This window comes from Rhizobium sp. O111 (assembly GCF_055616315.1).
Window position 1 is genome coordinate 516,510 of the sequence record NZ_JBSHXL010000002.1, and the last position, 227,199, is coordinate 743,708.

The following is a 227,199-nucleotide window of genomic DNA, read 5'->3' on the forward strand; positions in this document are numbered from 1 at the left end:
CCGCCGCCTGTCGGCATCCTGAGCACGATCGGGCATGTGAAATCGCCGTTGGAACGATAGCGAATGCGCGCGGCCTCCTGGGTGATCTGGTCATAGGCCGGATACATGTAATCGGCGAACTGGATCTCGACGCAGGGCTTCAGCCCATAGGCTGCCATGCCGATCGCCGTGCCGACGATACCGGATTCGCTGATCGGCGTGTCGAAGCAGCGGGTCTTGCCGTACTTCGCCTGAAGCCCCTGTGTGCAGCGGAATACGCCGCCGAAATAGCCGACATCCTCGCCGAACACGACGACATCTTCGTCTCGGGCCATCGAGATATCCATGGCGCTGCGCACCGCCTCGATCATGGTCATGCGCGCCATATCAATACCCCGCTTTCTGCCGCTGGCGGCGAATGTGCGGCGGCATCTCGGCATAGACGCCCTCGAAAATATCGCGCACCGAAGGCTTGCCGCCAGCATGCAGCGTTCCGTGTTCCTCGGCTCGCTTTTGCGCATCGATCACTTCGTCGAGGATCTCGGCCTCGGCCTGAACGTGGCGCTCCTCCGACCAGACACCCTTGAGGATCAGGTGCTTCTTCAGCCGCAGCACGGGATCTCCGAGCGGCCATGCGTCGGACTCGGTTTTCGGGCGATAGGCGCTCGGATCGTCGGAGGTCGAGTGGGCGCCGACGCGATAGGTGACATATTCAATCAGCGTCGGACCCAGATTGCGTCGCGCCCGCTCCGCCGCCCAGCGCGCCACCGCATAGACGGCCAGATAGTCGTTGCCATCGACGCGCAGCGCCGGGATGCCGAAGCCGAGCCCACGAGCGGCGAACGTGCCGGAACCACCACGCGCGATGCCTTGAAAGGTGGAGATCGCCCACTGATTGTTGACGATGTTCAGGATGACAGGCGCTCTGTAGGTCGAGGCAAAGACGAGGGCCGAATGGAAATCGGACTCCGCGGTCGAGCCGTCGCCGATCCAGGCAGCCGCGATGCGTGTATCGTTCTTGATCGCGGACGCCATCGCCCAGCCGACGGCCTGGACATACTGGGTGGCGAGGTTGCCTGATATGGTGAAGAAGCCGTGCTCCTTGGAGGAGTACATGATCGGCAGCTGCCGTCCCCGCAGCGGATCGTTCTCGTTGGAGAAGATCTGGTTCATCATCTCGACCATCGGATAGTCGTCGGCAATCAGGAGGCCGGCCTGTCGATAGGTCGGGAAATTCATGTCCCCCTTGTTCAGCGCCTTGCGCACGGCGCAGCTGACCGCCTCTTCGCCAAGATGCTGCATATAAAAGGACGTCTTGCCCTGGCGCTGCGCCATCAGCATGCGTGCATCGAAGGCGCGCAGCTTCATCATGTTGCGCAGCCCGGTCAAAAGCGCCTCGTCCGAGAGCAACCCCGCCCAGGGCCCAACGGCTTCGCCCTCCTGGTTGAGCACGCGGATGATCGAATAGGCGAGATCGCGGATGTCCTCGGATGCGACATCCACCTCCGGGCGCGGCACGGCGCCGGCCTTGGCGATCTTGACGTTGGAGAAATCGGGTAGACCGCCAGGGCGAACGGCGGGTTCGGGGACGTAGAGGCTCAGTCGTTGACTGTCTGGCATTTCCTATGTTCCTCCTCCGCTCGCATCAATCCTCTCCTCAGGATCAACGCGGCGTATTCTCCCTATAGATTGCGGGCGATCACCATGCGCTGCACGTCACTCGTTCCCTCGTAGATCTGGCAAATGCGGACATCCCGGTAGATGCGCTCGACGGGATAATCACTCATGTAGCCGTAGCCGCCATGGATCTGGATCGCGTCGGAACAGACGCGCTCGGCCATTTCCGAGGCAAAGAGCTTGGCCATCGACGCCTCGGAAAGACAGGGCAGCCCCGCCTCGCGCAGACTTGCTGCATGGAACACAAGCTGCCGCGCCGCCTCGATCTGCGTCGCCATGTCGGCAAGACGAAAGGCGACGGCCTGATGCTCGATGATCGGTTTGCCGAAAGCGGTCCGCTCGCGGGCGTAGTCGCGCGCTGCCTCATAAGCCGCACGCGCCATGCCGACCGCCTGCGCCGCGATCCCGATCCGGCCGCCCTCAAGATTGGCAAGCGCGATCCTGTAACCATCGCCTTCCTCGCCTAGGCGAAGATCCGCTCCAACGCGCATGCCGTTGAAGGCGATCTGGCAAGTGTCGGAGGAATGCAGGCCCAACTTGTGCTCGACGCGAATGACCTCATATCCCGGCGTGTCCGTCGGCACGATAAAGGCGGTGATGCCCTTCTTGCCGGCCGCCGCGTCCGTGACCGCGAAGACGATGATCACCTGTCCGTTCTTGCCCGAGGTGATGAACTGCTTGGCGCCGTCAAGCACGTAGTGATCGCCGTCGCGCCGGGCGCGGGTGCGCAGATTGGAGGCGTCGGAGCCCGCCTGCGGCTCCGTCAGCGCGAAACCGCCGATCCATTCGCCGGTGGCGAGCTTCGGCAGGAAGCGCTGTTTCTGCTCCTCGTTTCCGAATTTGAGGATGGGAACGCAGCCAACGGAGCTATGGACGCTCATGATCGTCGAGCAGGGGCCATCTCCGGCGGCGATCTCTTCAAGTGCCGCCGCATAAGCGACCGTCCCCGTGTCGGAGCCACCATAGGTCTCCGGCACCAGCATGCCGAGAAGGCCGAGCTCGCCCATTTCCTTCAGTTCGTCGCGCGGAAAGCTATGTGTGCGGTCCCGCTCGGCGGCGCCCGGCGCCAGTCGTTCGCGCGCGAAATCCCGCGCGAGATCCCGGATTTGGCTCTGCGTGTCGGACAAGATCATCAGCGCGCCTCCTTTTGCGCTTACGGCCGCTCGATGGCGATAGCGGTCGCCTCACCGCCACCGATACAGAGCGCCGCCATCCCGCGCTTCAGCCCGTATCGCTCCAGCGCCGCCAGTAGCGTGACGATGACGCGAGCACCAGACGCACCGATCGGATGCCCAAGCGCGCATGCGCCGCCGTGGACGTTGACCTTGTCGTGGGGGATATCGAGATCACGCATCGCCGCCATCGGCACGACGGCGAAGGCTTCATTGATTTCAAACAGATCGACGCTCGATAGCGGCCACCCCGTGCGTTCGGAGAGCTTTCTCAAGGCGCCGATCGGCGCCGTCGCGAATTCGCTGGGTGCCTGGGAATGCGTGGCGTGCCCGACGATGGTCGCGCGCGGTGCGATGTCGTGTTGGTCGGCCCGCGAGCGGCGCATCAGCACCAGCGCGGCGGCGCCATCGGAAATCGAGCTTGCATTGGCGGCCGTCACCGTTCCGCCCTCGCGGAAGGCCGGTTTCAGCCTGGGGATCTTGTCGATGCTGGCCTTACCGGGCTGCTCGTCCTCACGGATCGTCGCTTCGGTTTTCCCCGATATGACGGATACCGGCACGATTTCGCGGTCGAAATAGCCCGCCTCTATCGCCTTCTGTGCCCGCGTGAGCGACGTGATGGCATAGGCGTCCTGCGCCTCGCGCGTGAATTGATAGGCCTCGGCGCAGTCTTCCGCGAATGTCCCCATCAAGCGCCCCTTGTCATAGGCATCCTCGAGCCCATCGAGGAACATATGATCGATCACGCGCCCGTGGCCGAGCCGGTAGCCGCCGCGAGCACGATCAAGTAGATAGGGCGCATTCGTCATGCTTTCCATGCCGCCCGCGATCACCAGCGAGGCGCTCCCGGCGGCGAGTAGATCATGGCCGATCATCACGGCCTTCATGCCGGAACCGCACATCTTGTTGACGGTGCTGGCGGCAGTGGAGAAGGGGAGGCCGGCGCCAATCGCCGCCTGTCGGGCCGGCGCCTGCCCCTGGCCGGCGGCGAGCACGCAGCCCATGATGACTTCGTCGACCCTCTCAGCTGGGACGTCACTTTGCGAGAGCGCCGCTGCGATTGCCGATCCACCCAACTGTGGTGCGGCCAGGGAGGCGAAGGCTCCCTGAAAGCCACCGATCGGCGTGCGGGCGGCGCCTGTGATCACAATCGGATCCTGCATCGTCATCGCGACCTCCTCCTCGAAGCCGGCATCGGGCTGTAGCGTGCGCCACGACCGATTGCCCTCCCGAGAACGGGAAGAACAAACGTCATCAAGCTGCACGGTTCTCCTCCCATGCATCACCTCATCGATTGCGTCGTGCCACCTACAGCGGCATTTCAGGCAACCAAGACAATGCGAAGTCTATGCGCGCTCTTTGTTGAAAGCGATGGCAAATTGTTGCGATGTTTATCCGCAGCCGGCAACGAAGTTGCCGGACGGATGCCTGCATCAGGCCGATCGTTGCGGCGCGGCTTAGCCGCGCTGCTGGACCGGGCTGCGGCCCGGATCCAGCGCTATCATTCGGCGATTCCGCCTTCTATCTGCCGTAGCGGGCGAGCGACAGGTCACTGACGTCGATATCCGCATTTCGGCCGCTGACGACATCCGTCAATACCCGTGCGGAGCCTGTGCTCATGGTCCAGCCGAGCGTGCCGTGGCCGGTATTGAGGAAGAGATTACGGATGTTGGTCGCACCGATGACGGGAGTGCCATCCGGCGTCATCGGACGTAGGCCGGACCAATAATTGGCGGCCTTCAGATCGCCACCGGGGAAGAGATCGCTGACCGAATGCTCCAGGGTTCTGCGGCGCGCGGGGCCTAGGTCGTTCGTATAGCCGGAAATCTCCGCCATGCCGCCAACGCGGATACGGTCGCCCAGGCGCGTGATGGCAATCTTGTAGGTCTCGTCCATGACAGTGGACTCAGGTGCCCGCGACGCATCGGTAATCGGGATGGTCAGCGAGTAGCCCTTTACCGGATAAACGGGGAGCTTGATCCCGAATGGCTTCAACAGCAGCGGCGAATAGCTGCCGAGCGCAACGACGACGGCATCGGAAAAGACGGCACCGGTGTCAGTGACGACGCCCTTCGCCTGTCCTGCCTCGACCACCAGCCCCTGGATCTGGCGTCCATAGTCGAAGGTGACGCCCATCGAAACACACTTTGCGGCAAGTGCATTGGTGAACTTGAAGCAATCGCCGGTCTCGTCCTTGGGCGTCAGCAGGCCGCCGACGATCTTGTCGCTAACGTGGCGCAACGCCGGCTCCATGCGGATGCAGCCCTCACGGTCCAGCACTTCATAGGGAATACCATCAGCCGCCAGCGCCTTCACATCCTTGGCCGACGCGTCGAGCTGCGCCTGCGTGCGGAAGAGCTGCAGCGTTCCCTGCATGCGCTCGTCATAGGCGATATCGGTCTCGGCGCGCAGTTCGGCGAGCGACTGACGGCTGTAATCGGCAAGGCGCAGCATGCGTGATTTGTTGATCGCGTAGCGCTCGGAGGTGCAGTTGGAGAGCATCCTGATCATCCAGGAGATCATCGCATAGTCGACCTTCGGGCGGAGGATGAGCGGCGCGTGCTCCATGAACAGCCACTTCAGCGCCTTCTGCGGAATACCGGGTGCCGCCCAGGGAGAGCAATAACCGAAGGACACCTCGCCGGCATTGGCAAAGCTGGTCTCAAGCGCCGGACCGGATTGGCGATCGATCACGGTGACCTGATGTCCGGCCTTGGCCAGATAGTAGGCGCTGGTGACCCCGATGACGCCGGCGCCGAGAATGGTCACTTTCATGCTTGCCCCTTTTATCCATGCTTTTTTGCCAAGTGTATTTGGCGTTTACGACGTCGGCCGATGCACCTTTGGTGCTTGCGATAAAAATAGAGAAACAATCGAACAATTTCCTGCTGATCAGAATGCCGATATTGCATTCGATTGTCGAATGCGAAATTATCACGCGCCAAAAGAGGAATTATTGCGTATGCTCCTGGATGCGATCGACCGAAACATCGTGCGTCAGCTCAGGTTGAATGCGCGCATTGCCAACACGGCACTTGCAGCGGAAGTCGGCCTTTCTCCGTCAGCATGTCTTCGACGGATCGCAAGACTGGAAAAATCCGGCCATATCAGGGGCTACACGGCGTTGATCGGCACCTCGGACAGCGACGACGCGCTGGCGGTTATCGTCAACATCACGCTCGATCGGCAGACCGAGGAGCATCTGAACAGGTTCGAGGCAGCCATCCGCCGATATCCGGAGATTCAGGAATGTTTCTTGATGACCGGTGGATCGGATTATATTCTCAAGGTGGAAGTCGAAAGCGCGCGCGATTTCGAGCGAATCCACAAGGATATATTGTCGACCTTGCCCGGCGTCGCGCGTATCCATTCGAGCTTCTCGATTAGGGATGTGCTGAAGCGGGGACCACGTTAGGGCTGATCCGGATGATGCCCTAGGTTGCAATCGCACCTTGGCGCGAGCGTGTCGAGTTGGCGTTATCGACGCAATAATGGTGATCGACGAAAATTGCCACTCCGCAGTGTGATTGCACGCGAAAACAACTGACTTGGCAGCCGAGCGGCGCCTTCGTTGTCATCCGTTGGCGACACGTCACCCCATTTGGCTCGTGGGCGATGGCCGGCTCTTGAGCCACTCTCCCCGTGAAAACGCTTTGCCCGTTTGGGTAGAGCCTTGCACACGCCTCCTATACCTATTAATGGCTGTCACGGTTGGCCGAGACGTGTGCCTTAGCGAAGAGACCTGTAACAAGCTTGGCGCCCGATGGATGCCCCAGGAGACGACCGTGCGTGAACGCCAGCAGATCGACAGCGCGGCTGATATCAGCAATGCGCATCCATCCGAAACGGGTCAGGCCCTGACTCGACGGGAAATCGTGTCCTACGTCATCAACCTCGATCGCTCCATGGACCGCTGGCACCATATAAAGAGCCAGGCCGAAGAGTTCGGCCTGGATGTCCAGCGTATCGCCGGCGTCGAGATCGATCCTGCGAGCGGAACGCAATGGCCAGATTATGACCGCGTCGCCTTCGTTCGCGGCAATGGTCGCCCGATGCTGCCGCAGGAATACGGTTGCTATCTTGCCCATGTCAAAGCGCTTAACGCGTTTTTGGAGAGCACGGCGGAGTGCGCGGTCATCATGGAGGATGACGTCAATCTCAGCGCCGACCTCGTCTCTCGCGCCTACAGCGCGCACCAGGCTGCGCCATTCGCCGAAGTGTTGAAATTGCTCAACCATCGCGTTGTCTGGTTCAGGCCGATCGCGAGGTCGGTCGGCGGCGATGTGATTGGAAAATGCCTGTTTGGCCCCCAGGGGTCCGCGGCATGCTACCTCGTCACCCGTGCGGGCGCGCGGAAGCTGGTAGAGGCCCTCAAGGTCATCACATGCCCCTATGACATAGCGCTTGAGCGTGGGTGGGCCACCGGCGTGAAGGTCTATACCGTGAAGGACGATCTGATTGCCTTGTCGGTTCGGTCGAAAGAGAGCCAGATCGCTGATCGCGCTCGGTATCGATCGATCAAGCTACGTGGCATCCGCAAAATTCCAACGCATATCTGGCGCATGGTGGAACTCTTTCGTCGGGTACGGTACGCGGTTTCATGAGCCATCTTTTCCTTTCCAGTTTTCGCCATAGCATCGCGTGTCGGCCGCTATCGCCAAACCAGTCACGATTGAGCCAGCGCTATGTTTGACAATTATGTTCAGCAGGTTCTTGCCTTGCCGCGACCGGCGAAGCGGGTGATTGCGCTGCTCTTCGACGCCTGCCTGTGCATCATTACGGTCTGGATCGCGTTCTGCTTTCGCTTCAACGACTGGTACCTGATGACGGGTGTGCAGTTCTGGACGATCCCTGTATCGCTCGTCATCGCGCTACCGTTGTTCATCACCTTCGGCCTTTACCGCGCCATCTTCCGCTTCATGGGTTGGGCCGCCTTTTCCACGGTCATCAAGTGCGTGCTGATCTATGGCGCGGTCTATATGGTGATCTTCACGGTCATCAGCGTTCCGACCGTCCCCAGAACCGTCGGCATCCTGCAGCCGATGCTGCTCCTGCTGGCCGTTGGCCTGTCACGCTTCGTGGCACGCTATTTCCTCTATGATGCATATAGCGAGATTCTCGGCGAGGCCGCGCCGATCCGCACTCTGGTCTATGGCGCCGGCACGCAAGGACGGCAGCTGGTGAGCGCCTTGGGGCATTCGGCCGAGTTCAAGGTCGTCGGCTTTCTCGATGACGATAAGGGCCTGAAGGGGATGTCGCTCAACGGCGTGAAGATCTACAGCCCTCTTAACATCGAGAAGGTCTGCGCGGACCTTGAGGTCAAGACCGTTCTTCTGGCTCTTCCGCAGATCGATCGTGCTCGACGCAACGAGATCATCGAACGCTTGCGTTCCGCTCGGGTCGCTGTTCGCACCGTTCCCGATATCAGCGCAATCGCGACAGGACAGGCGCAGCTGACCGACCTGCAGGATCTGGATGTCGAGGACCTTCTGGGTCGAACGGCGGTGCTGCCGAATGTGCAGCTGCTGGAGCAGAACGTCCGCGATCGGATCGTCCTTGTGACCGGCGCGGCCGGCTCGATCGGCAGCCAGCTGTGTCGCGAGATCGCCAAGCTGCATCCCAAGGCGCTGCTGCTCTTGGATCAGAACGAGTTCGGCATTTACTCGCTGCAGGGCGAGCTGGCTGGCGAAGATGCCGAGCCGCCATTTCCGATCGTCCCGCTGCTTGCCGATGTTTGCGACGAACACCGCATCAACACCATCATCCAGACCTGGAAGCCGGCCACGGTCTATCATGCCGCGGCCTACAAGCATGTGCCGCTCGTCGAACAAAACCCCGCCGAAGGTGTCAAGACCAATGTCTTCGGGACGCTAACGGTGTCCAAGGCGGCTTTGGCTGCCGGTGTCGAGCGCATGATTTTGGTCAGTACAGACAAGGCCGTTCGGCCGACCAATGTCATGGGCGCCACGAAACGCCTGGCTGAAATGATCCTGCAGGCGCTCGCCGAACAGCACGGCGGCACGACCTTTTCCATGGTGCGCTTCGGCAACGTGTTGGGCTCGTCGGGCTCCGTCGTGCCGCTCTTTCGCCAGCAGATCGGCCGGGGTGGTCCGATCACGCTGACGCATGAGGACATTACGCGCTTCTTCATGACCGTGCCGGAAGCAGCCCAGCTCGTCATTCAGGCTGGCGCGATGGCATCCGGTGGCGATGTCTACCTGCTCGATATGGGCGAGCCGGTGAAGATTATCGATCTCGCGCGTCGCATGGTCGAACTGTCGGGCCTGACGGTCCAGGACGAGCAGAACCCGGGCGGCGATATCAGCATCGTGACGACAGGCCTGCGTCCGGGCGAGAAGTTGTATGAAGAGCTGCTGATCAACGACAATCCGGAAGTGACTGACCACCCGAAGATCCGCCGTGCGCGCGAACAGTTCCTCGGCTGGGCGCAACTATCAGCCAAGCTCGACGCGCTCGCGCGGTTCGCGCGAGATGGGGATGCAAGGCGGCTGAAGGCGGCGCTCAGCGATCTGGTGCCGGGATACAGCCCCATGGAGCGCGTGGTGGATCTCGTCGCGCTGCGGCAGGAGGTCTCCCAATGACGGTCCGCGCCACGCAAGACGGCCAAGGCCGCCGGAGGCTGGCATGTTCCTCGTAACCGGCGCCTCCGGCTTTGTCGGCCAGGGGCTTTTGCGCACACTGAGGCAACGCGGCATTCCCTTTCGTGGCACAGGCAGGGGCGGGAGTGGCGAGCTCCTCGCTGTCGGGGATATTCACGGCGCGACCGACTGGTCTGCCGCCCTTGACGGCATCGATGTCGTGGTCCACCTCGCGGCCGTCAATCAGAATGTCGTCGAAGGGTCGCCGGCGGTGCTTGCCGAGTATCGATCCGTAAACGTCGAGGGGACGATCAACCTGGCGCGTCAGGCCGCGGCCGCGGGTGTGAGACGGTTCGTGTTCTTGAGTTCGATCAAGGCGAGCGGCGAGGCGACGACCAAGGGCAAGCCGTTTACTGCCGAGGGCGAGCCTGCTCCGGAAAGTGATTACGGCCGAACGAAGCTCGAAGCCGAGCGATTGCTGCACGCGCTTGGCGCCAGCACCACGATGGAGATCGTGATCATCCGATCGCCGCTGGTCTACGGGCCCGGCATGCGTGGAAGCTTCCAGGCGCTGGTGCGGCTTGTCCAACGCGGCCTGCCGCTGCCCTTCGCCTCGATCGATAACCGCAGGTCGATGGTCTATCTGGAGAACCTGACCGACCTAATCGTGACCGCTGCCAACCATCCGGACGCCGCGGGCGGGACGTTCATGGTTGCCGATAGCAAGAGCCCATCGACACCGGAACTCGTGCGGATGATTGCCGCGGTAACCGGCTCGTCGGCCTCGCTGCTGCCGTTCCCGCCGGCGCTGCTGGAGTTTGCTGGAAATGTGACTGGAAAACGCGAACTGGTTTACCGCCTGACGCGCTCGCTAGACGTCGACATCTCCGAAACCAGCCGCCGGCTAGATTGGATGCCACCTTTCGAGATGGCCGACGCGTTGGCACGAACGCTTGGCCCCGCAAGATCCACTAAGGAATAATATGACAAGCAAGCTCAACCAGGGGATAAAACGGGCGTTTGATTTTTGCGCGGCGTCGGGTGGCCTCGTCGTTCTGTCTCCCGTTCTGCTTGTGCTGACCATCATGGTCCGGCGCTCATCGCCGGGTGGCGCCTTCTTCCGGCAGCAGCGGGTGGGCCGGGACGAGGTTCCCTTTACGTGCCTGAAGTTCAGGACGATGGCGGCCGGCACACCTGATGTCGGCTCCCATGACGCCGCGGAAAGCTGGATCACGCCCATCGGCAAGACGCTTCGCGCCTATAAGCTCGATGAACTGCCGCAGCTCGTCAACGTGCTGAAAGGTGAGATGAGCCTGGTGGGCCCCCGCCCGTGCCTGCCAAGCCAGCCGGATGTCATCGCTGCCCGTAGAGCCAAGGGCGTGTTTGCCGTCCGCCCTGGTATCACCGGCCTCGCGCAAATCGCCGGCATCGACATGTCGACCCCGGAGAAACTCGCCACGGCCGATGCCGAATACGTTAAGACCGCTACCCTGTGGAACGACATCGCCATGATCCTGGGCTCCGTCATGGGCAAGGGAAAGGGCGATGCAGCCCTGAAGTAAGGGCGGCTTCACGATTGGTGCAGCGGTCTATCAGATAACGCGAGACTAGGCCGCGTTCCCAAAATGCCTATCTGGCCGCAGCTTGCAAATCCGGCACACTCGCCTCAGTTGGCCGCAAGCGAAGATTGCACCAGCAGGCAAAGGCCGATGTCACGAGGGCGAGGCTTTCGCCGATCGCCAACCTGTTGTTTGAATTGCTGAGAAGCGTGAGCGCGAAGAAGAAGATGCCGACAAGATAGGCATGCATCGCCGCGCGCGGAATAACGCCTTGGCGATAGGCCTTGCAGACGAAAACAATGAAACTCGCCAGGATCAGCCCCATGACGAAGGCCCCAAACAGGCCGAACCGGACCAGTATTTCCAGATATCCGTTGTGCAGCAGCGTGTAGGAAACGTGGGCGTAGCGGGTGTGCTGCCAGCGCTCGAGCCATTCGTTGCCCCAGCCGAAGATCGGGGCGGATGAAAAGAGTTCCCAGCCGTTCGACCACAGCTGAAGTCTTTCATCCATTGCGACAGGCGTGTTGCCCGACTGGATAGTCTGCGTGATGGTGTCCGCGCTGTTCGAGCTGCCGACAATGCCGCTGAACATCGAAGCGGTCGCTTTAATCGTCGGGCCCGCTGTCTGATCGAGATTATGACGGACGGCGTATAGACCGACGCCAAGCAGTGCTATCGCGCATGCAATCACCAATCCGCTGCGAGCACGCAACTTGATGTACCGCATGCCTATGACGGCGAGAACCGGTAGCGTCAACGCCATCGCGAGCCAGACGCCCTTGGACTTCGCGCCATAGATGGCGATCACGCATAGAACCAGAATAAGCGGAGAAACCACGTAGGCGAGCCGTGCGAACCGGCGGTCGGCGGCGGGGGTTGTCAGATAGTGAAGAAGCCAGAAGGTCGACATCACGAAGATGAGGCCGCAGGCGACCGCGCCGTGGATTTGATTGTTCATGACGAGCGGGCGAACCGCGACGCCGGTGGCGATCGTACCAATCGTCAGCGCCACTGTGACGCCGAGCATGATCAACGCTACGACAAAAAACGCCGCGACGATCTTCTCCATCTCACGCTCATAGAGTGCGAAGGCGATTCCGAGGATCGGAAAGAACAGCGGAAAGGCGAAGAGCCAGTCGGACCCGCCGATATCGTGATGCTCGGTCGTGATGTAGATGAACGCGAAGCGGAAGAGCACATAGATGGCCCAGCCCATGCAGAGCCAGCCCAGCCAGTTCGTGTGCGGCCGCGACGGCTCTTTCGCGTAATAGACCAGCGCGATGATGGCCAGGATCGCGCACGCGTAGCGATAGGTATCGCTCTCCACGAGCAGCGCCGATGACGCGAGCAGCCACAGAAGACAGCCGAATATTCTGAGGGCAGGGCTCATGGCTGCGCTGGAGGCGCGAAACGAATTGTTCAAGATGTCTACTTCTGCCTGCGCGCGTGTTCCAGCGTCAATGTCGACGGCCGCTCTCATCGAAAACATGACGCGCACCGGCGCTCATTTCGCGCGCGGTGCGTTAGCTTACAAAATGGATATTTACGAAAATAGTGTGGCCGGCAAGACCGCTTCGACCACAGTTCACCGCAAAAGCTTTGTCACGGAGCGAAAGACACGCAAACTTTCGATGCCGGTAGTCGAGGGCTTTGAATGTCTGTGCTCGGCTTCAGTGGCTTAGTGTGTCGCCGTCCGGTTCTGCTTGGAGAGGCTGAGAATATAGTCGTCGGCGATGTCGGCAATTGCCATCGCGATTTCCGCCGGCGAAAACTCCATCTGTTTCTCACCGAAGATCATCTGATGAACGGCTTCTTCGATCTGCTGACGGCAGGCCGACAATCGGTCGGCGTGGCTTATTTCAATGGCAGGTATCTGCATGACGTTTGTCCCCAATGTGCTGCGCCTGAAGCGAAGTTTCGTGCCCTGATTACTTCGGCGCTAACAGTCGCCGAAGCGACATGGCCACACGCATGCCCCGATCTCCGCATCCTACTATAGAGCGTAAGCCTGCCGGTTCGCGTGAAATCGACGTGACACGATTTTAAGTGGTTTTTCGTTAGATGCTCACCCAGCGAGGTAGCTGATCTCAGGGTTTGGCGGACAATGCGGTGCAGGTTTTTGCAACGTTACAAACAGTGAATAAAGATTCTTCGTCATCTCTTTACTTTTAGTTGCATTTTTTCGCGACGGCTTCATTATGCACCAACATTCCTAATATTGCAGGCGAGGGACGCCATGAAGGCGAAATCGACGAACGCGATCGACGGCTATGTCGGGGAACGGGTGAGGCTGCGTCGCAAGATGCTCGGCATGAGCCAGGCCAGCCTTGCGGAAGCATTGGGCATCACGTTTCAACAGATTCAGAAATACGAAAAGGGCATAAACCGCATCGGCGCCAGCCGACTTTTGCGAATGGCGGAGATATTCGGCGTCACCGTCGGCTATTTCTTCGAGAATGGTGCGACAAGCACTGGTGAAGACGGCGCCCGGCCGGAGACGGACGCTGTCGCCGCATTCATGGCCTCGAAGGAGGGGCTGGCGCTTGGCAAGGCTTTCATCGCCATTGAAGACCCGAATGTCCGCCAAAAATTGCTTGCTTTGACGCGCAGCCTTGGCTCTTCCGGCATCGTCATAAATGATCGCGACAGCGCGGATCAGGCGGAGCTCGAAGGCAATTAGCGCATGGCGCCATTCACCTGCCAACTCGACACGTTGTTGGCTCGTTCCTTCCGTGGGTGACCAGCGCTGACCGCAATTATCGAGCCATCAGGATACTCGGATCGGATCATGCCGCCGTGCGAGACGCTGTCTCGCGTCACGCCGTTTCTGGCCCAGTTCGGCGTAACGCGCGTGGCCCGTCACACGGGCCTTGATCATATCGGCATACCCGTATGGTGCGCCTATGCCCCGAACGCGCCATCGGCCGTCGTGGCGCAAGGAAAGGGATTATCCGACGACGACGCCAAGGTCTCTGCAATCATGGAGGCGCTTGAGCGGGCCGTTGCCAGCCGACCGACGGTGTCGACGCTTCGGGCTACCGTCCGAGAGTTGCAGGCGCAAGGACATCAATTGACGACGCTAGCCTGTCTAACCGGATTGAATAAAGCCGATATCGGTCCGGACGAACATGTGGACTGGGTGATCGGGCGCGAATTGATGTCGGGCGCGCCCATACATCTGCCATTCGAGGCTGTCGTCTTGAACCGCACGCTACAGTCGCGCTTCTGGATGTCGTCCGATGGCCTGGCGTCTGGAAACACCCTCGACGAAGCCGTGTTGCACGGCATACTCGAACGCATCGAGCGGGACGCCTATGTGCTTTGGCAAGTAGGAGACGAGCGCTTCAGGCGCTCCCGATGCGTGGACCCTGCATTGTACGGAGACGATGTTCTCAATCGGTTGGTGGAGCAGATAAGCGCCGCCGGACTCATGCTGAAACTGTTCGATATAACCAGTGACGTCGCCATTCCCTGTTTTACCGCGTTGCTTGGGCCGCAGGGAGTTCTGTCGGACACGACCGTCCGGTTTGCCGAGGTGACAGGTGGGAGCGGCGCGCATCCGTCGCCTGTCCGCGCAGCCATTCGCGCGATAACCGAAGCCGTGCAATCGCGGCTGACATTTATCAGCGGCGCGCGCGACGATATCGCGCCGAACGCCTTTCAAGCGCAGCTGCCCGCGCAGCTACGTGACAGCTTCCTCAGCGAACCCATTGCGTCCGCAGCACTTACCTATACCGGTGGCCGATCGCTTCAGCAGTATCTGGGCCATGTGCTGGGCAGACTGCGCGCCGCAGGCATCGTCACGGTCGCCTCGGTTGAATTAAGCGGTCCGGATCTCCCCTTCAGTGTGGTCAAGGTGCTGATACCAGAGCTGGAAAATCCGGATGGCAAACGGGCGCGGCGGTTCGGAAGTCGCGCGCTTTCAAGAGCTTTCGTGCTTTAGAGAAACTATCCTGGTAGCTGCAAGCGGCCGATGCGCGATACCACCCTCAAGTTGTTTCACACTTTATTCACGGGCGCCGTCTGCGTCGCGGGCCTATGTTGCTTCGTGTTGGCGGAGAAGAGACATGAGTGCAATGCCCAAAGACCATGGGGATGATCACGGCGACAACGCAAGATCTCCAGAAGATATCAAGGAACTCGCGGCGCTCGCGCGCTTGATCGGCTACGCGCGCGCCGCGGCGGAGGATGTCGAGCTTGTCGGTGCTGTTCATTGGCTCGAGCTCGCTATCCAGGCGGTAAACCGGGAGATTCTCGCTTCGCCGAACATGGAGCTCGTTGCGCCCTACCTCGGGACAACGACGGACAGCCGCAGCACGCACTGACATTTGTGAGCCGGCGCGATCGGCGATCTTGAGCTACGTGTTTTGCAAGACAGTCGCGCCGAGCATTTTTGAGTAGACACATAAAGCGTTGGATCGGCTGTAGCCGTTCGTCTTGTAATAGTCGGCGACACCGCCAATCTGGCGCGAAACCAACCACACTTGCGGATAGCCTAGTTGAATCGCCATGTGCTCGACATGAGAGAGCAGGGCGGTTCCGAAGCCCATTCTTTGGTAGGATGGCGAGATGGCAATCTCTGCGACATACAGGCCGGTGCCGATTGCTGACGTATGCGGCGATGCAAATACGAAACCGACGAGTTGGCCCTGATAAAAAGCCCCAAGCGTGATCGCATCCAATGCCGAAGACAGCTCGACCAGCCGCCTCCTGGCATTCTCCATTGTCCAAGCCTCCTCCCAAGGGGGCTCGGCATAGGCTTGAACCAGAATGTCCGCGCCACCTAGCGCATCTGTCTGATCAATTCGTCTTACGCTGAACGTCATACCGAACCCGCTGCTGACCGATGCTCTCTTTTCGTCAACCAGTCCAATAAAACATAAGCATGCCTGCAGATGTTGTGACTTCGACGTGACACAGCTTATGGGTGAATGCGAGGCGCACTACGTACATCCCCGAATGCAACTGGGGTGAACGCAGGGTATGATCGCTTCGCATAAGCGGTGGCGCACGACAGAGCCCATGCGATGGAGCCTCATTGACGACCGGTATCATGCGGCAAGATCGGGCTCAGATGTTGACTTTAGCAGTCAGCATTCCAGATGCTTATCTTTGATTGTTTCGCGCTGACGTTTGGAGGAAATGCATGGCGGATTTGACAGTTTATATTGGATGGGATTCTCGCGAGGATATTGCCTACCAGGTTGCCAAGGCCACCCTGCTCAAGAACGCATCCATTGATGTCGAGGTTCACCCCATCAAGCTGCAAGAGCTGGTCGATCGCGGTGTTTACACCCGTGAAGTCGATCCTCTGGCTTCGACCGAGTTTACCTATTCCCGCTTCTTCACGCCGTGGCTTGCCGACTACAAGGGTTGGGCACTGTTTTGCGACTGCGACTTCCTGTTCTTCGGCGATGTCGCGGAGCTGCTGCGCTACAAGGACGACAGCAAGGCGGTCGCCTGCGTTCATCACGACTATACGCCCAAGGAGGGCGTGAAGATGGATGGCAAGGTGCAGACCAACTACCCCCGCAAGAACTGGTCCTCCTTCATGCTGTTCAATTGCGAGCACCCTTCCACCCGCCAGCTGACACCCGAGCTCGTCAATTCACAGACCGGCGCCTATCTTCACCGTCTTCAGTGGGCCAAGGACAGCGAGATCGGTGAGATTCCGGAGGAATGGAACTGGCTGGAGGGGTGGAGCACCAAGCCGACCCAAGGCCTTCCGAAAGCCGTGCACTACACCAACGGCGGCCCATGGTTCCACAATTGGCAGGACGTCGAATACGCGGATGTCTGGCTTGAGCAGGCACGCGCGCTCGATCCCCATTTCGCGCCCGTGTGACCCGTGAACCTTGGCTTTCTGGTCCGCCTCCGCGCCGCCTTGTCTGGCGGAGCGCTGCGGATTGGGACGAGGCCGAACATGCGGTATCTGCCAAAACTGCGCTATCGGCACGGCAAGATCGAAATCGGTGACCGGCTCTTCACCCGATGTGGCGTCGTCCTCGATGCGCAAAGCGGCATGATCGAGATCGGCGACGATGTCTCGATCAACGATTACTCGATCCTGCTGGGACATGGCGGTGTGAGCATCAGCGACAATACCAGGATCGCGGCACACGTCGTGATCGTCTCGTTCGAGCACAGCTATGAGGACGCAACGGTCCTCATCAAGGATCAGCCGATCAAAAAGGGCAGGGTGGAGATCGGCAGGGATGTCTGGATCGGCGCGGGCGCCAAGGTGCTTGCTGGCAGCAACATCGCCGACGGCTGCGTCATCGGCGCGAACAGCGTCATCAAGGGGGCGACCGAGCCATTCGGCGTCTATGTGGGCTCGCCCGCGCGCCTGGTTAAAAGGCGCGCCTTGCCCGTGACGAGAGGGCCCGAGACGAGAGGGCCCGACACGACAGGCCCGACACGACAGGGAGAAAACAATGATCGACAGAGATGAGGATGCCCGCTTCAAGGCCAACCCCGCTGCCGCTGCCGCGGAGGAGTGGAAATCCCTGCTGGCGGAGTATAGCGATGTCGTTCTGGTCGCGAACAGCGACGAGGTGAACATCGAAGACCTCAAGGCGCGCTTTCCCGACACGACGCTCTTCATCTTCTTCAACAAGGTCTTCAAGGTTCTGAGCGAGCCTTTCACCCGCGATTCCATGCTCTTCTCGAGAAGCGGATCGCTGGGCGCCAATCTCGTGAAGAGTGGCAAGGTCGATAAGGTGCTACCCTATTTCGACGCGCGCACCTTCCACGGTGTCGTTAACATCAAGGCCGGGCCCGACGAGCAGCTGAGCCCGGCGTCGGATTTCGGCGACGTTCATGTCAGGCACCTCGATCTGACGGATGTCTTCACGCCGTTCTATCCCCGCTCGAGCGTGCCGACGACGGGGTTCGCGCTTTGCTTCTGGCTGACGACGCTTAACCTTGGAACCAGGATAACGCTCGCCGGCTTCTCGTCGAAGCGCAGCGAGCGCTACAAGGTGCTGGATGTTCATGACTGGACGTTCGAACAGGTGCTGCTGCGGCTGATGTTCCGCAAGGGGAAGATCAACATTGTCGGGCGCGAGGCGTCCAACCCCTATGCGGATCTCTGCGCGCACTTTCCGGAGTACGGACCCGCCGAAGTCGCGCTCACCGCCAATGAGATTATCAACGAACGGCTCGGCAACCTGAGTTCGATCGTCGATCGCCTGATGGACGTCACCCGCTTTCTGCGCTTCCTGGATCGGACCTGGAAGAGCTTGAAACCAAAGTCACGCAAGCAGCGTCGATGGGAATCGATGGAGCCCAAGGGCGACGACAAGGGCTGATCGATCAAGACCTGCGTCGGCAGCGCCAGCGATGGCACATTGTGCCCCAATCCTTGCAAACACGATCCATTCGTACAATCCTGCGGCGGCAATCGCTTTATGCTGCGTGGCGGCGGCAGACCACCCACCGCCTGAATGGAAGCCGCGGCATCCCGGAAACAGGATGTCCATCGCGACGGAGACGGATGATGATTGCGACGCCCATCGACCCGACTGATCCATGGCTGCGCCAGGCGCAGACATTTCCGGTGCTTTCCGTCGAGATGATTGAGCGCGCGAAGACCTATGGTCGCGAAGAGGTGATGGCGGAGGACACTTTCGTCTTCGAACGCGGCCAGCGCGGGATCGATTTCTTCCTGGTGCTGGAAGGAGAGATTGAACTTTTCATCGATGATGTCAGACGCGGTCGCCGCCTGGTCTTCACCTATCATCCCGGCCAGTTCTCCGGCGAGCAGAACATCTTCACAAAACGACCCATGCTCCTGTCGGGCCTAGCTAAATCCGGCTCCCGCCTGCTGCGGATTACCAATCGCGATTTCCATGCCTTCATCACCGGTGAGCCCGATATCGGTGAAACCATCATCCGCGCCTATATCCTGCGCCGCGCCGGCTTCGTGCGTCATTCCGAGGGTGGCGTCCTGTTGATCGGAGACCGGCACCATGCCGACGTTCTCCGCATCCAGCGCTTCCTGACGCGCAACCTCTATCCGGTTGCCGTCGTCGATCCCGCGACCGAGCCAACGGCCATGCCGCTGATGCAAAGCCTGGCGGTGACAGTGGATGCGCTTCCTGTCGTGGTGACGCCCGACAGGAAAGTCTGGCCGCGTCCTTCCAACGCCGCACTTGCGGATCTGCTTGGGATCAACGAGCCGCCGGAGAGAGACACGGTCTACGACGTCGCCGTCGTCGGTGCCGGGGCGGCCGGTCTGGCGGCCTCGGTCTATGGCGCATCCGAGGGTCTCAGCACCATCGTCCTTGAAACGCTCGCCCCGGGCGGGCAGGCCGGAACCTCGTCCAAGATCGAGAACTACCTCGGCTTTCCCACCGGAATCTCCGGCCAGGCGCTCGCCGGTCGCGCGCATATCCAGGCGCAGAAATTCGGCGCCAGGATTTCGGTCTCGCATGAGGTCATGAAGCTCGATTGCTCCTCGCACCCCTATCGCCTCTTTCTCGACGATGAGACGTCGCTGCGTGCGCGCTCGATCGTGATCGCGACGGGTGCGCGTTATCGCAAGCTCGATGTGCTGAACTACGACAAGTTCGAAGGTCAGGGCATCCACTACGCGGCGACGGCCATGGAGGCGCAAGTCTGCGCGGATGAAAACATCGTCGTGGTTGGCGGCGGTAATTCCGCGGGCCAGGCGGCCGTCTTCCTGTCACGAACGGTCAAGCACGTGCATATGCTGATGCGCAGCGGCATCGCCTCGACGATGTCCGACTATCTGGTTCAGCGCATCGAACGGTCGCCGCGCATCAGCCTCTACCAGCAGGCCGAGATCACCGCACTCCATGGCGACAAGACGCTGGATGGCGTGACCTGGATCGATCACCGGACCGGCGAGAGCCATGAACTTGATGTTACCAGCATCTTCGTCATGATCGGCGCGTCGCCGAACACCGGCTGGCTCGATGGCTGCCTCGATCTTGACCAGCACGGCTTCGTCAAGACCGGTATGACCGCCGTGGGCGACACCCCGCCTTCGCCCTATGCGACCTCGAAGGACGGCATCTTCGCGGTCGGCGATGTGCGCGCCGGTTCGGTCAAACGCGTTGCTTCCGCTGTCGGCGAAGGTTCGGTGGTGATCGCCGCGATCCACCAGTTCCTTGAACGTCAGCGCCATGCCGAACATGACGAACCGGAACTCAACGCCACCACCGCGCGATGAGTATGGCGAGGTCGGCTCAAGCGCTGGCTCGCTGATCGCTCAATCGATGTTCTTTTCCAACTGTTGCGCCGCGATATCGGGCGGCGTCCAGCCGCGTTCGGCCTTTTCGCCCAGTGCGCTCCGGTCGCCCATCATCGCCTGCTCAAGCAGGTCGGCGATTTCCTTTGCCTTGGCGATATATTCCTTGTTGTCGAACATCTCGACCTCTTCTCGCCACAGAGGCGCGAGTTGACGAAGGCCTCGGACATCCTGGCGGACGAACACGGCTTTGCTCTTTTCGACATCATAAGGATGCATGCCGAGCCCCTTCAGCGCGTAGCCGGCGGCACGCACGGAGCTGTCGAACACCTCGCGGACGATATCGTGCGCGCCGGCCTCATAGAGCCGGTAGACGGTGGTGCGGTCGAACGCGCGGGCGATGATATGGATATGCGGGTTCTCCCGGCGCGCATGTTTGACGATCTCGATCGCCCGCTCCGGATCGTCGATCGCGACGACTAGGACCTTGGCCTCATGAAGCCCCGCCGAATGCAGCAAATCCGGCCGGCTGGCATCGCCGAAGAAGGAGCGGACACCGAACTTGCGCAGGCCGTCGATGACATCGGCCTGGTGGTCGAGCACGATGGTCTTGTAGCCATTGGCGAGAAGCATGCGGTTGACGATCTGCCCGAAACGGCCGAGACCGGCGATGATGACGGAGCCCGGCTCGGGGATCTCGTCAGCGTCTTCCTCCTGCCGACGGTCGAAGCGCGGTACGATCAGCCTTTCGAAGATGATGAAGAGCGCAGGCGTGAACAGCATCGAGACCGCGACGACGAGCAGCAGGATCGCCGCCAGATCAGGCGGCAGCACGGCGCTTTGCACGGTAAACGAGATTAGCACGAAGCCGAACTCGCCGGCCTGCGCCAGCCCCAGCGCGAAAAGCCAGCGGTCGGTGCCGCGCAGCTTGAAGACGAAGGCGAGCGCCATCAGCACGATCGCCTTCAGCACCATCACGCCAAGCGTGATCCCGAGCACGGCCCAGACCTGCGCGTGGAGCAGCGAGAAATCGATGCTGGCGCCGACGGTGATGAAAAACAGCCCGAGCAGCAGTCCCTTGAACGGCTCGATATCGCTCTCGAGCTCGTGCCGGAATTCGCTGTTGGCGAGCACGACGCCGGCTAGGAACGTGCCGAGCGCCGGCGACAGGCCGACCACGGTCATCAGCAGCGCTATGCCGATGATCAGGAGCAGGGCAGCAGCGGTGAAAATCTCGCGCAGCTTAGAGCGGGCGATGAGCCGGAAGATCGGACGCGACAGATAGTGGCCAGCGGCAATCACGAACGCGACGGCCACGATCGTCACCAGCGTCACCTGCCAGCCCGGCAATCCCTCGACGAGGCTGAACGAGTGGTGGCCGCCACTCTCGGCATTGCTGCCGAGCGGATGGCGGGCAAGCTCCGGCAGCGCCAGCAGTGGGATGAAGGCCAGCATGGGAATGACGGCGATATCCTGGAACAGCAGCACCGAGAAGCTCGCCTGGCCGCCGGACGAACGCAGCAGCCCCTTTTCGCCCAGCGTCTGCAGGACGATCGCGGTCGATGACAGCGAAAAGATGAAGCCGATCGTCAGCGCGACGCTCCAGACCTGGCCGAGAAGCATGGCGCAGCCCATCACCACCAGCGAGGTGACGATCACCTGCAACCCGCCAAGCCCGAACAGCTTCGCGCGCATCTCCCACAGCGCGCGCGGCTGTAGTTCGAGCCCGACGAGAAACAGCATCATCACCACGCCGAACTCGGCAAAGTGCTGCAGATCCTGCGTCTCGTTACCAACAAGATGCAGGGCCGGGCCGATGACGATGCCGGCGATGAGATAGCCGAGCACGGAGCCGAGCCCCAGCCGCTTGGCGATCAGCACGGAGATGACGGCGGCGAGCAGATAGATGAAGGCCTGGAAGATGAAGCTATTCATGGGGCGTGCTCTTACGAAGCGGAAGCGTCTCTGCGCTCAGCAGTTCCATGCCGGCGGCGGCGTCGATATCGAAGGCTTCGTCGCGCAGAGCCTCCAGCAGCCGGCGGTACCCTTCCAGATGCGGTTCCGCCCGGCCGTCGCCACGTGCATCGTGCGCGGCAAACAGCGCGTACGGCGCGACAAAGCGCATCCGGCATAGATTTGCCGTCTGCTCCAGCGGCGAAAGCAGTGCCCGCAGGCGGAAATGGTTGCTGCCCTGTTCGGTATAGGCGTGGTCGGGGCCGCCGGCTGTGATGACAGGCAGGAAGAGCTTGCCCGCCAGCTTGTCGCCGGTGTGGCCATAGGCGAAGCCATATTCCAGCACCAGGTCCTGCCACTCCTTCAGGATCGATGGTGTCGAATACCAGTAGATCGGGAACTGGAAGATGATGACGTCGTGCTTCAGCAGCCGGGCCTGCTCGACGTCGATGTCGATGTCGAGCTTCGGATACTCGGCGTAAAGATCGACGAAGGTCACGCCTTCGATGCCGCCGGCGATCTTGGCCATAAGAATGTTGACGCGGGAATGGCGCTGTCCGGGGTGGGCGAAGAGCACGAGCACCTTGGCCATGTATGGGTTCCCATCCGAGTTCAAAATGCGTGAGATCCAGGGCCGGATCGGTCTGACGTGCGCGGGATCCGCACGGCCTTGGCAAGAACCTAGTAGAAGCGCGGGATCGGCCCTACCTGTTCGGTTTGATCCGGCAAGTCAACCATGATTTCATCCACATAGCACCATCCCCATCCCTCCGGCGGATCATAGCCTTCCATGACGGGATGTCCGGTTTCATGGAAATGGCCGGTGGCGTGCCGGCCGATCGACTGGTCGCAGCAGCCGACATGGCCGCATTCCCGGCACAGCCGCAGATGCACCCAGGCCTGACCGATCGCCAGGCACTCTTCACAACCGCGCGTCCTCGGGCGGACATCGCGGACCAGGCGAACATGCTTGCAAGTATGCGACATGGTTCTTCCTCTCGTTAGCTGAATTTATGCGGACGACTTCGGCTGTTGGCAATCGCTTCCTGCGAGCCCGCGATCAGGGGCTTCTCGCGCCTGGCGCAGGGGATTCGCAGCTTACTCACGAGCTTATGCAGTCGTTCAGCGCGCGGACAACTATACCCAGGTATGCCCCCACAAGACCCAGGTCTATGTAAACTTGATCATAGTAGGATTCCGCCGGCACGGTTCCGTCACCAGAATGAACCCACAAAATTTCCATTTCAACGGTTTCAGGACGGAGATTGACGATGCAGGCGACCGCGATGATTGCGATTGAACACCACGAGCCGAACATCGGCACCCTCGGCGTCATTCAGCAAGCCTCCGCCGAAGTATCGCGGCTCCTCGCCCGCGCCATCCATTGCGTCGATCAGGACGAGGCGATCGCCATTGATCTCGTCAAACGCGCCTCGATGTTGCTGAAGCCATCGCCTGCCGTCTCGGCCAATGCGGTACCGCGCGAAAGGGCGGCGTCGGACGGGTTGGCGCCGTGGCAGGTGGCGCGGGTCAAGCGGTACGTCGAAGATAACATGTCGCGGACCGTTGCGATCGACGAACTGGCGGAACTGGCACGGCTCAGCACCAGCTACTTCTCGGCCGCCTTCAAGACGAGCTTCAGTCTCTCGCCGCACAGCTACGTCATCGCCCAGCGCGTCGAGCGCGCCAAGCAGCTGATGCTTTCCACCGATGCGCCCCTATGTTAGATCGCGCTCGATTGCGGCCTTGCCGATCAGGCCCACCTCTCGCGGATTTTCGGCACGACGCCCAGCGCCTGGCGCCGCTTCCGCCTTCGCCCTGCCGCCAAGCGCGGAGCAGCGGAATACGAGGTCGCGCTGCCTGCCCGATTGCGGCTCTCGAAACACGAGCCGGACGTTGATCAATGATGCTCTCGAGACCAGCGCCACATATACCGGGAACTCGGGCCGCTGGATCAGACGGCCTGTTCGGCGAGCGCCGAGCGGATTGCGGAGATGAAAACCCGCACCTTTGGAAGGATCAGCCGGGTCGTCGGGTAAACCGCCCAAATTGCGTTGGTCTCCGGTATGGCGTCCTCAAGCGTGATGCGAACCAGGCGGCCGGCGCGGATGTCGTCTTCCACATTCCAGTCGGAAAGCAACGTGATGCCGCCGCCGGCAAGACAGGCGGCGTGACAACCGGAGATGCTGCTCGACGAGAAGCGTGCATTCAACCGCACATGCGCCTCCTCAACGCCTTGCGCGCCCCCGCGCATGAATGTCCAGTGCGTGACGCCGGTCATCGGAAGGCAATCGTGCTCAAGCAGAGCATGCGTATTCACCGGTGCGCCGTGCCGTTCAAGATAAGCGGGTGCGGCGACCAGCGAGCGCGTGTTGTCGGCGAGCTTCTGGGCGATCAGGCTGCTGTCCTTCAGTCGCGCGATCCGGATTGCGAGATCCGTGCCCGAGGCAACGAGGTCAGGCAAGCCGTCATTCATGTCGACGGAAATCCTGAGATCCGGATTGTCGTCCAGCAGCTTCGGCACCAGCGGCATGACGAGTTTCAGGCCGAAGGCGATGGGGACTGAGACGCGCAGCAATCCCGCCGCGCCCTTGCCATCAGTTCGCAATCGGGCCTTGGCCTCATCCTCGTTTTCCACCAGCGCCTGGGCGAACGGCAGGAAGGTCTCGCCCTCGGGCGTGAGCGAAAGGGAACGCGTGGTGCGGTGCATCAGCCGCACGTCCAGCATCGCCTCAAGCGAAGCGAGACGGCGGGTCGCCACCATCGGCGCGATCCCGAGGCGCCGTGCTGCTTCCGAGAGACTGCCCGCGGCTGACGCAACGACGAAAACCCTGACGTCCTCGGTATTCATTATATCGCCTTTCGATATTCAGACTGAACATTTTCGACCAGTACCGCGAGATACGAGAAAATAATAGATAGATCCCATCTTCTGAAGCCAGAAAGGCAAACAGCATGACCACCGTCACCACAATCGAAAGGCCGGGGGCTGCCACATCGGCCGGTATAGGCCAGATCGGCCTTCTCGCCATGGCCGCGGCCAGCGGCATCGCCGTCGCCAACATCTATTATAACCAGCCGATGCTCGGGATCATCGAAGCCGATTTTCCCGGTCAGTCCGCCACCGGGCTGATCCCGACCGCGACCCAACTTGGCTACGCGCTCGGACTGTTCCTGTTGCTGCCGCTCGGCGATCTCGTGCACCGCCGGCGTCTGATCATCGGCCAGTTCCTGATACTCGCGGTGGCGCTGGCGCTAGCGGCGATCGCACCCACGGCCTGGACACTGGTTGCGGCGTCTCTCGTCGTCGGTGCGAGCTCTACCGTCGCCCAGCAGATCGTGCCCTTCGCGGCCTCGCTGGCATCGCCCGAAAAGCGCGGTGCCACGATCGGTACCGTGATGGCGGGCGTGCTCTCGGGCATCCTGTTCAGCCGCACCCTGTCAGGCTTTGTTGGAGAGCATGCCGGCTGGCGCGCGATGTTCTGGGTCGGCGTCCCGATGGCGCTCGTGGCAGCAGCCATGATGTTCGCCACCTTGCCGAACCATCGCCCGACCTCGCGCATGCGCTATCACACCGCGATCCGTTCGCTCGCCCATCTGTGGAAGCGGCATCCGGCGCTGCGCACGGCGACCTTCGTGCAGGCAGCGCTCTTCGCGTCGTTCACCAGCTTCTGGACCATCCTGGCGCTTTATCTGCAGGGTCCGCGTTTCGGGCTCGGTGCTGATGTCGCGGGTCTGTTCGGTATCGTGGGCGCGGTCGGCGTCTTCGCGGCGCCGGTGGCCGGACGCATCGCGGACAAACGCGGCCCGCATTTCGTGGTGTGGCTCGGCGCTCTTTTGACGCTTGCGGCCTGGATCGTCTTCGGCCTGTGGTGGTCGATCGCCGCTCTGATCATCGGCGTCATCGTGCTTGATTTCGGCATTCAGAGCGCGCTGGTCTCGAACCAGCATATCATCTACGCGCTGGACCCCGAGGCCCGCAGCCGGCTGAACACCATCTTCATGACCGGCATGTTTCTCGGCGGTGCCGCCGGATCGGCACTTGCGACCCTTGCCTGGGGCTATGGCGCATGGCCGGCCGTAACTGTTCTCGGCGGATTGCTCGCCATCGTGTCTCTCGGCGTCCGGCTGCTCGATCACCGGGCACAGCCGAAGGCGGTGGCCAAACATCTCTAGGCGAGACCTCAACGCGCAAGGAAAAAGCGCCAGCCGTGCTTGCGGCTGGCGCTTTCGATTCAATTAAACGTGAAAGTCAACCTTCGATCTGAAGGTTGGCGTCTCGCGCCGCCGCGATCAGGGCCTGCCTCGCGTGCCCGCCGCCGCGCTTTCCTTCGAGCACCGCGGCGCAGGCCTTGAGCGCGCGAACAAAGGATTCACCGGTCAAAACCGGCCATTTGTCGGCCAGCAGCCAGGCCGCGTCGCGCGTGCTTTTCACCACGTATTTCACGGAGCCAATCGCGATTGTGAGTGGTCTCTTCCAGAGCTTTTCATCAGTCATGCATCACCTCATCGGCGGCCTAAACGCGGGCCGGAGGATTTGGTTCCGATGCCAATGTCAGATGAGGCGATGCTGATATAGCGACCGGTCGACGACCATCGTGTCGCGCAAAAATCACCGGGCGACGCATTGGGGGCGTTCCATGGCGTTTTTGTTCATCGCACCCGGCGTCGTTTTGAGGGAAGATCGGCCTTTCTCTTGTTTGGTGGTGCAGATCGATGGCTTCGCAGGATCCCCTACTTCAACCATTCCAATTGAAGCATTTGACGCTGAAGAACCGGCTGATGTCGACCGCGCACGAGCCGGCTTATTCCGAAGACGGCATGCCGACCGATCGCTACCGGCTCTATCATCTCGAAAAGGCCAAGGGCGGCATCGCGCTGACCATGACGGCGGGCTCGGCGGTCGTCTCGCCGGATTCCCCACCGGCATTCGGCAACCTGCACGCCTATCGCGACGAGATCGTACCATGGCTGAAGCGGCTTTCCGACGACTGTCACGAGCACGGCACGGCCGCGATGATCCAGCTCACCCATCTCGGCCGCCGCACCGGCTGGAACAAGGGCGACTGGCTGCCGGTGCTGGCGCCAAGCCCCATCCGCGAACCCGCCCACCGCGCCTTTCCCAAGGAGGCGGAAGAGTGGGATATCGAGCGGATCGTCGATGATTACGTCTCGGCGGCTCAACGCATGCAGGCCGCCGGCCTCGATGGGATCGAGTTCGAGGCCTACGGCCACCTGATGGACGGCTTCTGGTCGCCCGCCACGAACCTCCGCGAGGACGAGTTCGGCGGCGGGCTTGAAAACCGCATGCGTTTTTCGACGATGGTCACTGAGGCTGTGCGCAAGGCGGTCGGTCCCGATTTCATCGTCGGCATCCGTCTTGTCGCCGACGAGCAATGGGACAAGGGCCTGTCACGCGAAGAGGGCGTGGAAATCGCGAGACGGCTCGTCGCCGGCGGGTCGATCGATTTTCTGAATGTCATCCGCGGCCATATCGACAGCGACGCGGCGCTCAACAACGTCATCCCCATCCAGGGCATGCCGTCCGCGCCGCATCTGGATTTCGCCGGCGATATCAGGGCCGCGACGAAATTCCCGGTCTTCCACGCCGCCCGCATCTCCGACGTCGCGACGGCCCGTCACGCAATCGCCGAGGGCAAGCTCGACATGGTCGGCATGACGCGTCCCCATATCGCCGATCCGCACATCGTCAGAAAGATCGAAGCCGGCGAGGAAGCGCGCATCCGCCCTTGTGTCGGCGCGACCTACTGTCTTGATCGCATTTACGAGGGCGGCGAGGCGCTCTGTATTCACAATGCGGTGACGGGCCGCGAAACGGAACTGTCGCACGAGATCGCGCCGGCCGCGTCGCGGCGACGGGCGGTCGTCGTGGGTGCGGGGCCGGCCGGGCTCGAAGCCGCGCGTGTGCTGGCTGAGCGCGGCCACAAGGTCGACATCCTGGAGGCGAGCGGCGAGGCGGGCGGTCAGATCAATCTGCTGGTCCGCAATCCAAGGCGGCGCGAGATGGTCGGGATCATCGACTGGCGTCTGGAGGAACTCGAGCGGCTCGGTGTCACGATCCACTACAACGTCTTTGCTGGTGGCGACGACGTTCTGGCCTTGGAGCCTGATCTGGTGGTGGTGGCGACAGGCGGCATTGCCCAATCCCCGGCGCTCGATACCGGCGATGAACTTGTCACCTCGACATGGGATATCCTGGCCGGCTCGACGAAGCCGGGCGAGACCGTGCTTCTCTTCGACGACAACGGCGCCCATCCCGGCATGTCGGCGGCCGAAGTGATCGCGAGTGCCGGCGCCGAGCTGGAGCTTGTGTCGCCAGAGCGCTTCTTCGCGCCGGAGATCGGCGGCATGAACCATGTGCCCTACGCCAAGGTCTTCGCCGAGAAGAACGTCAAGGTCACGATCAACACACGGCTGAAGTCCGTGCGCCGCGATGGGAACCAGCTGGTCGCCGTTCTCGGCTCCGACTACGCCGAAGCGACGACGTGGGAGCGCCGGGTGTCGCAGGTGGTGGTCGAGCACGGCACCATGGCCAATGGCGATCTCTATTTCGAGCTGAAGCCGCTGTCGCGCAATCTGGGGGCGGTCGACTACGGCGCCTTGATCGCGAGACGGGCGCCCTTGCGCCAGCGCAATCCGGAGGGCCGCTTCGATCTCATTCGAATCGGGGACGCCGTTGCGAGCCGCAATATCCACGCCGCGATCTACGAAGCCTTCCGCTTCGCATCACTTCTTTGAGATCAGGTGCGACAAGGATGATCTTATTGCGACTGTCGTTACATGAGGACATTGAAAGAAAGCTCCAATGCGCCATTTTTTGACGCAATCGGAATGGCGCATGCCGGGCCAATGACGGCTCAATGGGGAGGCTGGCGGACGCGGTGCTGCCGGCGCCCGGGTTCACGTTGCACCGCGACCAGAGGGAACAAGAAAATGAAAATGCTTTTGGCTTCCACCGTCCTCGCCGCCGGCCTGCTTGGCCTTGGCGGTGCTGCATCCGCCGCCGAATGTGGTGATGTCACCATCGCCAACATGAATTGGCAGTCCGCTGAAGTGGCGGCAAACGTCGACAAGCTGATCCTTGAGGCAGGTTACGGCTGCAAGGCCGAACTGGTTGTCGGCGATACCGTTCCGACGCTCACCTCCATGGCCGAAAAGGGCCAGCCCGACATCGCGCCCGAGGCCTGGGTCAGCCTACAGCCCGAGATCGTCAACCGCGGCCTGACCGACGGCAAGTTCATCAAAGCCGCGAAGATTCTCTCCGATGGCGCCATCCAGGGCTGGTGGATCCCCAAGTATTTCGCCGACGCGCATCCTGACGTGAAGACGATCCCCGACCTGATGAAGCATCCGGAGCTTTTCCCGGCGCCTGAAGACAAGAGCAAGGGCGCCGTCTTCAACGGCCCGCAGGGCTGGGGCGGCACTGTCGTGACCGCGCAGCTCTTCAAGGCTTACGGTGGCGACAAGGCCGGCTTCACGCTCGTCGACACCGGCTCTGCCGCCGGCCTCGATGGCTCGATCGCCAAGGCCTACGAAGCCAAGCAGCCATGGGTCGGCTACTACTGGGCGCCGACGGCACTCCTCGGCAAGTACGAGATGGTGAAGCTCGGCTATGGCGCCGAATATGACGCCGCCGAATGGAAACGTTGCACCTCGGTTGCCGATTGCGCCGATCCGAAGGAAAACGCATGGCCGGCGGACAATGTCGAGACGCTGGTCACCAAGACCTTCGCCGATCGCGCCGGCCCCGATGTCGTCGGCTACCTCAACAAGCGCGCCTGGACCAACGACACCGTCAACAAGCTGATCGCCTGGATGTCGGACAACCAGGCCAGCGGCGAAGAAGGCGCAAAATACTTCCTGAAGAACAATGAAGCGCTGTGGACCACCTGGGTTTCGCCCGAGGTTGCCGCCAAGATCAAGGCTTCGCTCTAAGCATCGCATCGACAGCGGGCGGCCCGGTTACGGATGGCCGCCCGCTTACACACCGGCGAGACGGCCAACAATAATCAACGCCGCCGCCGATTTTGTCATGGGGAACCGACATGGATTGGCTCTGGAAATTTCCGTCGATGGACGAGGATATGCTGCGCGCCTTGAAGAAGAGCGTGGACGAAGGCTTTCGCGCCTTCACCCGCGGCTACGGCAGCGGCATCGAAAATCTGTTCAGCCCGCTGCAAAGCTTTCTGATCTGGGCTGAACGCCTGATGACGGGCATGCCATGGCCGCTGGTGATCGCGCTCATCGGCGCAATCGCGTGGCTGGCGACGCGCAGCTGGCGGATCGTCGTCGGCTGTATCGTCACACTATTGCTCATCGGCTATTTCGACATGTGGGAAGACACGATGAAGACGGTCTCGATGATCTTCGTCTGCACCGTGCTTTCGATCGCGATCGGCATTCCGATCGGCATCGCCATGTCGCGCTCGGATCGGCTGCAGAAGATCGTCAACCCGATCCTCGACGTCATGCAGACGATGCCGAGCTTCGTCTATCTCATTCCCGTCGTCATGCTGCTCGGTATCGGGCGCGTGCCCGGCGTCATCGCCGTCGTCATCTACGCGCTGCCGCCGATGATCAGGCTCACCAATCTCGGCATCCGCATGGTCGATCGCGACGTGCTCGAGGCAGCCGACGCCTTCGGCTCGTCGAGCTGGCAGAAGCTGCGCAATGTCCAGCTGCCGCTGGCGCTGCCGACGATCATGGCCGGCATCAACCAGACGATCATGATGGCGCTCGCCATGGTGGTCATCGCCTCGATGATCGGCGTTCAGGGGCTCGGACAGCCGGTGTTGAAGGCCATCGCCAACCAGTATTTCACCCTCGGCGTCTTCAATGGCCTCGCCATCGTCGGCATCGCCATCATCTTCGACCGCATCAGCCAGGCTTACGGTCTGCGTCTGCAGAAGCACCGGGAGGTCGTCCATGGCTAGCCAGTCGATCGATATTCGCAGCCTTTACAAGATCTTCGGCCCACGCGCTCGCGATTTCGTCGAGCCCGTCATGCGCGGGATGTCGAAGACCGAGCTCAACCGGGAACATGGCCATGTCCTTGGCCTGAAGGACATCAACATCACCATCCCCGGTGGCGGCATCACCGTCATCATGGGGCTGTCGGGCTCGGGCAAATCCACGCTGATCCGCCACATCAACCGTCTGATCGACCCGACTTCGGGCGAGGTTCGTTACGGCGATGTCGATGTCTGTCGCATGGACAAGGAGCAGCTGCGCCAGTTCCGCCAGAAGAAGACCGCCATGGTCTTCCAGAAGTTCGGCCTGCTGCCGCATCGAAACGTGTTGCAGAACGCCGTCTATGGCCTTGAAATCCAAGGCGTGGGGAAGGGTGAGCGCGAGGAGCGCGCGCAGCACTGGATCAAGCGCGTCGGTCTTGACGGCTTCTCCAACCACTACCCCAATCAGCTCTCCGGCGGCATGCAGCAGCGTGTCGGCCTTGCCCGCGCGCTGACCAACGATGCCGAAATCCTGCTGATGGACGAGGCCTATTCGGCGCTCGATCCATTGATCCGTGTCGACATGCAGACGGTGCTGCTCGACCTGCAGAAGGAGCTGAAGAAGACCGTGGTCTTCATCACCCACGACCTCGACGAAGCATTGCGGCTCGGCGACCGCATCGCCATCCTAAGAGACGGCGAGGTGATCCAGCAGGGCACCTCGGCCGATATCGTGCTCAGGCCCGCCGACGAGTACATCACCGCCTTCGTCAAGGAGGTGAACCGCGCCAGGGTGATCCATGTCGACGCCGTCATGTCGCCGCCGTCAGCGTCGGTGAAGTTCGGCGTTCGTATACCCACCGGCACGACCGTCGAGGAAGCCCTGCGGCAGCTGTCCGCCGCGAACGCATCCTCGGCCTCAGTCGTGTCTGGTGACGGTCAGGAGATCGGCAGCGTCAACATGGGCGAGCTGATCCGCTGCCTCGTCGGTCAGGAGCCGGGCGCATCGCAAACGGCGTCGCCTGCGGCCGTGGCCGAGGCGATGTCGACGATCCCGTGATCGGCGGGCAAACAGCGTTGCATTGAGCTTGAAATATGCGTGGCCGAACAAAATCTCGGCCGCGCATTTTTATTTCAGAACAATCGGTTACGCTTTTAGCATCCAGTTTTGGTCGAAGTCGGCGAATGAGGTGGCGGGAAGCGGGCCGGCGGTCATCAGCGTGAAGTCGAAGGCGGAGCGCAGATCGGAGCCCAGGACGTATTGCCGATGCACGCGCAGGAAATCGCGACGGATCTTGCGATAGTGCTCGCCCGTCAGCATATGGCGCATGCGGATCGTGGCGATCGAGGCCTGCGGGGCGTCGGCATGTCCGCAGAGCGCAACGACACGCGACTTGTAGAAATGGATCACGTCGGTCAGACAGTGGATCTCCAGCCAGAAAATCTGGCGTGCGCGCGCAATCGCGCCAACCCGTGCCCGCAGGCTCCTTGCCGGTCGCAGCAGGGCGCACTGCAGAATGGCGCCGCCGAGAGTGACGAAAACCACCTGCTTGTTGGCGAAAAGCGCGGGCTCTTCCTCGACCAACATGCCGATGACATGGGTGGCAACGCTCGATCCCATGCTGTGCGAGGTTATCAGATATTCGTTGGCATCCTCGCGCAGCGCGTCGCGCACCCGCGCCTTGCACTTGTCGAGCCATTGCACGATGGCGGGATCGTCGAGCTTCGCCAGCGCCACGGCCAGATCCCAGTCCGCGAAGAGATGCAGGGTGTGGAACCTTGCGGCGAAGGGCAGGAAGACAAAGCGGAAGAACATCACGCCAAGCAGCACGCTCCAGAGAAAGTTCCAGCGCTGAAGGCCGAGAAGATAGGGAGCGGCCGCGATCGTGGCGCTCAGCAGAAGGGCCAGCAGAACCAGCGCGAAGGGAAACACGAAGAACAGGCCGAAGCGCCAGGCATGTCGGAAATAGCCGACGAAGCCGCCCTGGAGGATGACGCTGGCGGCGCTGGCATAGCCGGAGGCGAGGCGCTGTAGAAGGCTCTTGTCGCTATATTTGCGCACGAGCTCGTTGTGGTCGAAGACGAACACGCGGCTCGACGTTCTTTCCCCTTGAGAGCCGCAGCTGACGTCGAAGGAACCGCCCTCTTTCAAGGCGCCGACATCGAGGTCGAGATTCCAGGCCTTGGCGCTCAGCTTGGCGGCCCGTGCATAGCGCGCATGGTGGGCCTTTGAATCAAGTGGCTCGAAACCGGGGAAATGCAGAACGACGCGTTTTTCCACCAGCGGATTGGCCACGGGGTTGATGGCAGCTCTTTGACTCAATGTTTGTGACCCTGGCAGCAAATCGGAATGCGACGACCGGCCCTTGTCGGTGGGCCATGTCGTTCTTTACGGACGATGGTGGGCGGCAGACCACTGACATTCTCGGGGGGCGCACCCGTCCAGCCGCAAAGACTGAAACAGAAAACCCTTAAAAAATGAGTGGTCGTTTCGGAAGCTCATCTATGAGCCGATTACGGAAACAACAAGGCCTCTCGCCCTTCTTTCGTCAAAAGCGGCGAGTTGCCGCGCTTGGCTCGACATTTCTTGGGCGTCGGGCGTCATATCGATGGCCGCTTTCTTGCCGCGCATGAAAAATTGCGCGATATTTCAACGGACTGGATTGCGCGAATAGGGGGAGGCTGTTGGTGACCTGCGCCAAGAACATGGTTCAAGGATATCGCGGTTGAAGACGGCGCGGCGGCTTTCAGTTTCCGGCTCGCCGAGGGCGCGCGATCCGTCGGACGCACGTCCAGGCATCAGCCCCGTGGATATCGCCGATCACAACTCGCGAGCCACGCTCGGCCTTCTGCGCCGCTTCGGCCCGCTGACCCGGCAGGAATTGTCACGGCGCCTCGGGCTCACGGAACCGGCGATCGCGGGGATCGTGCAGCGCCTGGCGACTTCAGGCCTAGTCGCGGGGCGCAAGCGCGCCAGCGCGACGCGCTACGCGGCACTCGAGTTCGCGCTCTGTCCCGACGCTGCTTTTTCGCTCGGAATCTCCATTGCTCCGGAGGGAAGCGAGATCGTCGTCATCGACCTTTCCTGTGCGATCCGCGCGCGCATCGGCTTCACCGATGTCGAGGAGATCGGTGAGGCTATCGAGAGCATCCGGCATGTCGCCTCAGGCAAGCTCGTCGGCTGCGGCGTCGCCATCGCGCCGGGAGCGTCCATCGACTGCACTAGCCTTAAGGAGAGCATCCGCGAGAGGTTAGGGCCGCTCTATGTGCTCGACGACAGCGAAGCCGCGATCGGCGCGGAGCGCGCGCTCGGGATCGGCGATCCGGAAGGCGGGCTGGTCACCATCCTGATCGACGAGACTGTTCGCGCGGGGCTTCTCATCGGCGGCCGACCGTTTCGCGGCATTCATGGGCTTGCCGGCCAGATCGGTGACATGCGATCGGGCGTGGATGGCGCGACGCTGAATGAGGTTGCGACATTGCCCTCGCTTGAGCGTCACATGGCGGCCGGACACGCTTCGGCGGATGCGTGGATCACCGTTGCCGCCCGCCACCTTCACGAAGCGGTTCTGGCGATCTCCGGCTTCATCGCGCCAGGCGCGATTCTCATCGGCGGATCGTTGCCCGATGATATTCTGGCGTCCGTGATATCGAGCATGGCGCGGGAGCGGGAAGAGAAAATCCGCGATCTTGTAATCGCCCCGTGGATCCCGGTGGTGCAACCGGCGACCCATGCTAAAGACGGCGTGGTGCTGGGCGCTGCCCTTCGGCCTTTCAACGAGACACTGTTTCCCGCCTGACCGTGTTACCCGGCCGCGACCGCTGGCCATCTCTCCACACTGCTCGCGAGGCCACCGATCGGATTACGGAACCGCTGCGCCGGTTCGGCCGATGGCAGGCCGAGACGATGCGCCAGCGGAATGGCCGCCGCGCCGAGCGCTGCCGCATCCTCCGAGCCGGCCGCGCGATGCAGCGACGGCGCCTTGGCGCCGAGGCGGCCGATCTCTTCGTGAACGTAGAGCAGCAGCTCGTCGATGATGCGGACGGGAAAACGGCCGCCGATCAGAACACCTTCGGGATCGACGATCATGCCGATATGAACGATCGCCTGGGCGATCTTGACGCTGACCTTGCGCAGCCATGCGCTGACGATCGCGCGCCCCGCCGCATCAAGCGTCAGCAGGTCGGCCGGCGTGGAAGCCTCGACACCATTGCGCTTCAGGTGATCGAGCAAGATGAAGAGCGAGAACATCTCGCCGAGCGGCTGCGTGCTGCCGGCGAATGGGCCGTCGTCGAAGAGCACCGGCAGCCAGCCGATCTCGCCGCCGATCCCGCTGGCGCCCCTGTGACGGATACCGTCGATCACAAGACTGCCGCCCAGACAGGCATTCGCGAGGATGTAGAAGAAGCTGCCGATCTCGGTGCCAAGCCCATACTCGATTTCGCCCAGCGCCGCGGCGTTGGCGTCATTGTCGATGAAGACAGGGTGATCGGAGATCGCCTCCAGCGCGCCGCGCACATCGTATCCGCTCCAGCGCCGGTATTCTGGCGGAAAGCCAATAACGGGCACTTCGCCGAGCCAATCCGGGATCGCGAGGCCGATCCCGGCCAGCCGGCTTTCCTCGATGACCTTGCGCCTTCGGAACGAAGAGAGCGCATCGGCCATCAGCGCCACGAAATCATCCGGCAGCAGAAAGCGCGCCTCGTGGTGAATGCGGCCGCGCACGGTGCCGACAGCGTCGACGGCTACGATGGTCAGGTGATCGCGGTCGATATTGGCGCCGATTGAAAACACGCCCTCCGGATCGATCTCCAGTTCGATCGCCGGCTGCCCGCGCAGCCCATGCCGCCGTCGCGCCTCCATGACGAGGCCCTCGTCGAGCAGGCGCTCGACGATCCGTGTGACGGCCTGCTTGGTCAGCCGCGACCGCGCCGCCAGCTCGGTACGCGAAATCGGCCCGCCGCGATGGATCGCGCTCAGGATCATGGCCCGATTGGCCGCCGCCGCCTGCTCAGGATTGGAGCCCGAAACCTGCAACTTGCGTCTTCTCCTCTTAGGTGTCTGGTATGTTGAACCGCCACAAGACCTATCGAGTGTAAGTCATTGTGTCGTAAACGGAAAGAGCCCAGCCACTGCGTGACCGGGCTCCGACCATCCGTTGACGTCGGTTAGCGCGAAATACGCCAGCTCTTGACCTGGAACGGCATCAATCCCTCGACCGGCACATCGCGCATCGGCTCTTCGAGAATGCTCACCGTTCCCTCGTTGCGCCATCCTTGTGGCAGCGTCAGGGCGAGGGCGCCGCGACGGCCTGCTGGCTCGTAAACGCGCAGGATCAGGCCATCGCCATCCTCGCACGGCTTGATCGCCGAGAGAGCCGCGTCGATGCCCTCAGCCTTGATCGGCTGCCACGCCCCAACGGCGCGGTCGGAGACGGCCATCGCCAGCAGTGGCTGGTTGAGGTCGTCGGCCTCCTCTCGCACGCCGCCCTCATGCCAGGAGCCCTCATGCGGCATGAGCGAGTAGGTGAAGCTCTGCAGCCCCTCATCGGCCAGCGGGTCGGGATAGATGGGCGAGCGCAGCAGCGAGAGGCCGAGCACGTTGCCCCGGATGCTATGCCCATACTTCGCGTCGTTGAGGATCGCGACGCCGAAGCCCGGCTCCGAGAGATCGGCGAAGCGATGTGCCGGCGCCTCGAACATCGCGGCATCCCAAGAGGTGTTGGAATGCGTGGGCCGCTCGACGACGCCATAGGCGCATTCGCAGGTCGAGCGCGCATTGCGCACGGCAACAGCCGTCAAGGTCCTCAGGAAGGCGCGGCGGTCGTGCCAGTCGAGCTCGGTCTGGATATCCAGCCGGCGGGCATTGGCGCCGAGCGACAGGATCTGCGTGATGCGCGAATGGCGCCAGGTGCGCACGATCTTGATCGCTGCCCGGTGCGCCGTGTTTTCGATCAGTTCGATGCTATCAAGCGCGGTGATCTCCTCGCCGCGCGCGGCATAATCCTCCTCGACGTCCCAGGCGTCCCAGTTGCGCGGCTTGTCCGCCGGGTAGACGAACAGCCGGTTGCCGGCGCCTTCGAGCGCCTCGCGGCCGCTCGGCTTGTGCAGGATGCTCGCAATCGAGCCGTCCTTCGCCAACGTCACCTTCAGCGTGTCGTTCTCGAGATGGCTGCTGCTCGCCGAAAGGCCTGGCTGCGCCTTCAGCGAGGCGATGTCGATGACGGCGATGGCGAGCGGGGCGATGCTGTCGCGTGACGAGACGTGGCTGCCGTCGGCCAGCGTCAGCCGCACGGGCCGTTCGTCAAGCGACGGATTGACCACCAGCACGTTGCTGCCGCTTCCAGATGGCAGCTGCTTGGCGATGGCCGCCAATGCGCTCGCCTGCGCGGCCTGGCCATCGGCGATCACGCCGTCGAGTTCTTCAGCGCTGTCGGCATAGACCTCGGCGATCGAGGAGCCCGGCAGAATGTCGTGGAACTCGTTCTTCAGGACGACGCGCCATTCGTTCTCCAGCGATGCCGGCTTCTCGCCGCCCATGAGGTGCGCCAGTCCGGCAAGGGTTTCCGCGGTGATCAGGCTGCGCTCGGCCTTGCGGTGCAGGCGCTTGACGACGCTCTGGCTGGTCAGTGTCGCGCGGTGCAGCTCGAGATAGATCTCGCCCTGCCACGTGGTGAGCTCGTTTTCGGTGGCACTCTTGTGCGCGCCCTCGAAGAAGTCGTGCACCTTGGTCCAGCGCGCGGCGGGCAATGCCGGGAAGGCGCGCAGCTGCTCCTCGCGGGCAATCATTTCCGGCGTCACGCCGCCGCCGCCGTCACCATAGCCGACGGCCAGAAGCGTCGTCTCGTGCTTGTCCTTCTGCTGGAAGTTCCGCCAGGTGGGAACGAAGCAATCCGGCTGCACGAAGCCGTTATAGCCGTGCATCGGGTTGTCGAAGGTGTGGGTCAGCACCCGGCTGCCGTCGAGGCCTTCCCACCAGAAGAGGTCGGCCGGGAATTTGTTGGTCTCCGACCAGTTCACCTTGATCGTGAAGAAGCTCTTCATCCCGCCCTGGCGCAGAAGCTGGGGCAGGGCGCCGGAGAAGCCGAAACAATCCGGCAGCCAGCAGACGGTGTGGCGAACGCCGAAGGTCTTTTCGAAGTATCTCTGGCCGTAGAGGATTTGCCGGCTGAGGCTCTCGCCCGTCGGCATGTTGGTGTCGGGCTCGACCCACATGCCGCCGAGCGTTTCCCACTGCCCGTCCTTCACGCGCTCGACGATGCGCTTCAGAAGTTCGGGATCATCCTCGGCGATCTGGTTGTAGTAGTGCGCCGTCGACTGGTTGAAGCGGAAGTCGGAGGACTGCTCCATCAGCGAGAGCGCGGTATGGAAGGTGCGGCGCATCTTGCGGCGGGTCTCGCGGTAGGGCCACAGCCAGGCGAGGTCGATATGCGCGTGACCGGTCAGCGCGATCTCACCCTGTGGCGGGAAGCGTTCGCGCAACTGCTTCAGCTCCTTGATCAGCGTGTCGTAAGCCGCGACCACGCTGGCACGCTGCCCCTGGTTGAGACCCTCGGGAGCGGTTTCGAGCTCCGGCAGCTGCCAGATCTTCTGCTGGCCGACCGATGGCGACATGCGCGCGATATAGGCGGCCGTCGACGAGGGCCAGTCGAGCCCGCGCATGGCGGCTTCGGCGATATCGATCAGATGCGGAACGACCTCATGTCCTTCGAGCGTATCGACCGCCTCCGAGATCTGACGCAAGAGCAGCCACAGCCGGTCGACCGGCCCATCCAGCCACAAGAGGTTCGCCCGCTCGAACCTGGGCGCGCGGACGGGTTCGCCGAATGGCAGGCGCGCGACCGTTTCCGAGGAGATTTTGATCCGGCGCGACGTCAGGCGGAATTCCTGGTGATAGGGATCAAGCCCGAGCCGTGTTTCGTTGCCGGCCTCGTCGGCGATGGTGATCAGGCTTTCGCCGCCGAGATTGAGGCTGAGCCGTGCCTCGTCGACCGGCCAATGTTCCGGCACGCGCGCCGATGCGGTGAAGCTTACCGTGCCATCCTTGCGCGGCCATGCGGCACCGATCGCGATCGGCTCGCCGTCGAAGGTCCAATCGCTGATCTGAACGGTTTCACGGGCGCGCCAGTGTTCGAGTTCCGACATGCGGACGCGGATGCGGTCGAGGCGTTGGGCAAGCGTAAGCGACATGATCATATCCTGAGGTTTGAAAAGACATCAGCCCTTGACGGCACCGGCCGTCATGGCGCCGAGAATGAGGCGTTGGAGCGAAAGAAATGCGACGATGGCGGGGACGACAGAGACGAGGCAGGCGGCCGCCAGCAGCTGGATGGAGCTATCGTTTTGGGTGCCGGCATATTGGAAGATGCCGACGCCGATCGGCATCAGCGCTTCCTTGCTGATCAGCAGGAAGGGCACGAGGAATTGCGACCAGCCGGCGATGACGGAGATGATGAAGGCGGACGCGATCCCCGGTGTCGAGAGCGGCAGAATGATCCGCCAGAAAACGCCGAAATGGCTGCACCCGTCGATCAGCGCCGCCTCGTCGAGGCTGCGCGGGATGCCGTCGATGAAGCCCTTGAGGATCCACGTCACCATCGGCACGGCAAGCGCGATATAGACCATGGTCGCGCCGAAATGGCTGTCGGTGAGGCCGATCTTGGCCATGTAGCGGTAGAGCGGCACCATGATGACGAGCGGCGAGATCATCTGGAAGGCAAGCAGCACCATCATCCACGGCCCCTTGCCGCGGAAAGGAAAGCGCGAGAAGGCATAGGCCGCCGGCAATGCCACGATCAGGCAGCCGATCGCGCTCGAGGCCGACAGGATGAGCGCGTTCCACAGATAGCCCGCGAATTTGTCGGAGGAGAGGATCGCGATGAAATTGTCGAGCGTCGGCGACTTGGGGATCAGCCGGGAGACGCCGAGAAAAACCTCCTTGCGGGTGCGCAGCGCCAGCGACAGCAGCCAGACCAACGGCCAGGCGAAGAAGAGGAAGGTGATCAGCATGAAGAGATAGCTGAAGAGATCGCCGATGCGTTCCTGTCTCGAATTGATCATTGGGGTTCTCCCTTCGGCAGGAAGCGGGCGTAGACGAGCGCCAGGCTGAGGCTGATGACGAGCATCAGGATCGACAGCACAGCGCCGGCCGCCAGATCGTAGTTCCTGAAGACGACGTTGAACGTATAGAGCGACAGAACCTCCGTCGCCCGGCCAGGGCCGCCACCGGTCAGCGAGATGATCGCATCGAAGGTGTTCAGCGTCTGGATGGTGATGAGGATCATGTTGACGAGGATCGCCGCGCGCAGTTGTGGAAGCGTGATGTAGATCATCCGCTGCCAGGGATTGGCACCATCCATCTCGGCGGCCTCGTAGAGTTCCGGATCGATCGCCTTGATGGCGGCGTACATGACGACCATCGAAAAGGCCGTTCCGCGCCAGACGTTGGAGATGACGACTGACCACATGACCATGTTCGGGTCGGACAACCACTGAACGGGCGAGGCGCCGAGCATCCTGAGCAGGCTGTTGAGGCCGCCGAAGGGCGCCTCGTTGAACAGCATCTTCCAGATGATACCGCCGGCGATGCCCGGAACCACCCAGGCGACCAACGCCGTGGTGCGCACGATGGTCGAGCCGAACAGGCCGCGTTTTTCGCTGCGCACGACGACCTGCGCGATGAACAGCCCGAGCACCTGCTGAGCTACGACGCTGGACCCGGTGAAGATCAGCGTCACCCAGAGGATCTGCAGCAGTTCCGGCTTCGAAAGTGTGTTGGCGATCGTCCGCAGCGTGTACTCTTCGTCGTTGCCGACGATAGATATGTTGGTGAAGGCAAAGCGGAAGACGTCGATCAGCGGATAGAGATAGAAGACCCCGAGAACCAGGATCAGCGGCATAAGCCAGGGAGCGGGCGAGGGGTAAAACTTTCGCGCGGCAAGCCTGCTTCCGGTAGGCGCAGTCTCGGCCGCAATGCTGAGATTGGTCATCGATCCGTCCGGTCATGTGTCATTGAGATCAGGCAGTCGGTATCGGTGGCGCGGGTGAGGTTACCCCGCGCCACCGATCATCAACTCAGCTCCGTTTGAAGGCGCTGAGCGAGGCGGTGAAGGCTTCGTCGACGGCGGCTTCCGTCGCCTGCGTGCCTGTCAGCACCTTGCCCATCATGATCTGGATCTGGTTGGATATTTCGGGATAGACGGCGGCCCCTGGCCGCGCCTGCCCGACCTTCAGGGCCTCGGCGAACGTCTTATTCGCCGGCGTCGAGAAGACCTCGTACTTGTCGTAGAGGTCGGCGCGGGTCGGCAGCTGTTCCTGTAGCGCGTTGGCCGGCCCCATATAGACTTCGCGGGCAAGGTCGGCGCAGACCTTCACCTTGGCGGCATCCTTGCTGAAGGCGGCGACGGTCCAGCCGCCGGTGCCGGTCGAGCGCTCATTGGCTGTCGGGCCGGGAAGGGGAGAGAATGTCCACTTGGCGAACTCCTCCTCGTCGAGCGCGGTCTTCAGCTGCGCATATTGCCAGTTGCCGCCAACGAAGAGCGCCGTCGTTCCGGCGGCCGCGGCGGCATTGAAATCGTCATAGCTGCCGAGCGTCGCGACACGCTTGGGAGCCGCACCCGATTCCACCAGATCACGATAGTAGTTCACCGCCTTGATGAACTTCTCGCGGTTCTCGCCCTCGCCAAAGATCGGCTTGCCCTGATCGTTAACCAGCTTGCCGCCCTGGCCCCAGAAGTTGGCAAGCCAGTCGAAGGTTGTGCCCTCATAGCGGCTGCCGTTGAAGAGGATACCTTCCATGCCTTCATTGACGGAATGCAATGCGGCCTTCTTCAATTCGTCCCAGGTTTGAGGCGCGTCGGGCACGATCTCCTTGTTGCGGTAGAGGACGCGCAGGTCGGTCGACCACCACCAGGCATAGATGTTGCCGTCATCGCCGGTGATGCCCTCGCGGATGAAGGGAAACAGCTGGCCTATCTCTTCCTTGCTGAAATAGGGCGAGAAGGATTGCAGCACACCGGATTTCTTGAACAGCGGCAGCACGAAGGAATCGACCGCGGCGCAGTCGGGCGCGGAACCGGACTTGGCCTGCTCCAGCATGCGTGCCTGCTCCTGGCCGATATCGCCAGACATCATCTGCAGCTCGATCTGCCAGTCAGGGCGCTTGGCGATGAAGTCGTTGAAGAGCTTGCTGTAACCCTCGGCATAAGCTGGCTCGTTGTTGCGCGGCCCATCTGTCGTCATGCGGAAAATGAGCTTGTTGGGCGCATCGGCCTTGCCGACGATGTCGCCCGTGATCAGATCCTGAGGCGCCGCGATAATAGGCGTGGCCAGGAACGAACCCGCCAGAAGGGCGAGCATGATTGCCTTGTTCTTCACCAGTATTTCCTCCCGATTCAGGATCCCATTCCGAGCCGCTGCCTCCACAACAACGGGTCTCCTCCGATCCGCCGACTAGATTAAGTCACTTTTCTTTTGTGTCAAGCAGGGCGAAGCTCTGTTGGGTTGCACGCCTCGCTTCAAAGCTGAGGCAAGTGCGATTTGGGAAGCAGTGGCGGAAATCCGATCTCGGCCTTGCATCTCCTGCGTCAGCGGAGCATTTTTCGAATCGAGGCAAGCCATCGGGGGGGAGTCTAGTGGACACAGTTCAAAGGTGCGTATCTGCCGGGGTAGTTATAATCGTGGCCGCGCTCACCTCCGCGTGCACGACAGGCCCCAACTATAATCCGGCTGACAACTACTATAATCCTCGGACGTCGGTGAACCCGGCTTGCAACGCTGGATTCAGACCAACCAACAATTGGACGTGTAGCTACTGACGGTCTGCTTCCGCAGGCAAAGAGTGGTCTAGCTGCGCCGTCAGCTCAATCATGCGATGCCGCAAGCGCGATTGAATCCGCGACCTCGATGCAGCGATCGGACAGAATGGCCGTTGCCACGCGCAGATAGTTTCCCGGCAGCAGCGAGAATTTCGCGCCCGGATGCACGGCGATCCCGCGTGCTGCAAGCGTCACCATCGCGAACGGCTCCGAGGAGACCGGCACCCAGGCGGACAGGCCGGCGCCATGCGCGGCGTTTATGTTTCGGTCGCGCAATGCCTGCACCAGATCATGGCGACGTCGAGCGTAGATATCGCGCGCTTTGCGCACCGTCTCCTGAGTCTCCGGATCGCGGATCAGCCATGCGCCCGCCGCCTGCAGGATGCGGCTCGTCCAGCCGGCGCTGAAGCTGCGGAACGACTGGATCTGCTCGACGATCGCACGCGAGCTCGACAGGGCCGCCAGACGCAGATCAGGGCCGTGAGTCTTTGAGAATGAGAATATGTGGATCACCCGATCCGGGAAGATATTCCCCATCGATTGCCTCGGTGTATCGGAGATATCACCGACGCCATCATCTTCCACGATCAGCGTATCGGCGCCGCGCAAGACGTCGGCAAGGCTTTGCATACGCGCGGCAGTCACAGTCTGGCCGGTGACTGAATGGATGCGCGGTTGGAAGATAAAGGCGACGGGGCGATAGGCCATGGCCTGGCGCAAGGACGAGGGCAGTGGACCCTCGTTGTCGCACTCCACGGGAATGATGCGCGCCCCGCGATCTTCGAGAATATCAAGCAGACGCATGGCAGTCGGGTTTTCGATCGCGACAGCGGCGCCGGGCATCACAAGCGCATGCATCAGCGTATAGACGGCGTTGTAGCCGCCGTTGGTCGCCAAAAACGCCTCGGGCTCGTAGGGCCACGTCTCTCTGACCGCCGCCTCTAGCTCAGGCAGAATGCGGTTGCGCTCATAACTGTTCAGGTTCTCGGCGGAGGCGCCGTAGACCATCGCCTGCCCAAGCTTCGGCAGAAGCGTCACGTCGGGCACGGCCGCCGTCAGGTTCAAGACATCTTCGCCGTAGTTGCCGGAACTCGCCAGTCGCTCCGGTTTGGCGACGAAGCGGTCGCCGCTCACCCACGTCCCGTTGCGCCCGCGGCCGCTGATGATCTTCTGGCGCCGCAATTCGCTCCACGCTTCGGAGATCGTGGCCGGGCTGATGCCGAGCGCAAAGGCTAGGTCGCGAATGGCCGGAAGCTTGGTGCCGACAGGCAGCGCGCCGCCACGGATGAGGGCGCTCGTCTCGAGCGCGATCCCGCGAATCGTCCGATCGGTTATTTTTTGGGCAAACCACGCCGCATTCCGACTATCGCTCATTTTTGCACCGTATTTAATGTTCAATAACGTAATAACATTTGATCGGCTTCATTTGAACATTTAACGATGCGCCAGACAAGAAACTTCGAGAGTGAATGCAGATGCCGATCACACTTCGCCTTGCCCTTCGCGACTGGGACTACATTACCCCTCTCATTCTCGGTGACGTCGCGTCGTCGAAGCTCGACGTCAAGGTCGAGCGCATCGGCACCCTGGTTTCGCATGTCGGCAAGAGCGACTCTTGCGACGCAGCCGAAATGTCCTTCAGCCGCTACACCCAGCTGCGCTACGATGGTGACCACAGCGTCGTCGGCATTCCGAACTTCATCATGCGCGGCTTCCGCCATCGCTGCGTCATCACCATGAAGGACAGCCCGATCACCGAGCTGTCGCAGCTTGCAGGCAAGCGCATCGGCGTCACCGGTTGGCGCGACTCGGGCAATACCTGGACGCGCGCCGCGGTGCGTCGCGAAGGCGTTCAGGTCGAGGACGCGATGTGGTATGCTGGCCGCCTGACGGAAGCGCATCCTGTTGTCGATCGGCTCGACGGCTTCGGTCGCCCCGGCCTGATCGAAGCGGCTCCCGGCGAGCGTCCGATGGTCGACCTTTTGCGCGAAGGCCAGCTCGACGCGATCTTCACGCCGTTCATGCCGGATGGCTATTTTGCCAATGGTTCACCTTTCCGGCAGGTTCTGTCCGATTTCCGTGGTGCCGAGCGTCGATATTTCGACGAGGTGGGTTATGTACCCGGCATGCACCTCATCGGCATCAAGGCTGAGATCGTGGAAGAGAACCCCTGGATCATTGCCGAGCTCAGCCAGCTGATCGAGGAATCGCAGCGCATGTGGCTGAACAAGCGCCGCAAATATGCGGATACGTCGCCCTGGATGTTCGACGAGCTCCTGAAGACCTCCCTCGAACTCCCTGCGAACTGGGATGAAAACGGCCTTGCCGCCAACGAGAAGATGATCGCCGATTTCTCGGCCGAGCTTCACGCCCAGGGCATTCTCGCTCGCGAGATGACGCCTTTGGAACTCTTCCCGTTCGATACCGACGGCAGCCGTACGGGTACCAACCTCTAACCGCATGCAACCAAGACAGCATTAATAAGGGGAATGAACATGTTGCTGAAGAAAATGACCTACCTCGTCCTGGCAAGCGCCGTGGCCACCAGTGCCGCGATGGCTGAGGATGCGGCCTTGCCGAAGCCCGCGCTCAACGCCGCGCTGCATGACAAGCTGCCCGACGCGATCAAGACCTCGGGCAAGATGATCTCCGTCAACAACGGTTCGTTCCCTCCCTACGAAATCGTCACCGGCACCGTCATGACCGGCGCCAGTGCCGACCTGACCGAAGCCCTGGGCGCCGTCCTCGGCGTTAAGATCGAGCATGAGACCGTCGGTGGCCTGCCGGCGCTTCTCGCCGGCGTCAACTCCGGTCGCTACCAGTTCGCCTTCGGCCCCGTTGGCGACTACAAGGATCGTGAAGCGTCCAACGACTTCGTCGACTGGGTTCAGGAATTCGTCGTCTTCGCGACCGTGAAGGGGAACCCGAAGGGCATCACCTCGCTCGACACGGCCTGCGGCCAGCGCATCTCGGTCATGGCTGGCGGCTCGGCCGAGCGCGTGATCAAGACCCAGTCGGACAAGTGCAAGGCCGACGGCAAGAGCGGCGTCGAAGTCCAGTCCTACACCGACCAGCCAAGCTCGATCCTCGCCGTGCGCTCCAAGCGCGCCGACGCCTTCTTCTCCTCGCAGGCGCCGCTTACCTACTTCGTCAGCCAGGCCAACGGCCAGCTCGAACTGACCGGTGTCGGCCAAAAGAACGGCTTTGAGGACATCTTCCAGGGCGCTGTCGTTCCCAAGGGTTCGCCGCTCGGCCCTATCCTGATCGACGCCATCAAGGTACTGATGGCCGACGGCAGCTATGCCGCGATCATGAAAAAGTGGGGCCTTGAGAACAACATGATCAAGGAACCTGGCCTCAACCTCGGCGGACAGCTTCCCAAATGAGCACCAACACCACGACCAATGCACCGCCTTCGGGCGGTGCTGACTTCCGCGACGTCGTTACCGCGCATACGCCGTTCAGAACGGGACGCCTCGTTCTTTGGGCGGTCATCGCCATCGTCGTCATCGATTTCGTCTGGATCGTCGCCAACAACGAGAATTTCGGTTGGCCGGTCGTTGCCCAATATTTCTTCGACCCGACCGTCATCAGCGGCCTCTATGTCAGCCTTGGCCTGACCGTCATCGCGATGATCCTCGGCGTCGCGCTCGGCCTGATCATCGCGATCATGCGCATGTCGAACGACCGGTTGGCGAAAGGCTTTGCCTCGCTGTTCATCTGGTTCTTCCGCGGCACGCCGCTGCTGGTGCAGCTGATCTTCTGGTACAACATGTCGACGCTGTTTCCGCAGTTGTCGATATCAGTTCCCTTCGGTCCATCGCTCATCAGCTGGGACACCAATGCGGTGATCACGCCGATGACGGCTGCCATTGTCGGCCTGGCGCTGAACGAAGCGGCCTACATGGCCGAGATCATTCGCGGCGGCCTTCTGTCGGTCGATCGCGGCCAGGCGGAAACCGCCGAGGCCTTCGGCATGACCAAGGGCAGGGCGCTGTGGCGGATCATCATTCCGCAGGCGATGCGCTCGATCGTTCCGCCGACGGGCAACCAGCTGATCAGCATGATCAAGGCGACCTCGCTCGTCAGCGTCATTGCCATGGCCGATCTGCTCTACTCCGTGCAGTCGATCTACAACCGCACCTTCGAGATCGTCCCGATGCTGCTGGTCGCCGTCATCTGGTACCTGCTCATCACCTCGGTGCTCAACATCGGCCAGAGCTACATCGAAGCCTATTACGGCCGTAGCGAACGCCGCAATGGCGCAACGGCCAAGCCGACCACTGTTGCCGCTGCAGAGGAGGCAAGCCATTGACCGCCGTCTCCAACACCAAGCCGCTGGTTCAGGCGCGCAATGTCCACAAGTCCTTCGATCATCTCGAAGTGCTGAAGGGCATCGACCTCGACATCATGCCTGGCGAAGTCGTCGTCGTTCTCGGCCCGTCGGGATCGGGCAAGTCGACGTTCCTGCGCTGTATCAACCACCTCGAGCCGATCCAGAAGGGATACATCGAGGTGGATGGCGAGCAGATCGGTTATCGGGTGCGCAAGGACCGGCTGGAGCGACTTTCGCCCAACGGCATCGCCCGCCAGCGCCGCAAGATCGGCATGGTGTTCCAGCAGTTCAATCTCTATCCGCACATGACGGTGCTGCAGAACATCATCGAGGCGCCGGTCGGCGTCCACGGTGAGAACCGCAAGGACGCGATCGAAAACGCCAAGCACCTCCTGCAGCGTGTCGGCCTGTCGGAGAAGGCGAATGCCTATCCCCGCCAGCTCTCCGGCGGCCAGCAGCAGCGCGTGGCGATCGCCCGCGCGCTGGCCATCAAGCCGAAGCTGATGCTCTTCGACGAGCCGACCTCGGCACTCGATCCCGAACTCGTCGGCGAAGTGCTGTCGACGATGCGCGATCTCGCCAAGCAGGGCCTGACGATGATCGTCGTCACCCACGAGATCGGCTTTGCCCGTGAGGCGGCCGACCGGGTGGTGTTCATGGATGGCGGCGTCGTGGTCGAGCAGGGCAAGCCGGAAGATGTGATCGGCAATCCGCAGCATCCGCGCACGCAGGCCTTCCTGTCGCGCTTTCTCTGACATCGGGCTCATCCAGCGCAAAGCCGCTCATGATGCAATCGAAGACCCGGCCGGCCCTGTCATGGGGCCGGTAGCGGACCACGCATGCAAAGAATTGGAACGGACATGACCATCGACAACGATTTCGCCCGCCTTTCGGATTTCGAGCCCATGGACGCCGAACTGCGCGCCATCCGCCAGCATCTGCACGCCCACCCTGAACTGTCGTTCGAAGAAACGGAAACCGCCCGCTTCGTCGCTGAGAAGCTCGAGGGCTGGGGCTATGAAGTGACCCGCAACGTCGGTGGCAACGGCGTCGTCGCCCGCATGACGCAGGGCGCCGGCAAGAAGAGCATCGCGATCCGCGCCGACATGGACGCCCTGCCGATCACCGAGCAGACCGGCAAGCCCTATGCCAGCCAGGTTCCCGGCAAGATGCATGCCTGCGGCCACGACGGCCACACGACGGTGCTGCTGGGGGCCGCCGAATATCTGGCGCGCACCCGCAAGTTCAACGGCACGGTCAACCTGATCTTCCAGCCCGCCGAAGAGGCCGGCGGCTTCAGCGGCGCCCAGGCGATGATCGATGACGGCCTGTTCGAGCGCTTCCCGTTCGACGCCATCTTCGGCCTGCATAATCACCCCGGCGCGCCTGAAGGCAGCTGGCTCATGCGTTCGGGGCCGCTGATGGCGGCCGCCGACACGGTCGAGATCAAGATCACGGGCAAGGGCGGCCACGCGTCGCGCCCGCACCTGACGATCGATCCCGTCGTCGTCGCCTGCAATCTCGTCGTCTCGCTGCAGACAGTCATCTCGCGCAATGTCGATCCGACGCAGACGGCTGTCGTTACGGTTGGCGCCATCCATGCCGGCGAAGTGGCCAACGTCATCCCGGAAAGCGCGAGCATGCTTTTGACGGTGCGCTCGTTCGACCCGAAGGTTCGCGAGATCCTCGAAAAGCGCATCCGCGCGCTGACGATGTCACTGGTCGAAGGCTTCGGTGCGACCGTCGAGATCGACTACGCCTACGGCAACCCCGTCGTCGTCAACTCCGAGAAGGAAACCGAGTTTGCCCGCATGGTGGCCGAGGAGCTTGTCGGTGAAGGCAATGTCGCGCTTTGCCCGCTCATCCCCGGTAGCGAGGACTTCTCCCACTTCCTGCAGCACAAGCCGGGCAGCTTCCTGCGCCTCGGCAATGGCATGAACTCCGCGATCCTCCACAGCGCCAAGTACGACTTCGCCGACGACAGCCTGACGGCGGGTGCCGCAATGTGGGCGCGCCTCACGGAACGCTACCTCGACGAGTAGTCGTTCGGTATCGAATTCTCCCAAGAAACGAAAAAGGGGCGCCCGCAACAGGCGCCCCTTCTTTCATCTCATGCATGCCGCGGCGCGGATGCGCCGTCGGCCGATAAATCCACTACTGGTTGGACGAGGCGGCGGATTTGTCCGCGGCAACCTGCGTCTGCGCCATCGCCTTCACGAGCGCCACGATCTTCTCGCGCAGCTGCGTGTCCGTGATCTTGATGAACGCCTTGTTGAGCGCGAGCCCTTCCTTGGAATGCAGGAATTCCGCGACCGGATCGGTCGTTGCCGTCAGATCGAGGCCGGCGAGCGACAAAGGCTCCGACGGATCCTGCTGAAAGAAGAAACTTGGCGTGGTGTTCAGAACCTCAGCTATACGCTGCAGCCGGCTGGCGCCGATCCGGTTCATTCCCTTTTCGTACTTCTGCACCTGCTGGAACGTCACGCCGATCTGTTCGGCCAACCTTTCCTGGCTCAGTCCCAGCAACTGCCTGCGCATTCTGACTTGGGAACCCACATAGCTATCGATTGCATTCGGTGTCTTAGCATTCATCCTGTATGTCCTATGCCGGAATCAAAGCGAAACAGTCCCCGGCAAACCGGCTCTATCCAGCAACAACAGTTTGTCTTAGCAAGCGATCAAATTCAACCTCAGGATTATGACGATAAGGTGATCTGTGGGCGAAAACCCCGAAGATACGCGCCATACGTGCGTTTCGCTCAATCTCTACCGCCGAAGCGGATCGGCCGGATTACGCGGTGGACGATCTTCAGCGTCCGGTCGGGCTGGATCATGTAGGTCTCCTCGACCTCCTGTCCGTACTGGTCGATGAAGCTGTGCGGGAAGGTCGAGCCGATCGGCGATTTTGTGAGCTTCGTCCGGGGCTGGCCACTATAGATGATGCTGCCTGGAATCGGCGTCAGGCCGGGTGCGGAATAGTTCTTGCCCGTCGTGCATCCTGCCATGAAAACCAGCGCGACAATTGCAACCACAGTCCGTTTCATCGCGCCCTCACATCTTCGCTTCGCTTGACCTGTGCATATATGGTCGCGGCTTGGAATGGACAGGCGGTGCTGGCTTATCCCGGATGTTTTTTGATGGCGGCGGCAGACACCGCCATCAAAAGCTGCTTGCGCCGCGCGCCTAAAGCAGCCCGCGTTTTGCCAGATTGGCCATCAGCGCGCCGATGCCGAAGGTCCAGGGGGTGCAGTCGTTCGAGCGTCGCACCGTGTTCACAAGCGAGCCGAGCCCGACCGACGAAATCTCCACGACATCGCCGATCTTGTGGGTAAAACCCTGGTTCGGCGCGTCGCGATCCTGCGTCGGGGCAAACAGCGTGCCGAGAAACAGCATGAAGCCATCGGGATACTGGTGATGCGCGCCGCAGGTCTGGCGCACGAGATCGGTCGGATCGCGGCTGATCTTCGACATCGAACTCTTGCCATGAAGCACGAAGCCGTCTTCGCCGGTTACCTTGAGGTCGAGTTCTGCGCTGCGCACCGCATCAAGATCGAAGCTGTCATCGAGCAGGCGGATGAAGGGGCCGATGGAGCAGGAGGCGTTGTTGTCCTTCGCCTTGCCAAGCAGCAACGCCGAGCGTCCCTCGACATCGCGCAGGTTCACGTCGTTGCCGAGCGCCGCGCCCTGGATTTCACCACGACTATTCACCGCGAGCACGATCTCCGGCTCCGGATTGTTCCAGGTCGAGACCGGATGCAAGCCGACATCGGCACCCCAGCCGACGGAGGAGAGCACCGGCGCCTTGGTGAAAACTTCCGCATCCGGGCCGATGCCGACCTCGAGATATTGCGACCACATCCCTTCCTCGATCAGCGCCTGCTTGACCGTGGCTGCTTCCGGAGACCCCGCCTTCAGATTGTTGAGGCTGCCACCGATCAGCGTGCTGACGCGTTCGCGGATCGCGGCCGCGCGGTCGGGATTGCCCGCCGCCTTCTCCTCGATCACCCGCTCGATCATCGATTGCGCGAAGGTGACGCCGCAGGCCTTGACCGCCTGCAGATCGACCGGCGCCAGCAGATAGGGGCGCGAGGCATCCGGTTTGTCGGTGCTGTTTGCGGCGATCTCCTCGAGCGTTCCAAGCGACTTGCCGTTCGCCGCGCGGACGAAGGCGACGAGATCAGGTCGCTCCAAGAGCGCGCTCATCGTGGCCACGTCCTTCGAGGTGATATCGATCACCTGTTGATCGCGGATCGTCACGAGGCTGGGGCCTTCGGCGGCAGGGTTCCAGGCACGGCCGACGAACAGGCCACCCGAGGCGGCGGCGTCGAGAAGGGTATAAGGCATGATAATGTTCCGTCACGCGAGCGATGGACGCGCTCTATGAGCCAGGGGATGCGCCGCCCTCCAACCCAGCGGCAGCAAAATCGATCATATTCGCCGACGCCGAGCAAGGCCGGAATGCTGGGGAATGATCGCCTATCCGCGAAAACGCTCATGGGCCGGCACCCGTCCAGACGCCGACCCATGATTGATGTCGTCGCTTAGTGGTTGTCGCGCGGGATACCCTTGGTCTGGGCGATCCGCTGATACTTCACCGCCGGCTCCAGCACCGCGCCGGTTTCCATCTGCCCGACATAGGAGCGCTGGATTTCCTGCCACGGCGTCTGGCTTTCTGGATAGACATAGCCGCCGGCGGCAACCAGTTCCGCGCGTCGCTTGGCGATTTCTTCGTCGCTGATCAGGATGTTGGCGGTTCCCTTCTTCAGGTCGATGCGCACCTGATCGCCCGTCTGCAGGATCGCAAGACCACCACCGGCGGCCGCTTCCGGCGAAGCGTTGAGGATCGAGGGCGACCCTGATGTGCCCGACTGGCGACCATCGCCGACGCAGGGGAGAGACGAGATGCCCTGCTTCAACAGATAGTCCGGCGCGCGCATGTTCACCACCTCGGCAGCGCCCGGGTAACCGATCGGGCCGGCGCCGCGCATGAAGAGGATGGTCGCGGCGTCGATCGCCAGCGACGGGTCGTCGATGCGGTGGTGATAATCCTCCGGCCCGTCGAAGACTACGGCGCGGCCGGTGAAGGCTTCCGGGTCCTCGGGATTGGAGAGATAGCGGTCGCGGAACTCCGGCGAGATAACGCTGGTCTTCATGATCGCAGAGGAGAAGAGATTGCCCTTCAGCACGCGGAAGCCGGCGCGCTCCTTCAGCGGCCGGTCGAACGGCCGGATGACCTTCTCATCCTCGATCATCGAGGCCGTGTAATTCTCGCCGACCGTCTTGCCGTTGACCGTCTTCGCGTTGGTGTCGAGGTGGCCATGCTTGATCAGCTCGCCCATGACGGCGGGGACGCCGCCGGCGTGGTAGTAATCCTCGCCGAGATATTCGCCCGCCGGCTGCAGGTTGACGAGCAGCGGGATTTCCTCGCCATGGGTCTGCCAGTCGTCGACCGAGAGCTCCACGCCGACATGGCGGGCAAGCGCGTTCAGATGGATCGGGGCGTTGGTCGAGCCGCCGATCGCCGAGTTGACCTTGATCGCGTTGATGAAGGCTTCCCTGGTCAGGATGTCGGATGGCTTCAGATCCTCGCGCACCATCTCGACGATGCGCAGGCCGGTCTCGTAGGAGATTTCCTGGCGGTCGCGATACGGGGCGGGGATGGCCGCAGCGCCCGGCAACTGCATGCCGAGTGCTTCGGCAAGCGAGTTCATCGTGGTCGCCGTGCCCATCGTGTTGCAGTAGCCGGTCGACGGGGCTGAGGAGGCGACGAGCTTGACGAAGCCCTGGTAGTCGATCTCGCCCCGCGCCATCATCTCGCGCGCCTTCCAGACGATCGTGCCCGAGCCCGTGCGCTCGCCGCGGAACCAGCCGTTCAACATAGGGCCGACGGACAACGCGATCGCAGGGATGTTCACGGTTGCCGCGGCCATGAGACAGGCCGGCGTGGTCTTGTCGCAGCCGATCGTCAGCACGACGCCATCGAGCGGATAGCCGTAGAGCACCTCGACAAGGCCGAGATAGGAAAGGTTGCGGTCGAGGCCCGCGGTCGGGCGCTTGCCGGTTTCCTGGATCGGATGCACCGGAAACTCGATGGCGATCCCGCCTGCATCGCGGATGCCTTCGCGCACGCGCTTGGCAAGCTCGATATGGTGGCGGTTGCACGGCGACAGGTCGGAGCCCGTCTGCGCGATGCCGATGATCGGCCGGCCCGATTGCAGCTCTTCCTGGCTGAGGCCGAAGTTCATGTAGCGCTCGAGGTAGAGCGCCGTCATGTCGGGATTGGCCAGATTGTCGAACCAGGCGCGGGAGCGAAGCTGCGGGCCCCCGGTCTTCTCGTCGATTGCGGTGTTGCTGGATGAGGGGGGTGTTTTCTCGACCACGATCATTTTCCTTGGTTTTGCTGCGGTATTGTCATGCGGTTAGCCGATCGGTACGTCCAAGTATCATCGGCAACATGGCGGATTGTCGGCGCGCGAAACGGCTGACGTCACTCCGGCAACGTTTACGGCGTTGTCTCCTCAGGCCGGAACGTATTGCGAGATGAAGCGCGCGTCGCGACGGAAATCGGATGGCGACATGCCGGCGATATGGCGGAAGGATTTGTTGAAGGCGCTGATCGAGCCAAATCCGCTATCCATCGCCACCTGCAGCACATTCGCCTCTTCGTTCATCAGCATCGCCTGCGCGCGAGACAGCCTGAGCAGGTTGACGTATTTGCTGAGCGTCATGCCCGTCGTCTTCTTGAAGAGGTTCATCGCGTATTTCGGATGCAGGTCCGCCGCCCGCGCGATATCGACCGAATCGATCTCGTGCAAAAAGTTCAGGGCGATGAAATCGCACATGCGCGCGACACTGCGCGAGGATTGCGGATAGGCCTGCTCGACATCATCCGTCGCCGACAAGCCGTTGGGCGCCAGCATCGAATAGGGCTCGAGCACGATGCGCTCGATGCGCAGAAGCATCTCCTCCACGGCATGTTGCGCCTTGGCGGCATCGCCGGATTTTGCGTAGGCCACCCAGCGCGGAAAGTTTTCGATGTCGGCGGCATCGGTGGCGGACGTGAAGAGAATCTCGCCCTTCATCAGCCGGCTCGAAATGTTGATCGGCACGCGCATGCGGAAGAAATAGACCAGCGGCAAATGCCCGCCGGCATAGATCGAATCATCGCTGCTCTCGTCCATCTGGTGCGGCTGCCCGCCCCAGAACAGGCACATGTCGCCGGTTTTCATGCTGATGTCGTGGCCGTTCATGCGGTAGTGCACCTCACCACGCATGATGTAGTTCAACTCCACCTGCACATGCCAATGCGGCATGAGCATTGGCGGCGGATGGTTGTGAAACATCTGGAGTGCCGTCGGCAATCCCTCGATGCTGCTCGCTCCCGGCTGATAGACAGCCCTCTGTTCAATCTTACTTTCCGCCAAATCCATATTCCCTTTTTAGGAGACAGCGGCTCCCTTGCGGTTAGTGTAGTCACGTTCGCTAAGGGACGGCAATTGAAAAGGGAGGATTTTCAATGCGCTTCAAACTTATCGGTGCAACCGCTGCTGTTGCACTTCTTGCATCCGGCTCCGCATTCGCGCAGTCCGCAAATCTCACCATCTGGAGCTGGAACGTCGCCGCATCGGCGTTGAAGTCCACGCTTGAGGGCTTCAACAAGCTCCACCCAGATATCAAGGTCACGGTGGAAGACCTTGGAAACCAACAGGTTTTCGACAAGATGCTTGCAGCATGTGCTGCCGGCGGCGAGGGCCTGCCTGACATCGTAACGGTCGAAAACTTCGAGGCCGAAATCTTCTGGAATCGATTCCCGGACTGCTTCGCCAACTTGAAGGACCTCGGCTATACGGCTGAAATTCAAGGAAAATTCCCTGAGTTCAAGCGCACCGAGCTTGAAGTGGGCGATGTCGCCTATGCCATGCCGTGGGATTCCGGCCCGGTCGCCGTCTTCTATCGTCGCGACTTCTACGAAAAGGCCGGCGTCGATCCGGCATCGATCAAGACCTGGGACGATTTCATCGCCGCCGGAAAGAAGATCTCGGCCGCCAATCCCGGCGTCGTCATGGCGCAGGCCGATTTCAACGGCGACAGCGAATGGTTCCGCATGATCTCCAACGAGCAGGGCTGCGGCTACTTCTCGACGGATGGTCAGAACATCACCATCAACCAGCCCGCCTGCGTCGCCACCCTTGAGAAGGTCAAGGAGATGAAGGACGCCGGTACGCTGACGGCCGCCATCTGGGACGAAAAGATCCAGGCCAACACAGCTGGCAAGGCCGCCAGCCAGATGTATGGCGGCTGGTACGAAGGCACCGTTCGCTCGGGCTCGCCCGATCTGTCGGGCAAGTGGGGCGTCTACATGATGCCGAGCCTGACGCCGGATGGGCCGCATGCGGCCAACCTCGGCGGCTCGTCGCTGGCGATCGCCGCCAACTCGGCCAACAAGGAAGCTGCCTGGACCTATGTCGACTACGCGCTCGGCACCAATGAGGGCCAGGTCGCGATGCTGAAGTCCTTCGGTCTCGTGCCGTCGCTGCTGTCGGCGGTGCAGGATCCGTTCGTCAACGAGGCGCAGCCCTATTGGGGTGGCCAGAAGGTCTGGGCCGATATTCTCTCGACCCTGCCGAAGATCAAGCCGAGCCGCGGCACGCAGTTCCAGACGGACGCCGACGCGATCTACAAGGCCACGCAGACCAAGTACTTCGCCGGCGGCTACCCCGATGCGAAGACGGCGCTCGACGATGCCGCCAAGCAGATCGAGACCGCTACCGGCCTTCCCATTGCGGAATGAGTGACGATGCCGGGCACCCCTTCGGTGCCCGGCTTCCATCTCTCGCTTCGACTTTGAGGAGAATGAAATGCCGATCCGGAACCGGAGCGCATATTTTTTTCTTGCGCCCTATCTGCTCGTCTTCGCCACTTTCTGGCTGTGGCCCATCATCAGTTCGTTTCTGATCTCGTTTCAGAACACGCGCGTAAATCCCTGGAAATTCAGCGCTTCCGTCAATTGGGGACGCCTGATCGGCGATCCCGCCTTCTATAATGCGCTCTACAACACGCTGATCATCCTGGTGATCCAAGTGCCCGTCATGATCGCGCTTGCGACGCTGATGGCAGTGCTTTTGAACTCGCCGCTCCTGAAGGCGCGCCCGCTCTATCGCTTTGCGTTCTTCGCGCCCGTGGTCGTCGGCGAGGTGGCCTATGCCGCCGTCTTCCGGCTGATGTTCAGCATCGATTTCGGCATCGTCAACAAGCTGATCACCTCGGTCGGCCTGTCTCCCGTTTCCTGGTTCGACAATGCCAATGCCGCGATGGCGCTCGTCATCATCGCCGTCACCTGGCGCTGGGCGGGCTACAACGCCATCATCCTGCTCGCGGGCCTGCAATCGATCCCCGACGATGTCTATGAGGCGGCGACGCTCGACAAGGTGTCGAAGACCAAGCAGTTCATCCACATCACCCTGCCGCTCTTGAAGCCGATCATCCTGTTCTGCGTCATCCTGTCGGTCATCGGCACGATGCAGCTCTTCGCCGAACCCTTCCTGATCACCAATCGCGGTGGTCCCGGCGGCGGCACCGAGACGCTCGGCCTGCTACTCTATCGCCAGGGCTTCCTCTCGCTGAACTTCGGCTACGCCTCTGCGATCGCCTACACCATGGCCATCCTCGCCATCACCATCTCGCTGCTCAATCTCTGGGTCGGGAGGGAACAGAAATGAAGTCCAAGTCCCAATCCAAGATGCTGCAGACCGTGCTGCTGCATGTCGTGCTGACGCCGCTTGCCATCGTCTGGCTGTTTCCGATCTGGATGATGTTCGTCTTTTCGACCATGCCCGACTACGGCATCTTCAGCCCCGACATCGTGCTCTGGCCGTCGACGAACTTCATCGAGAACTTCAAGAACCTGCAGGCCGATACAGACTTCGTCCGTGCCATGTTCATCTCGGTAGTGGTCGCCTCGGTCTATACCTTCCTGTCGGTCTTGCTGACGTCGATGGCCGGCTGGGCGCTGGCGCGCTACCGCTTCGTCGGAAAGTCGATGGTCGTCGCCATCATTCTCGGCACCATCACGCTGCCCTTCGCCGTCGTGGTCATCCCGCAGTTCATCATGGTGGCGCGCGAGTTCAAGCTCGCCAACACATGGGTGGCGCTGATCGTCCCGCCGCTGTTCAACTCGCTCGGCGTGTTGTTCATGCGCCAGGCCTTCTCGATGATGCCGGCTGAACTCTTCGATGCCGCGCGTGTCGAAGGCGTCAAGGAGCGGCAGATTTTCCTGCGCATCGCATTACCGCTGGCACGCCCGACGATGGCGGCGCTCGCAATCATCCTCTTCCTGGCGTCGTGGAACAACTACCTCTGGCCGCTGCTCATCAATTCCAAGCCTGGAATGATGACCGCGCCGGTGGCGCTCGGATCGCTGATCGGTCTCACCAAGGTTTCATGGGGCGGCATCATGGCCGGCGCCATGCTGCTCACCGCGCCGATCCTCGTGGTCTTCGTGTTCCTGCAACGTCACTTCATCGCCGGCATTTCGGCCGGCGCAGTCAAATAGTCGGGGAACGCCTGATGTCTGAACTTTCTTTGAAAAACGTGGTCAAGCGCTTCGGCGCGCTCGAGATCATCCATGGCGCCGATCTCGACGTGAAGGATGGCGAGTTCGTCGTCTTCGTCGGTCCGTCGGGCTGCGGCAAGTCCACGCTGCTGCGCATGATCGCCGGGCTGGAGGATATCTCCGGCGGCGAGATCAACATCGGCGGCAAGGTCGTCAACGACGTCGAGCCTGCCGACCGCGGCATCGCTATGGTCTTCCAGTCCTATGCGCTCTATCCGCACATGACGGTCGAGGAGAATCTGAGCTTCGGCCTGCGCATGAACGGCAATCCCAAGGCGGATACCGAAAAGCGCGTGAAGCACGCGGCCAACATCCTGCAGATCAACGAGCTGATGCAGCGGCGGCCAAAGCAGCTCTCCGGCGGCCAGCGCCAGCGCGTGGCGATCGGCCGCGCCATCGTGCGTGAGCCGCAAGTCTTCCTGTTCGACGAGCCGCTGTCCAACCTCGATGCGGAGCTGCGCGTGCAGATGCGCGTCGAGATCTCGCGGCTGCACAAGCAGCTTGGCACCACGATGATCTACGTCACCCACGACCAGACGGAGGCGATGACGCTCGCCGACAAGATCGTCGTGCTCCGGTCCGGCAACATCGAACAGGTGGGCGCGCCGCTCGATCTCTACGACGATCCCGCCAACCAGTTCGTCGCCGGCTTCGTCGGCTCACCGAAGATGAACTTCCTGAAGGCCAAGGTGGTGGAGACGGGTGGCGGAACGGTCACCGTCGCCATCGCCGGCGAGCCGAACGTGCGTCTGACGCTGCCGATCACCTCGGCGGTCGAGAAGGGGGCTGACGTCACCGTTGGCATCCGGCCGGAGCATTTCAGCGATGCCGGGCAGGGGGACACGGATCTCACCGTCTCCATCGACGTCGCCGAACACCTCGGCAACACCAGCTACATCTACGCCACCACGAAGGGCGGCGAGCAGATGATCATCGAGCGCCCGGAATCCCGCACCGCCGCCGAGCGCGACACGCTGACGGTCGGGCTCACCGCAAAACGCGTCTTCCTGTTCGACAGCGCTGGCAAACGCCTGCGCTAAACAATTCCATCCCAAGACTTGCAACTGACTGACATGAAAGAAGAGGACTTTCCCATGAGCTCAGATCAACCGATCCGCTGGGGTATCATCGGCCCGGGCACCATTGCGCGTACCTTCGCCGATGGCATCGCGCATTCGCGCACCGGCAAGCTCGTCGCCATCGCTACCCGCAACCCGGAAAAGCCGGGCCTCGCTGAAAACTTCCCTGGCGCCCGCATCGTCAAGGGCTATGAGGCGCTGCTTGGCGACAGCGAGATCGACGCCGTCTACATCGCCGTGCCGCACACCGGCCACGCCGAATGGGCGATCAAGGCGATCCGGGCAGGCAAGCACGTGCTGGTCGAAAAGCCGATCGCGCTGACGGCCTACGACGCCGACGCCATCTATCATGAGGCCAAGAAGGCCGGCGTGTTCGCGGGCGAGGCCTTCATGTATCGCGTCCATCCGCAGACGGCCAAGATCGTCGAGCTGGTAAAGTCCGGCGCCATCGGCGCGCTGCGCATCATCCGCACCAGCTTCGGCTTCAACATGGGCACGTTCCGGCCCGAACATCGCCTCTTCGCGAACGAGACCGCCGGCGGCGGCATTCTCGATGTTGGCGGCTATCCTGTTTCCATGGCGCGGCTGATCGCTGGGGCTGCCGAAGGCAAGCCGTTCCTCGAGCCGGAAAAGGTCGCGGGCGTCGGCCATCTCGGCCAGTCTGGCGTCGACGAGTGGGCGTCCGCCGTGCTGCAGTTCCCGGGCGGCGTCATCGCCGAAGTGTCGTGCTCGATCATGGCCAACCAGGACAACACGCTGCGCATCATCGGCTCGGAAGGCCGCATCGAGGTCAAGGACTTCTGGTTCGCCTCCGGCCATAAGGGCGGCGTTGGCAAGATCGAGCTCTTCAAGGGCAACGAGCAGCAGACGATTGAGGTCAAGGAAGATCGTTGGCTCTATTCGTTCGAAGTCGATGCGGCAGGCGATGCCATCCGTGCGGGCCAGCAGGAGTTCACCTCTCCCGGCATGGGCTCGGCCGATTCCGTCGGCAATCTGCGCGTGCTCGACCAGTGGCGCGCGTCGATCGGCCTGGAATACAGCGTAGAGAAGGCGGCAAAGCGGGTGACCAATCTTGCAGGCGGAAAGGTCACGCTTGGCAACAGCATTCCCAAGCGCGCCATCCCCGGCATTTCCAAGCCCGCCTCGGTCGTCACGCTCGGCTTCGAGTTCTTCCCGAACTTCGCCGCCGCCTCCCTGACGCTCGATGCCTTCTATGAAGCCGGCGGCAATGTCTTCGACACCGCCTTTGTCTATGGCGGTGGCAAGACGGAGAGCATCTTCGGCGACTGGCACACCAGCCGCAATGTCAACCGCGAGGAGATCGTGCTGATCGGCAAGGGCGCGCATTCGCCGCTGGTCTACCCCGATGTCATCGCCAAGCAGCTCGACCAGTCGCTCAACCGCCTGAAGGCCGACTATGTCGACATCTACTTCATGCACCGCGACAACACCGATGTGCCTGTTGGCGAGTTCGTCGATGCCATGGACGCAGAGGTGAAGCGCGGCCGCATCCGGGGCATCTTCGGCGGCTCCAACTGGACCCGCGAGCGCATGGACGAGGCGGCCGCCTATGCCGCGAAGAACGGCAAGCTGGCGCTGGCAGCGCTGTCGAACAACTATTCGCTGGCTGAAATGCTCGACCCGATCTGGGCCGGTTGCGTGACGTCATCGACCGACGAATGGAAGACGTGGCTCAATGAGCGGCAGGTGCCGAACTTCGCGTGGTCCAGCCAGGGCCGCGGCTTCTTCACCGACCGCGCCGGCCGCGACAAGCACGACGACGAGGAAATCGTTCGTTGCTGGTATTCCGACCGCAACTTCGTTCGCCGCGACCGCGCGATCGAGCTGGCCAACAAGCTTGGCCGCAGCCCGATCCACATCGCGCTCGCCTACGTCATCGCGCAGCCGTTCCCGGTCATTCCGCTGATCGGACCGCGCACGATCGCCGAGCTGGAAGACAGCCTTTCGGCGCTCGATATCAAGCTGACACCCGAGCAGGTGAAGTGGCTCGAGGCATAATCCATCGTCTTTCAGGATGATGTGAGAAAGCGGGAATTCGGGCTCCGGATTCCCGCTTTTTTTCTGGCGTTCGCCGCCATTCGACCTATATCGGTCTCAGCGCTCCGACGAAGGGTTGGAGCAGCGCTCGGATGAGCGCAATTTCGCGCGATCGGCCGCTTGGCGACACCGCGCTTAGGCATGAAAGATATAGGAGCATCCCATGAAACCGCTCTTTTCAATCGCAGCGCCCCTGGCGCTCGTGACGCAGCTGGCGTTGACGCCGATCGCGTTGGCGCAGGAGCCGGTGGTCGGTGTGTGGAAGACGCAGGTCGGAACGACGGCGACGATTTCGGAATGCGGCAACGGCTATTGCATCACCATGAAAACAGGCGATCATGCCGGCCAGAAGATCGGCTCGTTTGCCGGCGAGAACGGCAATTTCACCGGAACGATCATCGAGCCCGACAGCAAGAAGACGTTCGATGGCGTGCTGACCGTCTCCGGCGACACCGTGAAAATGCGCGGCTGCACGATGAAAGTCATCTGCCGCTCGCTGATCTGGACGCGCCTCTAAAATTAGCGGCGCAGCCCCTCGATGACGGCCTGATATTCGTGGGCGAGCGAGATTGCCGCTTTTGCAACCACGGGATTGATCGAATTCCGGTCAATCGCCTTTGAGCATGTCTCGAACAGCCCGCGCAGCTCGCATTCGATCTCGGACAGTTCAGGATATTGCTGCACAAGCACGTGCGGAAGCAGTTTTGCTTTCGTTTTCATGGATTTGGAACCGATCCGTATATCCGGCGACGCAATCATCGCGTTCAGGATGGCGGTTTCAAGCTGTCCGGTGGCACTCACGATGTCAGTGACCAAAGCCGTCATTCGTCCCTCCAAGCAAAGAACCCGAAGATGACGATGCATATCTCGTGCCAAGCGCAATTTGTCGGTCGGCCCGCGCCGGCCGCATGAAATCTTCTGTGATGGCCCGGCGCGCCGGCCATCGAAATTTACCATCAGAATAAATTGGCATTCCCGAATCGAGATTTCTGTCTATATCCATTAGACAATTAGCAAATACTTTTTTACGTTGTGATTCTGGGCAGAGGGGACAAGTCCATTATCAATCGTTGGCGCCTATACCGTCATCGCAAGACTGGCCAAGGCGAGCATATCGCCGGGGCGAATGCCCTCCGTTGCTTCCAAATTCCGCTGGCACTCCTGCTCTGCACCGCCGCCTTCGCTGTGCCGGTCCATTCGCGGGCACAAGAGCGCGTCCCGTACGACGTTGCGCCGGGCACCACGATTTCGGGTGGGGCAGGGGGCGCGGGTGGTGCGGCTTCAGGCTCGCCGGGATCCACCGGCGGCGCCGGCGGTGCGGGCGGCCCTGGGTTCCTCGCAACTGTCCCGACCGCGATCACGATCGGCACAGGCGCGACGATCACCGGCGGCGCTGGCGGCGCCGGTGGGTCGGGCGGCCTCTTTGGCACGGCAGGAGCGGCGGGCGCCGGTGGGGCCGGCATTATCGGCCGGGACCTGTCGATCATCAACGGTGGTGCGATCAGTGGCGGCTTGAGCGGTGATGGCGCCACGCGCGCGGACGGCTTGCAGACCGGCGGCTCGACCTTTCTCGGATTTTCGACCGGCGCGACGCTGCTTGGCGGCATCCTGATTTCAGACGGCGAGTTGGCCGTCGGCGCAAGCAACACGAACATATCGGGCGCGATCAGGGGCAGCGGCGCGCTGACGCTGCAAAGCGGCGTCCTTACCCTTGGCGGAACGAACAGCTACAGCGGAGATACGACGATCAAATCCGCCGCCACCTTGCAGGCGGGTGCGGACAATGTGCTGTCTCCAACGAGCGGCTTTGTCGTCAACGGAAGCCTTGACCTCGTGGGACATGTGGCGACGATCGGCTCGCTCGCGGGCGCCGGAGACGTTGGAACGTCGGGCGGTGCGGCGACGCTGACCATCGATACGGCGGCGTGGCGGCAAGTCGCGTTTATGGGCAGCTTCTCCGCCGGTCCGCTTGGTATCGTCAAGACCGGCGCCGGGACACAGATCTTTTCGGGAACGGCGGCCTACACCGGCGCGACAATCGTCAATGGCGGTACCCTCGCCATCAACGGCATGGACCTGTCGAGTTCCAGCTCGCTGACGGTCAATTCCAGCGGCACGATCGCCGGCTATGACAGCACCTTGCCGTCGACGACGGTAAACGCGGGTGGCTTCATCTCGCCCGGCAGCACCGGTCACGAGATCGGCGTGCTCTCCATCGCGGGCAATCTGCTGCTGGCGCCCGGCTCGACATATCGCGCGGACATCGGCTATGCAGGCCTTGTGGGGACTAGCGATCTTCTCGATGTCACGGGCGTGGCCACGATCGGCGGCTCGTCCCTTGATCTCGTCGGCTCGTTCTTTCGTCCGGCCCGCTATACGCTGATCACGGCCACCGGCGGCGTCAGCGGTCTCTTCGCCAACACGCCGCAGCAGCTGCCGCTGGCCGATCTGGCTTTCGCCTACGATGCCTCCAGCGGCTATCTCGACGTAACCTATAACGGCCAGCCCATCACATCCGCGATCGCGGCGCGAAGCTTCGCGCGGATCGGGACGGGAACCGGCGTGCAGTCACTGGGCTCGGGCAATCCCGTTTTCGACGCCATCGTGGGGCAGGTCTCAACGATAGCCATCGACACGGCCCTCGACCAGCTCTCCGGCCAGAGCTACGCATCCATCCGCTCCTCGATGATCGACGACAGCCGCTTCATCAGGGACACGCTCAACGACCGTCTCTATGGAACGGCGCGGAGCGAGGAGCCCACAAACGGCTTCTGGCTTCAAGGCGTGGGCTCATGGGCCACCCGCGACGCAACCTCGGAAGCATCCGCTCTTGACCGCTCCATCGGCGGCTTCTTCCTCGGCGGTGACGGTGAAATGAGCGATACCGTCAGGATCGGCCTCGCCGGCGGCTACAGCCGATCTGCTTTCGACGATTATGGTCGCGGCACCCGCGCCAACAGCGACGACTGGTACATCGCGGCCTACGCCGGAGCGGACTTCGGCCAGGTCAGGGTTAGAGGCGGCGTTGCCTACACCTGGCACGACCTCGATACGACCCGCAACGTCGTCTTCCCCGGGTTCAACGAAAGGCTCTCCGCCGATTATTCGGCGGCCACCGCCCAGATCTTCGGCGAGGCCGTATACGCGATAGACCTCGGCCAGGCAACGCTGGAACCATTCGCCGGCGCCGCCTATGTCAACGTGCGCTCCAATGGCTTCACTGAAACCGGCGGGGATGCAGCGCTGGAGGTGGATGATGGCAACGACAATGTCGGGCTCACCACCTTGGGGCTGCGAACGATGTCCGCCTTTTCCATCGAGGACGTCACCGTCGAAGCCAGAGGAATGATCGGCTGGCGCTATGCGTTCGGCGACCTCGCGCCGGTCGAGGTCGTGGCCTTTTCCGGCGGCTCGTCCTTCGGCGTGACCGGGCTCACAGCAACCAGGAATGCAGCGCTCATCGAGCTCGGCTTTGATGCGCTGGTTTCGGACAATACGAGACTTGGCCTGTCATACAATGCGGCCTTGTCGCGGGATGCTGTCGATCAGGGTGTGAATGCACGGCTGATGGTGACGTTCTGATAATCTGAGAGTTCCGCTCCCGCATGCCCTCTCTCAAAGATCATCGACATAGCCGACCCTCCGACGCTGGTCGGATGGTTTATCCGAGGAGCTCGTATTGCTTCGCGATCTCAGCAGTGGTCTTTTCGAGGCCAGGGTAGATTGTGCTGGACTTGATGTTTAGCTTGGCCAACTGCTCAAGGATCGACTGCTTGTTTCTCACCGTGACGCGCCTGATGTTAAGCCCGCTGTGCCCGGTCTCAGGAAGGACAGCGTCTTTACCAAAGATGAGAAAGGCGCCCGATTGTGACATGATGCGCTCATGTGTGCTTCGGGCGCGAACGAATTGAATGCTCTCCAGATCGCTTGGCACTATGCGGGCCTCGAAATACGGCTTCTCACGTCTGATGAAGTGCAGCAGCCTCCCGCACTCAGGTAGTCGGTTGAACGCCTCGAGGGACCGGCCGGTGTCCAAGCGATCTTTCGCCTGCTCCTCGAGCATCGCGAGGTTTGCGATGCAGCTAACAGTGTCGGACTCGAAGAAGCGAACTTGCTCCTTTGGCGTCGTTAGGATGATGACCTCGCCGTCGATTTCGTGATTGGATTGGTCGAATTTGGCCGTGGAGCAGCAAAAATAGAGCCCCACGAGCGGATTCGACGTCACGTCGAGCAGTCGTGTTGGCAGTCCAAAATGCTGCATACGGACAAGTCGATCCAGCATATACGCGTCACTGCTGAACGCAGAGGACTGGGCGCTCAAGAGTTCCAGTATCATGCGCGCTTCGTTCTGAAGATATTTATACTCGCCCGAGGCCGTCTTCCGATAGAGGGATGGTTCGAGCTTGTAGCGTGATTCCGAGTGGCCCCGATAGAAAACTTCGTGATCAGGAGGCACCTGCAACGTCATCACGACCTGCATGAACTGTTCAAGGTTCTCGACAACGGTGGATGCTGGCCTTGGCTCCACTGGCAACGGTGGAGCTGGGTTCAAATGCACTGCGAGGCTCGGCGCCGGTGCAGGCCAATCTTCATTTTGATTGAGAAGATCAGCTGCCCGCAGCGCGCCGACAACATCATGGCTCTTGACTGCCCAATGGCTTCGATGGATCTCGAGCTTTCCCATACCGAAGGCGTTCTCGAACGGCTTGAGATCGGGAACTGTCCGAGGACCGAAATCACGCTCAACCACGAAGGAATACCGGATCTCGGTGCTCTCGATGGACAAGGCGAAAACCCGACCGATCTTTACCCAAACTGTTCCGCCCGGCTTCTGTCGGTCCGACTGAAGTTCGGTCATGAATACCGTTGGGAGACCCGCGAGGCGCGCCAACGAGGAAGGGACCACGGGTGTGAACTGCCCCTCTATGTCGGGAATCGTATACTCAAACAGGCGCGCCAGGGGAAAGGTTGCCGTGCGGATCGCATTGAGCGGCACCTGCCAGTCAGACCCGTCGTACAACATTATGAGGTTGAACAAGGCGTCAATTCCTTTCGGGGCGGTCGTCGACCGATAACATCGGATACGTGGGCACTATAGGCAGCATGAGGAGAACGACCATTATCTCGCAACCAACAGGCCCCATGGGTTGAGGGCCCAATGCCAAATCGCCGCGCCCACAATCGCCGGTATCTCTCCGCTCGAGATTGGGGAGGGCCTGCTTCTCGTAATGCAGTCGTTCTGTTGACGTTGGCAGGCATAGCATAAATTGCAAGCAATTTTGAATGCACGCGCTCTTATCCTTTGGGCGGCGGGCGGCTAGCTGTCGTCAACCGGCGTTGGACTAAAGCATCTAATGCGGCAATTGAGTCAGTAAATAACTATTTAGATACAAAATATCATGATTTAAAAACAATCAGATATTCTGAATTCGAGCGATCCAGTCGGGTCGTCCGATCTTGACAGCCTATCGCTTTCGCTGTCTGTCTTGTCACGAGGAGTGCGGTGAGGCCTGATAGACTTGGGCTTCACACCGCAAGTGAGGAGGACTCGTTTCTATGTTGAGATTTGCCGTTGTCGGGATCGACCATGGGCATACCTTCGATCACGTGAAGGGGTTGCTCGCCGCCGGCGCCGAATTCGTCGGCTACTGCCCGAAGACATCCGTTCCCGCCATTCGCGAGATGTTCGAAAAGACCTATCCCGATGCGCCGCAGATCGACCGGGATCAGTTGCTCGCCGATCCCTCGATTGACGTGATCTGCATCGCGGCCATCCCTGCGGACCGCGCCGATCTCGCCATCCGCGCCATGAAATCAGGCAAGGACGTGATGACGGACAAGCCCGGCGTGACGACATCGGCGCAGTTGCAGGCGGTGAAGGACACGGTGGCCGAGACGGGGCGCATCTTCTCGATCTGCTTTTCCGAACGCCACTGCGTGCGATCCGCCGTCAAGGCCGGCAAGCTTGTCGAAGCGGGCGCCATCGGCACGGTCATCCAGACGCTCGGCATGGGACCACACCGGCTGCAGCTGCCGACGCGGCCCGATTGGTTCTTCGACCCGGAGAAATTCGGCGGCATCATCGTCGATATCGCCTCGCATCAGGTCGACCAGTTTCTGTTCTACACCGGCTCGACATCGGCCACGGTCGCCGCAAGCTCGGTCGGCAATTTTGGCATGCCCGACCGACCGGCTTTCCAGGATTTTGGCGAGGTGCTTCTGCGCTCCGACAAGGGCTCCGGCTACATCCGCGTCGATTGGTTCACGCCCGAGGCCTTGCCGACATGGGGCGACGGTCGTCTGACGATTCTCGGGACCGAAGGCTATATCGAGCTGCGCAAGTATATCGACATCACCGGCCGTCCCGGCAAGGATCACCTCTTCCTCGTCAACGGCAAGGAGATGACCCACATCGATTGCAGCGACGAGAAGCTCGATTATTTCGAGGCGTTCCTGGCCGACGTTCGCGACCGCACGGAGACGGCGATGCCGCAGGCGCATGTCTACGAGGTCTGCCGCCTGTCGCTCGAGGCGCAGGCAAATGCGGTGAGGATCGGCCAAGGTCAAGCTCCGGTCGGAGGACGCTGAGATGAGCAGGAAGTGTCGCGTCGGCGTGATCGGCGCCGGCATCGCCGCGCGCCATTTGTCCGGCTTCGGCTGGAACAAGGAGCTGTTCGAGGTCGTGGTTCTGTGCTCGCTCGATGCCGATCGCGGCAAGGCGCTGTGCGAGGAGTTCGGCATCCCAGAGTACACACAGGATGCCGATGCGATGATCGCCCGCGCCGATCTCGACATCATCGACATCTGCACGCCGCCAAGCTCCCATTTCGATCTCTGCCGCAGGGCGATCGAGGCGGGCAAGCATGTGATCTGCGAAAAGCCGCTGTTCGGCTCGATCGCCGAAGTGGACGAGATGGCCGGCATCGTCGCCAAGGCGAACGGCCCGAAGCTGATGCCGATCTTCCAGTATCGCTATGGCTCCGGCCTTCAGAAGCTGAAGATGCTGATCGAGCTCGGGCTGACCGGCGAAGCATTCCTGACGACGATCGAGACCCATTGGTGGCGCGGGCCCAATTATTACGCGGTGCCCTGGCGCGGCAAATGGGCGACCGAGCTCGGCGGCGGTCTGCTCGGCCACGCCATCCATGCCCATGACATGCTGAACTACATCCACGGCCCCTGCGCCGAGCTCTTCTCCTTCGGCGCCACATTGGTCAATCCGATCGAGGTCGAGGATACGGCGGCATTGTCGGTGAAGATGAAGAACGGATCGCTTGCCAGCCTGTCGATGACGCTCGGCTCGCGCGAGGAGATCTCGCGCCTGCGCTTCTGCTTCCGCGACCTGGTGGCGGAAAGCATCATCGAGCCCTACACGATGGGCCGCGATCCCTGGACCTTCAAGGCGGGCAACGAGGAGCACCAGCGGAAGGTGGACGCGGCGCTCGCCCGCTACGAGGCCAAGGAGGACGGCTATACACGCCAGTTCGAGCTCTTCCATCAGGCTCTGGTCCGCAACGAGGAGCCGCCGGTGACGCTCGCCGACGCGCGCAATTCTCTGGAACTGGTCACCGCCGCCTACCACTCGCAACGCACCGGGCTTCCGACATCCCTGCCGATCCTTCCCGACCACCCGCTCTACCGCTCCTGGCTGCCGGAAGACGCCCGTTAGCAAGGAGAGATGATCGAGACCAAGCTTAACCGATAATATTGAGACGGGGACGATGAAAGTCGTGCCGAAGTAGCGACTTGCTAAGCTCCATTTGTCAGCCTCGTTTCCATTGATTTTCATAATCCGTTGTTCGAGGTATTTCATGTTTTTGAGTAAAGACGACCAGCGTGCCTATGCCCTGTGGGACGCGGAAGGCCGGCCTGATGGGCGCGGCGGCGAGCATTGGCAACAGGCGGTCCGCGAGTATCAGTTGCTGGAACGGACGCGCGCCTCCGCTGATGGCAGCGACTTGATCGAGCGCTTGAAGACAATGGGCCGGATCATGCGCGAAGCGGACCGCTACGATCGAGCCGAGGCGTCAGGAAAATCAGCTTCCTCGCGCCGTTCAGAAAGATGACCCGCCTCGGCACGAAGTCGTCATTCGACTAAGCCGCGCGTTAACGCTTCCTTAGGCACGATCATCTGTTTCCATTATAATTTTGTGGGAAAACGATCGCTGGAGTACAACGTCAACCTTTGCTGAAGAATATGCGAAGTCGAAGGCATGATCGCCTTCTTGCATGGCAGAGGCGGCGAATGTTTTCATCGATAGTACGCGAAGTCAGGTCAAGGCTTACGGGACGCCTATCCGCTCGTCCTGATCGCCGCGAGATCAGCGCCCATGCGATCTCCACCGATACATCCGCCGAACTCGTCCACCTGAAGAAGCTGTTCGATCACTCGTCGCGCGCCGCCCGCATCGGCGTGTGGGAATGCAATCTCCCGGACGAGACGCTGGCTTGGACCGACATGGTCTACGAGCTGTTCGATTTGCCGATCGGCCACCCACTTAGCCGCGACGAAACAGTCAAGCTCTATACCGAGCGGTCGCGCATCGAGCTGACCATGCTGCGCGACCGGGCCATCAAGGAGCGATCCGGCTTCAGCCTCGACGCCGAGATCATCACGGCCAAGGGCAACCCCCGCTGGATCCGCATCACCGCCACCGTCGAATGCGAGGGCGACCAGCCGGTCCGCATCTTCGGAATGAAGCAGGATATCACCGCCGAAAAGAAGCTCTTCGACGAGATCCGCTATCTCGCCGAATTCGACCTCCTGACCAATCTGCCGAACCGCTTTCAGTTCCAATCCACATTCGAGAGGTTGTGCGCGACCGAGGCCTCCAGGCAGAGCGTGGCGCTGTTCCTCATCGATCTCGACGGTTTCAAGCAGGTCAACGACCGTCTCGGCCATCAGGCCGGCGACCAATGCCTGCGCGTGGCGGCCAATTGCCTGCGGTCCGTGCTCGGCGGCGCCGAGCTTGTGGCGCGCATCGGTGGTGATGAATTCGCGGTGCTCCATCGCTGTGGGTCGAGCGACGAGGCGGCCCGCATCGCCAGCTCCATCGTCACCGCGCTTGCCGCATCCTGCGACGAGGATGGCCGCCATATCGGTATCGGCGGCTCGGTGGGCGTGGCGCTCGCGGCGGGCTATCTTGCGCCGAAGGACATCTTCGCTGCCGCCGACGGCGCGCTCTACGCCGCCAAGAGCGGAGGCCGCAACCGCTTCAGCGTGGCCCATCCGTCGTTTGCGTCGCAGACCCACGCTGCTTAGGGCACGGGCAACTTTCTCCAGATTGGGTGATCAGGCGCGGCTGCTTGCGGCTTTCCACGGCATGCGCTTTTGGGCTAACAGCTCGGTATCGACATGATCCAACGAGTACCAAGACATGAGCCACATTCCGCAAATCGATTACGACACGGCTTCCGCAGAAATCCGCTCCGCCCATGACGAGGAAGTCAGGGTTCGCGGTCGGATGACCAACATGAAGCGGACGCTGCTGCATTCGCCTCAGGCGCATCGCATCTACGCGGAATGGTTCACGCTGCGCGCCGAGCTGGCCGCGATCAGCGACCGGCCGATCTGGATCTTCTCCCACGCGATTTCGAAGGCCTGCAAATCGAAGATCGCCATCACCTTTTTCCGCCGCGCGCTGATCAACAACGGCTTTGATCCGGATGCGCTGGAGCTCAACGAGGAAGAGGCGCTGCTCGACGCATTCGGCAAGGCGATCGTCGCCGATTCCAATGCCATCCCGAGCGAGATCTGGGTTGCACTGGAACAGCGTTACGACGCCAAGACGCTGGTCGATCTCGTCGCCTTCGCCGGCATCATGATCGCCACCGCCGTCTTCAACAACGTCGTCGAGGTCGATTTCGATCCGGAGCTTGAGGCATTTGCCGAGGACGCCGCTCGATAGCGGAGATGTAGTTTATCAAGCGATATCAATCATATTCGAGATCTTTCTCGACTTTCCTGTCAAGTTCGCTGGCGACGAAGACAGCGTGTTCGGTGATCTGCGGCAGGCCCATCAGCTCGCCGAACGCGCCGCGCGCCAAGGGCCCGGAGATCAGCAGCGTCGGATCCGGTCGCCCGTCGCCGGCAAGCGCCTCGGACGAGAGGTTACAGGCGATGCCCAGCCCGGTCGGGTCCAGTTGCAGGTGGCCGAGATCGTGTAGCCTCGCCAGCCACGGCTGGCTGTTCAGGATGCCGCCATGGGCCGGACCCGTGGTGACGACCATCGCATCGTAAACCCGCTCCAAGCGTTCACCGTTGCGTCGTCGCAGCACGACGCCGATGTCATCGCCCTCACGCCTGATGCTGGCAACGGAGGCGGCCAGCACCTCCATGCGGCCGTTGGCGACCGCCCGGTCGAGCACCTCTTCCACTTGCGGCGCGATACGGAAGCGGTGCACGTCCCAGAAGGGGCGAAGGTGACGAACGATCCGGCGACGCTCCGACACAGGCAGGGCGCGCCAGATCGCGTGCCCGTTCCCGCGCACCTGATCCAGCACCGCATGCCATGTTAGCCCCGCTTGCTCGGCCTCGCGGATAGTGCGGCGCACGAGGCGCAAAAGCTGCGTGGCGCTCTCGGCCGGCACCGTCTCGAACGCGCCAAACGGATCCTGCGCGACCGCGGGGTGGCCTCGTGATCTCAAGCCTCGCCGGGAGATCGACGTCACCGGACCGCGATGTCCCGTGATCTCCAGCGACGCCACCACATCGGCGGCTGTCAGCCCGTTGCCGACGACGAGGAGGCGATCATCAGGGTCGATGGCATCAAGCGCGCCCGGCACGGCGGAATCGGCGACGAACTTAGGATGACCGGCGAGCGCCATCAACGCTGAAGGCGGGGAGGGCGAGGGGTGGCTTGTCGCGATGACGAGATAATCGGCGAAGGTCTGGCCACCCTGGCTATCGGCAATCCGCCAGAAGGCGCCGTCGCGCTCGACATCGGTGACGACTGCCCGCCGGTGCCTTACGGCCCCGGTCTCGACCAGCGGCCGCAATGCCGATGCGACGTATCGCCCGAACAGCTCACGGCGCGGAAAGATCGCCCCGTCGGCGCGACGTGCGGCGGGGTCGTCGGCGATGGCATCGTTGAGCTCGATCCATTCGAGGAAATCTCCGGGATGCTCCGGTAAAAGGCTCATCCTCGCCGCCGGCACGTTGATGCGGTGCGCGGGGTCGTTCGTGTCATAGGCGAGGCCACGGCCGAGCTCCGCGCGCGGCTCGAAGACGGTGATGGCCGGCGGCCGGTCTCTGCCTGCCAAAGCCAGGTGATAGGCAACACCCGCGCCCGAAATGCCGCCACCGATGATGGCGACAAGCGGCCTGCGCGGTAGCTGCAGGTCTTGATGGTCGGAAGGGAGATTGTCGTGATGCATGAGTGGTTGCCGATTAAACGCGATGTCCAGATTGTTCGATTCTAGTTCGGATAGGTAACAGTTCAAAACATCAGTGATCGTCCAAAGCGCTATTTTTGGCAAACCCACAGAAGTCTTGGCATTTTTGTCTTCCGCTGATTGCCGGGGAAATTGCCACCGTTCACGATCTCCTGATGGAGGTTTCACGGAAGAAAGAATTCACTCGACCGGTGCCAGATGGTCAAAAGCTGACACAATTTGTCAGCAATAGATCGAGGGGAGGCGATCTCACGAAGGACTAGCGATAGCTTTCATGAGCGCCAACCCTCCAGCGGCGACCCCGCCAGTGAATGCCGCTTTCGCGGAACAAGCCGCCAAGGTCGGCATCCGCACTGGTCGCGTTCTTGGTCTTCTGGTTGCTGCTGTTGTTCTCGTTGCCCTCATCTGCGTTTCCCTGGCGGTCGGCGCGCGGAACATACCCGTTTCCGACGTCGTGTCGGTCTTCTTCTCGTCAGCGAACCAGATAGACGGCGAGACCATCTGGTCGCTGAGGCTTCCTCGCACCTTGCTCGGCGTGATGGCGGGTATAGCCTTTGCGCTGTCCGGCGCGCTCATGCAGGCGCTTACCCGCAATCCTCTGGCCGATCCCGGTATTCATCAACGCGGGCGCGGCTTTCGCCATGGTTGTCGCCATCGGCCTTCTCGGGATTACCCATCCGTTGTCTCTGATCTGGTTTGCTTTCGCCGGCACCGGCCTTGCGGCGATCTCGGTCTATCTCGCCGCCATGGGAGGGCGCGCCGGCGCGACACCGTTGCGACTGACGCTGGCTGGCGTCGCGATCGGCTCCATTCTGCGCGGGCTCACTTCGACGCTGATCTTTCTCGACCCAAATACGTTCGATCACATGCTGAATTGGGAGGTCGGCTCGCTGGCGATCACCGGTTACGACAATCTGATTGTCACGGCGCCGTTCGTCGTCATCGGGATCGTGCTTGCATTGGTGTCGGCGCCTGTCCTCAACGTTGTCGCACTCGGTGACGATCAGGCGCGCTCACTTGGTGCCGGGATCGGCAGAGCGCGCATGATGGTGGTTATAGCGGTCATGCTGCTGACGGGCGCGGCGACGGCCGCGGCCGGCCCGCTGGGCTTCATCGGTCTGATGGTGCCTTATGCCGCGCGCTGGATCGGCGGCACGGACCAGCGCTGGATCTTTGCCTACACGTTGCTGCTCGCTCCGATCGTGCTGCTCAGCGCCGATATTCTGGGTCGCTTGAGCATGCGGCCCGCCGAAATCCAGGTCGGCATCGTCACTGCCTTTGTCGGCGCACCGGTGCTCATCTGGCTGGTGCGTTCAAGAAAGGTCAGCGCCCTGTGACCCTGCATCCCGCCTTCACCCGTCGGCGTATCGTCGTTCGCGCGCTCGGCGACAGGCTCTCTCTGCCGATAGACAAGCGCCTTCTTATCGCGTGCCTGGTGCTTTTGCTTCTCGGAGCGGCCGTCATGGTTGCGGCACTCGTCAGTGGCCAGATGCATGTGCCGGCAATCGAGGTGCTGAATGTGCTGACAGGCGGCGGTGAGCGCCGCATGCGCATGGTCGTCCTGGACTGGCGCATGCCGCGTGCCGCGGGCGCTGCGATCCTTGGCGCGCTGCTGGGGTTGGGCGGCGCGGTATTCCAGTCGATTACGCGCAATCCGCTTGGAAGCCCCGATGTTGTCGGCTTCGATGCGGGCGCATACACCGGCGCGATCCTGGCGATCACCTTCGCAGGTGGCAGCTGGATTGCGCTTGCAGGGAGCGCCATTGCGGGCGGCCTCGCGACCGCGTTCGTCGTCTACCTCCTCACCTGGCATAAGGGCATCCAGGGTTTCCAGCTGATCGTCGTCGGTATCGGTGTCAGCGCGATGCTGACGTCGGCCAATCACTGGATCCTGCTCAAGTCCTCGCTGTCGACGGCCATGGCCGCGAGCACCTGGGGGCATGGGCTCTCTTGCCAAGATCAGCGGTCAGCAGCTCTCGCTGGTCCTGTGGCTGGGCATTCCCGTGATCGTTCTCGCACTCATTCTAGCGCGACCGTTGAAGCTCATGGAAATGGGCGATAGTCGCGCAAAGGCGCTTGGTGTTCCGGTGGAAGAGGCAAGGCTGGCGTTGATGGCGATTGCCATCGTTGCCACCGCGCTCGTAACCGCGATTGCCGGTCCCATTCCTTTCGTTACGCTGGCCTCGCCGCCGATCGCTCATGCGATCACCCGCACGGCGGGCACCTCGCTTGCCGCATCCATGGCAACCGGTGCCTTGTTGTTGTCGGCCGCCGATTATGTCGCGCAGCATAGTTTCGCCCCGACCCAACTCCCCGTCGGCGTCGTGACGTTGTGTATCGGGGGCACCTACTTTCTCTGGCTGATCATCAAGGAGGCACGTCGCGCGTGAAGCCTCAAACCGCTCCCCGTCTCGAGGCGCAGGCCGTCGAACTCGCATATGGCAAGTCCGTGATTGCTCAAGGTCTGTCCGTTACAGTTCCATCAGGATCGTTCACCGCGATCGTCGGACCGAATGCCTGCGGCAAATCCACCCTCCTGCAAGCCCTGTCGCGCCTGCTGATGCCTGGCCAGGGTGCCGTTTTGCTCGACGGCCGCGCCATCTCGAGCATCCCCGCCAAGGAGTTTGCCCGCAGTGTCGGCCTCATGCCGCAAAGTTCGGTAGCGCCGGATGGGATTACCGTCACCGAACTTGTCGCCTGTGGCCGCTATCCTCACCAGAACCTGCTGCGGCAATGGAGCCGGGCCGACGAACAGGCGGTGTCAGCTGCGATCGAAGCCACCGGCATGAACGATCTCGCCGGCCGTCGCGTCAACGAATTGTCCGGCGGCCAGCGCCAGCGCGCATGGATCGCCATGGTGCTCGCACAGGAAACCCCGCTTCTCCTGCTCGACGAGCCGACGACATTCCTCGATATCGCCCACCAGATGGAGCTGATGCTTCTTCTTGAGCGGCTCAATCGCGAGCGCGGCTATACGATCGCCGCCGTGTTGCACGACCTCAACCAGGCTTGCCGCCATGCCACCCACATGATCGCCATGCGCGGAGGCTGCGCCATCGCCGAGGGTCGGCCGGGGGACATCGTAACCGAGGCGCTGGTCCGCGAAGTGTTCGGCCTCGACAGCGTCATCATCAAGGATCCGGTTGTGGGAACTCCGCTGGTCGTGCCGCGGGGACTGCATGACAACTCCGATATCACAAGGAAAGGATAAGACATTGTCGCTGCGACTCACACGACGTGAGATCATTGCCGCATCGCTGCTCCTGGCGTCCAGCCCCTTGCTCGCTGAGGAGGATACGATCACCGTGGATGGGATGTTTGGCCCCGTGCAAGTGCCGAAGTCGCCGAAGCGCGTGGTCGTATCGGATGGTGACGACGTGCTGCAGCCGACCGTCGCGCTCGGAATTATCCCGGTCGGCGCATCCCGGCCGAACTTCACTGGCGGTTTCGCAAAGGGCGTCGCCGAGCGTCTGCCGGCCGATATAGGCTATATCGGATCGTCGGGGGAACCCAATTTCGAGACCGTACTGACGCTCGAGCCCGATCTCATCTTGATGAGCAACGACGATATTCCCGATCTGCAGGGAATGTACGAGCGCTATACCCAGATCGCCCCCACCGTGCTCATTGATGTGCAGCCCAAGGACTGGCGCAAGACGCTGACGACGATTGCGGGTGCCACGGGGCGTGAGGCGCAGGCGAGCGAGTTGCTGGCGAAATACGATGAGCGCGTCGGACAGGTTCGCAGCGCGATCAGCGGCAATATCGGAACGGCGACGATCGCTCGCGTTCGCACCAATCTCGTGCGCTACATGCTGCAGGACACCTCTTTCACCTGGAGCGTGCTGAAGGATGTCGGCTTCCGCGCCCCGCCGCAGCAGCAGATCACCAGCAATGACGGCTTCATTAATATCAGCCTCGAACGGCTTGACCTCCTGGAGGCCGATTTCATCCTGCTCTTGGAGGACGAGGGTGCCAAGGGGCCGGGCGCCATGAGCGAGAAACTCAAGGCGCTGCCGACCTTCGCCAACCTGAAGGGCGACAAGATGGAGCTCCCGTCCGCGGACTACCTGTTCGGCAACGTCCTGACGGCCTTCAACATGCTCGACGTGCTGGAAGCCAAGTTCAAGGCATAGCCAGGCCCATCCCTGTGGCGATGGTGCAACCTGCATCGCCACGGGGACGCTTTTTTAGCTCTTGCCCTTCCACGGCACGAGCACGGCTTCGAGGATGCGGATGGCGGCGCTGAAGGAGAAGGCGCAGGCGGCGATGATGCCGATGCCGACGAAGACCACGTCGGTGGCGAGAAACTGCGACGCCGACATGATCATGTAGCCGATCCCTCGCGTCGAGGCGATCAGCTCGGCGGCCACCAGCGTGCCCCAGCCGATGCCGAGCGCGATCCTAAGCCCCGTCAGGATCTCCGGCAGCGCCGAGGGGAGCACGATGCCGACGAGGATCTGCCAGGGCCGGGCGCCAAGCGACCGGGCGGCATTGACCCGCTCGATCGGCAGCGAGCGGACGCCGGCCTGCGCCGAAAGGCAGATCGGCGCGAACATGGCGAGCACCAAGAGCGTCACCTTCGAGGTCTCGCCGATGCCGAGCCATATGATCATCAGCGGCAGATAGGCAAGCGGCGGCAGCGGCCAGTAGAATTCGATGGGCGTATCGAGCACACCCTTGACCCAGCGGTTCAGCCCCATCAGCAAGCCCAAGGGAATGCCGACGGCGGTAGCGATGGCGGCGGCGGTGACGATGCGGAAGAGGCTTGCGGAGACGTGCTCGTAGAGCGAGGCGCCGGCATAGCCGTCATTGTAGATCGCCCCCACCTGCGTCCACACCTCCTGCGGCGTCGGCAGGAACAGATGCGGCACCAGCGCCAGCTTGGCGACGAGCCACCATGCCGTGAGAAGCACCAGCGCGGTAGCGATGCTGATCAGCACGGTCGGCTTTTCGCCGGCGCCGAAGCCTTTCATTTTCACGAGCTTCGGTTCGGCGGCGGGAGAGCCGATGACGACGCGGCCGGTTTCGGTGAAATCGCTCATTCAGCGGCACTCCTCAGCTCTTCCGATCCATGCAGGATGTCGCGGATTTCCTCGCGCAGATTGGCGAAATCCGGCGATGTCTTCACCGCCCTGGCATCGCCGGTCTCGGCGAAGCGGCGGACGAAGTCGAGATCGAAGCGGGCAACGACGCGGCCCGGGCGCGGCGACATCACCACGACCTGCGTGCCGAGAAACAGCGCTTCCTCAATCGAGTGGGTGATGAAGAAGATGCGCGTATGCGTCTCTTTCCAGATCGAGACCAGCAGCTCCTGCATCTGTTCGCGGGTGAGGCTGTCGAGCGCGCCGAAAGGCTCGTCCATCAGAAGCACGGCGGGTTCGGTGGCGAGCGCCCTGGCGATGCCGACGCGCTGGCGCATGCCGCCGGAGAGCTCATAGGGGAAGGCGGCGGCGAAATCCTTGAGGCCGACCAGGTGCAACAGCCGCTCGGCGCGCTCGCGGCGGGCGCCTTTCGGCACGCCGGCGAATTTCAGGCCGAGGGCGACATTGTCGATCACCGTCTTCCACGGGAGCAGCGTGTCCTTCTGGAACACGACGCCGCGATCGGCACCCGGTGATGTAACGGGCCGCCCGTCCAGCGTGATCGCGCCTTCGGACAGCGGCAGGAAGCCGGCGATGGCATTGAGCAGGGTGGACTTGCCGCAGCCGGACGCGCCGAGCGCGACCACGAAGCTGTTTTCGGGAATGGCGAGCGAGACGCGGTCGATCGCATGGACCGTCCGGCCGTCTCGTGTCTGGAAATAGACGCTCGCGTGATCGACTTTGAGCATGTCAGGTCTCTTTGAAAATGAGGACGCTGGCGCGGTGTGGCGCCAGCGTTTCTGCCGGAAACGGCTTAGTTGCTCGGATTGGTCAGCGCATCCGCGGTCACGAAGGCGGCGTAGCTCGGCAGCACTTCGCTGACCTTGCCCTGCTCCTTCAGGAAGGTGGCGGTATCCTTGAGGATCTTGGCAGCACCAGCCTTTTCGCCGCCGCCGAGCCATGCTTCGGATGCCTGGACGTCGGGCGTCAGGAGCGTCAGGTTCTTCAGCGCCGCCGCCTGCTGTTCGGGCGTGCCTCCGAGCGCCTTGGCGAGCAGCTTTGCGTTCTCGCTATCGGCTTCCCAAGCCTTCTTGTCCTTGGCGAAGGAGGCGTAGTAGCTGTTGATGACGCCGGCGAAGCTCTTCAGGAAAGCAGGGTTTTCATCGGCGAATTTCGAGGCCGCGACCCAGGCCGAGAAGGTCGGAGCGCCCTTGTCGGCGACGTCCTTGGAGGTGACCAGCACCTTGCCCTTCTTCTTCAGTTCCGTCAGCGCCGGATCCCAGACGAGGCCGCCATCGATATCGCCGCGGTTGTAGCTGGCGACGATCTCGGGCTGCGGGATCGCGAAGACCTGCACGTCCTTCTCGCTGAGCCCGAGCGACTTGATCAGCGCCAGCAGCTGGTAGTGGTCGGTGGAAACAGGCGCTGCAGCGAGCTTCTTGCCCTTCAGGTCTTTGAGCGAGTTGATGCCCGAACCGTCGCGGACGACAAGCGCCTCGTCGATGCCCGAGATCGAGGAGAGGTAGAAGGCCTTGACGGCGAGGCCGCGCGAGGTGGCGGCCGCGAACGGGCTCGAGCCGACATAGCCGACCTGCACGTCGCCCGAGGCGATCGCCGCGAAGATTTCGGCGCCGGAATTGAACTTGCGGAAGTCGATGTCGTAGCCCGTCGCCTTGGCGAACTCGCCATTGGCGATCGCAACCGACGACGGCAGCGCATCCGTCTGGTAGGCAACGACGACCTTCTTGTCGGCTGCCTGCGCGAGCAACGGTGCTGCCACGGCGGCCACGCCAAGTGTAAGTCCTGCGATAATGCCCTTGATATTCATCTTTCGCCCCCGAATGCCGCGCTTGCGCGTCGGCTCAACTTGTTTCGACGGAAAAACACTACGGCGGCCCATGAGCGGCACACAGATAAAACTATCTATTTTATAGACTATAGCGACAATATTGTTTTGCGTCTGATTTGCCGGGCAGACGATTGCGGCTTGTCGGTCGTTGCCGCGTCAGGCGGCATCCATGGTGATGAGGTAGCAGAGCGCCTGGCCATCCATCTCGAGCGAGATGCCTGCCGCGTCCTGCAGCAGCAACGTGTCGCCTTCGGTAAGCGACGCCTGGCCGTCCGTCCAGGTGAGATCGAGCGTGCCGCGATGGCAGAACACCAGCAGCGTGCCGGCCGCGCCGCCGAATGTGACCTCGCCATCGATGGCGACGCGCTCGACCCGGTGCCACAGGCCACCGCGGCGCGTCATGACGTTGAGATCGGTGATCGGCCCGGATTTGAGCGTTGCCGACACCTCGACGTCGGCGGGGAAGGCGAGCGGGGCACTCTCCTGCGTCAACAGCAGTGGCGCGCGGTCGTCGATCGCAAGCGACATCCCTTCGCCGTCAAGGATCGACAAGGTCCTGTCGATGCCGGGAAAGATCGAGAACGGCCCATCGGTCGCGACCGTCGCCATGCTGATGCGCCAGTCGAACTCCGAAAGTGCGGCTCCCTCCGGCGAAATCGCAATCTCCACCGTCTCCCCGCCACCGTTCTTCCACGGCATGCGGCGATAGCTGCTGGCGGTGAGGATTGTGGCGCGGGGCATGGGATCTCCGGAGGTTGCAAATGGGCGGGGAGTGGAGGACACTCAGGGCCTTGGAGGCGAGTGATGGACATCGTCAACATGGCAAAGGACGCCCCGATCGATCAACCGGAAACGGCGCCCAAGAAGCGCCGCATTGGTTTCATGAAAGGCATGTTCACCACGCCGGATGATTTCGACACGATGATGGCCGAGGAAATCGAAGAGATGTTCTATGGCGGTGACCTTTTTCCTCCTGAAGACCCAATCAAGCCGATCGTAACAGACAAGGAATGAGTGGGGATGTTTGAGGGGAGGTTGATTGCAGCCTCTCGTAACAGTCGACCAGACCATCCTTCAATATCCGGGCCTCATACCGTTCTGAGGCCCGGCGTCTCGCTCTATCAGTTCCCCAAAATCCCCGGCAGCCGCAAGCCCTTCTCCTTGGCGCAATCCAGCGCGATGTCGTAGCCGGCGTCGGCGTGGCGCATGACGCCGGTGGCCGGGTCGTTCCAGAGCACGCGTTCCAGGCGCTTGGCCGCATCATCGGAGCCATCGGCGCAGATGACCACGCCCGAATGCTGGCTGAAGCCCATGCCGACGCCGCCGCCGTGGTGCAGCGAGACCCAGGTGGCGCCGGATGCGGTGTTGAGGAGCGCGTTGAGGAGCGGCCAGTCGGACACGGCGTCCGAGCCGTCCTTCATCGCTTCCGTCTCGCGGTTCGGCGAGGCGACCGAGCCGCTATCGAGGTGATCGCGGCCGATGACGACGGGGGCCGAGAGTTCGCCGATCTTGACCATCTCGTTGAAGGCCAGCGCCAGGCGGTGGCGATCGCCAAGGCCGACCCAGCAGATACGCGCCGGCAGACCCTGGAAGGAGATGCGCTCGCGGGCCATGTCGAGCCAGTTGTGCAGGTGCTTGTTGTCGGGCAGCAGCTCCTTCACCTTGGCGTCGGTCTTGTAGATATCCTCAGGATCGCCCGAGAGAGCCGCCCAGCGGAACGGGCCGATGCCGCGGCAAAACAGCGGGCGGATATAGGCCGGCACGAAGCCCGGGAAGGCAAAGGCGTTTTCAAGGCCTTCGTCCTTGGCAACCTGGCGGATGTTGTTGCCGTAGTCTAGCGTCGGCACGCCGGCATCCCAGAAGGCGACCATGGCTTCGACGTGCTTCTTCATCGAGGCGCGGGCGGCGGCCTCGACGGCCTTTGGGTCACTCTCGCGCTTGGCCTTGTGCTCGGCAACGGTCCAGCCGATCGGGAGATACCCATTGAGCGGATCATGCGCCGAGGTCTGGTCGGTGACGATATCGGGACGCGGGCCGCCTGATTTCATGCGGGCTACGAGTTCCGGGAAGATTTCGGCGGCGTTGCCGAGCAGGCCGACCGACTTGGCTTCACCCTTCGCCGTCCATTCGGCGATCATGGCAAGCGCTTCATCGAGCGACTTCGCCTTGGCGTCGACATAGCGGGTGCGCAGGCGGAAGTCGATGCGGGTCTCGTCGCTTTCGACCGCGAGGCAGCAGGCGCCGGCCATGACGGCCGCCAGCGGCTGCGCGCCGCCCATGCCGCCGAGACCACCCGTCAGGATCCACTTGCCCTTGAGGTCGCCATTATAGTGCTGGCGGCCGGCTTCGACGAAGGTCTCGTAGGTGCCCTGAACGATGCCCTGGGTGCCGATATAGATCCACGAGCCGGCGGTCATCTGGCCGTACATGGCGAGACCCTTCTTATCCAGCTCGTTGAAATGGTCCCAGGTCGCCCAATGCGGCACGAGGTTGGAATTGGCGATCAAGACGCGCGGCGCATCCTTGTGGGTGCGGAACACGCCGACCGGCTTGCCGGATTGGACCAGCAGCGTCTCTTCTTCCGTCAGCGTCTTCAGCGTCGCGACGATCTGGTCGAAATCCGCCCAGGTGCGGGCAGCGCGGCCGATGCCGCCATAGACCACCAGCTCGTGCGGGTTCTCCGCGACGTCGGGGTCGAGATTGTTCATCAGCATGCGCAGAGGCGCTTCGGTCATCCAGCTCTTGGCGTTGAGCTCGGGGCCAACAGGGCTTCTGACATCGCGAATGTTGTGGCGTGGATTGCTGGTCATTGCGGTTCCCCTTATCCGGGTTGGATGGCTTGTTGTTTCAGGCTTATTTCTTGAGGCTTACTTCTTGAGGTTGGGCGCGATCGCGGCGATGCGCTCCAGGATGTCTTTCAGATGCACGCGCAGGCGGTCGGCCTTGGCGGTGTCGTAGGCAAAGGGCGGCTTTTCGGTCTGAAGATGCGTGGATTGCGCGAGCTCCATCTGGATCGCATGCACGCCGGTCTCCGGCCGTCCGTAATGCCGCGTTGTCCAGCCGCCCTTGAAGCGGCCATTGAGGATGCTGTCGTAACCGGTGGCCGAGGCGGTCGCGTTGACAACCGCCTGTTCGATCGCACGGTCGCAGGTCTTGCCCAGATCGGTGCCGATATTGAAATCCGGCAGCTTGCCTTCGAAGAGGAAGGGGATGTGCGAGCGGATCGAGTGGCAGTCGTAGAGGATGGCGACGCCGTGGATCGCCTTCACCCGCTCGATCTCGGCCGCAAGAGCCGCGTGATAAGGCGCGTGGAAATCGCGCAGGCGTTCAGTGATATCGGCTTCGTCGGGTGCGGCGCCATCCTTCCAGATCGACAGGCCGTCGAAGTCCGTTTCAGGCACCAAGCCGGTGGTGTTCTGGCCGGGATAGAGGCTGGTGCCGGATGGATCGCGGTTGGCGTCGATGACGTAGCGGTGGAAGGTGGCGCGGACGGTGGTGACGCCATCGATGAGGCCGTCATAGAGATTGTGGATGTGCCAGTCGGTGTCGGCGAGCAGCTTGCCGTTGTCGTTCAGGCGGTCCCAGATCGCTGGCGGCACTTCGGTGCCGGTGTGCGGGAAGCCGAGGATGATGGGGGATGTGCCCTGGCGGGTTTCGTGGGTGGTCATTGGTTGAATGCTCCACGGGTTGCGGGTGGGTTACCCCCCTCTGTCCTGCCGGACATCTCCCCCACAAGGGGGGAGATCGACTTGCGGCTAAGGTTTGTGCCAAACAACGAGGGTAAAGCGAGCGGGAGCGCCCAGCCAATCTCCCCACCTGTGAGGGAGATGCCCGGCAGGGCAGAGGAGGGTGCCACGAGTGCCGACATCACCATCACCCCTCCAACCCAGGCAGAATGCCAGACGACACCGCCGCATTCAGCCCACCCGAGGCCACCAGATCGCTCGCCGCCTGCAGATCACCCGCCATGTAGCGGTCGACCTCCAGCGTCGGCACGACCGTGCGGATCGCGGCGATGGCGCTCGAAAGTTCCGGGCTGGTTGCGAGCGGGGCGCGGAATTCGACGCCCTGGGCTGCCGTCAGCGCCTCGATGCCGATGATCGAAAGCAGGTTGTCGGTCATCTGCAGCAGGCGGCGGGCGCCGTGGCAGGCCATGGAGACGTGGTCTTCCTGGTTGGCCGAGGTCGGGGTCGAGTCGACCGAGGCCGGATGCGACATCTGCTTGTTTTCCGACATCAGCGCCGCCGAGGTCACTTCCGCGATCATCAGGCCGGAGTTGAGGCCGGGCTTCTTGGCGAGGAAGGCGGGCAGACCATAGGAGAGGGCCGGATCGACAAGCAGCGCGATGCGCCGCTGGGCGATGGCGCCGATCTCGCAGACCGCGATGGCGATCTGGTCGGCGGCGAAGGCCACCGGCTCGGCGTGGAAATTGCCGCCGGAGACGACGGAATTGTCGGAGAGGACCAGCGGGTTGTCGGTGACCGCATTGGCTTCGATCTCAAGCGTTTTGGCGACCGAACGCAGGAGATCCAGGCAGGCGCCATCGACCTGTGGCTGGCAGCGGATGCAGTAGGGGTCCTGGACGCGCTCGTCGCCCTCGATATGGCTCTGGCGGATGACCGAGTTGTCGAGGAGGGCGCGCAGCGCGGCGGCGGTGTCGATCTGGCCCTTGTGGCCGCGCAGCGTGTGGATATCGGGATGGAACGGAGCGGACGAGCCCATGGCGGCGTCGGTCGACATCGCGCCGGTGATCAGGGCGGCTTGAGCAGCGCGGTGGGCGCGGAAGAGGCCGGCGAGCGCCAGAGCGGTCGAGGTCTGCGTGCCGTTGATCAGCGCCAGGCCTTCCTTGGCGGCCAGCACGACGGGCGTGAGACCAGCCTTGTCGAGCGCGGCGGCCCCGGTCAGGCGCTCGCCCTGATAGAAGGCTTCGGCCTCACCCATCATCACGGCGGCCATATGCGCCAGCGGTGCGAGGTCGCCGGAGGCGCCGACGGAGCCCTTTTCCGGAATGACGGGGATGACGCCCTTTTCCAGCATGCCTTCGATCAGCCGCACCAGCTCCAGCCGCACGCCGGAGGCGCCGCGGCCGAGCGAGACTAGCTTCAGGGCCATGATCAGGCGGACGATGTTTTCAGGCAACGGCGCGCCGACGCCGCAGCAATGCGACAGGATGAGATTGCGCTGCAGCGTTGCGACATCGGCGCTGTCGATCTTGATCGAGGCGAGCTTACCGAAGCCGGTGTTGATGCCGTAGACGGGCGCATTGCCGGCGGCGATCTCGGCGATGCGGGCGGCGGCCTTGTTGATGCCGGCGTCGAAGGAGCGGTCGAGCACGGCTGGCTCGCCGGTCCAGTAGATCGTTTCCAGATGCTTGAGCGATACGGAGCCGGGATGAAGAGTGATGGTCAACGGTCGATCCTTTCGCCCTTGAAGACGTGTGCATGAAGCGGGTTGAAGCCGATGCGGTAGACGAGCTCGGCGAGGCTCTCGACATCCCAGATCGCGAAATCCGCCGACTTGCCGGCTTCGAGCGTACCGGTTTCGTCGATGAGCCCGAGGGCGCGAGCACCTTCCCGGGTGACGCCGGCGATGCATTCCTCGACGGTGAGGCCGAACAGGGTGGCCGACATGTTCATGGTCAAGAGCAGCGAGGTCAGCGGCGAGGTGCCGGGGTTGCAATCGGTGGCGATGGCGATATGGGCGCCGGCCTCGCGCAGTGCCTTGACCGGCGGCTTCTGCTTTTCGTTGATGGCGTAGAAGGCGCCCGGCAGGAGCACGGCGACGGTTCCGGCCGCAGCCATGACGACGGCATCATCGGCGGTGAGATATTCGAGATGGTCGGCCGAGAGCGCCAGATAGGAGGCCGCGAAGCGGGCGCCGCCGAGGTTGGAGAGCTGCTCGGCATGGAGCTTGACCGGGAGGCCGAGCTGCTGGGCGCGATCGAAAACGCGGCGCATCTCTTCGACGGAGAAGGCGATGCCTTCGCAGAAACCGTCGACGGCATCGACCAGACCTTCGGCATGCGCCTGCTCAAGGCCGGGCAGCACGACATCGGTGATGTAATCGCCGTTGCGGCCCTTGTACTCGACCGGCGTGGCATGGGCGCCGAGATAGGAGGTGACGACGCGGACCGGGCGAATAGTGCCCAGCGCACGGGCGGCGCGCAGCATCTTCAGCTCGGCTTCGATGTTGAGCCCATAGCCGGACTTGATCTCGATCGTCGTCATCCCCTCCGACAGCAGCGTGTCGAGACGCGGAAGCGAGGCGGCGACGAGGCCGTCGACGGAGAGCGCGTTGGTGGCCTTGACCGAGGAGACGATGCCGCCGCCGGCGCGGGCGACTTCCTCATAGGTGGCGCCCTCAAGGCGCATTTCGAACTCACGGGCGCGGTTGCCGCCATAGACGATGTGGGTGTGGCAATCGACGAGGCCTGGGGTCACCCAGCGGCCTTCGAGATCGGTGATCTCGGCGCGCTCGATCGCCAGAACCGGCAATTCGCTTTCCGGGCCGACATAGGTGATGCGGCCGGATTCGACGACAACAGCACCCTTTTCGATGACGCCGAGGCCGGCCTTGATTGGATCGAGCGTTGCCAGGCGGGCGTTGCGCCACAGGTGCGGGCGAACCTCTCCCGGGGCCTGCTCGTCTGAAAAATTGTTCCCGTTCATCAGCTTTGCGCCTTTCCTTATGCCTCAACATGTATATACATAATAAACAGGTGACAAGGGAAAATTTGGGCGTATCTCTGGAAAAGAAAGAGACGCTTCCGCCAGAAGGAGAGAAATCGGTCATGGCACAAACCGTTGCGACGACACTCCACGCACGCGCAGCACTTCTGCCGGAGGGCTGGCGGGAGAATGTCCGGCTGACGCTCGCGGGCGGACGCATATCGCGCATCGAGACAGCGGTTGAGCCAGAACCTGCCGACGAACGCCATCATACGCTCGTTCCGGCCATGGGGAACCTTCACAGCCATGCTTTCCAGCGCGCCATGGCGGGTCTCGCCGAGGTGAGGGGCCCCGCCAACGACAGCTTCTGGAGCTGGCGCACCGTCATGTACAAGTTCGCCCTGTCGATGACGCCTGAACATGTCGAGGCCGTAGCCGCGCAGCTCTATATGGAGATGCTGGAGGCCGGCTTCTCCCGCGTCGGCGAGTTCCACTATCTGCACCATGACCAGGACGGGCGGCCTTATGCCAACATCGCGGAACTGGCTGAGCGGATTGGTGCCGCGAGTGCCACGGCTGGAATCGGGCTGACCTTGCTGCCGGTCTTCTACGCCCATTCCGGCTTCGGCGGCGCCGAGCCGATCGAGGGCCAGCGCCGGTTCATCAATTCGCTCGACAGCTTCGCGGCGCTGATGGACGGCTGCCGGACGGTGACGTCGCGGCTTGCCGGCGCCGAACTCGGGCTTGCGCCACACAGCCTGCGGGCGGCGACGCCGGAAGAGCTCATCAAGGTGGTGCCGATGGCGGGTGAGGGGCCTGTGCATATCCATGTCGCCGAGCAGGTGAAGGAAGTCGAGGATTGCATCGCATGGTCCGGCGCCCGGCCGGTCGAGTGGCTGCTCGACAATGCGCCAGTGAATGACCGCTGGTGCCTGATCCACGCCACACACATGACCGACAGCGAAACCCGCGAGATGGCGCGGCGTGGCGCGATCGCCGGTCTCTGCCCGATCACCGAGGCCAATCTCGGCGACGGCACCTTCCCGGCGCCGCTGTTTCTGGAAGAGGGCGGGCGCTACGGCGTCGGCTCCGATTCCAACGTGCTGATCTCGCTGCCCGGTGAATTGCGACAGCTCGAATATTCGCAACGCCTGGCGCTAAGGGCCCGCAACGTCATCGCCGCATCCGGCGGCTCGACGGCGCGCAGCCTCTTCGACCATGCGATCACGGGCGGCGGTACGGCGCTGAAGGCGCCTGGCGGGCTGGCGGTCGGGCATCACGCCGATATCGTCGCGCTCGATACATCGGCCGTTCCCTATCTCGCCGGCGATCACCTGCTCGACCACTGGATGTTTGCCGGCGGCGTTACGGTCGACAGCGTCTGGGCGTTGGGCGAGAAGAGGGTCGAGGGTGGCCGGCATATCGGCCGCGAGGCGATCAATCGGCGCTTCCTCAAGGCAATGAGCGAATTGCTGGCGGCCTGACGGCCTTTCCCGACTCGGGCATTGCCGGTAGACCGAGAGAAAAGCGGAGCGTGACGATGGATCAGGGCAGGGATATCACCTTGCATCAGCGGATCGTGAACGACATCGAAGGCCGCATCGTCTCGGGCGAGTGGCCGCCGGGTCACCGCATTCCGTTCGAGCTCGAGCTCACCAAGGAATACGACTGCTCGCGGATGACGGTGAACAAGGCGCTGACCCAGCTCGCCAAGGCGGGCCTGATCGAGCGTCGCAAGAAGTCCGGCAGCTTCGTCACCCAGCCGCAGGCGCAATCGGCGGTTCTCGAAATCCATGACATCGCCGCCGAGGTGAAATCGCTGAACCTCGCCTATTCGTTTTCGGTTGCCAGGCGAGCCAGGCGCAAGGCGGATGCCGACGATAACAGGCGGCTTGAAGTGGAGGCGGGCTCCTCGGTCGTCGAGGTGGTCTGCATCCACCATGCCGGCGGACGTCCTTTCTGCCTCGAGGAACGCCTGATCAGCCTCGCCACCGTGCCCGAGGCGGAGGACGCCGACTTCTCGACGGTTCCGCCGGGTAGCTGGCTGATCAGCCAGATCCCATGGTCGAGCGCCGAGCACCGGATCCACGCGGTCGCAGCCGGAAGTGAGGCTGCGGTGTTGCTCGATATTCCCCGGAATACCGCCTGCCTCGTGGTCGAGCGTCGCACCTGGAGCAATGTTGGCCCGGTCACGCATGTGCGGTTTACCTATCCTGGTGACAAGCACGCGTTGGTGGCGCGGTTTACGCCGGCGTCGTGAGCGCTCGGTGGGGCGTCGTTTGACGATCTGGTTGGGCGTTTTGCCGTGGGTTACCCCCCCTCTGTCCTGCCGGACATCTCCCCCACAAGGGGGGAGATCGGCAAGTGGCTTCCTCCCCACCCAAACAATGAGCCTAGAGCGAGTGGCCGCGCCCAGCCAATCTCCCCCCTTGTTGGGGGAGATGCCCGGCAGGGCAGAGGGGGGTATTCCACGGCAAAACCTCTCGATCACCACATCTCATCCCGCCGACACACCAAAACCCCACGCCGCCCGAAAGCCCGTGTCTCCACCATTCCAAACTTCACTCGGACGGGGGCGCTGGAAATCACCTCGATTGAGTAAGTAAAGATATGGCGCTTCCCAGCGCCCCGTTCGGCGGTTTTTGTCCGCGACTTCGATCTCTCTGCCTTCTCGCCCAACTTCGCCGGGGGAGAAGCTTGCGCTTCCCCTGGAGACCATGTGTGCCTCACAGGCACGTCCGGGCTCAACTCGGGCCCATCTTGCGACAGGACCCGCCGTCACCGGAGGGAGACCATTTTCTGCGAACCCGGGTCATGAGGTTTTGCGTCCTACCCTCACGCTCCGCGCCGATCCCGCCTCGCCGGCACGCCTGCCGGTGTATCCGATGACGGGACGGCGTTATTCTAGGCCGAGGTTTTTCGAATGGGGAAAATTGAAGCAGCAGATTCGTGTAAGCTGTTGATTTGACGAACATACGTCGCCCGCAGAAACGAAAAAGCCGCGCGCCTTTCGACGCGCGGCTCGAAAGCCTTGGAAGGCTCAAAAACCTTAGAGCAGGCCGGCTGCGGTCATCAGTTCGACGACCTTCTTGTTGTCGAGCTTGGAGGCTTCGACCTTCGGTGCCTTCAGGTCGGCGATCGGGACCAGCTTGGCGTTGGAATCGCCGGCAACCGCGTATTCGAACGAGTCGCCGTTCTTCAGAACGTCCTGGCCAGCCTTGGAGGTGATCCACTTCAGCAGGGCCTGGGCTTCCTTCGGATGCTTGCTGGACTTCAGCACGCCACCGCCGGAAACGCTGAGGAAAGCGCCCGGATCTTCGTTCTTGAAGTAGTGGAGGTTGACGTTCTTGCTGTTTTCGCCGGTCTTGGCCTGATCGCCGAACCAGTAGTAGTGGTAGATCACGGCGCCTTCGACTTCGCCGGCATTGACGGCCTTCATGGCAACGCTGTTGCCCTTATAAGGCGTTGCGTTTTCCTTCATGGCCTTCAGCCAGGAAGCGGTCACTTCCTCGCCCTTCAGCTGCAGCAGCGCGCCGACGATCGCCTGGAAGTCGGCGCCACCGGGAGATGCGCCCCAACGGCCCTTCCAGACCGGATCGGCGAGATCGAGCATCGACTTCGGCAGCTTGTCTTCCGTGAGCTTGGTCTTGTCGTAGGCGAAAACGGTCGAGCGAGCGGCGATGCCCGTCCAGGTGCCGTCAGCCGGGTGGAACTGGGCGGGAACCTGGGCCAGCGTTTCCTTGTCGACCGGTGCGAAGAGGCCGGCGGAAGCGACCAGCGCCATGGCCGGGGAGTTTTCGGTCAGGAATACGTCGGCCGGCGAAGCGTCGCCTTCCTGGACGATCTGGTTGGCGAACTGCATGTCGCTGCCCTTGCGGACGGTGACCTTGATGCCGGTTTCCTTGGTGAAGCCTTCGGCCCATTCCGTGCCGAGGCCCTCGTGCTGGGCGTTGTACACGACGATGCCTTCGGCATCCTGCGCGAACGCGCCGTTTACGAAGGCTGTCGCGGCTAAAAGCGCTGCGGCGGAAGCCAGCTTCAGGCTGATGGATTTCTTCATGTAAACTCCCGATTGGAGCGAAACCAAGCGCACATGGGCTCAAGTTTTCGGTCGCTATGAATTGGTCTTTTCACGCGTCTGAATGTCTCGGCCAGCGCTGCCGGCTAAAACTATTCCAACGCACTCCACTTATCGTGAGCCTTGGTCCGTGACCATGGGGACTAAAGTCCCTAGTGGCGGCGTAGAGGGCCGGGGCCGCTAGGAATGGCCGCTCAATCGTCGAGAATTGCAGCATCCGGCCTGGAGTAATCAACCGATGGGAACCGTTTCGGTCGGAAAACCAAGGAGCACACGCATGAAGAAGATCATCGTTCACACTTGCGTTACCGCCGGATCGCTGCTGCTGGCGCTTGGCGCGGCCGGGGCCGGGCCACTATCTCCGAATCCCGGCATGACAGCGACCAAGCCGCCGCTGGCAACACTCGTGCGCCAGGGCGCCGACGATCTCGTCAAGCACAAGCGCCACGGCCGCGGGCTCGATGACGGTCCAGGCCATGTCCGCCACAGTTCGTCGTCGTTCTCGTCGGCATCCTCCTCTTCTCGTGGGCGCGGCTCCGATGATGGCGCGAGCCACGAGCATCATGGCGGCGACGACCATGGTGGAGACCACCACGGCGGTAGTGGTGGCGACGATCACGGCGGACGCCGTTAGTCGCGACGTCAATCATGTCCTGGCCCATTGAGGGCCGGGACCGTTCTCAAGGAGATCGATCGTGAGCACGTGGCCGAAAATCGCCTGTACCGTCATTCTCTGCACGATTTCAGTCGTGGCGGGTCCGGTCTGCGCATGGGCGGACAAGGGAAGCGGCGGCGGCGGGTCGAGCGGAAGCGGTAGCTCGGGCGGAAGCGGTAGCGGCAGCTCGGGGGGTAGCGGATCGGGCTCGGGGTCCGGCTCGGGCTCGTCTGGCTCCGACCACTCGGGATCCTCCGGTTCCGGGCATTCGGGCTCCTCAGGCTCATCCGGATCGCGATCGTCTGACGACGATGGCGGCGGCCGGTCTGGAAGCGGTCGGCAAGGACGGGGAGACGATCGCACGGGCTCGATATCTCAACGCGAGGACCGGGCTTATGACGGTGGCTGGCGCGAGCGCATCCGGAACGGTCGCTACGAGCTGTTCGATCCCGAGGGCCGCCTCGTTATCCGACGCGACGCCAAGAAAGCCGATATCGACCGTTTCCGCTAATCGTAACCCGGACTGATCAGGACCGCGATCGCGCGTCGCGCAGGAACATCGCGGCTTCCGTGCGATTGCGCGCCTTCAGCTTTTGCAGGATGCGCGTCATGTTGTGCTTGATCGTCTTTTCCTGAAGGTTGAGCTGGCGTGCAACTTCCTTGTTGCTGTTGCCATCGGCGACCAGGCTGAGGATCTGTTCCTCGCGTGGCGTCAGCGAGGCCAGGGCATCCTCTTGTGGATTGCGCGTCGGGGCGGCTTGGGGCTGGGCAGCATCACCCTTCATTTCCGTCAGGATGCGCGCTGCGAGGCTTGGCGACACATAGCTCTCGCCGGCCACCACATTGCGCACCGCCGACACCAGCGTGGATGCATTCACCCCTTTCAGAATGTAGCCTTTCGCCCCTTCCTTCAGCGCGTCGAACAGATCGCTGTCTTCTTCCGAAGCCGTGAGCACGATGACGGTTGCGGCCGCATCCGCCTTCATGATCATGCTCAGCGCGTGGTGACCGCCGCCGGGCATTGAGAGATCAAGCAGAAGCACGTCGGGCCGCTGCTGGCTAAAGAGCGCCACGGCATCGGCGGCGCTGGCGCCTTCGCCAACCACCTCGAAACCCGGCTCATCGGAGAGACTGCGGGCGAGGCCGTTGCGGAATATCGGGTGATCGTCGACGATCGCGACCCTGAGCATCTCTGACGTCATTCCGCCGTCCTCCTCGGTAGTGTCATGCATATGCGGGTGCCGGTCTTCGCGTCGGACGCGATGTCGAGACGTCCGCCAAGCCCGGCGAGCCGTTCCTCCAGGCCGGCAAGGCCAAGGCCGTCTTCGTCGCTCGACCGGACAAAGCCTGTTCCGTTATCTTCGACCGCGATCCTGATATGCTGGTCGTCTTCAGTCGCGGTGACCGATATTTTCGATGCGCCGGCATGCCGGGTGGCGTTGCTCAGCGCTTCCTGGATAAAGCGGTAGGCGCAGATCTTGGCGGCCTGCGCGGGGATATCGAGCGGCCCGACATTCGAGATGATCTTTGTGCGCGAACGCGTCTCGTGCGCCTGGATGGCGCGGCGAACGACATCGTCGCCAGAGAGCGTCTCGAGTTCGGGCAGCGTCAGGCCGCGGCAGATGTCGCGGATCTCCTGGATGGCTTCGGTGATCGAGCTGCTGACGAGCGATTCGTCGTCGCCCTTCGCCTTGCCCTTGGCTATCGCCTCCAGCCTCAGCGCGGCAAAGCCGAGCAGCTGCGCCGGACCGTCATGCAACTCGGCTGAGATGCGGCGGAGATAGCGCTCGTTGAGCGTCGCCGTGCGCTGGTTTGCCCTGTCGGCGCGCTTTCGCAGCGCTCGGTTGAGGTCGAGCATCCGCGACAGCTCGATCACCTGTGCGTCGAGCGAGCGGCGCTGGACATCGATCAGATGGCTGCCTCTGGCGACGATGATGAAGAGCAGCGCAAGCATGCCGGCCGTCACCGTGCCGACGACCAGCCAGCTCTGCAGCCTGGCAACGGCGAGTTCCGCGCGCAGGTCGCTGGCGATCTCGTAGAACTCCGCGACACCGATGATATCGCCCGACCAGGGTTCGCGGATCGGGCTGTAGATCTCCAGAAGCGGCTGGTCGCTTTTCTGCTCGATCTGGTTTTCCTCGCCCTTGAGGTCGTCGAATTCCGCATGAACCGAACCTGCAAGCGCCGTGGCAAGCCCCTCGGTCATCGAGAAGTGCTTGCCGACAAGGCTGGGCTCGCTGCTGAAAAGCACGGTCCCATCGGGCCGCCAGATCTTGAACGAAAAGAGCCTGTCGCGCAGCACGCCCTGCTGCAATGTTTCGGTCAGCGCCAGCTTGGCGCCTTCGCCAAGCGAGGTGGCCGAGGCGAGTTCCTGTGTGAGCGGCGCGATGATGCTGTCGACATAGAGCGCGGTGGCGTTGGCGGCGTTGCGCACCGCCGCTCCCTCGATGCGGCTTGTCACCCACAATCCGATGAGCGCCATGCCGAGCACAAGCACGAGGCCACCGGCGATGCCGAATTGCAACGCCAAAGTAAGCCTTTGGCGCAATATCTTGCGGGGTTGGGTAACCGAAACGACATTCATTACGCTAGCATATCGATGTTTCCGCCTGAGCAGAAGAAGGACCAATGGCCGTTCTGCACGGACGAAAGCCGGTGAAGGGGAGGCGCGGACAGCGGAGTATGCGTCGTCTGGAATATTGAGAATTAGGTAAGGTTCTGGCGCTAGGCTGGTTAGCGTTAACGAAGCCTTACTCGGTAGAAGATGATTCGGCGCATCCTCATTGTTGTGATGATCATGCTGACCACGATCGGCAGTGCGCAGCTTTGCCTTCCGAGCGCTTCCTTCGCAGCACCCTGTCAGACCGAGGTCATTACCGAAGGCGACGCCCTTTCCGGCGCAGACAGCCGCGACATCAGCCATATCCATGACGCCGAGCACTGGACAAGGCGGCTAACGGTCGATGCCTGGCCCAGTGCCTGGGAACTCGCCGACGTAAGCTACCATCCCAATCTCCCGATCCATCTCGAAGGCCGGACGCTCGATCCCATGTATCGGCCGCCGATCGTCGGCGGCGCTCTTTCCCGTCCCGATTCACTAGCCAGAGCAGCCTGACGATCTCCTGACGATATCAGGGCTGCTCGAGAGAGAGCCCCGATGTTGTTACTCGCTGACGCACCCAAGAGCCTGCCTGCCTCGCCGCGATCTGCCCGGATACCGGGAGCGCGCGCACGATGACCCTCGTATCGAAAATCATCCTCGCGAAACGCCGCGGCCATCTCAACGTCTCGGCGCTCAACAGGGGGCGCCGAAAGAAGGTCGATCTCTACAGGCAGGGCAAGACGCGTGTGCTTCTGGTCGCGCTGGCGCTCGTCATGGGCTTTACGGCCAGTGCCGCGCGGCTCGTCGAATACGGGGCTCGCGATCCCGAGGCGACATCCGGCATCCTGCCATCGGACAAGCTGCTGGCCTCGCGGCCCGACATTCTCGACCGGCACGGGCAATTGCTGGCGACCGACGTTCGCACCGTCTCGATGTTTGCCGAGCCCAACAAGATCGTCGATGTCGATGATGCGGTGGAAAAGCTCGCCACCATCTTCCCCGATCTCGATCGGCGGGGGACCTATGCGAAGCTTTCGGTGAAATCGTCACGCTTCGCATGGCTGCGCCGGCAGATCACGCCGCGTCAGCAGAGCCAGATTCTCGAACTGGGCATCCCGGGTGTCGGTTTCCGGCCGGAGAAGAAGCGGTTCTATCCGGGCGGGAACACGGCGGCACACGTTCTCGGCTATGTCGATATCGACAATCGCGGTGTGGCCGGAATGGAGCGCTACCTCGATCAGCAGGGGCTGCTCGACCTTCGCGCCGCAGGCCTGACGAGCGACATGCCGCTGGAGCCGGTGAAGCTCTCCATCGATCTGCGCGTGCAGAACATCGTGCGCGAGGTCGCCGCCGAAGCCATGGTCAAATACCGGGCGGAAGCCGCCGGCGCCGTCATTCTCGACGTCGAGACCGGCGAAGTCCTGGCGATGGCATCGGTGCCCGACTTCGATCCCAACCAGCCATCGCGAACGCTTGCGAACGGCAAGGTCGACAAGGAATATGAGAAGGGCTGGTTCAACCGCATCAGCAACGCGACATTCGAGATGGGCTCGACCTTCAAGAGCTTCACGCTGGCGATGGGTCTCGACGAAGGCAAGATCAACCTCAACTCGATGGTCGACGCCACGCGGCCGATCCGCATGGGCGGCTTCATCATCAAGGACTTCAAGGGCAAGAATCGCGTTCTCTCGATTCCCGAGGTCTTCCAGTATTCCTCGAATATCGGCACCGCCGCCGTCGCCGATATGGTCGGCATCGACCGGCATCGGGAGTTCCTGACCAAGCTCGGGCTGCTCTCCAAAATGGAGACGGAAATGCCGGGCGTTGCGACGCCGACGCAGCCACGAACCTGGAAGAAGATCAACTCGGTGACGATCTCCTTCGGCCACGGTGTCGCGACAACGCCGCTTCAGACGGCCGTGGCTGCCGCCTCGCTGATCAACGGCGGCAAGCTTCTGCCCCCGACCTTCCTGCCGCGCAGCTCCCAGCAGGCGGGCGATATCGCCAAGCTCGTTCTCAGCGACAAGACGAGCCAGGACATGCGCTACCTCTATACCTGGAACGGCATCAAGGGCTCCGGTCGCAGCGCCCAGGTCGAGGGCTTCAACATCGGCGGCAAAACGGGCACGGCGGACAAGGTGGTCGATGGCCGCTATGCGAGCGACAAGAACTTCAACGCCTTCGTCGCCGCATTTCCGATGGACCGGCCCAAATACATCGTGCTGACGATCATCGATGCGCCGGAGACGGGTGAGCATGGCGGCCGGACGGCGGCATCGACGGCCGCCCCGATGATCAAGTCCATCATTGGCCGCGCCGGGCCGCTGCTTGGCGTCGCCCCGCGCTTCGGCAGTCCGGATGCGGAGTATCTGCTGGCGGACTACTGAGCGGAGGAGGATGTCTCGGGGAGGCGCCGCCGGCCTCCAAGGCGCCGCGATGGATTTCGGCTGCGAGCGGATGTAGGATTGTTGCAGGGAATGCGCGCATGTCCATGCAACAATCTTGTCCTTGCAGGAGCGGCCGTCGCGATGGATCGAAAGCTTGCAGCCATCCTGTGCACCGACGTCGTCGGCTTCAGCCGTCTTGCCGCGCTTGACGAGGAGCGCACTCTCCAGTCGCTCCATATTTGCCATGGGCATATCGCGGACTTGGTCGGCGAGCACGGCGGACGCATCTTCGGCAGCGCCGGCGATGGGCTGGTCGCGGAGTTTCCCAGCGCGGTTCAAGCCACAAGGTGCGCGGTTGAGATCCAGCGCCAGCTTCACCGCCATTTCCAAGACCTGCCGACCGACCGACGCCTGGAATTCCGCATCGGGATCAACCTCGGCGACGTGGTGGTTGCTGGCGACGATCTGCTCGGCGACGGCGTCAATATCGCGGCGCGCCTACAGGAAATAGCCGGCCCGTCGGGCATCGCAATCTCCGGCTCCGTTCGCGAGCATCTCGACGGCAAGGTGCCGTTTGCGCTAGCCGGCCTCGGCGAGCGTGTCCTGAAGAATATACCGAGGCCGATTTCGGTCTTTCGCGTGGACTGGTCGCAAGAGGCCAGCGACGATCAGGTCGTGGCTTCGGCTTGGTCCGCCAATCGCCTCGACAAGGATCAGCCGTCGCTTGTCGTCATGCCCTTCGACAATCTCAGCGGCCCGAGCGACGGATATTTCGTGGACGGGGTGGTGGAGGAGATCACGGCGGCGCTGTCGCGTGTCCGGGACTTCTTCGTCATCGCCCGCCAATCCGCCTTTACCTACAAGGGAAAGTTCATCGATGTCCGCGATGTCGGCAGGGAGCTCGGGGTCGCCTACGTTGTCGAGGGCACGGTTCGTCGGGGCGGGGACCGGTTGCGCATTTCCGTCCAGCTGGTCGATGCAGAAAGGCGGACCCAGCTCTGGTCGGAGCGCTATGAAGGCATGACCAAGGACCTCTTCGAGTTCCAGGACCGGATTGCGGCGCAAGTCGCCGGCGCGATCCATCCGGCCATCCGCAGCGCCGAAATCGAGCTGGCGAAGCGCAAGCCACCCAGCAGCCTGCGTGCCTACGACCTCGTCATGCGCGCCTGTCCTTATCTCTGGGGCCACAACAAGGATGGCATTGCGCGTGCCATTCCGCTTCTTCGGGATGCGATCGCGGTCGACCCCGCCTACGGCCGTGCGCACGCATTTCTGGCATGGTGCCACGCCCAGAACCTCGGCTACATCTGGACCGACGACCCGGAACGGGAACTCGCGCTCTCGCTTGCCGCGATCGACGCCGCATCGCGCGCGATCGACGATGACCCGACGGCCCTGACCGCGGTTGGCGGCGCAATCAGCCATTGTGGTGATCAGCCGCGTGCGGCGGTCTATCTGGAGAGGGCGCTGTCGCTCGATCCGAATAACTCCTCGGCGTGGGCGAGATTTGGCTGGGTCGCGAGCTACAGGGGAGAGCCCGATCGCGCCAGGGAGCGCTTCGAGCGCGCGATGACGCTCAGTCCCGCCGATCCGCTTGCCTTCAACATGCGGATGGGCTTCGCACTGGCGTTGGCACTTGCCGGCTCTCTTTCCGAGGCGGTGTCGATCGCCCGGGAGGTCGTCACCCGACATCCCGATGTGACCTGGCCCTACCGGATGATGACGGCCTGGGCGTCGATGCAGGGGGATGAGGAGACGGCGCGCTGGGCGGCTGCGAAGTTGCTTGCAGCAGAGCCGGATTTCACGATCCAGCGCTATCTGACCAGGCCGGTCTTTCGAGCCGTGCCGCGGTGGGCGGATGAGATGGCCGAGGGATTGCGCAAGGCTGGTCTGCCCGAGCAGTGAGCCGACGCTGTCGCGGCTGTCGCCACGATGCAGATGAGCGCCCCCATTCTGCGAATGCTTCGCAGCTGCATTAAAAACTGGAAGATGCACTTGCAAGTCATTGTTAAGTAGTGATTTTTTCTGTTTTCTTTTCTTGTTTTCCGTTGACACCAGGAGGCGGTTCACCTACCCAGCCGGCATCGGGGAGTAGCCACCGCCTGAGGGCGGGAGCGCGTCAACATACTCGTGCGAGAGCACGTGGCGCGTTCGGCCGACGAGATCGGCTCGGCAAGACCGTGGCGGACATCACCTGGCCAAAACAGGGTGAATTGGCTCAGCTACGAATCTCCTGAAGGGTTCAACCATGTCATTGCTATCGATCATCGTGCTGGCTTTCAGCATGTCCATGGACGCGTTCGCCGTCTCCGTCGGCCGGGGCGCAGCCCTTGGTCGCCCGCGCTTCAGCGAGACGCTGCGCACCGGCGTCGTTTTCGGCATCGTCGAGGCGATTACGCCGCTGATCGGCTGGGCGGCCGGTGTTGCCGCTGCCCGTTTCGTGACGGCGGTCGACCACTGGATCGCTTTCGGCCTGCTTGCCGCCGTCGGCATCAACATGCTCCGGGCTGCGATGAGCAGTGAGCAGGAAGAAGACAAGAAGCCAGGCATGTCCTTTGCCATGCTGATCGCAACGGCGATCGGGACCAGCCTCGATGCCATGGCCGTCGGCGTTTCGCTGGCCTTCCTGGAGGTCAACATTCTTGTCATCGCGGTGGCGATCGGCGCCGCCACTTTCCTGATGGCATCGGGCGGGATGCTGGTCGGCCGCCTGATCGGCGAGCGTTTTGGGCGCTACGCCGAGGGTGTCGCCGGTGTCGCGCTGATCATTCTCGGCTCGACCATTCTTTACGAACACCTGATGGCCGGCTGAGGCGATAGGGCGAACGCGCGTAGTGGCGCGGGTCAGGCCTTGATCAGCCGGACCTCGGTTCCCCAGGGATCCATCGCGATATAACCGCCGGGAACATGGCCGCCGATGCCGGCCGTGTTGAACCGCTTGATCTGCTTTTCGTAGAGCAGGGGTTCGGAGACGGTCAGCGCGAACCAGCTGAGGCCGGTCTTGGAGCTGTCGCGGCCGCCGGCGCCGGCGCTGCGCCATGTGTTGACCGCCACGTGATGGTGATAGCCACCTGTTGACAGGAAGGCGGCGTTGTCGCGCTCGGCGCTGGTTGCGGCAAGGCAGAGCAGATCGCGATAGAAGCCGTTCGCCTCGTCGATATCGCCGACGCGCAGATGGATGTGGCCGATGCGCAAGCCTTCGGGTGCCGCGTCATAGGTGTCCTTCGACATGTCGGTCAGCGCGGCGATCGCGTCGATGTCGAGCTCTTTCGTGCCCATGGTGACGATGCCGTCCTTCCATTGCCACTGGTCTCGCGGCCGGTCGGAATAGACTTCGATGCCATTGCCCTCAGGGTCGGTCAGGTAGATTGCCTCGCTGACGCTGTGATCGGCGAAGCCGTCGAGCGGGATCTTGGCGACGGCGGCATGCACCAGCCAGCGCGCGAGATCGACCCGCGTCGGCATCAGATAGGCGATGTGGAAGAGGCCTGCCGAGGTCGGATCCTCGAAGCCGGCGTCGGGTATGCTGGTCAGGTAGAGCAGCGGTTCATTCTCCACGCCGAGCATGACCTCGTCGGCGCTTTCGGCAAGCACCTTGAGGCGCAGCGTGTCTTGGTAGTAGCGGCTCATGCCGGGCAGGTCGCGGACGCGGAGCGCCGCGCTCTTGATATGCGCGGCGGTGGTCACGCCATAAGGCAAAGCGGCTGCCGCCGGCATCGTGCCTGCTTCGGCCTTTACGGCATGATTGAATGCGGCTGCGAGCGAGCTCACGCCCGCAAGTTGCAGCATATGGCGGCGGCTGATGACCATTGAGACGATCCGGTGGCTGGCATGTTTATTCCCCACCACCGCATCGGGCCTTCGGGCCGGTTCATCAAGTCAAAACTATGTGAGCCGGCCGTCAGTCTTCGAAGCGTCAGAGCTTGACGGCCTGGCCGGTGCGCACGCTTTCATCAGCCGCGAGGCAGATCTTCAGCGAGGTGACGGCGTCGTCCATATGGCGGGCGAGGTCGAGATCTTCCGTTATGGCGCGATAGACGAAATCCTGCTCGCGGTCGCACAGCATCTGGTGGTCGGGCTCGTCGTGCATGTCGAGCCAGTCGTCGGATCGGGTGAACGCCCCCGCTGCATCGGTTCCCGCGTGGTGGACGCGCAGGCGCGACGTCTTGGTGTGGGCGTCCAGGCTGGCGGAGCTTGCGCCTTCGTCCATGACGATCGAGACCGAGCCGTTGGGCGAGATCACGTCTTTGACGAAGAAGGCCGTCTCCGACATCATCGGACCCCAGCCGGCCTCGTACCAGCCGACGCTGCCATCCTCGAACAGCACCTGGAAGTGACCATAATTATACATGCCCTTCGGGAGGCCCTGCGCCAGCCCGACGCCCATGCCGCGCACTTCGACCGGCCTGGAATCGGTGATCTGGCACATGACGTCGACGTAATGCACGCCACAATCGACGATCGGCGAGGTGGTCTGCATGATGGAGCGGTGAATGTCCCAGGCGGCACCGCTCGATTGCTGATTGAGGTTCATGCGGAACACGTAGGGACCGCCGAGGCCGCGCGATTCGGCGATCATGCGCATCCACGAGGGATGATGGCGCAGGATGTAGCCGATGACGAGCTTGCGGCCATTGGCCTTGGCCGCGGCGACGACGCGTTCCGCATCCGCGACATTGGCCGCCAGCGGCTTTTCGACGAATACGTGAGCGCCGCTTTCCAGGGCTGCGACCGCCATGTCGGCATGGGTGTTGGTGTGCGTGGCGACGGAGACGACGTCGGGCGAGAATTCGGCGAGCGCTGCGGCGTAGTCGTTACGCAGCGGATAGCCGGAGAGCTCCTCCGGCAGCGTCGGCGTCGAGCGGTTGACGAGACCGACGATCTCGAAGCCGGGATGCGCGTGGTAAGCGAGCGCGTGGCTCTTGCCCATCTGGCCGAGGCCGACCACGAGGACCTTGAGTTTTTGATTTGTCATGACATTCGCCTCGTTTATCAGGCCGCCGTCCGGCGCGCTTCGGCAATCGCGCGGGCGCCGATGCTGGCAAGGGCGACCGAGAACAGGGTGGGATTGGTCGCGGTTGCCGTGGGAATGACGCCATTGCCGGCGACGTAGAGATTATCGAAGCCCCAGACCTTCGACGTCTTGTCGCAAACGCTGGTGCCATCGTCGGCCTCACCCATGCGGATGGTGCCCTGGAAGTGGAGCGACGAGCCCACCGGCTGCACGAAGGTGGCAAAGCCAGGAGCGGGCCGGCCGATGATGTTGGAAATCTTCACCGCGAGGCTCTTCGCGTCTTCGAGGCGCGCCTTGTCGCCTTCCGACTGACGCCACTGGATCGAGATGGCGGGCAGGCCGAGCCAGTCGGTGCGGGTGTCGTCGAAGGTGACGCGGTTGTCGGGGCTGATATCGGAAGAGACGAAGACGCCCATTCCGATCGGCTGTCCCAGAATATCGCCCGAACGCGGCATGCTGTGCAGGCTGGCAGGCGCGATGGTGACCGAGTAGGGGAGCTCCTTGGTCGCTGGAATCCAGTTCATGGCCTTCATCGGCACATCGGTATACATCTCGGAAATCTGCGAGACGATGTAGTGGTCGTTAATGTTGCGGCCGAGCGCTTCCGGGCGGATGCCGGATGCATAGAGAAGCTGCGGCGAATGGAGCGCATCGCAGGCGACCACGACAGTGCCGGCGGTGACCACGAAGGTGTCGCCGGAGCCGGTGCCGGCAAGCTCGACGCCGGTGACTGTCTTGCCATCATGGATGACGCGGCGGCAGGCCGTCTCCTTCAGAATGGAGAAACGCTCGGCCGGCTCATCGACGAGATCGCCGAGGACGACATCGGTGCCGTGATAATGCAGGCCGTCGGGGCCGGGTGTGGCCGCCAGCGGCATGGGCTGGACAAAGCGGTCGGGTGTGCGGCCAGCGTTGAAGACGGCGCCGAGCCGTTCGCGCAGTGCAATGGCAGCCGGATCGCCGGCGTTCGGATCGGTGTTGGTGCCGAGAAGCTTGGCGGAAGTCGCGAGCGCCGCCTGCATCTCGCCGGCGGGGATGAAGGGCACGAGCTCGATCTCGGACGGCACGGGCGTGCCGGTCGACCATTTGGTGCCCATGCCGCCGACATTGGCGGCCGAGAAGCCGGCGAACAGGTTTTCATCCTGCGGGTCGCCGTCATTGGCGATGAACAGGCCCGAGCGGCGCAGCAGCGACCCATCGAAACCACCGGCGCGGCGTGCTTCCCACTCTTCCTTATTGATCGGCATGCGCGGGCTGCGGTCGCCGCCCTGGGCGAGGACTTCGAGCGCGCCGCGTTCGTCGAGATCGGCGACGTTATCGAGATGTGCTCCTGTTTTCGGCAGGATTTGCGGCCCGGCCTCCACCATCACGATGCGCGCTTCGGGCCACTCGTTGCGAATAACCCGGGCATAGGCCGAGCCTGTCGGACCGGTTCCCACAATGACGACGTCTGCAGACTTTATTGCCATTCCCGCATGCTCCATGCACTTCATCTCTTTGATAACAAACAAGGATGTATCGCGGTGATTGTCAATCTCGATATTGACAGTCTCAACCGCGTTTCCGATGGTGACGCCACAGATCGCGAGGAGTCCCCATGAAGTTCGGTTTGAGTTCCTACAGTTTCCGCCCGCTGATGTTGGATGGTTCGATGCAGATCGAGGACCTGTTCACCTGGCTCAGAGACAATGGCGGCGAGCACCTCGAGCTTGCGACGCTGTCGATCGCGCCGGGTGGCGACGACCTGAACTACGAGCTGATCAAGGATGACGAGAGCATTGAACGCCTGCGCAAGGCATCCGCCGAGACCGGCATTCCGCTCTCCGGCCTCTGCATCGCCGGGAACTTCATCGGCGACGACCGACGCGCACAGATCGACCGGGTGAAACGCTATGTCGAGCTCTGCGACCGCCTCGACGTCCGCTTCCTGCGCCACGATGTCGTGCCGTGGTCGCTGCGGGCGACGAATGCCGCGCAGTTCGAGGCGGCCTTCCCTGGGATCGTCGATGCCTGCCGCGAGGTGGCCGACCATGCGGAGCAGCTCGGCGTGACCGCCAGCGTCGAGGATCACGGTTTCTTTATGAACTCCAGCGAGCGCGTCAAGCGCCTGCTCAACGCCGTCGACAGCCCGAACTTCAAGATGACGCTCGACGTCGGCAACTTCCTCTGCGTCGACGAAAACCCGGTGACAGGCACGCGCGCGTCGATAGCCAATGCGAGCTTCGTGCACATCAAGGATTTCTATGTGCGCGCCGAGAACCCGGGGCCGGGCTGGCTGGAGACGCTGAACGGGCAGTTTATCCGCGGTTCCGTCTTCGGTTTCGGCGACCTGCCGGTGAAGTCGATGCTGAAGAGCGTTTTGGATTCGGGTTACGACGGCTTCGTCTCGCTCGAATATGAAGGCAACGAACCGACGCTCTATGGCTGCCAGACCGGTCTTGCCAACGCCCGCAGGTTGTTTGCTGAACTTAAGGGGTGAGATTGCGGGCGGTGATCGGCAAGCTCCTTGACGAAATGTGTAAAATACGTATTTTACACATTGATAGGGAGGCCGATGGTCATGGCTCAAGCTTTGAAAGTGTCTGCGACCGAGTTCGCTCGTAAATTCACGACCTTCAGGGAGCGCGTACAGTCGGAGGGAGTCATCGAGATCACCGCTCATGACCGCACGATCGGAGGCTTCCTGTCCGCCGCGGAACTCAGCCACTATCACGACATGATAAGGCGTGAGCGCGAGGTAATACGGGTCAGCGACATGGATGACGAAACCATGGCGTTGATTATGAACTCAGAATACGGAAAAGCTTCCGAGTGAGCTACCCGACGCCGGTTGCGGGCCTCGTCATCCGCTACAATTACCTGTGGGACAAGGAAAAGAGCGAAGGTATCGCTTTGGGCGGCAAGGATCGGCCTTGTGCCATCGTCGTGTACCACTCCCGGACCAATGATACGATTGTCGTGCCGATCACGCATTCACCGCCCGAACTTGGCGAGGAGGACCTCTCGATCGAGGTTCCGGCGGAACTTCGTGGTCAACTCGGCCTAGATGACGACGCCAACTGGATTCGCGTTAGCGAGGTCAACAGGTTCGAGTGGCCCGGCATCCATCCATCTCAGGGCGCTGCCGTCCGATCCCAACCGCTATCATTATGGAATGATCCCGCCTGAACTCTTCGATCTGATCAAGGCCAAGCTTCATGAGACGATGAAGAGGGGCCGGGTGGCTTTGGCCAAGCGCTAGCAAAATCAGACCGGTGCCATCAGCGTGGATATGCGATCGACGCGCTCCTTGATCGCCGCCAGCCGGTGGCGATCGCCGCCGGGGACCTCGACGGACGCCCAGCCGGAATAGCCGACCTCGGCGAGCGCGCGGTTGACCGCTGCCCAATCGCAGTCGCCATCGCCGATCTCGACCTCGAAGCCTTTCCACGGACCCTCGCTGTTCATCTTGTCGAGGCTGTACTCCTTGACGTCGATCTTCAGGATGCGGTGGCCCAGCGCCTCGATCCAGTCGACGGGCCGGCCATAGCGCAGGACATTGCCGACATCGAAATACCAGCCGACCTTCGGATGGTTGCAGGCATCGACGAAAGCGGCGGCTTGCAGCGGGCTGAGGAGAAAGTCGTTCCACACATTTTCGAGCGCGATCGAGACACCTGTCTTCTCGGCGTGAGGGATGATCTTGGCGATCTCTTCGAGCGCGCGGCCATAGGCCGTCTTGTAGCTCGTCGGGCTGTTGCGAACGACGCCGGGAACCAAAAGCACCGTGTCGGCGCCGTAGAGCTTGGCATCATTAAGCGCCGTGATCATCGAGTCCACGCAAGCTTGGCGGACAGCGGGATCGGCATCGGTGAGCGGGCTCTTCCAGTGCATCGAATTGACGAGACCCGGAATGGCGACGCCGGTCTTGTCGCGGGCATCCAGCACCTCGCGGGACGGCAGGTCGTTGGGGGAATCGAGCTCGACACCATCGAAGCCGACATCCCGCAGCAGCTGGAACTTTTCGAGGATCGAAAGCTTGTCCTCTTCGATCATAGACCATTTCAGGCTGATCTTCGCCAGCGGGCGAGGGGACTGCGATGCTTTATGGGAAGGCGAGGCGGCGGGATTGGTCATGCTCATGTCTTTGCTTGGAAAATGGATGCGCGGGGCGGACTATGTCATTGAAGTCGCAAGCCATCAACGCCTGTTGTGGTGAGAACCTTTCTACTGGCTGAGCCCACCGAAGGCCTTGAGATAGATCGCCAACAGTTGCGTCTGCGAGGAGATCCCAAGCTTGCGGTAGACGTTGCGCCGGTGCACTTTCACGGTGCCGGTTGAGATATTGAGCTTGAGCCCCACCGATTCCGAAGAGTGCCCTTGCAGCACCAGATCGACGATGGCGGTCTCGCGGCTGGTGAGGTTGAGATCCTGCCACACGGCGTCGGCGGGCTGGATGTCGACCTTATCTTCGCCACGCTTGCGAGTGCGCCGCCTGGTCGATTGCGCTTGGCCATCGAAGCGCTCGGCAAGCCCCGCGAAATAATGCTGCGTCAGCCGGGTGACGAGCGGCTCGGCCTTCTTCAGCAGCGCGATCTCCGCCGGCGGAAAGACGCCGGTCGCTTCCCGGCGCATCAGTGACAGGACGACGGTAATGTCGTCATCCTGTTCGACGAAGAAGCCGATCTCTTCGGCGAGGCCCGTCTGCACATAATAGGTTCGGTAATATTCGCTGGAGAAGAAGCGGTCCGGCACGAGCTCGCGCATGCGGAACACGCCGCTGCGGCGGGCGCGGGCGGTGTGGTAGAAAGGATCGAGCAGATAGGGGCCTGCCTGATAGAGCGTGACGAAGATGATGTGCTCCGCCGGATCGAAGGTGCTGTAAAGATCGATCGGCCGATCCTTGCCGCGGTAGGCGAAGATGACGACGTAGTCGAAGCGCACAAGTGCTGCCATCATCTGGCGAAAGGTCTCGCCGAATTCGGCATCGCTCATGACAGGCTTGCCGACGGTGGCCTTGAAGGCCTGCAACATTGCCTCCAGATCCATGCTCATGCCGAAAACCTCCCGATCGGGCTGCGGATATCCGCATACCCCTGTATATACCTTCCACGAAGCCGCAAGGCCTTAAATACCACTCTTGGGGTATATACCGTCAGGGAAGGGCAGGCTTAGTCTTTTCCCAACGCCGGTGGCAAAAGGCAGCGTAGACTGCCGCCAAACCAACCGCAGGGAACAGACGTGGCATCCGCTTCGACGAACGATATCGAATTCCGTTCGGTCACCAAGAATTATGGCTCCGTGACCGCCGTAACGGACATCAACCTCAATGTGCCCAAGGGCGCATTCCTGGCGCTGCTCGGCCCATCGGGCTGCGGCAAGACGACATGCCTGCGCATGATCGGCGGCTTTGAGCAGCCGAGCGACGGCACGGTGCTGATCGACGGGCGCGAGATGAACGGCGTGCCGGCTTATCGGCGGCCAGTGAACATGGTGTTTCAGCACTACGCCCTGTTTCCGCACTTCAATGTCGAGCAGAACGTTGCCTACGGGCTGCGACAGATGCGGCCGAAGATCGCTGCCGCCGAGATCAGCCGTCGTGTCGGCGAGGCGCTTGAAATGGTCCGCCTCGGCGGCTTCGCCAAACGCCGTATTCACGAAATGTCCGGTGGCCAGCAGCAGCGCGTGGCGCTCGCGCGCGCCATCGTCAACCGCCCCTCGGTGCTGCTGCTCGACGAACCACTGGCCGCGCTCGACAAGAAGCTGCGGTTGACCATGCAGATCGAGTTGCAGACGTTGCAGCGCGAGCTCGGGATTACCTTCGTCCTGGTCACGCACGATCAGGAAGAGGCGCTGTCGATGGCCGATATCGTCTGCGTTATGAGCGCAGGGCGCATCCGCCAGCTCGGCTCGCCGCAAGAGGTCTACGACCGGCCGGCTGATCTCTTCGTTGCCGATTTCGTCGGCAAGACTAACCGCGTCGATGCAACGGTCGAGACGGACGGCATGACGCTCAGGCTGGGCGACGGTTCGGCGCTGCCTGTTTCGGCGGGGCAGGGCGCCTTGTCCGGCCAGGCCATCGTCGCGATCCGGCCGGAAGCGATCAGGCTCACCCGCGTTCAGGCGGGCGGCGGCGCAAGCTTCAAGGGAACGGTCACGCACCGCATCTTTCTGGGATCCTCGGCGGAATATGCCGTGGCGGTGCCCGGGCTCGGCGACTTCCTGGTCACGGCCGATCGTCGTGACAGCCAAAGCGATCTGGTCGAACCCGGCGAGACGGTCTTCCTCGGCTTCGATCCGGCCGGGGCGCATGTTTTTCCAGCTTCCAATGCAGCATAAAACCACAAAAAGGGAACAGCATCATGAGCAAGGACTACAAGGATAATCTCCCCATTTCCGCCAAAGGCTTCATGGACGAGTTCATGCGCCTGAAGCGCGGCTCCATCAGCCGCCGTCATTTCCTCGGCATCACCGGCCTCGGTCTCGCCACCGCCGTAATGTCGCGCGTCCCGGGCGCGCTGTCGACGCCCGCCTATGCCGCCGGCGAACTCGGCACGCAGATGTCGATCGCTACCTGGCCGAACTACCACGACCCCGCGACATTCGAAAACTTCAAGGCCGCCACGGGCGTTGCCGTCGAGGTCAACGTCTTCGGCTCCAACGAAGAGATGCTGGCTAAACTCCAGGCCGGCGCTTCGGGCTGGTCGCTCTTCGTGCCGACCAACTACACGATCTCGACCCACCACAAGCTTGGCCTGATCGATGAGCTCGATCTCTCGAAGATCCCGAACTTCAGCCAGACGGCCGAGAACCCGCGCTTCACCAAGGAAGGCCAGATCGACGGCAAGACCTACGCCGTGCCGAAAAACTGGGGCACGACCGGCTTCTCGGTCAATACCTCGAAGATCAAGACCAAGCTCACCAGCTGGAAGGATTTCTTCGAGATCGCCCAGACCGAGGCCGATGGCCGCGCAATGGTGCACGATTACCAGCTGACGACGATCGGCAGCGCGCTCGTGTCGCTTGGCTACGACTTCAACTCGATCAAGGCCGACGAGCTCGCCAAGGCCGAAGAGCTGCTGATCAAGGTCAAGCCGCATCTCTTCGCCATCAACAGCGACTACCAGCCCGGCATGCGCGCCGGTGACGCCTGGATGACCATGTGCTGGACCAATGACGGCGCCCAGCTCAACCGTGACATGCCGGAGCTTGCCTTCGTTCTCGGCAAGGACGGCGGTGAGATCTGGACGGATTACTACGCGATCCCGAAGGATGCGCCGAACAAGGCCGCCGGCTACGCGCTGCTCAATTACCTCATGGACCCCGCCAACGCCGCCAAGGAGCACATCGCCAATGGCGCGCCGGCCACCGACAGCCGCGTCATCGCGCTGCTGCCGCAGGAGATCACCTCCAACAAGATCGTCTATCCGGATGAAGCTTCGCTGACGCCGCTGGAATTCGGCGCCGCCGTGACGCTCACCGACCCGAGCCGTGCCGAACTGATGGCACGCTTCAAGTCGGCCTGATAATCGCCAAGGCACGTCGCCCTTAAAGGAGGCGTGCCTTGCATCGATCACACTACCCCTTTCACGAACGCTTCTCTGGACCAAGATGACCCTGACACCGGACACCAAGAAACGCCTGGTCACCGCCGCGCTGGTCGCGCCGGCGAGCGCATGGCTGTTTATCTTCCTGGTGCTGCCCTTCATCGCCATCGTGGTGTTCTCCTTCGGCGAGCGGGCGCCAGAAGGGGGCTATCAGGCGGCCTTCACCTTCGCGCAGTTCGCCAATCTCGGCTCGCGCGCCGCCGCATTCAAGAACACGCTGGTGCTGGCGCCGATCGGCGCTTTCGCCTGCTTGCTCGTCGCCTATCCCGTGGCCTATTATCTGGCCGTGAAAGCGAGCCCACGGCACCGCCTGCTTCTGGTTTCGCTGGTCGTGGTGCCGTTCTGGACAAGCCTGCTCGTGCGCACCTATGCCTGGATGTATATTTTGGGCGCGCGCGGCATTCCGCATCTGCTCGAATTCGTCGGCATCGAAAATGTCAGGCTGTTGAACACGCCCGGCGCCGTGCTGCTCGGCATTGTCTACGGCTATCTGCCGCTGATGATCATGCCGATCTATGTCAGCCTCGAAAAGCTCGACCGCCGTCTGCTGGAGGCCTCGGCCGATCTCGGCGCCAAGCCGCTATCGACTTTTTTTGGCATAACCCTGCCGCTCTCGCTGCCCGGCGTGATGACCGGGGTGGCGCTAGTCACGATCTTGCTGCTTGGCGAATATCTGATCCCGCAGCTGCTTGGCGGCGGCAAGGTCTTCTTCATCGGCAACGCGCTCGTCGATCTCTTCCTGCAGTCGCGAAACTGGCCCTTCGGCTCCGCGATCGCGGTTACGCTGGTGGTGGTCGTCGTCATCGTACTGCTGGTCGCCATGCGCATCGCATGGCGCGTCGCCGGCACCCGCCAAGTGGATCTCGTCTGATGCGCAGCCTCGTCACCGCCGTCTATCTGTTTCTCTATACGCCGATCGCGCTGGTCGTGCTGTTTTCGTTCAATGCCGGGCGCAACGCATCGGATTTCACCGGCTTCTCGACGCAGTGGTACGGGAAGGCACTCTCCAATACCTTCCTGATGCAAGCGCTCGAAAACAGCCTGATCATCGCCTTCACCAGCGCGACCCTGGCCGCCATCTTCGGGACGATGGCGGCGATCGGCATGGAGCGCCTCGGACCAAAAGCTCGCGCGGTGTTTGATGGTCTTTTCGCCGCGGCAATCGTCGTTCCAGGCGTTGTCATCGGCATTGCGACGCTGGTGGCGCTGGTCGAGGTCTTCGGTATCCTTAATCCTCTGCTCGCCGCCGTCTGGCCGGGTGAGCAGCCACCCAGGCTCCAGCTTGGCTTCGGCTCGATCATCGCTGCGCACGGGCTATTCACGATGGCGCTCGTGACGATGATCGTGAAAGCCAGGATCGCCAGCCTTGGCCGCGATATCGTCGAGGCATCGAGCGACCTTTACGCCACGCCGCTCACTACATTTCGCGACATCGTCCTGCCACAGATCCTGCCGTCGATCCTCGCCGGGTTCCTGCTCGCCTTCACCTTCTCGTTCGACGACTTCATCATCGCCTTCTTCGTTGCGGGCTCCAACACCACGCTGCCGATCTATGTCTTCGCGTCGATCCGCCGTGGCGTGACGCCAGAGATCAATGCGATCGCAACCATGGTGCTGGTCGCGTCGCTCGCGATGATCCTGATCGCACGGTTCCTGATGCGTGAAAGACAACAAAAGACATTAGGGGAAACATCATGATTCTCGCCAACCGCGTTGCAATCGTCACCGGCGCCGGTTCCGGCATCGGCAGGGCAGGGGCTTCGATCATGGCGCGGGAAGGCGCCCATGTCGTCGCAGCCGATGTCGACTTCATGAATGCCGACGAAACCGTCCGGGAGATCGTTGCAGCCGGCGGCAGCGCCGAATCCCTGGTGTTGGATGTCACGGACGACAGGGCTCTCGAAGACGGCATATCTGCGATTGCCGGCAGGCATGGCCGCATCGACATCTTGCACAATCATGCCGGCGCGCAGGTTGCGGGTGATCTCGAGCAGGTCGCGATAGAGGGGTTCGACAAGTCCTGGGCCTTGAACGTGCGCGCTCATTTCATGGCCGCCCGGCTCGTGATGCCGCTGATGACGCGGGCGGGCAAGGGCGTCATCCTCAACACCTCGTCGTCCTCGGGCGTTCTCTACGATCGCGAAATGATCGCCTACACCACGACCAAGCACGCGGTCATCGCCATGACCAGGCAGATGGCCGGCGACTATGCGAAGTTCGGTGTGCGCGTAAACGCGCTTTGTCCCGGTTGGGTCGACACGCCGTTCAACGAGCCGTTCATCGCGCAGATGGGCGGGAGAGATGCGATCGAGAGCTACATCGCCGAGAAGGTGCCGCTTGGACGATGGGCCGATGTTTCCGAGATCGCCGAGCCCATCCTGTTTCTCGTCTCAGACCGTTCATCCTACATGACCGGGCAGATCCTGGTCGTCGACGGTGGCGAAACCGTCGTTTGACGCGGGTGTCGAAATAAACTTCGAAATAGATCGGATTCAAACGATTCCGTGGCTTGAGCAATCGGGCGGGCTGGACTAGTGCCTTCGCTGGAATGACAGCGGAGGGCACGACAATTTCCAACAGCACCAGCCCCAAGCTGCAGGGTTACCTATTCATCTTGGCCGCGGTTTTCATCTTCGCCGTCCAGGACAGCTTTTCGAAATATCTTGGCGAACGCTATTCACCGATCCTGATCACCATGATCCGCTTCTGGGCGTTCGCGGCCTTCGTGATGCTGCTGGCGATGCGCAAGCCCGGCGGCGTGCGTGGCGCCTTCGTGACGAAACATCCGCTGATGCAGGTGATGCGCGGCGTGCTGCTCGTCGCCGAGATCGCGCTCTTCGTGTTCGGCCTGGCACATACCGGGCTTGCGATCACCCAGGCGATCTTCCAGTCGACGCCGCTGATCGTGACCATTCTATCGATACCGTTCCTCGGGGAACACGTCGGTTGGCGGCGGTGGCTTGCGGTTGTCGCCGGGCTGTTCGGCGTGCTGTTGATCATCAACCCGACCGGTGGCGCCTTCAGCCCCTATCTTCTGCTGCCGCTCGCCTGCGCGACCATGTTCGCGGCCTATAGCGTCGCCACAAGGGCGGTCAGCCACAATGATTCGACCTTCACCAGCCTCGCCTATACCGCCGTCGGCGGCGCGGTTGCGATCTCGCTGCTCGGTCCCTTCTACTGGACGCCGATCGCCGTCTCGGACTGGCCGATGGTCGCAGCACTCTGCGTCTGCGGCACGGTCAGCCATTACTGCCTGATCCGCGCCTATGATTCATTGCAGGCCTCCGAGGTGCAGCCGCTCGCCTACCTCCAGCTCGTCGTCGGCGCGGTGATCGCGGTGATGTTCTTTGGGGAGACGCTGAGCTGGAACATGCTGCTCGGCTCCGCGATCGTCGTCGGCGCCGGCCTTTTCACCATGTGGCGTGAGCAAAGGGCGCAGTCCAAGAACAATCCTGCGTCAGGCTCGGGGATCGCCGAGCGGCCCTGAGGGGTTACAGCGCCATATAGCTGCGCCACAGCACATAAAGGCTGACGGCGAAGATGATGGCGCGGAAAATCGTCGCCAACGTGTTGCGCCGGTCGGCAAGCCGCGTCGCCGCGATCGTTCCGACGACACCGCCGCCGATGCCGCCCGCGATGAAATAGCCAGCGGTCACCCAATCGACCAGGCCTGACGTCGCATAATTGGCTGCGGTCGTCAGGCCGAAGGTGCCGACGGCCATGAGCGAGGTGCCGACGGCGTTGATGAGGGGCATGCCTGTTGCGAGCAGCAGCGCCGGCACGATCAGGAAGCCGCCGCCGATGCCGAAGAAGCCCGAGAACATGCCCGTCAGCAGCGCGATCGCGGTCGTCTTCCCGTGTACCGCCATGGTCAGCGAGTGGGCGGTGACGTCAGGGGCGGTGCGGGCCTTTCGCATGGCGGAGCTGACGAACATCATCAGCAGGCCGAACATAAAGAGCAGCTTCTGGCCGTCGACGAGCTTTCCGAGGCTCGATCCGAGATAGGCGCCAAGCGCGCCGGCGGCCGCGAAGATCACCGCGCAACGCCACCAGACGTGGCCCTTGGCGGCGTGGCCGGCGAGGTTGAGATAGGCATTGGCGGAAACGGCAAGCGCGCCGGTTCCGATCGCCGTGTGTACGTCGCGCATGCCGACGGCATACATCAAAAGCGGCGTTGCCAGGATGGAGCCGCCGCCGCCGATCAGGCCAAGCGTGCATCCGACCAGCGAGCCGGAGCCGAGCGCGAAAACGACATGCTGGAGCGATCCATTCACGGCGTCATCTCCCCCAGACCGTTCCGGGAAGGGCGTTGAGCGGGATCTTAAGGTAGCGCCGGCCATCGGCCTCCGACTCCGGCAATGCGCCGCCGCGGATATTGGCCTGCAGCGCATGCAAGATGAGCTTCGGCATCGGCAGGGTCCTGTCGCGGGCCTCCCGAATCTCGATGAACTCGCTGCGCGAACGACCGGCGACATGTGGGTTCTTTTGCTTCTGATCGGCAACCGAGCTTTCCCACAAGGCCTCGCGTCCGCCGGGCATATAGTCGTGGCCGGTGAAAAGCCGGGTCTCGTCGGGGAGATCCAGAATGCGCTCGATCGATGTCCACAGGCTGTTGGCACTGCCGCCCGGAAAATCCGCCCGCGCCGAACCGCTATCGGGCATGAAGAGCGTGTCGTGGATGAAGGCCGCGTCGCCGACGATGTAGCTGATCGATGCCAGCGTGTGACCGGGCGAATGCATCACGCGGGCCTCGAGATCGCCGACCCTGAACGTGTCGCCGTCGGAGAACAGCCGGTCCCATTGCGATCCGTCGCAGGCGATGTCGGGCCAGTTGTAGATTTCTTTCCAGATCCGCTGCACCTGCGCGACATGCTCGCCGATTGCGGTCGGCACGCCGGTGCGTTTTTTGAGGTAGGAGGCGGCGGAGAAATGGTCGGCATGCGGATGCGTGTCGAGAATCCACTCAAGCGTCAGGCCATGACGCGCGATGTGGTCGAGCAGGCGGTCGGCATTCGTCGTCGCCGTCGAGCCCGATTTCTCGTCGAAATCGAGCACGGGGTCGATGATGGCGCATTTGCGGGTCTTCGGGCAGGAAGCCACATACTGGATGCTGCCCGTGCGCACATCGTGGAATCCGGCGATCTCAGGCTGCTGCATAAACTGTGCTCTCCGTGGCCGCCGCACGCGGGAAGAAGATCGCCCGGCTCGGATCGAAGTCGTAATCCCTCTCAAAAGTGGTCGCATCGGCGGCGATCTGGGCGACGGAATCGAGAATGAAACGGACCTTTTCGTCATCGAGCAAAACGCTGAAATTCAACCTGATGAAACCGGGCTTTATGATCTCGTCGCCGGACAGAATGGCCTGCCGGATCACCTCGGACTGTTGCTCGTCGATCGAGAGCAGCCGGTGGACATAAGGCCCGGCGCAGGCGCAGCCGCCGCGCGCCTGGATGCCGAAGCGATCGCTCAACATGCGCGTGATTAGCTGCTGGTGGACATAGCCGCCCTTGCCGTCCTTCACGCGGAACGAGAAGATCGGCAGGCGGTCGGGGCCGGGCAGGCCGAGGATTTCCAGCCGCTCGATATGTCTCCAGGCGCTGAAGGCGCGCTTGGCAAGCGTATAGTTACGCTCGGCTATCGCCTGCCCGCCGATCGCGTCCTTGACCATAAAGGCAAGCGCGGCCCTGATGTCGCCGACGACATTCGGCGTGCCGGCTTCCTCGCGGGCTTCGAGGCTGTCGCTATAGTCATGCGTTGTGGGCGACACGAACTTCACCGTGCCGCCACCCGGCCATGAGGGCTTGGTCGCCGAGACAGCGTCGCGCCGGACAATCAGGATGCCGGAAGCGCCGGGGCCGCCGATGAACTTGTGCGGAGAAACGACGATGGCGTCGATGTCGGCACCTGATGCCGGTGACATGGCGATCGGCACATAGGGGCCGGCGCCGGCGTAGTCCCAGATCATTCTGGCGCCGGTAGCCTTGACGATGCCGGTGATCCCGGCAACGTCGCTGGTGATGCCGGTGATGTTGGAGGCTGCCGAAAGCGTGCAGATCGTGAGATCCGCGTCGCTGTCACGCAGTGCTGCTTCGAGCAGACCAAGGTCAGGGCCGCCGGATGCCTGCTCGGGGATCTCGACGATCTCCGCACCGCTCTCGCGCCAGGGCAGGATGTTGGAGTGATGCTCGTAGGGGCCGATCACGACGCGCGCACGCTTGCCCGAAGCAATCGCGTCCGTCACGCCGAACAGCGAGACCAGTCGATTGATCCCCGCAGTCGCGCCAGAACCCGTGAAGATGACCGCGTGGTCACTATTGGCACCGCAGAAGCCGCCGATCAAGCCGCGCGCTTCGCGACGCATGCGCGTCATGAAGCCACCGCAATAGGAGGCCTCGGTGTGGCTGTTGGCGTAGTATGGGAGAACCTCTTCGAGAACGAAGCGCTCGACCTGGTGCAACGAGCGGCCCGACGCGACATAGTCGGCGTAGACGAGGCTCTTATCGCCATAGGGACCGGATATCTTCGCTTTCGCTCCGACCAGCCCGTCGCGAAGAGTGGCGATGATGTCGGCACCTCCGAGACCATCGCGGAATTTCGACAATGCTGTCGGCGCTGGGGCGAGGCGAGGGGTTTCCACGGCTGTTCTCCTTGCTGGGGATGGCGACGTGGATTGTAATCTGGAACGGGTCGAGCAAACTCACCTGATTTTAGGCGGAATTGGCTGAAGCTGGGTCAAGTGACCCAATTCAACCGAGCTTAGAGCCAATTTTGAAATGGATATGCCGATGGACTCGATTTGGCTGAGCGAAAACGGCGGCGATTCGGCGATTCAGAATGACGGATTGCCGGAGAAGGGGATACCGCAGTCCCATAAACAACGCGCACGGCAAAGCAGACGCCTTGCGCAAGACAAGGCGCCGACCAACTGGCGGACCTGGATTCCTAGCCCGGACTAGCCTTCGTAGTGCCCGGACGCGGCTTCCTTGGCGGACTTCACGACGACGGCAAAATTGACGTCCTTCGTGATCGACGTGCCGCTCTTGCGGAGATCGGAAACCTCCTTGAGCTTGCTGCCCGCCGGCGGATCGAGCGGGGTGACGGTTCCCGCGCGGAGATCGGCGACCCAAAGACCTTCTTCGCCAGTGATGCTGATGACAACGACTGCGCTCATGTTGTCTTCCCTCCAAGATAACGGTTAAAAGCCTGCCTTCTTGAGGCCCTCTCGGTAGAGGTCCTTATGCCATTGCTCCTTGCTGGGCACTGCCGCCAGCCAGGTATCGACGTCGAAGTTCGGGTTTGCCTCACGCACGCGGCGCACGAGGATGCGCGCCTTGTCGGCATGCCCCATCATAGCCCAGCTGGCGGCCGCCAGGCGATCGGCGAGGCTGGGGTCGGACATCTGGCCGATGTAGTCGATCGACGAGCCAAACTCGCCGAGCGCGTAGTTGGCGCCGGCCGCCGTCCAGAGATACATGTCCGGCGTCAGTGGGTTCAGCTCGATCGCCCGTTCGATCTTCTGCAGCGCCATGCTGGGTCGCGAGCAGTGTACCAGCGTGTCGGCGTGGTCGGCGATGACGTCGGCGTAGTGCGGCGCCAGCGCTTCGGCGACTTCCATCGCCTCGGCGCTCTCGTCGAAATCGCCCTGCAAAAGCTTGGCGACCCCGAATTCGCGGTATCCGTCGGCGAAGTCCGAGCGCTTTTCGATCGCCTGTCGCGAGAGGTTCTCCGCCTGCTTCAAGAGCTCGATATCGCCGCGCGCGGTCAGCAGCCACTCCTTGGAATAGGTGCGTCCCATGGCGCTCAGCGCCGGCGCGAAATCGGGGCTGGCGGCGAGGGCTGCCTTCATCTCCTTGCGCGCACGCCGGAGATTGGGAAGCGTCATTTTGGCCATGTCGCGCTTGCCGACCAGATAGCGGTGATAGGCCACCGGATTGAGCTCGATATCGGCACGCTGCTCTTCATGCCGGGCGATCTCGCGCGAGACGGAGAGGGCGATCTGGCGGGAGATCGCACGCTTGTCGCGCAGCAGATCGAGGCGGTGCAGCCCGAAGCGCTCCGCCCAGAGAACGTGGGCGTCGTCGACGAAGATCAGTTGCCCAAACAACGTCACGTCGTCGTGGCCGCCGCTGATACGCGTCTCCAGCACATAGTTGACGGCCTGCCGCTCGAGGAAGGCGGCCTGCGTTTCCACATTGTGGCCGACCTGGACCGCGGAGTAGGGTGCGATCACCCGCAGGCTGTTGAAAGCGCAGAAGCCGATGGTGATGTCCTCGATCAGCGACGAGGCGATGAGCCCCGCGTCGGGGTTGGCCGATTGGTTGCTCGGTGGAAGCAGAACGAGGCGCGGGATCGCATGGGCTATACTGCCTGCCTCGACGGACAAGCCCGCGGCCGCGCCATTGCGCGAAGGCGCTTTCGCTTCAGCCGCAACCTTGGCGCCGCCGTTACCCTTGTCGGATGCGGAGAACTTGGCTGCGCGTTCGATCAAACCGCGTCGCTTGGCGAAATAATTCTGAAGCGATTCAACGTCCTGCTCCGCGTTGAAGATCTTCAGCAATAACCGCAGCGTTTCCGGATCCTGCGGCTCGGAACGGAAAAGGATGACCGCCGCCTTGCGCAGCACTTCCGCGTCGTCGCGGGTCTGCGCGTCGCCATGCGCCTCTCTCAGCGTGCGTTCGAGAAGCTCGACATGCCGATTGCCCTCATCGACGACCCAGCTTTTGAACTCCCGGCTCTGGATCTTGACCGGGCCGAGGAAGGGCTGGTCTAGCAGCTTGACGAGCCGCCGCAGCCGCGCGAACGGCGCGGAGGCCTCGTCTTGCTGAATGAGCTGGATGTCCGACGTCAGCAGATCACGGTCGATCGCGATCGTGCTGCCCTCGAAGGATACGAAGCTGGATCCGAGATCACTCTGATAGGCCTTCAATCGCGACAGCAGCTTTCGCAAGGTCGTGTCGGATGCGCCGTTATCCGTCTCGCCCCATAAAAAGCGGGCGATCGTGGTTCGGTAGGCCGATCCCGCGTCGAGCGTCAGCAGGTAGGCAAGCAGCAATAGCCCTTTTTCCGGCAAAGCAATGGGGTTGCCATCCTCGCCGGCCAACCGCACCTTTCCAAAGGTCTCCAGAACGAACGTCATGTCACCCCTGATCAGCCCGTTTCTATTGAGCGCCGCCTCATCCCAGCAGGCAGTTTGTCACGATGCGCGCCGACATTCAACAGCTGCATTCGCACTTGCGAGACGCAAAGGTTGTACTATCCTCGCGCTCGGAAGCGTTCACTTTCAGCTTCTCACACTCCGCGTTTGCAAGTGAATGCGCAAAACAACGTATGGTCTTTCGGGCGCGTGAGACAAGATCGGGATAAAGATGCGAGTTATCTTTGCCGGACCAACGCTCTTTGGCGCGGATCTGCCGCCCAGCGGGGATTGTGAGCTGCGTCCGCCCGCAAGGCAGGGCGACGTTTATCGGGCGATCATGGATGGCGCCAACGTCATCGGCCTGATCGACGGCATCTACGAACAGGTGCCGGCCATCTGGCACAAGGAGATCCTGTTCGGGCTGTCGATGGGCGTGCATATGTTCGGCGCCGCCAGCATGGGCGCCTTGCGCGCCGCGGAGTGCGCCACTTACGGAATGATCGGCATCGGCGAAATTTATGAAGGCTTCGCGTCCAACACGCTCGAAGACGATTCCGATGTCGCGCAGGCGCACGCGCCGGCGGAGATGGGTTACCTGCCGCTCAGCGAACCGCTCGTCAACGTCCGAGCCACCGTATCGCGATGCCTGGAGCTTGCTCATATCAGTCGCGAGGAACACGACACCCTCCAGGCCGCCGCCCAAGACATCTTCTTCAAGGAGCGCACCTATCGCCAGCTGGCGCTGCGAGCGTTCGGCGAGGCGGAGCGGGGGGCGCGAATTCTCATGCTGCTGCGCGAGAACAACGTCAATCTGAAACTCCAGGACGCCAAGCTTCTGATCGACAGGGTCACCAAGACACCGGATGAAAAATTCGCGCCGGACTTCACTTGGACATTTCAGGCGACGGATTTCTGGAAGGCCGAGTTTCCGAATGGGCAATGAGGGAGGCGTCGCGCTTGCTTCGCAATCAGTATGTCATGTCAAAGCTGAATAGGGCTGCGACATTGTCAGCCATTTAGAAACGCGACACTGGCTGCTCGGATCAGCCCCCGATCCGACCGGTGTACCGATGCTGGCTTGCAGATAAGGCCAGTCGGTGAACTCCGTGCCGCGATCAAAAGTGATGGAGCGACGCGCAAGATGGGGCAGGGCTTTCAGGGTCTGGACGAGGCCATCCATGACGGGTCTGGATTGCCGGTCATTGTTACGCAGGAAGATGGCAAAGCGGCTCACGCGTTCGACGAGCGACGTCACATTGGCTTTTCCAAACTTCTTGCGGAACTGAATGAGATCGCATTCCCAGTGCCCGAACTGCTTTCGGTCAGCGACAGAAGCAGGGCGCGCAGAATGTTGAGGTCCGGGCTAAACCGTTGGCGATGCTTGCGTCTTGCATGTCGAGGTCGCCGCCGAGCCCGATGCTCCGGGAGGTGCCGCCATAACTTGATCGCCTGGCCGTCGGGCGAATACGCGAACTCATAGGTCGTTTCGTGACTGACCGATATAGGATGACGCTCCAAACGCATCCTTCCGGCAATCTGCTGCGGCGACCAACCGTGCTTGATCCGATCAATCACCGACTGACGGACGCGCGCGAACCGCGCCAGCTTCCTCAGCTTGGCGCGTCGTTCGCAGGCCATGTCATGCGCTGTTACACAGTAATAGCCGTTGAGATCCGGGATGACCTCGTCGATGAACATGTTGCGCTTGATCTCCCGGAAAATCGTTGAGCGATGGCGCCCAAGCTTCTCGGCGATGATGTCAACAGTCAGGCCCGCCATGCGCCAGCGGGCGATCTTACGCCGTTCATCCATGTCGATGTGGGAGTAGGTGCGTTTCATTGCAGCTTCCTTGCGAGTGACAACCCATTGGTATCATTCGCAAGTCGCACTTCATCCTTGAACCCACCCGTGCTGGTTCCAACGTGAATGCAACGCTACTTCGAAACCTACACGCATTGCCTTTCCAGAGCCAATAGATGTCTGCTGAACATCTCCCTTGGCGTTTGAAATCCTAGGCACTTGCGCGGCGTGTCATTCAGCCTGTTACACAGGGAACGGATCTCCTGATTGCTGACATCCAGCACGACCGTTTCTGGCGGCAGGTATCGTCGAACACGCTTGTTTGTGTTCTCGACCGTGCCCTTCTGCCAGGGAGCCTGGGGGTCGCAGAACCAGGCGGTCGTTCCCATGCCGTGCTCGAGCTCGCGCCATGACACGAACTCCAGTCCTCGATCGAATGTCAGGCTTTGCCTGGCTTGGACGGGCAGGGGTGCGAGATGCCGGATCAACTGGTTCATGATCGGCTTCGAGCGCCGGTCATTGTTGCGAAACAGCAGAGTGTAACGGCTCTTGCGCTCCACGACGGTGGCGATGTTTGCGGCGCCATGCTCCTTTCTGAAGATCATCAGATCCGCTTCCCAGTGACCGAATTCACTTCGGGAATTGATGATGTCAGGTCTGTTGCGAATGGCGCATTCCATTGGAAATACGAGGTTTCTTGGCTTGCGTGCATATCTCGGCCGCCGTCTGCGGCGTCGTTCAGGCAGGTGACGCGCCAATTGCTGATCCTGGCCTTCCTGCGAATAGACGTACTGATAAATTGTCTCATGGCTCAGCCGGGTGGCGGCACCACCGGCAAGCCGCAGCCGCCCGGAAATCTGTTCCGGAGACCAGCCATCCTTCAAGCGATCTATCACGGCGGCACACAGACCAGGATCGCGCAGCAGCTTACGGTATTTGCGGCGCCGGTCGACCGCCATCCCATGTGCAGTGACGTGCCAGTATCCTTCGGCAATCGGAACGTCACGATCATGCCAGAAATTGCGTCGCAGTTCCCGGCAGATCGTCGAGCGGTCGCGGCGAAGGGCGCGCGCGATCTCCGCTTGACTGATCTTCTTCTCATGCATCCGCGCGATGATGCGGCGTTCATCCAAACTCAACTGCACAAAAGAGCGGGCCATTCCATCCTCCTGAAACCATGGCCATTATTGTCCTCGTTGCATTTGAAAATGGAATCTGCCCCGGCTACATGCCTTTGTTCGATAATCCATCTTATGGAACTAACGTGACTAAAGAAAATCATCCCGCCGTGGCGTGAAGGTGTCGATCAGCATTCCCTTTTCAAGCGCGACCACCCCGTGCACCAGGTTGGGTGCAACGATGAAGCTCGAGCCGGCATCCAGCCTTGTGGTGACGCCATCCACGGTCACGTCGAAGGCACCCTCGGCGACATAGCTCACCTGGGTATGCGGATGCGAATGCAGCGCGCCGATCGCGCCGGGCTCGAAGCGGAAGGCGACCAGCATCGCCTCGGGGCGATGGGACAGTACGGCGCGGCGGTTGCCGGGCGCGACTTCGGTCCAGGTGATGTCGTCGGGAAGCGTGTAGTGATCGGCCATTATCATCTCCTATCGGGCAAGCCAGCCGCCATCGACCGGCAGCACCGTGCCATGAACATAATCGGAAGCGCGCGACGCCAGATAGACCGCCGTGCCCACCATATCCTCGGCCTTGGCCCAGCGGGCGGCCGGGATGCGCTTGAGGATATCGGCGCTACGCTCGGCATCGGCGCGAAGCGCCTCGGTATTGTTGGTTTCGACATAACCGGGGGCGATGGCGTTCACATTGATGCCCTTCGAGGCCCATTCGTTCGCCATCAGCCTGGTGATCCCCGCAAGCCCGCTTTTCGCCGCCGTATAGGACGGGATGCGGATGCCGCCCTGGAAGGAGAGGAGCGAGGCAATGTTGATGATCTTTGCCGGCGATTGCCGCGCGACCGCGGCCTTCGCGAAGGCCTGGCAGAGGAAGAAGACCGATTTCAGGTTGGTGTCGAGCACCGCGTCCCAATCCTCCTCCGTGAATTCCAGCGCGTCGGCGCGACGGATGATGCCGGCATTGTTGACGAGGATGTCGGGCGAGGCGCCGGCGGCAAGGGCGCGTTCGACAACGGCCTTCGCCTCCCCGGTATCGGACAGGTCCGCCTTGAGCGATACGAACCGGCGCCCCGTCGATGTGACCGCGTCCGCTGTCTCGTCCATCGCCGAGCGGCCGACGCCGACGATATCAGCGCCTGCGTCAGCCAAGCCAACCGCGATGGCCTGGCCGATGCCGGTATTGGCGCCGGTGACGATGGCCCAGCGGCCGGTGAGATCGAAAAGGCTCATCGCAGGTCTTCCATCGGCACCTTGTCCATGTCGGTGAAGCTCATATTATCGCCAGCCATGGCCCAGATGAAGGCGTAACGGCCGGTTCCTGCACCCGAATGTATCGACCAACCGGGCGACAGCACCGCATCATGGTTCTTCAGCACGACATGCCGCGTTTCGCTGGGTTCTCCCATGAAGTGGAAGATGCGCGTCTGCTCCTGCATGCCGAAATAGAGATAGACCTCCATACGCCGATCGTGAACATGCGCCGGCATGGTGTTCCAGACCGAACCCGGCTCGAACATGGTCAGCCCGACGAGCAACTGGCAGCTGTCGCAGACATCGGGGTGGACGTATTGATTGATGGTGCGGGCGTTGGATTCCTCCGCCGAACCCACGACCACCTTCCTCGCCATCTCGCGGGTGATATGAACAGTCGGGCAGGTCCGATGCGCGGGTGCGCTCAAGAGGTAAAAGAGCGCCGGTTCGCCTTGATCGCGGCTTGCGAAGCTCAACGCTCCCTCGCCCATTCCGATATAGAGCGCTTCCTGGAAGCCCAGTTCGTAAGCCTTACCCCCTACGCTGACCGTGCCTGCGCCGCCGATGTTGACGATGGCGGCCTCGCGGCGGTCGAGAAAGCGCTCCGTGCCGGTCTCGGCGATGGCAGCGATCTCCAGAGGCTTCACAGTCGGCACCACGCCGCCGACGATCATGCGGTCGAGGTGGCTGTAGGTGAGATTTGCTTCGCCGGGGCGAAACAGGTTCTCGATCACGAAGCCGTCGCGCAGGCCCTGCGTGTCACGCCTTGCGGCGTCCTCTGGTCCGACGACCTGGCGTACTGATACTGAAATGGTCACGGGCTATGCCCCTTCCGTCTGTTGGGTGGGATCAGGTGAGCACGACATATTCGGTCAGCTGGTTGATCGTCGTGTCCGCCTTGTCGACATCGAACACCTTGGTGCCGTGGCTCATGATCACGAAGCGGTCGCAGACCTGATAGGCGTGGTAGATGTTGTGGGTCACGAGCACGCTCGAGACGTTTTCCGCCTTGAGCTTCAGCACCTGGTTCAACAGCGCCTCTGTCTCGCGCACCGAGAGCGCCGAGGTCGGCTCGTCTAGAAGCAGCACGCGCTTCTTGAAATAGACGGCGCGGGCGATGGCGACGGCCTGTTTCTGGCCGCCGGAGAGATTGCCGACGAGCGTATCCGGGCTATCGATGCCGGAGATATGGACCGCGTTCTGCAGCACCTCCATGGCAATCTCGCGCATTTCGCGCTGGCGCAGGAAGCCGAAGCGATCGGTGAGCTCGCGGCCCATGAAGATGTTGCGAGTGATCGAGAGCGAATCCACCAGCGCCGTATGCTGATAGATGGTCTCGATACCGGCATCGGCGGAATCCGACCGGCAGGTAAACGCCGTCTTCTTGCCGTCGACGCTGAGATAGCCGTCTGTCGGCTTGTGGATGCCGGAGATCAGGTTGACTGTCGTCGACTTGCCGGCGCCGTTGTCACCGAGCAGCCCCACCACTTCGCCTTCGCCGATGTGGAAGCTCAGATTGCGCAGCGCGGTCAGCGCGCCGAAGCTTTTCGAGATGTTGTGCAGTTCAAGAAGATTGGGGGCCGACATCACGCAAGACCTCGCCGCTCGATAAGATGGTTGAAGATGGCGGCCAGCACGATCAGCGTCGCGATGAACATGTCGAGATAAAAGCCAGGCGCGCGCAAAAGAAGCAGCACGTCGGTGATGGTGTGGATGAGGAGCACGCCCAGGAAGATGCCGATGATCGAGCCTCGGCCGCCGCGCAGCGACAGCCCGCCGATGACGCAGGCGGCGATCGCCTGAAGCTCCAGTCCGGCGCCCTGCCCCGGCTGCACGCTGCCGACGCGGGCCGTTGCAATGATGCCCGCAACCGCCGCCATGCCGCCGGCGATCGCGAAGGCCACCAGCTTGACGCGGTTGGTGTTGATGCCGATCGCTTCCGCAGCACCGCGATTGCCGCCGGTGGCGAACACATGGTTGCCGAAGCGGTGATGGTGGACGAGGTAGTGGAAACCGACGACGAAGAGCACGATCCAGATGAAGGCGGCGTTGATGCCGAGCAGCGTGCCTGAGAACAGGCTGGTGAAGATCGGTTCCGGATCGAAGCGAACCTGGACCGCGCCGTTATAGAGCAGCACTGCGCCGCGCCAGAACAAAAGGCCGCCAAGGGTCACGATGAAGGACGGCAGCCCGAAGCGCAGCGTGATGTGGCCGTTGAGCAGGCCGATCATGATGCCGGCGAGAACGCCGAGCGGGGCGGCTATGAAGGCGCTCATTCCGGCGCCGACGAGGCTTGCCATCAGGATGGCGGTGAAGGTGTAAACGGAGCCGATGGAGAGATCGAATTCGCCCGCAATCATCAGCACACCGGCGCCGAGCGCCAGGCAGCCGAGCACGGGGATAGCCTTCATCAGGATCGTCAGGTTTTGCGGCGAGAGGTAGCGGAACTGATCGGGATAGAGCAAGGCGCCTGCGATGCAGACGATCTGCAGCGTCATGAAGACGAGGAAGATCGCGCCTGCCGGCATCGCCATGATCTGCCGGATCATCGGTTGTTTCTGCGTCCGCGACCGGGGCGCGGCACTTGTCTCAAGAATTGGTGTCACGGTCTGGTACTCGATCGATTGGAGACGGAGAACCTGCCGACATCGCCGGCAGGCTCCCACGAAACGCGGTTAGCGGAAGCTGCCGATCAGCGGCTTGACCGAGCTGATGCGCGACTTGTCGAGGAAGGCGCCCTGGCCGGTGTCGACGTCGGTCGGGGTCAGTCCGTACTTCTTCGAGAGCGCGATCTGGGCGATCGGGTAGTAGCCCTGGAGATAGGGCTGCTGGTCCATGGTCGCGAACATCGCGCCTGACTCGACCGCATTGACGATCTCGACCGCGAGGTCGAAGCCGCCGAACGGAACCTTCACGCCCGCATCCTTGATGGCGCCGGCGCCGACGGTCGAGGTGACCGAGCCCGTGCCGAACACGGCCTTGACGTTGGGGTTGGCGATCAGGAACTGCGCCATGATGTTCTGCGCTTCGGCCGGATCAAGCCCGGCGCGAACCGTCTCGACCTTGATGCCGTTTTCCTTCATCGCCTTCTCGATGCCGCCGCCACGCGCGACCGCGAAGCTCGCCTCGGGGATTTCGCGCGGATTGAAGACGACGTCGCCGGACTTCAGGCCGAATTCCTTGATCATCCGGTTGCCGAGTTCGTAGCCGGAGGAGAATTCGTTCATGCCGACATAGGCCTGGCGGCAATTGCCCTTGGCGCCTTCGAGGTCGTCATTGTTGAAGCCGATGACGACGATGCCGGCCTTGACGGCCGCGCAGATGCTTTCGTCGAAGGCATCCGACGAGGAGATGGCGACGGCGATGCCATCGACGCCTGCGGCGGTCGCGCTCTCGATCAGGTCGTTCTGGCGGACCGGATCGTTGTTGGCGTATTGCACGTCGAGATCGACGCCGAACTGTGCCGCCGCGTCCTTGGCGCCCTTCACCACGGGGTTGAAGAACTGGACGCTCGGATCGAGATAGATGATCATCGTTGCCTTGACGTCGGCCGCCAATGCCGTAGATGTCATCATCGTGGCGATACCCGCGGCGAGTGCTGCGGTTTTCAACCTGGTCAATTTCATTTGCGTATCCTCCCTTATGGATGTGCAATGTGGGTCGAAAGACCCAAGTCTCGGCTGGCGGGCTCCGACCAAAGATCACGCCGGCCGAGATTTTCCTCCCAGACGTCCCGCCTTCTCCCAAAAGCGGAAACGCCCTATCCCTTTATCTCCCTGAAGCGCGTCGCGATCTTTCAGATTCGCTCATGCGCTTCAGCTTCTTGTTTCGTCGCATGTCTTTATCCCGAAACCGGTGACCACTTTCGGGAGACATGCTTTAGCCGAACCACGGCGCCGGTCGCCCGAACGTCACGTGCACGCCCTTGAACTGGGAATATTCATCAAAGCCATAGCGGCCGAGTTCGCGGCCGAGGCCGCTTTTCTTGTAGCCGCCGATCGGCAGTTCCGGCGTGCCGTCGATGACGCTGTTGATCCAGCAGCGGCCGGCGCGAATGCGGCGGATGCTCTGCATGGCGTTTTCGAGATTGGTGGACCAGACCGAGGCGGAAAGGCCGAACTCGCTGGCATTGGCGAGCGCCACGGCCTCGTCCGCGGTCTTGAAGGTCAAGGTCGAGAGCACCGGCCCGAAGATCTCCTCGCGGGCGATCGACATCTCCGGCTTCACGCCTGCGAAGACGGTAGGTGCGTAGTAAATGCCGGTGTCCTTTCCGACGCGCTCGCCGCCGAGCAGCAGTTCGGCACCGGACGCGATACCGGCCTCCACGTAGGAATGGACCTTGCCGACATGCGCTTCGGAGATCATCGCGCCGATCTTGGTGCGGTCGTTCAGCGGATCGCCGAAGGTCACCTTGCGCGAGATGTCGAGCAGGCGCTCCATCAATGCGTCTCGAATGCCTTCCTGAACCAAGAGCCGGCTGCCTGAAATGCAGCACTGGCCGCCATTGTGATAGACGCCATAGGCGATGCCATCGGCGGCAGCCTCGAGGTCCGCGTCTGCGAAGACGATCTGCGGACCCTTGCCGCCGAGCTCCAGCCCGACACGCTTGACGCTACGTGCCGCGATCTCGCCGAGCTTTGTGCCGACACGTACGGAGCCGGTGAAGGCGACCATGTCGACGCCAGGGTCTTCGGCGAGCAGCTGGCCGGCCGGATCGCCATAGCCGGTGACGACGTTGAAGACGCCATCGGGAATGCCGGCCTCACGTGCCAGTTCCGCCATGCGGATCGACGTTCCCGAGGTGAATTCGGACGGCTTGAGGACGACCGTGCAGCCGGCGCCGATCGCCCACGGCACGCGTTCGGAGGCAATGATGAAGGGGAAATTCCAGGGGGTGATGATGCCGACGACGCCGACGGCTTCGCGCAGCACCAGACCAAGACGATCGTCGCCGATATTATTGTGCGCTTGCCCCTCCAGCGCGCGCGCCTGGCCGGCGGCGTAGGACCAGAGGTCGGCGCAGAAGCCGATCTCGCCGCGCGCCTGGGCGATCGGCTTGCCGACTTCGAGGCTTTCGGCCAACGCCAGATCTTCCTGATTTTTGAGGATCAGATCGGCCACCTTGAACATCAGACGCGAGCGTTCCGCGCCCGACATGCGCGGCCACGGGCCGGTATCGAAGGCGCGGCGGGCGGCGGCAACGGCCAAGCGTACATCATCCGCCGAAGCTTCCGGCCAGGTGCCGACCACGACGCCCGCGTGACCGGGGCTGACACGATCAATCGTGCGGCCGGATGCGGCATCCACCGACTTGCCATCGACAAGCATCTGGTAGCGGGATTTAATGTTCAGCCGCGGATCACTGGAATCAGGCGCAATGAAATTGGACAGCACGTTTCCCTCCAAGCCGACACATCGTGCCGGCCCTCCCTTTCTTCCCGGCTTTAGGCCACCGGATTTATGTTGCGTTTGGATTGTATGGTACTGTATGGTGGTTTAAATTGGATGTCAACGGATGACGGCGACGAAAGACATGAACCTCGAATCCTTGAAGATTGAGACCGGCGAAACCGCTGCGGCGCAGGTGGAACGCGACCTGCGCGAGCAGATCATCAAGCTGGAACTGGCGCCGGGCACGCGGCTCTCCGAGCAGGAGATCGCGACCCGCATGGGCGTCTCGCGACAGCCGGTGCGCGAGGCGCTGATCGCGCTCGGGAGGTCGAAGCTGGTCGATGTGCGCCCCAACAGAGGCACGGTCGTCGTCCGGATCTCGGCGCGGCAGATGATGGAGGCGCGTTTCGTGCGCGAGGCGCTGGAGACAGCGGTTGCGCGGCGCGCCAGTGAGAGCTTCGACAGCTGGACGCGCCGCCGGATCGACACGATCATCGGCAAGCAGCGGATGGCCATGGGGGCGCACGATCACAACGCATTCCGGCGCGAGGACGAGCAGTTCCATATCGCGATTGCCGAAGGCGCCGGCTGCAGCCTGGCCTGGAACGCCATCGCCGACATCAAGGCCCACATGGACCGTGTCTGCAATCTGCAGCTTCGCCACCCCGATTCCATGATGCGGCTGATTGCGGAGCACGAGGCGATCATTACGGCGATCGACGGACGCGACGCGGACGCCGCCGCTGGCGCTATGCGCGCGCATCTCAATGGGATCTTGTCGGATTTGCCGCAGATCGAGGCGGATAATCCCGACCTGTTCGAATGATGCGGCGCTGAGGGTGTTCAGCCGGGGAGCTGCTCTCCGCTCTTGTTATTGCTAATAAATATGAGTATTAAAATCATCTTTCTTTCGATATGCTCCTTGGTGTGGCAAGGGCGTGGATGATTAAGAGATGGCGCAAGGGTCATGCCGTGCGCATGCGCCGCCATCTCAGCGTAAACGGATCTTGGCATTGGCTTTCTGGCACACGATGAAATGGCACACCGAGGGAATTCGGGTCGTTGCTCCGGTGAAATGGCGCCAGTTCGATGGCCTGGTGAGCGCCTACTGGGAAGCAGAAAGCCAGTCTGGGGCGAAGGGCTATTATCTGGCCGATGATCCGCGCATCATGATCTTCTTCAACGACGTCTCATCTCAGATCCATGTGTCGAACCAGAACGGCGACTTCTCCAACAATGCCCGATCGATGACCCGTGCCATCTATGTGCCTGCGGGAGTGCCGATGTGGACAACCAGCCGATCCACGCACCGGTTCTCACATCTGAACCTGCATATGCACAAAGACCGGATTTTGAAGTTTCTATCGCCTTCGCTTGGCAGCTCGGCCGCGCTATCGGCCCTGCGTCGGCCGGTGGAGATCCAGGATGCGGGCGCCGTCCAGACGTTGGGCGGGCTGCTCGTCGACGAGATAGCGAAGCCGTCGCGCCATGCCCTCTATGCCGAAAGCCTGATTGGCAGCATCGTCACGGGACTTCTCGACCTGCCGGACGAAGGCAGCGAGAAACGTGACGGCCGCATGACGCAGGCGCAGATGAACAGGCTCACCGCTCGCATGGACAGGACAAGCGATTACCGGATGTCCGTCGCCGACATGGCGGCGACGGTCGGCTTGTCGGAGAGCTGGTTCGCCACCGTTTTCAAGCAGACCACCGGCAAGACCCCGCTACAATGGCAGCTTGCCAAGCGCATCGACCTCGCAAGAACCTTGCTGGACGAGGGCGTGACGGTTGCCGGCGTGGCGGCCCAGCTCGGCTTCTCCGATCAGGCGCATTTCACCAAGGTCTTCAGACAGATCGTTGGCGAAACACCGGCTGCCTGGCGGCGAATTCGTCAGGGTATCTAAGGCGAAAGTCCCGCCGGCACATGGCGGGCGGGACAGTCCGTGTTTTCAAGGTTCGATCACCAGGTCTGGCGCAGCGTTGCCATGATCGTGCGGCCGGGATTGTAGTAGACCGCGCCACCATCCTTGCTGGCGACGTGCTTTTCGTCGAACAGGTTGCTGGCGTTCAGCTGGAGCGTCGTGTTCTCGGCGAACTTGTAGGTGAAGGCGGCATCGAACACGACCGCGCTATCGGCTGAAATCGTGTTGGTGATGTTGGTGAAGTAGGCGCCGGTATAGCGCGCGCCGAGACCAAAGGTCATGTCGCCGCGAGGGCCATCGCCTTCCAGCGTATAGGTACCCCACACCGAAGCGAAATGCTTGGGAACGCGCATCAAGCGGTTGCCGTCGTTCACGCCGCCCGGCTCGTCGATGCGGGAATCGATGTAGCTGTAGCTGGCGATCAGGTTGATGTTGTCCGTCATCTCCGCCTTGGCTTCGAATTCGAAGCCGCGATGCCGGACCTTGTCGACCGTGATCGGAAGATAGGTGACCTGATCGGCAACGGTGATATTGCCCTTGGTCAGATCGTAGACCGAAGCGGTGAACAAGGCAGGAAATGCGTCGGGCTTGTATTTGACGCCGACTTCATACTGCTTTCCGGTCGTCGGATCAGCGCCCACGGCAGGTGGAGCAGCGGATTCGGCGTAGCTCGCATAGGTCGCCCATTCATCGGTCAGCTTGTAGCTGACACCGATGCGCTTGGTGAACTCGCTATGAGTGCCCGAGGTGGTCACGCCGGTGAGCTGGTTCGTCTCGTCGAGGTCGAGCCAGTCATTGCGCAAGCCGACGCTGACCGTCAGTCTGTCGAAAAATGTCAGATCCTGCTGCAGATACACTGCTGCCGTCTTCTGGTCGTTCAGGGTGCTCGAGTAAGGCGACATTGGGCCAGGGCCACCCGTGTAGACTGGATTCAGCCAGTCGATCGAAGGTGCCCCCGTGTAGAAATTGTCGCTGTCCGACTTGAACGCGTTGTACTCGCCACCGAGAAGCGTTCGGCTCTCGACGTTGTCGAAATTTGCTTCGTAGGCAAGATTCGCGTCGATGATGAACTGCTCGTTCGACCTCTCGTTACCGAAGAAGTAGCGGCCGGCTGTTGTGGAACCGTCGGTCGGTGTGCTTCCGATATAGGCGCTGCCGAAACCATCGTTCGACTTGCTGTAACGCGCCTTGGAGCTGAAGCTCAGACCGTTGTCGAACTCGTGGTCGAACATCACGTTCAGAGTGTTGCGGTTCGTCGAGTTGAAATAATAGTCCGGCTCGCCGAAGAATGCGCTCGGGTCGAGATCGGTGCCGAGCGGATGGCCGCCGCTGCCGGGAACGCCGTCCTTGTCGAGGTGGTCGTAAACGACGGTGAGGTTCGTTGCGTCCGTCGGGCGCCACGTCAGGCCGCCCATGATGAAGTTCTCGTCGTTCTGCGAGTAATCATACTCGTCGTCCGCCCGTTGCAACTTGCCGGTCAGGCGATAAGAAAGCGTGTCATCCGCGGTGATGTTGTCACCGAAATCAAAGCCGGTTTCCTTGTGCGAGAAAGAGCCTCCCGTCGCATAGACTTCGCCGAAGCGTTCCGACTTTGGCGTCTTGGTGACGTAGTTGACAGAGCCGCCCGGTTCCGCCGAACCGAAGCTCGAGGAACTGGCGCCCTTCAGGATTTCGATGCGCTCGAATGCGTAGGGCTCTTCGCGGACACCGGCAAACGTTCTGCCGATCGCCAGGCCGTCACGATAGGTGTAGGGCGTAAAGCCGCGAATATCGAAATAATCGAAACGATCGTCCGAGCCGTAGAAGTCGGTGACGACACCAGAGGTGTACTGCACGACCTTTTCCATCGTGTCGGCATTGCGCTCTTCGATTTCCTTGGAGGTAATGACCGAAACGGAGGCCGGTGTGTCCAGGATCTCGGTCGCCAACTTGCCGGCGCCGGTGGTCTGCGTGGCGACGATCGACTTCGAATCGTTACTGGTATCAATCCTGGTGCCCGAGGCCTTGCGCCCTTCCAGAACGATCGGCGCCAGCGTCGTCGCGGAATCCGAGCTGGATGCGTCCTGCGCAAAGGAGACGGCAGGAGCGAGAGCGCCGATGGCCGTGCATCCCAGCAGCACCGCCTTGCGCCAGCGAAGACGGGTTCGTTGAGAGCGCAGGCCTTTTGTTTCGATATTCATATTCGCGTTCCAGAAGCTGATTTCACCATGGTAGACACCCGGTGGAGACCGAAAGTGCATGCCGGTTGCAGGGGAACGCACCAGACGACGTTGCGAAATGCGCGAAGCAGTCGCCAGTCGGCATGGTCTCGTCTACATCCCCGGTCACAGCCTCTAACTTGAGCGAGATTGTCTAGTATTGTAAGTTTTCCGCGTTTTGTAGGATACCATGGGAATCTCGCCTGCCTGGCCATTCGACAAACGCATTGCCGTTGACGCTCACGCCTTAACCTGAAAGTGAGGGTCCACTTATACGTTCGGCGGAGTTTGCACAATGTTTCGGTTCTGGCGCCTTACCCTCGCGGTGGTGATATGCGCATTGATGATGCCCATTCGCGGCGCGTTCGCCGATGAGGGCGTCACCTACCCCATCACCATAAAGCACGCGCTCGGCACGACGATCATCCCGAAAAGGCCCGAACGGATCGCCACCGTCGCCTGGGCGAACCACGAGGTGCCGCTCGCGCTTGGTGTCGTGCCCGTGGGCTTTGCGAAAGCCAATTTCGGCGATGATGACGGTGATGGTCTTTTGCCCTGGGTCGCTGAGAGGCTGAAGGAACTTCACGCCGACAAGCCCGTGCTGTTTGACGAGGGGGATGGTATCGACTTCGAGGCGGTCGCGGCCACGCATCCCGACGTCATCCTCGCCTCATACTCCGGACTCAGCCAGGCCGATTACGATACGCTGAGCCAGATCGCCCCGGTTGTCGCCTATCCTGACGCCGCTTGGTCCACCGACTGGCGCGAGATGATCCGCCTCAATAGCGCCGGCATGGGGATGGCGCCGGAGGGCGAGGCGCTGATCAAGAAGATCGAAGGCGAGATCGCTTCGGCTGTGGCCACGCACCCGGAGATTCGCGGCAAGAAGGCCATGTTCGTCACGCATCTCAACCCACTCGACCTCAGTACAATCAACTTCTACACGACCAACGATACACGCGTGAAATTCTTCAAGGATCTCGGGCTCGAGAGCCCGAAGAGCGTTGTCGATGTCTCGCAACCCGGCAAATTCTCGGGCTCGATCAGCGCCGAGCGCATCGACATGTTCGACGACGTCGATCTCGTCGTGACCTATGGCAATATGAAACTGCTGTCGGCGGTCACGGCAAACCTGCTGATGTCCAAGATGCCGGCTGTCGAAAAGGGGGCGATCGTTATTCTCGGCGCAAACAGCGTCGGGACAGCCGCGAATCCCACACCGCTCTCGATCTCCTGGGTGCTGAAGGACTATGTCGCTTTGCTTGCCGAGGGCGTGGAAAAGTCGAAATGACTTCATCGAGAAAGACGGTCGCGCCGGCGGCCATCGCCGCACGGTCGAACGGCGCCCGGGGCCTGTGGCTGGCGGGTCTGTTCATGCTGCTCGTGGCATTGCTTGCGCTGTCGATCACCGTCGGCACGCGTCAGGTGCCGTGGAGCGATATCGGCGCGGCGCTCTTCGGACATGTCGATGATATCGGCCAGGCTGCGGTTGCCGTTCGCGTCCCACGTACTGTCCTTGCCATGCTTGCCGGCGGCGCGCTTGGGCTTGCGGGTGCGATCATGCAGGGCGTGACGCGCAACCCGCTGGCCGATCCCGGTATCCTTGGCGTCAACATGGGCGCCTCGCTTGCCGTGGTCGTCGGCGTCGCATGGTTCAACATCGCCTCCGCCGAAGCCTATGTCTGGACAGCGATTGTTGGTGCCGGCTGCTCTGCCTGCTTTGTCTACACCATCGGCTCGTTGGGCCGTGGCGGCGCGACGCCGCTGAAGCTGACGCTTGCTGGCGCTGCGACCTCGGTCGCCTTCGCCTCCATGGTGATCGCCGTCGTTCTCCCACGCGCCGATATCGCCGGCGGCATACGCTCATGGCAGATCGGCGGCGTCGGCGGGGCGGCCTTTGAGCGGATCGTGCCGGTTCTGCCTTTCCTGGCGGTGGGATTTGCGATCAGCTTCCTTTCCGCCCGGAAACTCAACTCGCTTGCGCTGGGCGACGATCTGGCGGCCGGGCTCGGCGAGCGTGTGGCAGTGGCGCGCGGCATGGGCGCGCTTGGTGCCATTCTGCTCTGCGGCGCGACAACGGCAATCTGCGGACCGATCGGTTTCATAGGCCTCGTCGTCCCGCATCTCTGCCGGCTGCTGATCGGCGTCGATCACCGCTGGCTCCTCCCCTTCTCCGCCATCGGCGGCGCCTGCCTGCTCCTTGCCGCCGACATCGTCGGACGCATCGTCGCTCGTCCGGCCGAGCTCGATGTCGGCGTTGTCACCGCCCTGATCGGTGCGCCGTTCTTCATATGGATCGTCAGACGCCAAAGGGTTCGTGAACTGTGACCATGCCTTCGGCCATATCAGGTTTGACCGCCACCAGCCGTCGCCGTCGCGGTCGCAGGCATGCGGCCGTCGTGCTTGCGCTTCTGTTGCTCGTCATCGCCATCTTCGCGTTCACGCTCTCGGTCGGGCAGACGGTGACACCGCCGGGCGATGTCCTTCGCGTGCTGATGGGAGAGACCGTACCGGGCGCGAGCTTCACGGTCGGTCAGCTGCGCTTGCCGCGCGCTGTGCTTGCCATTCTCGCCGGCTTGAGTTTCGGTCTCGGCGGCGTGGCTTTTCAGGTCATGCTGCGCAATCCGCTCGCCAGCCCCGATATTATCGGCATAAGCTCGGGCGCCGGCGCGGCGGCCGTGTTCGCGATCATCGTGCTGTCGATGAAGGGACCATTCGTTTCGATCTTCGCGGTGGTCGCGGGGCTTGGCGTTGCCCTCTTGGTCTACGGCCTCTCGTCACGAAACGGCGTGGCGGGGACGCGTCTGGTTCTGGTCGGGATCGCGGTCTCGGCCATGCTGGAGAGCATCATCTCCTATATCCTGTCGCAGGCGCCGGCGTGGAACCTGCAGGAGGCTATGCGCTGGCTGACGGGCAGCGTCAACGGCGTGCAGCTTGGCCAGGCTGCGCCGCTTCTCTTGTCGCTCATCGTCTTCGGCGGTCTTCTCTTGAGCCGGAGCCGAGACCTTGAGGCGCTCCGGCTTGGCGATGATACGGCGGCGGCACTCGGAGTGCGCGTATCGCGAACCCGCATCATGATCATCATCGGTGCCGTCGGCGTCATCGCAACAGCGACGGCCGTGACTGGCCCTATCGCCTTTGTCGCATTCCTTGCCGGTCCGATCGCCGCCCGCATCGTCGGCGGCAGCGGATCGCTCCTCGTCCCCTCGGCGCTGATCGGCGCCGTCTTGGTGCTCGGCGGCGATTACATCGGGCAGTTCCTGTTACCCGGCCGCTATCCTGTTGGCGTGGTGACCGGCGCACTCGGCGCTCCCTATCTGATTTTCCTGATCGTCCGCGTCAACCGGACCGGAGGTTCCCTATGATGGCTCGCACTCTGACAGCAGGCAATCTCTCTGCGGGCTACGGCGAAACGGAAATCCTGCACGGCCTCGACCTCGCTGTCCCGCCCGGCAAGATAACCGTGATCGTCGGCGCCAATGCCTGCGGTAAGTCCACTCTGCTCCGAGCGATGTCGCGGCTTCTGTCGCCCATCGCGGGACAGGTGCTTCTCGATGGGAAATCCATCCACAAGACACCGCCACGAGAGCTGGCGCGCACCCTGGGGCTGCTTCCCCAGTCGCCGGTCGCACCGGAAGGCATCACGGTTGCCGACCTCGTCAGCCGCGGCCGGCATCCGCATCAAAGCCTTTTCTCGCGCTGGAGCAGCAAGGACGATGAGGCGGTGGATGGCGCTCTTGCGGCGACAAACACGGCGGAACTCGCCGATCGGGCTGTTGACGAATTGTCCGGCGGCCAGCGCCAGCGCGTGTGGATCGCCATGGCGCTGGCGCAAGCCACCGATATTCTTCTGTTGGACGAACCCACGACGTTCCTCGACATCAGCCATCAGATCGAAGTCCTCGATCTCCTGACCGATCTCAACCGGGAACGCGGCACCACCGTCGTCATGGTGCTCCACGATCTCAATCTCGCCGCGCGCTACGCGGACTATCTCGTTGCGATGAGCGATGGTCGCGTGCACGTCACGGGCGCGCCGGAACAGGTCTTGACCGAAGACAACGTCCGGCAGGTCTTTGGGCTTGAGAGCCGCATCATCATCGATCCCACATCCGGCCGCCCCATCATGCTTCCGATCGGTCGCAACCACATGGCGCCGAGCGTGAGCGCAAAGGAGAAGGTGAAATGAACACCACCCAGGAATTCAAGCTCTCCGGCATCGCTATTCCGAGGGACGCCGCCCAGATGCTGAGCGAGATCTGCGAGCACTTCGTCGAACATGCGGACGTGAGGCGCACGGAGAACGGGGCGCTTCTCACCAGCAAGCTTGGTTGCGCCGACATACGCATCGACGATCAGCGGCTATCGATCGAACTGACTTGCCCTTCACAACAGGCATTGCAGATGAGCCGGACCAGCATTGCCGAGCATCTTTTCTACTTCGCTGGTGACGATGCGCTGGAGCTGTCCTGGTCCCAATCCGCAGCGCTTGCGCAATTGCCCAATATCCACGAGGCGACGGTAGTCTCGGCCGAGAATGTCACGCCGCATATGCGCCGGGTCAAATTCAGCTGCGCCGATGTCAGGCCGTTCATCGGTGGCGAGATGCATGTCCGCCTGCTCGTCCCGCCCAGAGGCCGCCGGCCCGTATGGCCGGGTCTTCGCGAGGACGGTCGTGTTGCCTGGCCGGAGGGCGAGGACGCCTTATTGGTGCGTGTCTACACGATCCGCGCGGTGGATATCGAGCGGGGCGAGCTCTGGATCGATTTTCTGCAGCATAGCTCTACCGGCGTCGAGACGCCTGGAGCGGATTTCGCTCGCGATGCCCTGCCGGGAGACAGGGTGGCCTTGCTTGGTCCAGGAGGTGGAGCGCTTCCCGAGGCAGGCAATCTGCTGTTGGCCGGAGACGAAAGTGCCCTCCCCGCCATCGCGCGCATCGTTGCGGAGATGTCTGCGGGCACGCGAATTCAGGCGATTATCGAAGTCGCGGATGAGTCGGAAGAGCAACCACTGCCATCTGGCGCTGCACTTGCTGTCCGCTGGGTGCATCGCCGAAGCTATGGAGCGGGCGAAGGCAATACTCTCCGCAAGGAGGTCGAGACCGCGATTGGCTCGATGACCGACGATACATTCGTCTGGGCTGCCTGCGAGAAGGAAGACATCCGTTCGATAAAGGCCCGCTTGAGGGCCATCAAGCACGACCGGAAGAGAATGTATGTGGCTTGGTACTGGGAGAAAAAACAAAGGCCCGCTTGAGCAGGCCCTTCGGAAGCAATCAGGTAGTGAGGTTGATCAGCGACCGTATACGCGACGCTTCAGATCAGAGCGGTTAACACCGATGTCCTTGAGGGCAGCGTCGTCAAGGCGGGAAAGTTCACGGTATGCTTTGCCGAGCTGAAAATACTCGACAATCCTGTTGGCGATTTTCATTGCATTTCTCCTTTTTGAATGCCCAATTATTTATCTCATTGCCCGGATAATGAGCAGAGATAAATTTGCATAAGAGGCATCCGAGAATCGCAATCGGTCCTGCCGGAAAGGCAAATGCGCACCCTGGCGTGCGCAGCCGACGACATGAGCCGGCCGCATGCGCCAGAGTGATTGATCAATACCCGGTTATGCCTTGATGAAGGCCAGCAGATCGGGGTTGATGACATCCGCATCAACCGTCAGCATGCCGTGCGAGAAGCCGGGATAGACCTTCAGCGTACTGTTCTTCAAAAGCTTCGCCTGCAACAGCGAGGCATCCTTGTAGGGCACGACCTGGTCGTCATCGCCTTGCAACACCAGCGTCGGCACGGTGATCGCCTTCAGATCTTCCGTCTGGTCCGTTTCCGAGAACGCCTTGATGCCGTCATAGTGCGCCTTGGCCGAGCCCATCATGCCCTGCCGCCACCAGTTGTCGATCACGCCCTGTGATACCTTCGCGCCAGGCCGGTTGAACCCGTAGAAGGGACCGGAGGCGACGTCGATGTAGAACTGGGCGCGGTTGGCGGCGAGCGCCGCGCGGAAGCCATCGAAGACTTCCATTGGCGTGCCATCCGGGTTGCCCGGTGTCTTCAGCATCAGCGGGGGAACGGCGCTGACCAGCACTGCCTTGGCAACACGGCCCTGTGGCTGGCCATACTTGACGACATAGCGAGCAACTTCACCGCCGCCGGTGGAGTGACCGATGTGGACCGCGTTGCGCAGATCAAGGTGTTCGGCAACGGCGGAGGCATCGGCGGCATAGTGGTCCATGTCATGACCGTCGCTTACCTGCGCGGAACGCCCGTGGCCACGACGATCATGAGCAACGACACGGTAGCCCTTGCTGACGAAGAACAGCATCTGCGCGTCCCAATCATCGGACGAGAGCGGCCAGCCATGGTGGAAAACGATCGGCTGGGCGTCCTTCGGACCCCAATCCTTGAAGAAGATTTCAACGCCATCTTTCGTCTTCACAAAGTTTCCGGTCATGGGAGTTGCTCCTTTTGCAGTGTGTGGTGTCTTTTGCTTCGCGGCGAAGGCTGGGGTGGCCATCGCGAATGAAATCGTTGCTCCGGCAAGCATTGCTTGGCGGCGAGAAAGCGGGAATGAAAATTCGTTTGCCACAGGGCGCTCCGTCTCAAATCATCAGAGCCGGCATAGCCGCCCTTTGATGTCACGAGCTTATGAAAACGACGCGCTTGGCGATTGTCGTTTTCAGTGACGTTTGGATATTCGTGCGGGAAAGCTTGGCAGACGGCAGAAGGGCCGCTGCGGGATGAACGCGGAACTCGTCGACGCGCTCATGGAGGATACGGCCCGCAAGGCGCGGACCGTATCTCTTAGTCTATCAACGCTGATTGTACTTCGCGTCGAGTTCGTCCATTGCCTTGACGTTGCCGGCGGAGCGGCCGTTTTCGTCGAAGGTCTGCGCCAGGAACGCATCGGCGATGGCCTTGGCCAATTCAGGTCCGATGACGCGCGAACCCATGGTGATGATCTGGGCGTTGTTCGACAGCGCCGCGCGCTCTGCGGAATAGGTGTCGTGGGTCAGCGCGGCGCGGATGCCGGGGACCTTGTTGGCGGAGATGCAAACGCCAATGCCGGTGCCGCATACGAGGATCGCCTTGTCATAGGTGCCGTCGATCACGCCCGACGCGACGCGGTCGGACAGGCCGGCGTAGAACGCATCGGCGCCCGCGCTCGTGCGCGACACTTCGGACACCTCGTAGCGATCCTTCAGATGGTCGGCGAGAACCTTGGCGAGGCCTTCGCCCGCGCTGTCTCCTGCGATTGCCAGTTTCATGCTTTTTCTCCTTCGAGTTTGGCGTCAAGTTTGGCGGCGCATTTCGCCAGGATGTCGAGATAACCTTCGACGTTCCAGGCCGAACGGCCGATGAAAAGCCCGTCTATATGTGGGCTTGAGATGAGTTCTTCGCAATTGCCGGGGTTGACCGAGCCGCCGTAGAGGCAAGGAATGCGGCGGCCCAGCACTTCCTCGGCAACGGCAATGATTTCAGCCTGGCGCGCATCGGCATATTCGGCCGTTGCCGGAATGCCATTGACGCCGATCGCCCAGACCGGCTCGTAGGCGAGCAGGATCTCGGCCTGCTTCTGCGCGCCGGTCAGCTTGGAAAGCGCGCCGCGAACTTCGGTCGCCAGCACCTCGGCCGCACGGCCGCTTTCGCGATCGGCCAGCGTCTCGCCGATGCAGATGAGCGGGATCAGACCATGCCGCACGGCAGCCTCGGTCTTGAGGCCGACGGTCTCGTCGGTTTCGCCGAAGAACTCCCGCCGTTCGGAATGACCGAGCTCGACGATGTCTAGATTGCAATCCTTGAGCATCACCGGCGACACCTCACCGGTCCATGCGCCATCATCGGCCCAGTGCATGTTCTGCGCGCCGACCTTGACGGAAGTGGCGGCCAGCATGGCCTTGACCTCGCGCACCGCCGTGAAGGGCGGAATGACGAAGCGCTGGATGCGCGGATCGCGTGCGCCATCCGCAGCCTTGAGCCCGTTCGCGAAGCTCTGCGCCTCGGCAAGCGTCTTGTTCATCTTCCAGCTGGTGCCGATCCAGAAACGCGGTGAGTTGGCCATGTGCAATCCTATTTCCTGTCGTGGTCTGTCTGATCGCCCGGCTAGCGCAGCAGCGCTTCCGCCGTACGTTCGTCGGTAATGAGCCCGTGAAGGCTGCCGCTGCGCAGTACGGCGCGGATCGCCTCGACCTTGCCGCCGCCGCCCGCAATTGCCACCAGCCGCTCCGTTCTCGGTTGCGGCAGGTTGGCCGAGAGCGTTCGCTCGGTCAGCGCGGTGTCGAGAATGCGACCGTTGGAATCGAAGAAGTAGCCGAGAATTTCGCCGACACCGCCGGCAGCAGCCACTTCCTTGATCTCGCGGGCCTCGATCATGCCCGATTGCACAAGCTGCGCCTGCGTATCGACGGTGCCCAGCCCGACCAGCTTGAGCGTGGCGGCATTGGCGAGGTCCATCACTTCCTTCACGCCACGCTGCGCCAATAGCACCTCACGGTCCTCAGCCGTGTTGGCGAAGAACGGGACGGGCATCACGTAGGCCGGCATGCCGGTCTTTTCGGCGATGCGGTGCATGACGTCGTAGGGGTTGGCCGCATAATTTCGAGTCAAGCCGCCGAGCAGCGAGACGAAGCGCAGGTCGCGCGCGGAGACGCGCGGTAAAAGATGCACCGCCGTCGACAGCGTGCGGCCGTGGCCAAGCCCGATTACGGCATTGTCGCCGCGCTCGATCTCGCGTTTCAGGAAGTTCGAGCCGGCAAGGCCGAGCGTGCGAAAGATCGACTCGTCTTCGCCGACATAGGGCGTCACCTCGCAATATTGCAGGCCGAAGCGCTCGGAGAGGCTGTTCTCCAGCGCCACGCACTCGATGATGTCGCCTTCGATGCTGATCTTGACGACACCTTCGGCCACGGCGCGCGCGATAAGGCGGTGTGTCTTCACCGAGGGTAGCCCGAGACGCTTGGCCACCTCGGACTGCGTCAATCCGCCAGCGTAATGCAGCCAGGCGGCTCGCACCGCAAGCGATTCTTCCGGATCGTTCATCGACAGTCTTCTCCCGATTTGGCCACGCGCATATCCCGCCTCTTTTGTTGATTCGCCTTTCGGTCAGATATGCAGGTCGGCGACGCCGGTGTCGATGTGCGGGGCCCAGAAGGCGACGCTTTCGGCAATCTGCGAGATCACCTGGCGGTCATTAGGCTCGCGCTCCTTGAAGGACAGCTCGAGGCAGATCTCGTTATCCTTGGCCCCGCCCTCGGCAAACGCCTTGAGCAGCTCCGGCGGCTGGATGCGGCCCTTGGCGTTGAACTCGGCTGTAAATGGCCGATGCCCGCCCTTGTCCATCAGGCTCTGCTTGATGTGGATGATCGGCGAGACCTTCGGCACCGCGCGCGCCCAGGCATAGGGCTCGAAGTCATCGGGGTTGCTCGACGTCACGTCGCCATGGTCGATATCGGCCATCATCCACATCGGTACGGCCATATCGGCGGCGGTCAGGCGTTCCTGCAGCTTCATGCATTCGGCGATCGTCTCGCCGAACTCGCGGCCGATGCTCATCGGCTCCCAGAAAACGTAGGAGAGGCCCGCCGATTTCGCATGCTCGGCAACCTCTGCCCAGCAATCGATGGCGATCTTGATCAGTTCCTCGCGGCGCGCGGGATCGTCGAAATCCTTGTAGGTGAAGATCGCGAACTGCGTTCCGACCGAGGTTCCGCCGAGATCGGCGGTGATATCGGCGAAGGTCTTGAACCAGTCGACATAATAGCGACGAACGTCGGCATCGGGATGGCCGAAATGGTTGAGCCGGCCGTAAGGCCCAGTCATGCCCGAGGTCACCCGCACGCCGGTGCGCTGGAGTGCTGCGGACATGTTGCGGGTCAGCCTGCGGATGACGGGCGCCTGCCAGCTGGGATTGATGAACTCGTGGGTGAGCTGCAGGTCGCGGATGCGGAGATCCCGCGCCACGGTCTCGATCAGGTCATCCGGCTCGGCGAAACGATTGACGAGCGGATTGGTGTTCAAGGAAAGGGTCAATGCCATGATCGGTATCCTCAGGCGGCCGCAACGAGATTGGCGCCTGCGAACCAGTCGGCAAAGGCGGCCTGCTCGGCCTCGGTCAGGTGCAGATAGTGCTTGGTGCGGCGCTTCAGCACGTCCTCAGGGGTCAGCGCCCACTCGGACGAAACGAGATAGCGAACCTCGGCCTCATAGAGATGGCCACCGAAGTGACGGCCAAGGCCTTCGACACCATTTGCATCGCCGACGATCTTGCGAGTGCGGGTGCCGTAGAGACGGCCATAATGACCGGCGAGCGTGCGCGACATCCAGGGATAGGTTTCCTTCAGGCTATTGAAGAAGGTCTCGTAATCGGCCTTCGGCATATCGCCGCCTGGAAGTGCCGCGTGTTCCGTCCAGTTATCGGACATTTGCGGGAAGATATGCTTCAGCCGCTGCATGCCGCGCTCGGCGAGCTCGCGGAAGGTGGTGATCTTGCCGCCGAAGACGTTGAGAAGCGGCGCGTTGCCGGTCTCTTCGAGATCGAAGACGTAGTCGCGCGTCACGGCCGAGGGATTGCCCTTGCCATCGTCGAACAAGGGACGCACGCCGGAGAAGCTGTGCAGCACATCCTGGCGGCGGAGCTTCTCCTTGAAGTAGCGATTGACCGCTGTGAGGAGGTACTCGATTTCCTTCTCGTCGGCCGCGACATCCTCGGCCCGGCCTTCGTAGGAGATGTCCGTCGTGCCGATCAGCGCCTTGTCGCCTTCATAGGGGTTGATGAAGATCACGCGCTTGTCGTGGTTCTGCACGAGATAGGCGTTGGAGCCCGCCCAGAACTTCGGCACGATGATATGGCTGCCCTTGACCAGCCGGACATTGCGGCTGCTGTTGGCGCCGGCCACGCGACCGATAACGTCAGAGACCCAGGGGCCTGCGGCATTGGCGATACAGCGGGCGCGGAAGTTACGGGTTTCGCCGGTTACGCTGTTCTTGGTGGTAATGCTCCAGCCGCCGTTCTCGCGTCGGGCGGAGACGGCTGCCGTGCGGGTCAGAACCTCGGCGCCACGCTCGGCGGCATCGACCGCGTTGAGCACCACGAGGCGCGCATCGTCGACCCAGCAGTCGGAATATTCGAAGCCGCGGGTGTATTGATCGAGGATCGGCGTGCCCTCGGGATCCCGGCGCAGATCGAGCGTGCGGGTGCCCGGAAGCTTCTTGCGGCCGCCGAGGTGATCGTAAAGGAAGAGGCCGAGGCGGACGAGCCAGGCCGGGCGATCCTGCGGCGAATGCGGCAGCACGAAGCGCATCGGCCAGATGATGTGAGGGGCGGCGTTCAGCAGCACCTCGCGCTCGATGAGCGCCTCGCGCACCAGCCGGAATTCGTAGTATTCGAGATAGCGCAGGCCGCCATGGACCAGCTTGCCGGAGCGCGACGATGTCCCCTGCGCCAGGTCGTCCTTCTCACACAGAACGACCTTCAGGCCACGGCCCGCCGCGTCGCGCGCGATGCCGGCACCATTGATCCCGCCACCGATCACGAACAGATCCACCATTCCGGACTCAGTCATCAACATGCTCCTTCGGATGCTTTTGCATCAACACATTCATTCAGCGCGGCCACGCATACGTCGCGGCCCGGCGCGGGATTTCCGTCTATTGCGTGGCGACCAGCTGATCCCAGGCGGGCGCTACCGCCTGCCGCACCATCACGTAGGCCTTGAACAGGCGCTCGAAGCGCTCTGCCTGCTCGCTGTCGGGCGCCTCAGCCTCGCCAAGCAGCGGCGTCACCCATTCGGCAATGCAATCGTCCATGTTGCGGTAGGCGCCGATCGCCACCGCCGCCATCATCGCAACGCCGGCAGCACCTGCCTCCTCGCGTCGCGACACCCTGACCGGGGCATTCACCGCCGCCGACAGGCAACCGCGAAGCGCGCGCGAACGCGCCGCACCGCCAGTGATCCGGAGTTCTTCAGGCATATCGCCCATCGCCGCGTAGCAATCGCGCGTCGCCATGCCGAGACCCTCGACGACGGCGCGCAACAGATCGGCAAAGCCGTGACGCATGGAAAGGCCGGTGAACCCCGCACGTGCAGCGGCATTGACGAAGGGGCCACGCTCGCCGGCATCTGAGATATAGGGATGATAGAGCACTGAACCCGGCCGGCTCTCGGCGAACCAACTGTCGATCCGGGCGATCAGATCGGCATGAGACACCGCCTTCCCGCCGTCGGCCATCAGCGAGCCGGCTATTTGCAGCAGCCAGTCGATGTTGATCGTGGCGCTCATATTGGTCTGCACCTGAGTAACGATTCCAGGCATCGGCAAGGCGATCACATAACCCGTGCCCTCGGCATTGAGCTGCACGTCAGCCACCGCCTTCGCGCGCATGTGGACGCCGGTGGAGCCGACGGTCGAGCAGGCCGCGTTCTGGCCCGCACTGCGCACGCCGGCGCCGAGCGCGGTCATGACCATGTCGACATAGCCGAGACTGACGGGCGTGCCGGCAAGAAGCCCGCAGGCCCGCGCCGCATCGGCGGAGAGCGGATGAGTGACCTCGGTGCCATCGATGATTTCAGGCAGCAGCGAGCGGCGGCGCGACAGTCCGAGCGCATCGATCGCCGCGTCGTCATATTGGCGCGTGCGGAAATTGCCGAAGGTGAAACTTGCTTCCGAGGGATCGGTGGCGCGGATGCCCGTAAGATTGAGATAGAGCCAATCCTTGCAATGAAGCGCGACTTCGGCGCGATCGAGAAGATCGGGCTGATTGCGGTCCATATGGGCGATCTGCGCGCCCTGCTGGCAGGTATTGAGGCCGGTCCCGGTCGCTTCGAAACGCGCACGATTGCCGGCGCCGGCACTGAGTCGCGTCACAGTGGGCGCCGCACGCGCATCGAGCCAGAGCCACGCATCGCCAACCGGGCGATTTCCGGCGCCGACGAGCCATGTGCCGTCGCCCTGCCCCGTAACAGAAATGGCCGCAGTGCGCTCGGCAAGTCCTGGCACCTTTTCGCTGAGGCCGCGCAGCGCGGTCACGCAGTCGGCCCAGGTTTGCGACAACGACTGCGTCGCCGAACCGTCATCGCCGGTCGCGTATTGATTGCGCGCCGAAGCGGACGCGATCTGGCGCCCGGAGAGCTCGAAGGCAACCGCCTTGATCACCGAGGTCCCGGCATCGATACCGATAATGATCTGTCCACGTTCAGACATCGACAGCCTCGTCGGCCACGATAATCCATGCCGCTGGATACGGCATCCTCATCCCATTCATGGTCACTCCTCCCAGACGACCGCCGATGGACCGCGCCAAGCGCCACCACTCAGGCAAGTACGTCGCATTGCGACTGCTCCTCGTGAGATCAGACTGAAAGACCTCGCCTCGGGCAGCAACCGGAAACCGGCAAGCACCGGATTTTCGTTTCATGCAGAATATAACACAAACTTATCACCGCAAATGAATTTTTTTTCTGTTGTCGCAATTTTTTTCAGCTATAATGCGAACCATCAAATAGACTCGATCGGCGAAGCGCTCGACTGAGCGCCATTGCGCAAGTACGGCGAGGATGCTCTCCAGCGCCAAAGCGCATGCCAGCGTGGATCTCAAGCAATATAGTGATATCAATAACTTGTGATCTCTTCACGCGATTGGGCGCGCATGCGGCGGTAACGCAAGAGATTACAGAACGTTGCCCTGTTAGCGCCCTCTCCGCGCGTCAGCCCGATCGTTATCTACAGTCATCAACATCGCCTAAAACGGAAAACGCCACCGAATGGCCGATTGACAAGGTGCAATCTTTATAACATCTTTACTGCCATTGATAACACGGCGATACCATAGCCTACGGGCTGACACGGTATCTGCGTGAAGCGCCTAGCGGTTGGAGGAGAAACAAACGCCGGGTTATTGAGGAGGATCACGACGGTGCAAATTTCTGTTTTCAGACATGGCTTGGCGTCCCGCCAGCACTTCCGTCCCGACGCGCGATTGCCGCTTGGCGGCCTCCTCGCCAACTCCTTAGCCAACACACTGGCCAATACACGGGATTGTCGCCCGACCGACCGGTCGCGACGTCGATAATCCCCCATCCCCTTTTCTTTCCCTCAACAGGAAATCCGGCCTCGCGCCGAAGGTTGTCAGAAAATGAGCATAGAAACGGACTACGCGGCTTCCCAGCCGAAGAGCGGCAAACTGAAAATCGCGGTCGGCATTGCGGCCGTCGTCGTTGTCGTCGGTGCGATCGCGCTGGACACGAAGGTTGTCCATATCGGTTCCGAAAACGACGTGCGCCAGCAGGCGTTTTCCTCGGAAACCTACGGTGTGGAGCAGTTCCCGAAGATCGCGGCTGATGTCGAGAAGCGCGCGGTTCCAGCTGCCGAGCTGGCACCGGCCGCCCTCGCCGACAAGAAGGCGGCGGGCGAGAAATACGGTGTCGCCACGACCACCGGCCCGGTTCTGCCTGTGTCGTTTTCCGGCGTCGTCGGCGAGCGCAAGGGCAACATCAACGAAGTGAAGGTCGACGGCCTTCCGCCCGAAGTCGTCATTCGCATGCAGACCGGCCCGGCAATCAACGGCACCGATCTGCGCGATGCCACGGGTACGATCGAGTTCGGCCAGTTCACCAACCAGATCGAGTACCAGGACGCCGGTTCGGCGATCAACAACGAGATGAAGAAGGCAGTGCTCGGGAGCATCGACCCCGCTCAGCTGACCGGCAAGACGGTCACGGTCACCGGCGTCTTCAAGCTCATCAATCCGAAGAACTGGCTCGTCACCCCCGTCAAGGTTGAAGTCAAATGAGCCAGGCAAGCCAACGCCAGATCAAAGGTGAGATCGGTGAGGTCGTGCTCAGCGCCCGCAACGTTGCTAAGACCTATGGCAGCGTGCAGGCCCTCAAGGGCGTGAACTTCGACATCCACCGCGGCCAGGTCACCACGCTGTTCGGCGAAAATGGTGCCGGCAAGTCGACGCTGATGAAGATTCTGTCGGGCGTCGTGCGCCCGACATCCGGCGAGATCATCCTCGACGGACAGACCGTAAACTTCGTGTCCTCGACGCATGCCCGCGAATGCGGCATCTCGATCATCCACCAGGAACTCAGCCTGGCGCCCAACTTGAGCGTCCGCGACAATATCTTCATGGGCCGCGAGATCATCACGGCCGGAACCGTCGATTTCGCCGAGGAAGAACGCCAGACCCGCGCCCTGCTCGAAGAGCTGGAAGAAGATATCGATCCGCTGACCCCCGTCGAGGATCTCCGCCTCGGCCAGCAGCAGATCGTCGAAATCGCCCGCGCGCTGTCGGTCAACTCGCGTATCCTGATCATGGACGAGCCGACGTCTGCGCTGAGCGCCACCGAAGTCGAAGTGCTCTTCAAGGTCATCCGCGATCTCACCAGCCGCGGCGTCTCGATCGTCTATATCTCGCACCACCTCGAAGAGGCGCTGCAGATCACCAACCATGCCGTCGTGTTGCGCGACGGCACCATGACCGCCTATGCCGAGCGCAAGGATATCGATCTCGAATGGATCGTCCGCAACATGGTGGGCGAGAACTTCGACCTCGGCAGCCCGCCTGATGGCTACGAGATGGGCAAGGTCGCGCTGTCGATCAAGGAACTCACCGTTCCCGGCCCTTCGGGTGCTGCCTATAACGCGGTCGACCGCCTGTCGCTCGATGTCCGCGCCGGCGAGATCGTCTGCATCTACGGCTTGATGGGCGCCGGGCGTACCGAGCTTCTCGAATGCGTGGCCGGACGCCTGCACGCAAGCGGCGGACATATCCTTCTCGAAGGCCAGGACGTCGCAGGCCTCAGCATTGCCAACCGCATCGCAAGCGGCCTCGGCCTCGTGCCGGAAGACCGCCAGCGCGATGGCTTGGTGCAGACGATGACTGTCGGCACCAACCTCTCGCTTGCCAGCATCGGCGCCTTCACCAAGGGGCTCTTCACTTCAGGTCGCCGCGAGCGCGAACTGGTCACCGATTCGATCCGCAAGGTTCATATCAAGACCGACGGCGGCGCGGCCGCCATCGGCTCGCTCTCCGGCGGCAACCAGCAGAAGGTCGTCATCGGCAAGATGCTGGCGACGCATCCGAAGGTCATCCTGCTCGACGAGCCGAGCCGCGGCATCGACATCGGCGCCAAGGCCGAGGTGTTCAAGCTCCTGGCTGAACGCGCCAAGCAGGGGCTGGCGGTGATCTACTCCACCTCGGAGGTCGCCGAATGCCTCAGCATCGCACATCGCATCATCGTCATGCATCGCGGCAAGATTTCCGCCGAGTTCAGCTCTGACGTCACCAAGGAAAAGATCATGGCCGCCTCTGGCGAAGCAGTGGTCGCGCACTAGCCCGGAATTATGGAGCACTGATTATGTCAGTCACTGAAGCAAACGACAAAAAGACAGTTTCGAACGGGCCACGGCGGGATTTCAATATCATTCGCCTGCTGCTGGAAGGCCGCGCGTTCTTCGCGCTGATCGTCATCATCGCGGTCTTCTCCTTCCTGTCGCCTTACTATTTCAGCCTCAACAACTTTCTGATCATGGCCTCGCACGTGGCGATCTTCGGGATCTTGGCGATCGGCATGCTGCTCGTCATCCTGAACGGCGGTATCGACCTTTCGGTCGGCTCGACGCTGGGCTTGGCCGGTTGTATCGCGGGCTTCCTGATGCAGGGCGTGCAGCTTCCCACCTTCGGCGTCATCCTCTACACGCCGGTCTGGGCGGTCGTGGTCCTCACCTGCGCGATGGGTGCGCTTGTCGGCGCAGTCAACGGCGTGCTGATCGCCTATCTCAAGATTCCGGCCTTTGTCGCCTCGCTCGGCGTTCTCTACGTTGCCCGCGGCATCGCGCTTCTGATGACGAACGGCCTCACCTACAACAATCTCGGCGGCCGCCCCGAACTCGGCAACACCGGCTTCGACTGGCTCGGCTTCAACCGTCTCGGCGGCATTCCGATCGGCGTGCTGGTGCTTGCAGCTCTCGCCATCATCTGCGGCATCGTGCTCAGCAAGACTGCTTTCGGTCGCTGGCTCTATGCTTCCGGTGGCAATGAACGCGCCGCCGAACTCTCCGGCGTTCCCGTCAAGCGCGTCAAGATCCTTGTCTACGTGTTCTCCGGCGTCTGCGCGGCCATTGCCGGCCTGGTCCTTTCCTCCCAGCTGACGTCCGCCGGTCCGACCGCGGGCACCACCTATGAACTGACGGCGATTGCCGCCGTGGTCATCGGCGGTGCTGCGCTCACCGGCGGACGGGGGACCGTACGCGGCACCATGCTCGGCGCCTTCGTCATCGGCTTCCTGTCCGACGGCCTCGTGATCATCGGCGTCTCGGCCTACTGGCAGACTGTCTTTACCGGCGCGGTCATCGTTCTCGCCGTTCTCATGAACAGCATCCAATACGGGCGTCGGGTCAAATCCTCCTGACGCACGCTGCAGACCTTCTCCGCAACAATGCGGAAAGCACCGCCGGGAAGCCGGCACCACACGAACTCATCAATGGGAGAGAGACTATGTTTAAAAAGGGCATGCGCGTTCTTCTGGCAGCTGTTGCCGTAGCGCCGATCTTCGTAAGCTCCGCATGGGCTGAGGGCCTGATGACGGTTATCGTCAACGACCCGTCCAACCCCTACTGGCTGACCGAAGGCAACGTTGCCAAGGCAACTGCTGAAAAGCTCGGCTACACCGCAACCGTCGGCGCGCACAAGGGTGACACCAACACCGAAAGCAACCTGATCGACACCGCGATCACCAACAAGTCGGTTGCCATCATCCTCGACCCGGCAAACGCCGATGGTTCGGTTGGTGCCGTCAAGAAGGCCGTTGCCGCTGGCATCCCGGTCATCCTCGTCAACGCTGAAATCAACCAGGAAGGCCTAGCCAAGGCACAGCTCGTTTCCAACAACGCACAGGGTGCGGCCATCGGTGCGCAGCAGTGGGTTGAAGCTGTCGGCGACAAGGGCAAGTATGCCGAACTCTTCGGCTCTCCCTCCGACAACAACGCCGCAACGCGTTCGAACGGTTATGAGTCGGTCCTGACCCAGTATCCTGACCTGGTGAAGTCGGCCAAGGAAGTCGCCAACTGGGATCGTACCCAGGGCCACAACAAGATGCAGTCGATGCTTCAGGCAAACCCTGACATCATCGGCGTCATCTCCGGCAACGACGAAATGGCTCTCGGCGCGATCGCAGCACTGAAGGAAGCCGGCAAGCTGGCAAACGTCAAGGTCGGCGGTTTCGACGGTTCGCCTGACGCAGTAGCCGCCATCAAGGCCGGCGATCTGCAGTACACCGTCCTGCAGCCGGTCGCCGTCTTCTCGGAAGAAGCCGTCAAGCAGGCCGACAATGTCATCAAGAATGGCAGCACCGGCGCAAAGAGCGAAAAGCAGCTCTTCGATTGCCTGCTGATCACCAAGGACAACGTCGACAAGTACACGGCTCCCTTCGTTCTCGAGCAGTAAGACACGGAAGGGGACGCCTTAATGAGGCGCCCCCTTTTTCCTCCACAGTTGCGTATCTTCGCGATACAACGCGCACACCAGTCGTTCGAGCGCAGAGGCCATCGTGACACAGAAGATAGGCGCAGGCGCGCTCCCCATCGACGAACTCCCAAGCGATAGCCGCCAGACACGCCAACTCGTGCGCCGGCAGATGATCGCCGAGGCGGTGATGGCGGAAGGACAGATGCGGATCGAGGATCTGACCGATCGCTTCGGCATCAGCCTCATGACCGCGCATCGCGATGTCGACGACCTCGTCAGCCGTGGCCTGTTTCGCAAGACGCGCGGCGTGGTGACGGCAGCCGCCTCCAGCCTGATCGAATCCAGCGACGTCTACCGCTCCGGCCGCCAATCGGCCGAAAAGAACATGATCGCCGCGGCGGCCATGCAGTTCGTAGAGCCCGGGCAAGCCATCTTCTTCGACGATTCCACCACCGTACTGCCGATGGCAGACCACCTGCCCGCGAAGGTTCCGATCACGGCGATCACCAACTCGCTGACGCTGATCAACGCATTGAAGGGCATGCAGGACCTGACGTTGCTGGCGCTCGGCGGGCAATATTACAACTGGTGCAACGCCTTTGTCGGCCGCACCACCGTCAACGAAATCCACCGTCTGCGCGCCGACGTCGCCTTTATCTCCATGTCGGCGATCACCGACGATCTGGTCTTTCACCAGTCGCCCGAGATGGTCGACACGAAGCGCGCCATGTTCGACTGCGCCGCGAAGCGCGTCCTCCTGGCCGACCACACGAAATTCGAGCGGCGCGCCCTGCATCGCTTCGCAGCCCTTAGCGAATTCGACGTCATCATCGTCGACGACAAGACGCCCGCCGTCCACATCGACCGCATGCGATCACGCGATATCAACGTGATCATCGCGCGAGAGGACAAGGCGCGTCTGCGACCACATCAGCCGGAGTAAAGCCTGAATGCCAAGTCTGCTTGGAATAGATAGCGGCCTCACCGTCACCAAGGCCGTGATCTTCGACGTCGACGGGACCCCGATCGCGGTTGCCCGCCGCCGCGTGACCCAGTTCATGCCGCATGCGCGCCATGTCGAGCGCGACATGAACGAACTCTGGACGCAGACGGCCGACGCCATCCGCGAGGCGATCGAACTCAGCGGACGCCCGGCGAGCGACATCGCCGCAATCGCGGCAACTGCGCATGGCGACGGCATCTATCTCACCGACAAGACCAACGCCCCTCTCGGCCGCGCGCTCCTGTCGCTCGACAGCCGTTCGGTCGATATCGTCGAGACCTGGCTTGCCAGCCCGCTCGCCGACGAGGCGCTGGAACTGACCGGCCAGGTTCCGCATGTCTCTGCGCCCTCGGCGCTGCTTGCCTGGATCAAGAAACACGAGCCGGCGCGCTACAAGGAGATCGGTCATATCCTGTCGTGCAAGGATTGGTTGCGGTTCTGCCTGAGCGGCGTCATCGGCACCGATCGCACCGAGGCGAGCACCTCCTTCACCAATGTCCGGACGCAGGATTATGATCTCGATGCCCTGAGATTGTTCGGCATCGAGGAGATGGCCTCCGCATTGCCGCCGATTTCGCGCTCGGACGAGATCATCGGCTACGTGACCGCGCAAACGGCTGAGCGCACCGGCCTTGCGATTGGAACGCCCGTAGTCGCCGGCCTGCATGACGTGACAGCCTCCGCGCTCGGCTCCGGCGGCTATGCCGAAGACGTGGTTGCCGTCATCGCCGGCACTTACTCCATCAATGAGACGCTGTCGCCGCATCCGCGCATGGACCGCCGCTGGTTCTGCCGCAACGCCATCGAGCCCGGCCAGTGGAACAACATGTCGATCTCGCCGGCATCGACTGCCAACTACGACTGGTTCCTCGACACGCTGTGCGCCAGCGAGCGCCAGAGCGTCGAGGCATCCGGCGGTTCGGTCCACGCGCTGCTTGCGCCGGAGATCGAAGCCGCCTTCGAGCGTCCGCTGACAGCCCTCTTCCACCCCTATCTCTTTGGCTCGCCCTATGGGGCCGCGGCCAGCGCCGGCTTCTTCGGCCTCGGCGGCTGGCACAATCGCGGCGACATGCTGCGCGCCGTGCTCGAGGGCATCGCCTTCAACCACCGCATCCATGTGGACGCCTTGCGGGATGGCTTCACCTTCAGCGAGGCGCGCCTTGCCGGCGGCATCTCGCGGAACAAGCGCGTGGTGCAGATGTTCGCCGACATCCTCGGCATGCCGGCGACGGTCACGGAGACCGATGAAGCTGCCGCGTGGGGTGCAGCCCTTTGCGCCGGCGCAGGCGCCGGTCTCTATGCAAGCCCTCGGAACGATCCACGCGACACGGCGGCCGTCGCGCATCGCTGCTACCCTGATGCGGCGCGAAGTGCCGCATACCAGGAGCGCTACGACCTCTTCCGCGAGATCGCCGATGCCATGGCGCCCATCTGGCCGAAGATCGGCAAGCTCACGGCAGGCAAGCCATCGGCTTGAGATATGAACCGCGCCCGCCGGGCACGGTTTGCAAATGACATTCAGCAGGACGATTTCAGATGATCGATATTTCCGCCGCCAACACGCTTCGTTTCCAAGACCTCGGCGCGATCAAGGATATTGACGTCGTCATCCTCGGCGCGGGTATCAACGGCGCGGGTACGTTCCGCGATCTTTGCGTGCAGGGCGTCGACTGCCTGATCGTAGACAAGGCGGATTTCGGCTCGGGCACGAGCTCGGCCCCGTCGCGGTTGATCCATGGCGGATTGAAGTATCTTGAGACCGGCGAGTTCGGGCTGGTCGCGCAATCGACGCTGGAGCGCAATCTGCTGCTGCGCAACGCGCCGCATTGCGTCGAGCCGCTTCCGACCTTCATTCCGGTCTTCTCCTGGACGCGCGGCATCTGGGCGGCGCTCAGAACACTGACCGGCTCGACCACCGCACCGCGCAGCCGCGGTGCCGTTCTCGTCAAGATCGGCCTGCGGATGTATGACTTCTTCGGCGCCCGCAACCGGGTGATGCCGAACCACCGCTTTCTATTCAAGAAGAAGGCGCTGAAGGAGATGCCGCATGTCACGCCCGCCATCGTCGCGGGCGGCATCTATTACGACGCCAAGATCAGCCGCCCGGAACGCCTGGTCTACGAACTCGTTGCGGACGGCCTGCAGGCCAACGAGAACGCGCTGGCAACCAACTTCACGGCGCTGATCTCATCGGAAAACGGCGTGCTGACCTTCAAGCGCGCGAACGACGAGACATTCTCCGTTCGCCCGAAGCTGGTCATCAATGCCGCCGGGCCATGGATCGATCATGCCAACGCCTCGCTCAACGCGCCCTCGAAGCTGATCGGCGGCACCAAGGGCTCGCATGTCCTGCTCGATCATCCGGAACTCGTGAAAAGCCTCAACGGACACATGATCTACTTCGAGGCCGATGACGGCCGCATCTGCCTCGTCTACGACTACCTGGGCCTCGCCATGGTCGGCTCGACCGACATACCGGCAAGCGATCCGGAGAACGTGCGCTGCGAAGAACCGGAGATCGAATATTTCCTAGAGAGTGTCCGCTCCCTTCTCCCTTCGCTGCGTTTCAGCCGCGATCAGGTGGTCTACACCTATAGCGGCATCCGCCCGCTGCCGGCCTCGGACGCCTCCTCGCCCGGCATCATCAGCCGCGATCACTCGGCACCAGTGATGGAAGCGACAGCCGGACGTCCCTTCCCTGTCGTATCGCTGGTCGGAGGGAAATGGACGACATTCCGTGGCTTTTCCGAGGAGGTCGCCGACCTCGTGCTCAAACGCCTCCAGCGCACACGCCGCCAATCGACACAGCAGCTGGCCATCGGCGGCGGACGCCAGTTTCCCGGCGATGCCGCTCAGCGTCGGGCCTGGATAGCGGCTGCCGCGCAAAAGAGCGGTGTCGACACGATGCGCGCCGAGACGCTGCTGTCGCGCTACGGCACCACGGCATCCGCGATCCTCGATCACGAAGCAACGTCAACCCATCGCGACAGCGAACGGCTTTCCGATGCAGACCATTACAGCCTGCTCGAGATCGACTGGATCGCGAGAAAGGAGTTTGTCGTCCATCTCTCCGACATCGTGCTTCGCCGGACGACGATTGCGATCGAAGGCGCGTTGACGATGGCTGGCTTGGTTGACATGGCAAAGGTCGCCGCCGAAGCACTCGGCTGGGATGCGGCGCGGACGCAGGCGGAGATCGACGACGTCGTGACGACGCTCGCGGATTTCCACGGGCAGGACCTCAGGCGGGCGGCCTGATCGTCGCCGTCCTAGGCCAGTCGTGACATCGCCTGCTCGTCGGCCGTCGGATGCTGACCGAACTCCCGCAACAGCCAGGCGGCCGAATGGCGATCGACCGCCTTGTGAAACAGATAGCCCTGCCCCAGCAGACATCCAAGCGCGCGCAGATGCTCGGCCTGCATCTCCGTTTCTATTCCCTCGGCAACGACACGGATGCCGAGCTTCTCGGCGATCCCCATCAGACCCTCGATGATGACCGCGCCCGCGTCACCCGGCACCAGTCGATCGACGAATGACTTGTCGATCTTGATGATATCGACGGGAACGGTGAGCAGATGCGTCAGCGATGCGAAGCCAGTCCCGAAATCGTCGAGTGCAACGCGCAAACCTCGGGAGCGCATCGCCTTGATCTCGTTTGCCACGACGTGATCGCCCTGGCCGAGATAGACGGATTCCGTCACCTCGATGATGACGTGCTTCAGCGGTATGCCTGATGCCGCAAACGCGCTGCATAGCCGCTCCTGAAGATGGCCGGCATGAAAATCGGCCGCCGACAGATTGATACCGACATGCTGGAACGGCAGGCCCATATCCAGCCAGCGGCGGACATCAGCCGCAACGCGCGACAGCATGCGCTCGGTCAACTCGGACGCCACCTGGGCGTCCAGCGTCGCATCATGGAAGTTCGCCGCGGATACCACGTCTCCGGCCTGTGTGGTCATGCGACACAGCGCTTCGAAGCCGACGACCTCGCGCGTGTCGAGGCGAAGGATCGGCTGATAGTGGGCGTCGATACGGTTCTGCGCCAGCGCCACACTGACGTCGCGAATGGCGCGAAAGCGCCGTGTCAGCGCCGTGCCCAGCCCCGCATGATAGGCAGTGTATTGACCACGGTTGCGCTCCTTGCCGTGATAGAGCGCGACATCGGCATTGTGCCGGACCTGCTCGGGCGTGTCGTCGATCTCGGCAATCGCGCCGCCAATACTGGCCGCCGGAAAGATCACATGGCCATCGCACTGCGCCGGCCTCTTGATCTCGCGGAGAATGTCCTCGGCCTTTGCGGCGAGATCCGGCTCCGGGCCGTCATGCAAAATGACCGCGAACTCATCACCACCCAGTCGGAACGTCGTTTCGGTCGGCATGGTGGCGGCCATGCGGCGCGCGACGACCTGAATAAGCGCATCACCCGCCCCGTGGCCGAATGTGTCGTTTACCAGCTTCAAGTTGTCGACGTCGACAAGCAGCATGCCCCAGCTTCGCTCGGCGGATCGATGCTGCTGTTTGAGCACCTCGTTGAACCGCGCGCGATTGGGCAACCCCGTAAGCGCATCCGTGTAGGTCAGCGCCTCGCGCTCAAGTGCGCGCTCGTTTCTCTCAAGCGCGATCGCGCAGAGATGCACGCATGCATCCACCACATCGCGTTCCAATTGGCTAGGACCACGCTTTTCGCGAAAGTAGAAGGCGAAGGTCGCCAGAACCCGATCGCCGCTCATGATCGGCGTCGACCAGCAGGCCTTGAAGCCCAGGGGCAGGACCATGGCTTTGAAGTCCTGCCAGCGCGCATCGTTTTCGATGTCGGTAACGGTAACAGGGACGCCATGATAGGCCGCCGTCCCGCAGGAGCCGGCGAGAGGGCCGATGGCCAGATTGTCCACGGCCTGCGAATAGGTGAGCGGCAGTGACGGGCCCGCGAGCGGATGCATTCGGCCATCCTTGACCGTCAGCACCGAACAGACCGTCCAGGGGATGGCGGCCTCCACGCGCGTGCAAAGATCATGGACGACGGCGCCGAGCGGCTCGCCCTTGGCGATCATTTCAAGAATGGCATTCTGCAGCGTCAGCATGATTGTCCCACTCGAGATTACGAAACCCATAGTGGCACGCTCGTGTTCAAATCGGATTGAATGCATCATTAAACTTCTATCTTTGCACTCTACCTAAATAAGATTTTTCTGATTTCTGCTCCGGCTATCGTTCCTTGACGTAAACATTGGCCTCGACGGCTGCCGCTATGAAGGCATTTCGTGCCTCCGAAGGCGGTCTCTTGCCGCTTAGAACCTGCTGGCAGGTGCGCTTGGCGGTCTTCAGACTGCGCCCGCGCGCGATTGGCCACGCCGTATTCAACGCCGTGGCGGCCTCGCTTGTATTCGTCACTGTTCGAAATTCGCCGTATCTGCTCGCCTGGAAGTAGATCGGCCGGCTCCATCGTTTCGGGTCCATAACGCAATACCTCCAATACCGGTTAACGCACATGCGGTTGTGGCGTTCCAATATTTGAACGTCATCGTCGATACCGGACGGTCGGCGACGATTTTGCGCGACTGTGCTTCGCCGGTCATAGCGCCCCGGCGGATACGCGTTACGGTGGTGCGAAACGGGGGTGGATGCGATGACGAAGACGGACTGGCCGAAAGAGGCGCTGACATCGGAAGCAATGGAGATGCTGGATCGCATCCTCAGGCAATGGTGCCTTGAGCAGAACTGCGACGCCAGCAGTGACCGTGGCCAGGCGACCGCCAAGGCGCTGATCGACTGGTTTGAATTCGGCGTGCAGGACGAGAAAGAGCTCGCGCGGCTGGCGCGCGACGAGTTGCCGCTGAAGTCATAGCCTTCGGGAGGCACGGGCGAAACGGTCACAAGATCGCGATGACGCAAAAAAATCTCGCGCGCTTGATGCAACGCAATATGCATATCCGTTCGCATGCACTATCCCTTCTTGCCGGCCGCATGTCGCTGCTCCTCCCAGCAGCAGGGTGGCCGCATATATGAAAAAGGATAGCGCCCCACATGACGAATACTCTGATTGAATCCATCAAGAAGCGCCGCAGCCAGTATGCTCTCGGCAAGACCCTGCCGATCTCCCAGGAAGAAACCACCAAGCTCATCCAGGAAGCCGTGAAGCACACGCCGTCTTCCTTCAACTCGCAGAGCTCGCGTGTTCTGGTTCTCTACGGTGCGGAAAGCGACAAGCTCTGGGGCTTCGTGATGGACGCACTGCGCAAGATCGTTCCTGCAGACGCGTTTGAATCGACTGAAAAGCGGATCAACAGCTTCGCCGCCGGCGCCGGCACCGTTCTCTTCTTCGAAGACCAGGACGTCGTGAAGGGCCTGCAGGAAAAGTTCGCGCTTTACGCCGACAACTTCCCGATCTGGTCGGAACAGTCGAGCGGCATGACGCAGTTCGCCGTCTGGTCGGCGCTCGCCGCATCCGACATCGGCGCCAGCCTGCAGCACTACAACCCGCTGGCCGACGCCGAGATTGCAGCCGCGTGGAACATCCCGGCCTCGTGGAAGCTGCGCGCGCAGATGCCGTTCGGCGCCAACTCCGCCGCCTTCGGCGAAAAGGCGTTCATGGACGACAGCGACCGCTTCAAGGTCTTCGGCTGATAACGCTTGCCGGCGGCGTCATGCGCCGCCGGTTTCTTTGCCTCAGCGGTGACTGCTCTCACGGCGGCAAGTTGGTAAGAGGACAGCGATTTGGACCGTCTCGAATGCGACCGCATGTTCGTAGCCGTTATCGATACGGGAAGCTTCGCTGCCGCGGCAGTCCGTCTCGGCACCAGCAGCGGCCAGGCTTCGAAGCTGGTCTCACGCCTGGAGGCAAGCCTCGGCGTTCAGCTGATCATGCGAACGACGCGCGCGCTGTCGCTTTCGGAGGCAGGTCGCGCCTATTACGAACGGGTGAAATCGCTTCTCGAAGAGTTCGATGCGCTTGATGCCTCGGTGCGCAATGCCTCGCGCGCGCCGTCGGGCCGGCTGCGGATCACCGCGCCGATCACCTTCGGCACCACGCAGCTGACGTCCGTGCTCAATCAGTTCGCGATGGCCTTCCCCGACATCAATCTCGACGTCAGTTTCTCGGACCGTACAGTCAATCTGGTCGATGAAGGATTTGATGCCGCCGTGCGCATCGGGCGCCCTGATGATAGCAGCCTGATCGCGCGCAAGCTTTGCGCCGCGCGCATCGTGCTCGTTGCCGCCTCGTCCTATCTCGACCAGCGCGGTGTGCCGGTGACGCCGGCGGATCTCGCGGCCCATGATTGCATCATCGACACCAATTTCCGCGATCCGCTCACTTGGCGCTTCCGCGACAAGGCCGGTTTGCAGCCCATCGTGACAGAAGTCCGCGGGCGCATTGAGTTTTCGAACGCCGAGGCCTGCGTCGCCGCAGCCGAAGCGGGCTTGGGGATCGCGCGCGTACCGAGCTTCGTTGCCGGCGCACGACTTCGCCTTCAGGCGGTGCTTCCCTTGCTTTCCGATTTCGAGGATGAGCCGCGCGGCCTGTACGCGGTCTATCCCCCTGCCCGGCATCTGGCGCTGAAAGTCAGAGTGCTCGTCGACTTCCTGGCCGACGCTTTTCGCGGACAACCGGTGTGGGACAAGGATTGGGGCTGATTGCTTCCATTCCGGAAGGAAATACTCTCTTCGTGACCGGATAATAATCCATCTGGAATTGCGCCATATCAAGCTCCAACACCGCGCAAGAACAGATCAGGAGTTCAGTCATGCTCGTGGATGGCAAGTGGACCGCCGATTGGCACCCCGTACAGGCGACCGACGCCAAGGGCGGTTTCGTCCGGCAGATTTCGGGTTTCCGCAACTGGATCACCCCCGATGGCAACGCCGGGCCAACAGGTGACGGCGGCTTCGAGGCCGAGGCCGGCCGCTACCATCTCTATGTCGCGCTGATCTGCCCCTGGGCCTCGCGCACGCTGATTGGCCGGGCGCTCAAGAAGCTGGAAGATGTGATTTCGGTATCGGTCGTCGAACCGGCGCTATCCGATCAGGGCTGGCGTTTCGGAGACTACCCAGGCGCCAATTGCGATGAGCTCAACAGCGCCACCTATATGCACGAGATCTACACCAGCGCCGACCCGCATTACACTGGCCGCGCGACCGTGCCTGTGCTCTGGGACAAGGAACGCCGCACCATTGTCAACAACGAGTCGGCGGATATCCTGCGGATGCTCAACTCCGGCTTCGGCGCGCTCGCCGATGGTTCGGTCGATCTCTATCCGGAAGATCTGCGCGCGGAGATCGACGCCCTCAACGAGCGCATCTATCCGCAGCTCAACAACGGCGTTTATCGCACCGGCTTCGCGACCACACAGGTCGCCTATGAGGAAGCCTTCGCCGAGGTCTTCGCGATGCTCGACGAACTGGAGGCGCGCCTCGAAGGACAGCGGCCATTCCTCTTCGGCACGCGACTGACGGAGGCTGATGTACGGCTCTTCGTAACGCTCATCCGCTTCGACGCCGCGTACAATGGGCTCTTCAAGTGCAACCTGCGCCGGCTGGCGGACTATTCCAATCTCAGCCGCTATGTCGACCAGATGCTTGCGATACCGGGTATCCGCCAGACGGTCAGCATCGATCACATCAAGCGCGGCTATTACTCGATCAAGGCGCTGAACCCGACGGGGATCGTTCCCGTGGGCCCGCAGCTTCCGTTCGAGATCTGAGAGGAAATAGCCGTGTCGACAATCGCATCACATGCACTGGTCATCATGCTCCACGGCGTCGGCTCGAGCGGCGCCGATCTCGCGCCCCTGGCCAATGTCTGGAAAGACGCTCTTCCCGGCGCCGTCTTCGCTTCGCCGAACGCGCCAAGCCACTCCAGCTTCGGCGCAGGCTACCAGTGGTTCAGCGTGGCGGGTGTCACCGAGGAGAACAGAAGCGAGCGTATCAAGGATGCGCGTCCGGCTTTTGACGCCACGATATCGTCGATCATCAAGGAGAACGGCTTCGCCGATCGGCTCGATCGCGTCGTTCTGGTCGGTTTCTCGCAGGGCACCATCATGGCGCTCGATGCCGTGGCATCAGGTCGCTGGCCTGTCGGCGCCGTCGTCGGCTTCTCCGGCCGCCTCGCCTCGCCGCTCCCGCTCACGCCTGCGGTCAAAACGCCGGTGCTCTTGGTGCATGGCAGCGCCGATCCGGTCATTCCGGCGGCTGAAACGACGCGTGCCGCGGCTGCTCTTGAGACGCTTGGGATGGACGTTGAGACGATCATCGTTCCCGGGCTTGGCCATACGATTTCAGCCGATGGCGCTGCCCGGGCGGGTGCGTTCATGGCCGAAGCGATGAAGTGATCCAGACCTCGGAAAGAAACAAGGCGTTGCGCCAAGCTCGGCGCAACGCTCTCTCGGAAGGCTAGGCCGAAGCCTTGACCGTGTATTTGAGGTGCAACAGGCCGTCATCAAGCTTGTCGCACGAAAGCAGCGAAAGCTCACACTTGCCCGCCAGACCATCCTGACCGTATTCGATGAAACGGTCGCTCCCCTTGCGCGCGTCGACGGCTGGCGCCACGAGCAGGCTCAGCTCATCGACCAAGCCCGCCGCGAAGAACGAACCATTGACGCCGGCTCCGCCTTCCAGAAGCAGACGGCGGATATTGAATTCGCGTCCCAGTGTTTCCAGCAGGCTGGATAGATCCATCTCCTGCCCGTCGGACACGATATAGGACACGCCGTCGGCGACGAGCTCGGCCAGATGCTGATCGCTGACATCCTTACCGAGCAACACGATGAAATGATCGCCATCGAGATCGCCGCCGTTGAAATGCAGCTTGCCGTGCTGGTCGACAGCGATCGCAAAGCTCTTGGCGTCGCGGTTGGCCACGTGCAGCGACCTGTTGACGTCGAACGGTCCGGCTGGCGGATGTGCGCCGGCCTTTGATATCTCGGCCATCGTGACGCGGCCGACCAGCCATCCGTCGGCGTTCATCGTCTTGTGAATTGTCTCGTAGGCGGTCGACCACCCTGCCCGGTTTCCATCCGGGCTTGCTGTCCAGCGGCTAGGGTGAAGCCCGCCATCGAGCGAAGTGATCATATGGCAGATGATATGTGGCTTCATCACGCGGCCGAGCCCCTGTAATCCTGATCGGCGACCTTCTCCATCCAGGTAACAGCGGAGCCATCCTTCATTTCCGCGATGGCGAGGTGGCTCATTGCGCAATCCGGAGAAGCACCGTGCCAGTGCTTTTCACCGGGCTCGAACCACACGATGTCGCCGGGCCGGATTTCCTGGACCTCTCCGCCTTCGCGCTGGATCAAGCCAAGGCCCGAAAGCACGATCAGGGTCTGACCGAGGGGGTGGGTGTGCCAGGCGGTGCGGGCGCCGGGCTCGAAGGTCACGGTCGCACCGCTCAGGCTGCCGCTGCCGTTGAATGGCGCATCGATGCGCACCGTGCCGGTGAAATAGTCTTCCGGGCCCTTTGCAGAGGCTTTTGCGCCGCTTTTCCTGATTTCCATTGTCTTGCTCCTGTGACAGGTCTGATAACTCACTGTGCCACATAGGCCAGACATCCTGTGAGGACTAGGTGTCTGACATGGCATAATCCTATGCGAACACTTCATGAATGGCTGGAGGTGACTGCGCACGCGAGGCGGTTGAATTCGCCGCGGGCATAGGCTTAGCTCGTTACAGTCCTTCAGCAGCGAGCATCCCATGACATCGACGGCCGACATCATCGTAATCAACGCGCGTGTCCTCACTCTCGATCCCAATCACCCTGATGCCCAGGCGGTGGCGCTTGGCGACGGGAGGATCATCGCCGTCGGTACGGAGGAGGAGATCAAGGCTCTCCACAGTCCCGCAACGCGGGTGATCGACGCGCACGAGAAGACGGTATTGCCGGGCTTCTCGGAAAATCACATGCACCTGTTTTCCGGCGCCGCCGAGCTGGATCATCTTCAGCTGAAGGGCGTGACGGGACTGGCCGCGTTGACCGAGGCCATCCGTGACTACGCGCAGGGCCGGCGGACGCAGACGGTGCTTTTCGCACAGGGCGTCGACTACAATATTCTTGGCGAAGCAGAGCCGCTGACCCGCCAACACCTGGATGCCATCCTGCCAGATCAGCCGCTCGTTCTCTTCGCGCCCGATCACCATACGGCCTGGGCGAATACCGTCGCGCTCGAACTGGTGGGCATTCTCCACGGCGCCGATCTCAGACCCGGAAACGAAGTCGTGGTCGGCGCCGACGGGCTGGCAACCGGCGAGCTCCGGGAAATGGAAGCCTTCAGCCCGCTTCAGGCCGCCGGCGGTTTCGATCGTTATCGGCTGGGTCTCTCGACCGGCGGCGAGCCCGAGCCCTATCCGGATGCCGCGCAGTGGGCGCAGGACATCGCCGTGATGCGCACCGGCCTTGCCTATTGCGCCCGCCACGGCATCACCACAGTCCAGAACATGGACGGCAATCTCTATCAGCTGCAACTGCTCGCAGCGATCGAGAAAGAGGATGGCCACCTGCCCTGCCGCGTGCAGATCCCCTTTCATTTCAAGAATTTCATGTCGCTCGACATGCTGGAGAAAGCCTCAAACATGGCGGCCAACTACAAGAGCGACTGGCTCTCCTCCGGCCTCGTCAAACTCTTCTACGACGGCGTGATCGAAAGCGGAACCGCCGTGATGGTCGAGCCCTATGCCGACAAGCCAGGCGATCGTGGCGAGGGTCTGTTCACGCCCGAAGCGTTTCGCGCGGTCGCCGTCGAAGCCGATCGTCGCGGCCTGCAGATCGCCGTTCATGCGATCGGCGATGGCGCTGTCCGGGCAGTGCTTGATGGTTACGCGGCGGCGCGCGAAGAGAATGGTGCGCGCGACAGCCGCCATCGCATTGAACATATCGAGGTTGTGCATCCAGACGACATCAAGCGTTTCGCCGAGCTCGGCGTCATCGCCTCCATGCAGCCTCCCCATCCGCCCGGCTGCGCGGGCCTGCCGCTGGAGCCGACGATCTCGCGCATTGGCAGGGACCGCTGGCCGGTCAGCTACGCTTGGCGCACGCTGAAGAACGCCGGTGCCCATATCTGCTTCGCGTCCGACTGGCCCGTTTCGCCGATCGATCCGCTCGTAGGCCTCAAGGCCGCGGTGACGCGCAAGAAATGGAGCGACGGCGATCCGGATCAATCCTTCTCGTTGCAGGAAGCGCTCGCCGCCTATTGCGTCGAGGGCGCCTATGCCGAGTTCAAGGAAGGTCGCAAGGGCATGATCAGGCAGGGCTACGTCGCCGATATCGTCATTCTCGACAGCGATATCGAGGCGATCGACCCCGATGATCTCGACACCATCAAGCCCGTGACGACCATCTGCGGCGGGCGCATTAGTTTTTCCGATTGATAAATATTTTCTACCGGAAGCGTAAAATCGGGTTGTCAATGCGCGAGGCGTGTGGTCACCTAGCCAAAAGCCGAAAAGGCGGGGACAGCAGCATCAGCAACCACGAGTGGGCCGCATATGGCGGGATTGAACGCGATTGAGATTCGCAGTGTTTCCAAGGTGTTCGGCTTTGGTGAGTACGCATTTTCCGCGGTAGACGACGCATCGGTTTCCATCAGGCAGAACGAGTTTTTCACCCTTCTGGGGCCGTCTGGCTGCGGCAAGACAACGCTCCTGCGCCTGATTGCCGGTTTCGAATACCCGACATCGGGCGAGATCATGTTGAACGGCGATAACATCGCCGCGATGCCGCCATTCAAGCGGCCGATCAACACGGTTTTCCAGAGCTACGCGCTTTTCCCGCACATGACGGTCGCCGAGAATATCGGCTTCGGCCTGACCATGCTCGGCCGACCGAAGCAGGAGATCCGCGACCGGGTCGCGGCGATGCTGAAGCTGGTGCGGATGGAAGCGCTCGCCAACCGCCGCACCAGCCAGATTTCCGGTGGCCAGCAGCAGCGCGTGGCGCTTGCCCGCGCGCTGGCGCCGCAGCCGAAGGTGCTTCTGCTCGACGAGCCACTGTCGGCGCTGGACTACAAGCTCCGCAAGGACATGCAGATAGAGCTTAAGCGTCTGCAAGCCGAAACCGGGATCACCTTCATCTTCGTCACCCACGACCAGGAGGAAGCGCTGACCATGTCGGACCGCATCGCCGTGATGTCGGCTGGAAAGATCCTGCAGGTCGGCAACCCCAGAGAGATCTACGATGCGCCGACCGACCGCTTCGTGGCCGATTTCATCGGCGAGACGAACTTCCTCAAGGGGCGCATTCACGCGGTGAATTCCGGGATTGCGGAAGTGGAAACCGCCGCCGCCGGTCGCATTTCGGCGACGATGCCCAGCAACTTTTCCGATGACGGAGAGGTGACTTTGGTGCTGCGGCCGGAACACGCAGCGCTTTGCGGGCCGGCGGATCATGCGCGCTGCCAGATGACGGGCACGCTGGAGACGATCGTCTATTTCGGCACGGATACGCACTATCATGTTCGCCTCGCCGACAACGAAACGCTGTTTACGCTGCGCGAGCAGAACAAGCCGCTGCAGGCTGCGCGGTACGCCGAGGGTGATAGGGTCGGCATCGCGATCGAGCCCAATGCCGCCAGGGTGCTGAGGAGCTGACATGACCCATGTGGCGGATGTGATCGAGGCGGAAAAGAGCCGGGACATCCGGACACGCTGGCTCCTTTCCCTGCCCGCCCTGCTGATCATTCTTGCGGCCGCCAGCGGTCCGCTTCTGATCGTCGTCGCCTATTCCTTTCTGACGCCAGGCCCTTATGGCGACGTCGTCTGGGTGCCCTCCATCGAGGGCTGGATCAACGTCGCGCTGCAGCAGGACATTTTCGACGGCTCGCTATCCATGGCCGACGCCCATGTCTCGATCTTCATCCGCTCTGTCGTCCTGTCGCTTGCCACCACGCTGCTCACGCTCGCCATCGGCTTTCCGACCGCCTATTTCATCGCCACCCGCCGCGAGACGACACGCGAGCTGTGGCTGCTCTTGATCACCATTCCCTTCTGGACCAATCTCCTGATCCGCACCTTTGCGATCCTTGAAATCATCCGCAATGAAGGGCTGATCAACGGCTTGCTCATGCGCTTCGGGCTAATCTCGAAGCCGATCCAGATGCTGTTTACCGACGGCGCGATCCTGACCGGCATGGTCTATGTGTACCTGCCGCTGATGGTCCTGCCGCTCTATGCCAGCATGGAGAAGATCGATTTCCGCCTGGTCGAGGCGGGATACGATCTTTACGCGACGCCTTTCAAGGTCCTGCGGCGGATCATCATTCCGCTGGTCAAGCCGGGCATCATCGCCGGCTCCATCCTCGTCTTTATCCCGGCGCTCGGCGCCTACGTCACCCCCAGCATCCTCGGCGGCGGCAAGAACCTGATGCTCGGCAACCTGATCGAACTGCAGTTCGGCCAGGGACGCAACTGGCCGCTCGGCTCGGCATTGTCGATCACGCTGATGATGATCGTGATGATCGCCCTGCTCTTCTATGTGCGCAACGCCGGCGGGCAGGAGAACCGGCATGGCTAGATCCTTCTCCATCAGGCGTCAGCGCGGCTTCACCACGATCGCGATGATCTGCTTCGCGGCTCTCTATCTGCCGATCGGCGTGCTGGTTTTCTATTCGTTCAACGCCGGCGAGTCGCTCGCGTCGTTCGACGGCATATCGCTGCGCTGGTTCCAGAAGGCCTTCGAGAACAAGCAGGTGATCGACGCCTCGCTGCGCTCGCTGCAGATCGCGGCGATTGCCGCCGTGGTCTCGACGATCGCGGCGACGATGGCGGCGCTGGCGACCACGCGCACCGCGCCCTATCGCGGCCTGACAATGAAATATGCCTTTATCAACCAGCCGCTGATGATCCCCGAGATCGTCACCGCCGTCGCGCTTCTGATCTTCTTCGCGCGCATCAAGATCTGGACCGGCTACGCCGGCATCGGCTACCTCATTGCTGCCCACACAGCCTTCTGCATCCCCTTTGCCTATCTGCCGATCCGCGCGCGGCTCGAAAACATGGACCTGACGCTGGAGAAGGCCGCGGCCGACCTCTATGCTACGCCGTGGATGGCGTTCCGCCATGTGACGCTGCCGCTGCTGTGGCCGGGCATTCTCGCCGGCTTCATGCTGGCCTTCGTCATCTCGCTCGACGATGTCGTCATCACCGAATTCGTCAAATCCGCAGGCCAGGACACGCTTCCGACCTACATGCTCGGCCAAATCCGCCGCTCCATCACGCCCGAAATGAACGCGATCTCGACGCTGTTTCTCGGCCTGTCGATCCTCGTCGTCTCCATCTTCTTTGTCGTCAATCGAAAACGTGCCTGAAAACAAGAGAGGGAACATGCGCATGAAACGGATGACTTCGACAATCGCCCTTATGGCGGCACTCCTTGGCACCGCGGGCCTCGCCCACGCCGAGGGTGAGCTCAACATCTACAATTGGGGCAATTACACCAGCCCCGAGATGATCAAGAAGTTTGAGGACAAGTACAAGGTCAAGGTGACGATCACCGACTATGATTCCAACGACACGGCGCTTGCCAAGGTCCGCCAGGGTGGCTCCGGCTTCGACATGGTCGTGCCCTCGCAGAACTACATTCCGATCTGGATTTCCGAGGGGCTGTTGCTTGAGACCGACCCGGACAAGATGGAAAACTTCAAGAACGTGGCCAAGGAATGGGCCAACCCCGACTTCGATCCCGGCCGCAAGTACACCGTTCCGTGGGCGATGGGTATCGTCGGCACCGTCGTCAATACCGATGTCTACAAGGGTGACATCAACACTTGGGGCATCATCTTCGATACGCCGGCCGAGCTGAAGGGCAAGGTCAACGTCGTCCCCGAAATGACCGACGTGATCGACGCGGCCGTGCTCTACAATGGCGGCAAGAAGTGCACCGGCGATCTGGCTGTACTCAAGAAGGTGCGCGACACGCTGCTGAAGGCCAAGCCCGACTGGGTGGCGATGGAATACGGCACCATCGAGAAGATGGGCTCTGGCGATTTCGCGGCATCGAGCGACTGGAACGGCTCGGCTTTCCGCCAGCGCCTCAAGAACCCCGCGATCAAGTTCGGCTATCCCAAGGAAGGCTTCGTCAACTGGAGCGACAACCTCTCCGTCCTCAAGGACGCCAAGAATGTCGAGAATGCCAAGCTGTTCCAGAACTTCATGATGGATCCTGAAAACGCCGGCATGAACTCTGGTTTCCATCGCTATGCAAACGGCATCGCCGGCTCCGACAAGTTCATGCCCGAGGATATGAAGAATGCGCCCGAGATCACTATCCCGGCGGAATTCGCTTCGGTCGGCGTACCATCCCAGACCTGCCCGCCTGATGTTCAGGCGCTCTACACGAAGATCTGGACCGAGTTGCAGAAGTAGGCCCGATCTCGGCACCCCGCCCCGTCGATGGTGCGGGGTGCCACATTTTCCAGCGAATGGATGTTTTGATGAAGACCGTCTTCTCTCCCCGCCATCGCGGCCACGCCAACCAGCTTGAGCTTGTGGCGGGCGACATCGTTCCCGGCTTCGAGCTGACATCGCGGGCCGAGTATATCGCCGCCCGTGTCGCGGCGGTCGGACTCGGCGCGATCATCGAGCCGACGGAGCATGACCTGACAACAGCGGCGCGCGTTCACCGCAAGGATTATCTCGATTTCCTGCCGACGATCTGGGACCGCTGGACAGCGGAAGGACGCAGCGGAACGGCGCTGCCCTTCACATGGCCGACGCGCGGCCTGCGCGGCGATGTGCTGCCCGAGTTCATCGATGGCCTGCTCGGCTACTACTCCTTCGACGCCGGCTGCGGCATCGTCGAGGGCTCTTGGGATGCGATCAAATCTTCCCATGACGTGGCGCTGACGGCAGCCGGCCTGGTGCAATCCGGCGAACGCGCCGCCTTCGCGCTCTGCCGCCCGCCCGGCCACCACGCCGGCGCCGGCTTCATGGGCGGCTATTGCTATATCAACAACGCCGCCGTGGCCGCGCAATGGCTGCGCGACAACGGCGCCAGGCGGGTATCGATCCTCGACGTGGACTATCATCACGGCAACGGCACGCAGGAGATTTTCTACGCGCGTGATGATGTGCAAGTCATCAACCTGCATGCCGATCCGATGCAGGAGTACCCCTATTTCCTCGGCCATGCCGACGAGCGTGGTATCGGCGCCGGCGAAGGCTTCAACCTCAACTACCCCATGCGCTTCGGCACCGACTGGACGAGGTGGAGCCAGTCGCTGGAGGATGCCTGCGGCAAACTGCTGTCCTACGCGCCTGATGTGGTGGTCGTTTCGCTCGGGGTCGATACGTTCGAGAAGGACCCGATCAGCAAGTTCAAGCTCAGGACCGAGGACTTCTCCAAGATCGGCGAGCGGATCGCCAGGCTCGGGCTTCCGACGCTGTTCATCATGGAAGGCGGCTATGCCGTCGAGGAGATCGGTGTCAACGCGGTGAGCGTGCTCACCGGCTTCGAAGACGCCTGATTGCCGGCGGGGAGTGATGGAATGCCAGGAGACGAACCAGTGACCACCTTGAGTCGCGCGGACGTGACGCTCGCCAACTGGCGCACCGTACCCTACAGCCGGTGGTCCTTCGAACATGTCAGCGAAATTGTCCCCTCGGCGATCATCCCGGGCACGCGCGGCGGAAAAGCGGCCGAGCCAGTCGGCCTCGACGCGCTATCGGGCATCTCTTTCACAGGGCTGAAAGGTGCACCGTCATTGCTGTCGGACTTTCTCACCGAAAGCGAAACTGACGAATTCGTCGTCATGAAGGACGGACGCGTTATCGCCGACTGGTCCGCGCCTCATTCCGATCCAACGCGCCCACACATCATATTCTCCGTCTCCAAGTCCCTGACAGGACTGCTCGCCGGAATTCTCGCGGATAAAGGCCTGCTGTCCTTCGAAAGCCCGATCACCCGCTATGTGCCCGAGGTCACCGGTTCGGCCTATGCCGATGCAACGGTGCAGCAGCTCTTCGACATGGAGATCAGCGTCGATTTCGTGGAAAGCTATCTCGACACCTCAGGTGGTTTCGAGCGCTATCGCCGCTCCACAGGATGGAATCCCGAAAAGCCTGGCGATCCAGCACCGGATCTGAAGTCATTCATCTGCGGCATCGGCAAGGGTGCCGGATCACACGGCGAGAGGCACGCCTATCGTTCGCCGAACACCGATCTGGCCGGCATCGTTCTCGAGCGGGCCGCTGGGGCGCGCTTCGCCTCGCTGCTCAGCGACCACCTGTGGAAAGCAGTCGGCGCTGACGCAGACGCTATGGTCACCGTCGACCGTATCGGCACGGCGCGCGCGGCGGGCGGCATTTCTGCGACGGCTCGAGACCTTGCCTTGGTGGGCGACCTTGTCCGCAGGCGCGGTAACGGGATCGTTTCAGAGGGCTTCATCGCCGACCTCTGGTCGCGCAAGCGCCGCGAGGCATGGAAGAGCGGCGATCAGCTGGAACTGTTTCCGGAAGGAAGCTACCGCAATTACTGGTACGAGACGGGCGCCGGAGAGCTGGCGGCGATCGGCATTCATGGCCAGTGGATTTGGATCCACCCGGAGAGCGAAACTGTCATCGTCAAGCTGTCGTCGCAGCGGTTGCCGGTTGATCCGGCCCTTGACCACGCGATCGTGCGGATGATGCGCGCGATCTGCCGCTCATAGCGCGCTCCCCGTCAGCGGGAGGCCACCCCTTGCTGACGATACGCACCTTGCTTCGACGCCAACTGGCTGATCGGCAAGGAGAGTTCGGCAATCCTGGGATCGGGCGCCTCGACCCACCGCTCTGGCGAGAAGTAGGCCTTGGTGCGCGTCTGCGGCCCCGAACCGGCGGCGACGACGAGCATGAAATTGTAGCTGTCCTGGCTCTCGGTATCGCGCCTGAAGCTGAAATAGGCTCCGAACCGCTCGTTTTCGAAATCACGAAGGCTGCGGATCGGCGCCAGCGCGTCCTGAAAATCGCTCCACCCCGCCTGCCGCACCAGGGTTTCGAATATCTTCATATGACCGACGTCCAGCCGCCCTTCGGCATCCGTCGGGGGGCCGACGAGCCTTCCCCTGATCTCCACGATGTCGCCGCTGGCGTTGCCCTTGACCCTCAGGAACACCGAGTTCAGCGGCCGAACGTCGTTCTTCTTGTATATGCGCTGGAAATAGCATTCGTGGCTGGTGCTGCGCATCGAGGGCGCGCGCCATTCGCTTGTCTCGATACCCGCATCACGAAGCGCCTTGCAAACGGTCGGCCCGGAGACCCTCCACATGCGCAGGAACTGAGCCGCGACTTCGGGTTCAGGGGCTTCGATCAGGCGAACGGGGATGTCGACCGGTTGCGCCGGCGGTGGCGTGGACGTCGCGGCCGGCTCGACAATCATGGGCGGCTGTGGCGGCTCATCGAAGATTTGAATTCCGACATAGCGAAAGAGGCTTTCGAACCGCTGAGGATCGCCAAGAAACAGCGCCGCGGCCGCGAAGCACGGCAGGATGAGGAAGAATATCGACCAGACGGACCTGCGGATATTGTTCCGCAACGGCACCCTTACCTGTTCTTGTGATGCATCACTCACCAAATCCATCACCTTCGTGGCTGGATTATAAGTTAAAGCTCATACTCACAATGGTTCAATACATCCGAATTAGCAATCGCCTGATCGCGAATTCATGCTGCAACGCGAAAAAATCAGTCGGCATTACCATCCGCCATGGCATTGAGCGGCAGGAATACACCAGCAATCACATCCGCGAGATTGGCCGGCAAGTTAAGAAACTATTTATGAAATCGTGAAAATTAGAGATGGACGATCGTGGCAATGCGGCATTCGCGCGCGTTGCACCCCAATGACGTGGTTCAATGAGTAAATGCTCACGCGCTCGACGGTGCGTAGCAATGCGTATGGAGTATAGCGTATCATGAGTATCAATCCCTTTGCGGCAGCCCTTGCCCTCAGCCTTCTTGCCACACCGGTTCTGGCAGCCGATTTCGGTTCCTACGACCAGCCGTCTTCCGGCAGCTGGGAAGGCGCCTATGCCGGTGTCCACGGCGGCATTGCCTCTCCGAACCTCAACCCCTTCTCCGGCAACAACGGCCTGAGCGTCGGCGGACAGGCGGGCTACAACACCATGGTTGGCGGCGCGGTCGTCGGCGGCGAAGTCGAAGCCTCCTATCTCGGCGACAGTCGCGTGAAAGTGGAAGACGGCAAGCTCAAGGAGCGTCACCGCCTGAGCGCCAAGGGCAAGGTCGGCGCACCGATCGACCAGACGCTGATCTATGGAACGGCCGGCTTTGCGATGACCAACTTCCGTGACAACGGCAACATCGCCGGCCCCGACGGCTGGAAGCCGGGCTACATCCTCGGCGCAGGTGTCGAGCAGAAGCTGACGTCCAATGTTTCGGCTCGCGTCGAATATAACTACACGATCACCAACAGCGTGCGTACCTTCTCCAACGGTGTCGGCACGACGGGCAATGTCCACGACCACACGCTGAAGGCCGGCCTCAACGTCAGCTTCTAACAGCAGTAAGGATGGCGTCAGCAATTGTTGGCGCCATCTCCTCGCGCAAAAGATCTCCGGCGCTGCCTGCACACCAGCGCGCGCCGGATCATGCAGCCTGGCCCAATGTGGTCAGATAGATTGCCTTTGAGGGGTATGCGGTGCTTCGCGCCGATGTCGCATATCCCTGAGTGTTTCGCGTTCGCAGAAGCGCCGATAACAAGCCTGACGCTCACCCCGGAAAGACGGGGCTACCCCCTCCCCATTTGGCCAGCCCGGTGCATGAGCCCGAGCTAAATCCCGCCTGGCTCAAGTACCATATACAACATGGGCGCCAATTACTCTTCGAACACCTTGCCGCTTCGCGCTTCGAGGCGATAGCGGTGCGCGGGATAGACCAGTCGGGCTGTCGAGACCACCTGGCGGCCAGACCATGTCCGGCGCCGAATGGTCAGGCAAGGTTCGCTTCTCAGGATCGTCAGCAGCTTGCATTCCCAGGCCTGCGGCATCGCCGCCTCCACCACGTGCTCGGAGCCACTGAGCGGCGCGGCAGCCACCAGGTAAGCGTTCGGCGTCTGGGACGAAAAATCTTGAATGAGATAGTCTGGCGCAGCCGCTGGATTGACGAAACGGTCCTCGATCTGCACCGGTACGCCATTTTCGCTGTGCACGATCAGCGAATGAAAGACCGGCGCGCCGATATCGAGATCGAGCGCGTCCGCAGTCTCCGGAGATGCGGGCTCTTCAGCGATCACAATGACTGACGCTTCGTGCGAATGCCCGCGCTCCGCAATCTCGTCGGCGATGTTTCTGACCTCGAATAGCGGTGAGTAACCTTTGCGCTCCGCCACGAACGAGCCGACGCCCTGGATGCGAACGAGCTCCCCTTCCGCCGCCAATTCGCGCAGCGCGCGGTTCGCCGTCATCTTGCTGACGCCGAGTTCGGCGACCAGTTCATTCTCGGAGGGCACGCGGAATTTCGGCGGCCATTCGCCGCTCTGGATGCGGTCGAGAATCATCTGCTTGACACCGACATAGAGCGGCGCGCTATCGTTCTGCGCAAGCTCACGCTTCATCTCGCTGGAATGCTTCATTGCCTATTCCTTTTGCACGAATGAAATCCGCCCATTCAATCGACTTTCCTCTTGCATAACACAAATTATCTCATATGGTACCCTATACAACCACCTGATCAACTTCTCTTCGAAGGATGGCAGGCAAGCCGGCGCAGATCGGCATCACGCGGCCGCAAGGCCATCGTCACTTCAGAGGAGATCTCTATGAAACTCGCAGCCATTCTTCTATCCAGCGCCGTCGCGCTTTCCGGGCTTGTCGCTCCCGTTTCCGCCAAGGACTGGAAGACCGCCACCATCACGCTCGAAGGCGCCTATGCGCCATGGAACATGACGAATGCCGACGGCACGCTCGGCGGCTTCGAACCCGAACTGGCCAAGGTGCTGTGCGAACGCGCCAAGATCGAATGCACGCTCGTGGCTTCGGATTGGGACGGCATGATCCCGGCGCTGAATGCCGGCAAGTTCGATGTCATCATGGATGCGCTCTCTATCACCGAAGAGCGCAAGCAGATCATCGACTTCACTGTGCCCTATGCCGCGACGCCGGCTGCTTTCGCCACCGCCAAGGACAGCCCGCTCGCCAATGCCGCCGGCACTGGCGCGACCATCAAGATGACACCCGGCCAGACCGGCGTGAAGGAAATCGACGCGCTGAAGGAAGCCTTCAAGGGCAAGACGATCGGCATCCAGGCCGCCACCGTCTATGCGAAGTTCGTCTATGACAACTTCGGTGATATAGCCCAGATCCGCGAATACAAGACGGGCGCCGATCGCGACCTCGACCTGCAGAACGGACGTATCGACCTCGGCTTCGACGACGCCGTCTATTTCAACAGCGCGTTCGAGACCGCCGGCGGCGCGCTCGCCTTTACCGGCCCCGAGATCGTCGGATCGATCTGGGGCGAAGGTGAAGGGCTTGGCATCCGTAAGGCCGACACCGACCTGCGCGACAAGTTCAGCGAAGCGATCAAGTCGGCGCTTGCCGATGGCACCGTGAAGAACCTGTCGATGAAGTGGTTCAAGATCGACGTCAGCCCGCAGCAGTAAGGCCTCCGGCAAACACAGCCCGGTCTCCGACGCCAGCGCCGGAGACCGCATGTCTGACAACGTCGTCGATCGAGCGACGCATGCGGGGAACGTGCCATGGCATCATTGTCACTGATTGGATTCGGCTCCGGCGGATGGGGCGCGCTGCTGCTTTTTGCCGCCTTCATCACCCTGTGCGTAACGGCGACAGCGCTCGTGATCGGCGCGGTGATCGGCGCGATCGTCGCTGCTGCGAAGCTGTCCGGCAACCTCGTGTTCGCCACGCTCGGCAATATCTACACGACCGTCTTTCGCGGCGTGCCTGAACTTCTCATCATCTACCTGATCTATTTCGGCGGCTCTTCGGCGGTCACCGCGATCGGCAAGGCGATGGGCTACGAGGGTTTCCTCGGCATGCCGTCTTTCATCGCAGGCGCGCTAGCGGTCGGCATCATCTCTGGCGCCTATCAGGCCGAAGTCTTTCGCGGCGCCTTTCAGGCGATTTCCAAGGGCGAACTCGAGGCAGCGTCGGCGATCGGCATGCACCGCGCATTGCGTTTCCGCCGCATCATCATGCCCCAGGTTTTCCGCTTCGCCATTCCCGGCATCGGCAATGTCTGGCAGCTAAGCCTAAAGGATTCCGCGCTGATCTCCGTTACCGGCCTCGCCGAGTTGATGCGCACCAGCCAGGTGGCGGCGGGTTCGACGCGGCAGTATTTTCTGTTCTTCATCGTCGGCGGCATTCTCTATCTGATCCTGACCAGCCTGTCGGACCGCGTCTTCAACGGCGCCGAACGACGCGCCAACCGCAGCATGCCGACGGCGGCGATGGGAAAGGCATAAGGACAAGCCCATGGACATCGCCTTTCTCACCCAAACCATGCTGACGCTCTTGAAAGCGGTGCCGACGACGCTGGCGCTGTTTTCGGTGTCGGTGGTCTCCGGATGCCTGCTTGCGTTGCTGATCGTCTGGATGCGTGTCGGTGGAAACCCGGTTCTGTCCGCCTTTGCCAAGGGCTACATCTTCGTCTTTCGCGGATCGCCCCTGCTGATCCAGATGTTCCTGATCTTCTACGGCCTCGGCCAGTTCGGCTTCATCCGCTACTCGTTCCTCTGGCCTTTCCTGCGCGAACCCTTCATCTGCGCCGTGCTTTCACTGGCGTTGTGCACCGCCGGCTATTCGGCCGAGATCTTCCGAGGCGGCATTCGAGCGGTCTCGCCGCGCGAAATCGAAGCGGCACGTTCGATCGGCATGTCGGGCTTTCTGCTCGTGCGCCGCATCCTGGCGCCAATCGCGTTCCGCCATGCCCTGCCCGCCTATTCCACCGAAATCGTGCTGATGATGAAATCGACGGCGCTTGCAAGCCTCGTCACCGTCTGGGAAGTGACCGGCGTCGCACAAAGGCTGATCTCGCAGACCTATAGGACGATGGAGGTCTTCCTTTGCGCGGCCATCATCTATCTCGTTTTGAACTTCATAATCCTGCAGGCCATGGCCCTGCTTGAGTATTCGCTTTCGCGACATCGCCGCGCCGCGCCGCCCGCGTTGAAGGCATAAGAGCAGAACCAAACCGATGGAGCACCCATGCCCGGCGTAACCCGACTTTCGGTCCGCAATATCCGCAAGAGCTTCGGCATCCATGAGGTCCTGCGCGGCATCTCGCTTGATGCGCAGGATGGCGACGTCATCTCGCTGCTCGGCGCTTCCGGCTCCGGCAAATCGACCTTCCTGCGCTGTATCAACCTGCTGGAGACCGCGACCGATGGCGAGATCTGGGTCGATGGTGAGCAGATCAGGATGATCCACAAGGGCGGCAAAAGCCGGCCCGCAAGCCAGAAGCAGGTCGACCACATCCGCTCCGAGCTCGGCATGGTGTTCCAGTCCTTCAATCTCTGGTCTCACATGACCATCCTGCAGAACATCATCGAAGGCCCGGTGCATGTCTTGAAGCGCCCGCGCTCCGAGTGCATCGCAGAGGCTGAAGCGTTGCTTGAAAAGGTTGGCATCGCCGACAAGCGTCATGCCTATCCGGCCCATCTTTCGGGCGGCCAGCAGCAGCGCGCTGCGATCGCCCGCGCGCTCGCCATGAAGCCGAAGGTGATGCTGTTCGACGAACCGACATCGGCACTCGATCCCGAACTCGTCGGCGAGGTGTTGCGCGTCATGCGCGCGCTTGCCGAAGAGGGCATGACCATGCTGGTCGTGACCCATGAAATGAGCTTCGCCCGCAACGTCTCTAACCGGGTCGTCTTCATGCGCGAAGGCGTCGTCGACAGCAGCGGCACGCCCGACGAGATGTTCGGTGGTGGCGGATCGCCGGCATTCCGGCAGTTCATCGGTCACTTCGGAACCGGACAATGACAATTCTTCTCGATGGCGTCCTCGCTTGGCGCGATATTGCCCGCGTCGCGGAGGGAGACACACTGGCGCTCTCGCAGGCCGCCTGGCAGCGCGTGGATAACGCCAGCCGTATTGTCGAGCGGATCGTCGAGACCGGTGTTCGAGCCTATGGCGTCAACACCGGCGTCGGCGCGCTTTCCGATACGGTGGTCGATCGCCAGTCGCAAAGCCGATTGTCCCGCAACATCATCCTCAGCCATGCCTGTGGGGTCGGAGACAGGCTGGCGCCACGCGAAGTACGCGCCATCATCGCTGCCCAGGTCGCCAATTTCAGCCACGGTCACTCCGGCGTGCGATCCGAGATCCTGCGCTATCTCCTGACGTTCCTGGAGCGGGACTGCATCCCCGATGTGCCCGCCAAGGGCTCGGCAGGCTATCTCACGCACAACGCCCATACGGCGCTCGTGCTGCTCGGCGAAGGTAACGCGCATCTTGGCGGAAAACAGATGTCCGGCCGCGAGGCGCTTGCAGCGCTCGATCTGCCGCCACTTGTCCTTGGCGCCAAGGAGGGATTGAGCCTTGTCAACGGCACGGCCTGTGCGACCGGGCTTTCCAGCGTTGCGCTGGCACGCGCTGAGCGGTTGCTCGATTGGGCGGACGCCATTGCCGCGCTGACCCTCGAGGCTGTCGGCTGTCAGATGGCAGCCTTCGACGAAGATGTTCTGGCACTGCGACATTCGAAGGGCATCCAGGACGTGGGCTCCCGGCTGCGTCGCTATCTCGCGGGCAGCGGCCTGGTGGAGGCGGCGCTCGGCAGGCGCACACAGGATGCGCTCAGCCTTCGATCCGTACCGCATGCTCATGGCGCCGCGCGCGATGTGTTTGACACTTCCTGCGCTGTCGTCGATCGCGAACTCGCCTCCGTCACCGACAACCCCGCCGTATCGGGGACACCTGACGCGCCCATTGTCTCATCGGAAGCACATGCAGTGGCGCCGGCTCTTGGCCAGGCGGCCGATAGCCTGGGTATCGCACTTGCCCAGATCGCCGCCATGAGCGAACGGCGCATGGACCGGCTCGTCAATCCGCTTGTCAGCGGCTTGCCGGCGTTTCTGGCAAGCGATGCTGGGAGCAATTCCGGCTTCATGATCGCTCAGTACACGGCAGCCGCCTTGAGCAACGAGAACCGCCGGCTTGCCGCGCCGGCGTCACTGGATGGCGGGCTGACATCCGGTCTACAGGAAGACTTTCTCGCCCACCCGACGGCGGCCGCAAACAAGCTTCTTTCGATCATCGACAACGCAGAATACATCCTCGCCATCGAGCTGATGGCCGCAGCACAGGCACATGACTTCCTGTCGGCAACGGCGCGACGCGCCGCCGGCACCGACATGATCCACGCCGCCGTTCGAGGCGTCGTCGCCCACTATGCAGACGACCGGCCGCTATCGCTCGATATGGAACAGGTGCGGTCGCTGATCCAGCGCAGCTTGCCGCCGTCAATTGCCTGAAGGAACAGCCATGACCACTCAATATGACGTTGCCGTTGTCGGGCTTGGCGCCATGGGCAGTGCGGCCGTCGCATTCCTGGCCGCCCGCGGTGTCAAGGTGATCGGTATCGATGCCTATTACCCCGCGCATGCTCTAAGCTCTTCGCATGGCGACAGCCGCTTGATCCGTCTCGGCTACTTCGAGGACCCCTGCTACGTGCCGCTGCTGCAACGCGCCTATCAAAACTGGCGCGCGCTCGAAGCCAGACTTCGGACCAATGTGCTCGAGATAACGGGTGTATTGCAGATCGGGGCTCCGGACAGCAAGATCGTCAGCGGGACGCGAGCATCCTGTGCCATGCATGGCCTGGCGCACGAGGTGCTTGATCGCGAGGAGACAGCGCGCCGCTTTCCGGTGTTTCAGCTCGACCAGAACGAGATCGCCATCCTCGACCCGCAGGGCGGCTACCTGCGTCCGGAGACGGCGGTCATGGGCTACCTGAAGCTTGCGGCGGAAGATGGCGCCGTGCTTCATTTCGGCGAACGCGTGACATCGATCGAGCCCGACGATGCAGGCGTCACCATCCGATCCGCCGAGGGAACTTACCGCTCTCGCAAGGTGATTGTCGCCACGGGATCGTGGATTGCGGAACTCGTGCCGGAGCTGCGAGAGCATGCCGTTCCGATCCGCCAGGTCGTGGCCTGGTACCAGCCGCGCAACGGCTTCGTCACTCAGCCCGGCCGCATGCCATGTTTCCTGCGCGACGAGGGTGACGAAGGATCCTATTTCGGCTTCCCCGCCATTGGCGTGGATGGCGTCAAGGTCGGCAGGCATGCGCATTTCCGCGAGCCGGTCGACCCGAACCAGCCAAACCCGCCGGTCAACGATACCGACACCGCATTGCTTGATGGCTTTATCGCCAGGCGCCTGCCGGCCGCTGCCGGCTTGCGAGCCAGCGCCATGACATGCCGCTACACGATGCTGCCGAGCGAGGATTTCCTGCTCGACCTTGCTCCATCAAACTCCAACATCGTTGTCGCCTCGCCCTGCTCGGGACACGGCTTCAAGTTCACCAGCGTCGTCGGTGAAATCCTTGCCGATCTCGCGCTTGATGGCGGGAGCAAGCTGCCGATCGCTGCGTTCTCCTTCGATGCGATGCGGCGATATCTGGATGGAAGAGCGGCCAGTTAGCGGAAGCCGAAGGCGGCGCGCGCCTCAAGACATTCGCCATCGCCGGGAAGACAGTCGCGGCACACTTGCGGCCTGATTTCGTAGACCATGCATGATGTGCCCGAACCAACGGTGCCATCCAGGGCCGAGCAGCGATTGTCATGACAGCGCATGCCCGTTAGATCATCGGCGACGAAGCGGGCTGGCAAGCGGTCGAGATCGGCATCTGTTTCGACGGAGAATCGCGGCCAACTTGACGAGTACGAACAGCAGGCGCCGCAGGTCTGACAATCGAAATCGGCTGAAATGGTCATCGGCGCTTTCTTTTTCCGAAGAATTCGTCCCGAAGTATGCAACGAGACTTTGTCGATTTTGGCGCTATCGCCCCTGCGACGCGTCTAATCGGGCTGCAGGCGGACCAAAATTCATATTTCATGCAAATGAAGTGGCTCGAAGGCATGCTGGGAGTTGATGGACGCGCGACAGCACTATAGGTTCGCGTCGCCATTGCAAGCAAAACACTTAAAAGGGAATATCCATGCCTGAGGGTACTGTTAAATTCTTCAACGAGGACAAGGGCTTCGGTTTCATCACGCCAGAGAACGGCGGAACCGACGTTTTCGTTCACATCACTGCCCTGCCGCGCGGCGCTTCGCTTCGCGAAGGCGACAAGGTCAGCTTCGACCTCGGCCAGGACCGCAAGACCGGCAAGTCGAAGGCTGAAAACGTCTCCATCCTCTGATTGAACGTTTAAAGCGTCTAGCCTGCCGCCTGGTGCGGCAGGCTAGATCAACTCGCGAACAGGCAGCTGCCGGTCTAGCGCATGCTCAACCAATACTAATGATAGATCGAGGTGAGATAAAAAGTCACAATCCACGCGAGTAACGTAAGTATACCAAGCACCATTATTAAAAGACGCAACTGCTGCTCCACGCAATTCCATGCCATTTTGGGAGCCATTACGCAGAAAACGTCGATCCAGTTTCATTCCCCATGAACTTTTTATTTGCCTTGAGCATTAAGCGCCTGTGCAGGGGCGGTCGCCAAGCAACGCGGGATCACCAAGCAGGGAACGGGTCTTCGAGCTCGGGCCAATCATGCGGATTGGCACTCGCGAGACAGCCGTCAAGCGCTGCGCGGATACCAGCCTGATCCATGTCGACACCGATAAAGACCAACTCCTGCCGTCGGTCACCCCAGGCATCGTCCCATTGGCTTCGCATCTGGGCCTCAAACTGCGGATGATCAGGCCAATCCTCGCGCGGAATGGTGGCCCACCAAAACCCCATAGGTTCGCAGCGTCGCTGTACGCCCGCCGCCGACATCAGGCCGACGTGATGCGGACGTGTGGCGAGCCAGAAATGCCCCTTGGCGCGAACAACACCCGGCCACGGCGCATCCAGAAAGGCGACGAGCTTGCCAGGATCGAAAGGCCGCCTGGCGCGATAGACGAAGCTCGAAACACCATATTCCTCGGTCTCCGGAACATGCGCCTCCGGTTGGTATAGTTCTTTGTACCAAAGCGGATTTTCGGCCGCCTTCTCCTCATCGAAAAGCCCGGTGTTGAGGATTGTATCGAGCGGCAGCCGACCGTAGTCCACCTCGATCTGTCGCGCTTGCGGGTTGAGCGCGGCCACCACCTTGCGAACATCGGCGCGCTGATCCTCGGTCGCATCCCCGATCTTGTTGATCACGACGACATCGGCGAATTCGATCTGATCGACGAGGAGGTCGACGAGCGTACGGGTGTCCTCGTTGTCTCGCTGCATTCCGCGGTCGCTTAGAAGATCGGCGCGGCTGTATTCGTTGAGAAGATTGGCCGCGTCGACAACGGTTACCATCGTATCGAGCGTCGCGAAGTCGGACAGTGAAAAGCCGCTCTCGTCGCGAAACGAGAATGTCGCCGCGATCGGTCGCGGCTCGGCGATACCGGTCCCCTCGATCAGCAGGTAGTCGTAGCGTCCGCCTTGCGCCAACTGCCGCACTTCCGCGAGCAGATCGTCGCGCAGGGTACAGCAGATACAGCCATTGCTGAGCTCGATCAGGGTCTCGGTGGTGTGCGACAGGTCGCAGCCGCTATCGCGGATAAGGCTGGCGTCTATGTTGACGTCGCTCATGTCGTTGACGATCACCGCGACGCGCAGCCCCTCGCGGTTGGTCAGGACATGGGTCAGAAGCGTGGTCTTGCCCGCGCCGAGAAACCCGGCCAACACCGTGACGGGCAGTTTCTTGACGGCACTTTGCGGCGCCTCCTTGCCCCGCTCGTGCGGGGTTGTCATCATCATGTCCATCGTCTTTGTGTCTGCCTCATTCGATCGACCGTTTAGTGTCCTACGCCGCCAGTGGTTTGAAGACGACGTCGGCCCAGTAATTCGCCGAGTCGTAGGTGCTGTTCGGGAAGATGCCCGAGGTCGCGGTTCCACCATAGGCATAGACCCCGTTGCCTCCGGCCAAAGCGCTGGACATGGCAGTCAACGGGCCGTTGCTGACGGAGTTGGTGAAGTAGCCATCGGTCGCCACATAAGTACCGGTCGTGTGATACGACGCGATGTAGGTGGTGTTAGCCGAGATCGAGACGGCTGTGCCGAAGTTCACCGTCTGCCAACCGCTCCCTGTGGTGCTTGAGTATGTGGCCGTGGCAAGCTTGGTGCCTGTCGAGCTCCAGAGATCGACGACGTTCTGGCCGTTGTCGTTGGCGCTGCGATAGAACTTGATGCCCGTGATCGTGCCGGCGACGTTCGACTGGAACTTGACCCCAAGTTCGAGCTGCGACCCGTCGTTGAGATTGGTCTGTGCCGGCGTATTCGCAGCCGTAAACAGGCTGTAGGTGGTCGGCGCCGTTGTAGCCGTGATGTTGAAGGTCTCGCTGGTGGCAAGACCGCCAAGATCGGTGGCAGTGACCCGCACACTGGTCGTGCCGGCTGCCGTCGGCGTGCCGCTAAAGGTCCGCGTCGTGGCATTGAAGCTCAGCCAGGACGGCAGTGCCGAACCATCCGCAAGCGTTGAGCTGTAGGTCAGGGTGTCGCCGGTATCGACATCGGTGAAGGTGTTGGCCGGCAATACCAGCGAGAAGGCCGTGCCGACAGTGGCGTTCTGTGCTGCCGTCTGTGCCGCCAGAACCGGGGCGTCGTTGGCGCCGTGGATGGTGATGGTCAGCGTCGAGGAGGCTGTGGCGCCGGCAGTGTCACGCATCGTGTAGTTGAAGACTTCGCTCAGCGTGTTGGTCGACAGCCGCAGGGCCTGAACCGCAGCACTGCTTTCGTTGATCGTGTAGGTGTAAGCACCCGCAGCCGATAGAACGAGGCTACCGTAAGTGCCGTTGAGCGCCGAGCCGAGCGTGCCTGCCGTCGATCCGAAGCTGACAGCTGTCACAGTCTTGGTGTCGCCGCTGTCGGGATCGGTATCGTTGGTGAGCACGTTGCCGGTGGCGGCAACACCGCCGGACCCATTGGCAATGCCGCCCTTTTCCGTTGCATCGCCGATATCGGCGACAGCCGTTGGTGTCGTGTTGCCGGGAATTGACACGGCGATGTTGAAGGTCTCGTTGGTGGCAAGACCGCCAAGATCGGTGGCGGTGACCCGCACACTGAGCGTGCCCGCTGCCGTCGGCGTGCCGCTGAAGGTCCGCGTTGCGGCATTGAAGCTCAGCCAAGACGGCAGTGCCGAACCATCGGCCAGCGTCGAGCTGTAGGTCAGCGTGTCGCCGGTGTCGACATCGGTGAAGGTGTTGGCCGGCAGCGCCAGCGAGAAGGCAGTACCGACAGTGGCGCTCTGCGCTGCCGTCTGTGCAGCCAGAACCGGGGCGTCGTTGGCGCCATGGATGGTGATGGTTAGCGTCGAGGAGGCCGTGGCGCCAGCCGTATCGCGCATCGTGTAGTTGAAGATTTCACTTAGCGTGTTGGTCGACAGCCGCAGAGCCTGAACCGCAGCACTGCTTTCGTTGATCGTGTAGGTGTAAGCACCCGCAGCCGATAGAACGAGGCTGCCATAGGTGCCATTGAGGGCCGAACCGAGGGTGCCTGCCGTCGATCCGAAGCTGACAGCCGTCACAGTCTTGGTGTCGCCGCTGTCGGGATCGGTATCGTTGCTCAGCACGTTGCCGGTGGCGGCGACGCCGCCGGACCCATTGGCCACCCCGCCCTTCTCCGTCGCGTCTCCGGTATCGGCAACCGCCGTCGGAGCCGTGTTCGCAGGCGCGGAGCCATTGCTGAAGACAACGTCCACCCAGTAGTTCGATGAGCCATAGGTGGCGTTGGGGAAGATCCCCGCTGTCGCGGTTCCACCGTAAGCATAGACGCCATTGCCGCCGGCTGTTGCGTTCGACATGGCGGTCAGAGGGCCGCTGGTGACGGCGTTGGTGAAGTAATTGTTGGTCGCCACGTAGGTACCGGTCGTGTGATACGACGCGATGTAGGTGGTGTTGGCCGAGATCGAGACGGCTGTGCCGAAGTTCACCGTCTGCCATCCGCTCCCTGTCGTGCTTGAGTAGGTCGCCGTGGCAAGCTTGGTGCCTGTCGAGCTCCAGAGATCGACGACGTTCTGGCCGTTGTCGTTGGCGCTGCGATAGAACTTGATACCCGTGATCGTGCCGGCGACGTTCGACTGGAACTTGACGCCGAGTTCGAGCTGCGACCCGTCGTTGAGATTGGTCTGTACCGGCGTATTCGCAGCCGTAAACAGGCTGTAGGTGGTCGGCGCCGTCGTAGCCGTGATGTTGAAGGTCTCGCTGGTGGCAAGACCGCCAAGATCGGTGGCTGTGACCCGCACACTGGTCGTGCCCGCTGCCGTCGGCGTCCCGCTGAAGGTCCGCGTTGCGGCATTGAAGCTCAGCCAGGACGGCAGTGCCGAGCCATCGGCCAGCGTCGAGCTGTAGGTCAACGTGTCGCCGGTATCGACATCGGTGAAGGTGTTGGCCGGCAGTGCCAGCGAGAAGGCCGTGCCGACAGTGGCGTTCTGCGCTGCCGTCTGTGCAGCCAGAACCGGGGCGTCGTTGGCGCCGTGGATGGTGATGGTCAGCGTTGAACTTGCCGTGGCGCCGGCCGTATCGCGCATCGTGTAGTTGAAGACTTCACTCAGCGTGTTGGTCGACAGCCGCAGCGCCTGAACCGCAGCACTGTTCTCGTTGATCGTGTAGGTGTAGGTGCCGGCGGCATTCAGGACCAGACTGCCATAGGTGCCGTTGAGGGCCGAGCCAAGGGTGCCTGCTGTCGATCCGAAGCTGACCGCGCTGACCGTCTTGGTGTCGCCACTGTCCGGATCGGTATCGTTCGTCAGCACGTTGCCGGTGGCGGCAACGCCGCCGGACCCATTGGCGATACCGCCCTTTTCCGTTGCGTCGCCGATATCGGCGACCGCCGTCGGTGTCGTGTTGCCGGGGATCGACACGGCGATGTTGAAGGTCTCGTTGGTGGCAAGACCGCCTGTATCGGTGGCGGTGACCCGCACACTGAGTGTACCGGCTGCCGTCGGCGTGCCGCTGAAGGTTCGCGTTGCGGCATTGAAGCTCAGCCAGGATGGGAGTGCCGAACCATCGGCCAGCGTCGAGCTGTAGGTCAACGTGTCGCCGGTATCGACATCGGTGAAGGTGTTGGCCGGCAGCGCCAGCGAGAAGGCCGTGCCGACAGTGGCGTTCTGCGCCGCCGTCTGTGCCGCCAGAACCGGGGCGTCGTTGGCGCCATGGATCGTGATCGTCAGCGTCGACGAGGCCGTGGCGCCGGCCGTATCGCGCATCGTGTAGTTGAAGACTTCACTCAGCGTGTTGGTCGACAGCCGCAGAGCCTGAACCGCAGCACTGCTCTCGTTGATCGTGTAGGTGTAGGTGCCGGCCGCGTTCAGAACGAGGCTGCCGTAGGTGCCGTTGAGCGCCGAGCCGAGCGTGCCCGCGGTGGTGCCAAATCTGACAGCCGTTAAAGTCTTGGTGTCGCCGCTGTCGGGATCGGTATCGTTGGTCAGCACATTGCCAGTGGCTGCAACACCGCCGGACCCATTGGCCACCCCGCCCTTCTCCGTCGCGTCTCCGGTATCGGCAACCGCCGTCGGAGCCGTGTTCGCAGGCGCCGAGCCGGCATTGAACATCACGTCGACCCAGTAGTTCTCCGCTTGGAACGTGGCGGTTGGGAACAGGCTACCGGTGCCGTAGCGATAGACGCCGTTGTTGCTCGCAGGCGCGGTCAGCGGCCCGCTGATCACATCGGATGTGAAGTAATTGGTTGTCGAAGAATAGCGGCCGGTATCGGTGTGGTAGGACGCCGTGTAGATCTGGCCGGGCGTGATCGTGATTGGACTTGTGAAATAAGCCGTCTGCCAGCCACTCGCCGTTTCACCCGTAAACGTCAGCGTTCCGAGTTGAACGCCCGTGCTCGACCAGAGTGAACCGGTGTGGGTGCTGGTGTCCTGGCTGCCCTTATAGAACCGAATGCCGCTGATCGTGCCTGCGACCGAGGTCTGGAAACGAACACCCAGTTCAACGGACGCCTGGTCGTCGGTATTGACGATGGTTGGCGTCGAGCCGAGGAACAGCGAGGTGAAACTCGGTCCGCTTACGGTAATCGTTTTCCCCGCCGACGGCCTTTCAAGGTTGATGCTGTCGTCGACCGCGCGGGAGAGGATGGTGTAGGTACCGGCGGTCTGAGGTGACCATGCATACGTCCAGTTCTCGTCACCGGTCGCGGGATGCCAGCTTGCTCCGTTGTCGGTGGAGACCTCGACACCCGCGATCACCCCGCCGCCTGCGTCCACCGCGGTTCCGGTGATGGTGATGCTGGATCCAACCGCCGCCGTCGCTGGGACCGTTATGACAGAGGTCGGAGCTGTGTGATCGGTCGACCCGGTAGCCGCGACCAGTCCTGCCTGCAGCGTTCCCGGCTGAATGCCCATGTCGGCAAGCAGATTGACCATCGCCTGCTGTACGCGCGGATCGGTCGGTGTCGCCTGATTGTCGTGGTTGTCGCTGAGGCCCCAGGTCCAGTAGACCGTGCCCGCGCCGAAAACCAGCGCACCGCTCGGCGCACGATACAATGTCAGATTATGCGTCGCGACGGCATTGCCGGTCGTGTTGCCGTAGTCGAAGAGATAGGTGCTAACAGGAAGCGTCGTAGACGACAACTTCACAAGACCTGCCGGATCGAAGCCGTTATCGACCGCCTCATCCCACTCGTATCCGAGATAATTCTTGGTGAGCGTTGCGGTTTGACCGGGCTGCAGATTGGCGATGCTCGTGTTGCGCCAGAAGCGCAGGTTGGCATCGTCATAAGTGACGGTGATCGACTGCAGGTTGGTGCCGACATCATCGACCTTGAACAACTGTCCGGTCAGGGAGTTTTCCGGATTTCCGCCGCCGATGGCCGGCGGGCTGAGCCGTGGATCGCGGAAGGTGCCGGTCCACTCGCTTGAGGGATCGATGCTGGCACCTGGCGACCACGTCTCCTTATAGGAGATGAGCGTACGATATGGCGTGCCGTCGGCGCTGTAGGCGTTGCCCCAGCGGGTGCGCCAATAGACCTCGTTGCCACTCCAGAACATGAGGTTGACGCCCGCATCACGCGCCGCTTCGACATTGGTGCGTTGCTGGCCGGACCAGTATTCGTCATGCCCGGCATCCACATATGTCTTGTGATTGAGAAGCAGGCTCCCGTAGCGATCGGCATCGACACCCGAGATGTAGGACACGTCGTAGCCGTTCTGCTCCAGCCAGTAGATACCGGCATATTCGGCGCCGAACAGATAATCCTGGGGGCCGGCAAATGTGCCAACTTCGCCGCGTGTCGCGATCGGCCGGTTATAGCTGACGGCGTAGGCGCGACCGGCACCCTGCCCTGTCGCCGGGCCGTTGCCGCCATAGAAGTTCGCGCCGCCCCAGCCGTTATAGGCCTGCCAGGTCTGGTCCGCGGTCTGGAAAACGATATCGCTGTGGCTGTCGTCGTCACGAACGATAAACGGAATATGGTTTTCGCCGAACGTCCCGTCCTGGCGGACCAGTTTGGCGATGTAGACGCCGGACACGGCATCATCGGGCACCGTCCACGATGCCGATACCGACCAGTTGCCCGCATCGACAGTCCCGGTCGCCGCATTGCGCAGCGGAGTGGGCTGCGATTGCACCCCTGTGTGCTGGATGGTGTCAACCTTGCGGGCACCCATTCCGCCGTAGTAGCCGAGGCGGTAGATATCGATGCGATAGTTGCTGGAATCCGTGTTGATCTTGAAGCTGATCGTCTTGCCGTTGTCGACGCTGATATCGGTCGCGAAGCCTTCGATATTGGAGCTGCCAGCGCCGTCGATGCCCCATTCGCTTTCCGGATTACCCTGCTTCAGGTTCTCTGCGACGATGATGTTATTGGGCGCAGCCGCGGCGGCGGCCGTGACCGCGAAGCTTTGCGTCGCGGCGCGCTGCGTGAGCTGCGCGGTGGTAACCGAACCGGTCAGCACGCCGGTCCCCTTGGTCGCGTTGGCGCCGCCCATCTCTCCGCCGCCCGGCAATGACCCAGCTGGGCCCGTTGCGTTGCTCCAGTTCGCGGTTCCCGTCCACGTCGTGGCGAATGAGAGGTTGCGGTCAAGAAGCGGATCGCTGACAGAGGCACCCATCGCCGACTTGCCCGTCGAGATGTAGTCCGGTCCCTCCACCAGCCGAGTGCCCGGCAGCTGACCATCGGGCTGGAGAATGCCGCTGTCCTTGGCAAGCTCGAGAATCCGGGTTGGCGAGTTGTAGTAACCGCATCCGCAAACGCTGAAAGGCATGCCGAACGCAAGAAACTGCGAGCCCGTGACGTGGGCGGTTGTCTGGCCGGACGGTGCCGAATCCAGGATGACGACGTGGCCGGAATCGCTGGATCCGCCCGTGGAGACGGCTGAACCACGTCCGCCGGACACGGCACTCGGCCGCAGGAACGGAGCAAGCGGATCGCCACTCATCGATCCGCTTGCGAAGCGCGCACCGTGCAGCGACGACAAACTCGCCGATGCAGGTGCGCTTGCAAAGCCAGAGGTACCGGCCACGGTTGAGAACCGCGAATGCGTCGGGTGACGGCCGCCATGCGCCGAGATATCGCCTGTTGTCGCAGAATTGCCGTCGCGTGCGGATGGCGAATGCTCGCCGTCAAGCCGGGCATCGACGATGCCAGCCGTATCCTCTTCCTGGGTGGTACCATTCTCGCCGAGCGCTGAATTATCGCTCAGGTGTCCAAGCGCACCATCATATTTCTTCTCACCCAAGGCCTGGCCGGGAGCGGTGGCAAGCTCATCGCCCGTCTCCTCCTTCTTCGGCGCCGCGCGCGCTTTCGTCGTTCCGCCAGCGCTTAGCCACCAACGAGGATCGAACAGGTCCGTTAATATCGAACGGGGAGCCCATCGGTGCGCGCTGCGATACATGGCATGCCCTCTCGCTTAATTGCCGGGATCGGATGGTTGAGAATGTGTCGGATGTGCTTGCGCGTTAACTATATTCGAAAAGGCGAATAATGGGCGCTACCAACTTCGACCGATCGAAAAACCATCCTTTTGGCGAATGGACTTTTGCGGAAAAACCGGTTTGCGGCGCGGGAATGCTTCGACTCGCAACTCATGTCGGGCCTCTGGTCGATCCCGACATCGGAGTGGCGTCGTACGTCCGTGAGTTCGTCGCGATGAAGCAACGCGCCTAGAGCAGTGGCAGGCCGCGATCACCACCGCTTGCATCGCAGGAATTCCGGTCGCCGAACTCATGAATGCCGGACATAGGTTCATCCCAAACTAAGCGGCTAATCAGCAAGGATGACCAAGTATAAATTCGCGCCAAATTCAGCGAATTGCAAAGATCACAATGTCATCCGAAAACGATACGGTCTCCTTTGGTGGAGCAAATGAAGCAGACGTCCAGTCGGCCCATTCCAGCAGCTGGCATGTTCTCGGCATTCTCAGCGCGCTGATGGGCTTCGCCTCCATCTCGACGGACTTCTATCTGCCAGCCATGCCGGACATGGCTGTTTCGCTTAGCGCCAGCACAGGCAGCGTGGAGTTCACGATCTCCGGCTTCCTGATCGGCTTCAGTCTGGGCCAGCTGGTCTGGGGCGCCTTGAGCGACAAGTATGGACGACGCATGCCGGTTGCCGCCGGCCTTGTTCTGTTCATCATCGGCTCCGCGGGCTGCGCCATGGCGCAGAACGTCGAAACGATCATCATCTGGCGCATCATTCAGGCGCTGGGCGCATGTGCGGGCGTTGTCTTGTCGCGCGCCATGGTTCGGGATCTTTACGCCGGTCCGCGCGCCGCCCAGATGTTGTCGACGCTGATTGCGGTCATGGCGATCGCGCCGCTTCTCGGCCCGATCATCGGTGGGCAAATTGCTGCCGTCGCCGGCTGGCGGGCGATCTTCTGGACGTTGGTAATCCTCGGTGCGGCCAGCCTGGCAGCACTCTTCACGCTCCCCGAAACGCTTCCACTGGAAAAGCGCCGGCAGGACTCGCTTCTCGGCGCGTTCGGACGCTACGGTAAGCTGCTGGGGCAGAAGAAGATTCTCGGCTATGCGGGTGTTGGCGCATTCTTCTATTCGGGAATGTATGCCTATATCGCCGGAACGCCCTTCGCCTTCATCACCTATCATCATGTCCCCGCCGAATATTACGGCCTGTTGTTTGGATCGGGCATCGTTGGCATCGTCGTCACCAATCTGGTCAACACGCGCCTGGTCCCCCGTTTCGGTATGGACGCGATCCTTGTGCGGGGGGCGGTGGTCGCCATGCTGGCTGGCCTTGTCCTGGGTGTCGCCTCGTATTTTGATGCCGGTGGCCTGTGGGGACTGTTCATCCCGCTGCTGGTGTTCGTCTCGATGACCGGTTTCATCGTCGCCAACTCGATCGCCGGTGCGCTGTCTGATTTTCCCGAGCAGGCGGGATCCGTGTCGGCGCTCGTCGGCGCCATTCAGTATGGCAGCGGCATTGCCGGCTCCGGCCTCGTTGGCTTGTTTGCCGATGGGACGCCATGGCCGATGGGCTGGGTTATTGCCCTCATGAGCATTGGCTCCGTGCTGTGCGTGGGTCTGGTGGTACAGGGAAATTTGGAAAAAGGTAGGGGTTGATCCGCAGAGCGCCGGACTTGCCGGGACGCCACGATATCTGAAAGGATTGGCTGGCGGATCTCCTTCAACCAGATAAAACACGGTATACGAAGAACGGCTTCGCCGGTCAGCCACAAGGCTCCAGCACATCATGACGAAAACGCAATCAGTGCCATCTGAGGTCATCATACGCCCCGCATCGCCTTCGGATGTCGGGACGCTCGGAGATTTCGGCACTCGTCTCGTCGCCCTTCATCACGAACTCGACCCGCAGCGCTTTCTCGAGACGACGGACGGTACGCCGTCCGGGTATAGCCGGTTTCTGGAAAAGAAGATTGCCGATCCGAATGCGGTCCTGCTCGTAGCCGTGCAGGACGACGCGGTGCTGGGCTATAGCTACGCCCAGATCGAGGGATACGACTACATGTCCTTGCGCGGACCAGCAGGCGTCTTGCACGACCTCTTCGTCGACGAAAGCCGCCGACGCGAAGGCATCGGACGCAGATTGCTTGAGGCTGCGCTGTCCGAAATAAAAAAACACGGCTCCGCACGTGCCGTTCTTTCCACCGCTCATCGCAACAAGGCGGCGCAGCAATTGTTTGCGTCACTGGGTTTCCGACCGACGATGGTGGAGATGACTTGCGAACTCAATGATTGATCGTGCCCAGTGCGCGCGATCTCGCACCTCCCGGGAAATGGAATAATGACGAATAATACACAATCAACGCCCGGGATGTCGGGCGCAATGACATTGCTGTTTGCAATTGTCGGCGGGGCAGCGGTAGGTAACCTCTATTGGGCGCAGCCCCTGCTCGCGGCAATCGCGAAGTCCCTCGATGTCCCGATCGGATCCGCGGGCGCGCTCGTGACAATGACGCAGATTGGCTATGCGCTCGGCATCGTGTTGATCGTACCGCTTGGCGATGTGGTCGTCCGGCGCAGACTGATCCCGATCGTCATGTTTCTTTCATCTCTGGCGCTGCTTGGCACCGCATTCGCGCCGTCCTACGCAACGCTGCTTGCCACCTTGACCGCGGTCGGCATTACAACTGTGGCCGGCCAGTTGCTCATTCCGCTCGCCAGCGACCTGTCGAGCCCTGAGGAGCGCGGACGAACGGTCGGAACGATCGTCGGTGGCATCCTGATCGGCATCCTTTTGTCGCGCACCGTCAGCGGCGTCTTTGCCGATCTGTTCGGATGGCGCGCCGTCTATCTCCTCGCCGCTGTCGTAACCGCATCCTTCTCCTTCTTGCTGACACGCGTGCTTCCGAGCGAAAAGGAACGGCCACGCATCGCCTATGGACGGCTGCTTGCCTCGGTGCCGGCCGTGGTGCGAAAGCATCGATCCGTGCAGGTGACGCTGGTGATCGGGACAGTGGGCTTCTGCACGTTCACCATGTTCTGGACGGGCCTCACATTCCTGCTAAGCTCTGAGCCGTTCTCATACTCGCTCAGCCAGATCGGTCTCATGGGTGTCGTTGGCCTCGCCGGTTCGCTCGCCGCGAGACGGATAGGGTGGCTACACGACAACGGCTATTCGGCAGCCGGTACGGGCGCCGCTCTGGTCCTCGCATTCGTCTCGCTGGGTATCGGCGCAATCGGGGCAAGCAACATTCTGCTGGTCGCGCTCGCCGTTCTGCTGTTCGATGTCGCTATCCAAAGCAACAACGTCCTCAATCAGACGCGCCTGTTTTCCGTTGAGCCGGAAGCCCGCAGCCGTCTCAACACAGCTTTCGTTTCGTGCAATTTCCTAGGCGGTGCCTTGGGTTCACTGCTGGCGGGGCTCTTGTGGGAGATGGCGGGCTGGAAGGCTATCATGACCGGTGCGATGGCGTTGATCTGCCTGGCCTTCGTTCTCTGGCTCATCCAGCGCCATCATCTCTCGGTGTCCACGGGGCCCAAGAAAGAAGCCAGGTAATCAATCCGGGACGGCCGGATATTGTTGCGCTCGGCGTGCTTGATGGGGTGAGTTCTCTGCGGAACTCACCCCGTCGCTATTCAACCGCGCCCCTCCTCCGAGGCGTCGTCTTCGACGGGTCGCTTCGTTCTCATCACCTTGAGCACGAAGACGAAGAACGCCGGCACGAAGAAGATCGCAAGGACGGTAGCTGAGATCATGCCGCCGAGCACGCCCGTTCCGATGGCGTTCTGGCTCGCCGCGCTCGGTCCCGTCGCAATCGCCAGCGGCACGACGCCGAGCGTGAAGGCGAGTGACGTCATGACGATCGGCCGGAAGCGCAATCTCGCAGCATCCACAGCCGATTCCAGCAGTGACTTGCCCTCGGCATAGTAGTCCTTGGCGAACTCCACGATCAGGATCGCGTTCTTGGCCGAAAGCCCGATAATGGCGATCAGCCCGACCTTGAAGTAGAGGTCGTTGGGCATGTCGCGGAGTATGACCGCGAGTACCGAGCCGATCACCCCCAAGGGCACGACGAGGATGACCGAAATCGGAATCGACCAACTCTCATAAAGACCTGCGAGCAGGAGGAAGACAAACAGGATGCTCAGCCCGAACAGGAAGGGCGCCTGGCTGCCCGAGGTGATTTCTTCCAGCGACTGGCCCGACCATTCGAAACCAAAGCCTTCGGGAAGCTCGGAGGCGATGCGCTCCATTTCGGCGATAGCCGCGCCTGTGGACTCTCCCGGCGCCGGCGCGCCGGAGATGCGCACGGTCGGATAGCCGTTATAGCCGACGATCTGCGGTGGGCCCTTCTGCCACTGCGCGATTGCGAAGGACGAAAGCGGAACCATCCCGCCCGTCGCATTGCGGACGTTGATTTTCAGCACGTCCTCGATCTGCAGTCGGCTGCGGTCCTGGGCCTGGACGATGACACGCTGCATCCTGCCCCGGTTGGGATAGTCGTTGATGTAGGACGAGCCCAGATTGGCGGTGATCGCGTTGTTGATATCCGCGAAGGTCACGCCGAAGGTGTTGGCCTTTTCGCGGTCGATGACGAACAGCACCTGGGCGGCATCAGGAAGGCCTTCCATGCGCACGCCGGTGACGACCTTGCTCTGCCCGGCCTTCGCCATCAGCTCGGCAGTCGCTTTCGCGAGCGCGGCCTGGCCAAGTCCTGCACGGTCCTGGAGACGGAAGGAGAAGCCACCGGTGGTGCCAAAGCCCTCGATCGGGGGCGGCGAAAGAGCGAAGGACGTGGCATCCTTCAGCGCGAAGAGCTGCATGTTGGCCCGGTTGGCGATATCCTGCACCGAGTTGCCTTCACCGCGCTCCGACCAGTCCTTCAGCGTCACGAAGGCGAGACCGGCATTGGCGCCATTGCCCGAGAAGCTGAAGCCCTGGATCGCCACGATGTTGGCGACCGCCGGCTCCGCCTTGAAGATCGTCTCGATCTTTCTGATCGACTCGATCGTGCGGTTTGCGCTGGCTTCCGGCGGCCCCTGGATGTCGACGATCAGGAAGCCCTGGTCTTCATCCGGCACGAAGGATGTCGGCAAGCTCACGAAGAGATAGCCGAGGCCAACGACGAGCGCGAGATAGACGATCATCATCCGGCCGGCGCGGCGCGCCATTCCAGTCACCGAGCTGGTGTAGCGGTTGGTCAGCTTCTCGAATTTGCGGTTGAACCAGCCGCCCGGGCCGCCCTTCTGATGATGACCGCCCTTGATGGGCTTCAGGAAGGTGGCGCAGAGTGCCGGCGTCAGCGACAGGGCAAGGAAGGCCGAGAACAGGATCGACACGACCATCGTCAGCGAAAACTGCCGATAGATGATGCCCGTCGAGCCTGGGAAGAAGGCCATTGGAATGAACACGCATGAAAGCACGAGCGTGATGCCGAGGATCGCCCCGGTGATCTGGCCCATGGCCTTTTTCGTCGCCGCCTTCGGCGACAGGCCTTCCTCGGCCATGATGCGCTCGACATTTTCGACCACGACGATCGCGTCGTCGACGAGGATGCCGATCGCGAGCACCATCGCGAACATGGTCAGAACGTTGATCGAGAACCCGGTCGCATACATGACGGCGCAGGTGCCGAGCAGTGCAACGGGTACGACCAGCGTTGGGATGACGGTGTAGCGGAAGTTCTGCAGGAACACGAACATCACGATGAACACCAGCACGATCGCTTCAAGCAGCGTGTGAATGACCTTTTCGATCGACGCCGAGACGAACGGGCTGGTGTCGTACGGAACGCTATACTCAACCCCCTTCGGGAAGAAGCGGCTCAGCGTCTCCATCTTGGTCTTGATCGCGGCGGAGACCGCAACGGCATTGCCTGTCGAGGACAACTGGATACCGATGGCTGCCGAGGGCTGACCGTTGAGACGGCTGGTGAAGTTATAGGACTCCGCGCCCTGCTCGATGCGCGCGACATCCTTCAGGCGAACGGTCGAGCCGTCCGAATTTGCGCGCAGGATGATCTCGCCGAATTGCTCCGGTGTGCTCAACTGCCCCTGGACCAGGACGGTCGCGGTCAGATCTTGTGTGATGGGATTGGGGCTGGCACCGATCTGGCCTGCCGCAACCTGGGCGTTCTGCGCGGTGATTGCCGCGTTGATATCGTCCGTGTTGATGTTGAGGCCGACCATCTTGTCCGGATCGATCCATACGCGCAGAGCGCGCTGCGCCGCGAAAAGCTGAGCGCGGCCGACGCCATCGATGCGTCGGATTTCACCGATGACGCTGCGATTGATGTAGTCGCCAAGCTCCACTTCGTCGCGACTGCCGTCGGTCGATGTCATCGAGACGATCATCAGGAAGCCCGAGCTTGCCTCTTCGACGGTGACGCCTTGCGTGCGCACGGTGGCCGGAAGACGGGCTTCCACGCGACGGATCGCGTTTTGAACGTCGACCGATGCCTGATCGATATCCGTCCCGGCGCGGAACGTCGCATTGATGCTGACCGAGCCGGAATTGTCCGAGGTCGATTCGAAATAGAGCAGCCCCGCGACACCGTTGAGCTCATCTTCGATCTGGCGTGTTACGCCCTGATAGATCTCCTGCGGCGATGCACCGGGATATGCGGTGGAGATCGTCAGCTGAGGCGGCGCGACCTTGGGGTACTGCGCAATCGGCAGGAATGGAATTGCGATGATGCCCGCGATGGAAATGAACAACGCGAAGACCCAGGCCAGGATCGGCCTGCGAATGAAAAGTTGTGCCATGATCGATTACTCCGATGTCTTCACCGGCTGCTGAGAAGAAGAGGCCGCCGCTTCGGCCGGCTTCCATGCTTCCGGCGCAACCTTGGCGCCAGGCTGCACCTTCTGCACACCGTCGACGATGATGCTCTCACCCTGCTTCAAGCCGCCCTCGACCAGCCATTCGGAACCCTGGGCCTGGCCAAGCGTGACCTTGCGAAGCTCAGCCACGTTATCGGCGCCAAGTACGTATACCTGGGCCTGACCGGCATCGTCACGGATGACCGCGCGCTGCGGGATCGTGAAGGCATTGTGTCGAACGGCCTGCTCTATCCGGACGCGCACATACATGCCCGGCAGAAGATCGCCGGCCTTGTTGGGGAATTCCGCCCTCAGCGTAACCTGTCCCGTGTTGGAATCGACATTGGCATTGGCAAAAAGCAGCTTGCCCGGCTCGGCGTAGAGAGAGCCGTCGTCGAACACCAGCTCGACGCGGGCCTCACCGGGGGCCGTGCTGGCAAGCGTGCCGGCGGACACCGCCCTTTTCAGGTTCAGCAATTCCTGCGCCGACTGGGTAAAATCGGCATAGACGGGATCGACCTGCTGTATGAGGGCAAGGTTCGAGGTCCCATCGGCTGTGACCAAGGCACCTTCGGTGACAAGCGCGGCGCCGATAACGCCCGATATCGGAGCGCGGACCTCGGTATATTCGAGATTGATCTTCGCCTCGTCCAGCCCGGCTTCGGCCGACGCGACATCCGCGGTCGCCTGCGCGAGGTTGACGGCCGCCGTGTCGTACTCGATACCGGAGGCAATGTTGCGATCACGCAGGCTCTTCTGCCGCTCGAGCTGAAGCCGCGCATTGTCCTGGATCGACTTCGCACGTTGAAGCGCTGCCTCGGCGCTCGCCACGCGAACGCGGAACAGACGGGGGTCGATCCGGTAGAGGACGTCGTCCTTCTTGACGGTCGCGCCCTGCTCGAAAACACGCTCCTGCAGAATGCCGGACACGCGCGCCCTCACCTCGGAGATGCGCGTTGCCGCGATACGTCCGGGAAGTTCGTTGACGACGGGCACATCCTTGCCCGTCAACTCGATAACGGCAACTGCCGGCGGTGGCATCGCGCCTGCCTCTTGGGCCTGGGACGCACCAAGGGCGGTTACGAGAAAGCTGGTGGCGATCAGACACGCCTTCAGGCGCGCCATTCGGCTACTGCGTCGCATTTACATTCCTTTTTTGAGGTGCCCCGCGCGTCGAGCGGGTCATGTCATATCCGCATAGGAGAGATAGATTGAGCGTATGCCCTCGAGGATCTGCCGGCGCTCGTTCTCCGGCCAGGTGTGGAAGGCAAAAAGCTCGGTGCAGAAAAAACCACTTAGTGCGAGATAGGCCATCAGAGCTGCTTTCGGCTTGGCTCCCTCCGCCATCTTGCGAAGATCGAGATCACACCACTCGCGCATCGTTTCCTGAAGCTTATCGCCGCTTGCCATCGACGCGCTGAGAGCCATCGCAACGGCGCGATCGGTTTCATCAACAGTGATCTCGGCAGACGAGATGCGACCGAAAAGCTCGGGGTGAGGCGTATCTTGAGACGCTCGCACGCAATCATTGATATGCGCCAAGTCAGCCTCGAATTTCCGATGAACCAGAGCCTCAAGCAAGCCACTTTTGGATTTGTGATCGTAGACTACCCTGGCCTTGCTGACACCGGCCTCCTGGGCGACGGCATCGATCGACAGCCCCGTCGCGCCGAGCCGTACAACCACGCGCTCCGCTGCGTCCAGGATGTCATCTTCGCTGATTTTTCTCGTCCGGCCCATGCAGTGCTCCAATTCGGGCGTTTATTTACGAACGATCGGATTTAAATGCAACAACAAAAAGACCGCGAGCTTGAACGGTCACGCCTTCAAGCAGACATGGCGGCCTCCCTTTCAGGAAGGCAGTTGGTGGATGGAAACAGCTTAGCAGTTAAGGCAGATTGTGTCGCCATGGCCGAAATGTCGGCGTGGCCGATGTCTGAAGCGGCGAATGCGGCGAAGCACAAACACGACGTTTTAGAGCAGGACTAGGCTGGCCACTACTGCCTCTCTGATCACCGCCACACACAGAGAAAAGGTGCGCGATGGCGCGCGCACGCAGCCCACTGCGTGCTGATGTCTTCACCGTTTTCCCGCAGGCTCAGAGCTTCAGGATGGGTCGCGCACCGGACGTTCAAAGCCCATGCGGTCGCGCAGCGTGTTGCCCTCGTACTCGGTGCGATAAAGGCCGCGCTGCTGAAGGATCGGGACGACCATGTCGACAAAGTCGGTCAGCCCATCCGGAAAGTGCGACGGCATGATGTTGAAGCCGTCGGCGGCGCCGGTCGTAAACCAGACCTCGAGCGTGTCGGCGATATATTCGGGCGTGCCGCAGAGCACCCAGTGACCGCGCGCGGCGGCCATGACGTTGTAGACATCGCGCAGCCGCATGTTCTCGCGCCGCGCCTTGTCGAGCATGACCTTGGCGAAGGCGTGATAGCTGTCGGAGGGCTTAAGATCTTCGGGGATAGGACCGTCGAGATCATAGACGCTCATGTCGATGCCGAAGCGATCAGACAGCAGCGACAAGGCATTGGTTTCGCTGATGAAGCCCTGTAGCGCCGCGAGCTTGTCGTGCGCTTCGCGCTCCGTGCGGCCGACGATCGGCATCACGCCCGGCAAGATCACCATGCTGTCTTCGGCGCGGCCGTAATTTGGCAGGCGGTCCTTGACGGAGCGGTAGAAGGCGCGCGCCTCCTCCAGATCCTGCGTGACCGAGAAGACAACATCCGCCGACTTCGCCGCCAGTTCCTGGCCGGGACCGGAGCCGCCCGCCTGCAGGATGATTGGCTGACCCTGCGGCGAGCGGCCGATGTTCAGAGGGCCCTTGACCTTGAAATGCGCACCCTCGTGATCGAGAGAGCGAACCTTGGTCGGATCGATGTAGAGACCCGTCTCGCGGTCGGCGACGATTGCGTCATCAGCCCAGCAATCCCAGAGACCGCGAACAACGGTCAGAAATTCCTCTGCGATCTCGTAGCGCTTGGCGTGATCAGGATGAATGGTCCCGAAATTCGCCGCCGCCGTCGGGTTTGCGGTCGTCACCGCGTTCCAGGCGGCGCGACCGCCGCTCAGATGATCAAGCGACGCGAAGACGCGGGCCACCGTGAAGGGATCGCTGTAGGTCGTCGACACGGTGGCGCCGAGCCCGATATGCTTTGTCGCGCCGGCGATAGCCGACAGCAGCGTCAGCGGCTCGAGCCGTGCCGTGTAGGATGGGTGTGCTGCCGGATCGGCGTGCAGGTTATCGCCCATGAAGATGAGATCGAAAAGACCACGCTCGGCTTCCTGCGCAATCGTGCGGACCTGATCGATATTCTGGAAGCTATCGATCGCGCCCGGCATGCGCCAGCCGGCAACATGGCTGCCGGTGCCGAGAAGGAAGAGGCCGAAGTGAATCTTGCGTGTCATGCCTGCTTATCTCCAGAAGACGTAGCGTCGCTCGACGAAGCTGATCAGGCCGAAGAAGACGAGGCTGATCGTCGAGGCAACGATGATGGCCGCCCAGACCTTGACGAAATCGATCTGCAGCACGGCCTGATAGATGACCCAGCCGAGCCCGCCATAGGCGCCAAGCATCTCGGTGACGATGGCTACCAGCACGCTTCGCACCGTGGAGACACGCATGCCGGCGATGATCAGCGGCAATGCGGTCGGCAGACGCAGCCGCCAGACGATGGCGAGCTGTCCGGCCCCGAAGGAACGGATGAGATCGACCGTCTTGCGATCGATCCGATCTAGGCCGGCGATCGTGCTCAAGAAGATCGTGAACGAAACGGCGATTGCCACCATCACCACCTTGGAGGCCATGCCCATGCCGAACCAGAGCAGGACAAGCGGCGAATAGGCGACGACGGGGACGGAGTTGATCGCGGTCGCGAGCGGCAAAACCACCCCACGAGCGGCCGGGATGATCGTGACGAGGACCGCCAGCGACATGCCAATGCCGCAGCCGATCACGTAGCCCGCCAGGGCTTCGCCTGCTGTGAAGGCGGTGGCATCGAGAAGGTTACCCGCGTCAGAGACGATTCCGGCCAGAATGCTGCTGACCGAGGGCAGCACATAGGCCGGCAGGTTGAGACCACGTGCGGCGAGCTCCCAGACCACCGCAAGCAGAACCGCGCCGGCGATGCCGCGCCCGATCTGGCGCAGGTTTTCATTCGGTTGGCTGTTCATTTCTCGCTACCCCAGAAGACGAAATGGCGCTCCGCAAAGGAGACGATGCCGTAAAGCCCCATCCCGAGACAGGCTGAGACGACGATGGTGGCCCATATGCCGACGACGTTTTCGTTGTACATCGCCTGCAGCAGCAAAACCCCAAGCCCGGTGGTGTCACCGAACCACTCGCCAACGATGGCGCCGACGAGAGCCAGCGAAGAGGCAAGCTTCAGCGCGACGAAGATTTGCGGGAGGGCGGCCGGCAGATAGATCCGCCGCAGGATCTGACCATCCTTGGCGCCGAAGCTGCGCACCAGCTGGACCTGTTTCGGATCGACCGATGAAAAGCCGAGGATCGCATTGACCGTGACCGGCAGGAAGCTGACGTAGAATGAGATGACCGCCTTGGCGAACAGCGTGTTTCCGAACCAGAGCACGACGACCGCGCCGAAGGCGATGACCGGAATGGTCTGCGACACGATGAAGAGCGGAAAGAACAGCTCGCGGAGCACAGACCAGCGGTGAAAGACCACCGCAATCGCGACACCGAACAAGCTGCCGGCAACGAAGCCGAGCGCCGTCTCGAGGAAGGTCCGCCACAGGCCGGCGATATAGGCGCCTGGTGTCGCCATGATGTTGGCTGCAATGGCGCTCGGACGCGGCAGATAATAGGGGCGGATGCCAAAGGCCATGACGATGACTTCGATCGCCAACAACCCGACAGCCAGCCACAGGATTGGTTTTACCGCGGCGTAGATCCTGCCCGTCGAAATGACGGGCAGGCTTGTCGCAGAAGCATTCATTCCACTCACAGGCGTCGTTCCTCGGCCGGGATCTTTTCGATGAAGGAGGCGTTGAAGGCCTTGTCGAGATCGACGGGCTTGGAGATCACGCCATACGTGGCCAGAAGCTCGTTGGCGGAACCGACCGCGGCCTTGTCGATAGTAAAGATACCGTCGGTGGAGGCCTTGCCTGCAGTCATCAGCGTCTTGATCTCGGACAGCATGAATTCCTGCTGAGCGCGGTCGAGTGTCGGCGCGATCTTCATGATGATATCGATTGCTTCCTTCTCGTTGGCGAAGGCTTCCTTCCAGCCCTTGACGCTGGCGCGCAGGAACTTTTCGACGAGTTCCGGCTTCTCTTGCGCGGTCTGCTCGGAGACGATCAGCGTATCGCGCGGGAAGGAAACGCCGCTATCCTCGGGCACGAAGATGTTGAGGTTTTCCTTACCGACGCGCTGGTTGATGACGTAGAGCTCGTTGTAGCGGGTCGCGGTCACGACATCGACCTGCTTGTCGACGAAGGGGGTGACGGAGACCTGCTGCGGCTGGATATCGGCCTGCTTCGGATCGATGCCGGCTTTCGAAAGCATGGCCGCAAGCACATGGTTGGCCCCGGTGAACCAGGTGGTGATCTTCTTGCCCTTGAAGTCGGCAACACTCTGGACCGCCCCGTCCTTGTGAGAGACAAAGACGAACGGCGTCTGCTGATGGGCCACACCGATGCAGACGACCGGCAGGCCCTTGTCGCGCGCGGCGAACACGCTGTCGGAACCGCCGGAAAGACCGAACGTATCGGCGCCGGTCGCGACGAGATTTTCGGTCAGAAGGTTCGGCCCACCTGGGTTGATGGCGAGGTTGATGCCTTCGTCTTTGTAGTAGCCCTTTTCAAGCGCCACGTAGAAGCCCGCGAACTGAGCCTGGGTGAGCCACTTCAGGCGCAGGCTGGCATCGACCATCTCCTGCGCACTGGCTGAAGCGGCGGACATGCCGAGCGCGGGAAGCGTCATGGCGGCGGCAGCAAATGCTGCAATCACGTTACGTCTGTTAAGCATGAAACCCTCTTTTGATTTTCGTGACTTGGCGTTTTCCTCCCAATGATGCGCTTACTTGCGGAAGTCGGAGCCTTCCCTGTCCAGCTGGCGCAGGAAGGCCGGCCACTCCCGTTCGCCAGCAATGAGAATGTCGCCCTTGCTCTCCCAGAACTGCCGTGCCGCCTTCTCACACACGTCGTGCGGCGGGATGACCAGCTCGGCGCCGGAAGCGGTCGCGGCCTGGAGATCGAGCTGGATGCGGGCGGCGCGCTCGAAATAGTAGAGCAACATGAAGGCTTCGCCCGGCGTACGGCCAATGGTGAGGATGCCGTGGTTGCGCATCAGCATCACCTTGTTGTCGCCGAGATGGCTGATGAGGCGCTCCTGCTCGGCCAAGTCGATGGCGACGCCTTCATAGGCGTGGAAAGCCTGGCGCTTGTAGAAGCGCATTGCGAACTGGCTGAGCGGCAGCAGGCCGTCCTTCTGCGACGATACCGCGACGCTGGCATCGGAGTGCGTGTGCAATACGCAGACAGCATCGTGGCTCGACTTGTGAAGTGCACCATGAATGACGAAGGCCGCCTTGTTGACCGTGTAAGGCGTATCGTCGAGCTTGTTGCCCTCGATATCGATCTTCACGAGGCTCGACGCGGTGATTTCCTCGAACAGGAAACCGTAGGGGTTGAGAAGGAACTGGTCTTCGTGACCGGGCACGCGCATCGAGATGTGATTGTAGATCAGATCGTCCATGCCGAGGCGGGCAACCATGCGGTAGCAGGCGGCGAGATCGACGCGTGCCTTCCATTCGTCTTCCGCGATATGGGCCGGGCGACCCGAATAGTGGTCAGTCATAATCTGTTTCCTCATGCTTCAATCAGTGTCCAGCAACCTGGAAGGACTTCATGCTCTCTTCCTCGATTGCCTCGAGAAGGGTCTTTTTCAGCGCAATGAATTCGGGCGATGTGACGATGTCAGCCTTGCGCGGGCGCGGCAGGTCAACAACCTGCTCAAGCTTCACCTTGCCCGGGCGCGCGGTCATGACCAGCACGCGGTCGCCGAGGAAGATCGCCTCGTCGACGTCATGGGTAATGAACAGCACGGTGCGCTTATGCTTCTGCCAGACATCGAGCAGCCAGCGCTGCATCATCGTGCGGGTGAGCGCATCCAGTGCCCCGAATGGCTCGTCGAGCAGCATCAGATCGCGTTTGAACAGGAAGGTACGCATCAGCGCCACGCGCTGGCGCATGCCGCCCGAAAGCTGGTTGGGGTACTGGTTCTCGAAGCCGGCGAGACCGAACTCGGGAAGCATTTCCATAGCGAGCTTTCGCGCCTCGGCGCGCGACATCCCCTCGATCTCAAGAGCGAGAATGGCGTTGTCGATCACGTTACGCCAAGGCAGAAGCAGATCGCGCTGCGGCATGAACGACACCTTGCCGAGCAGATCGGATGCCGTGGAGCTGACGCCCTTAAGACGCAGGATATTGCCCGGATCGGGTTCTTCCAGGCCGGCGAGGATATTGAAAAGCGTGCTCTTGCCGCAGCCGGACGGACCGACCACGGTGACCAGTTCACCAGGGCGAATCGACACTTCGAGATCGCTCAGCGCCTTCGTCGCACCAAAGGTCTTCGACACATTCCGAAGCTCGATAAGCGGCTTGCCGTCGTCGGCGGCCTCGGGAGATTCAAGCAAGGCTGGAGCTGTGGCCACAGGCTGCGCCTTTCGCGGCTTCAGCAACTCGATCAACCCCATGGCGCCGGAGGCCGAACCACGCGGGAAGAGCTCGTTAGGCGTTATCGCCCGATCAGTCATTCGCAAAACTCCTGTCACGTATGCAATTCTTCGTCTGTAGGATACAAGCAAGTGGCGTGCCAGATGCTAACTGCCCTGGTTTTTTATTCAAAAACCGATTCTTGCGGCAGAAAACCCAATCGACATCCTCGTCAGAGACATGGAAATCACCGTAAGTATGCATAACGGCGGATACATGGATACATATATTCAATCTACGTGTTCATAATGTGCTATTTGTTGTGCATTCGATGAGTGATTTTTAGCCATCCGCCTTTTGATCGCTTCCGATTGCCGGACACAAAAAAAAGCCGGGAGCGGACTTCGTTCCCGGCTTCTCAGAATTGCCAACTCAGCGGTCGCAGCTTCAGGAAAGCGCCCGCTTCATCATATCGAAGAAGCCGCCGTTCGATGCCTTTTCTACGACCCGGGCATTGACCTTGAACTCCGGCCAGCGATTGCCGAGAACCGGCGGATGAACGGCCGAAAATCCCCTGGTGATTTCACCCGCGGTCTCGATCCTGACAACTGCGTCTCGCGCACTCTCGATCAGGTCTGGATTGAGCGCCATGGCGCAGGTCAAGGAGTCGGGATGAGTGCTGATCGGCCGGCCATAGCGTGCTTCCGCCGTCTGGCGGGGCGTGGCCGAAACCTTGCGGTAGAACTCCGAAAGCGGCGTGTTCATCGCGAAGATCTCTTCGAGTTGATCGGCTTCGAACAGGCTGGAGCGCATGGTGAGCGTCCAGGTCGAGAGCGTGATGTTGAAGCCCGCCTCGAAGACGATCTTCGCGGCTTCCGGATCGATGAAGAAGTTGTACTCCGCGCAGGGCGTGATGTTGCCGACCGAGTTGTCGGTACCGCCCATGATCCAGAGATGGCGAACCGCCTTGGCGATGCGCGGCTCCTTCATCACCGCCAGTGCGATGTTGGTCAGCGGCGCCTGGGCGAGGATGTCGATCTCGCCGGGCTCGGCCATCACCTTTTCGATGATCGCATCGACGGCATGCATCGTCTCGGGCCGCTGGCGGGCAATCGGCAGGTTGGCGCCGCTCATCCCGTCATTGCCGTGCATGGTGGAGGCTTCCCACGGCTTGACCATTGGCCGGCGCGCGCCGCAGTAAACAGGAACCTTGCCCGAGAAACCGGCGGCCTCGATGGTCGCCAGCGCGTTTTCCACCTGCTGGTCGAAGGGCACGTTGCCGACGCAGACGGTCACCGCCTCCAGCGTCGACCCCGGCGTCTTCATGGCCAGCAGCAGGGAATAGGTATCATCCCCTGCGGTATCCGTATCGATGATCAGCCGCATCAGTAGAACTCGAATCCCATGGTGCGGGCATGATAGTAGAGCCCGCCGTCCTGGACGATCAGAAATTCGGCGCGCGTGTTACCGTCATTGTGGTGGCTGTGCTTGGCGGCGGCAGGTGTCACCAGCGTTGCCCAGGGCGACCAGTCGCATTTCTGCTCGGCAACCATGGAATAGGCGGGATCGCCGGCGACGACCAGCGTGATGGCGGCCGAATTGTGCTTGTGCGGCGGCTGCGCGCTCTTAGGCTTCAGCGTGTTGAGCGAAAGCGTCATGGTCGGCGTGATGTTGCGGGCAGCTTCAGTCTTTTCGGCCGAGAAGATCAGCGCGTGACCAGATGTCGAGGCATTGGCGTTCGAGCTGTAGACCACATCGAGCTGATGGGTGATTTCATCGGCCGGATAATGCACGAACTGGACGGCCGCTTCCTCACCGGTCACCGGAGCGGATGTATCGAACTTCAGCTGCGGATCGTTGCCGACAGCCCAGAAGACGCAATCGTCCTTTGCGGTGATCGCCGACGCGATGCCACCCGGCAGAAGAAAGACATCGCCCTTGCCGAGCGTCGCCTTCTCGTCACCGACGACAAGGCTGGAGCTGCCCTTGATGACGTACCAGATCGACGCCGTGTTCACGAGCGTCGTATCCAGCGTCTCGCCCGCCTTAACGACCGCATAGCGCGCCAGCATCAGCGGCGTCGTCGCTGCGAAGGCGCACTCCATCTTGTCCGACTGGTCGCAATTGATGAAACCGGTCTTCTCCATCTTCATCGCCTTTGCCGGCTCGTCCATGAAGATGTGCCCCGGCACCGCCGGAAGCTTTATGTTGAAGGCATTGCCGGAATTGAAATAGCGGCTGCGCGCCTCGGCCGCGTTGGCGGGCTCGCGCGGCAGTTGGACCGGCATTTCGGCCATGTCATTGGCTGTGCTCATCATGCATCTCCTTGGTTGAACGAAACACCGGCTTCCTCCAGAAGCAGGTCGAGAAGAACGGTCGCCCCGGCGGCAACATGATCCGGCTCGGACCATTCGTCCGGGTGGTGGCTGATGCCGCCCCGGCAGGGAATGAAGATCATCGCGGACCGCGTCAGCGGCGCCATCTGCCGCGCATCGTGTCCGGCTGCGGACAGGACCTCGAGGCGCGACAATCCGTGCCCGTCCGCCGACACCCGGATCGCCTGCTTCAGCCCCTCGTCGAACCCGTTTGAGGGCGCGTCGACGAGACGGCGGATGTCGACCTGGCAGGCTCCGGCTTCGGCGCGTGCGATCTGCTCAAGGCGGGCGCCGCACGCTTCCAGCACGGTATTTTCGGGATGGCGCAAATCGATGCGGAATGTAACCTTGGCCGGTACCACTGACGGCGCATTGGGCTCGACAACGACACGGCCGATGGTGAACTTGATCAATTCTTCGCCTGCCATCGCCTCATGCATCCGCGTCGCGATGCGCGCGAACACCTGCACTGCATCCTGCCGGCGGCTCATCGGCTCGGTGCCCGCATGTGCCTCGCGGCCGGTGATCGTGATGTCGTAGGTTTTCTTGCCCTGGATGCCGGAGACGACGCCGATAACGGCGCCTTCCGTCTCAAGAACATCGGCTTGCTCGATATGTGGCTCAATGTAGGAGTGCATCGGAAAACCAAGTTTGCGACGCGGCAAATCGGGGAATGCCGCATGCAGCTCGCCAAGCGCCTCGCCGACGCTGACGCCATGGGCGTCGCGCACTGCCATCACCTCTTCGTGGGTGCGCAGGCCTGCGAACAGTTCGGAGCCCATCATGCCGGGAGCGAAGCGGCTTCCCTCTTCGTTCATCCAGCCGACGACCGTGATCGAACGCTCGGGCGTCAGCCCCGCCTCCGATATCGCGGTGACGGCCTCAAGGGCCGCCAGCACGCCAAAAGCCCCATCAAAAAGACCGCCTGTCGGCTGGCTGTCGATGTGACTGCCGGCGACGACAGGCGCCAGGTGGGGAAGCACGCCTTTAAGCGTCAGAAAAAGATTGCCCGCCGGATCGGTCGAAGCTTCGAGGCCCGCCGCCGCCGCCCAGGCGATGATCCGCCGCCAGGCCAGGATTTCCTCGCCTGACAGTGCCTGCCGGTTGACGCCGCCGCCGGGCAGCGCGCCATCCTCGCCGAGTGCCATAAGGCGGGTCCAGAGCCGGTCGGGAGAGATTGCGGGCCGCGCCATGTCTTCTACTCCGTCCGCATGACCTGACCGGGATCAGCGCGGGGATCGCGCACCTTCCAAGCGCCCTGCTCCACCTGGGCGATGAAATCGGATACCACGGAATTGAACAGCGCCGGCTCTTCCAGGTTCAGCGTATGGCCCGCCTTCGGAAGAACGGAGAGACCACAGGCCGGCAGCATTTTCTTCAGGTAGATCGAAGGCTGCAGGCAATGATCGTCCTCGTCGCCAGTCATGACCAGCGTCGGTACCATCATCGTCTTAAGCTGCTCTTCGAGATCCCAGAAGGACGGGCGCCGGCACTGGACACCGCGCATGGTGTTGGAGGCGCCGACGGCCGAGTGATGCGACAGGCGTTCGGCGAATGCCGCCCAGCCGCGCGGGTCCTTGTTCTGAAACTGTACCCGGCTGGCGCCGAGCGAATAGATCTTCGAGAATTCGGCCGGATCCCTCTCGAAATTGTCGGCGACCTTCAGCGAGGTATTGCGGAAATAGTCGGCCGTTTCCCGCTCCGTACCGTAACCGGCGCCGGCAATCGTCAGCGACAGGGCGCGCTGCGGCGTGCGCAGGCCGAAATGCAGGGCGGCGAAGCCGCCCATCGACAGGCCGACGATATGCGCCTTCTCGATGCCGAGCGCATCGAGCACGGCAATTGCGTCATCTGCGGCATTGGCCTGAGAATACATCTCGATATCAGCCGGGATATCGGATGGCGCGTAGCCGCGCGCCGCATAAGTGATGCAGCGGTGACGACGGGCAAAGAAGCTCATCTGCGGTTCCCAGGCATCGTAGTTGCCGCCGAACTCGTGGATGAACAGGATCGGCGTTCCGCCCTCTCCTGCCGTCTCGTAGTAAAGCTTCGTTCCATCCTTGGCGGTCGCGTACATATGAAAGCCTCTTTGCCTTTTATCGTCGATGGATATGCCGGCCCTAGAAAAGGGCCGGTACGTCGTTGAGCGTGCGCGCGGTCTCGATGTAGCGCGGCAGGCCTTCGCAGAAGCGCTCGGCCCAAGCCGATGGCACCGAGGTCGAGACCTTGATGAAGCGATCACCGAAGGCAGCCGTGTGGTAACGACCCTGGCGGATCATCACGCCCTCGCGGCGGGCGGCCTCGACGATGGCCTCTGGCGACACGCCGGTGGAGGCGGTCTCGAGAACCAGGAAGTTGCCGTGCGAGACCGGGATCGGAACCGAGAGACCGGTCGCCTTCGCCGCTTCGATGATCATCGCCTTGTTGGCGCTGTCGATGCGGCGCACGTCCTTCATCCATTCCGGCTTGACCGAAAGGCCGGCCATCGCCGCGCGCTGTGCCACGACCGATGCGCCGAGTACCGAGGTGGAAGCGGCCGAGAACTCGTCGACCAGCTTCGGTTCGGCGACGAGAGCGCCAATGCGCATGCCGGCGAGACCGAGCCACTTGGAGAACGACAGCGAAACGACGGTGCCCTCGGGGGCGACCTGCAGCACCGGCGTGTGGCCGTCGGCGAAGTCGCGGTAGGTGCAATCGTGGACCAGCAACGCGCCGACCGACCGAGCGATCTCGGCGAAAGCCTCGATTTCTTCGCGGTCATAGCGAATGCCGAGCGGATTGTTCGGATCGACGATGTAGATGATCGCGCAGCGCTCATCGACGTTGGCGCGCAGAGCCTCCGGCGTCAGCTTGTAGTTGACCGAGGCGTCGTAGATCGGGATCTGGATAACTTGCGCGCCTGCCTGTTCGGCGAACATGCACGGCCACTTCCACGTCGGGTCGGTGGTGACAAACGTGGTGCCAGGCTTTGACCGCGCTTTGCAGATCATCGCGAGCGCATTGACGCCACCTTCGGTGATGAGCGCCTCGGCTGAGGTTCCGGCAACGCCGAGATCGGCAACGATTGCGCTGCGCAGCGCTTCGAAACCCATCGGCGGGGCATAGGCATTGAATTCGCCGGCCTCGACCGAGCGGATCATGGCTTCCGCGACCGCCGGATGAGCGGGCACGTGGTTGGTGTTCTGACCCATCCACGCCAGGTCAGACGTGGAGAACAGGTCGTCGAAATAACGGTTGCGGGTGCGTGCATCAGCGGCCATGGTCAGATCACCGAGCCGCGTGCGGCAATGCCGCCGTCAATCGTAACGACCGTGCCGCTGATATAGGCGGCCTTGGGCGATGCCAGGAAGACGCAGAGATCGGCGACTTCTTCGGCGGTTGCCGGACGCTTGCCCGGATACTTGTCGTACAGCTCTTCCCAACGGCTCTCGTCGCCGAGCATGTCGATCGCCTTGCGCTTCATGATCTTGAACATGCGCGGGGTATCGACCGGACCGGGGTTGACGCCGACGACACGGATGCCTTCATCCATGCTGCGGCCGCCCAGCGCCTTGGTGAAGCTCATCAGTGCGGCATTGCCTGTGGAGCCGGCGAAGTAAGCGGCATCCCAGTTCTCGCCGGAATTGCCGATGACGTTGATGATGACGCCACCCTTGCCCTCACCTTGGCCCTTGCGGCGCTTCCAAAACTCGCGGGCCAACGTGATGTAGCCGAACACCTTGAGGTCGAAGCCGCGGCGGATCGATTCGTCGGTGACGTCTTCGATCGAGCCGGCAGGAATATCGCCGGCGTTGTTCATGAGGATGTCGTAGTCGCCGCAGGCCTTGTCGAGCGCCACCATGGCCTCGGTCGTGCCGAGATCTGCTTCATGCACCGTGACGTTGACCGGGTACTGCGCCAACTCCGCCTTCAGCTCTTCCATCGCCGCGCCGTTGCGGGCGGCAAGGTGAAGGTGACATCCTTCAGCAGCCAGCACCTTCGCGATGGCGTGGCCGATGCCCTGCGAGGCTCCGGTGATCAGCGCCGTCTTTCCAGCAAGATTAAGTTCCACCTGCATCTCCTGTGTGAATACATATTTCGTCGTCTTGCATACGCCGATTTATGATCATGTCCATAGTGTTTTGGTGACAAAATTGGAAAATTTTCCCACCAAATGACAACATGAGGAACTATTTCGCACGCCGTGCGGATTAATGAGGCAGTCGGCCTATTTGATCGGCATATTGGCGACTATTTTTAAAAACTCATTTTATGTATACGAATACCTATTGCACGAATACCTAAAAGGCATAATGTCGCATCCACGCCCTCGGGCATGGATGACCTTAGAAACAGACGGCGGAATTCTCATGGCAGATGTGTCCCTCAAAAATGTGGGGAAGACTTACGAAAACGCTTCCGCGAATACGATTGAGAACCTGAACCTGGACATTCGCAGCGGCGAATTCGTCGTCCTTATTGGGCCTTCTGGTTGCGGCAAGTCGACGACGCTACGGATGCTGGCGGGCCTTGAGGAATTGACGGACGGCGAGATCTGGATCAGTGATCGACGCGTCGACGAGCTGGAGCCACGGGATCGCAACATCGCCATGGTCTTCCAGAACTACGCGCTCTATCCGCATATGACGGTGGCGCAGAACATGAGCTTCGGGCTGAAGCTCTCGGGCATGGACAAGGTCGAGATCCGCCGCCGCGTCGAGGACGCCGCCAAGGTCCTCGATATCTCCGCCCTGCTCGAGCGTCGCCCCAAGCAGCTCTCAGGCGGTCAGCGCCAGCGCGTCGCCATGGGCCGCGCGATGGTGCGCGATCCGGCCGTCTTCCTGTTTGATGAACCGCTTTCCAACCTCGATGCGAAGCTGCGTGGGCAGATGCGCGCGGAAATCCGCCGCCTGCACAAACGGCTGAAGGCGACCACCGTCTACGTCACCCACGACCAGGTCGAGGCGATGACGCTGGCGGACCGCGTGGTGGTGCTGAACAAGGGCCTGATCGAGCAACAGGGAACGCCGCAGGAGCTTTACGAACGTCCGGCCACGCGTTTCGTCGCGGGTTTCATCGGCAGCCCGACCGTGAATTTCCTGCCGGCCGACGTCGTCATGGAAGGCGAGACGCCGACGCTGAAGTTCGCGGGCGCCACGCTGGCTGTTCCCGCCGACAAGGTCGAAGCCTTAAAGGCTTTCGCCGGCCGCCATGTCGAGATCGGCCTGCGCCCCGAACATTTCCTGGCGGACGGTACAACCGAAATCTCGGTCCCGGTCGACATGGCCGAGCTGCTCGGCCCGACGACGCTTGTTCATTTCACGCTTGAGGGCGTCTCCTGTTCGGCCATGCTGCCGCCGGAACTCGCCGCCGCCGAGGGGCAGACCCAGTCGCTGCGCATCGCGCGTGATCGCATGTCCCTCTTCGACCCGAATACCGGCCGCGCCATCTGACGCGACCACTGCCTGTACGACCGCATAAAAACAAGGAGAACAGCTGATGAATGCACGCATACTCTTTCTCGCCGGCCTGCTTGGCGCCACCGCGCTTGGCGGCACCGGCGCATTTGCCCAGGACAGCGCTGCCTGTACCGGCGAAACCGTGACGCTGCGCATTCTGCGCACGCCGGGGAACTACCCTTATCCGGCCCCCATGGAGGCCTGGCAGAAGGAAAATCCCTGCGTCAAGTTCGAGATCAACGAAGTTCCCTTCGCCCAACTAGCCGACACCATCTCCGTTCAGGCCGCGAGCTCCAATCCGCCTGACGTGCTGGTTTACGACGGTCCGAACACCCAGTCCTACGCCGCCTCCGGCATCCTGCTGCCCATCACGAAGTACCTGCCGAAGGGCTGGGACGAAGACATTCTTCCCGCGACCAAGGCCGAGCACAGCTATGAAGGCGAAGTCTATTCGCCCGGCATCGAGCAGACCACCGTCGCCATGTACTACAACAAGAAGCTTGTCGAAGCCGCCGGCATCAAGCCGCCGCAGACGCTCGACAAGGCCTGGACATGGCCGGAGGCACTGGCTGCTTTCAAGGCCTGCCAGCAGGGCCCGGCCGGCGCACCGAGCGTCTGGGGTCTCGGCCCGACCCGCTTTGGCAACGGCCAGCCCGGCCTCGTCTATCAGGACCTGATCTACCAGCGTTCAGCCGGCGACCCGAAGGCCGATCCGGAAAGCTCCGCCTACAAGACCTTCTGGGCGCTCTCCAAGGACGGCAAGTCGGTCGAGGGATACCTGAACACGCCGGAAGCGATCGAAGCGTTGAAGTTCTATCAGTCGCTGTTCAATTCCGAGGGCGTCGCCCCCAAGGTCGGCATCCCGAACGCCTTCTTTGACGGCAAGGCCTGCTTCTACATCGATACGCCGGCCGCTGGCAGCGCGCTGATCAAGGATCCGAAGATCGAGTGGGGCATCACTCCGATCCCCTACTTCAAGACCCCGATCGTCCACACCGGCTCGACCACGATCGGCGCCACGGCGCGTTCCAAGCATCCCGAGATCGCGGCGAAGTTCGTGGTCGACATGTCCACGGGTGAATACGCCTACATGAACGTCAGCCAGCGCGGCAATCTTCCGACGCTGAAAAGCCTGTTCCCCCGCTTCGAAACCTACAACTCCTATCCGATGAAGGTCTTCGTCGATCAGCTGCAGGAATGGGGCCAGCCGCGTCCTCCGGGTCCGAAGTTCGCCCAGTACGACAAGCTCGTTACCGATGCTCTGCGTGCCGTTGCCTTCGGCGGCGATCCGGCCGACCTGATGGCGGACGCCGAGAAGAAAGTACAGCGAGTTCTCGATCGCTAAGCATTGGACGCAAGAATGTCGGTCTCAAATACCCTATCCACGGCTTCGGCCAAACCAAAAACGCGAAAGCCCGCTACCAAGCGGCAGAAGCGGGATTGGCTGTTTGCGGCCGGCTTCCTTGCGCCGTTCATGATCCTGTTGCTGGTCTTCCAGTACGTGCCCTTGCTCGTCATGGCCCGCAACAGCGTCTATGACTACTCCCTGCTCAACCCGGCTGCCGCCAAGTTCGTCGGGTTGCGCAACTTCACGGACATGATCGATTATGACGATGCCGCCGTCTCCTTCGGCGTGACCTTCCTCTTCGCGCTTGGCGTCGTCGTCTTCGTCATCCCGGTCGCCTTCTCGCTGGCGCTGTTCCTCAATTCGAAGCTGCCGGCGCGCGGCCTTGTCCGCACCATGATCATGCTGCCGGTCGTGACCTCCTCGGTGGTCGTCGCCACCATGTGGTCCTTCCTGCTCGACCCATCGAACGGCCTGATCAACGGCGTCCTGAACATTATCGGCATCGGCAACCAGCCCTTCCTCACCTCGACCAGCCAGGCGCTTCCGGCCCTGATCGCCATGACGCTCTGGCAGCAGGTCGGCTTCGGCGCCATCCTCTTCCTCGCAGGCCTGCAGGGGCTGCCGGTGGAACTGACCGAGGCCGCCCGTATCGATGGCGCCACCCGCCGCCAGGTTCTCTGGAACGTGACGATCCCGCTTCTCTCCCGCACGACGCTCTTCGTCGTCGTGATCATGACCGTCTTCTCGCTGCAGGCCTTTGCGCCGGCCTTCCTGATGACGCAGGGCGGACCGCAGGACAGTACCAACCTGATCGTCTACCACATCTACAACAGCGCCTTCATCATGCAGCAGGCCGGCTATGCCTCGGCACTCTCCGTGGCGCTGTTGCTCGTGGTGCTTGCCATCTCCATGGCGCAGATGGCCCTGCTGCGCTCTCGCTGGAATTACTGACATGAAGAAGCAACATCTCCGGCGCGGCGCCATGGTCGCCCTCGTCATCGTCGTCATCCTGTGCTGCTTCCTGGCGCCTTACGCCTGGATCGTGTCGTCGTCCTTCAAGAATCAGCTGACGCTGTTCAACGACGTGACACCGCTCTCCTGGCGCGCCTTTCTGCCGGTCGAGGGAACGTTCGAGAACTATCGCACGCTGTTCGAGCGCACGAATGTGCTGACCGCGCTGATGAACACCGCCATCGTTGCGGGCGGCCAGGTGGCGCTGACGCTGCTGCTCTGTTCAATGGCCGCCTATTCGCTAACGCGCATCCGCTTCCCGGGCGCCAAGATCGTTTTCGTGCTGATCCTCCTCACCTTCCTGCTGCCGATCGAGGCGATGATGGTGCCGCTCTATCAGGTGGTTTCCGGCCTCGGTCTTTCCAACTCGCTGCTCGGCGTCATGATCCCGTGGATCGCCAGCCCGTTCGGTCTGTTCCTGCTGAAGCAGGCGTTCGAAGAGCTGCCGGTCGAGCTCGAGGACGCGGCGCGGATCGATGGTGCCGGCCATGTGCGCATCTTCTTTTCGATCGTGCTACCGAACGTGAAGGTGCCGATGCTGACGCTCGGTCTCATCACCTTCCTGTTTTCGTGGAACAGCTTCCTGTGGCCGCTCGTCATCATCCAGGATCCGGCAATCCAGGTCATCCAGGTGGCGATTGCCCAGCAGGGCTCGCCGACGCAGTTGCCCAACTGGGGCGAAACCTTTGCAGGTGCGACCGTTGCGACCGTTCCGCTCATCCTGCTCTTCCTGCTGCTGCAGAAGTATTTCACGCAGGGTATGACTACCAGCGGGATCAAGGGCTAGGCCATGAACGCACCGGCCCACAGCCTCGTCCCGCTTTTGAGACTGGACGCCCCTATGGGTGGTCAGATCGGCTATCGCGTCTTCGGAAGCGAAGGCGACTGGCTGGTGCTGATCCACGGCTGGTGCGGCAACGCCGAGCATTGGAACGTTATCGCTCCCGAGCTGGCGCGTGACCACCGGGTGCTCGCGGTTTCGCATCCGGGCTTCGGCGGTATGCTCCCGCCGCCGCCAGCCGGTCAGACGATCCGCGCGATGGGCGCCGCTGTCGCGCATCTGTTGGATTATCTCGGCATCGAAGGCGCGACGCTGATCGGTCACTCGATGGGTGGCCCGATCATGACCGAGGTCGCGATCATCGCGCCGGAGCGTGTGAGGGCCCTGATCGGTCTCGATACGTTGACGGACCGCGACTACTACGGCCGCGTCCCGGCCGACGAGCTACTCAGACGCCACGCGGAATTCGCTGCCGACTATGCGGGCCGCATGCGCGCCATGATCGATATTATCGCGCATCCCTCCACACACGAGGCGATGCGCCAGGCAGTCACCGACGACATGATCGCCTCGGCCCCGGCCACCTTTGCGCTTGATGTGAAGGATGACCTCTTCGCCTGGGACGCGGAGGAACGTTGGCCGCTTGTCTCCTGCCCGGCGATCATGCTCAACTCGACGTGGGTCGCGAGACTGGCGGATCCGAAGCCGATGCCCTGCTTCAGCGGCATTGATGTCGTCGAATACGATTCCGGACACTTCCCGATGATTGAAGCTCCCGCGATGATTGTGGAAAAGCTTCGAAGCTGCCTTGCTACACTCGTATACCCATAATCCCCCCATTGAATGCACCGCAAAAAGAAAAGTATAAATGCCGCCAGCAAAATACAAATTGGCCATTCGCAGTTCGGCGAGAGGAGTGACCGCATTGGATCAGGATGACACGCGTCTGCCCGAAGCGGCAAACGGGATGCGCGCTCCGACCCGCGCCGGCGAGCTGCGTGAACAGCTTGAGCAGATGATCCTCGACGGCAGGCTCGTCCCCGGCGAGCGACTGGACGAAATGGAGCTCGCGCGTCGCTTCGGCCTTTCCCGCACGCCGGTGCGCGAAGCCATCAAGGCGCTGTTGGCTATCGGGCTTGTCGAGACACGCGGCCGCCAGGGTACGCACGTAGCACTGCTCTCCATTCCGGCGCTGATCGAGATGTTCGACGTGATGTCGGCTCTCGAAGGCCTCTGTGCCCGGCTCGCAGCCCGTCGCGCGACGCCAGCCGAACGCGCCGGCATGCGCAAGGTGCATGAGGAGCTGGTTGAAGCCTATAATTCCGGTGACCCGGTTGCCTTCTACAAGGTGAACCAGAAATTCCACGACCAGCTTTATGAAGCAGCCCACACGCACTTCATCGCGGATCAGGCGATCCAGCTTCGCCGCCGCATCGGCGCCTACCGCATGCGCGCCACCTACCAGCCCGGCCGCATGCTGAGCACGCTGACCGAGCACGTCCGTATCATGGATGCGATCGATGCGGGCGATCCGGAAGCGGCGCGCAAGGCGGCCAGCGATCACGTGCAGCTCCTCGGCGACCAGCTGACAGACTTCATTTCGTCGCTGCCGGCGCATATGAGCCGCGCTCAGTAACAAGACCGAGCGTCACGCTCGCAAGGAGACCGCGCGGCAATCGTCGCGCGGAGGAGGAAACACATGTCCGCCCCACAACACCCCGTCATCCTGAACCAGCTTGGTCCTGAGCTCGGCAAGGCTCTCGAAGAGCATCCCTCCCGGCCGGTCGTGATCCAGGATTCCGTTCCGGCGGAGCCATGGAAAATCGCGCCGGAGGCCGACATCCTGGTGACGGGCGGCTTTGCCAGCTGGAAACAGGCGCCACGCGACTGGCGATTTCCGGAGCGGCTGAAATGGGTGCAATCGCAGACGACGGGCATCGAGATTTATCCGCCAACCTTGCTGCAGGATCGGGTCATGACCTGCGGGCGCGGGCTGAACGCGCTGCCGATCGCCGAGTTCGTTTTCGCGGTGATACTGCGCGCCGAGAAGCGGCTGGAAGAGACACGTGCCCGCCGCGAAGCGGACTGGCGACGGCACGACATCGGCCGTGTCTACGGCAAGACGCTCGGCCTCATCGGTTACGGCAGCCTCGGCCAGGCGATCGCCCGCCGGGCGCTGGCCTTCGATATGAACGTCATGGTCAACCGGCGCACGCCCTGGGAGGGAGACGGCGGCATCGTCGCGGCCGGTATCGATGAGATATTCGCTGCCGCCGACCATCTCGTCATCGCCGCGCCGCTGACCGCAGAGACGGAAGGATTGATCGATCGTAAATTGCTTGGTGCAGCCAAGCCGGGTTTGCATCTCATCAACATCTCACGCGGCGGCCTTGTCGATCAGCAAGCTTTGGTGGCGGCACTCGTTGCGGGAGATATCGGCAGCGCCACGCTAGATGTGACAATGCCGGAACCGCTGCCCGACGGCCACCCGCTCTACGAATTGCCCAACGTCTTCATCAGTCCGCACATTTCCTGGGCCGGCGGCGATCAGGATCAGGCGTTTCAGCAGCGATTGATGAAGAACCTCGACGCCTATCTCAAAGGCGAAGAGCTTGAGGCGCTGGTCGATCCCGTGCGCGGTTACTGACCGGGATCAAACGGCTCAATCATCACGCCCGCCCGAAAGCCTTCGGCTTGGCTGTTTGGAGTGCCGCGAGAACGGATCTTTCCGAGCGCACAAGATAGGCGTCTAGCTGATCCGACGCCTCCTCGATGTCGCCAGCCTCAAGAGACGCAAGGAGTTCGCAATTCAGAGCGATGTAGGGAGCATGCAGATGGGCGGTATCCTCGAACTGAGCGAACACCAATCGGAGCTCCGCCAGAACAAGCTCAAAGCAGGCGCTTAGTCGAGGGCTATCGCATAGCTCGACCATCAAGCGATGAAACTCCATGTTGATCGTGCCCACGCTTCGCCAGTCGCCAGCCTCTCGCGACGCCTCGGTGCGCGCCAGAAGCTCTCGCATACTCGCCAATGCAGGGTGTGTGCGGACGGCGGCACGAACAGCGCCTTTCTGGATGACATGCCTCACCCTGTAGATATCAACGACTGAAGCTTCGCCCGGAGTGGCGGCGAAAACGCCGCGGTTGGGTATGTGAACCAGCAGGTTCTGGCTCGTTAGCAGGCGGAATATTTCGCGCAACGTGTTGCGCGAGATCCCGAACTGGGTGGCGATCTGCTGTTCGGAAAGCTTGGCGCCCGGTGCCAGTTCGCCCGAGATCAGCATCGCGCGGATCTTTCCGGCAATCTGCGCCGTCAACGGCTCGTCTTCCATGTCCGTAATCGCCGTGCGCATCATCAACGCCCTTTCCCCCCTCTGTTCAGGGCACCATATATCCAGCGCATGCCAACCGGCCCTATCGCCGGCCATCAGCAACACGTCCAAAAATGCGCTCAGGCATATTGTTCAACAATCTATATTGCTTTATTGAACAATAATCCGTGACGTCAGTATTTTCAATGGAGATGGAACATGGCGGCAATCGATCTGAACAGCGATCTCGGCGAAAGCTTCGGCCCGTGGCCGATGGGAGATGACGCCGCCATGCTGGCGACGGTGACGAGCGCCAACATCGCCTGCGGCTTCCATGCCGGCGATCCCTCGGGAATCCTGACGGTGCTGAAAGAAGCGACGCGGCGCGGTGTCGCCGTCGGCGCCCATATCGGCTATCGCGACCTGGTCGGCTTCGGCCGCCGCAATATGGACCCCTCGAGCGCCGAACTCGTCGGCGACACGATCTACCAGATCGGCGCCCTGCAGGGTCTGGCGAAGGCGGCCGGAACTAGCGTGCGCTACGTGAAGCCGCATGGCGCGCTCTACAACACCATCGCCCACGATGCCCGCCAGGCCGCCGATGTCATCGAAGGTATCAAGTCGATCGATCCGAACCTTGTGCTGATGGCGCTGGCCGGCGCGCCGATCGTAGACCAAGCGCGTGAGGCCGGACTGACCGTCGTCTGCGAGGCCTTCGCCGACCGCGCCTATAACGTCGATGGCAGCCTCGTCAGCCGCCGGTTGGACGGTTCGGTGATCCATGATCCGCAAGCCGTCGCCGAGCGCATGTTGCGCATGGTCACGGAAAGCCGCGTTGTGGCGATCGACGGAACCGAAATCGCGCTCGACGCGCAGTCTATCTGCATTCACGGCGACACGCCGGCTGCCGTCGCGATCGCCCGCACGCTGCGGCAGACGCTGGAAGCGCGCGGTGTCGAGCTCAAGTCCTTCGTCGATATGTCGTCATGAGCGAGCGCCTGCGTTTCTTGGCTTCAGGCAGCGACAGTTTCCTCGTCGAACTCGACGATCTAGCCGCAACCCTGACCCTGCTCGACGCCCTCCTGGCGGCGGGGCTCGAAGGCGTGCGCGAAGTGATCCCGGGCGCGCGCACGGTCATGGTGCGCTTCGATCCGTGGCTGAGGAGCGCGGCAGGGCTCTACGACAAGATCGCCGCTCTCGACCTCTCTACGCGCTCATCCCGAGGTGGCGAGCTCTTCGAGATTCCAGTCTTCTATGATGGTGAGGACCTCGGTGACGTCGCCGAGATGCTCGGCTGCACGATCGAAGAGGTCATCCAGCGCCACACCGAGGCGACCTACACCGTCGCCTTCACCGGCTTTGCGCCGGGCTTCGCCTATATGACCTCAGACGATCCACGTTTCGACGTGCCGCGGCGCAAGAGCCCACGGGTAAAAATCCCCGCCGGCTCGGTTGCCATCGCCGGCAAGTTCGGCGGCATCTACCCATCAGACAGTCCCGGCGGCTGGCAGCTGCTTGGCAAGACGCCGCTCGCAATGTGGGACACGACGCGCGAACGGGCCGCGCTGCTGGCGCCCGGCGACCGCGTGCGCTTTCGCGACATCGCCAAGGGCGCTGTCGTCCCGGTCCCCTCACCCAAGCCGCCAGTCAATGAGGCGCCGGTACAGAAGGCCGGATTGCTGGTCACCCGCACGGACCGTCCCGCGCTGTTCCAGGATCTCGGCCGACCGGGTCTTGCCAGCCAGGGCGTCTCGGAATCCGGCGCGCTCGACCGTACGGCGATGATCGAAGCCAATCGCTGCCTCGGCAACCCGCGCAATGCCGCCGTGATCGAAGTGCTTTTCGGCGGCTTCGCCTTCAAGGCCGATCGGCCGGTGAGCGTCGCGGTAACCGGTGCCCCCTGCCCGCTGACGATCCGTACGGCGGCAGGCGGTGAGAGCAATGCAGGTTTTGCAAGCCCTATCGCCCTTGATACCGGAGACGAGCTGGTGCTGGGCATTCCGCCCGAGGGAATGATGAGCTATCTCGCCCTGCGGGGAGGCTTCGAGGTTCAGCCAATCCTCGGCTCGGCGGCCACCGACACCCTCGCCAAGGTTGGCCCGGCGCCGATCGCGGCCGGTGATATCCTGGTTCCGGCCGAGCGGCGATCACTTGCGGTCATGCCGGCCGACGCCAAGCAGCGGCGCCTGCCGCGCGCCGGCGAAGTCGTGACGCTCGATATCGTGCTTGGTCCGCGCACCGACTGGTTCACCGAGCAGGGCGTCGCCACGCTGACATCGCGGGAGTGGGACGTGACGCCCCAATCCAGTCGCGTCGGCATGCGCCTTGACGGCAAGGTAGCGATCGAGCGTTCCGACGATGCCGAACTGCCCTCCGAAGGCACGGCACTCGGCGCGATCCAAGTGCCGCATAGCGGCCAGCCCGTGCTCTTCCTGGCCGATCATCCGCTGACAGGCGGCTATCCGGTCATCGGCGTCGTCGCCAGCCACCATCTCGACCTCGCCGGACAGATCCCGATCGGCGCCCGCATCCGTTTCAATCCGATCTCCGCCTTCGAGCCGCGCGAGGTCATCGCCGACATCGAGCCGAACAGGACACTGATCTCATGAAAAAGCTGCTCATTGCCAATCGCGGCGAAATCGCCATCCGCATCACCCGCGCCGCCCGCGACTATGGCGTCGCCTCGGTCGCGATCTACTCGGATGCCGACGCCAGCTCGCTGCATGCCGAGCTTGCCGACGAAGCCTATGGCCTCGGCGCCGGCCGCCCCGCAGATACCTATCTGAACATCGAGAAGATCCTCGAGATCGCCAAGCGCGCCGGCGCCGATGCCGTGCACCCCGGCTACGGTTTCCTTTCGGAACGCGCCGAGTTCGCGCAGGCGGTTATCGATGCCGGCCTGATCTGGGTCGGCCCGGCGCCTGGCGTCATTACGGCACTTGGCGACAAGGTCGAGGCGCGGCGGATCGCCGAGAGCGTCGGCGCACCGCTGGTGAAGGGTTCCGCCGGACCGCTGGCTTCGGCTGCCGAGGCCGTCGCCTTCGCCCGCGAAGCCGGATTGCCTCTGGCGATCAAGGCCGCCTTTGGCGGCGGCGGGCGCGGCATGAAGGTGGCGCACCATATCGACGAAGTCGGCGAACTCTTCGATTCCGCCGTTCGCGAAGCCGTCGAGGCCTTCGGTCGTGGCGAATGCTACGCCGAACAATTCCTCGAAAAACCGCGCCACATCGAAGCGCAGGTGATTGCCGACAGCCACGGCAATACGGTCGTCCTCGGTACCCGCGACTGCTCGCTGCAGCGCCGCAACCAGAAACTCGTCGAAGAGGCGCCGGCTCCCTTCATCACCGAGGAGCAGCGCCAGCGCATCCATTATGCCGCCCGCGCGATCTGCGCCAAGGCCGGCTATACCGGCGCCGGCACAGTCGAATTCCTGCTCTCGCAGAACGGCACGATCTCCTTCCTCGAGGTCAACACGCGCCTGCAGGTCGAGCATCCGGTGACCGAGGAGACCACCGGCATCGATATCGTCATCGAGCAGCTGCGGATCGCCGATGGCCAACCACTCTCGGTGACGGAAACGCCCGAGCCGCGAGGCCACGCCTTCGAGTTCCGCATCAACGCCGAAGATCCCGGTCGTGGCTTCCTGCCGACACCGGGCCCCATTACCCGCTTCCGCGCGCCGTCCGGTCCCGGCATCCGCCTCGACACCGGCGTCGAGAGCGGCTCAGAAATCACCGGCCTTTATGATTCCATGATGGCGAAGCTGATCGTGACAGGCGCGACCCGCGAGGAGGCGCTGGTTCGCGCCCGCCGCGCGCTTGCCGAGTTCCGCATCGAGGGCGTGGCATCCGTGCTGCCGTTCCACCGCGCCGTTCTCGAGGGGAAGGACTTTACCGGCGAAGACGGCTTCAAGGTCTTCACCAACTGGATCGAGACCGAGTTCCGTGGCGTCGCCTCCTCGCCGAGGATCGAACCCGCCGACGGCAACCTCATCCGCAGCTTCATCGAGATCGACGGCAAGCGCCACGAGATCGGCTTGCCGGCGGCGCTGTTTTCCGGCCTCGCCGTTGCCCCGCAGACAGCAGTATCTCAGGCATCCCAGCAGCGCGAAGGCGCCGTAACAGCGCCTATTCCAGGCACCTTCCGGCAGTGGCTGGTCGAGGATAATGCGACGGTTGCTGAGGGCGAGATCGTTGCCGTGATCGAGGCCATGAAGATGGAGACACGCGTTGCCGCGCCCAAGGCCGGCACGATCAAGCTCAGCGCCAAGGTGGGCGACAGCGTCGCTCTTGGCGCGGAGCTGGCGATCATCGCGTAAAGAGGCGAAGTTTAAGGCTCACACAGGAAAGCCGGCGGGTCTTGCGATCCGCCGGCTTTCTTTTGTTCGGAAGATAAAAGAGCGGTCAGCTCTGCCGCATGAACTGCTGGATGCGGCTGTCGGCCGGGGAGCTCTCCAGCTCGGCCGCCGTCATGTTGACGACGACGTGGCCGTTTTCCATCATCACGACACGGTCGCTGACGCGGCTGACGAAGCGCATTTCGTGGGTGACGATGACCATGGTCATGCCTTCGCGGGCAAGGCCCTCGATCACTTGCAGCACTTCGCCGACCAGTTCCGGATCGAGCGCCGAGGTCGGCTCGTCGAACAGCATGATCTCAGGGTCCATGGCAAGCGCGCGGGCAATCGCCACGCGCTGCTTCTGGCCGCCTGAGAGCTGGTGCGGATACTTATTGGCGTGTGCCGCCAGGCCGACACGGGCCAGGTGGTTCATCGCAGCCGCGCGCACCGCCTGCTTGTCGCGATTGCCGTGGTAGCGCGGACCGAAGGTGACATTCTCCAGAGCCGTCATGTGCGGGAAGAGGTTGAAGGACTGGAACACCATGCCGAGACAGGTGACGCGATGATGGAAATCGGGAACCATGCGGTATCCCTTCGCGTCGGCCGTGATCCACTCGTTTCCGTCGAGCGTGATGCGGCCGTCGTCGATATCCTGCAGCGCGTTGATCGTGCGGATGAGCGTTGTCTTACCGGAGCCCGAGGGGCCGATGATGCTCAGCACCTCGCCCTTGCGCACCTGAAGCGACACATCGGCCAGCGCCCGCTTGTCGCCGAAGCTCTTGGTTATGCCATCGATGCCGACCACGACTTCTTCGCCGACGCGGCGTTCGTTGCCCGCTGCGCTTGCCTGAGCGGCGGCCGCCGGGACGGCGATCTCGGCGCCGGTCATCCTGGAAATGTCGAGACGCCCTTCGAGGCGCGACAGGAAGAAGCTGAAGATCGAGACGACGAGCACGTAATAGAATGACACCGCGACCAGCGTTTCGATGACCATGAAGTTGCGGGTATAGAGCCGCTGACCGACGAGCAGGATTTCCGCGAGCGAGATGACCGAGACGAGCGAGGTCAGCTTGACGATGGTGATGAACTCGTTGCCAAGCGAGGGTAGCGCCACGCGGATTGCCTGCGGCAGGATGATGTGTCGGTACTTGCCGACGGGACGGACGCCGAGCGCGTGCGCCGCTTCATGCTGCCCCGGATCGACGGCGATGAGGCCGGCCCGATGGATTTCCGCGAGATAGGCGGTTTCGGATATGACCAGCGCGATCAACCCGGCCCAGAAAGGCACCGACAGCACCGGCCCGAGCGCCGGCATGAACTGCGGCAGGTTATAGACGAAGATCAGCAGCACCAGCAGCGGCAGGCTGCGGAACAGCCAGATATAGGTCTTCGCGAACCAGCGCACCGCGCGCAGGCTGGATTGCCGGGCGAGCGCAAGCAGGAAGCCGAGCACGGTTCCGATGACCCAGGTCAGCACGCCGAGCCAGGCGACGAGCGCCGTCGCGCGCCAGAAGTCCGGATAGAGCACGAGGCTGAAGAGGTAGTTCCAGTCGAAGTTCATGGGCGGGTATCCCCAAAAGAGCAGCGGCGCCGAAGCGCCGCGCATTCCTGTGTTGATCAGTCAGGCGAGCGCCTCACCGGCACCCGCCTTGAACGCTTACTGCCCGACAGCCGCCTTGAACTCGGCGTCCGTCGACTTTGCCACGCCATACTTGGCGAACAGTGCCTCGTAATCGGCATCGCCATCGAGCTTCGCCAGCGTATCGCGCAGGAAAGATGCGACCTCGGTGTTGCCCTTCTTCACGCCGAAACCGACGATGACGGGATAGAGCTGTTCGGTGGAGGTGACCTTCAGGCGGCCGTTCAGCTTCTTGGCGGCATCGGCGAGCACTGCTGAGTTTTCCAGCTGGGCATCCACGCCGCCGGACATGACGGCCTGTGTTGCCTCAGGCGAGGTTGGGAATTCGCGGGAATCGATCGGGCTGGCGGCGCAAACCGTCGTGTTCAGCTTCTCAAGTTCGGGAATCCAGGCCGCGCCCTTGATCGAGCCGACGCGCTTGCCGCAGAGCTCTTCCGGCTTGGTAAAGTTCTGGCCGCCCGCTGCCGAAACCGCGATCGAGACACCCGTCTTCATGTAGGGGATGTAGTCGATCTGCTTGGCGCGCGGGGCAGTTACGTAGAGCGTGGAGGCGATGACGTTGAACTGATCGCTGGAGACGCCGAGGATCAGGTTTTCGAAACGAGTGTCATGAAATGAAACTTCGCTGCCGGTCTTCTTGCCGATCAGCTTCATCAGCTCGACGTCGAAGCCGGCGGGCTGGTTGGCGTCGTCGAAGTAGTTGTAGGGCGGATAGGTGAGATCGACGCCGATCTTCAGCGTTTCCGCATGGGCCGCCGTCAGCGGCGCCGCCAACATGATGAGACCGGCAAGGAGTTTTTTCATGGACTGTTCCTCTCGATTGATGGCTCATTTTTGTTGAACAATTATGAGATTGCAATCCCCCTCGATGCATAAAGTTTCATCAAGGGGCGGATTTCGAGCAGATCGTCCATCCGCATCCCGGCGAAGGAACTTGACGGAATGCTGACAAGCGACTGAAATGACGAGATAAAACGAGACGCCCCGGCTTCAGCACCTGCAATACGACGAAAAAGACGTCGCAACAGCACATTCAGCTCCGAAGCAGGAGGGGCACGAATCTGGTAACCCTGAAAAGCAAGGTCCCTAGCCCATGGCGCCTCGGAACGTCCTCCGCCTCACCGGCGACATCCTGGCATGAGCACCTCACCTCTCTTGACATGCGTAAGTTGTTCAACAAAAATAAATCACCAAGGAGACCATATTGACCAACCAGAATCCCCCCGACCGACCTCTTGTGCTGACGCAGACCGCCGCCGGCCTGTTGCGCGACAAGATTTTGCGTGGCGAGCTCGCGCCTGGCGCGCCGTTGCGCGAGGTCGTGTGGGCGGAAGCGCTGAACGTTTCGCGCAACACGTTGCGCGAGGCGCTGCGGGATCTGGTTGCGGAAGGCCTGATCGAACATCGCGCGCATTACGGCGCGACGGTGCGGGCGCTGAATTCCACCGAGATCAGCGAGATCTACGCGATCCGCATGACGCTTGAGCTGCGCGGCGTTACCTGCAGCGCCTATGCCTCGCAGGAAGCGATGTCCGAGCTTGTCGCCCGCGTCGAAGCCGTGCAGCGCGCCGCACTTGCCAAGGACTGGCAACAGTGCGGCACCGCATCGCTCGAATTCCACCAGCAGATCGTCGATTTCATCGGCAGCCCGAGATTGAACGACGTGTTCGCGACCGTCGCCGCCCAGGCCCGCCTCGCCTTCTCGATGGCGCCCGATGCCCGCCGGTTCCAGGAACCATGGGTGGCGCGCGACGTCGAAATCTGCGGCCTGCTCTGCGACGGCGACCGCACGGCAGCCACCCGAGCACTTGAACTCTATCTGCAGGAATCCGAACGCGTGGTGCTGGAAGCCGCTCGCGCGCAGAGCCTGCCCCGCCCCAAGAAGACATTGGCGACGCCTGCCGACTGACGGCAGCCCGCCCGGCATATCAGGAGAAAATGAGGGATGAAGCCCCAGCCGATTACCAGCGCACCGGAAGACGCAGCGAGCCGCAAGGCCATCAAGCCAGTCATCTGTTATCCCGTCGAAACGCTGCCACGTCCAGATCTCGCAGCATATCGCGCGTTGCGCGACGATCTGGAATTCATCGAGCGCGTGGTCGTGCCGCCGCGTGATGCGGCCTGCTGGACCGTGCCGGCCGGCCATTTCTGCCGCATCCTCTCCAGCGAGGGATCGCAGGTGGGCGATCTCAACCTCTTCAATGCTAACAATCTCGAGGAGCGCCTCTTCACCGGCAAGACCCGTGCGCTGAACGGCACGCATGTCGGCCTCGGCGACCAGCTCTTCTCCAACATGCCCTATCTGCGCCCGATCGCGACAATCACCCACGACACGCTCGACTGGTATGGCTTCGACGAATTCGGCGGCTCGGTGCACGACGTTATCGGCACCCGCTGCGACCCTTATACGCACAACCTCTTGAGCAATGGCGGCCAGTATCACCACTGCTGCCACTCCAACCTCACGCGCGCCTTCGCCGCGAACACCGGCAAGTCGCTGCAGGAGGCCGGCAATTACATTCACGACGTGCTCAACGTCTTCATGTGCACCGGCTTCACGCGCGATACCGGCCAGTATTTCATGAAGGCAAGCCCGGTCCGCCCCGGCGACTATCTCGAGTTCTTCGCCGAGATCGATCTCCTCGGCTGCATGTCGGCTTGCCCCGGCGGTGATTGCTCCTCCGAGCACTCCTCGGATTCCGTCGCCTGCTATCCGCTGGTGGTCGAGATCTACAAGCCGGCACATCCGCCGGAAGGCTGGAGAGCGCCCGCGGTTAACGGCTACGACGGCACGCACGGGCTCTGACTCCTTCAGGCCGCAACCAAGTCGAGCTCTCGTGACAAATTCACGGGAGCTCTCTCGCCTTTGGGGACCAGATTCATCGGCATGACCGCCGGGGCGCGAGCCTCAAGCCGCACGGGCCTATGGCACGTATCGAGGCTGCCGCTCGGCTCTTCACATTCGCCGCGATGACGGTAAGGTGGCGCCCGGCAGGGAGGCCGCATGATCGACAAACTGGAATTCTTCATCGCGCTTGCCAATGAAAAGCATTTCGGCCGTGCCGCCGAGGAATGTGGCGTTTCCCAGCCCAGCCTTTCCGCCGCCATCCGTCAGCTCGAAGACCAACTTGGCGTCATCCTCGTACAGCGCGGCTCGCGTTTTCAGGGGCTGACGCCTGAAGGGCAGCGCGTGCTCGAGTGGGCGCGCCGGATCGTCGGCGACGCCCGCACCATGCGGCAGGAAATGCGCGCCGCCCGATCGGGCCTCGCGGGCCATATCAGGATCGCTGCTATCCCAACCGCGCTCTCCATGCTGCCACAGCTGACCGCGCCCTTTCAGGAGCGCCATCCCGACGTCACCTTCTCGATCGTATCGCGCAATTCACTGCAGGTGCTTAGCATGCTTGAGAATCTCGAGATCGACGCCGGCATAACCTATCTCGAAAACGAGCCGCTCGGGCGCGTGACCAGCGTTCCGCTCTATGCCGAGCAGTATAATCTCATCACCGCGGCCGGCAGCCCGCTGTCCGATCGCGAAAGCGTCACCTGGAAAGAAGTCGGCGATATCAGGCTCTGTCTATTGACGGCCGACATGCAGAACCGGCGTATTATCAATCAGCTACTGTCTGAAGCTGGAGTGACGGCTCAGCCCACGCTCGAATCCAATTCGATGATCGTGCTGTTCTCGCATGTCCGCACCGGCCGCTGGGCCAGCATCATGCCGCGCAATGTCGCGAAATCATTCGGCTTTCCGGCCGAAATCCGGATGATCCCGATTGTCGAGCCGCAAGCGCATCATGTCGTCGGCTTGGTCGCGACCCACCGTGAGCCCTTCACGCCGCTGGTCTCCGCGCTCCTGCACGAGGCGCGCATCCTCATAGAGAAGCCGGACTTTCAATAGGGAACTCCTATCGACTGACGAGACAGCTTTATTGATCGCTTCGTCCTTCCCTGAGAAAGTTCTATAATGATTTGACGGTCCCGCATCGTCGGCCAACGGCTTCTGGAGGAGGCTTGCCGAACGTCCGTGAACGTCGCTGCTGGTCTGGGAGGGCCGCTGATGAATATTCGTGTCGCCAACGGCGATATTTCCGACCAGGTGCGCGACATCGTTGATCGTCTGAAGACGCTCGAAGGCCCGATGCTGCCGATCGTCCACGAGATCCAGGATGTATTTGGCTATGTCCCGCAGGAGGCGCTTCCCGTCATCGCGCATGGGCTCAACCTGTCGCGCGCGGAAGTGCACGGCGTCGTCACCTTCTATCACGACTATCGCAACCACCCTGCTGGCCGACACGTGCTGAAGCTCTGTCGCGCCGAATCCTGTCAGTCGATGGGGGGAGACCGTCTGGCCGAGCGGGTGAAAGCGATGCTGGGGATCGACTGGCACGGCACGACGGCTGACGGGGCGATCACGCTGGAGCCGGTCTTCTGTCTTGGGCTCTGTTCGTGCTCTCCATCAGCGATGCTTGATGGAGAGGTTCATGGCCGGGTCGATGTCGCCGATATTGAGGAGATGATCGCGGAGGCACGCCGATGAGCGTTCGGATCTATATTCCGCGCGATGCGGCCGCACTGGCGCTCGGCGCCGACAAGGTGGCTGATGCGGTTGCCAAGGAGATCACCGATCGCGGTATCGATGCCGTGATCGTGCGCAACGGCTCGCGCGGCATGCACTGGCTGGAGCCGTTGGTCGAGGTTGAAGTTGCCGGCGAGCGGATCGGCTATGGCCCCATCAAAGCGCGGGATGTCGCGGGATTGTTCGATGCCGGGCTGATGTCGGGCGGCGATCACCGGCTCTGTCTTGGCGCGGTCGAGGAGATCGCGTTTCTCAAGCGGCAGACACGACTGACCTTCGCCCG

The 227,199-nt window shown here is 62.1% G+C and carries 209 protein-coding genes, 2 pseudogenes and 1 riboswitch (2 of these 212 running past the window's edge); of the genes and pseudogenes, 116 read left to right on the forward strand and 95 right to left on the reverse strand.

What is annotated here, in order from left to right:
* The 5 genes from ACVTFQ_RS21920 to ACVTFQ_RS21940 form a co-directional block, all read right to left on the reverse strand.
* Nucleotides 1-365 carry the 5' end (the start) of an alpha-ketoacid dehydrogenase subunit beta gene (locus ACVTFQ_RS21920; RefSeq protein ID WP_111560434.1) on the reverse strand. It extends 649 nt beyond the left edge of the window, so 365 of the gene's 1,014 nt are visible here — the first part of the coding sequence; its start codon is at nt 363-365; its stop codon lies off the left edge, out of view.
* Between the two features lies 1 nt (nt 366).
* Nucleotides 367-1,599 carry a thiamine pyrophosphate-dependent enzyme gene (locus ACVTFQ_RS21925; RefSeq protein ID WP_018901295.1) on the reverse strand — a complete coding sequence of 411 codons (1,233 nt, stop codon included), beginning with the start codon at nt 1,597-1,599 and terminating at the stop codon, nt 367-369.
* A gap of 62 nt (nt 1,600-1,661) precedes the next feature.
* Nucleotides 1,662-2,789 carry an acyl-CoA dehydrogenase family protein gene (locus ACVTFQ_RS21930; RefSeq protein ID WP_112989317.1) on the reverse strand — a complete coding sequence of 376 codons (1,128 nt, stop codon included), beginning with the start codon at nt 2,787-2,789 and terminating at the stop codon, nt 1,662-1,664.
* Nucleotides 2,790-2,809: 20 nt separating this feature from the next.
* Nucleotides 2,810-3,997, reverse strand: a complete 1,188-nt coding sequence (locus ACVTFQ_RS21935; RefSeq protein ID WP_112949377.1) for an acetyl-CoA C-acyltransferase — start codon at nt 3,995-3,997, stop codon at nt 2,810-2,812.
* 352 nt (nt 3,998-4,349) lie between these two features.
* Nucleotides 4,350-5,603 (reverse strand): D-amino acid dehydrogenase, encoded by a 1,254-nt coding sequence (locus ACVTFQ_RS21940; protein ID WP_112949376.1) that lies wholly within the window; start codon nt 5,601-5,603, stop codon nt 4,350-4,352.
* A gap of 187 nt (nt 5,604-5,790) precedes the next feature.
* Between ACVTFQ_RS21940 and ACVTFQ_RS21945 the strand changes: the two genes are divergently transcribed.
* From ACVTFQ_RS21945 to ACVTFQ_RS21965, 5 genes are all read left to right on the forward strand, one after another.
* A complete protein-coding gene (locus ACVTFQ_RS21945) occupies nt 5,791-6,243 on the forward strand; it encodes an Lrp/AsnC family transcriptional regulator (protein WP_111560429.1) in 453 nt (150 codons plus the stop codon).
* Nucleotides 6,244-6,613: 370 nt separating this feature from the next.
* Nucleotides 6,614-7,432 (forward strand): glycosyltransferase family 25 protein, encoded by an 819-nt coding sequence (locus ACVTFQ_RS21950; protein ID WP_111560940.1) that lies wholly within the window; start codon nt 6,614-6,616, stop codon nt 7,430-7,432.
* Between the two features lie 81 nt (nt 7,433-7,513).
* The gene (locus ACVTFQ_RS21955) at nt 7,514-9,430 is read left to right on the forward strand and encodes a polysaccharide biosynthesis protein (protein ID WP_112949375.1); all 1,917 of its coding nucleotides are present in this window, start codon (nt 7,514-7,516) and stop codon (nt 9,428-9,430) included.
* Between the two features lie 43 nt (nt 9,431-9,473).
* Nucleotides 9,474-10,409 carry an NAD-dependent epimerase/dehydratase family protein gene (locus tag ACVTFQ_RS21960; RefSeq protein WP_112949374.1) on the forward strand — a complete coding sequence of 312 codons (936 nt, stop codon included), beginning with the start codon at nt 9,474-9,476 and terminating at the stop codon, nt 10,407-10,409.
* Between the two features lies 1 nt (nt 10,410).
* The gene (locus ACVTFQ_RS21965) at nt 10,411-10,989 is read left to right on the forward strand and encodes a sugar transferase (RefSeq protein ID WP_111560426.1); all 579 of its coding nucleotides are present in this window, start codon (nt 10,411-10,413) and stop codon (nt 10,987-10,989) included.
* A 67-nt stretch (nt 10,990-11,056) separates the two neighbouring features.
* Here the strand turns inward: ACVTFQ_RS21965 and ACVTFQ_RS21970 are convergent, their stop codons facing one another.
* Nucleotides 11,057-12,376, reverse strand: a complete 1,320-nt coding sequence (locus ACVTFQ_RS21970) for an O-antigen ligase family protein (RefSeq protein WP_413391917.1) — start codon at nt 12,374-12,376, stop codon at nt 11,057-11,059.
* On the opposite strand from ACVTFQ_RS21970, the gene ACVTFQ_RS21975 reads away from it, so the two are divergent.
* A complete protein-coding gene (locus ACVTFQ_RS21975; RefSeq protein WP_162724577.1) occupies nt 12,375-12,668 on the forward strand; it encodes a hypothetical protein in 294 nt (97 codons plus the stop codon). The two genes, ACVTFQ_RS21970 and ACVTFQ_RS21975, sit on opposite strands and share 2 nt — an antisense overlap.
* On the opposite strand, the gene ACVTFQ_RS21980 is transcribed toward ACVTFQ_RS21975, so the two are convergent.
* Complete coding sequence (locus ACVTFQ_RS21980; protein WP_047503895.1) at nt 12,665-12,865, reverse strand: hypothetical protein; 201 nt, start codon at nt 12,863-12,865, stop codon at nt 12,665-12,667. The genes ACVTFQ_RS21975 and ACVTFQ_RS21980 overlap by 4 nt on opposite strands.
* A gap of 357 nt (nt 12,866-13,222) precedes the next feature.
* On the opposite strand from ACVTFQ_RS21980, the gene ACVTFQ_RS21985 reads away from it, so the two are divergent.
* The 3 genes from ACVTFQ_RS21985 to ACVTFQ_RS21995 all read left to right on the forward strand — a co-directional run bounded on the left by ACVTFQ_RS21985 (nt 13,223) and on the right by ACVTFQ_RS21995 (nt 15,311).
* On the forward strand, nt 13,223-13,666 hold the full coding sequence (locus ACVTFQ_RS21985; RefSeq protein WP_112949373.1) for a helix-turn-helix domain-containing protein: 444 nt from the start codon (nt 13,223-13,225) through the stop codon (nt 13,664-13,666).
* Nucleotides 13,667-13,774: 108 nt separating this feature from the next.
* On the forward strand, nt 13,775-14,929 hold the full coding sequence (locus tag ACVTFQ_RS21990; RefSeq protein ID WP_111560424.1) for a YcaO-like family protein: 1,155 nt from the start codon (nt 13,775-13,777) through the stop codon (nt 14,927-14,929).
* A 124-nt stretch (nt 14,930-15,053) separates the two neighbouring features.
* On the forward strand, nt 15,054-15,311 hold the full coding sequence (locus ACVTFQ_RS21995) for a hypothetical protein (protein ID WP_052213810.1): 258 nt from the start codon (nt 15,054-15,056) through the stop codon (nt 15,309-15,311).
* A gap of 33 nt (nt 15,312-15,344) precedes the next feature.
* On the opposite strand, the gene ACVTFQ_RS22000 is transcribed toward ACVTFQ_RS21995, so the two are convergent.
* Nucleotides 15,345-15,812 carry a GNAT family N-acetyltransferase gene (locus ACVTFQ_RS22000; RefSeq protein WP_111560423.1) on the reverse strand — a complete coding sequence of 156 codons (468 nt, stop codon included), beginning with the start codon at nt 15,810-15,812 and terminating at the stop codon, nt 15,345-15,347.
* A gap of 320 nt (nt 15,813-16,132) precedes the next feature.
* On the opposite strand from ACVTFQ_RS22000, the gene ACVTFQ_RS22005 reads away from it, so the two are divergent.
* The 4 genes from ACVTFQ_RS22005 (at nt 16,133) to ACVTFQ_RS22020 (ending at nt 20,182) form a co-directional block, all read left to right on the forward strand.
* Nucleotides 16,133-16,831, forward strand: coding sequence for a glycosyltransferase (locus ACVTFQ_RS22005; RefSeq protein WP_111560422.1), 699 nt, complete (start codon nt 16,133-16,135; stop codon nt 16,829-16,831).
* A gap of 78 nt (nt 16,832-16,909) precedes the next feature.
* Nucleotides 16,910-17,437: an acyltransferase gene (locus tag ACVTFQ_RS22010; protein ID WP_413391918.1), complete on the forward strand. Its 528-nt coding sequence runs from the start codon at nt 16,910-16,912 to the stop codon at nt 17,435-17,437.
* Nucleotides 17,421-18,296 carry a 3-deoxy-manno-octulosonate cytidylyltransferase gene (locus tag ACVTFQ_RS22015; protein WP_413391919.1) on the forward strand — a complete coding sequence of 292 codons (876 nt, stop codon included), beginning with the start codon at nt 17,421-17,423 and terminating at the stop codon, nt 18,294-18,296. Before ACVTFQ_RS22010 ends, ACVTFQ_RS22015 begins: the two co-directional genes overlap by 17 nt.
* A gap of 188 nt (nt 18,297-18,484) precedes the next feature.
* Nucleotides 18,485-20,182, forward strand: coding sequence for an FAD-dependent oxidoreductase (locus ACVTFQ_RS22020; protein WP_470424003.1), 1,698 nt, complete (start codon nt 18,485-18,487; stop codon nt 20,180-20,182).
* A gap of 39 nt (nt 20,183-20,221) precedes the next feature.
* Here the strand turns inward: ACVTFQ_RS22020 and ACVTFQ_RS22025 are convergent, their stop codons facing one another.
* The 3 genes from ACVTFQ_RS22025 to ACVTFQ_RS22035 all read right to left on the reverse strand — a co-directional run bounded on the left by ACVTFQ_RS22025 (nt 20,222) and on the right by ACVTFQ_RS22035 (nt 23,140).
* Entirely contained in the window at nt 20,222-22,135 is a 1,914-nt protein-coding gene (locus ACVTFQ_RS22025; protein WP_111560419.1) for a monovalent cation:proton antiporter-2 (CPA2) family protein, read from the reverse strand.
* Nucleotides 22,128-22,745: an NAD(P)H-dependent oxidoreductase gene (locus tag ACVTFQ_RS22030; RefSeq protein ID WP_111560418.1), complete on the reverse strand. Its 618-nt coding sequence runs from the start codon at nt 22,743-22,745 to the stop codon at nt 22,128-22,130. Before ACVTFQ_RS22030 ends, ACVTFQ_RS22025 begins: the two co-directional genes overlap by 8 nt.
* 89 nt (nt 22,746-22,834) lie before the next feature.
* The gene (locus ACVTFQ_RS22035; RefSeq protein WP_111560417.1) at nt 22,835-23,140 is read right to left on the reverse strand and encodes a UBP-type zinc finger domain-containing protein; all 306 of its coding nucleotides are present in this window, start codon (nt 23,138-23,140) and stop codon (nt 22,835-22,837) included.
* A gap of 299 nt (nt 23,141-23,439) precedes the next feature.
* Between ACVTFQ_RS22035 and ACVTFQ_RS22040 the strand changes: the two genes are divergently transcribed.
* Entirely contained in the window at nt 23,440-23,880 is a 441-nt protein-coding gene (locus ACVTFQ_RS22040) for a helix-turn-helix domain-containing protein (protein WP_470424004.1), read from the forward strand.
* 227 nt (nt 23,881-24,107) lie between these two features.
* On the opposite strand, the gene ACVTFQ_RS22045 is transcribed toward ACVTFQ_RS22040, so the two are convergent.
* A complete protein-coding gene (locus ACVTFQ_RS22045) occupies nt 24,108-25,004 on the reverse strand; it encodes a LysR family transcriptional regulator (RefSeq protein ID WP_111560416.1) in 897 nt (298 codons plus the stop codon).
* 104 nt (nt 25,005-25,108) lie between these two features.
* Between ACVTFQ_RS22045 and ACVTFQ_RS22050 the strand changes: the two genes are divergently transcribed.
* Entirely contained in the window at nt 25,109-26,329 is a 1,221-nt protein-coding gene (locus tag ACVTFQ_RS22050; protein WP_111560415.1) for an MFS transporter, read from the forward strand.
* Nucleotides 26,330-26,405: 76 nt separating this feature from the next.
* On the opposite strand, the gene ACVTFQ_RS22055 is transcribed toward ACVTFQ_RS22050, so the two are convergent.
* Nucleotides 26,406-26,651: a DUF982 domain-containing protein gene (locus tag ACVTFQ_RS22055; protein ID WP_111560414.1), complete on the reverse strand. Its 246-nt coding sequence runs from the start codon at nt 26,649-26,651 to the stop codon at nt 26,406-26,408.
* 218 nt (nt 26,652-26,869) lie between these two features.
* Between ACVTFQ_RS22055 and ACVTFQ_RS22060 the strand changes: the two genes are divergently transcribed.
* From ACVTFQ_RS22060 to ACVTFQ_RS22075, 4 genes are all read left to right on the forward strand, one after another.
* Nucleotides 26,870-28,912: an oxidoreductase gene (locus ACVTFQ_RS22060; RefSeq protein ID WP_112949369.1), complete on the forward strand. Its 2,043-nt coding sequence runs from the start codon at nt 26,870-26,872 to the stop codon at nt 28,910-28,912.
* Nucleotides 28,913-29,107: 195 nt separating this feature from the next.
* Nucleotides 29,108-30,109 (forward strand): ABC transporter substrate-binding protein, encoded by a 1,002-nt coding sequence (locus ACVTFQ_RS22065; protein ID WP_111560412.1) that lies wholly within the window; start codon nt 29,108-29,110, stop codon nt 30,107-30,109.
* Between the two features lie 110 nt (nt 30,110-30,219).
* Nucleotides 30,220-31,107 (forward strand): ABC transporter permease, encoded by an 888-nt coding sequence (locus ACVTFQ_RS22070; protein WP_018901608.1) that lies wholly within the window; start codon nt 30,220-30,222, stop codon nt 31,105-31,107.
* Nucleotides 31,100-32,185 carry a quaternary amine ABC transporter ATP-binding protein gene (locus ACVTFQ_RS22075; protein WP_112949368.1) on the forward strand — a complete coding sequence of 362 codons (1,086 nt, stop codon included), beginning with the start codon at nt 31,100-31,102 and terminating at the stop codon, nt 32,183-32,185. Before ACVTFQ_RS22070 ends, ACVTFQ_RS22075 begins: the two co-directional genes overlap by 8 nt.
* Nucleotides 32,186-32,272: 87 nt before the next feature.
* Here ACVTFQ_RS22075 and ACVTFQ_RS22080 read toward each other — a convergent pair whose 3' ends face one another.
* Entirely contained in the window at nt 32,273-33,448 is a 1,176-nt protein-coding gene (locus ACVTFQ_RS22080; RefSeq protein WP_413391922.1) for a hypothetical protein, read from the reverse strand.
* 403 nt (nt 33,449-33,851) lie between these two features.
* Here ACVTFQ_RS22080 and ACVTFQ_RS22085 point away from each other — a divergent pair, with 403 nt between their 5' ends.
* Nucleotides 33,852-34,925 (forward strand): ROK family transcriptional regulator, encoded by a 1,074-nt coding sequence (locus tag ACVTFQ_RS22085; protein ID WP_413391923.1) that lies wholly within the window; start codon nt 33,852-33,854, stop codon nt 34,923-34,925.
* Between the two features lie 5 nt (nt 34,926-34,930).
* Here the strand turns inward: ACVTFQ_RS22085 and ACVTFQ_RS22090 are convergent, their stop codons facing one another.
* From ACVTFQ_RS22090 to ACVTFQ_RS22115, 6 genes are all read right to left on the reverse strand, one after another.
* Nucleotides 34,931-36,112: an ROK family transcriptional regulator gene (locus ACVTFQ_RS22090; RefSeq protein WP_413391930.1), complete on the reverse strand. Its 1,182-nt coding sequence runs from the start codon at nt 36,110-36,112 to the stop codon at nt 34,931-34,933.
* 182 nt (nt 36,113-36,294) lie between these two features.
* Nucleotides 36,295-39,315: an alpha-mannosidase gene (locus ACVTFQ_RS22095; RefSeq protein ID WP_413391924.1), complete on the reverse strand. Its 3,021-nt coding sequence runs from the start codon at nt 39,313-39,315 to the stop codon at nt 36,295-36,297.
* A 27-nt stretch (nt 39,316-39,342) separates the two neighbouring features.
* Nucleotides 39,343-40,185: a carbohydrate ABC transporter permease gene (locus tag ACVTFQ_RS22100; protein WP_047503834.1), complete on the reverse strand. Its 843-nt coding sequence runs from the start codon at nt 40,183-40,185 to the stop codon at nt 39,343-39,345.
* The gene (locus ACVTFQ_RS22105; RefSeq protein WP_111560407.1) at nt 40,182-41,114 is read right to left on the reverse strand and encodes a carbohydrate ABC transporter permease; all 933 of its coding nucleotides are present in this window, start codon (nt 41,112-41,114) and stop codon (nt 40,182-40,184) included. The genes ACVTFQ_RS22100 and ACVTFQ_RS22105 overlap by 4 nt, the downstream gene beginning before the upstream one ends.
* A gap of 85 nt (nt 41,115-41,199) precedes the next feature.
* Nucleotides 41,200-42,483: an extracellular solute-binding protein gene (locus tag ACVTFQ_RS22110; protein WP_111560937.1), complete on the reverse strand. Its 1,284-nt coding sequence runs from the start codon at nt 42,481-42,483 to the stop codon at nt 41,200-41,202.
* A gap of 503 nt (nt 42,484-42,986) precedes the next feature.
* The gene (locus tag ACVTFQ_RS22115; RefSeq protein ID WP_111560405.1) at nt 42,987-44,315 is read right to left on the reverse strand and encodes an aminotransferase-like domain-containing protein; all 1,329 of its coding nucleotides are present in this window, start codon (nt 44,313-44,315) and stop codon (nt 42,987-42,989) included.
* A 101-nt stretch (nt 44,316-44,416) separates the two neighbouring features.
* Between ACVTFQ_RS22115 and ACVTFQ_RS22120 the strand changes: the two genes are divergently transcribed.
* From ACVTFQ_RS22120 to ACVTFQ_RS22140, 5 genes are all read left to right on the forward strand, one after another.
* On the forward strand, nt 44,417-45,397 hold the full coding sequence (locus tag ACVTFQ_RS22120) for a substrate-binding domain-containing protein (RefSeq protein WP_111560936.1): 981 nt from the start codon (nt 44,417-44,419) through the stop codon (nt 45,395-45,397).
* A 39-nt stretch (nt 45,398-45,436) separates the two neighbouring features.
* Nucleotides 45,437-46,327 carry an ABC transporter substrate-binding protein gene (locus ACVTFQ_RS22125; RefSeq protein ID WP_026283574.1) on the forward strand — a complete coding sequence of 297 codons (891 nt, stop codon included), beginning with the start codon at nt 45,437-45,439 and terminating at the stop codon, nt 46,325-46,327.
* A complete protein-coding gene (locus tag ACVTFQ_RS22130; protein WP_111560404.1) occupies nt 46,324-47,256 on the forward strand; it encodes an amino acid ABC transporter permease in 933 nt (310 codons plus the stop codon). Before ACVTFQ_RS22125 ends, ACVTFQ_RS22130 begins: the two co-directional genes overlap by 4 nt.
* Complete coding sequence (locus tag ACVTFQ_RS22135; protein ID WP_111560403.1) at nt 47,253-48,032, forward strand: amino acid ABC transporter ATP-binding protein; 780 nt, start codon at nt 47,253-47,255, stop codon at nt 48,030-48,032. The genes ACVTFQ_RS22130 and ACVTFQ_RS22135 overlap by 4 nt, the downstream gene beginning before the upstream one ends.
* 105 nt (nt 48,033-48,137) lie before the next feature.
* A complete protein-coding gene (locus tag ACVTFQ_RS22140) occupies nt 48,138-49,319 on the forward strand; it encodes a M20 aminoacylase family protein (protein ID WP_113176685.1) in 1,182 nt (393 codons plus the stop codon).
* A gap of 112 nt (nt 49,320-49,431) precedes the next feature.
* On the opposite strand, the gene ACVTFQ_RS22145 is transcribed toward ACVTFQ_RS22140, so the two are convergent.
* The 5 genes from ACVTFQ_RS22145 to ACVTFQ_RS22165 form a co-directional block, all read right to left on the reverse strand.
* Entirely contained in the window at nt 49,432-49,869 is a 438-nt protein-coding gene (locus tag ACVTFQ_RS22145) for a helix-turn-helix domain-containing protein (protein ID WP_018901631.1), read from the reverse strand.
* A 167-nt stretch (nt 49,870-50,036) separates the two neighbouring features.
* Nucleotides 50,037-50,282, reverse strand: a complete 246-nt coding sequence (locus ACVTFQ_RS22150; protein ID WP_409527904.1) for a hypothetical protein — start codon at nt 50,280-50,282, stop codon at nt 50,037-50,039.
* Nucleotides 50,283-50,460: 178 nt separating this feature from the next.
* Complete coding sequence (locus tag ACVTFQ_RS22155; protein WP_113176687.1) at nt 50,461-51,621, reverse strand: fumarylacetoacetate hydrolase family protein; 1,161 nt, start codon at nt 51,619-51,621, stop codon at nt 50,461-50,463.
* A 197-nt stretch (nt 51,622-51,818) separates the two neighbouring features.
* Entirely contained in the window at nt 51,819-53,663 is a 1,845-nt protein-coding gene (locus ACVTFQ_RS22160) for an IlvD/Edd family dehydratase (protein ID WP_470424005.1), read from the reverse strand.
* A 132-nt stretch (nt 53,664-53,795) separates the two neighbouring features.
* A complete protein-coding gene (locus ACVTFQ_RS22165; protein WP_112435663.1) occupies nt 53,796-54,707 on the reverse strand; it encodes a helix-turn-helix domain-containing protein in 912 nt (303 codons plus the stop codon).
* 86 nt (nt 54,708-54,793) lie between these two features.
* On the opposite strand from ACVTFQ_RS22165, the gene ACVTFQ_RS22170 reads away from it, so the two are divergent.
* From ACVTFQ_RS22170 to ACVTFQ_RS22195, 6 genes are all read left to right on the forward strand, one after another.
* A complete protein-coding gene (locus tag ACVTFQ_RS22170) occupies nt 54,794-56,068 on the forward strand; it encodes an extracellular solute-binding protein (protein WP_112435662.1) in 1,275 nt (424 codons plus the stop codon).
* A 67-nt stretch (nt 56,069-56,135) separates the two neighbouring features.
* Nucleotides 56,136-56,996, forward strand: coding sequence for a carbohydrate ABC transporter permease (locus ACVTFQ_RS22175; protein WP_018901637.1), 861 nt, complete (start codon nt 56,136-56,138; stop codon nt 56,994-56,996).
* Nucleotides 56,993-57,829, forward strand: coding sequence for a carbohydrate ABC transporter permease (locus ACVTFQ_RS22180; RefSeq protein WP_112435661.1), 837 nt, complete (start codon nt 56,993-56,995; stop codon nt 57,827-57,829). Before ACVTFQ_RS22175 ends, ACVTFQ_RS22180 begins: the two co-directional genes overlap by 4 nt.
* A gap of 14 nt (nt 57,830-57,843) precedes the next feature.
* Entirely contained in the window at nt 57,844-58,929 is a 1,086-nt protein-coding gene (locus ACVTFQ_RS22185) for a sn-glycerol-3-phosphate ABC transporter ATP-binding protein UgpC (RefSeq protein WP_113176688.1), read from the forward strand.
* 54 nt (nt 58,930-58,983) lie between these two features.
* Entirely contained in the window at nt 58,984-60,987 is a 2,004-nt protein-coding gene (locus ACVTFQ_RS22190; protein WP_113176732.1) for an aldo/keto reductase, read from the forward strand.
* Between the two features lie 202 nt (nt 60,988-61,189).
* Nucleotides 61,190-61,543, forward strand: coding sequence for a DUF2147 domain-containing protein (locus ACVTFQ_RS22195; protein WP_470424006.1), 354 nt, complete (start codon nt 61,190-61,192; stop codon nt 61,541-61,543).
* Nucleotides 61,544-61,545: 2 nt separating this feature from the next.
* Here the strand turns inward: ACVTFQ_RS22195 and ACVTFQ_RS22200 are convergent, their stop codons facing one another.
* Nucleotides 61,546-61,851 (reverse strand): hypothetical protein, encoded by a 306-nt coding sequence (locus tag ACVTFQ_RS22200; RefSeq protein WP_113176689.1) that lies wholly within the window; start codon nt 61,849-61,851, stop codon nt 61,546-61,548.
* A 360-nt stretch (nt 61,852-62,211) separates the two neighbouring features.
* Between ACVTFQ_RS22200 and ACVTFQ_RS22205 the strand changes: the two genes are divergently transcribed.
* Nucleotides 62,212-64,608, forward strand: coding sequence for an autotransporter domain-containing protein (locus ACVTFQ_RS22205; protein WP_162741336.1), 2,397 nt, complete (start codon nt 62,212-62,214; stop codon nt 64,606-64,608).
* Between the two features lie 79 nt (nt 64,609-64,687).
* On the opposite strand, the gene ACVTFQ_RS22210 is transcribed toward ACVTFQ_RS22205, so the two are convergent.
* Entirely contained in the window at nt 64,688-66,064 is a 1,377-nt protein-coding gene (locus ACVTFQ_RS22210; RefSeq protein WP_470424007.1) for an FRG domain-containing protein, read from the reverse strand.
* A gap of 518 nt (nt 66,065-66,582) precedes the next feature.
* On the opposite strand from ACVTFQ_RS22210, the gene ACVTFQ_RS22215 reads away from it, so the two are divergent.
* The 5 genes from ACVTFQ_RS22215 to ACVTFQ_RS22235 all read left to right on the forward strand — a co-directional run bounded on the left by ACVTFQ_RS22215 (nt 66,583) and on the right by ACVTFQ_RS22235 (nt 70,934).
* On the forward strand, nt 66,583-67,614 hold the full coding sequence (locus ACVTFQ_RS22215) for a Gfo/Idh/MocA family protein (protein WP_113176691.1): 1,032 nt from the start codon (nt 66,583-66,585) through the stop codon (nt 67,612-67,614).
* 1 nt (nt 67,615) lies between these two features.
* Nucleotides 67,616-68,695, forward strand: coding sequence for a Gfo/Idh/MocA family protein (locus ACVTFQ_RS22220; protein ID WP_113176692.1), 1,080 nt, complete (start codon nt 67,616-67,618; stop codon nt 68,693-68,695).
* Between the two features lie 142 nt (nt 68,696-68,837).
* Nucleotides 68,838-69,092, forward strand: coding sequence for a DUF2934 domain-containing protein (locus ACVTFQ_RS22225; protein WP_113176693.1), 255 nt, complete (start codon nt 68,838-68,840; stop codon nt 69,090-69,092).
* A 179-nt stretch (nt 69,093-69,271) separates the two neighbouring features.
* On the forward strand, nt 69,272-70,288 hold the full coding sequence (locus ACVTFQ_RS22230; protein ID WP_113176694.1) for a GGDEF domain-containing protein: 1,017 nt from the start codon (nt 69,272-69,274) through the stop codon (nt 70,286-70,288).
* Between the two features lie 115 nt (nt 70,289-70,403).
* Nucleotides 70,404-70,934, forward strand: coding sequence for a hypothetical protein (locus ACVTFQ_RS22235; RefSeq protein ID WP_113176695.1), 531 nt, complete (start codon nt 70,404-70,406; stop codon nt 70,932-70,934).
* Nucleotides 70,935-70,959: 25 nt separating this feature from the next.
* Here the strand turns inward: ACVTFQ_RS22235 and ACVTFQ_RS22240 are convergent, their stop codons facing one another.
* Nucleotides 70,960-72,402, reverse strand: coding sequence for an FAD/NAD(P)-binding protein (locus tag ACVTFQ_RS22240; protein ID WP_113176696.1), 1,443 nt, complete (start codon nt 72,400-72,402; stop codon nt 70,960-70,962).
* Nucleotides 72,403-72,694: 292 nt separating this feature from the next.
* On the opposite strand from ACVTFQ_RS22240, the pseudogene ACVTFQ_RS22245 reads away from it, so the two are divergent.
* Nucleotides 72,695-72,976: pseudogene (locus ACVTFQ_RS22245) on the forward strand (iron chelate uptake ABC transporter family permease subunit); the annotation flags it as partial.
* On the opposite strand, the gene ACVTFQ_RS22250 reads toward ACVTFQ_RS22245, so the two are convergent.
* Nucleotides 72,893-73,063 carry a hypothetical protein gene (locus ACVTFQ_RS22250; RefSeq protein ID WP_470424008.1) on the reverse strand — a complete coding sequence of 57 codons (171 nt, stop codon included), beginning with the start codon at nt 73,061-73,063 and terminating at the stop codon, nt 72,893-72,895. The pseudogene ACVTFQ_RS22245 and the gene ACVTFQ_RS22250 sit on opposite strands and share 84 nt — an antisense overlap.
* Between ACVTFQ_RS22250 and ACVTFQ_RS22255 the strand changes: the two genes are divergently transcribed.
* Genes ACVTFQ_RS22255 through ACVTFQ_RS22275 form a run of 5 tightly spaced genes read left to right on the forward strand, consistent with a single transcriptional unit; the run spans nt 73,062 to nt 76,556 of the window.
* Nucleotides 73,062-73,757: a FecCD family ABC transporter permease gene (locus tag ACVTFQ_RS22255; protein WP_470424009.1), complete on the forward strand. Its 696-nt coding sequence runs from the start codon at nt 73,062-73,064 to the stop codon at nt 73,755-73,757. The genes ACVTFQ_RS22250 and ACVTFQ_RS22255 overlap by 2 nt on opposite strands.
* Complete coding sequence (locus ACVTFQ_RS22260) at nt 73,754-74,482, forward strand: FecCD family ABC transporter permease (RefSeq protein WP_470424010.1); 729 nt, start codon at nt 73,754-73,756, stop codon at nt 74,480-74,482. Before ACVTFQ_RS22255 ends, ACVTFQ_RS22260 begins: the two co-directional genes overlap by 4 nt.
* Complete coding sequence (locus tag ACVTFQ_RS22265; protein WP_470424170.1) at nt 74,418-74,810, forward strand: iron chelate uptake ABC transporter family permease subunit; 393 nt, start codon at nt 74,418-74,420, stop codon at nt 74,808-74,810. Before ACVTFQ_RS22260 ends, ACVTFQ_RS22265 begins: the two co-directional genes overlap by 65 nt.
* Nucleotides 74,807-75,631 (forward strand): ABC transporter ATP-binding protein, encoded by an 825-nt coding sequence (locus ACVTFQ_RS22270; protein WP_113176697.1) that lies wholly within the window; start codon nt 74,807-74,809, stop codon nt 75,629-75,631. Before ACVTFQ_RS22265 ends, ACVTFQ_RS22270 begins: the two co-directional genes overlap by 4 nt.
* Before the next feature lie 4 nt (nt 75,632-75,635).
* Complete coding sequence (locus ACVTFQ_RS22275) at nt 75,636-76,556, forward strand: iron-siderophore ABC transporter substrate-binding protein (protein WP_162741335.1); 921 nt, start codon at nt 75,636-75,638, stop codon at nt 76,554-76,556.
* Between the two features lie 54 nt (nt 76,557-76,610).
* On the opposite strand, the gene ACVTFQ_RS22280 is transcribed toward ACVTFQ_RS22275, so the two are convergent.
* The 4 genes from ACVTFQ_RS22280 to ACVTFQ_RS22295 all read right to left on the reverse strand — a co-directional run bounded on the left by ACVTFQ_RS22280 (nt 76,611) and on the right by ACVTFQ_RS22295 (nt 80,094).
* Nucleotides 76,611-77,465, reverse strand: coding sequence for an ABC transporter permease subunit (locus ACVTFQ_RS22280; RefSeq protein WP_113176699.1), 855 nt, complete (start codon nt 77,463-77,465; stop codon nt 76,611-76,613).
* Nucleotides 77,462-78,253: an ABC transporter ATP-binding protein gene (locus ACVTFQ_RS22285; RefSeq protein WP_113176700.1), complete on the reverse strand. Its 792-nt coding sequence runs from the start codon at nt 78,251-78,253 to the stop codon at nt 77,462-77,464. The genes ACVTFQ_RS22280 and ACVTFQ_RS22285 overlap by 4 nt, the downstream gene beginning before the upstream one ends.
* Nucleotides 78,254-78,318: 65 nt before the next feature.
* On the reverse strand, nt 78,319-79,332 hold the full coding sequence (gene tauA / locus ACVTFQ_RS22290; RefSeq protein ID WP_113176701.1) for a taurine ABC transporter substrate-binding protein: 1,014 nt from the start codon (nt 79,330-79,332) through the stop codon (nt 78,319-78,321).
* Nucleotides 79,333-79,509: 177 nt separating this feature from the next.
* Nucleotides 79,510-80,094, reverse strand: a complete 585-nt coding sequence (locus ACVTFQ_RS22295; RefSeq protein ID WP_113176702.1) for a HutD family protein — start codon at nt 80,092-80,094, stop codon at nt 79,510-79,512.
* A 63-nt stretch (nt 80,095-80,157) separates the two neighbouring features.
* Here ACVTFQ_RS22295 and ACVTFQ_RS22300 point away from each other — a divergent pair, with 63 nt between their 5' ends.
* Nucleotides 80,158-80,367 (forward strand): hypothetical protein, encoded by a 210-nt coding sequence (locus tag ACVTFQ_RS22300; RefSeq protein WP_470424011.1) that lies wholly within the window; start codon nt 80,158-80,160, stop codon nt 80,365-80,367.
* Nucleotides 80,368-80,474: 107 nt separating this feature from the next.
* Here the strand turns inward: ACVTFQ_RS22300 and hutU are convergent, their stop codons facing one another.
* The 4 genes from hutU to hutI form a co-directional block, all read right to left on the reverse strand.
* Nucleotides 80,475-82,163, reverse strand: coding sequence for a urocanate hydratase (gene hutU, locus ACVTFQ_RS22305; protein WP_113176703.1), 1,689 nt, complete (start codon nt 82,161-82,163; stop codon nt 80,475-80,477).
* A 57-nt stretch (nt 82,164-82,220) separates the two neighbouring features.
* Nucleotides 82,221-83,021: an N-formylglutamate deformylase gene (gene hutG, locus ACVTFQ_RS22310; RefSeq protein ID WP_113176704.1), complete on the reverse strand. Its 801-nt coding sequence runs from the start codon at nt 83,019-83,021 to the stop codon at nt 82,221-82,223.
* A 205-nt stretch (nt 83,022-83,226) separates the two neighbouring features.
* On the reverse strand, nt 83,227-84,762 hold the full coding sequence (hutH, locus tag ACVTFQ_RS22315) for a histidine ammonia-lyase (protein WP_113176705.1): 1,536 nt from the start codon (nt 84,760-84,762) through the stop codon (nt 83,227-83,229).
* A complete protein-coding gene (hutI, locus tag ACVTFQ_RS22320; RefSeq protein WP_113201009.1) occupies nt 84,759-86,021 on the reverse strand; it encodes an imidazolonepropionase in 1,263 nt (420 codons plus the stop codon). The genes hutH and hutI overlap by 4 nt, the downstream gene beginning before the upstream one ends.
* A gap of 122 nt (nt 86,022-86,143) precedes the next feature.
* On the opposite strand from hutI, the gene ACVTFQ_RS22325 reads away from it, so the two are divergent.
* Both ACVTFQ_RS22325 and hutC (ACVTFQ_RS22330) read left to right on the forward strand, forming a co-directional pair.
* Nucleotides 86,144-87,505: a formimidoylglutamate deiminase gene (locus ACVTFQ_RS22325; RefSeq protein ID WP_113176707.1), complete on the forward strand. Its 1,362-nt coding sequence runs from the start codon at nt 86,144-86,146 to the stop codon at nt 87,503-87,505.
* Between the two features lie 56 nt (nt 87,506-87,561).
* Entirely contained in the window at nt 87,562-88,281 is a 720-nt protein-coding gene (gene hutC, locus ACVTFQ_RS22330; protein WP_113176708.1) for a histidine utilization repressor, read from the forward strand.
* 789 nt (nt 88,282-89,070) lie between these two features.
* Here the strand turns inward: hutC (ACVTFQ_RS22330) and ACVTFQ_RS22335 are convergent.
* Nucleotides 89,071-90,081: an iron ABC transporter substrate-binding protein gene (locus ACVTFQ_RS22335; protein WP_113176709.1), complete on the reverse strand. Its 1,011-nt coding sequence runs from the start codon at nt 90,079-90,081 to the stop codon at nt 89,071-89,073.
* A 295-nt stretch (nt 90,082-90,376) separates the two neighbouring features.
* Between ACVTFQ_RS22335 and ACVTFQ_RS22340 the strand changes: the two genes are divergently transcribed.
* Together ACVTFQ_RS22340 and ACVTFQ_RS22345 are read left to right on the forward strand one after the other, a co-directional pair.
* Nucleotides 90,377-90,733: a hypothetical protein gene (locus tag ACVTFQ_RS22340; protein ID WP_113176710.1), complete on the forward strand. Its 357-nt coding sequence runs from the start codon at nt 90,377-90,379 to the stop codon at nt 90,731-90,733.
* A gap of 61 nt (nt 90,734-90,794) precedes the next feature.
* Nucleotides 90,795-91,265, forward strand: coding sequence for a hypothetical protein (locus ACVTFQ_RS22345; protein ID WP_112436229.1), 471 nt, complete (start codon nt 90,795-90,797; stop codon nt 91,263-91,265).
* A gap of 16 nt (nt 91,266-91,281) precedes the next feature.
* Here ACVTFQ_RS22345 and ACVTFQ_RS22350 read toward each other — a convergent pair whose 3' ends face one another.
* Entirely contained in the window at nt 91,282-91,956 is a 675-nt protein-coding gene (locus ACVTFQ_RS22350) for a response regulator transcription factor (protein WP_112436230.1), read from the reverse strand.
* Entirely contained in the window at nt 91,953-93,284 is a 1,332-nt protein-coding gene (locus tag ACVTFQ_RS22355; protein ID WP_162741403.1) for a sensor histidine kinase, read from the reverse strand. Before ACVTFQ_RS22355 ends, ACVTFQ_RS22350 begins: the two co-directional genes overlap by 4 nt.
* 267 nt (nt 93,285-93,551) lie before the next feature.
* Here ACVTFQ_RS22355 and ACVTFQ_RS22360 point away from each other — a divergent pair, with 267 nt between their 5' ends.
* The 4 genes from ACVTFQ_RS22360 (at nt 93,552) to ACVTFQ_RS22375 (ending at nt 98,555) form a co-directional block, all read left to right on the forward strand.
* On the forward strand, nt 93,552-93,869 hold the full coding sequence (locus ACVTFQ_RS22360) for a hypothetical protein (protein ID WP_162718117.1): 318 nt from the start codon (nt 93,552-93,554) through the stop codon (nt 93,867-93,869).
* A gap of 119 nt (nt 93,870-93,988) precedes the next feature.
* Nucleotides 93,989-95,743, forward strand: a complete 1,755-nt coding sequence (locus tag ACVTFQ_RS22365; RefSeq protein ID WP_112436232.1) for a peptidoglycan D,D-transpeptidase FtsI family protein — start codon at nt 93,989-93,991, stop codon at nt 95,741-95,743.
* A gap of 141 nt (nt 95,744-95,884) precedes the next feature.
* Entirely contained in the window at nt 95,885-97,648 is a 1,764-nt protein-coding gene (locus ACVTFQ_RS22370; protein ID WP_113176712.1) for an adenylate/guanylate cyclase domain-containing protein, read from the forward strand.
* Between the two features lie 169 nt (nt 97,649-97,817).
* Nucleotides 97,818-97,914: riboswitch (yybP-ykoY riboswitch) on the forward strand.
* Nucleotides 97,915-97,991: 77 nt separating this feature from the next.
* Nucleotides 97,992-98,555 (forward strand): manganese efflux pump MntP, encoded by a 564-nt coding sequence (locus ACVTFQ_RS22375; RefSeq protein ID WP_112436234.1) that lies wholly within the window; start codon nt 97,992-97,994, stop codon nt 98,553-98,555.
* Nucleotides 98,556-98,587: 32 nt separating this feature from the next.
* On the opposite strand, the gene ACVTFQ_RS22380 is transcribed toward ACVTFQ_RS22375, so the two are convergent.
* The 3 genes from ACVTFQ_RS22380 to ACVTFQ_RS22390 all read right to left on the reverse strand — a co-directional run bounded on the left by ACVTFQ_RS22380 (nt 98,588) and on the right by ACVTFQ_RS22390 (nt 102,226).
* The gene (locus ACVTFQ_RS22380) at nt 98,588-99,553 is read right to left on the reverse strand and encodes a VOC family protein (protein WP_112436235.1); all 966 of its coding nucleotides are present in this window, start codon (nt 99,551-99,553) and stop codon (nt 98,588-98,590) included.
* A 106-nt stretch (nt 99,554-99,659) separates the two neighbouring features.
* The gene (locus tag ACVTFQ_RS22385) at nt 99,660-100,718 is read right to left on the reverse strand and encodes a Gfo/Idh/MocA family protein (protein WP_113176713.1); all 1,059 of its coding nucleotides are present in this window, start codon (nt 100,716-100,718) and stop codon (nt 99,660-99,662) included.
* A 17-nt stretch (nt 100,719-100,735) separates the two neighbouring features.
* Entirely contained in the window at nt 100,736-102,226 is a 1,491-nt protein-coding gene (locus ACVTFQ_RS22390; RefSeq protein ID WP_162741405.1) for a GMC oxidoreductase, read from the reverse strand.
* Between the two features lie 128 nt (nt 102,227-102,354).
* On the opposite strand from ACVTFQ_RS22390, the gene ACVTFQ_RS22395 reads away from it, so the two are divergent.
* The 3 genes from ACVTFQ_RS22395 (at nt 102,355) to ACVTFQ_RS22405 (ending at nt 103,925) form a co-directional block, all read left to right on the forward strand.
* A complete protein-coding gene (locus ACVTFQ_RS22395) occupies nt 102,355-103,236 on the forward strand; it encodes a sugar phosphate isomerase/epimerase family protein (RefSeq protein ID WP_113176715.1) in 882 nt (293 codons plus the stop codon).
* An 81-nt stretch (nt 103,237-103,317) separates the two neighbouring features.
* Nucleotides 103,318-103,572, forward strand: coding sequence for a hypothetical protein (locus ACVTFQ_RS22400; protein WP_112982792.1), 255 nt, complete (start codon nt 103,318-103,320; stop codon nt 103,570-103,572).
* On the forward strand, nt 103,569-103,925 hold the full coding sequence (locus ACVTFQ_RS22405; RefSeq protein ID WP_470424012.1) for a hypothetical protein: 357 nt from the start codon (nt 103,569-103,571) through the stop codon (nt 103,923-103,925). The genes ACVTFQ_RS22400 and ACVTFQ_RS22405 overlap by 4 nt, the downstream gene beginning before the upstream one ends.
* Before the next feature lie 78 nt (nt 103,926-104,003).
* Here ACVTFQ_RS22405 and ACVTFQ_RS22410 read toward each other — a convergent pair whose 3' ends face one another.
* Nucleotides 104,004-104,873 (reverse strand): sugar phosphate isomerase/epimerase family protein, encoded by an 870-nt coding sequence (locus ACVTFQ_RS22410; protein ID WP_470424013.1) that lies wholly within the window; start codon nt 104,871-104,873, stop codon nt 104,004-104,006.
* 90 nt (nt 104,874-104,963) lie between these two features.
* On the reverse strand, nt 104,964-105,791 hold the full coding sequence (locus tag ACVTFQ_RS22415) for a helix-turn-helix transcriptional regulator (RefSeq protein WP_113176717.1): 828 nt from the start codon (nt 105,789-105,791) through the stop codon (nt 104,964-104,966).
* 186 nt (nt 105,792-105,977) lie between these two features.
* Here ACVTFQ_RS22415 and ACVTFQ_RS22420 point away from each other — a divergent pair, with 186 nt between their 5' ends.
* The 6 genes from ACVTFQ_RS22420 (at nt 105,978) to ACVTFQ_RS22445 (ending at nt 111,830) form a co-directional block, all read left to right on the forward strand.
* Nucleotides 105,978-107,075 carry an ABC transporter ATP-binding protein gene (locus ACVTFQ_RS22420; RefSeq protein ID WP_113176718.1) on the forward strand — a complete coding sequence of 366 codons (1,098 nt, stop codon included), beginning with the start codon at nt 105,978-105,980 and terminating at the stop codon, nt 107,073-107,075.
* A gap of 23 nt (nt 107,076-107,098) precedes the next feature.
* Entirely contained in the window at nt 107,099-108,262 is a 1,164-nt protein-coding gene (locus ACVTFQ_RS22425; protein WP_113176719.1) for a polyamine ABC transporter substrate-binding protein, read from the forward strand.
* A gap of 85 nt (nt 108,263-108,347) precedes the next feature.
* Nucleotides 108,348-109,214: an ABC transporter permease gene (locus ACVTFQ_RS22430; RefSeq protein WP_113176720.1), complete on the forward strand. Its 867-nt coding sequence runs from the start codon at nt 108,348-108,350 to the stop codon at nt 109,212-109,214.
* The gene (locus ACVTFQ_RS22435; protein ID WP_113176721.1) at nt 109,214-110,041 is read left to right on the forward strand and encodes an ABC transporter permease; all 828 of its coding nucleotides are present in this window, start codon (nt 109,214-109,216) and stop codon (nt 110,039-110,041) included. Before ACVTFQ_RS22430 ends, ACVTFQ_RS22435 begins: the two co-directional genes overlap by 1 nt.
* Nucleotides 110,038-110,799, forward strand: coding sequence for an SDR family oxidoreductase (locus ACVTFQ_RS22440; protein ID WP_113176722.1), 762 nt, complete (start codon nt 110,038-110,040; stop codon nt 110,797-110,799). The genes ACVTFQ_RS22435 and ACVTFQ_RS22440 overlap by 4 nt, the downstream gene beginning before the upstream one ends.
* Before the next feature lie 92 nt (nt 110,800-110,891).
* Entirely contained in the window at nt 110,892-111,830 is a 939-nt protein-coding gene (locus tag ACVTFQ_RS22445; RefSeq protein ID WP_113176723.1) for a DMT family transporter, read from the forward strand.
* Between the two features lie 4 nt (nt 111,831-111,834).
* Here ACVTFQ_RS22445 and ACVTFQ_RS22450 read toward each other — a convergent pair whose 3' ends face one another.
* The 5 genes from ACVTFQ_RS22450 to ACVTFQ_RS22470 all read right to left on the reverse strand — a co-directional run bounded on the left by ACVTFQ_RS22450 (nt 111,835) and on the right by ACVTFQ_RS22470 (nt 117,479).
* A complete protein-coding gene (locus ACVTFQ_RS22450) occupies nt 111,835-112,617 on the reverse strand; it encodes a sulfite exporter TauE/SafE family protein (RefSeq protein WP_113176724.1) in 783 nt (260 codons plus the stop codon).
* A gap of 4 nt (nt 112,618-112,621) precedes the next feature.
* Nucleotides 112,622-113,500, reverse strand: a complete 879-nt coding sequence (locus ACVTFQ_RS22455; RefSeq protein WP_113176725.1) for an MBL fold metallo-hydrolase — start codon at nt 113,498-113,500, stop codon at nt 112,622-112,624.
* The gene (locus ACVTFQ_RS22460) at nt 113,487-114,980 is read right to left on the reverse strand and encodes an aminotransferase class V-fold PLP-dependent enzyme (RefSeq protein ID WP_113176726.1); all 1,494 of its coding nucleotides are present in this window, start codon (nt 114,978-114,980) and stop codon (nt 113,487-113,489) included. Before ACVTFQ_RS22460 ends, ACVTFQ_RS22455 begins: the two co-directional genes overlap by 14 nt.
* A gap of 315 nt (nt 114,981-115,295) precedes the next feature.
* Complete coding sequence (locus ACVTFQ_RS22465) at nt 115,296-115,514, reverse strand: hypothetical protein (protein ID WP_113176727.1); 219 nt, start codon at nt 115,512-115,514, stop codon at nt 115,296-115,298.
* Nucleotides 115,515-115,538: 24 nt separating this feature from the next.
* Nucleotides 115,539-117,479, reverse strand: a complete 1,941-nt coding sequence (locus ACVTFQ_RS22470; protein ID WP_113176728.1) for a hypothetical protein — start codon at nt 117,477-117,479, stop codon at nt 115,539-115,541.
* 229 nt (nt 117,480-117,708) lie between these two features.
* Here ACVTFQ_RS22470 and ACVTFQ_RS22475 point away from each other — a divergent pair, with 229 nt between their 5' ends.
* On the forward strand, nt 117,709-118,422 hold the full coding sequence (locus ACVTFQ_RS22475) for a TfuA-like protein (RefSeq protein ID WP_113176729.1): 714 nt from the start codon (nt 117,709-117,711) through the stop codon (nt 118,420-118,422).
* 66 nt (nt 118,423-118,488) lie between these two features.
* On the opposite strand, the pseudogene ACVTFQ_RS22480 reads toward ACVTFQ_RS22475, so the two are convergent.
* From ACVTFQ_RS22480 to ACVTFQ_RS22520, 9 genes and pseudogenes are all read right to left on the reverse strand, one after another.
* A pseudogene (locus tag ACVTFQ_RS22480) lies at nt 118,489-119,318 on the reverse strand (IS30 family transposase); the annotation flags it as partial.
* Between the two features lie 107 nt (nt 119,319-119,425).
* A complete protein-coding gene (locus ACVTFQ_RS22485; RefSeq protein ID WP_113201195.1) occupies nt 119,426-120,439 on the reverse strand; it encodes an IS30 family transposase in 1,014 nt (337 codons plus the stop codon).
* A 108-nt stretch (nt 120,440-120,547) separates the two neighbouring features.
* On the reverse strand, nt 120,548-120,883 hold the full coding sequence (locus ACVTFQ_RS22490) for a cupin domain-containing protein (RefSeq protein WP_409527962.1): 336 nt from the start codon (nt 120,881-120,883) through the stop codon (nt 120,548-120,550).
* A gap of 3 nt (nt 120,884-120,886) precedes the next feature.
* A complete protein-coding gene (gene kduD, locus ACVTFQ_RS22495; RefSeq protein ID WP_112437412.1) occupies nt 120,887-121,642 on the reverse strand; it encodes a 2-dehydro-3-deoxy-D-gluconate 5-dehydrogenase KduD in 756 nt (251 codons plus the stop codon).
* The gene (gene kduI / locus ACVTFQ_RS22500) at nt 121,639-122,481 is read right to left on the reverse strand and encodes a 5-dehydro-4-deoxy-D-glucuronate isomerase (RefSeq protein WP_112950162.1); all 843 of its coding nucleotides are present in this window, start codon (nt 122,479-122,481) and stop codon (nt 121,639-121,641) included. The genes kduD and kduI overlap by 4 nt, the downstream gene beginning before the upstream one ends.
* Nucleotides 122,482-122,512: 31 nt before the next feature.
* Nucleotides 122,513-123,250, reverse strand: a complete 738-nt coding sequence (locus ACVTFQ_RS22505) for an ATP-binding cassette domain-containing protein (protein WP_016554332.1) — start codon at nt 123,248-123,250, stop codon at nt 122,513-122,515.
* Nucleotides 123,250-124,269: an ABC transporter permease gene (locus tag ACVTFQ_RS22510; protein WP_313760874.1), complete on the reverse strand. Its 1,020-nt coding sequence runs from the start codon at nt 124,267-124,269 to the stop codon at nt 123,250-123,252. The genes ACVTFQ_RS22505 and ACVTFQ_RS22510 overlap by 1 nt, the downstream gene beginning before the upstream one ends.
* Nucleotides 124,270-124,338: 69 nt before the next feature.
* Nucleotides 124,339-125,289 (reverse strand): sugar ABC transporter substrate-binding protein, encoded by a 951-nt coding sequence (locus ACVTFQ_RS22515; protein WP_047503633.1) that lies wholly within the window; start codon nt 125,287-125,289, stop codon nt 124,339-124,341.
* A gap of 253 nt (nt 125,290-125,542) precedes the next feature.
* Nucleotides 125,543-127,057, reverse strand: a complete 1,515-nt coding sequence (locus tag ACVTFQ_RS22520; RefSeq protein WP_113176893.1) for an aldehyde dehydrogenase family protein — start codon at nt 127,055-127,057, stop codon at nt 125,543-125,545.
* Nucleotides 127,058-127,178: 121 nt separating this feature from the next.
* Between ACVTFQ_RS22520 and ACVTFQ_RS22525 the strand changes: the two genes are divergently transcribed.
* Both ACVTFQ_RS22525 and ACVTFQ_RS22530 read left to right on the forward strand, forming a co-directional pair.
* The gene (locus ACVTFQ_RS22525) at nt 127,179-127,880 is read left to right on the forward strand and encodes a GntR family transcriptional regulator (RefSeq protein WP_162718273.1); all 702 of its coding nucleotides are present in this window, start codon (nt 127,179-127,181) and stop codon (nt 127,878-127,880) included.
* A 187-nt stretch (nt 127,881-128,067) separates the two neighbouring features.
* Nucleotides 128,068-128,958: a helix-turn-helix domain-containing protein gene (locus ACVTFQ_RS22530; protein WP_112437407.1), complete on the forward strand. Its 891-nt coding sequence runs from the start codon at nt 128,068-128,070 to the stop codon at nt 128,956-128,958.
* A 56-nt stretch (nt 128,959-129,014) separates the two neighbouring features.
* Here ACVTFQ_RS22530 and ACVTFQ_RS22535 read toward each other — a convergent pair whose 3' ends face one another.
* Entirely contained in the window at nt 129,015-131,156 is a 2,142-nt protein-coding gene (locus ACVTFQ_RS22535; protein WP_113176761.1) for a TonB-dependent siderophore receptor, read from the reverse strand.
* A gap of 361 nt (nt 131,157-131,517) precedes the next feature.
* Between ACVTFQ_RS22535 and ACVTFQ_RS22540 the strand changes: the two genes are divergently transcribed.
* From ACVTFQ_RS22540 to ACVTFQ_RS22560, 5 genes are read left to right on the forward strand one after another with little or no spacing between them, the layout of a single operon-like run.
* Nucleotides 131,518-132,465 carry an iron-siderophore ABC transporter substrate-binding protein gene (locus ACVTFQ_RS22540; RefSeq protein WP_470424171.1) on the forward strand — a complete coding sequence of 316 codons (948 nt, stop codon included), beginning with the start codon at nt 131,518-131,520 and terminating at the stop codon, nt 132,463-132,465.
* Nucleotides 132,462-133,502 carry a FecCD family ABC transporter permease gene (locus tag ACVTFQ_RS22545; protein WP_162741332.1) on the forward strand — a complete coding sequence of 347 codons (1,041 nt, stop codon included), beginning with the start codon at nt 132,462-132,464 and terminating at the stop codon, nt 133,500-133,502. The genes ACVTFQ_RS22540 and ACVTFQ_RS22545 overlap by 4 nt, the downstream gene beginning before the upstream one ends.
* A 2-nt stretch (nt 133,503-133,504) precedes the next feature.
* Nucleotides 133,505-134,539: a FecCD family ABC transporter permease gene (locus ACVTFQ_RS22550; RefSeq protein ID WP_112436008.1), complete on the forward strand. Its 1,035-nt coding sequence runs from the start codon at nt 133,505-133,507 to the stop codon at nt 134,537-134,539.
* Nucleotides 134,536-135,363, forward strand: a complete 828-nt coding sequence (locus ACVTFQ_RS22555; RefSeq protein WP_112436007.1) for an ABC transporter ATP-binding protein — start codon at nt 134,536-134,538, stop codon at nt 135,361-135,363. The genes ACVTFQ_RS22550 and ACVTFQ_RS22555 overlap by 4 nt, the downstream gene beginning before the upstream one ends.
* On the forward strand, nt 135,360-136,430 hold the full coding sequence (locus ACVTFQ_RS22560; protein ID WP_112436006.1) for a siderophore-interacting protein: 1,071 nt from the start codon (nt 135,360-135,362) through the stop codon (nt 136,428-136,430). Before ACVTFQ_RS22555 ends, ACVTFQ_RS22560 begins: the two co-directional genes overlap by 4 nt.
* Nucleotides 136,431-136,466: 36 nt before the next feature.
* Here ACVTFQ_RS22560 and ACVTFQ_RS22565 read toward each other — a convergent pair whose 3' ends face one another.
* The 8 genes from ACVTFQ_RS22565 to ACVTFQ_RS22600 all read right to left on the reverse strand — a co-directional run bounded on the left by ACVTFQ_RS22565 (nt 136,467) and on the right by ACVTFQ_RS22600 (nt 144,379).
* Nucleotides 136,467-136,604, reverse strand: a complete 138-nt coding sequence (locus tag ACVTFQ_RS22565; RefSeq protein WP_111565103.1) for a DUF1127 domain-containing protein — start codon at nt 136,602-136,604, stop codon at nt 136,467-136,469.
* Nucleotides 136,605-136,790: 186 nt separating this feature from the next.
* On the reverse strand, nt 136,791-137,633 hold the full coding sequence (locus tag ACVTFQ_RS22570) for an alpha/beta fold hydrolase (RefSeq protein ID WP_409527951.1): 843 nt from the start codon (nt 137,631-137,633) through the stop codon (nt 136,791-136,793).
* A gap of 358 nt (nt 137,634-137,991) precedes the next feature.
* Nucleotides 137,992-138,447, reverse strand: a complete 456-nt coding sequence (gene derI / locus ACVTFQ_RS22575) for a D-erythrulose-4-phosphate isomerase (RefSeq protein ID WP_113176758.1) — start codon at nt 138,445-138,447, stop codon at nt 137,992-137,994.
* Nucleotides 138,444-139,241, reverse strand: a complete 798-nt coding sequence (locus tag ACVTFQ_RS22580; RefSeq protein WP_113176757.1) for a triose-phosphate isomerase — start codon at nt 139,239-139,241, stop codon at nt 138,444-138,446. Before ACVTFQ_RS22580 ends, derI begins: the two co-directional genes overlap by 4 nt.
* A 41-nt stretch (nt 139,242-139,282) precedes the next feature.
* On the reverse strand, nt 139,283-140,218 hold the full coding sequence (locus tag ACVTFQ_RS22585) for a sugar-binding transcriptional regulator (protein WP_113176756.1): 936 nt from the start codon (nt 140,216-140,218) through the stop codon (nt 139,283-139,285).
* Between the two features lie 63 nt (nt 140,219-140,281).
* Complete coding sequence (locus ACVTFQ_RS22590; RefSeq protein ID WP_113176755.1) at nt 140,282-141,214, reverse strand: sugar phosphate isomerase/epimerase family protein; 933 nt, start codon at nt 141,212-141,214, stop codon at nt 140,282-140,284.
* Nucleotides 141,215-141,225: 11 nt separating this feature from the next.
* The gene (locus ACVTFQ_RS22595; protein WP_470424014.1) at nt 141,226-142,740 is read right to left on the reverse strand and encodes a glycerol-3-phosphate dehydrogenase; all 1,515 of its coding nucleotides are present in this window, start codon (nt 142,738-142,740) and stop codon (nt 141,226-141,228) included.
* A gap of 85 nt (nt 142,741-142,825) precedes the next feature.
* Nucleotides 142,826-144,379: an FGGY-family carbohydrate kinase gene (locus ACVTFQ_RS22600; protein WP_113176753.1), complete on the reverse strand. Its 1,554-nt coding sequence runs from the start codon at nt 144,377-144,379 to the stop codon at nt 142,826-142,828.
* Nucleotides 144,380-145,310: 931 nt separating this feature from the next.
* On the opposite strand from ACVTFQ_RS22600, the gene ACVTFQ_RS22605 reads away from it, so the two are divergent.
* The 7 genes from ACVTFQ_RS22605 to ACVTFQ_RS22635 all read left to right on the forward strand — a co-directional run bounded on the left by ACVTFQ_RS22605 (nt 145,311) and on the right by ACVTFQ_RS22635 (nt 153,906).
* Nucleotides 145,311-145,967: a DUF2291 domain-containing protein gene (locus ACVTFQ_RS22605; RefSeq protein ID WP_113176752.1), complete on the forward strand. Its 657-nt coding sequence runs from the start codon at nt 145,311-145,313 to the stop codon at nt 145,965-145,967.
* Complete coding sequence (locus tag ACVTFQ_RS22610; protein ID WP_112436001.1) at nt 145,964-147,514, forward strand: sugar ABC transporter ATP-binding protein; 1,551 nt, start codon at nt 145,964-145,966, stop codon at nt 147,512-147,514. The genes ACVTFQ_RS22605 and ACVTFQ_RS22610 overlap by 4 nt, the downstream gene beginning before the upstream one ends.
* Nucleotides 147,515-147,537: 23 nt before the next feature.
* Nucleotides 147,538-148,590: an ABC transporter permease gene (locus tag ACVTFQ_RS22615; RefSeq protein ID WP_470424015.1), complete on the forward strand. Its 1,053-nt coding sequence runs from the start codon at nt 147,538-147,540 to the stop codon at nt 148,588-148,590.
* An 86-nt stretch (nt 148,591-148,676) separates the two neighbouring features.
* Nucleotides 148,677-149,624: a D-ribose ABC transporter substrate-binding protein gene (locus ACVTFQ_RS22620; protein ID WP_018896948.1), complete on the forward strand. Its 948-nt coding sequence runs from the start codon at nt 148,677-148,679 to the stop codon at nt 149,622-149,624.
* Between the two features lie 103 nt (nt 149,625-149,727).
* Complete coding sequence (locus ACVTFQ_RS22625; protein ID WP_018896947.1) at nt 149,728-150,588, forward strand: DeoR/GlpR family DNA-binding transcription regulator; 861 nt, start codon at nt 149,728-149,730, stop codon at nt 150,586-150,588.
* 7 nt (nt 150,589-150,595) lie between these two features.
* Nucleotides 150,596-152,125 carry an FGGY-family carbohydrate kinase gene (locus ACVTFQ_RS22630; protein WP_113176751.1) on the forward strand — a complete coding sequence of 510 codons (1,530 nt, stop codon included), beginning with the start codon at nt 150,596-150,598 and terminating at the stop codon, nt 152,123-152,125.
* 59 nt (nt 152,126-152,184) lie between these two features.
* Nucleotides 152,185-153,906 carry a glycerol-3-phosphate dehydrogenase/oxidase gene (locus tag ACVTFQ_RS22635; protein WP_470424016.1) on the forward strand — a complete coding sequence of 574 codons (1,722 nt, stop codon included), beginning with the start codon at nt 152,185-152,187 and terminating at the stop codon, nt 153,904-153,906.
* 11 nt (nt 153,907-153,917) lie between these two features.
* Here the strand turns inward: ACVTFQ_RS22635 and ACVTFQ_RS22640 are convergent, their stop codons facing one another.
* Nucleotides 153,918-155,735, reverse strand: a complete 1,818-nt coding sequence (locus ACVTFQ_RS22640) for a bifunctional diguanylate cyclase/phosphodiesterase (protein WP_113176892.1) — start codon at nt 155,733-155,735, stop codon at nt 153,918-153,920.
* 121 nt (nt 155,736-155,856) lie between these two features.
* A complete protein-coding gene (locus tag ACVTFQ_RS22645; RefSeq protein ID WP_313760735.1) occupies nt 155,857-156,342 on the reverse strand; it encodes a DUF982 domain-containing protein in 486 nt (161 codons plus the stop codon).
* On the opposite strand from ACVTFQ_RS22645, the gene ACVTFQ_RS22650 reads away from it, so the two are divergent.
* The 5 genes from ACVTFQ_RS22650 (at nt 156,278) to ACVTFQ_RS22670 (ending at nt 159,977) form a co-directional block, all read left to right on the forward strand.
* Entirely contained in the window at nt 156,278-156,496 is a 219-nt protein-coding gene (locus ACVTFQ_RS22650) for a hypothetical protein (protein ID WP_113176891.1), read from the forward strand. The genes ACVTFQ_RS22645 and ACVTFQ_RS22650 overlap by 65 nt on opposite strands.
* Nucleotides 156,497-156,675: 179 nt before the next feature.
* Nucleotides 156,676-157,275 carry a nitroreductase family protein gene (locus ACVTFQ_RS22655; RefSeq protein ID WP_018896941.1) on the forward strand — a complete coding sequence of 200 codons (600 nt, stop codon included), beginning with the start codon at nt 156,676-156,678 and terminating at the stop codon, nt 157,273-157,275.
* A gap of 90 nt (nt 157,276-157,365) precedes the next feature.
* Complete coding sequence (locus tag ACVTFQ_RS22660) at nt 157,366-158,283, forward strand: LysR family transcriptional regulator (RefSeq protein ID WP_113176749.1); 918 nt, start codon at nt 157,366-157,368, stop codon at nt 158,281-158,283.
* Nucleotides 158,284-158,393: 110 nt separating this feature from the next.
* Nucleotides 158,394-159,350, forward strand: a complete 957-nt coding sequence (locus tag ACVTFQ_RS22665) for a glutathione S-transferase family protein (protein WP_113176748.1) — start codon at nt 158,394-158,396, stop codon at nt 159,348-159,350.
* 12 nt (nt 159,351-159,362) lie between these two features.
* Nucleotides 159,363-159,977, forward strand: coding sequence for a dienelactone hydrolase family protein (locus ACVTFQ_RS22670; RefSeq protein WP_113176747.1), 615 nt, complete (start codon nt 159,363-159,365; stop codon nt 159,975-159,977).
* Between the two features lie 61 nt (nt 159,978-160,038).
* Here ACVTFQ_RS22670 and ACVTFQ_RS22675 read toward each other — a convergent pair whose 3' ends face one another.
* The gene (locus ACVTFQ_RS22675; protein WP_113176890.1) at nt 160,039-160,740 is read right to left on the reverse strand and encodes a RibD family protein; all 702 of its coding nucleotides are present in this window, start codon (nt 160,738-160,740) and stop codon (nt 160,039-160,041) included.
* Nucleotides 160,740-161,138, reverse strand: coding sequence for a (R)-mandelonitrile lyase (locus ACVTFQ_RS22680; RefSeq protein ID WP_111565086.1), 399 nt, complete (start codon nt 161,136-161,138; stop codon nt 160,740-160,742). Before ACVTFQ_RS22680 ends, ACVTFQ_RS22675 begins: the two co-directional genes overlap by 1 nt.
* A gap of 196 nt (nt 161,139-161,334) precedes the next feature.
* Here ACVTFQ_RS22680 and ACVTFQ_RS22685 point away from each other — a divergent pair, with 196 nt between their 5' ends.
* From ACVTFQ_RS22685 to ACVTFQ_RS22715, 7 genes are all read left to right on the forward strand, one after another.
* Entirely contained in the window at nt 161,335-163,005 is a 1,671-nt protein-coding gene (locus ACVTFQ_RS22685; protein WP_113176746.1) for an amidohydrolase, read from the forward strand.
* Nucleotides 163,006-163,122: 117 nt separating this feature from the next.
* Nucleotides 163,123-164,223, forward strand: a complete 1,101-nt coding sequence (locus ACVTFQ_RS22690; RefSeq protein WP_113176745.1) for an ABC transporter ATP-binding protein — start codon at nt 163,123-163,125, stop codon at nt 164,221-164,223.
* A gap of 1 nt (nt 164,224) precedes the next feature.
* The gene (locus tag ACVTFQ_RS22695; RefSeq protein WP_113176744.1) at nt 164,225-165,145 is read left to right on the forward strand and encodes an ABC transporter permease; all 921 of its coding nucleotides are present in this window, start codon (nt 164,225-164,227) and stop codon (nt 165,143-165,145) included.
* The gene (locus ACVTFQ_RS22700) at nt 165,138-165,938 is read left to right on the forward strand and encodes an ABC transporter permease (RefSeq protein ID WP_113176743.1); all 801 of its coding nucleotides are present in this window, start codon (nt 165,138-165,140) and stop codon (nt 165,936-165,938) included. The genes ACVTFQ_RS22695 and ACVTFQ_RS22700 overlap by 8 nt, the downstream gene beginning before the upstream one ends.
* A gap of 22 nt (nt 165,939-165,960) precedes the next feature.
* A complete protein-coding gene (locus tag ACVTFQ_RS22705) occupies nt 165,961-166,995 on the forward strand; it encodes an ABC transporter substrate-binding protein (RefSeq protein WP_162718083.1) in 1,035 nt (344 codons plus the stop codon).
* A gap of 68 nt (nt 166,996-167,063) precedes the next feature.
* Nucleotides 167,064-168,095, forward strand: a complete 1,032-nt coding sequence (locus tag ACVTFQ_RS22710; RefSeq protein WP_113176742.1) for a histone deacetylase family protein — start codon at nt 167,064-167,066, stop codon at nt 168,093-168,095.
* Between the two features lie 39 nt (nt 168,096-168,134).
* Nucleotides 168,135-169,277, forward strand: a complete 1,143-nt coding sequence (locus ACVTFQ_RS22715) for a serine hydrolase domain-containing protein (protein ID WP_313760981.1) — start codon at nt 168,135-168,137, stop codon at nt 169,275-169,277.
* A gap of 11 nt (nt 169,278-169,288) precedes the next feature.
* On the opposite strand, the gene ACVTFQ_RS22720 is transcribed toward ACVTFQ_RS22715, so the two are convergent.
* The gene (locus ACVTFQ_RS22720) at nt 169,289-170,140 is read right to left on the reverse strand and encodes a DUF6030 family protein (RefSeq protein WP_113176740.1); all 852 of its coding nucleotides are present in this window, start codon (nt 170,138-170,140) and stop codon (nt 169,289-169,291) included.
* A 379-nt stretch (nt 170,141-170,519) separates the two neighbouring features.
* Here ACVTFQ_RS22720 and ACVTFQ_RS22725 point away from each other — a divergent pair, with 379 nt between their 5' ends.
* On the forward strand, nt 170,520-171,122 hold the full coding sequence (locus ACVTFQ_RS22725; RefSeq protein ID WP_113176739.1) for an outer membrane protein: 603 nt from the start codon (nt 170,520-170,522) through the stop codon (nt 171,120-171,122).
* A 317-nt stretch (nt 171,123-171,439) separates the two neighbouring features.
* On the opposite strand, the gene hutC (ACVTFQ_RS22730) is transcribed toward ACVTFQ_RS22725, so the two are convergent.
* Nucleotides 171,440-172,195 (reverse strand): histidine utilization repressor, encoded by a 756-nt coding sequence (gene hutC / locus ACVTFQ_RS22730; protein WP_112435985.1) that lies wholly within the window; start codon nt 172,193-172,195, stop codon nt 171,440-171,442.
* Between the two features lie 186 nt (nt 172,196-172,381).
* Here hutC (ACVTFQ_RS22730) and ACVTFQ_RS22735 point away from each other — a divergent pair, with 186 nt between their 5' ends.
* From ACVTFQ_RS22735 to solA, 6 genes are all read left to right on the forward strand, one after another.
* The gene (locus ACVTFQ_RS22735; protein ID WP_111565076.1) at nt 172,382-173,224 is read left to right on the forward strand and encodes a transporter substrate-binding domain-containing protein; all 843 of its coding nucleotides are present in this window, start codon (nt 172,382-172,384) and stop codon (nt 173,222-173,224) included.
* A 96-nt stretch (nt 173,225-173,320) separates the two neighbouring features.
* The gene (locus ACVTFQ_RS22740; RefSeq protein WP_047503529.1) at nt 173,321-174,046 is read left to right on the forward strand and encodes an ABC transporter permease; all 726 of its coding nucleotides are present in this window, start codon (nt 173,321-173,323) and stop codon (nt 174,044-174,046) included.
* A gap of 10 nt (nt 174,047-174,056) precedes the next feature.
* Nucleotides 174,057-174,761, forward strand: coding sequence for an ABC transporter permease (locus ACVTFQ_RS22745; protein WP_047503521.1), 705 nt, complete (start codon nt 174,057-174,059; stop codon nt 174,759-174,761).
* A gap of 27 nt (nt 174,762-174,788) precedes the next feature.
* A complete protein-coding gene (locus tag ACVTFQ_RS22750; RefSeq protein ID WP_047503518.1) occupies nt 174,789-175,565 on the forward strand; it encodes an ABC transporter ATP-binding protein in 777 nt (258 codons plus the stop codon).
* Nucleotides 175,562-177,055 (forward strand): HAL/PAL/TAL family ammonia-lyase, encoded by a 1,494-nt coding sequence (locus ACVTFQ_RS22755; protein WP_113176737.1) that lies wholly within the window; start codon nt 175,562-175,564, stop codon nt 177,053-177,055. Before ACVTFQ_RS22750 ends, ACVTFQ_RS22755 begins: the two co-directional genes overlap by 4 nt.
* Before the next feature lie 10 nt (nt 177,056-177,065).
* Nucleotides 177,066-178,226, forward strand: coding sequence for an N-methyl-L-tryptophan oxidase (solA, locus tag ACVTFQ_RS22760; protein ID WP_113176736.1), 1,161 nt, complete (start codon nt 177,066-177,068; stop codon nt 178,224-178,226).
* Here solA and ACVTFQ_RS22765 read toward each other — a convergent pair.
* Complete coding sequence (locus tag ACVTFQ_RS22765; RefSeq protein WP_047503510.1) at nt 178,223-178,519, reverse strand: YkgJ family cysteine cluster protein; 297 nt, start codon at nt 178,517-178,519, stop codon at nt 178,223-178,225. The genes solA and ACVTFQ_RS22765 overlap by 4 nt on opposite strands.
* A gap of 224 nt (nt 178,520-178,743) precedes the next feature.
* Between ACVTFQ_RS22765 and ACVTFQ_RS22770 the strand changes: the two genes are divergently transcribed.
* Nucleotides 178,744-178,947, forward strand: coding sequence for a cold-shock protein (locus ACVTFQ_RS22770; protein ID WP_018896919.1), 204 nt, complete (start codon nt 178,744-178,746; stop codon nt 178,945-178,947).
* 316 nt (nt 178,948-179,263) lie between these two features.
* Here the strand turns inward: ACVTFQ_RS22770 and ACVTFQ_RS22775 are convergent, their stop codons facing one another.
* Complete coding sequence (locus ACVTFQ_RS22775; RefSeq protein WP_470424172.1) at nt 179,264-180,487, reverse strand: GTP-binding protein; 1,224 nt, start codon at nt 180,485-180,487, stop codon at nt 179,264-179,266.
* 49 nt (nt 180,488-180,536) lie between these two features.
* Nucleotides 180,537-187,571 (reverse strand): DUF4082 domain-containing protein, encoded by a 7,035-nt coding sequence (locus ACVTFQ_RS22780; protein WP_113201005.1) that lies wholly within the window; start codon nt 187,569-187,571, stop codon nt 180,537-180,539.
* Between the two features lie 89 nt (nt 187,572-187,660).
* Between ACVTFQ_RS22780 and ACVTFQ_RS22785 the strand changes: the two genes are divergently transcribed.
* From ACVTFQ_RS22785 to ACVTFQ_RS22800, 4 genes are all read left to right on the forward strand, one after another.
* Nucleotides 187,661-187,843: a hypothetical protein gene (locus ACVTFQ_RS22785; protein ID WP_113201004.1), complete on the forward strand. Its 183-nt coding sequence runs from the start codon at nt 187,661-187,663 to the stop codon at nt 187,841-187,843.
* A 158-nt stretch (nt 187,844-188,001) separates the two neighbouring features.
* Nucleotides 188,002-189,255: a multidrug effflux MFS transporter gene (locus tag ACVTFQ_RS22790; protein ID WP_113178190.1), complete on the forward strand. Its 1,254-nt coding sequence runs from the start codon at nt 188,002-188,004 to the stop codon at nt 189,253-189,255.
* Nucleotides 189,256-189,385: 130 nt separating this feature from the next.
* Complete coding sequence (locus ACVTFQ_RS22795) at nt 189,386-189,892, forward strand: GNAT family N-acetyltransferase (RefSeq protein ID WP_113178192.1); 507 nt, start codon at nt 189,386-189,388, stop codon at nt 189,890-189,892.
* A gap of 87 nt (nt 189,893-189,979) precedes the next feature.
* On the forward strand, nt 189,980-191,152 hold the full coding sequence (locus tag ACVTFQ_RS22800) for an MFS transporter (protein WP_470424017.1): 1,173 nt from the start codon (nt 189,980-189,982) through the stop codon (nt 191,150-191,152).
* An 80-nt stretch (nt 191,153-191,232) separates the two neighbouring features.
* On the opposite strand, the gene ACVTFQ_RS22805 is transcribed toward ACVTFQ_RS22800, so the two are convergent.
* From ACVTFQ_RS22805 to ACVTFQ_RS22815, 3 genes are read right to left on the reverse strand one after another with little or no spacing between them, the layout of a single operon-like run.
* Nucleotides 191,233-194,361, reverse strand: coding sequence for an efflux RND transporter permease subunit (locus tag ACVTFQ_RS22805; RefSeq protein WP_113178196.1), 3,129 nt, complete (start codon nt 194,359-194,361; stop codon nt 191,233-191,235).
* Between the two features lie 6 nt (nt 194,362-194,367).
* Nucleotides 194,368-195,561, reverse strand: a complete 1,194-nt coding sequence (locus ACVTFQ_RS22810; protein ID WP_313760895.1) for an efflux RND transporter periplasmic adaptor subunit — start codon at nt 195,559-195,561, stop codon at nt 194,368-194,370.
* 39 nt (nt 195,562-195,600) lie between these two features.
* Nucleotides 195,601-196,158 (reverse strand): TetR/AcrR family transcriptional regulator, encoded by a 558-nt coding sequence (locus tag ACVTFQ_RS22815; RefSeq protein ID WP_112982443.1) that lies wholly within the window; start codon nt 196,156-196,158, stop codon nt 195,601-195,603.
* 45 nt (nt 196,159-196,203) lie between these two features.
* Here ACVTFQ_RS22815 and ACVTFQ_RS22820 point away from each other — a divergent pair, with 45 nt between their 5' ends.
* Nucleotides 196,204-196,407: a hypothetical protein gene (locus ACVTFQ_RS22820; RefSeq protein ID WP_113178198.1), complete on the forward strand. Its 204-nt coding sequence runs from the start codon at nt 196,204-196,206 to the stop codon at nt 196,405-196,407.
* A 117-nt stretch (nt 196,408-196,524) separates the two neighbouring features.
* On the opposite strand, the gene ACVTFQ_RS22825 is transcribed toward ACVTFQ_RS22820, so the two are convergent.
* The 12 genes from ACVTFQ_RS22825 to ACVTFQ_RS22880 form a co-directional block, all read right to left on the reverse strand.
* A complete protein-coding gene (locus tag ACVTFQ_RS22825; RefSeq protein WP_470424018.1) occupies nt 196,525-197,826 on the reverse strand; it encodes an LLM class flavin-dependent oxidoreductase in 1,302 nt (433 codons plus the stop codon).
* 6 nt (nt 197,827-197,832) lie between these two features.
* Nucleotides 197,833-198,591 carry an ABC transporter permease gene (locus ACVTFQ_RS22830; protein ID WP_113178202.1) on the reverse strand — a complete coding sequence of 253 codons (759 nt, stop codon included), beginning with the start codon at nt 198,589-198,591 and terminating at the stop codon, nt 197,833-197,835.
* Entirely contained in the window at nt 198,588-199,376 is a 789-nt protein-coding gene (locus ACVTFQ_RS22835) for an ABC transporter permease (RefSeq protein ID WP_112982441.1), read from the reverse strand. The genes ACVTFQ_RS22830 and ACVTFQ_RS22835 overlap by 4 nt, the downstream gene beginning before the upstream one ends.
* 5 nt (nt 199,377-199,381) lie before the next feature.
* Complete coding sequence (locus tag ACVTFQ_RS22840; RefSeq protein ID WP_113178204.1) at nt 199,382-200,407, reverse strand: ABC transporter substrate-binding protein; 1,026 nt, start codon at nt 200,405-200,407, stop codon at nt 199,382-199,384.
* A 51-nt stretch (nt 200,408-200,458) separates the two neighbouring features.
* Nucleotides 200,459-201,238: a class II aldolase/adducin family protein gene (locus tag ACVTFQ_RS22845; protein WP_047503472.1), complete on the reverse strand. Its 780-nt coding sequence runs from the start codon at nt 201,236-201,238 to the stop codon at nt 200,459-200,461.
* 22 nt (nt 201,239-201,260) lie between these two features.
* Nucleotides 201,261-202,196 (reverse strand): ABC transporter ATP-binding protein, encoded by a 936-nt coding sequence (locus ACVTFQ_RS22850; RefSeq protein WP_113178206.1) that lies wholly within the window; start codon nt 202,194-202,196, stop codon nt 201,261-201,263.
* Nucleotides 202,197-202,542: 346 nt separating this feature from the next.
* On the reverse strand, nt 202,543-203,481 hold the full coding sequence (locus ACVTFQ_RS22855; RefSeq protein WP_113178208.1) for a nucleoside hydrolase: 939 nt from the start codon (nt 203,479-203,481) through the stop codon (nt 202,543-202,545).
* Nucleotides 203,481-204,410 carry a cupin domain-containing protein gene (locus ACVTFQ_RS22860; protein WP_162741327.1) on the reverse strand — a complete coding sequence of 310 codons (930 nt, stop codon included), beginning with the start codon at nt 204,408-204,410 and terminating at the stop codon, nt 203,481-203,483. Before ACVTFQ_RS22860 ends, ACVTFQ_RS22855 begins: the two co-directional genes overlap by 1 nt.
* On the reverse strand, nt 204,410-205,663 hold the full coding sequence (locus tag ACVTFQ_RS22865; RefSeq protein ID WP_113178212.1) for a hydantoinase/carbamoylase family amidase: 1,254 nt from the start codon (nt 205,661-205,663) through the stop codon (nt 204,410-204,412). Before ACVTFQ_RS22865 ends, ACVTFQ_RS22860 begins: the two co-directional genes overlap by 1 nt.
* A gap of 5 nt (nt 205,664-205,668) precedes the next feature.
* Entirely contained in the window at nt 205,669-206,547 is an 879-nt protein-coding gene (locus ACVTFQ_RS22870) for an alpha/beta fold hydrolase (RefSeq protein ID WP_113178214.1), read from the reverse strand.
* Between the two features lie 43 nt (nt 206,548-206,590).
* Nucleotides 206,591-207,730 (reverse strand): pyridoxal phosphate-dependent aminotransferase, encoded by a 1,140-nt coding sequence (locus ACVTFQ_RS22875; RefSeq protein WP_113178216.1) that lies wholly within the window; start codon nt 207,728-207,730, stop codon nt 206,591-206,593.
* A 2-nt stretch (nt 207,731-207,732) separates the two neighbouring features.
* Complete coding sequence (locus tag ACVTFQ_RS22880; protein WP_047503451.1) at nt 207,733-208,521, reverse strand: SDR family oxidoreductase; 789 nt, start codon at nt 208,519-208,521, stop codon at nt 207,733-207,735.
* A gap of 298 nt (nt 208,522-208,819) precedes the next feature.
* On the opposite strand from ACVTFQ_RS22880, the gene ACVTFQ_RS22885 reads away from it, so the two are divergent.
* The 7 genes from ACVTFQ_RS22885 to ACVTFQ_RS22915 all read left to right on the forward strand — a co-directional run bounded on the left by ACVTFQ_RS22885 (nt 208,820) and on the right by ACVTFQ_RS22915 (nt 215,695).
* The gene (locus tag ACVTFQ_RS22885; RefSeq protein ID WP_113178218.1) at nt 208,820-209,902 is read left to right on the forward strand and encodes a sn-glycerol-3-phosphate ABC transporter ATP-binding protein UgpC; all 1,083 of its coding nucleotides are present in this window, start codon (nt 208,820-208,822) and stop codon (nt 209,900-209,902) included.
* A 46-nt stretch (nt 209,903-209,948) separates the two neighbouring features.
* Nucleotides 209,949-211,253, forward strand: a complete 1,305-nt coding sequence (locus ACVTFQ_RS22890; protein ID WP_047503444.1) for an extracellular solute-binding protein — start codon at nt 209,949-209,951, stop codon at nt 211,251-211,253.
* Nucleotides 211,254-211,268: 15 nt separating this feature from the next.
* A complete protein-coding gene (locus ACVTFQ_RS22895) occupies nt 211,269-212,207 on the forward strand; it encodes a carbohydrate ABC transporter permease (protein ID WP_113178220.1) in 939 nt (312 codons plus the stop codon).
* 1 nt (nt 212,208) lies between these two features.
* Nucleotides 212,209-213,054 (forward strand): carbohydrate ABC transporter permease, encoded by an 846-nt coding sequence (locus ACVTFQ_RS22900; protein ID WP_113234974.1) that lies wholly within the window; start codon nt 212,209-212,211, stop codon nt 213,052-213,054.
* 3 nt (nt 213,055-213,057) lie between these two features.
* Entirely contained in the window at nt 213,058-213,879 is an 822-nt protein-coding gene (locus ACVTFQ_RS22905; protein ID WP_113178224.1) for an alpha/beta fold hydrolase, read from the forward strand.
* A gap of 85 nt (nt 213,880-213,964) precedes the next feature.
* A complete protein-coding gene (locus ACVTFQ_RS22910) occupies nt 213,965-214,684 on the forward strand; it encodes a GntR family transcriptional regulator (RefSeq protein ID WP_348531769.1) in 720 nt (239 codons plus the stop codon).
* 63 nt (nt 214,685-214,747) lie between these two features.
* Nucleotides 214,748-215,695 (forward strand): NAD(P)-dependent oxidoreductase, encoded by a 948-nt coding sequence (locus ACVTFQ_RS22915; protein WP_113178226.1) that lies wholly within the window; start codon nt 214,748-214,750, stop codon nt 215,693-215,695.
* Between the two features lie 22 nt (nt 215,696-215,717).
* Here the strand turns inward: ACVTFQ_RS22915 and ACVTFQ_RS22920 are convergent, their stop codons facing one another.
* Nucleotides 215,718-216,404: a GntR family transcriptional regulator gene (locus ACVTFQ_RS22920; protein ID WP_313760692.1), complete on the reverse strand. Its 687-nt coding sequence runs from the start codon at nt 216,402-216,404 to the stop codon at nt 215,718-215,720.
* A gap of 174 nt (nt 216,405-216,578) precedes the next feature.
* Between ACVTFQ_RS22920 and ACVTFQ_RS22925 the strand changes: the two genes are divergently transcribed.
* Genes ACVTFQ_RS22925 through ACVTFQ_RS22935 form a run of 3 tightly spaced genes read left to right on the forward strand, consistent with a single transcriptional unit; the run spans nt 216,579 to nt 220,677 of the window.
* A complete protein-coding gene (locus ACVTFQ_RS22925) occupies nt 216,579-217,349 on the forward strand; it encodes a LamB/YcsF family protein (RefSeq protein ID WP_113178228.1) in 771 nt (256 codons plus the stop codon).
* Entirely contained in the window at nt 217,346-218,968 is a 1,623-nt protein-coding gene (locus ACVTFQ_RS22930) for an urea amidolyase family protein (RefSeq protein ID WP_113178230.1), read from the forward strand. Before ACVTFQ_RS22925 ends, ACVTFQ_RS22930 begins: the two co-directional genes overlap by 4 nt.
* Nucleotides 218,965-220,677 (forward strand): ATP-binding protein, encoded by a 1,713-nt coding sequence (locus ACVTFQ_RS22935; protein ID WP_113178232.1) that lies wholly within the window; start codon nt 218,965-218,967, stop codon nt 220,675-220,677. The genes ACVTFQ_RS22930 and ACVTFQ_RS22935 overlap by 4 nt, the downstream gene beginning before the upstream one ends.
* Before the next feature lie 85 nt (nt 220,678-220,762).
* On the opposite strand, the gene ACVTFQ_RS22940 is transcribed toward ACVTFQ_RS22935, so the two are convergent.
* Together ACVTFQ_RS22940 and ACVTFQ_RS22945 are read right to left on the reverse strand one after the other, a co-directional pair.
* Nucleotides 220,763-222,259 (reverse strand): amino acid ABC transporter permease/ATP-binding protein, encoded by a 1,497-nt coding sequence (locus ACVTFQ_RS22940; protein WP_113178256.1) that lies wholly within the window; start codon nt 222,257-222,259, stop codon nt 220,763-220,765.
* A gap of 96 nt (nt 222,260-222,355) precedes the next feature.
* Nucleotides 222,356-223,141 (reverse strand): transporter substrate-binding domain-containing protein, encoded by a 786-nt coding sequence (locus tag ACVTFQ_RS22945; RefSeq protein ID WP_113178234.1) that lies wholly within the window; start codon nt 223,139-223,141, stop codon nt 222,356-222,358.
* Nucleotides 223,142-223,541: 400 nt separating this feature from the next.
* Here ACVTFQ_RS22945 and ACVTFQ_RS22950 point away from each other — a divergent pair, with 400 nt between their 5' ends.
* The 5 genes from ACVTFQ_RS22950 to ACVTFQ_RS22970 all read left to right on the forward strand — a co-directional run.
* Nucleotides 223,542-224,246: a GntR family transcriptional regulator gene (locus ACVTFQ_RS22950; RefSeq protein ID WP_018898090.1), complete on the forward strand. Its 705-nt coding sequence runs from the start codon at nt 223,542-223,544 to the stop codon at nt 224,244-224,246.
* 36 nt (nt 224,247-224,282) lie between these two features.
* On the forward strand, nt 224,283-225,143 hold the full coding sequence (locus ACVTFQ_RS22955) for an urea carboxylase-associated family protein (RefSeq protein WP_113178236.1): 861 nt from the start codon (nt 224,283-224,285) through the stop codon (nt 225,141-225,143).
* A 198-nt stretch (nt 225,144-225,341) separates the two neighbouring features.
* Nucleotides 225,342-226,238: a LysR family transcriptional regulator gene (locus ACVTFQ_RS22960; protein WP_113178238.1), complete on the forward strand. Its 897-nt coding sequence runs from the start codon at nt 225,342-225,344 to the stop codon at nt 226,236-226,238.
* 159 nt (nt 226,239-226,397) lie between these two features.
* Complete coding sequence (locus ACVTFQ_RS22965; RefSeq protein ID WP_113178240.1) at nt 226,398-226,877, forward strand: formate dehydrogenase subunit gamma; 480 nt, start codon at nt 226,398-226,400, stop codon at nt 226,875-226,877.
* Nucleotides 226,874-227,199, forward strand: the 5' end (the start) of a protein-coding gene (locus ACVTFQ_RS22970) for a formate dehydrogenase beta subunit (protein WP_113178242.1). The gene runs 1,231 nt beyond the window's last position; the window shows 326 of its 1,557 coding nt (coding positions 1-326); its start codon is at nt 226,874-226,876; its stop codon lies beyond the right edge, outside the window. The genes ACVTFQ_RS22965 and ACVTFQ_RS22970 overlap by 4 nt, the downstream gene beginning before the upstream one ends.

Bases quoted from the DNA above. Each gene is read 5' to 3' on its own strand.
- ACVTFQ_RS22390 (WP_162741405.1), bottom strand. From the start codon at position 102,226: ATGGCAATAAAGTCTGCAGACGTCGTCATTGTGGGAACCGGTCCGACA.
- ACVTFQ_RS22180 (WP_112435661.1), top strand. From the start codon at position 56,993: ATGAAGTCCAAGTCCCAATCCAAGATGCTGCAGACCGTGCTGCTGCAT.
- ACVTFQ_RS22800 (WP_470424017.1), top strand. From the start codon at position 189,980: ATGACATTGCTGTTTGCAATTGTCGGCGGGGCAGCGGTAGGTAACCTC.
- ACVTFQ_RS21940 (WP_112949376.1), bottom strand. From the start codon at position 5,603: ATGAAAGTGACCATTCTCGGCGCCGGCGTCATCGGGGTCACCAGCGCC.
- ACVTFQ_RS22185 (WP_113176688.1), top strand. From the start codon at position 57,844: ATGTCTGAACTTTCTTTGAAAAACGTGGTCAAGCGCTTCGGCGCGCTC.
- ACVTFQ_RS22465 (WP_113176727.1), bottom strand. From the start codon at position 115,514: ATGAGCGCAGTCGTTGTCATCAGCATCACTGGCGAAGAAGGTCTTTGG.
- ACVTFQ_RS22620 (WP_018896948.1), top strand. From the start codon at position 148,677: ATGTTTAAAAAGGGCATGCGCGTTCTTCTGGCAGCTGTTGCCGTAGCG.
- ACVTFQ_RS22755 (WP_113176737.1), top strand. From the start codon at position 175,562: ATGACAATTCTTCTCGATGGCGTCCTCGCTTGGCGCGATATTGCCCGC.
- ACVTFQ_RS22195 (WP_470424006.1), top strand. From the start codon at position 61,190: ATGAAACCGCTCTTTTCAATCGCAGCGCCCCTGGCGCTCGTGACGCAG.
- ACVTFQ_RS22695 (WP_113176744.1), top strand. From the start codon at position 164,225: ATGACCCATGTGGCGGATGTGATCGAGGCGGAAAAGAGCCGGGACATC.
- ACVTFQ_RS22095 (WP_413391924.1), bottom strand. From the start codon at position 39,315: ATGTCGCTTACGCTTGCCCAACGCCTCGACCGCATCCGCGTCCGCATG.
- kduD (WP_112437412.1), bottom strand. From the start codon at position 121,642: ATGAGCCTTTTCGATCTCACCGGCCGCTGGGCCATCGTCACCGGCGCC.
- ACVTFQ_RS22585 (WP_113176756.1), bottom strand. From the start codon at position 140,218: ATGAACGATCCGGAAGAATCGCTTGCGGTGCGAGCCGCCTGGCTGCAT.
- ACVTFQ_RS22895 (WP_113178220.1), top strand. From the start codon at position 211,269: ATGTCGGTCTCAAATACCCTATCCACGGCTTCGGCCAAACCAAAAACG.
- ACVTFQ_RS21970 (WP_413391917.1), bottom strand. From the start codon at position 12,376: ATGAGCCCTGCCCTCAGAATATTCGGCTGTCTTCTGTGGCTGCTCGCG.
- ACVTFQ_RS22725 (WP_113176739.1), top strand. From the start codon at position 170,520: ATGAGTATCAATCCCTTTGCGGCAGCCCTTGCCCTCAGCCTTCTTGCC.
- ACVTFQ_RS22050 (WP_111560415.1), top strand. From the start codon at position 25,109: ATGACCACCGTCACCACAATCGAAAGGCCGGGGGCTGCCACATCGGCC.
- ACVTFQ_RS22805 (WP_113178196.1), bottom strand. From the start codon at position 194,361: ATGGCACAACTTTTCATTCGCAGGCCGATCCTGGCCTGGGTCTTCGCG.
- ACVTFQ_RS22785 (WP_113201004.1), top strand. From the start codon at position 187,661: ATGGGCGCTACCAACTTCGACCGATCGAAAAACCATCCTTTTGGCGAA.
- ACVTFQ_RS22900 (WP_113234974.1), top strand. From the start codon at position 212,209: ATGAAGAAGCAACATCTCCGGCGCGGCGCCATGGTCGCCCTCGTCATC.
- ACVTFQ_RS22815 (WP_112982443.1), bottom strand. From the start codon at position 196,158: ATGGGCCGGACGAGAAAAATCAGCGAAGATGACATCCTGGACGCAGCG.
- ACVTFQ_RS22955 (WP_113178236.1), top strand. From the start codon at position 224,283: ATGAAGCCCCAGCCGATTACCAGCGCACCGGAAGACGCAGCGAGCCGC.
- ACVTFQ_RS22155 (WP_113176687.1), bottom strand. From the start codon at position 51,621: ATGCCTTATACCCTTCTCGACGCCGCCGCCTCGGGTGGCCTGTTCGTC.
- ACVTFQ_RS22170 (WP_112435662.1), top strand. From the start codon at position 54,794: ATGCGCTTCAAACTTATCGGTGCAACCGCTGCTGTTGCACTTCTTGCA.
- ACVTFQ_RS22065 (WP_111560412.1), top strand. From the start codon at position 29,108: ATGAAAATGCTTTTGGCTTCCACCGTCCTCGCCGCCGGCCTGCTTGGC.
- ACVTFQ_RS22070 (WP_018901608.1), top strand. From the start codon at position 30,220: ATGGATTGGCTCTGGAAATTTCCGTCGATGGACGAGGATATGCTGCGC.
- ACVTFQ_RS22280 (WP_113176699.1), bottom strand. From the start codon at position 77,465: ATGAGCGATTTCACCGAAACCGGCCGCGTCGTCATCGGCTCTCCCGCC.
- ACVTFQ_RS22430 (WP_113176720.1), top strand. From the start codon at position 108,348: ATGACCCTGACACCGGACACCAAGAAACGCCTGGTCACCGCCGCGCTG.
- ACVTFQ_RS22570 (WP_409527951.1), bottom strand. From the start codon at position 137,633: ATGACCGGAAACTTTGTGAAGACGAAAGATGGCGTTGAAATCTTCTTC.
- ACVTFQ_RS22010 (WP_413391918.1), top strand. From the start codon at position 16,910: ATGCGGTATCTGCCAAAACTGCGCTATCGGCACGGCAAGATCGAAATC.
- ACVTFQ_RS22285 (WP_113176700.1), bottom strand. From the start codon at position 78,253: ATGCTCAAAGTCGATCACGCGAGCGTCTATTTCCAGACACGAGACGGC.
- ACVTFQ_RS22400 (WP_112982792.1), top strand. From the start codon at position 103,318: ATGGCTCAAGCTTTGAAAGTGTCTGCGACCGAGTTCGCTCGTAAATTC.
- ACVTFQ_RS22765 (WP_047503510.1), bottom strand. From the start codon at position 178,519: ATGACCATTTCAGCCGATTTCGATTGTCAGACCTGCGGCGCCTGCTGT.
- ACVTFQ_RS21965 (WP_111560426.1), top strand. From the start codon at position 10,411: ATGACAAGCAAGCTCAACCAGGGGATAAAACGGGCGTTTGATTTTTGC.
- ACVTFQ_RS22475 (WP_113176729.1), top strand. From the start codon at position 117,709: ATGCGAGTTATCTTTGCCGGACCAACGCTCTTTGGCGCGGATCTGCCG.
- ACVTFQ_RS22030 (WP_111560418.1), bottom strand. From the start codon at position 22,745: ATGGCCAAGGTGCTCGTGCTCTTCGCCCACCCCGGACAGCGCCATTCC.
- ACVTFQ_RS21960 (WP_112949374.1), top strand. From the start codon at position 9,474: ATGTTCCTCGTAACCGGCGCCTCCGGCTTTGTCGGCCAGGGGCTTTTG.
- ACVTFQ_RS22915 (WP_113178226.1), top strand. From the start codon at position 214,748: ATGTCCGCCCCACAACACCCCGTCATCCTGAACCAGCTTGGTCCTGAG.
- ACVTFQ_RS21995 (WP_052213810.1), top strand. From the start codon at position 15,054: ATGAGTGCAATGCCCAAAGACCATGGGGATGATCACGGCGACAACGCA.
- ACVTFQ_RS22445 (WP_113176723.1), top strand. From the start codon at position 110,892: ATGACAGCGGAGGGCACGACAATTTCCAACAGCACCAGCCCCAAGCTG.
- ACVTFQ_RS22350 (WP_112436230.1), bottom strand. From the start codon at position 91,956: ATGACGTCAGAGATGCTCAGGGTCGCGATCGTCGACGATCACCCGATA.
- ACVTFQ_RS22410 (WP_470424013.1), bottom strand. From the start codon at position 104,873: ATGACCAATCCCGCCGCCTCGCCTTCCCATAAAGCATCGCAGTCCCCT.
- ACVTFQ_RS22845 (WP_047503472.1), bottom strand. From the start codon at position 201,238: ATGACTGACCACTATTCGGGTCGCCCGGCCCATATCGCGGAAGACGAA.
- ACVTFQ_RS21985 (WP_112949373.1), top strand. From the start codon at position 13,223: ATGAAGGCGAAATCGACGAACGCGATCGACGGCTATGTCGGGGAACGG.
- ACVTFQ_RS22540 (WP_470424171.1), top strand. From the start codon at position 131,518: ATGATGCCCATTCGCGGCGCGTTCGCCGATGAGGGCGTCACCTACCCC.
- ACVTFQ_RS21935 (WP_112949377.1), bottom strand. From the start codon at position 3,997: ATGACGATGCAGGATCCGATTGTGATCACAGGCGCCGCCCGCACGCCG.
- ACVTFQ_RS22870 (WP_113178214.1), bottom strand. From the start codon at position 206,547: ATGTACGCGACCGCCAAGGATGGAACGAAGCTTTACTACGAGACGGCA.
- ACVTFQ_RS22130 (WP_111560404.1), top strand. From the start codon at position 46,324: ATGAGCACCAACACCACGACCAATGCACCGCCTTCGGGCGGTGCTGAC.
- ACVTFQ_RS22100 (WP_047503834.1), bottom strand. From the start codon at position 40,185: ATGATCAATTCGAGACAGGAACGCATCGGCGATCTCTTCAGCTATCTC.
- ACVTFQ_RS22020 (WP_470424003.1), top strand. From the start codon at position 18,485: ATGATTGCGACGCCCATCGACCCGACTGATCCATGGCTGCGCCAGGCG.
- hutG (WP_113176704.1), bottom strand. From the start codon at position 83,021: ATGACCACCCACGAAACCCGCCAGGGCACATCCCCCATCATCCTCGGC.
- hutC (WP_112435985.1), bottom strand. From the start codon at position 172,195: ATGAAGCATTCCAGCGAGATGAAGCGTGAGCTTGCGCAGAACGATAGC.
- ACVTFQ_RS22965 (WP_113178240.1), top strand. From the start codon at position 226,398: ATGAATATTCGTGTCGCCAACGGCGATATTTCCGACCAGGTGCGCGAC.
- ACVTFQ_RS21930 (WP_112989317.1), bottom strand. From the start codon at position 2,789: ATGATCTTGTCCGACACGCAGAGCCAAATCCGGGATCTCGCGCGGGAT.
- ACVTFQ_RS22905 (WP_113178224.1), top strand. From the start codon at position 213,058: ATGAACGCACCGGCCCACAGCCTCGTCCCGCTTTTGAGACTGGACGCC.
- ACVTFQ_RS22685 (WP_113176746.1), top strand. From the start codon at position 161,335: ATGACATCGACGGCCGACATCATCGTAATCAACGCGCGTGTCCTCACT.
- ACVTFQ_RS22335 (WP_113176709.1), bottom strand. From the start codon at position 90,081: ATGAAGAAATCCATCAGCCTGAAGCTGGCTTCCGCCGCAGCGCTTTTA.
- ACVTFQ_RS22380 (WP_112436235.1), bottom strand. From the start codon at position 99,553: ATGGTCATCAGCCGCCGCCATATGCTGCAACTTGCGGGCGTGAGCTCG.
- ACVTFQ_RS22960 (WP_113178238.1), top strand. From the start codon at position 225,342: ATGATCGACAAACTGGAATTCTTCATCGCGCTTGCCAATGAAAAGCAT.
- ACVTFQ_RS22055 (WP_111560414.1), bottom strand. From the start codon at position 26,651: ATGACTGATGAAAAGCTCTGGAAGAGACCACTCACAATCGCGATTGGC.
- ACVTFQ_RS22590 (WP_113176755.1), bottom strand. From the start codon at position 141,214: ATGGCATTGACCCTTTCCTTGAACACCAATCCGCTCGTCAATCGTTTC.
- ACVTFQ_RS22630 (WP_113176751.1), top strand. From the start codon at position 150,596: ATGCCAAGTCTGCTTGGAATAGATAGCGGCCTCACCGTCACCAAGGCC.
- ACVTFQ_RS22125 (WP_026283574.1), top strand. From the start codon at position 45,437: ATGTTGCTGAAGAAAATGACCTACCTCGTCCTGGCAAGCGCCGTGGCC.
- ACVTFQ_RS22580 (WP_113176757.1), bottom strand. From the start codon at position 139,241: ATGGCCAACTCACCGCGTTTCTGGATCGGCACCAGCTGGAAGATGAAC.
- ACVTFQ_RS22940 (WP_113178256.1), bottom strand. From the start codon at position 222,259: ATGAACTTCGACTGGAACTACCTCTTCAGCCTCGTGCTCTATCCGGAC.
- ACVTFQ_RS22835 (WP_112982441.1), bottom strand. From the start codon at position 199,376: ATGAATGCTTCTGCGACAAGCCTGCCCGTCATTTCGACGGGCAGGATC.
- ACVTFQ_RS22190 (WP_113176732.1), top strand. From the start codon at position 58,984: ATGAGCTCAGATCAACCGATCCGCTGGGGTATCATCGGCCCGGGCACC.
- ACVTFQ_RS22655 (WP_018896941.1), top strand. From the start codon at position 156,676: ATGACGAATACTCTGATTGAATCCATCAAGAAGCGCCGCAGCCAGTAT.
- ACVTFQ_RS22545 (WP_162741332.1), top strand. From the start codon at position 132,462: ATGACTTCATCGAGAAAGACGGTCGCGCCGGCGGCCATCGCCGCACGG.
- ACVTFQ_RS22230 (WP_113176694.1), top strand. From the start codon at position 69,272: ATGTTTTCATCGATAGTACGCGAAGTCAGGTCAAGGCTTACGGGACGC.
- ACVTFQ_RS22710 (WP_113176742.1), top strand. From the start codon at position 167,064: ATGAAGACCGTCTTCTCTCCCCGCCATCGCGGCCACGCCAACCAGCTT.
- ACVTFQ_RS22140 (WP_113176685.1), top strand. From the start codon at position 48,138: ATGACCATCGACAACGATTTCGCCCGCCTTTCGGATTTCGAGCCCATG.
- ACVTFQ_RS22535 (WP_113176761.1), bottom strand. From the start codon at position 131,156: ATGAATATCGAAACAAAAGGCCTGCGCTCTCAACGAACCCGTCTTCGC.
- ACVTFQ_RS22370 (WP_113176712.1), top strand. From the start codon at position 95,885: ATGGATCGAAAGCTTGCAGCCATCCTGTGCACCGACGTCGTCGGCTTC.
- ACVTFQ_RS22060 (WP_112949369.1), top strand. From the start codon at position 26,870: ATGGCTTCGCAGGATCCCCTACTTCAACCATTCCAATTGAAGCATTTG.
- ACVTFQ_RS22415 (WP_113176717.1), bottom strand. From the start codon at position 105,791: ATGAGCATGGATCTGGAGGCAATGTTGCAGGCCTTCAAGGCCACCGTC.
- ACVTFQ_RS22225 (WP_113176693.1), top strand. From the start codon at position 68,838: ATGTTTTTGAGTAAAGACGACCAGCGTGCCTATGCCCTGTGGGACGCG.
- ACVTFQ_RS22200 (WP_113176689.1), bottom strand. From the start codon at position 61,851: ATGACGGCTTTGGTCACTGACATCGTGAGTGCCACCGGACAGCTTGAA.
- ACVTFQ_RS22115 (WP_111560405.1), bottom strand. From the start codon at position 44,315: ATGAGCGATAGTCGGAATGCGGCGTGGTTTGCCCAAAAAATAACCGAT.
- hutI (WP_113201009.1), bottom strand. From the start codon at position 86,021: ATGAACGGGAACAATTTTTCAGACGAGCAGGCCCCGGGAGAGGTTCGC.
- ACVTFQ_RS22385 (WP_113176713.1), bottom strand. From the start codon at position 100,718: ATGACAAATCAAAAACTCAAGGTCCTCGTGGTCGGCCTCGGCCAGATG.
- ACVTFQ_RS22555 (WP_112436007.1), top strand. From the start codon at position 134,536: ATGATGGCTCGCACTCTGACAGCAGGCAATCTCTCTGCGGGCTACGGC.
- ACVTFQ_RS22615 (WP_470424015.1), top strand. From the start codon at position 147,538: ATGTCAGTCACTGAAGCAAACGACAAAAAGACAGTTTCGAACGGGCCA.
- hutU (WP_113176703.1), bottom strand. From the start codon at position 82,163: ATGACCAGCAATCCACGCCACAACATTCGCGATGTCAGAAGCCCTGTT.
- ACVTFQ_RS22490 (WP_409527962.1), bottom strand. From the start codon at position 120,883: ATGATAATGGCCGATCACTACACGCTTCCCGACGACATCACCTGGACC.
- ACVTFQ_RS22120 (WP_111560936.1), top strand. From the start codon at position 44,417: ATGCCGATCACACTTCGCCTTGCCCTTCGCGACTGGGACTACATTACC.
- ACVTFQ_RS22250 (WP_470424008.1), bottom strand. From the start codon at position 73,063: ATGGCGAAAGCCGCGCCCGCGTTGATGAATACCGGGATCGGCCAGAGG.
- ACVTFQ_RS22820 (WP_113178198.1), top strand. From the start codon at position 196,204: ATGCAACAACAAAAAGACCGCGAGCTTGAACGGTCACGCCTTCAAGCA.
- ACVTFQ_RS22775 (WP_470424172.1), bottom strand. From the start codon at position 180,487: ATGATGACAACCCCGCACGAGCGGGGCAAGGAGGCGCCGCAAAGTGCC.
- ACVTFQ_RS22015 (WP_413391919.1), top strand. From the start codon at position 17,421: ATGATCGACAGAGATGAGGATGCCCGCTTCAAGGCCAACCCCGCTGCC.
- ACVTFQ_RS22830 (WP_113178202.1), bottom strand. From the start codon at position 198,591: ATGAACAGCCAACCGAATGAAAACCTGCGCCAGATCGGGCGCGGCATC.
- ACVTFQ_RS22325 (WP_113176707.1), top strand. From the start codon at position 86,144: ATGGCACAAACCGTTGCGACGACACTCCACGCACGCGCAGCACTTCTG.
- ACVTFQ_RS22690 (WP_113176745.1), top strand. From the start codon at position 163,123: ATGGCGGGATTGAACGCGATTGAGATTCGCAGTGTTTCCAAGGTGTTC.
- ACVTFQ_RS22930 (WP_113178230.1), top strand. From the start codon at position 217,346: ATGAGCGAGCGCCTGCGTTTCTTGGCTTCAGGCAGCGACAGTTTCCTC.
- ACVTFQ_RS22795 (WP_113178192.1), top strand. From the start codon at position 189,386: ATGACGAAAACGCAATCAGTGCCATCTGAGGTCATCATACGCCCCGCA.
- ACVTFQ_RS22885 (WP_113178218.1), top strand. From the start codon at position 208,820: ATGGCAGATGTGTCCCTCAAAAATGTGGGGAAGACTTACGAAAACGCT.
- ACVTFQ_RS22215 (WP_113176691.1), top strand. From the start codon at position 66,583: ATGTTGAGATTTGCCGTTGTCGGGATCGACCATGGGCATACCTTCGAT.
- ACVTFQ_RS21925 (WP_018901295.1), bottom strand. From the start codon at position 1,599: ATGCCAGACAGTCAACGACTGAGCCTCTACGTCCCCGAACCCGCCGTT.
- ACVTFQ_RS22300 (WP_470424011.1), top strand. From the start codon at position 80,158: ATGGACATCGTCAACATGGCAAAGGACGCCCCGATCGATCAACCGGAA.
- tauA (WP_113176701.1), bottom strand. From the start codon at position 79,332: ATGAATATCAAGGGCATTATCGCAGGACTTACACTTGGCGTGGCCGCC.
- ACVTFQ_RS22375 (WP_112436234.1), top strand. From the start codon at position 97,992: ATGTCATTGCTATCGATCATCGTGCTGGCTTTCAGCATGTCCATGGAC.
- ACVTFQ_RS22790 (WP_113178190.1), top strand. From the start codon at position 188,002: ATGTCATCCGAAAACGATACGGTCTCCTTTGGTGGAGCAAATGAAGCA.
- ACVTFQ_RS22825 (WP_470424018.1), bottom strand. From the start codon at position 197,826: ATGACACGCAAGATTCACTTCGGCCTCTTCCTTCTCGGCACCGGCAGC.
- ACVTFQ_RS22255 (WP_470424009.1), top strand. From the start codon at position 73,062: ATGGTTGTCGCCATCGGCCTTCTCGGGATTACCCATCCGTTGTCTCTG.
- ACVTFQ_RS22855 (WP_113178208.1), bottom strand. From the start codon at position 203,481: ATGCGGCTGATCATCGATACGGATACCGCAGGGGATGATACCTATTCC.
- ACVTFQ_RS22945 (WP_113178234.1), bottom strand. From the start codon at position 223,141: ATGAAAAAACTCCTTGCCGGTCTCATCATGTTGGCGGCGCCGCTGACG.
- ACVTFQ_RS22705 (WP_162718083.1), top strand. From the start codon at position 165,961: ATGAAACGGATGACTTCGACAATCGCCCTTATGGCGGCACTCCTTGGC.
- ACVTFQ_RS22605 (WP_113176752.1), top strand. From the start codon at position 145,311: ATGAGCATAGAAACGGACTACGCGGCTTCCCAGCCGAAGAGCGGCAAA.
- ACVTFQ_RS22740 (WP_047503529.1), top strand. From the start codon at position 173,321: ATGGCATCATTGTCACTGATTGGATTCGGCTCCGGCGGATGGGGCGCG.
- ACVTFQ_RS22435 (WP_113176721.1), top strand. From the start codon at position 109,214: ATGCGCAGCCTCGTCACCGCCGTCTATCTGTTTCTCTATACGCCGATC.
- ACVTFQ_RS21945 (WP_111560429.1), top strand. From the start codon at position 5,791: ATGCTCCTGGATGCGATCGACCGAAACATCGTGCGTCAGCTCAGGTTG.
- ACVTFQ_RS22150 (WP_409527904.1), bottom strand. From the start codon at position 50,282: ATGGCAGGATGCACGACGGGCAAGAACTATTCCGCACCCGGCCTGACG.
- ACVTFQ_RS22035 (WP_111560417.1), bottom strand. From the start codon at position 23,140: ATGTCGCATACTTGCAAGCATGTTCGCCTGGTCCGCGATGTCCGCCCG.
- ACVTFQ_RS22810 (WP_313760895.1), bottom strand. From the start codon at position 195,561: ATGCGACGCAGTAGCCGAATGGCGCGCCTGAAGGCGTGTCTGATCGCC.
- ACVTFQ_RS22045 (WP_111560416.1), bottom strand. From the start codon at position 25,004: ATGAATACCGAGGACGTCAGGGTTTTCGTCGTTGCGTCAGCCGCGGGC.
- ACVTFQ_RS22745 (WP_047503521.1), top strand. From the start codon at position 174,057: ATGGACATCGCCTTTCTCACCCAAACCATGCTGACGCTCTTGAAAGCG.
- ACVTFQ_RS22770 (WP_018896919.1), top strand. From the start codon at position 178,744: ATGCCTGAGGGTACTGTTAAATTCTTCAACGAGGACAAGGGCTTCGGT.
- ACVTFQ_RS22850 (WP_113178206.1), bottom strand. From the start codon at position 202,196: ATGACTGATCGGGCGATAACGCCTAACGAGCTCTTCCCGCGTGGTTCG.
- ACVTFQ_RS22105 (WP_111560407.1), bottom strand. From the start codon at position 41,114: ATGACCAATCTCAGCATTGCGGCCGAGACTGCGCCTACCGGAAGCAGG.
- ACVTFQ_RS22560 (WP_112436006.1), top strand. From the start codon at position 135,360: ATGAACACCACCCAGGAATTCAAGCTCTCCGGCATCGCTATTCCGAGG.
- ACVTFQ_RS22165 (WP_112435663.1), bottom strand. From the start codon at position 54,707: ATGGATTTGGCGGAAAGTAAGATTGAACAGAGGGCTGTCTATCAGCCG.
- ACVTFQ_RS22595 (WP_470424014.1), bottom strand. From the start codon at position 142,740: ATGACTGAGTCCGGAATGGTGGATCTGTTCGTGATCGGTGGCGGGATC.
- ACVTFQ_RS22360 (WP_162718117.1), top strand. From the start codon at position 93,552: ATGCTGACCACGATCGGCAGTGCGCAGCTTTGCCTTCCGAGCGCTTCC.
- ACVTFQ_RS22505 (WP_016554332.1), bottom strand. From the start codon at position 123,250: ATGTCGGCCCCCAATCTTCTTGAACTGCACAACATCTCGAAAAGCTTC.
- ACVTFQ_RS22675 (WP_113176890.1), bottom strand. From the start codon at position 160,740: ATGAAGCCACATATCATCTGCCATATGATCACTTCGCTCGATGGCGGG.
- ACVTFQ_RS22865 (WP_113178212.1), bottom strand. From the start codon at position 205,663: ATGGCGCGGCCCGCAATCTCTCCCGACCGGCTCTGGACCCGCCTTATG.
- ACVTFQ_RS22340 (WP_113176710.1), top strand. From the start codon at position 90,377: ATGAAGAAGATCATCGTTCACACTTGCGTTACCGCCGGATCGCTGCTG.
- ACVTFQ_RS22485 (WP_113201195.1), bottom strand. From the start codon at position 120,439: ATGGCCCGCTCTTTTGTGCAGTTGAGTTTGGATGAACGCCGCATCATC.
- ACVTFQ_RS22005 (WP_111560422.1), top strand. From the start codon at position 16,133: ATGGCGGATTTGACAGTTTATATTGGATGGGATTCTCGCGAGGATATT.
- ACVTFQ_RS22860 (WP_162741327.1), bottom strand. From the start codon at position 204,410: ATGAGCACAGCCAATGACATGGCCGAAATGCCGGTCCAACTGCCGCGC.
- ACVTFQ_RS22025 (WP_111560419.1), bottom strand. From the start codon at position 22,135: ATGAATAGCTTCATCTTCCAGGCCTTCATCTATCTGCTCGCCGCCGTC.
- ACVTFQ_RS22440 (WP_113176722.1), top strand. From the start codon at position 110,038: ATGATTCTCGCCAACCGCGTTGCAATCGTCACCGGCGCCGGTTCCGGC.
- ACVTFQ_RS22600 (WP_113176753.1), bottom strand. From the start codon at position 144,379: ATGTCTGAACGTGGACAGATCATTATCGGTATCGATGCCGGGACCTCG.
- ACVTFQ_RS22525 (WP_162718273.1), top strand. From the start codon at position 127,179: ATGACGGCGACGAAAGACATGAACCTCGAATCCTTGAAGATTGAGACC.
- ACVTFQ_RS22235 (WP_113176695.1), top strand. From the start codon at position 70,404: ATGAGCCACATTCCGCAAATCGATTACGACACGGCTTCCGCAGAAATC.
- ACVTFQ_RS22515 (WP_047503633.1), bottom strand. From the start codon at position 125,289: ATGAAATTGACCAGGTTGAAAACCGCAGCACTCGCCGCGGGTATCGCC.
- ACVTFQ_RS22365 (WP_112436232.1), top strand. From the start codon at position 93,989: ATGACCCTCGTATCGAAAATCATCCTCGCGAAACGCCGCGGCCATCTC.
- ACVTFQ_RS22935 (WP_113178232.1), top strand. From the start codon at position 218,965: ATGAAAAAGCTGCTCATTGCCAATCGCGGCGAAATCGCCATCCGCATC.
- ACVTFQ_RS22550 (WP_112436008.1), top strand. From the start codon at position 133,505: ATGCCTTCGGCCATATCAGGTTTGACCGCCACCAGCCGTCGCCGTCGC.
- ACVTFQ_RS21980 (WP_047503895.1), bottom strand. From the start codon at position 12,865: ATGCAGATACCTGCCATTGAAATAAGCCACGCCGACCGATTGTCGGCC.
- ACVTFQ_RS22455 (WP_113176725.1), bottom strand. From the start codon at position 113,500: ATGCAGCAGCCTGAGATCGCCGGATTCCACGATGTGCGCACGGGCAGC.
- ACVTFQ_RS22920 (WP_313760692.1), bottom strand. From the start codon at position 216,404: ATGATGCGCACGGCGATTACGGACATGGAAGACGAGCCGTTGACGGCG.
- derI (WP_113176758.1), bottom strand. From the start codon at position 138,447: ATGAAACTGGCAATCGCAGGAGACAGCGCGGGCGAAGGCCTCGCCAAG.
- ACVTFQ_RS22145 (WP_018901631.1), bottom strand. From the start codon at position 49,869: ATGAATGCTAAGACACCGAATGCAATCGATAGCTATGTGGGTTCCCAA.
- ACVTFQ_RS22470 (WP_113176728.1), bottom strand. From the start codon at position 117,479: ATGACGTTCGTTCTGGAGACCTTTGGAAAGGTGCGGTTGGCCGGCGAG.
- ACVTFQ_RS22160 (WP_470424005.1), bottom strand. From the start codon at position 53,663: ATGATCGTGGTCGAGAAAACACCCCCCTCATCCAGCAACACCGCAATC.
- ACVTFQ_RS22090 (WP_413391930.1), bottom strand. From the start codon at position 36,112: ATGATCCTGAGCGCGATCCATCGCGGCGGGCCGATTTCGCGTACCGAG.
- ACVTFQ_RS22565 (WP_111565103.1), bottom strand. From the start codon at position 136,604: ATGAAAATCGCCAACAGGATTGTCGAGTATTTTCAGCTCGGCAAAGCA.
- ACVTFQ_RS22395 (WP_113176715.1), top strand. From the start codon at position 102,355: ATGAAGTTCGGTTTGAGTTCCTACAGTTTCCGCCCGCTGATGTTGGAT.
- ACVTFQ_RS22665 (WP_113176748.1), top strand. From the start codon at position 158,394: ATGCTCGTGGATGGCAAGTGGACCGCCGATTGGCACCCCGTACAGGCG.
- ACVTFQ_RS22220 (WP_113176692.1), top strand. From the start codon at position 67,616: ATGAGCAGGAAGTGTCGCGTCGGCGTGATCGGCGCCGGCATCGCCGCG.
- ACVTFQ_RS21955 (WP_112949375.1), top strand. From the start codon at position 7,514: ATGTTTGACAATTATGTTCAGCAGGTTCTTGCCTTGCCGCGACCGGCG.
- ACVTFQ_RS22735 (WP_111565076.1), top strand. From the start codon at position 172,382: ATGAAACTCGCAGCCATTCTTCTATCCAGCGCCGTCGCGCTTTCCGGG.
- ACVTFQ_RS22295 (WP_113176702.1), bottom strand. From the start codon at position 80,094: ATGCCCCGCGCCACAATCCTCACCGCCAGCAGCTATCGCCGCATGCCG.
- ACVTFQ_RS22700 (WP_113176743.1), top strand. From the start codon at position 165,138: ATGGCTAGATCCTTCTCCATCAGGCGTCAGCGCGGCTTCACCACGATC.
- ACVTFQ_RS22780 (WP_113201005.1), bottom strand. From the start codon at position 187,571: ATGTATCGCAGCGCGCACCGATGGGCTCCCCGTTCGATATTAACGGAC.
- ACVTFQ_RS22175 (WP_018901637.1), top strand. From the start codon at position 56,136: ATGCCGATCCGGAACCGGAGCGCATATTTTTTTCTTGCGCCCTATCTG.
- ACVTFQ_RS22040 (WP_470424004.1), top strand. From the start codon at position 23,440: ATGATTGCGATTGAACACCACGAGCCGAACATCGGCACCCTCGGCGTC.
- ACVTFQ_RS21975 (WP_162724577.1), top strand. From the start codon at position 12,375: ATGGCTGCGCTGGAGGCGCGAAACGAATTGTTCAAGATGTCTACTTCT.
- ACVTFQ_RS22110 (WP_111560937.1), bottom strand. From the start codon at position 42,483: ATGCTCGCCCTTCTGGCGGGTTCGTTCCTGGCCACGCCTATTATCGCG.
- ACVTFQ_RS22750 (WP_047503518.1), top strand. From the start codon at position 174,789: ATGCCCGGCGTAACCCGACTTTCGGTCCGCAATATCCGCAAGAGCTTC.
- ACVTFQ_RS22425 (WP_113176719.1), top strand. From the start codon at position 107,099: ATGAGCAAGGACTACAAGGATAATCTCCCCATTTCCGCCAAAGGCTTC.
- ACVTFQ_RS22650 (WP_113176891.1), top strand. From the start codon at position 156,278: ATGACGAAGACGGACTGGCCGAAAGAGGCGCTGACATCGGAAGCAATG.
- ACVTFQ_RS22925 (WP_113178228.1), top strand. From the start codon at position 216,579: ATGGCGGCAATCGATCTGAACAGCGATCTCGGCGAAAGCTTCGGCCCG.
- ACVTFQ_RS22075 (WP_112949368.1), top strand. From the start codon at position 31,100: ATGGCTAGCCAGTCGATCGATATTCGCAGCCTTTACAAGATCTTCGGC.
- ACVTFQ_RS22240 (WP_113176696.1), bottom strand. From the start codon at position 72,402: ATGCATCACGACAATCTCCCTTCCGACCATCAAGACCTGCAGCTACCG.
- ACVTFQ_RS22645 (WP_313760735.1), bottom strand. From the start codon at position 156,342: ATGCGATCCAGCATCTCCATTGCTTCCGATGTCAGCGCCTCTTTCGGC.
- ACVTFQ_RS22680 (WP_111565086.1), bottom strand. From the start codon at position 161,138: ATGGAAATCAGGAAAAGCGGCGCAAAAGCCTCTGCAAAGGGCCCGGAA.
- ACVTFQ_RS22875 (WP_113178216.1), bottom strand. From the start codon at position 207,730: ATGGCCGCTGATGCACGCACCCGCAACCGTTATTTCGACGACCTGTTC.
- solA (WP_113176736.1), top strand. From the start codon at position 177,066: ATGACCACTCAATATGACGTTGCCGTTGTCGGGCTTGGCGCCATGGGC.
- hutC (WP_113176708.1), top strand. From the start codon at position 87,562: ATGGATCAGGGCAGGGATATCACCTTGCATCAGCGGATCGTGAACGAC.
- ACVTFQ_RS22890 (WP_047503444.1), top strand. From the start codon at position 209,949: ATGAATGCACGCATACTCTTTCTCGCCGGCCTGCTTGGCGCCACCGCG.
- ACVTFQ_RS21990 (WP_111560424.1), top strand. From the start codon at position 13,775: ATGCCGCCGTGCGAGACGCTGTCTCGCGTCACGCCGTTTCTGGCCCAG.
- ACVTFQ_RS22840 (WP_113178204.1), bottom strand. From the start codon at position 200,407: ATGCTTAACAGACGTAACGTGATTGCAGCATTTGCTGCCGCCGCCATG.
- ACVTFQ_RS22000 (WP_111560423.1), bottom strand. From the start codon at position 15,812: ATGACGTTCAGCGTAAGACGAATTGATCAGACAGATGCGCTAGGTGGC.
- ACVTFQ_RS22635 (WP_470424016.1), top strand. From the start codon at position 152,185: ATGATCGATATTTCCGCCGCCAACACGCTTCGTTTCCAAGACCTCGGC.
- ACVTFQ_RS22610 (WP_112436001.1), top strand. From the start codon at position 145,964: ATGAGCCAGGCAAGCCAACGCCAGATCAAAGGTGAGATCGGTGAGGTC.